We start from the raw sequence: 227,690 nt of genomic DNA, 5'->3' as shown, positions 1-227,690 counted from the left end.
GCATCCAAAGAACCGTAATGCGCTGATTGTGTGTGACCTGCATTATGATCCTCAGCCATTACTGGATATGGATGCGCAGTCTTTGCGCCAACTGCTCTATACCCGTCGAGAAGATTTGTCTGAAGGACAATTACCTGTTCCCCTCAAGCTCATACACATTAATCGCTGCCCTGTGGTCGCGCCTTTGAATGTATTGCGTGCACAGGATCAACAGCGTTTGCAATTGGACATTGGCCAATACCAGGAACGTGTGCACAAGCTGATCCAAGCGCAGGAAGTTTGGCAGGACACATTAGCGACTGTTTATGCCAGTGAAGACTTTGTGCCCAGTGAGGACCCAGAGCAACAGTTGTATGACGGTTTTCTGGGTGATCGCGATCGGCGTTTGTGCGAGCAAGTCAGGCTGAGTGACCCAGAACAATTGGCCAGTGAAACATGGCCGTTTGATGATGAACGCTTGCCCGAATTGTTATTCCGTTATCGGGCTCGAAACTTTCCTCATACCTTGAGTGCTGCCGAGCAGGAGCGCTGGCATATGTTTTGTCAGCAGCGTTTATCTAACCCGGCACTGGGTGCGCCGATCACGTACGAGCAATTCACCCAGGCGGCACAGGAGCTGTCGCGCAGCGCTACACCGGCCCAGTTGAAGCTGCTCAATGATTGGCAGCGCTATGCCAATGCCTTAAGGCAGCGTTTGAGTGTGAGTGCTGAGTAAAAGAGCGTGTCGTAAACGCCGGGCAATAAAAAACGCCAGCAAGCTGGCGTTTTTTATTAGCGTCGCATTAAAACTGCGCGCGGAGTGTTACTTAGTCGAGCAAAGTTGCCCAGCCTTCAACCACGTCGCCGCCCCACTTGGCTTTCCACTCTTTCAGAGTTTTGTGGTTGCCACCTTTGGTTTCAATCACTTCGCCGTTGTGCGGGTTCTTGTATTGTTTAACCTTGCGAGCGCGTTTGGTGCCGGTAGTTTTCACAGCGCCACGTGGAGCTTTGTTAACTTTGGATTCTGGATCCAGCAGCGCGATAATATCGCGCAGCGATTTTTGATATTCGCCCATCAGCGTACGCAGTTTGCCTTCAAATTCCAGCTCGGTTTGAAGTTTGTCGTCTTCCGACAGGTTCTTCAGGCGAGCTTGCAGTTCTTTGATGGCTTCTTCTGTAGCGCGATATTCGTTGATCAAGGACATGAGGATAACCTTATGCAGAAAAGGGTTAACAGGGATTCAGTGGCGCAATAATAGTCAGACAGTTACAGCAAGTAAACACGTGATGGCAGAATAATTTAAATTTTTACTCACTAACTTTGCGCTTTTCAATATGGCCGCAATTAAATAGACGCTTGGCTATGGACGTAATAGAAGTGATTAATAAATGTTGTCAATTGATCGATAAATACCCTGTAAGCCACGGCGCTCCCAGCGTTTGGTCAGGGGCTGCGCGACGCAGTGGCGCAGCCAATAAGGTGCAACGACTGCTGTAGTTTTGCTGCGCACTCGCTAGAATGGCGGCCTTAGTAAAGTTTTGGAGTTTCCCCTACATGCGCACTTTTCGGTTGGTGATTGCGTGCCCCGACGGCGTCGGCATTGTTGCCAAGGTCAGTAATTTTTTGGCCTCCCACAATGGCTGGATCACTGAAGCGAGCCACCACTCGGATGATCAAAGCGGTTGGTTCTTTATGCGTCACGAAATTCGTGCCGACTCTCTGCCATTTGGGCTGGATGCTTTTCGCGAAGCATTTGCTCCAATAGCCGAAGAGTTCTCGATGGTTTGGCGTATTACCGACACAGCGCAAAAAAAGAAGGTTGTCTTGATGGCCAGCCGCGAGTCTCACTGCCTGGCTGACTTGCTGCACCGCTGGCACAGTGATGAACTCGATTGCGAGATTTCATGTGTGATTTCCAACCACAACGACTTGCGCAGCATGGTCGAGTGGCACGGCATTCCTTATTACCATGTGCCGGTTGACCCGCAGAACAAAGAGCCTGCATTTGCCGAGGTTTCGCGTCTGGTCAAGCACCATGAGGCCGAAGTGGTTGTGCTGGCGCGCTACATGCAAATCTTGCCGCCAAACTTGTGCCAAGAGTATGCGCATCAAGTGATCAACATTCACCACAGCTTTTTGCCGTCTTTTGTGGGCGCCAAGCCTTATCACCAAGCCTCCATGCGCGGCGTGAAGCTGATCGGCGCTACGTGCCACTACGTTACCGAAGAGCTGGACGCAGGTCCGATCATCGAGCAAGACGTGGTGCGCGTGAGTCACAGCGACAGCATTGAGGACATGGTGCGTTTCGGCCGTGATGTCGAGAAGATGGTGTTGGCCCGTGGCCTGCGTTATCACCTGGAAGATCGCGTATTGGTCCACGGCAACAAAACTGTCGTGTTCTGATCTGCTGGCGCAGGTTGCAATCAAGGTTGGCTAATGACGTGTTGAGGGTTGACCATGACCGATCCGCTCGACAAGGCTGTGTCTCACGGGCCGCCAACATTGGGAGAGGGGTGCTTGAGTCGTTATGACCCGGACGCGCTTGGCCCCGAGGATGGGACTGATTTTCCTGATGCTGCTCGGCTGTGGGATGAGTTACAACACGAGACGCCAGCTAAACCTTGTGCTCAATCTGATTAAGCTGTGAAGCGCCCGAGATCGCTCGCGATCCCGGGCGCAACAGGTTAGATGCGGAAACTACCCACCAAGTGCTTCAGGCGAGCGGCTTGTTGCTCAAGATCAGAGCAGGCGCGCAAGGTAGATTGCAGGTTCTCGACACCTTCCTGGTTTAGGGTGTTGATCTCCGTAATATCCACGTTGATCGATTCAACCACAGAGGTTTGCTCTTCTGTTGCGGTTGCCACCGACTGATTCATCCCGTCAATTTCACCAATGCGCTCTGTGACGCTAACCAGGCGTTCGCCTGCGCGATTGGCAATTTCTACGCTGTTTTGGCTGTGGCGCTGGCTTTCTTCCATCGTGCTCACAGACTCGCGGGCGCTGATTTGCAGCTCCTCAATCATGGTTTGCACTTGCTGTGCTGATTCTTGAGTACGGTGCGCCAGGTTGCGCACTTCGTCAGCGACCACGGCAAAACCTCGTCCGGCTTCGCCCGCGCGCGCAGCCTCAATGGCAGCGTTAAGCGCCAGCAGGTTGGTTTGTTGGGAGATGCTGGTGATGACTTCTAGAATCTGACCAATGTTCACCGTTTTGTCGTTCAGCGACTCAATGTGACCGCTGGAGGTGCTGAGCATCTGCGACAGTTGTTGCATCGAGTTAATGCTGCGCTCAACCACTTGCTGGCCTTCCTCGGCCAAGCCGCGAGCGTCACTGGCTTGATGCGAGGCTTGGGCGGCATTACGGGCGATTTCATGGGCTGCTGCGCCCAGTTCATTAATGGCTGCCGCGACGCTGTTGGTTCGATTGGCCTGTTCATCAGAGTTGACCATCGAGGAGTTAGAGGCGCTGACAACGCGCAGTGCTACCTCGTTAACGTGCTCCGTCGCAGAAGCCACTTCGCTGATTGAAGTATGAATTCGCTGAACAAAGTGGTTGAAAGCGGTGCCCAGGGTGCCGAATTCATCCTGGGATTCAACATTCAAGCGGCGCGTCAGGTCACCTTCACCCTCGGCGATGTTTTGCATGGCGCGGGTCATGACGTGCAACGGCTGCATCAGCAGACGGATCAACAGGCCGAGCAGCGCAATGATCGAAACCACAGCAATCAGCGTGGCAATGATCGCAGTGGTGCGGAAATCACTCAGTGCGCTGAAGGCTTTTTCTTTATCGATCGACAGGCCGACATACCAATTGGTGTTGCCCAGCCCTTTGACGGGAGCAAAGGTCACAATTCGGGTTTTTCCATCGAATTTGACTTCGCTGATGTTCGTGCTGATCGCAGGAGTTGCTTGGCCGTAAATGTCTTTAAGGTTTTTGGTGGCCAGCTCTTTGTTTGGGTGTACCAGGATCTTGCCGTCAGAGTTGACGAGAAAGGCATAGCCCATGCCGTTGAAATTCAATGAATTGATGTTGTCGGTAATGGTTTCTAGCGTCAGGTCCGCGCCCACTACGCCAAGGATCTGCCCGGCTTTTTTAACCGCTGTACCAATCGTAATCACCATTTGGCCCGTGGCGGCATCGATATAGGGTTCAGTGAGGCTTGTGCTTGTGCTGTTGATCGCGTCCTTATACCAAGGGCGGGTGCGTGGGTCGTAGCCATCTGGCATCTTGCTGTCAGGTCGAATGGTGAAGCTGCCTTGGCTGTCGCCAAAGTAAACCAACATAAACGTGCTGCTCAGGGCTTTTTGTTCCAGCAGGCTGGCCACGTTGGACGGCTCTGAATTAATGGTGATCGATTGAGCCAGGTTCTCAGCCAGCAAAACGCGGCCGCCCAGCCACGTTTGGATATTGTTGGCGGTGACGCTACCCATTTCATGCAGGTAGTTTTCCAGGTTGTCGCGAATGGCATTGCGCTGTAAATAGTCGTTGTACAGCGTAAAAAGGGAGAAGGCGGCGATCACGATCAGGGACGCGGCAAGCAGGATTTTATGACTGAAACGCAGGTTTTTGTTCATGGCTTGAAGGGTCCGCTAAGGTCTAAAAGTTTGAGGCCTACAATCAAAAAAGACGCGTCACTTAGAGGTCGCCCGCAGGAGCTGAGCGATTCCTATATTTTTGGCGTTTTTTCTGACATCTATGTCGGAAGTTTCTGGTCTAGCATTAACGCTATATCGACGCCGTCACGCGAAAGATTAATTAAAGGTGGGAAAATGCCTGACTCTTCTGCTCTTGTTCTCGGTGCCGACCTTACGGGCAACGCCATCACCCAATCATTACGCTTGGCCAATCGCCACGGTTTGATTGCGGGCGCCACGGGGACAGGCAAAACCGTCACCCTTCAGCGATTGGCTGAGCAGTTCAGCGATGCCGGTGTTGCTGTATTTGCTGCGGACATAAAAGGTGATTTGTGTGGGCTGGGCGCTGCCGGTAATCCTCAGGGCAAAATTGCCGAACGTATTGGCGGCATGCCGTGGCTGAACTATCAGCCCAAGGCGTATCCGGTCACGCTGTGGGATATCCAGGGCAAGTCCGGCCACCCCTTGCGCACAACGTTGAGCGAGATGGGGCCTTTATTGCTTGGCAGTTTGCTGGAGCTGACAGACAGCCAGCAATCCGCGTTATATGCGGCTTTTAAAGTCGCAGATCGTGAAGGCTTGCTGCTGCTGGATCTCAAGGATCTGAAAGCCCTGCTTAATCACCTGCGTGATAACCCTCAAGTATTAGGGGATGACGCCGCGTTAATGACGACAGGCTCCAGTCAGGCATTACTGCGTCGTTTGGCAACTTTGGAGCAGCAGGGCGCCGAAGCGTTATTTGGTGAGCCTGCGCTGCAGTTGGAAGACATCTTGCAACCTGCCAGCGATGGCCGAGGGCGCATTCACTTGCTTGATGCTAGCCGTCTGGTGCATGAGGCGCCCAAGGTGTACGCGACCTTTTTGTTGTGGTTGCTGGCTGAGCTTTTTGAGCAACTACCTGAACGCGGAGATGCCGACAAACCGCTGTTGGCGCTGTTTTTCGATGAAGCGCATTTGCTCTTTGCGGGCACACCCAAGGCCTTGCAAGATCGCTTGGAGCAAGTGGTTCGCCTGATTCGCTCTAAAGGTGTGGGGGTCTATTTCGTCACTCAGTCCCCGGCAGACTTGCCGGACACGGTGCTGGCTCAACTGGGGCTGCGTGTTCAGCATGGCCTGCGGGCGTTCACCGCTAAAGAGCAAAAATCCCTCAGAGCTGTGGCAGAGGGTTTTCGACCCAACCCGGCGTTCGATGCCTTGGCGGTGCTCACCGAGCTGGGTACGGGCGAGGCGCTGGTTGGCATGCTGGAAGAGAAGGGCACGCCAGCGATGGTTCAGCGCGTGCTTATCGCCCCGCCGCAATCACGGATTGGGCCGCTTACCGACGTTGAGCGTGCGGCATTGATTGCCAGCTCGCCGTTGCAAGGGCGTTATGAAAAGCCTATTGATCGCGAGTCTGCTTATGAAGTGCTGCTGGCGCGCAAGGGTGTGGCCCCAGAAGCGCAGGGGCAGGTAGCACCTGAAAAAAGTGCGCCCCAAGAACCTGGGTTTCTTGATCAGGCGGGGGATTTTTTGGGCACCACAGCGGGAAAGGCGTTGCAATCTATGGCGCGTCAGGCCGCAAGCCAAATGGGGCGTCAGTTAGTTCGCGGATTGCTGGGCTCACTGTTGGGTGGCAGCAAGCGTAAATAGCCAGCGGCGCGGCTACACAGTGTCAGTCAGGCTTGGGTTTGGCGTGACTGGCCAGGCGCTCCAACGCGGCCCTGAGTGCAGGGTCGCTGATGCCGTCAGCTGTCGCTTGAATAGTTTGGGCGGCATCAACAGACAGGTCGAGCGTATGTCCGGCCACTTTTGCCAGCACTGTTGGTGGTTGCACCTTGAATAAAATGCGGGTCAGGCTGGCGAACTCGTCAAATGCCTGTAATTGGCGCAGCAAGCGTTTTTGCTGGTAACGCAAGCGAGTGGCCCAATGGCCGTCAGTCACAATCAATAACAAACTGCCCTCGCGCCATGACGCTACGTGGCAATGCTCGCGTGCGGCTGGCTGGAGTTGGCTTTCGAGCAGGCGTTGCAGGTGCGCAAGGCGCTTGGCATGACCAAAAATGGCTTTTAGGGGCTTGGCCTCGCGGAGCAGGACGGAGGGTGCCCGTGCTGGATGTGGGCGAAATGCCATGTTCAAACACCTGTGAAAACAGAGGCGCAATCTTAACAGAAACCGCTGGTTTGGCCCGAGATGATCCTGCTGGCAGGCCCATTCCCTGCAAAATCAATGAGTAACTAATGCATGTAATGGGTTGAAGTTCAGAAAAAAGGCCTTATTTTAAGGGGGCCCCGTCACAACGCAGTACCAGTATCGTGGAATAACGCCACTTTCCTCACCGCCGTTTCCGGGTAGAATGCTCGCTCGCATGCGGCCATCAGGGCTGCTCGGGCGACTCTCGGGGCCGCCCTCCATCCCTATGTGTGGAAGATCCTGCCGATATGTTTGCGCCTTTGTTAAAGAAACTTTTTGGAAGCAAGAACGAGCGCGAAGTTAAACGCATGCTCAAGACGGTACAGGTCGTCAATTCCCTCGAAGAGCAAATGGTTGCTCTGACCGATGAGCAATTGCGTGCCAAGACCGAAGAGTTCAAGGCCCGCATAGCCAAAGGTGAGACCCTCGATCAATTGCTGCCAGAAGCCTTCGCGGTCTGCCGTGAAGCCGGTAAGCGCGTCATGGGCATGCGCCACTTTGATGTGCAGTTGATCGGTGGCATGACCTTGCACGAAGGCATGATCGCAGAAATGCGTACCGGTGAAGGTAAGACCTTGGTAGCAACGCTTGGGGTATACCTCAACGCGCTGTCTGGCAAGGGTGTGCACGTGGTTACCGTGAACGACTACCTGGCTCGCCGAGATGCCAACTGGATGCGTCCGCTTTATGAGTTCCTGGGTCTGTCGGTCGGTGTTGTTACCCCGTTCCAGCCACCTCAAGAAAAACGTGAAGCCTATGCTGCCGACATCACTTACGGCACCAACAACGAGTTCGGTTTTGACTACCTGCGCGACAACATGGCTTTCAGCATGGAAGAGAAATTCCAGCGCGAGCTTAATTTCGCAGTCATCGACGAAGTCGACTCGATCCTGATCGACGAAGCGCGTACACCGCTGATCATCTCGGGTCAGGCCGAAGACAGCTCCAAGCTGTACACCGAAATCAACAAGCTGATTCCGCGGCTGGAACAGCACATCGAAGAAGTTGAAGGCGAAGTCACCAAGGCTGGCCACTTCACTATCGATGAGAAGTCCCGCCAGGTTGAGCTGAACGAAGCCGGTCACCAGTTTGTTGAAGAAATGCTGACCCAAATCGGTTTGCTGGCAGAAGGCGAAAGCCTGTACTCGGCGCACAATTTGGGCCTGCTGACCCACGTTTACGCTGCACTGCGCGCTCACAAGCTGTTCCATCGCAACGTTGAATACATCGTTGAAGACGGTCAGGTGTTGCTGGTTGACGAACACACCGGCCGTACCATGCCGGGTCGCCGCCTGTCCGAAGGCCTGCATCAGGCCATCGAAGCGAAGGAAGGCCTGAACATTCAGGCCGAGAGCCAAACACTGGCCTCCACCACCTTCCAGAACTACTTCCGTCTGTACAACAAGCTGTCCGGCATGACCGGTACGGCTGACACCGAAGCGTTCGAGTTTCACCAGATCTACGGCCTGTCGGTCATGGTCATTCCGCCGAACAAGCCTTTGGCGCGTAAAGACTACAACGACCTGGTGTTCCTGACTGCTGATGAAAAGTACGCGGCAATTGTGGCTGACATCAAAGATTGCATGGCCAAAGGCCGTCCAGTGTTGGTGGGTACGGCAACTATCGAAACCTCTGAGCACATGTCCAACCTGCTGAAAAAGGAAGGTATTGAGCACAAGGTTCTGAACGCCAAGTTCCACGAAAAAGAAGCTGAAATCATTGCTCAGGCTGGTCGTCCGGGTGCACTCACCATCGCCACCAACATGGCCGGTCGTGGTACAGACATCCTGTTGGGCGGTAACTGGGAAGTAGAAGTCGCTTCTCTTGAAAACCCGACGCCAGAGCAAATTGCTCAAATCAAAGCTGATTGGCAGAAACGTCACCAGCAAGTGCTTGAGTCGGGCGGTCTGCACGTAATCGCTTCTGAGCGTCACGAATCACGCCGTATCGACAACCAGCTGCGTGGTCGTGCTGGCCGTCAGGGTGATGCGGGTTCCAGCCGTTTCTATCTGTCGCTTGAAGACAGCCTGATGCGCATCTTTGCCTCTGATCGGGTGAAGAACTTCATGAAAGCTTTGGGCATGCAGTCGGGCGAAGCGATCGAGCACCGCATGGTGACCAACGCGATCGAAAAAGCGCAGCGCAAGGTTGAAGGTCGTAACTTCGACATTCGTAAGCAACTGCTGGAGTTCGATGACGTTAACAACGAGCAGCGTAAAGTGATTTATCACATGCGTAACACGTTGTTGGCAGCCGATAACATTGGCGAAACCATTGCCGACTTCCGCAAGGACGTGCTGGACAGCACTATCAGCGCTCATATTCCGCCGCAATCGTTGCCGGAACAGTGGGACGTCAAAGGTCTGGAGTCTGCGATTGAAAGCAGCTTTGGTGTGAAACTTCCGATCCAGCAATGGTTGGATGAAGACGATCACCTGTACGAAGAAACCCTGCGTGACAAGTTGCTCAACGAACTGATCGCGGCTTACAACGAAAAAGAAGAGCAGGCCGGTGCTGAAGCGCTGCGCACGTTCGAGAAGCAAATTGTGCTTCGCGTACTGGACGACTTGTGGAAAGACCACCTGTCCACCATGGACCACCTGCGCCACGGTATTCACTTGCGCGGTTATGCGCAAAAGAACCCGAAGCAGGAGTACAAGCGCGAGTCGTTCAATCTTTTCTCCGAGCTGCTTGATTCAATCAAGCGTGACTCGATCCGCGTGCTATCGCATGTTCAGGTTCGTCGCGAAGACCCAGTCGAAGAAGAAGCGCGTCTGCGTCAAGAAGCTGAAGAGCTGGCTCAACGCATGCAGTTCCAGCATGCCGAAGCGCCAAGCCTTGACCAGCCGGATGCCTTGGCCGAGGTGCTTGAAGGTGCCGATGTGGCGGACGTGACCACTGTGACCGAGCCTGCTCGTAATGAGCAGAAACTGGGTCGCAATGAGCTGTGCTACTGCGGCTCGGGCAAAAAATTCAAGCACTGTCACGGTCAAATTAACTAATAGCCCGTTTCAATTGCTGAAACACCTACGCCGCGACCGGCTTTAGCCGTCGCGGCGTTTTACCATTGAATTCCCGTCCTTTCGCGGCGGTGCACAGATCTTATTGAGGAGCGCGTGATGGCTGTTGGTCTTGGTCCTTTGCCTACTTTGCACCCGGTTGCTGGTTTTGAGTTGGGTATTGCTTCTGCCGGTATCAAGCGTGCGGGACGCAAAGATGTGGTAGTGATGCGCTGCGCTGAAGGCTCTAGCGTGGCGGGTGTGTTTACCCTGAATGCCTTTTGCGCCGCTCCTGTGATTTTGGCCAAGCAGCGCGTTAAAGGCTCCGTGCGGTATTTGCTAACCAACACGGGTAATGCCAACGCCGGTACTGGCGAGCCGGGTCTGGCGGCGGCGACGCGTACATGCGCCAAGCTAGCCGAGTTAACAGGGGTGGATGCCAGCGCCGTGCTGCCGTACTCCACAGGCGTGATTGGCGAGCCATTGCCGGTAGAGAAAATCGAAGGCGCACTTCAGGCGGCCTTGGATGATTTGTCCGAGAACAACTGGGCAGAGGCCGCGACCGGCATCATGACCACTGACACGTTGCCAAAAGGTGCCAGCCGTCAGTTCGTACATGACGGCGTGACCATTACCGTGACGGGCATCAGCAAAGGTGCAGGCATGATTCGCCCTAACATGGCCACCATGCTGGGTTACATCGCCACAGACGCTAAGGTCTCACGTGACGTGCTGCAAAATCTGTTGCTCGATGGTGCCAACAAGTCGTTCAACCGCATCACCATTGACGGCGACACCTCGACCAACGACTGCTGCATGCTGATCGCTACCGGCAAAGCCAACTTACCTCAAGTCACTGAAGCCAGCGGCCCGCTGTTTGCCGCGCTGAAGCAGGCTGTGCTTGAAGTGTGCATGGAGGTGGCTCAGGCCATCGTGCGTGACGGTGAAGGGGCGACCAAGTTTGTGACCGTTGAAGTCAACGGTGGCGCTAATCACCAAGAGTGTCTGGACGTAGGCTATACCGTCGCTCACTCGCCGCTGATCAAAACCGCGCTTTTTGCCTCTGATCCTAACTGGGGTCGCATTCTGGCTGCTGTAGGGCGTGCCGGTGTGCCGGATCTAGACGTCAGCAAGATCGATGTGTTCTTGGGTGAAGTGTGTATTGCCAGTGGTGGTGCACGCGCCGTGACTTACACCGAAGAGCAGGGCTCCGCGGTGATGGCCCGTGAGGAAATCACGATTCGTATCGAGCTGGGCCGGGGTGAGTGCGGCGAAACCATCTGGACCACCGACTTGTCTCACGAATACGTCAAAATCAACGCCGAGTACCGTACTTGATGCGCAGCTAGGCCGCCGAGTGCAACAGCGAATTTGAGCGTATTAAGCCTGGCAACAGGCCTGACTGGAGGAAGTACAAGGGTGAAACGAGTTCATGTGGCTGCGGCCGTTATTCGAGGCGCAGATGGCAAAATTCTGATTGCCCGTCGTGCGGACACTCAGCATCAAGGCGGGCTCTGGGAGTTTCCGGGTGGCAAGGTTGAAGCGGGTGAATCAGTTCAAGCTGCATTGGGGCGTGAGCTGCAAGAAGAGCTGGGTATTGTGGTTAAAGCAGCTCGGCCTTTGATCAAGGTTCAACATGACTATCCTGACAAGCAAGTGCTGCTGGATGTTTGGGAGGTTTCATCTTTCACGGGTGAGCCTCACGGGGCGGAAGGCCAGCCATTGGCTTGGGTTACCCCGCGTGATTTGGCGGAGTATGAGTTTCCGGCGGCGAATGAGCCGATTGTAGCGGCGGCTCGCTTGCCTGATCAGTATTTGATTACTCCGGATGGGCTGGAAACACCGGTGCTTTTACGGGGCATGCAGAAGGCAATTGCGGGAGGGATCAAACTGGTTCAACTTCGTGCGCCTAACGGTTACGACCCTAAATACCGAGATTTAGCGGTAGATGCGACGGGGTTGTGTGCCGGTAAAGCGCAACTGATGCTCAAGGGGCCGCTGGAGTGGTTGGGTGACTTCCCGTCTGCGGGTTGGCATTTGACGGCCAAGCAACTGCAAAAACTGGCGGCCAATGGTCGGCCTTTTCCAAAGGCGCGTTGGTTGGCGGCTTCTTGCCACAATGCGCAAGAGTTGGCGCTGGCCGAGCAGATGGGCGTGGATTTTGTCACCCTGTCGCCCGTGTTGCCCACCCAAACGCACCCTGATGCGCAACCATTGGGTTGGGAGCAGGCGCAGCAGTTGATTGCAGGTTTCACCAAACCGGTGTTTTTGCTCGGCGGGCTGGGGCCAGATGATCGTCAGCAAGCGTGGGAGATTGGCGCGCAGGGTGTTGCGGGTATTCGGGCGTTTTGGCCGCAGGATTGATGAGTATCAAGCGCCTGTAGCCGTTGCCACCGGGCGTAGCCTGGTGCAACGGCTACGCGGTTGTATGTACCTTTTAAGCTTCAGGCTTTGCGGCAGCCTGCCACAAAATCTCATCAATACCCTGGCGCTTGGCAATCAGGCGAGCGGCCACAAACAGCAAGTCTGACAGTCGATTGATATACGCCAACCCTACACCCGCCAAGGGCTCTAGCGCATTGAGTTGCTGGCAGCGGCGTTCGGCGCTGCGGGCAAGGCTGCGGCAAACATGCGCTTGAGCAATCAAGGTCGAGCCGCCGGGCAAAATAAAGTTCTCCAGCGGACCTAACTCTTCGTTCCAGCGATCAATTGCGGTTTCAAGTTGCTCTACTTGTGCGTTGTCGAGTGCTTGATACACCGGCATTGCCAGCTCGCCACCCAGATCAAACAATCGATGCTGACAAGGCTTGAGCACTTCAATCAGTTCGTTAAGGCCGGGGCATTGGCTGCTGTGTTCGGTCAAGCCGGCTAGCAGCAGGCCTACTTGGCTGTTAAGCGCGTCGACCTCGCCAATGGCCTCAATTCGTGGGTGATCCTTGGGTACGCGCCGGCCATCGCCCAGGCCTGTCTGGCCTTTGTCACCGGTGCGGGTGTAAATCTTTGATAAGCGAAAACCCATGGTTACAGCTCCACCGTGGTTGTTTCGTGGGAAGGAATCAAATGGCCCGTCAGGGGCAGGCGCAAGGTAAAGCAGGTGCCTTGGCCTAATGCGGATTGCACTTCCATTTGCCCCTTATGGTTATTGGTGATGATGAAGTAAGACACCGACAGCCCAAGGCCTGTGCCTTGACCGACCTCTTTGGTGGTGAAAAAAGGCTCGAAAATCCGCTTGCGTACGTGCTCTGGCATCCCTATGCCGTTGTCCTCAACCTGAATTTCAGCCCAGGGCGGATTGAGCTTGGTGCGCAGCACAATGCGCCCCGGCTCGCTGTTTTCGTCCCGCAGGTGAATGGCTTGGGCGGCGTTTTTCAGCAGGTTTAACAACACCTGTTCAAGCTCATTGGGAATGCAGGGCACCGGGCCAAGCTGGGGATCAAATTGGCGAACAATGGCATGGCCTTTGAAATCAAACCCAATGGCCAAATCAAAATCGTTGCTGGCAATGTCGACGGCCTGATCTATGAGTGCAGACAAGTCGCACGCGCTCATTTGCCGATTGCTGCGCCGGCTAAAACTGAGCATGTGAGTCACGATTTTGGCTGCCCGCGCGCCTGCTTGTTGGATGCCGTCCAGTAATTGCGGGATTTCACGCGCTTGAAGGTATTGGTTTACGGAGTCTAAATCGATACCTGATTGTTCGGCTTGTTCGAGGTTTTTTGGTAGTTCAGTCGACAATCGACGGCGAATGTTCTGCACGTTATGCAGGATGGCGCCTAAAGGGTTGTTTATTTCATGCGCCATGCCAGCCGCCAGCCCGCCCACGGAGAGCATTTTCTCTGATTGCACCATCATGTCTTCCATTGACAGGCGCTGAGTAATGTCGTCGATTCGTATCACTACGCCACGCCCGCCACTGCCCGTAAGCGGATAGAACGTCAGTGCGTAATGGTGCGGCTCTTCGTCATGCACCCACGTGACCCGATCAATTTTCGCGACCTGATGATGGGTAATGGTGTCTTTGAGCTGAGGCACAAAGGGTTTGAGTGGGGCAAATGCAAGATCAATCGGCTGATTGAGGGCGTCGTCCAGGCGTGTCCCTGAAAGAATACTGGCCTCTTGATTCCATTGCGTGACATAGAGTTGCTCGTCCAGCGCAATCAGAGCCGAAGGCATGGAGTCGATGATGCTGTTGAGGTAGTTCTGAAACCCTGTCAGTTTTTTCTCAATTTTGCCGCGAACTTGAACTTCCAGCTCTAGCTTGCGATTGGTGTGGCGGGTTTCTTCAGCAAGTGAATGGGCTTGCGCATAAGCGCTTTGGGATTCATCTCGGGCGCGCTTGAGTTCTTGATCGCGCACTTCAATGCGCGACAGCATGGTATTGAAGGCCTCTGCCAAGCTGCCGATTTCGTCATGGTTGCCTGGAGCTGCGCGCAGCGCGTAGTTCTCTTCGCGCGTGACTTGGCGTGACAGCTCTTCCAGCTGGCGAATGGGTTGTGTAATCAGCCGTTTAATTTGTCGAGCCACCACAAACCAAAGTAAAGCGCTGAACATCAAAATTCCCAGGCTGGCGGTGAATGTGCCGGTATAAAACGCCATAGGCAGTTCACTGCTGGCCACCAGTAACAGATGGCCGGGAGGTTGGTTGCCGTTGGATAACGGCGTGACGTGATTGCTTCGCAGCTCCGTCAGTTGCCAGGCCTCGATTTGTCGAAAGTGCTGGGGCAGGGGGAGCTTTTCGCCACGTTGTAGCTGTGCAATCAAGTTGCCAGTGCTGTCATAAATTGCCGCCGCCCTAAGCGGGGCGTAGCTGCCCATTTCTTTGAGTAGAGCCTTGGCGCTTTGTGGGGAGTCCAGTGCCTTCACGATGAGGTCGGGGTTGGATGCCAGGCGGCTAAGAGTCTGTAAGGCTTGTGGTGCAGTGCTTTCGTGGGAAATCCAGTAAGCCACACTGATAAACGTTAGATTGGCCACCAGCAAGACGGTAGCCAGCAGAGCGAGGAGGGCGGCCAGCAACTTCTGGCCCACCGGCAGGTTTTCAAGGCGCTGGCGCAAGGACATGAGTGGCCGCATCTGGCAGGAACAATGGCGCAGGGTAGCGCGGGCTTTAGTCGCAGGGCAATCGGCGTTGCAGCAAGTGAGCCGTCAATCGTTGGTGCAATGCTTGCAGATTTGGCACCGCGAGCTGTCGGCTTAGTGCGGCTTGGCAGGCATAACCCGACAAATAGCTGATTTCAGTTCGTCGCGCTTGAGCGACGTCTTGGTGCATGGAGGAGTAGTTGTTGGCTGTGGCGGCGATAACCCGATGTACCTCGCTCGCCAAATCCACTGCGCCAGCAGGCTGGTTGCAACAAGTGAGTAGTGTTGTCAGTTCCATGCACAAGAGGTCTACTTCATCGGCGTGTGCCTGCAAGCCACCGTTGCGGCAGTTGTGCAAAACGGTCAGAGGGTTGATAGCGCAGTTCAGCGCCAGTTTTCGCCATAAACGGCCGACAATTTCAGTGCTCCATTCGTGGGCGATGCCGCTGCGTTCAAGTTCTTGAAGCCATGTTGGCGGTTCACCCTGATGCGGGTCGCCTAGCCACGTGTGGCCGTGACCAGCAAAGACCACGCGCCAGTCACCCTCGCGAAAGGCCCCTTCGGTGCTGGAGGCGAATATACAACGAGCATGAGGGACAAGGGCGGCGACGGCTTGCTGACTGCCCAGCCCGTTCTGGAGCAGTATCAGTTCGGCGTTTGGGCTTAGCCGTGATGCTATTTGAGCGACTGCACTTTGAGCATCATAGGCTTTGCACGCCACCAGCAAACGCTGGATGGGCTCATTGCTTTGGGGCAGTTCAGCGCTGATCGCCCATTGCTGTGAGTGTTCGCCTTCGACCAGTGTCAGGCCTTGCGCAGCTTGATAGGCTTCTAAACGTGCTTGATTACGCATGATCAGCTTTACTGGAAACCCAGCGCGTGTCAGTCGCGTGGCCCACAGTGTGCCAAGGCTTCCGGCGCCTAAAATGTGCCAAGGCGTGGAGCTTGAGGCTTGGGGCGCAGAGGTTTGAGGCAAAGCCGAGTGTGGCATGTGTGCTCGCAAGTGATTGACGTTGAAGAACCGCTATAATGGCCGCGCATTTTAACTGTCAAGTCAGGCGCGCTCCATCAGTGTTGAGTGCGCCTTCTATATTTTGGAGAAAATTACATGCCGTCGTTCGACGTGGTATCCGAACTGGACAAGCACGAAGTCACCAACGCCGTCGAAAATGCGGTCAAGGAGCTGGATCGTCGCTATGACCTTAAGGGCAAGGGCTCTTTTGAGTTCAAAGAGAAAGATCTGACGGTGAATTTGACTGCTGAAGCTGACTTCCAGCTTGAGGCGATGATCGAAATCCTCAAGCTGGCACTGGTTAAGCGCAAAATCGACGTGCAATGCCTTGAGGTCAAAGATGCTTATGCTTCTGGCAAGTTGATGAAGCAAGAGGCCGTTATGAAAGAAGGCATTGATAAAGAGATGGCGAAGAAAATCGTTGCTCACGTCAAGGACGCCAAGCTTAAGGTTCAGGCTGCCATTCAAGGCGAGCAGGTGCGTATCACTGGCAAGAAGCGTGATGACCTGCAAGAGGCGATCGCTGCCTTGCGTGCTAAAGAATTCGGTATGCCATTGCAATTCAATAACTTCCGCGACTGATCATTGGCCATAGGGGAACCTATGGCGATCATCGACGTCCGAGCTTCCCGGGCACTGCAAAAACGGTTGAGCGGCTTGGCCAGTTCAATCGTTTTGCTGCACAAAAGACGTCACCGGGTATCGGTACAAGGAGAGATAAATGGATTTGAATGCAGAAGTTGATCACTTGATTCAAGCCTCGCAGGCTTGGGTTCCGATGATCATGGAGTACGGTAGCCGTGTGCTGCTGGCTCTGATTACGCTGGCCGTTGGCTGGTGGTTGATCAACCGTTTGACTGACAAGCTGGGCAAGCTGCTGGCGTTGAGAAAGGCTGATTTGGCGCTGCAAGGCTTTATCAGCAGCTTGGTCAATATCATTCTCAAAGTGCTGCTCATTGTCAGCGTCGCCTCAATGATTGGCATTCAGACCACCTCGTTTGTGGCTGCTATCGGTGCTGCGGGTTTGGCTATTGGTCTGGCTTTACAAGGCAGCCTGGCGAACTTTGCCGGTGGGGTGCTGATTCTGCTGTTTCGTCCCTTCAAAATCGGTGACTGGATTGAAGCGCAGGGCGTGAGCGGTACAGTGGACAGCATTCAGATTTTCCATACCGTATTGCGTACCGGAGACAACAAAACGGTCATTGTGCCTAACGGTAATCTGTCCAACGGCATCATCACGAACTACAACCGTCAGCCAACGCGCAAGGTTGTGTTCGATGTTGGGGTGGACTATGACGCTGACTTGCAGAAGGTTCGTGAGGTGCTGCTGGCATTGGCCGATGATCCTCGCGTGCTGAAAGAGCCTGCGCCAGTGGTTGTGGTAACGGCCTTGGGTGACAGCGCTATCACAGTGTCACTGCGAGTTTGGGTCAATACACCCGATTATTGGGATGTGCTGTTCATGTTCAACGAACACTCACGTGATCGTTTGAAGGCGACTGGCATTGATATTCCTTTTCCTCAGCGCGTGATTCGCGTGGTTCAGGAAGCGGTAGCGCAATAAAGCGCGATTCATTATTGCGAGCGATACACCATTAAAGGGGCTTGTGCCCCTTTAATGGTTTTTGTAATCCGTACATCTTAAGTTTGTTTTTAAGACCTGCTTCATGGGTTGCAGATGAGAATTAATTTTATTTAGATTGATAGATCGCTAAGTCTTTTGATTAGTTAGCTTGCTATATAAGTAGCAGTATTAAATCGAGCCAATAAAAAACCACGCCTGTGAAGTCAGGCGTGGTTTTCAAAGAACATAATCGTTGTAGCGGATGCTCTAACGCACCAATTACAAGATGTTCAGTGGGTACTCAATAATGACGCGAACGTCGTTGGTGTCGCTACCGTAATTACTGGCGCGATAAATCGCGCTACGCAGGCGGAAGGACAGGTCTTTGGCCGGGCCTTCTTGCATCACGTATTTGCTTTCAAAGTCGAACTCGTGCTCTTTGCCTTCGCTGTCGCCGGCAGAGATGTTGTCGCCTTTGATGTAGCGGGCCATGAAGCTCAGGCCAGGCACGCCATAGCCAGCCATGTTCAGGTCGTAGCGACCCTGCCATGAACGCTCGTCTTTGCCGTTGAAGTCGGAGTACTGCACGGAGTTGGCGAGGAAAATAGAACCGCCGCCATCTACGCCGTAGTAGTAACCGCTGTCACCGGTAGAGCGCTGGTGAGCGAGGGTGAACTTGTGAGAGCCGATGCTATAGGCCGCTGCCAAGCTCCAGATTTTGTTGTCAACGTTGCCGACTAGTTCCTTGCCTTGGCTGGAAGTCCGGTAGCCGTTGAAGTCGAAGTTCAGGGCTTGGGACTCTGCGATTGGCAGGGTGTAGTTCAGGTTGGCGTACTGCTTCTTGAAGTAGTCATCAACATCCGAAGCTGCCACGCCGCCCACGAGGTTGTCGGTGAATTGATACGTTGCGCCAACGATGTTTGCAGCGGTCAGGCCGGGTTGCTTGACGCCATCATCATCACGACCATTGATGCTGTCGCGACCCATGCCAGTTTGCGAGCTCAGTGCAGTGAAGCGGCCGGCATTCAGCTCCAGACCTTCGATTTCCTTGCTGGAGATCAACGTACCAGTAGCCACTTCAGGCAGCAGGCGGCTGTCATCGGTGGAGAAAACCGGGCTGGCAACGAACTGGTTGCCGTACTTCAGAACGGTGTCAGAAATACGGAACTTAACAGCACCGCCTAATTTCGACTGAGTGTCTTCCGGGGAGCCGTTACCGCGAGATGCGAACAGACCGTTGCCCTGACGACCAGCGCCGCCGTCCAGGCGTACAGTGCCCATGGCGAAAGCATCAACGCCCACGCCTACGGTGCCTTGAGTGAAGCCAGACTCGTAGTTGAGCAGTTCGCTCAGGCCCCAGTCTTCACGGTAGCCACTTTTATAAGGGGCGCCGCCTACGACAGGACCGTTCTTGCTGATGTTGCCTGCGCCATTACGGTAGTCACGGTTCATGTACAGCATGCGGGTTTTGGAAGTCAGTGTGCTGTCTTCAATGAAACCTTTAGCGTCGTCCTGAGACGAAGCCATTGCGAACTGCGTAGTGCCGGCTGAAACAGCCAGGGCGATCATGCTCCACTTCATCACGCGCATCGTGATTTGCTCCTTTGGTTTTAGGAAGAGTACTGCCGCTCCCACCTGAATTTATTATCTGGGGCGGCTCTTTCTTTTTGTGTCGGCGCAAACTTATATCACGCTGACCATGTTGGCGATACTTGCTCTGATAAGCTTTCAGCTTCTTTACAGCCATGTCGCAAAACGCATGTTTCATGTCGCTGGCACGTAGTTTTATTGGCATGTTGGCTATGTTTCTAGCGCTTTTTTAAAGTGCTGAACGCATGGCTAAATAGAGCCTGCCTACGCTTAAAGGCTCAAAATTCCTACGATCCAGCTATTGTTATTTATCGTTTTGCTTTTGCGTTCTGGCAAAAGCGTTGCCAACTGTTCGAGTGAATATGCAACAAGCATGCACAAACCGGTGTGTGTGTTGAAAAATATGTCGCAGAGCCTATTTTGGTTTCGTCAGGCCTGATGGCGCGAGGGTAAGGCGATGGTCGGGCGGTCCTTGACTCATTGATTTTTGTGCTTATTAAACTTATGTGTGTGCATAAGGGGTCAAAAACGTTACCGGTTAACACCTGCTTGGGTAGGTGGTGACGCTTGAGTGCACTAAAAGCACTCTTGCTGTGCTGTTTTGGTGCGCAAGTGTTTGTCAGCTGTTGTTTTCGCGAACGGGCAGCCATCTGATGAGGGGATGCAGGTGCTGGCGTGATGTGAGGCGTAATCAAGGGTATCCTGCATGCCATGTCACATGGCGGTTGGTGCGCGTCATCAATCGCTGGGTGGGCTGTAAATTACTCGGCTAGCAGGAGAGCATTCAGTGTTCGTTTTGGATTCACGCCTTCAACAGGATACTTGGCTGGTAGGGGAGTTCCCCTTGTGCAGCCTGTTGCTGTCCAACGACTCAAATTACCCTTGGTTTATTTTGGTCCCGCGTCGCGAGGGTATAAGCGAATTGTTTCAGTTGGATGACCTCGATCAGCAGCAGATGTGGCGCGAGACCACGGCCTTGGCGCAAACGCTGAAAGAGGGGTTCAAGGCGGACAAAATGAATGTGGCGACCTTGGGCAATGTGGTCAGTCAATTGCACATGCACGTTATTGTTCGCTATGAGACAGATGCTGCTTGGCCGGGGCCTGTCTGGGGCAAGCATCCGGCAAAGCCGTATAGGCAAGATGAAGTCAATGTTGTTCGCAGCAAGCTCAAAACAGTGCTGGGTAACGATTTCACGTTGGCGGAGGGTTAAAGCATGACACTTGAATCGCGTGTGATGGATCTGGAAAGCCGTTTGGCATTTCAAGATGACACCATTCAGGCACTGAATGATGTCTTGGTGATGCAGCAGAAAGTGGTTGATCGCTTGCAGATGCAAATGGCTGCTTTGCTTAAGCGTCAGGAGGAAATGGTGGGGCAGTTTGAGTCGTTCGAAGAAGACGCGCCGCCACCTCATTACTAAGCTCTTTTGATGGGCAATAAAAACCGCGACCCCCAGCCTGGCGGGTCGCGGTTTTTTTTAAGCTGAAATCAGCGGCGTGGTAACGCTGCGATTACGTCTTCAGCTTGCAAGCCCTTGTCGCGATTCATGACCGAAAACTCAACACGCTGCCCCTCTACGAGTACGCGATGACCTTCGCCGCGAATGGCGCGAAAGTGCACGAAGATATCGTCGCCGGAGTCGCGGGAAATAAAGCCGAACCCCTTGGAGGTGTTAAACCACTTCACGGTACCCGTGTCGCGGTTGGTCATGTCGTAATTTTGCGATGTGGAAGGTGCAGATGACTTGTAAAAGCTCACCGCCAAGTGGAGGCCCACAGCAATCACGGCCGGGATCAAGCTGAGCAGGACAGCAGGCTGATCGCCTATCGGTAACAGCAGGCCAAACAGGGTGAGTGTTTGCAGGACAACAGACAGCACCAGCAGCGCGCTGACAAGATTTTGCAGTTGGTGACGCGGACCTTTGTTCCAGAATGGAATGACTGGAGCCAGCGTCAGGTTGAGCAGGCCAAGAAATGCCAGGTAAAGAGCGTCGGCGTGTTGTAGGTAAGGTACGGCTTCAGGTTGCAGGCTGGGAATAAAGGACAACAGCAAAGCTGCTGCGCCCGTTAGCAGGTGGACGATTTTTAACATTTCAATGAGCTCACATTAAGATAGATCGCAGGAAGAGCTGGTTACGCACGGTTCGCTTCTGAAAAAAAGAGGAGGCGCTGGACACGTACGATGAGCAGCCTATGCGCCGGCACCATCGGTTTGGTGAAGGCGACACGCCGCCTATTTAACAGCAAAGCTCGAGCCTTCTCAAATTAAGCGTAATGAAAGGGCTTTTTTACGTTTTTCCTTGGCTGGGGGCGGTTTTGCACGCGTGGGGGTAAAACCTTGTTCTAGACAGTTATAAGTTATGTTTGACTGCGGGTAGGTCGGTAGGCGGTTTTTGTGAAATAAGCTGATTTAGGGGGTAGAAGATCGCTTGATATTTTAAGTTTAAAATTAGCAAAATTTTAAATAACGCTTTTATATAGGTATTAAATGTTGAGTGGATTGCTGGTGGTTTGTTATGGGTGTGGTCCTAAGTTAGTTTGGTAGTGGTTGCGTTAGGAAGGTTGTGCGGGACGTGGTTTTTTGAGTTTTGTAGCTTCATTCGGTCGGTGTTGCTTGAGCGAAAGGTCTTTCTTTAGCGCAGAATTTTTAAGCGGAATTTTTTGTCACAAGTTGACCTGGTCGTTTTCAACTCGGTCGGAGGTGTGATGTATCAATAGAGGGGGTAAGTATATTGGCTATTCTGGGTAGTGGTGCGAAGCTGTGAGTTGATCAGCAAAGGCTCTGTTCTGCAGGTCATGTAGGTGAGGTTGCACTCGGGGCGTTAGTTTTCATGTGTTGTGGCGGGAGACCTCCTACATGTTTGAGGGGATGATCCGCTGGATATGAATGTTTACATAATGTTTTATGGGGGTGTGTCTTTTAATAAAGATTAAATAACTTATAAAGAGCTGCAATGGAGTGCTTTAAATATGGGGCGAATAACTAGGGTGGATGAGTCGAGTATCAGGTTGTTGCATAAGACGCGAATTGATCCAGTGCTTTTGGAATTTGGAATGGCGTTGGCTCAACCCCTGTCACGTTCAGTGCGGCTTAATGGCTTTGCGACGTGCTTGCGGTTGGAAGAAGTCTATTGGGATGTATTGTCAGATATAGCAGTTCTTAACGATTGTTCGATAAATGCACTGCTGTCTTATGTTGATAGAGAAGTTCATTTGCGTCATGGGGGGGTAAAAAATTTCAGTGGGTTGATTCGGGTGGTCTGCGTGATGCATCTATTGAACACCTCCCGCGATGCTCGCAGGGCTGCGCCAGAAACAGTCCGCTTTGGCTGAGGTGGTTGCGTGGCCAGGGCTATGTGCAGCGGCTTGTATTCTTTCGATATTTATGGTGCCTTTGGGCTCGTGCGGCTGCAAAGGCTCGATTTACCAGATATAATCTCGCGCTTTGCTGCGCGGCCCTCTTCAAGGGTTGCCGCTAACGGATTGCCGAGACACGCCCATGCCCATGTACGATTATCAATGTGCTTCCTGTGGTCATCAGTTGGAAGCCATTCAAAAGATCAGTGACTCACCGCTGGTTGATTGTCCTGCCTGTCAGGCGCCTGAGCTGAAGAAAATGCTGTCTATGCCGGGCTTCCGCCTTAGCGGTACGGGCTGGTACGAAACAGATTTCAAGACTGGCTCGAAAAAGAACTTGGCAGGCGGCGACAAGTCCGACTGAGGTTGAGCCAAAGCAGGCAGGATATGAGCGGGCTCTTGCAATGTTGACCAGCACCGAAGGTGCGCAAGGCCTCCACCGAATTTCGAATTACGAGAAGTGAAACCATTACCATGATGCGCAGCCATTATTGCGGCCAATTGAACGAGACCCTGGACGGCCAGGAAATCACTCTATGCGGCTGGGTACACCGTCGTCGAGACCATGGCGGGGTTATCTTCCTTGATATCCGTGACCGTGAAGGTCTGGCTCAAGTTGTATTCGATCCCGATCGTGCAGAAACCTTTGCGGCGGCTGACCGTGTACGCAGTGAGTACGTTGTCAAAGTGACCGGTAAAGTGCGCCTGCGCCCGGCCGGTGCTGGCAATGCCAACATGGCTTCGGGTGCAATCGAAGTGCTGGGTTATGAGCTGGAAGTACTGAACGAAGCCGAAACGCCGCCGTTCCCGCTCAACGAATACTCTGATGTCGGCGAAGAAACGCGCCTGCGTTATCGCTTCATTGACCTGCGTCGCCCAGAGATGGCCGAGAAGCTGCGTCTGCGTTCGCGCATGACCACCAGCATTCGCCGCTTCCTGGACGAGAATGGTTTCCTGGACGTTGAAACACCGATCCTTACACGTGCGACACCAGAAGGTGCGCGTGACTATCTGGTGCCAAGCCGTACCCATGCAGGCAGCTTCTTTGCCTTGCCGCAATCGCCTCAGTTGTTCAAACAACTGTTAATGGTTGCCGGTTTTGACCGTTACTACCAAATTGCCAAGTGCTTCCGTGACGAAGACCTGCGTGCCGACCGTCAGCCTGAGTTTACTCAGATCGACATCGAGACCAGCTTCCTCAATGAAGCTGACATCATGGGTTTGACCGAAAACATGATCCGCAACCTGTTCAAGGAAGTGCTGGGTGTTGAGTTCGGTGAATTCCCCCACATGACCTTTGAAGAGGCCATGCGTCGTTATGGCTCTGACAAGCCAGACCTGCGTAACCCGCTGGAACTGGTTGATGTGGCTGACCAGCTTAAAGATGTGGATTTCAAGGTGTTCAGCGGCCCGGCCAATGACCCTAAATGCCGCATCGCCGCGCTGCGCGTTCCGGGCGCCGGTAGCATGCCGCGCAAGCAGATCGACGATTACACCAAGTTCGTCAGTATCTACGGCGCCAAAGGCTTGGCCTACATTAAGGTCAATGAGCGCGCTAAAGGTGTTGAAGGTCTGCAGTCGCCGATCGTCAAAAACATCCCTGAGGCTAACCTTAATGTCATTCTTGATCGCGTAGGCGCGGTTGATGGTGACATCGTGTTCTTCGGCGCAGACAAGGCCAAGATCGTTAGCGAAGCCTTGGGCGCACTGCGGATCAAGGTGGGTAACGACCTTAACCTGCTGACCTGCGAGTGGGCGCCGATGTGGGTTGTTGACTTCCCGATGTTCGAAGAGAACGAAGACGGTAGCTTCAGCGCATTGCACCACCCGTTCACAGCACCAAAATGCTCGCCAGAAGAGTTGGAAGCTAACCCGGCAACAGCTCTGTCCCGCGCTTATGACATGGTGCTCAACGGCACTGAGTTGGGCGGCGGTTCGATCCGTATCCATCGTAAAGAAATGCAGCAAGCGGTCTTCCGTCTGTTGGGTATTAGTGAAGCAGAGCAGGAAGAGAAATTCGGCTTCCTGTTGGACGCTTTGAAGTACGGTGCTCCGCCGCACGGTGGTTTGGCGTTTGGCCTGGACCGTCTGGTGATGTTGATGACAGGCGCTCAGTCGATTCGCGAAGTGATTGCCTTCCCGAAAACCCAGAGCGCTGCGTGTGTAATGACCCAGGCGCCTGGTCTGGTCGATGCCAAGGCATTGCGCGAGTTGCATATTCGCTTGCGCGAACAGCCTAAGGCAGAGTAAGCCTGACCTTCAAAGGCGCATCTTCGGATGCGCCTTTGTCATTGAGGTGAGCATTTTTACTGCTTGCCTTGACTGTGGGTCAGGGCAAGCACAGTTTTATAAAAGGATTCGGAGTGCGTTATGGCAGGTCATTCTAAGTGGGCGAACATCAAGCACCGCAAAGAGCGTCAGGATGCCAAAAAGGGCAAAATCTTCACCAAGTGGATTCGTGAACTGACGGTCGCTGCTCGTCAGGGTGGTGCAGATCCTACGTCTAACCCACGTTTGCGTTTGGCGCTGGACAAGGCCCTTGGCGCCAATATGAGCCGCGACATCATTGATCGTGCGGTTGCTCGCGGCGCTGGCGCCGCAGATACCGACGATATGGTCGAGCTGAGCTACGAAGGCTATGGCCCGGGTGGCGTGGCGGTGATGGTTGAGTGTATGACCGATAACCGTAATCGCACCGCCGCAGCGGTACGTCATGCGTTCAGCAAGTGTGGTGGCAACCTTGGCACTGATGGCTCCGTGGCCTATCTGTTTGAGCGCAAAGGGCAGATTTCCTATGCTGCGGGTGTTGATGAAGACGCCTTGATGGAAGCTGCAATGGAGGCTGATGCTGACGATGTGGTTACCAATGAAGATGGCTCCATCGATGTGTTCACCTCTTTTTCCAGTTTTTATGCGGTTCGTAATGCACTGGAAGCTGCTGGGTTCAAGCCAGCAGACGCCGAAATTGTGATGTTGCCCACGACCAGTGCCGAGCTGGATCTGGAGGGCGCAGAGAAGGTGCTCAAGCTGATCGACATGCTTGAAGATCTGGATGACGTGCAAAACGTGTATTCCAACGCTGAAATCCCTGATGCGGTGCTGGAACAACTCGCCTGAGATCCTGCTGTAATTTTTGAGGCCGGAGGTGCAACGTTGTGATGATCACGACGCTGTGCACCTCCGGCTTCTGCCTTTAAGCTGTCCGGGTATGTGCCGGTGGGCGTCACTTTATAAGCTGCGGGCGTTATGACACTTATTTTAGGTATTGACCCAGGCTCACGAATCACAGGCTATGGCGTAGTGCAAGATACTGGTCGGGGCTGTGTTTACGTTGCTTCGGGGTGTATTCGTACAGGTAGCGGCGAATTGCACGAGCGTTTGCAGATCGTGTATCGCGGCGTGCGAGAGGTTATTCAAACCTACGGGCCTGTCACGATGGGCATCGAAAAGGTCTTTATGGCGCGCAATGCCGACTCGGCCTTAAAGCTGGGGCAGGCGCGAGGTGCTGCGATTGTGGCGGGTGCAGAAGAAAGCCTTGAAATTGCCGAATATTCTGCAACTCAGGTCAAGCAAGCCGTCGCAGGCACTGGGGGCGCTAACAAAGAGCAAGTGATGATGATGGTCATGCACCTGCTCAAGCTGACCAGCAAGCCGCAAATCGATGCCTCGGATGCGCTGGCTATTGCCTTGTGTCATGCCCACACTCGATCAAGCCTCTTGCCGCATGGTTTGGGCGCGGCACGCAGTCGCGGCGGACGCTTGCGGCTCTGATGCAATTTTTTAACACAATTAAACTTGCTGGCTGTGCCGCATCTGCAATGATGCGGCGCTGTCGTTCTACTTGTCAGCCATTGATCTGGCCAGAGAAAGGATCTGAAACGTGATTGGACGCTTGCGCGGCACTCTGGCTGAAAAACAGCCGCCGCACCTGATTCTTGATGTGAACGGCTTGGGTTATGAGCTGGAAGTGCCCATGACTACGCTCTATCGACTGCCTTCACTGGGCGAGCCGTTGACCCTTCATACGCATCTGGTGGTTCGCGAAGACGCCCAGTTGCTCTATGGTTTCATTGGTAAGCGAGAGCGTGACTTCTTTCGGGAGCTGATTCGCCTCAATGGTGTAGGCCCCAAGTTGGCACTGGCGCTGATGTCCAGCCTCGAAGTCGATGAGTTGGTGCGTTGCGTGCAAGCTCAAGACACGTCAGCGCTGACCAAGGTGCCGGGGGTTGGCAAGAAGACTGCCGAACGCCTGTTGGTTGAGTTGAAGGATCGTTTCAAGGCATGGGAGCAAGTGCCGAGCATGTTTGCATTGGTGCCTAATCAGCCCGATGCGCCGGTTCAGGTTGCCAGTGCTGAAAGTGATGCTGTTAGTGCCTTGATTTCTCTGGGTTACAAACCCCAAGAGGCGAGCAAGGCTGTTTCGGCGATCAAGGATAAAACGTTGAGCAGTGAAGATATGATTCGTCGTGCGCTTAAGGGAATGATTTAAGTGATTGAAGCTGATCGTTTGATAACCGCTTCAAGTGGGCGAGATCGAGAAGAAGTTCAGGATCGCGCCATCCGGCCTTTGAATCTGGCTGATTATATTGGCCAGCCAGCCGTGCGTGAGCAAATGGAGCTATTCATTCAAGCGGCTCGCGGGCGCTCGGAATCACTGGATCACACTTTGATTTTTGGCCCGCCTGGCTTGGGTAAAACCACGCTAGCCAACATCATTGCCCAGGAAATGGGCGTGTCTATCAAAAGCACTTCGGGCCCTGTTTTAGAGCGGCCGGGTGATTTGGCTGCTTTACTGACTAACCTTGAACCGCACGATGTGCTGTTTATTGATGAGATTCATCGGTTGTCACCCATTGTTGAGGAAGTGCTGTACCCGGCAATGGAAGACTTTCAGCTCGACATCATGATCGGTGAGGGGCCAGCGGCGCGTTCAATCAAGCTCGACTTGCCACCGTTTACCTTGGTAGGGGCGACGACGCGCGCCGGCATGCTGACTAACCCTTTGCGTGACCGCTTCGGGATTGTTCAGCGTCTGGAGTTTTACAGCACAGATGACTTGGCGACGATTGTCAGTCGCTCGGCCGGTATTTTTGGCTTGCCACTTGATCCTGAGGGGGCTTACGAAATTGCTCGCAGGGCTCGGGGTACGCCGCGAATTGCTAATCGACTACTGCGTCGTGTTCGAGACTTCGCACAAGTGCGGGCTCAAGGCCATATCACCAAGTCGGTGGCTGATTTAGCGTTGAACCTGCTGGATGTCGATGAGCATGGTTTTGATCATCAGGATCGACGCCTGCTGCTGACTATGATCGAGAAGTTTGACGGTGGGCCGGTAGGTGTCGATAGCCTTGCTGCGGCCATCAGCGAAGAGCGTCATACGATTGAAGATGTGCTTGAACCCTACCTGATTCAGCAGGGTTACATCATGCGTACGCCGCGAGGTCGTGTGGTCACGCGCCATGCGTACTTGCACTTTGGCTTGAATATTCCTTCGCGCTTGGGTGATATGCCTGCGGTAGACGAATTTTTGAATGCGGTGGACGATTAATTAAGCCATTCACAGTCGATTTTTTTAGGCTTTTTGGTGTCACAAGGGCTGGCGTTGAAAAACTTGGGTCTTAAAGTCTAAGAAGCGTAAAAAACAGTGGTCTGGCGGATTGGCAACCTGAGGAGTAAGCACTAGAGTATGCGCGCGCAAAACAGGCTTGAGCCGTTCGCACATCGCTGTCGCGTTTATTACGAGGACACCGATGCGGGTGGCGTCGTGTATTACGTAAATTATCTTAAATTTATGGAGCGGGCTCGAACCGAAAGGCTGCGGGAACTGGGCTTTGCCCAATCCGAGCTGGTGGGTGAGAACCTGTTATTTGTCGTGCATTCCAGCGAGGCGCGTTACCACGCACCGGCGCGACTGGACGACGAACTGCTGGTAAGCGCTGAAGTTATTGAACTCAACCGCGCCAGCTTGCGTTTTAAGCAGCAGGTTTGGCGGGCAACAGATGAAACGCTGCTCTGTGAAGGGCAGTTTTTGGTGGCCTGTGTGCGCGCTGATAGTTTTAAACCCCGGGCCATTCCCCAAGCTTTACGTGCGGCCTTTGCCGACGTAAGCGGCGCGGGTAAACATTTAGAGCAGGAGATAAAGCGTGGAAGCTAACGTCGTCGACCATTCCTCCATGTGGAGCTTGGTCAGCAATGCCAGCATTGTTGTGCAGTTGGTAATGTTGATCCTGCTGGCCGCATCGGTTACCTCGTGGGTCATGATTTTTCAGCGCAGCACTATGCTGCGCGCTGGTCGACGTGCCCTAGAAAGCTTTGAAGAGCGTTTCTGGTCAGGTATCGACTTGTCAAAGTTGTATCGTCAGGCGGGCAGTAATCCTGATCCAGACTCCGGCGTAGAACAAATTTTCCGTGCGGGCTTCAAAGAGTTTTCGCGTTTGCGTCAGCAGCCGGGTGTTGACCCGGAAGCTGTGATGGAAGGTGTTGCTCGTGCGATGCGTGTCGCCATTTCTCGCGAAGAAGAAAAGCTTGAGCAGAGCTTGCCGTTTCTGGCGACAGTGGGCTCTGTGAGCCCGTATATCGGGCTGTTCGGTACGGTATGGGGGATCATGAACTCCTTCCGTGGTTTGGCGACGGCTCAGCAAGCCACATTGGCAACCGTAGCGCCTGGTATTGCTGAAGCGTTGATTGCCACGGCGATCGGTTTGTTCGCTGCAATTCCAGCGGTTATCGCTTACAACCGTTTTGCTGCACGTGGCGAAACACTGGTCAGCCGCTACTACACCTTCGCCGACGAGTTCCAGGCGATCCTGCACCGTAAAGTGCACACCAGCGAAGAATAAGCAGGTAATTTCCAATGGCTTTAATCGCTCGAGCTCGCAAAAAGCGCAAGCCGGTTGCCGAGATGAACGTAGTGCCTTACATCGACGTGATGTTGGTACTGCTGGTCATCTTCATGGTGACCGCGCCGATGCTCAATCAGGGTGTGAAGGTTGATTTGCCCAAGGTCTCCAGCGAGGCGTTGCCGCAAGACAACAACACTCAGGTTCTGACTATTTCGATCAAAGCTGACAAGACCTACTTTTGGAATCTTGGCAGCGAAGTCGACACTGAAAAACAGATGGACAAGGCCATGACCTTGCCTCAAATGACTGATGCCGTGACTAAAATCATTCGCGCTGGCAATGAAGGCGGCAAGCATACTCAGGTCTTTATTCGTGGCGACAAGACGGTGGACTATGGTGCTGTCATGGGTGCTATGGGCGGCCTGCAAAAAGCCGGGGTCGGTAACGTTGGCTTGATTACCGAGGCTCCCTGATGCGCGAACAGCGGGAGCCGTCCGCCTCTGAAAATTATTTTTGGCCTACAGTTTGGGCGGTAGGGCTGCACGTGCTTATTTTTGGCATGCTGTTCGCCAGCTTTGCCATGACGCCTGAACTGCCGCCATCCAAGCCCATTGTTCAGGCTACTTTGTATCAGCTGAAGTCAAAAAGTCAGGCGACTACCCAGACCAATCAGAAGATTGCAGGTGAGGCAAAAAAATCTGCTGCACGCCAGACCGAAGTCGAACAGATGGAACAAAAGAAGGTTGAGCAGGAAGCTGTAAAAGCTGCAGAACAAAAGAAAGAAGAGGCTGCTGAAAAAGCAGCTGAGGCCAAGAAGGCCGACGAAGCCAAAGCGAGCGAAGCCAAAAAAGCAGATGAGGCGAAGAAGGCTGATGAAGCCAAGAAAGCCGACGATGCCAAAAAGGCCACAGAAGCTAAAAAAGCCGAAGAGAAAAAACTGGCTGATATAGCCAAGAAAAAATCTGAGGAAGAGGCTAAAAAAGCGGCTGAAGAAGAGGCCAAGAAAAAGGCCGCGGAAGAAGCCAAGAAAAAGATTGTCGAAGATGCGAAAAAGAAAGCAGCTGAAGACGCCAAGAAAAAGGCCGTAGCAGACGAGGCGAAAAAGAAAACAGCCGAGGATGCCAAGAAAAAAGCGGCTGCAGATGCTGCCAAAAAGAAGGCAGTAGAAGCAGCGCGTAAGTCGACCGAAGATAAAAAGGCTCAAGCCTTGGCGGATTTGCTTTCGGACACGCCGCAACGTCAGCAAGCTTTGGCGGATGAGCAGGGTGATGAGGTTGCCGGCAGTTTTGATGACCTGATTCGCGCCAGGGCAGCAGAAGGGTGGGCTCGTCCTCCTTCAGCACGCAAGAATATGACAGTGGTGTTGCAAATCGGCATGTTGCCGGATGGCACGGTAACGTCTGTGACGGTTGCCAAGTCCAGCGGTGATGGGCCTTTTGACAGCTCAGCTGTGGCTGCGGTCAAGAACATTGGCCGTTTAACGGAGATGCAGGGTTTGAAGCCCAGCGACTTTAATCCTTATCGATCATTCAAGATGACATTCACACCTGAGGATCTAGCCTTGTGATTAACTTTTTTCGAGGACTGCTAGTCGTCGTCTGCTGCTTGGCAGGGATGGCGGTAGCAGAAGAAAAGAACATTCTGGTCACCAGTGGTAGCGACCGGGCGACACCTATTGCTGTTGTGCCATTCGGCTGGCAGGGCGGTAATGTCTTGCCTGACGACATGGCGGAAATTATTGGTAACGACCTGCGCAACTCAGGCTATTACGCGCCAATTCCAAAGCAAAACATGATCAGCTTGCCGGCTCAGGCCAGCGAAGTCATTTTCCGTGACTGGAAAGCTTTGGGCGCGCAATACGTGATGGTGGGCAATATTGTTCCGGCTGGCGGTCGTTTACAGGTGCAATATGCCCTGTTCAACGTTGCCACTGAGCAGCCGGTGTTGACCGGCAGCGTGTCGGGTACAGCTGAACAGCTGCGTGACATGGCCCACTACATCTCTGACCAGTCGTTTGAAAAACTGACCGGTATTAAAGGTGCGTTTTCTACCCGTCTGCTTTATGTGACGGCAGAACGAGCGAGTGCGACTAATACCCGTTATACCTTGCAGCGTTCGGATTACGATGGCGCTCGTGCCGTCACTCTGTTGCAATCGCGTGAGCCGATCCTGTCGCCTCGCTTTGCTCCAGATGGCAAGCGCATTGCTTATGTGTCATTCGAGCAGAAACGCCCGCGTATCTTTATGCAGAACATTGATACCGGCCGCCGTGAGCAAATCACCAACTTTGAAGGCCTGAACGGTGCACCAGCCTGGTCGCCTGATGGTTCGAAGCTGGCGTTTGTTTTGTCTAAAGATGGCAATGCTGAAATCTACGTGATGGATCTGGCTTCGCGTCAGTTGACTCGCGTGACCAATAGCCCTGCCATTGATACCGAACCGTTCTGGGGTAAAGATGGTTCTACCATCTACTTCACCTCCGATCGTGGCGGTAAGCCGCAAATTTACAAAACCACAGTCGGCAGCGGTAACGCCGAACGCGTGACATTTATCGGGAACTACAACGCCAGTCCGAAGCTTTCGGCTGACGAAAAGACCCTGGTAATGATTCATCGTCAGGATGGTTTCACTAATTTCCGGGTTGCAGCGCAAGATTTGCAGCGCGGAAGCGTGAAAATCCTCACAGATACCAACCTTGATGAGTCAGCTACTGTTGCGCCCAACGGCACCATGGTAATCTACGCCACCCGCCAGCAGGGCCGGGGAGTCTTGATGCTCGTGTCCATCAATGGACGCGTAAGGCTCCCTCTTCCTACCGCTCAAGGCGAAGTCAGAGAACCTTCCTGGTCCCCTTACCTGAACTGACGTGGTGATGTACGTTTCACTTAACACTTGGGGTTCATTAGGAGTTTTACGATGGAAATGCTGAAGTTTGGTAAATTCGCTGCGCTGGCACTGGCCATGGCTGTAGCTGTAGGTTGCTCGTCTAAAGGCGGCGACAATGCCGGTGAAGGCGCTGCTGTTGATCCAAACGCTGGTTACGGCGCAAACACTGGCGCTGTTGATGGTTCCCTGAGCGAAGAAGCTGCTCTGCGTGCTATCACTGTTTTCTACTTCGAATATGACTCTTCGGACCTGAAACCAGAAGCAATGCGCGCTCTGGACGTTCACGCAAAAGACCTGAAAGCTAACGGCGCTCGCGTTGTTCTGGAAGGTAACACTGACGCCCGTGGTACTCGTGAGTACAACATGGCACTGGGCGAGCGTCGTGCGAAAGCCGTTCAACGCTACCTGGTACTGCAAGGTGTTTCTCCAGCACAGCTGGAGCTGGTGTCCTACGGTAAAGAGCGTCCAATCGCTACTGGCAACGACGAACAGTCGTGGGCTCAAAACCGTCGCGTCGAACTGCGTAAGTAATTCGTCATGCGAACGTGCCGCCGCGCTGTAACTATTCTGACTCTCAGCCTCATGCCGCTAGCGGTATGGGCTGCGGTTCCTGTGGTCGATGACAACTCTGGCTATAACAATAGCGGGGGGAGTTATCCGTCAACGGGTTACGGTGCGAGCGGCGCCTATGCCGGGGGAGGGGTTTCGGCCCCTGTCTCGGCACAGGGCGAGCTGTTCAACCAGTTGCAACAAATGCAGGAACAGATCGCGCGCCAGCAGGGCGTGATTGAAGTTCTGCAAAACGATATTTCACGCATGAAGCAAGAAAGCCTGGAGCGATACCAGGAACTTGATCGGCGTATTGGTGCTGGCATTGCTCCTGCTGCCGCTCCAGATAATTCCAATGCGGGTGGCGTTAGTGCCGCCGGTAATACAACAGCGCCTGCAACTCAGGCTGCTGTCAGTTCGGAGCCTGCTGATCCGGCGAAAGAGAAGCTCTATTACGATGCTGCTTTCGATCTGATTAAAGCTAAGGACTTCGACAAGGCGAGTCAGGCGTTTACTGCCTTTCTGCGCAAATACCCAAACAGCCAGTATGCGGGTAATGCCCAGTATTGGTTGGGTGAGGTGAATCTGGCCAAAGGCGATTTGCAAGCTGCGGGTCAAGCGTTTGCCAAAGTTAGCCAGCTGTATCCAAAGCACGCTAAGGTCCCTGACTCTCTTTACAAATTGGCAGATGTTGAGCGCCGCCTTGGTCATACAGACAAGGTCAAAGGCATACTGCAGCAAGTGGTCGCGCAGTACCCGGGTACTTCGGCTGCACAACTGGCTCAGCGCGATCTTCAGCGCATGTAAGCCATTACACGTTTTCATCGAGAAACCCGCGCTAGTCGCGGGTTTTTTCGTTAGAATTCACGCCCTTTTATGAAATACGCTCTTCTGAGTCCTGCGCACGCAGATTCTTTGGAGTGCCTGACGGAGGCGGACAGCCTGTTTAGCTGTTACGCCCGTGGCGGATATGCAAGACACATTGAGAATTACCGAAGTTTTTTACTCTTTGCAGGGTGAAACGCGAACGGCTGGGCTGCCCACCGTTTTTGTACGCCTTACAGGCTGCCCATTGCGCTGCCAATATTGCGACAGTGCTTACGCCTTTAGTGGCGGCACCGTGCGCTCCCTCGATAGCATTCTTGAGCAAGTAGCTGGCTTTCGTCCGCGTTACGTCTGTGTAACGGGGGGCGAGCCGCTGGCGCAACCTAATGCAATCCCTCTGCTCAAGCAACTTTGTGATGCGGGCTACGAGGTTTCGATCGAAACCAGCGGCGCGTTGGATATTTCAGCGGTCGACCCGCGCGTCAGTCGTGTTCTCGACCTTAAGACCCCTGACTCCAAAGAGTCCCACCGCAACTTGTACGAAAATATTGCCTTGTTGACGCCCAATGATCAGGTCAAATTTGTGATCTGTTCGCGGGATGACTACGACTGGGCTGTATCCAAGTTGATTGAATATGGGCTAGAGCGGCGGGCTGGCGAAGTGCTGTTTTCGCCGAGTCACCATGACTTGCCGGCTCGCGATTTGGCTGACTGGATCGTGGCGGACAACCTGCCAGTGCGTTTGCAGATGCAATTGCATAAATATCTATGGAATGACGAGCCGGGGCGCTGAAATGACTGACCAATCTGTTGCGACTGAAAAAAGAGCCGTAATTCTGTTGTCTGGTGGCCTTGACTCGGCCACGGTTGTAGCAATGGCGCGTGCTGAGGGCTACAACTGCTACACCATGAGCTTTGACTACGGTCAGCGTCATCGCGCTGAGCTTGACGCCGCTGCGCGCGTTGCGCGTGACCTGGGTGCAATTGAGCACAAGGTAATCGGGTTGAACTTGGATGGGATAGGTGGCTCGGCATTGACCGACAGCTCCATTGATGTGCCAGAGGCACCAAGTGAAGGGATCCCGGTCACTTACGTGCCTGCGCGTAATACGGTCTTCCTGTCCCTTGCGTTGGGTTGGGCCGAGGTGCTGCAAGCACGTGATATTTTCATTGGTGTCAATGCGGTGGATTATTCGGGTTACCCGGATTGCCGTCCTGAGTTTGTTGAGGCTTTTGAAGTCATGGCCAATCTGGCGACCAAGGCCGGGGTAGAGGGGCAGGGCTTTCGAATCAAGGCGCCACTGCAAAACCTGAGCAAGGCTCAAATTGTGCAAGCAGGCATAAAGCTGGGCGTGGACTACTCACTGACAGTCTCCTGCTACCAGGCTGACGATCAGGGCCGTGCATGTGGCAAGTGCGACAGCTGTCGTTTACGTGCTGAAGGCTTTGCAGCCGCCGGAATTACTGACCCAACCCGTTATTTTTGAATTATTTAGCATTTATTTTTAATCGGGTGTTGAATTCTCGTTAAAAATCAGTATTATACGTCCCACAACGAAGCGGGTCGTTAGCTCAGTTGGTAGAGCAGTTGGCTTTTAACCAATTGGTCGTAGGTTCGAATCCCACACGACCCACCATACGCCACACCAAAACAGCCGGTTATTCCTCAGGATGACCGGCTTTTTTGTGCCTGTCAGTTGGCGAGGTCTGAACTCTATTAAGTAGTTTGAGCTTTCATCAACGTACTGACATGCAGCCGTCTGAATCGAACTAGTAGGGCCGAATTTTGGTGATGTCAATATGCAGCGGCCGAAATTTCTAGCGCTTTTAGCAATTTGAGCCGCATCTGACAGGTTCTGGTTTTATCGACGTAGGATTTTTTCAAACCTAGTCGTTATTTTCTATTTGGTTGGTTTTCAGGTTGTCCCTCATCTTATGGTCACTTTCTCCAGGTGGCGCATCCTCCCCGGTTTCATGACTGAACTGCTCATTTACCCCAGCGATGGACTTGAACACCCATTTGCATTCGGCTTGACCAGTCATTTGCACGGGATGTGACCAGCTAACTGGGTGGCGATGACTGGTTGAATCCACAGCCGATGGCTGAAAGTCGTCACTGGCAGCGGTCGGCCGATAGTGTTGAAAAAGTCGGCCATAATTTCCACGACAAAAAAGTACGCGCTTGAGATTGAAATCTTTACTTTGATCAGTGGAATCCCAAGGTCAGATTTCGCGTAGCCGCGCGCAAAAAAAGCGTTTTCAGCGGTCAGAGTGCGGGCCGTCCGGAAGAACCGACTTTTTCAACACTATCGGCCAGAAGCAGCCGGTCTGCACTGACGCGCGACCAATGCTCGCTTCATGCCCCAACGCGGCGACTAGCCAACTGGTGGTGCTGAACAGGTTGTGCCGAAGGACTGGTTGTCAGCCGTCTCCATGGCTAACAAAGGCCGTTTACTTACCTCAGATGCATCGGAGCGCATCAACAATCAATGCAAATGCGGGCAACGCTTGCCGCCTGCTGGGGTAGTACAAGTGATAGCCCGGCACTACCGGATACCAGTCCTCCAAAACTTTTATCAGCCTGCCGCTTTCCACATACTCCTGCACCACATCTTCAGGCGCGTAGGCAAGCCCGTACCCTTCCAGCGCTGCGTTGAGCATCTGTGTTGAAGTGTTAAAAATCATCTGCCCCGGGACTTGCACATGCAGAGCCTTTCCGGCCTGTTCAAATTCCCACGCATACAGACCGCCATGGGTAGGAAGGCGTAGGTTAGCGCAGTTGTGAGACGTCAAGTCTTGAGGGATGACAGGAGCATTCTTATGGAGGAAGTAGGTTGGTGAACCCACAACAGCCATTCTGAAGTCAGGTGAAATACGGACAGCGATCATGTCTTTAGCTACCTGATCGCCGAGACGAACCCCGGCGTCAAATCGCTCCGCAACAATGTCAATCAACCCGTAGCCCACGTTGATTTCAAGCGTGAGATCGGGATAGTCCGGCAATAGCTTTGAAAGCTTAGGCCAAAGGATCGTATTAGCAGCGTGGTCATGCGAAGTGATGCGGATGGTCCCGGCGGGCTTTTCCCGCAAAGCGCCAATCGCCGCGATCTCTGCTTCGATCCCTTCGTAGTAAGGAGTGAGATTCCTCAGCAATTTTTCTCCGGCCTCCGTTGGTGATGCACCCCGCGTGGTACGCGTTAGCAGGCGGACACCCAGTTTCTCCTCGAGGCCACGAATGCTATGGCTTACCGCTGACTGCGACACTCCGAAAAATGCAGCCGCGCGGGTAAAGCTTCTTTCGCGGGCAACGGCGATGAAAACCGCCAACCCGTTGAAATCTTGCATTGCCATGAATATTCCTCATGTCGGTAATTTCAGTATGACACTTCCTGCATGACCTCGTAATTTCTAAAGTGGCTGCATCCCAATCCTAGGAGGAGATCAACCATGCAACATCGCAAAATTGGCAGCAGCGGTCTTGAAGTCTCGGCCATCGGCTTGGGCTGCATGGGCCTGACCTTCGGCTACGGTCCGGCTACCGACAAAGCAGACGCTATCAAACTTATCCGTGCGGCTTACGAAAAAGGGGTCACCCTCTTCGATACCGCGGAGGCTTACGGCCAGGTCAACGAGGAAATGGTCGGGGAAGCGGTCGAGCCGTTCCGTGAAAAAATTATCATTGCCACTAAATTTGGCTTCAAAGATGGTAACGCTACAGCGGGTCTCGACAGCAGACCTGAGCGCATTCGCCTGGTAGCCGAGCAGTCACTCAAGCGTTTACGCACCGACTGTATCGACCTGTTTTATCAACACCGCGTCGACCCTAATGTGCCGCTGGAAGACGTAGCGGGAGCGGTTGCCGACCTAATCAAGGAAGGCAAGGTCAAGTATTTCGGTATGTCCGAAGCCGGTGCTGACGCGATTCGACGGGCCCACGCGGTACAGCCAGTCTCGGCGCTTCAGAGCGAGTACTCGATGTTCACTCGTGATCCAGAGGCGAATATCTTGCCGTTGCTGGAAGAACTCGGCATTGGTCTCATCCCCTTTAGCCCTTTGGGCAAGGGTTTTCTGACCGGAAAAATCGACGCCGCGACTACCTTCGGTGAAGGTGACGTTCGTAGCAAGTTGCCGCGCTTCGCAGATGGCGCCCGAGAAGCCAACCACAATCTGGTCAAGCTGATCGGCGAGATCGCCCAACGCAAAGACGCAACGCCAGCTCAGATTGCACTTGCGTGGTTGCTTGCCCAGAAGCCTTGGATCGCCCCAATTCCCGGTACCACCAAGCTCCACCGCCTAGAGGAAAACATTGGTGGCGCGTTTGTCGAACTGACCGCAGCGGACTTAGGCGAACTCAACGAGGTGTTGGCAACAGTGCCGGTGCAAGGTGAGCGCTACAACGCCGAGATGATGAAAACGGTCAACCGCTAAGCACTCAACGAGGCAGGGTAAAGATTTGCGTTATTGCCCTGCCGCGGTTGAATCCAGAGGAATTACTGATGACCCAACGGACACTCGAAGGACGTATTGCACTCGTCACAGGCGGAACGACAGGCCTCGGTTTTGGCGCGGCAAAGCGGCTGCTCGAACATGGCGCTGTCGTTTATATCACGGGCCGTCGCCAGGGCGTGCTTGACGAAGCGGTCGCAAAACTTGGGGAAAACGCTTTCGGCATCCAAGCCGACGCCGCAAACAAATCGGACATGCAGCGCGTTGCCAGCACTATCCAGGAAGCGCACGAGCACTTGAATATTGTGTTCGCCAACGCGGGCGGCGGTCATGCCACGCCACTGGAGGACCTGACCGAAGATCAGATCGACAGCGAACTTAGCATCAACATCAAGGGCGTGGTTCTGACCATTCAGAGCATGCTGCCGATACTCAAGGAGGGCGCCTCGGTGGTACTGAACGCGTCGATCACGGCCGACATGGGACTGCCAGGTTTCGCCGTCTATGCCGCGACCAAAGCTGCCGTTCGTTCTCTGGCAAGAAGCTGGACCACGGACCTCAAAGCACGAAATATTCGCGTCAATACCATCAGCCCCGGTGTGGTCCCTACTGAGGGTTACAGCAATGAACAGCAGATGAGTACCGACGCCATCAACGCCTACGTGGAGAAAGTCTCAACGGGAATTCCAGCTGGCCGCGTTGGAACGGCCGAAGACATCGCCAACGCCCTCATCTACCTGGTCTCCGATAGCAGCAGCTATGTGCGGGGTATCGATCTTGTCGTCGATGGCGGAATGACCCGCGTCTACGCCGGTAATGCCTGACCTGACCAACAGGAGCAGCAAGGCTTGCCTGCACACCAAGCCTGGAGAAAAACCATGCAAAGCACCAAAGCAGAGGAGCGGCACATCGTCTGTGAACTGCGCTGTGAGAGCGGTGACCGTGAAAAGGTGAAGGCTCTCATACTGCAATTTGTAGAACCCGCCAAGGCCGAGCCTGGATGCTTGTACTACGACCTTCATCAAAACGCAGCGCACCCTAATATCTTTTACATCCTGGACGGTTGGGCAAACCAGCAAGCGGTTGACGAACATGCGGGGAATGAACATGTTGCAAGCGTGATGAAAGAACTTGCTCCGCTGCTCACCTTTGGTCCCTCCATTACCTTGAGTACACGGGTGAGCGACTAAGATCCACTCGAACAGGGTCAAAAACCCGAGTTTGTGTGAGGTACATGTCGATAGCTATTACGCGCAGGGGACGATCCTTCATGGCGAAACTGAGGTTTTTACGATCGATTTTCCCCTCGATCTCGACAATAGTTTGCCAAGCTTTGGGGGCTTGTTCCGTGAAGTAACTCTTAGCGTACTCTTCGAACAATACATCGATGTTGATCACATGCTTGAGAATCTGCTCGTAGTCAGGCCGCCGTCCAAGAGCGACTAACGCTCGGGCGATAATGTTCACGAAGCGCCACGCGAACTCGTGGAAGGCTGCGAAGTTGCCTTCGCCTGACAGTTGACCAGCAATTCTCGTGGCTACTTGCGAGATACGGCCGAAGCGGCTCACGGCGTTGTAGCGTGCCGAGTGATCCGGCCAGCTCAGAACTATATGAGGTATATGGGGTAAGAGAGTGTGATATGGATGTCTATTATCGGCCAGTTAACTGAAGCTTTTACGACCGGTAACTATCGGCCGATTGTGTTGAAAAAGTCGAATTGTCCAAACTTCTCGGATGTTGATGCGTGTGAAAACGTTTTTGTATTCCGTCGTGTGAAATCTTACTTCGCAAGCCTCTGCTGAAAACAAGGCCTTCGTCTGTGCAACTGCAATCTAGCGCTCTGAGTACTTCTGCAACTTGGGCTCAAGCATGAGTAACTTTGATACTGGCCGTTGATTCCGTGCTTTCTAAACCGCTCAGGCCTCGCTAATTTTATTCACGCTGGTGATGTGTTCGTTCCAGATCATCTCGTAATGAGCTGATTGAGTGATTGACGAGATCGGTTTTGGGGTCATGAGCGCCCAACAGTAGCTGCCTTGCAAGCGCACAGAGTTGTAGCGGAGCCCTGTGCATCCAGCTTTTTTTACGGCTTTGCCCAGAGAGTGAGAGTGCGTGTAATCGTCGGGGGCGTAGATTGAATCGCTCATGGAAATTGAAGTTGCATCCTTCATCGTTCCATCAAAGAAAGAGCAGGACAGCCCGCGGAAAACAAAGCGCTCGTAGTTGAGCCCATGGATTTTTGACCAATACTTATCTTGGTGATGATGTACCTGCGCCAGTGCCGCCTCCATTGTGGCGGCTAGGTATAACACGCCGAAACTGCCATCACTGAAACGCGAGCCTTCAGGGTTGACATGAGTGAACGGGGCGGTGGCATAGGAACAGCCAGGGATACCAAACGGAATCTCTGTTCGCGGTATCAACTCAAGACGACCGACTTCATTTTGCAGTCTGGGATTGGTCAACGCCTGAATCTGATAAAGAGCTTCAAATTCTTCTGCATCGGCAACATCATCAAACAGAGCAATTGGCGGAAATTTTGAGTTAACCAATCGATAGGCTTGTAACTGCTCGCCGGGCAGATCGGCTAACTGACTCAAGATCACCATTGAGCGCCACGTAACACATCAATCCGGCGAAAGGTTTCGTACAGAGAAATCATGTCTCCCTGCGACATGACTTCCAGTGGAGTGCGTCCATTGAAGAAATCGTTGTCGTTCGCCATGGTCGGGAATCCGTAGACGTTCTGAGGGTTATCGAAAATAAGGCGAAGTGCTGCGTGGATGTTCAGTACAAAACTGATCCGTTGCATCTGATCCGAGTCCAGCCCCACAGACCAATCAGTGTCACGCTGCTTGGCTCGGCTATAGGTGCTGCGAGAGATACGCAGAATGCGGCAGGCCTGTTCGCTCGACGCATGCCATTTTTCGAGGATGCCCACAGCCACTCGAAGACCGGCCACGCACTGATCTTTGGTGAAGGTTTGTGCCTGTAGAGCCAATGTCATCATCCTCGCCTTATATTTAGTCTGTAGATTCAAATATAGGTAAAGTGGCTCTGCGGATCAATTTGGGTTCGGGAATAATCATCCCCGTCCTACAACCCATACGTTATAAGCCCCTTGGCTTTGCGAAGTTAGGCTTGCCATTCAAGGTGGGATAAGCGCCATACATAGCTGTTTGTTAGCGCATTCACAGTCTTGTCCGCGAAGGCTTTGCGCAAGCAAATGGGATGAGTTGAGGGGTAGCAGATGACGAGTCACGAGCCCCTCTGGCTGCTACGTTTCAGCCGATAATCCCCCATTCTCCTTAATCGTCAGGGGATTTGATCATATCCAGCCTAATGGGTAATGACTCTCGACCTTGCCAATCAGGCATGCGTTTTAGGTGTATACAATAATGGTTTGTTTTGGTTACATTGCCCCGAGCCTACAACGCCGGTAATCGCCGATGAGTATTGCTACGGTCACACGCCATGCAACATCTACAACTGTTCGACCCCATCGTGCGTCGCCTACGAATGGCGTTCAACGTTCGATTCGATGTTTGTCTGAGCTCTCGCATGAAGGCCGCATCGGTCTTCATTGCGTTCGCTTCAACACCACCTGAAACATCCTCGAACCCTTTGATGAGGCTGGATTGGCTGAGCCGGCTATCAACAAATTTCATTCACGCAGTGCTGAGTTGTAAAGGCTTCATTCAAGCCGAAAACCGGTACCCGTAACCGAATTAAGTTGAACCCGGACGCCAGCGTCCACATGGAAGAGGAATACCTATGCCCACTACTTTGCTGGTCAAAAACGCCGAGCTTTTGGTGACAATGGATGGGGAGCGGCGGGAAATCAGGCGCGGCGGCCTGTACATCGAGGACAACCTGATCAAACAGGTCGGCCCTACCGAAACGCTGCCCCAGCACGCTGATGTAATTTTGGACATGACTGGGAAAGTGGTCATCCCAGGTCTGGTCAACACCCATCACCACATGTACCAGAGCCTCACTCGCGTAGTGCCGGCGGCTCAGGATGGTGAGTTGTTCAATTGGTTGACCAATTTGTATCCAATTTGGTCGCGGCTGACGCCCGAAATGATCTCGGTATCGACTCAAACGGCCATGGCGGAGTTGATACTTTCTGGCTGCACAACCTCCAGCGACCACCTCTACATTTACCCCAACGGCTGCAAGCTTGATGACAGCATCCATGCCGCTGAAGAAATTGGTATGCGCTTTCATGCCGCGCGCGGAAGCATGAGCGTAGGTCGTAGCCAGGGAGGTCTTCCGCCCGACTCAGTGGTCGAGAAAGAGAGCTACATCCTCAAAGAGTCCCAGCGCTTGATCGAGGACCACCATGACGCGGGCCACGGCTCAATGCTGCGCATGGTCGTGGCGCCATGCTCACCGTTTTCGGTCAGCCGCGACCTCATGCGTGATGCCGCCGCGCTTGCGCGCCAATACGGCGTGTCGTTGCACACGCATCTTGCGGAGAACATCAACGACATCGCCTATAGCCGCGACGTATTCGGCATGACGCCCGCCGAATACGTCGAAGACTTGGGCTGGGTCGGACCTGATGTGTGGCATGCCCATTGTGTGCAACTTGATCAATACGGCATTGAGCTGTTCGCGCGTACCGGCACCGGAGTATCCCACTGCCCGTGCTCAAACATGCGCTTGGGTTCAGGGATTGCGCCGATCCGCACGATGCGTGACCGCGGTGTTCCGGTGGGTCTGGGTGTCGACGGTTCTGCCTCCAACGATGGTGCCAGCATGATCGGGGAAGTACGGCAGGCGCTGCTGTTACAGCGTGTCGGTTTTGGCCCCGACGCGATGTCCGCTCGCGAGGCGCTGGAAATTGCAACGCTAGGCGGAGCCAAGGTGCTCAACCGTACGGATATTGGTGCTCTGGCCCCCGGCATGGTTGCGGACTTCGTGGCGTTCGATCTAGGCCATGTGACCTATGCCGGTGCCCATCACGATCCGCTGGCAGCGCTTGTGTTTTGCACGCCCACCCACGTCCACACCAGCGTGATCAACGGCCGTGTAGTGGTCAAAGATGGCCACCTCACTACCGTAGATTTGCCCCGAGTGCTGGAACGCCACAACCAGTTGGCCCGCCAATTGGTCAGCGGCGAGTGATCTGTTCAGGTTGTTGAACTCACCATCGAGTGCAACGACTGAACCGTAACTGCGCCCAAAAAACTCATCCAATGCGACTGAGAACGTGCTGTTAGACGCATCTAAAATAACAAAAGCGAGCTACTCACCATGACTTCTTCCGCTTCAACTCGTCCAGAGGACGAAAACCTCGGTATTGGCGCCAACTTGGCCTACGGCCTTCAACATGTTCTGACAATGTATGGCGGTATAGTGGCCGTCCCCTTAATCATTGGTCAGGCCGCTGGCCTTTCTTCTGCCGAGGTTGGGCTGTTGATCGCCGCATCGCTGTTCGCTGGCGGTTTGGCCACTTTGTTACAGACATTGGGCATTCCTTTCTTTGGCTGTCGCCTCCCTTTGGTTCAGGGGGTGTCCTTCGCGGGGGTGGCCACTATGGTTGCTATCATTGGCAGTGATGGCACTGGTGGGTTGTCCGTTGTATTTGGGGCGGTGATCGTGTCGTCGTTGATCGGATTGCTGATCACGCCGCTGTTTTCACGCATTATCAAGTTCTTTCCGCCGCTGGTGACGGGCGTCGTGATAACGACCATCGGGCTAACCCTGATGCCTGTCACGGCCCGTTGGGCGATGGGCGGCAACAGTCAGGCAGCTGACTTTGGCAGCACAGCCAATATAGGTCTGGCGGCATTAACCTTGGTTACCGTGTTGCTACTCAGCAAGCTGGGGAGCGCCAGCATCTCTCGCCTGTCGATTCTCTTGGCGATTGTGATCGGCACGCTGGCCGCGGTGGGCTTTGGCATGGCCGACTTCTCCAAAACACTAGAGGGGCCGTTGGTCGCACTGCCCGCGATTCTGCACTTCGGCGTTCCTCAGTTTCAGCTCGCCGCCATCTTGTCGATGCTGATCGTGATTATCGTCACCATGGTTGAGACCTCCGCAGACATTCTTGCCGTCGGAGAGATCATCGACACCAAAGTCGACTCAAAACGCCTTGGTAATGGCTTGCGTGCAGACATGATTTCCAGCGCTCTAGCGCCACTGTTTGGCTCCTTCACTCAGAGTGCCTTTGCGCAGAACGTTGGCCTGGTGGCTGTGACCGGAGTGAAGAGCCGCTATGTAGTGGCCACTGGCGGCCTGATTCTGGTAACTCTAGGGCTGCTGCCAGTGATGGGGCGACTGGTGGCGGCGGTACCGACTCCCGTTCTCGGCGGCGCAGGACTGGTGCTGTTCGGCACCGTCGCGGCCAGTGGCATCCGCACTCTGGCTCAAGTGGACTACCGAAACAATATGAACCTGATCATCGTGGCCACATCGATCGGTTTCGGCATGATCCCCATTGCGGCGCCCAGCTTCTACCAATACTTCCCGAGCTGGTTTGAGACTATTTTCCACTCCGGCATCAGTTCGTCGGCGATCATGGCCATATTGCTCAACCTGCTGTTCAACCATCTGCGTACCGGCAACTCTGACCAACAGTCAGTATTCGTTGCGGCCACCGAGCGCACCTTGCGCTACCAGGATATCTCTGGGCTCCACGACGGTGATTTTTTCCGCGATGGCAAATTGTTCGACTGCGCTGGCAACGAAGTGCCCGTAGTGGATGTTGAGGCGAGCCATGAGCATGACTCGACACCTCGTAAAAAACGGCTTGAGCAGGAGAGCTGACCTTTTATGAGTTAAACAAAGCGGCGCGTAAGCGCCGCTTTTTTATTTGTACGCGAATTAGCCTTTACTGAGGCCCGACAATGCTTGTTTCGACTTGATCAGCGAATTCATCGAATCGTTCCAATGACACTTTCAGCTCACGGCCAGCCAATTGCACTGGGTTCGGCACTCCACTCGAGTATTTGAAGCTCAATTTCCTTATCGGGTGGCGTTTGGAACCCTTGATCTATGCTCAGGTTCCGATAAGTGACTGGCCTTTTGGGCTTGAGCACGCACTCGATACGTTCCGCTTTGTACTGACTGGAGGTTAACGATGAGCAAGAAGGTTTTGGTGGTGCTGACCAGCGTCGAAAAATACCCGGATTTGCCGCGCGCAACGGGCTTGTGGTTAGGCGAGGCAGTGCATTTTGTACACAAAGTTGAAGCTGCTGGTTTTGCGGTCGATTACGTTAGCCCGCAAGGGGGTTACACCCCCCATTGACCCACACAGCCTTGCCGCAGACATGGCGGCAGATATTGACTGGGAGTGGTATCACAATAAAGCGTTTATGAATCGCCTTGGCGCCACGCTTAAGCCCACTCAAATCAAGCCTCAGGAGTATGTCGCCATTTACTACGCAGGTGGTCATGGGGTGATTTGGGACTTTGCGGACAACATCGAGTTACAGACCATCAGCCGCCAGATCTACGAAGCGGGAGGGTTCGTGTCTTCGGTGTGTCATGGCGCCGTAGGGCTGTTGAACATCGTACTGTCGGATGGCGAGTTATTGATCAAAGGTAAAAAGGTCACGGGCTTTTCCAATGAAGAGGAGCAGTTGGCCGGTTTGTCTGAATGCGTGCCTTATCTGACTGAAACTGAACTCGTGAAACGCGGCGCTCGTTATGAGAAAGCCCAAGAACCGTGGGCGGCGTATGCGATTGCGGATGGGCGTTTGATCACTGGGCAAAATCCTGCATCAGGCGGGCCAGTGGCGGATCTGTTGTTGAAAGCCATTCAATAAGTGATCGCAAACATAGGCCGGTGACATTCACCGGCTTTTTTTTTATTGTCTCGTATATAGCCGGTTCGACCTTGTTTTTGTGTTCATGAAGTCCGTTGCAGCAGGTAAGTGGCTCTCGTTATTAATCGGGAGGGTTCTTGGTGTTTGAAAAGAAATAGCCTGGTTTCGGGGAGTGGTTATGTGGGTATGCTTAAAGGCTAAGTCCAATATTCATTAGGTTGTTTAGGGCCGTAGTATAAAAAGCTGCCTATTTATTAAAAGGAAGTTTTAGCAGTGAGTTGCAGTGCTCTTAAACCACTTTTTGGCACTTGCGAACAAGAAAATTCTTGGAACTGAACAAGAAGGAGCTAATGGTTTGGCGAGGCTTTATTACCTAACCTTGAACTTCGCCATCTATGGCAAAACGCGTAGTCCCAAGAACACCTTTGAGCAAGGAAATAGTCGTGTCGATGAAAATGATTCGGGGCCTGCTGGCTTCCTCTGTAATGTTTGCATGTTCCACTCCTTTGCTGGCGGCTGACGGCACCATCAGCTTCAGCGGCGCAATTACTGCTGCTTCTTGCAAAATCACTGCGGGTGCGGGTACTTCCGTTAGCGGCGAAGCGGGTAAGCAAATTATCAACGTTGATCTGGGCATCGTCAGTATGAGTTCGTTGGGTGACGGCTCTGTTGGCTCCGGCATTGCGGCGGGCACTGCGATTAACTTGAACTTGGATTGCGGCGAAACTGCAGCGGGCCTGAATACGGTCAGCGTCGTCTTTGACCCAATGTCCGGTTCGGGTGTCGACTCCTTCAACAACAAACTGTTGAAAACCGTGGGTGGTGCAAGAGGTGTGGGCATCGGTATCTATAACGCAGATGCCAACAACACACTGATCAACCTGTCGGGTAACGAAAAGTTTGAAGGCGACTTGATTGGAACGGGTGAAGACGGCTCAAAAACCTATACGGCTAACCTGAACCTGCGTGCGGCCTACGTGACTAACGGCGAGACGCCGCTGGTGGCCGGTGAGGCAAACGGTACCTTGCCGTTTACTCTTTCGTACAAGTAAGCGTCCATCCAGTGGGGGCGCAATGCCCCCGCGACCATCGAGCGGCCTATGAAACCCTTTATTGTCCTGCGCTACGGCCTGGCTGTGGCGTTATGTGTATTTTCTAGCACCAGCTACGCGGGCATCCAGTTGGGTGGTACGCGCATTGTTTACCCGGCGTCCGACCGGGAGGCCTCGATACTGGTGAAAAACCAAGGTTCTGATGACGTCATGATCCAGTCCTGGATCGAGCCCAATAGCCAGGGCACTGACGTGGATGTGCCCTTTGCTATTACCCCTGCACTGGCACGGATGGGGGGCAACAAGCAACAGATGTTGCGTATTTTCTACCACGGTCGGGGTTTGGCCGATGACCGGGAATCGGTGTATTGGCTGAACGTGCAAGAGATCCCTCAACAGGCAGAAGGTCAAAACACTTTGCAAGTTGCTGTACGCCAGCGAATCAAGGTGTTCTATCGCCCTGCGGGTATTACTGGCACGCTGGAAGAAGCGGCAAAGCAATTGCAGTGGCGTTTGGTCAGCCGTGCGGGTGTGAGTCAATTGGAAGTCAATAACCCTTCGGCTTTTTATATATCCATCGGCAGTATGAAATTAAAGAACGTGTTGCAAGAGTATGACGTTGAAGACCAAATGCTGGCCCCAAAAAGCACCAGTTATTTAACCGTTAAAAAGCTAGGGGCACTGCCGCAACACGCGGTTCAACTTCATTGGGAAGCCATTAATGACTATGGCGGTTTGGTGAAACATGAGTTGCCGGTGGGTAATTAGTAAACCTCGCTCGGCGTTATAACGTTTTTCTTCAGGTTAGTCCGCTATTGAATAAAGTGCCGTCCTTTTTGGAGGGTTCACTGCTGGATGAACTCATGTCGAATGCAAGGAAAGACGGGGGCTTTAAATTACGTCCCGGTACAGGTTTTTATTGGTTGGCAGCAATGGGTTTGTTTAGTTCACCCACTGTTCTGGCAGCGCAGTTCAACCCGTTATTTCTCAAGGACAAAGGTGGGGCCGTAGACCTGCGTTATTTTGAGCAGAGCAACGGCTTGGTGCCTGGCGTCTATAGCATTGATCTGTACTTGAACCAGACCCTTAATCGACGAGAAGAAGTTGTTTTTCGGGCCGATGAAGACACCGGCGTGGTTAATCCCATGCTGACGATTGGTCTGTTGCGCGAGATGGGGGTTGATGTCGAGCGTCTGGAGAAAGAAGGCCTGATTGCGCCCGCCGAGGAAGACGATGCGTTACTGGATATCAGTGGCATTGACGGCGTCTCAGTGGACCTGGAAGTCGCGAACCTGGCGTTATTTCTGAGCATCCCCAACATCTACATTCAGCGCCAATCGCGTGGCTACGTTGACCCGTCTTTATGGGACGAGGGCATCACTGCTGCTTTTAGCGATTATCAGGCCAACTTCAGTCGCAACAGCGGCAATGGTTTTCAAAGCGACTATGCCTATTTGGGCTTACGTAACGGTTTCAACATTGGTCCGTGGCGTCTGCGCAACGAGTCGTCGCTGACTCAGGGCACCGACATGGCTCGTGAATTTTCCAGTAATCGCAGCTATATAGAGCGAGACGTATCAAGCCTAAAAAGTCGATTTGCCGCCGGTGAGTTGTATACCAACGGTGAGATTTTCGACAGCGTTCGAATCCTCGGCGCAACGCTGGCCTCCGACATGGGCATGTCGCCAGACAACGAAATCGGCTATGCGCCCGTGGTGCGTGGGATCGCCGAAACCAACGCCACAGTGGAAGTTAGCCAGAACGGCAACGTGATCTATTCCACGTCGGTGTCGCCGGGCGCTTTTGAAATTAACGATATTTACCCCGGCGGCTCAAACGGTGATCTTGAGGTCAAGATTATCGAGGCCGATGGCCGCGAACGAGTCTACTCGCAGGCTTATTCGTATCTGCCCGTCATGACCCGGCGCGGCAACCTGCAATACAGCTTGGCTGCTGGTAAATACGACAGTTATGACAGTGCATCTCCCAAGCTGATTCAGGCCACTGGGGTTTATGGCGCCACCAACAACCTCACCACTTATGGCGGTGTGCTGCACTCTGACGGGTATGAGGCGGTTAACGTGGGGCTGGGTCTTAATACGCCGATAGGCGGCATGTCGATGGATGTGACCAACAGCCGGTCACGTCCTAAGCAAGGAGTGAAGGCTCAAGGTCAAAGTCTACGGTTTTTGTATTCCAAAACCCTGAACCACACCGATACCACCTTCACTATGGTCGGTTATCGCTACTCCACAGAGGGTTATCGCACCCTCAGCCAGCACGTGGATGAACAAAAATACGCCACCGGTAACGCTGAAGGCTACAGCTTCGGTCGGCAGAAGAGCCGTATCGATCTGAACGTCAGTCAGTCTTTTCGCCAACAAGGCTCGTTGTTTGTCAGTGCGGGCGAAACCACCTACTGGAACCGTGCGGGCAGCACTCGACGCCTGCAAATGGGGTACAGCGGTAACGTCAAGCGTGTCAGTTACAACGTGTCGGTGTCGCGTACACAAAACTCCGGCAGTACGCAGGGTTCTGACAATCAGATCTCGCTGGCCTTCAGCATGCCTTTTGGTAGCCCCACGCGCTCCCATCGGCTTTATAGCGATGTGACGTCCTCGGGCAATGGTCAACGCAGCTTGCAGTCAGGGGTAAGCGGTTATGTCAACGATGCTGGCACCTTGTCTTATTCGGCGCAGGTGGGTACCACCCAAAGCGACAACTCAGCGGGTGTCGGACTGGGCTGGGATGCGCCGACCGCCAGAGTCGCGGGCAACTTCTCGCGCACGGGTGACCGCCGCCACATCGACCTCACCGCCTCGGGCTCGGTGGTAGCCCACTCAGGTGGCATTACTTTCGGCCAGCCGGTAGGCGAAACTTTCGCCCTGATCGAAGTGCCGGGGGTCAAGGATGCTGGCTTGCAGGGCTCAACCGCTCGCACCAACAGTGCGGGTTACATCATCAGCAGTTACGTGCAGCCTTATCGTTACAACTGGGTGAACCTGGATACCCAAACCTTGGGCAGTGGCGTGGAATTGACAGAAAGCTCGAAAATGTTGGTGCCGCGACGCGGGGCTATTGTCAAGGCGCGCTTTGATGCTGAGTCTGGGCGGCGTGTGCAATTTGAGCTGAGCCATGCCGCAGGCCTCAAGATTCCTTTTGGAGCCCGGATGCTGGATGAACAGAACAAGCTGTTGGCGGTAATTGATAACTTGTCTCGCGGCTTGGTGTTCGGGATCAAAGATGAAGGGCAGTTACAAGTCATCTGGGGTGATGGTACTTGCACTGTGAAGTACCGTCTGCCAGAAGCGGATAAGTCTGCTGTTTATGACCGAGTGCCTGTGGTGTGTGTTGAATCGCCAGTGGGTAGGGTGAGTCAGTAAAAATCATGAGTGTATTACTGCTGACGGTTGTTATTGTTTTTGGTTTTTGCACGCTGATGGGGTAGTTACTCATGCAAATAGGTGGATTGATGCAAGTCCTGATTATAGTGGTCGTGGTTTTATTAGAAGGTTTTTATATGGGTAACGTTCAGGCAGCTAGTCCCGATCAATGTTACTGGGTACACACTGGGAATAATGACCATCAGACAACGATTGTAAGAACGCCAGCAACGATAAAGTTAAGAATGGTTGAAGTGGGTCGTAGCATGGGCGTATATAAAAATAATATGGTGGAAATAGCTTGGCAACCTTTACTTTCTGGTGTTGCGTGCCCATACCCCGGCGTTGCGCAGATGAACATAAGTTATGCAGTAATGCCAAGTAGCGTGATGAAGCCGGATCCGGGTTACAGAGATGTTTACAAAACGGGTGTCCAAGGTATCGGAGTCAGAATCAGTAATTCGTCGATGAGCGGGATTGAGCGCGTTATGCCTCTTACGCATACCTATCAAAATAGGAGTTCATTCTTTCTTCCAGTCATCTCTCCTTTTGATTATGAGTTTATAAGGACTGACACGGTCGTTGGCACTGGCCGGATGACGCTGAACTACCAAGTTGCATTTAAAGTGAATGAGTGGCATGCGCTAACAATCAGCTCACAGGTGAGCCCTATCAATGTTGTGCTTCAGAGTTTTTTCACAGGCTGCACCGGGATACAAAAAGAAATCAAAGTGCCCATGGGGGATGTTCGAGCGGGGCAGGTAATGTTAGGCAATACGCGTGCTGAGGCCTTCGATATGGACGTGCGATGTGTGGGTTTACCGGCTGGGAGCAAGTTACCGGTCAAGGCGTACTTTGAAGGCGATTCCCCCGGCACCGGGCGCTTAAACCTGCTTAAAGGTGGCGCCAAAGGTGTGGAAATTTCACTCCTTGGTGGCTCTGGCACAGGCACGGCACTGCCTTTTTCCAAAGCCCAGGCCATCAACATGACGTGGCTCAAAACCGACCCCGAAGGTGAGGTGTACACCCTGCCGATCAAGGCCCGTTTTGTGCAAAAGCCCAACACCAGTGTGGTACCGGGCAAGGCCGATGCAGTGCTCAATTACATCCTTGAGTACGACTAGAAGAGCGCTGGGGCAATGCTGTTCACGTAAGCAATAAAACTACTGCAGGAGGCGTGTCAGGGTGTTGGTGGGTTTCAATGGTGCAGTGGCATTAAGGCGGGGGTTTTGATCCAGCGTCGCAGTGCTTCAACTGGCATGGGGCGAGCGCACAAATACCCTTGGCCCTGACGGGCACCACGCTGCGCCAGCCACTGGCGTTGCTCCGGGGTTTCAATGCCTTCTACCACCAGGCTCAGCCCTAATTGCGTGGTCAAACCAAGGGTGCTTTCGACGATGGCTTGGTGTTGCGGGTTCAAACTGAGGTTGCGAACGAACTCGCCCGCCAGTTTGATTTCGTTAAAAGGCAGTTGGCATAGGCGCAGTAGGGACGAGTGGCCAGTACCAAAATCATCCATCGACAGGCGCAGCCCCAGCCCTTTCAAGTACAAGAGCTGTGTACAAACGCTGTCCGGCGGTTGTGCCAAAGCGCCTTCGGTGATTTCCAGAGTCAGGGTCGAAGCTGGTAACGGATGCTGATGCAAGCGTTGTTGCAGGCGCTCCACCCAATGGTCATTGAGCAGTTGGGTGGGGCTCACGTTAAACGAAAACCCCAGCCCAACATTCAACTGATGCAATTGCCACTGACAACGCAGGCCCTGCTCCAGCAGTTGAAAGAACAGGGTATCGAGCCATTGGTGTTTTTCTAGCATGGGTATAAATAAGTCTGGGGCCAGCACACCGCGTAATGGATGATGCCAGCGGGCCAAGGCTTCTACTGCGAATACAGCGCCGCTGACCACATCAAACTTGGGTTGCAGGTACAGCCGGAACTCCTGTCGCAAGAGCCCGCGTGCGACCTCTTCTGCACTCGGGTAGGGGAGAAGCATGGCCGAAGCCTCGTGTGTGGGAAGGCTCAAATTTTAAGGGTGACGGCCTGTAAACCACGAAAGATGCGGCTGGACATGGATGTGGAAACGTCTGAATGGAGCCCAAGAATCTTCTTGTTGTCTGTGTCGCAATTTCACCCGCTCGGTGCTTGTGTCGTATCAGTGAGTTTGCAGGGATGTGCTGAGGGTCATCAGTGCTTGCTCCAGTTGGGTGGCCGCCTCGTTGAGCACAGAAGCAGGGGCATTCTGAGCAACCAACTCTTCGATGTGCTGGCACAGTTCCAGCAAACCCTGAGCATTGAGCAGGTAAGCCGTGCCTTTGAGTTTGTGGGCAATAGCGTTCAGGGCAGGGCGGTCGTCGTGTTCCAGAGCGGCGCGCAGAGCCAGTTGCTCGTGTTGGTTGCTGATCACGACCCGAGCGGCCAGCGCGGCCTTGATGGTGGTATTCAATGAAGGGGGCGTGGCCCCTGGCGAGCTACCTGCGCCGTGGCGTTTAGGGATGAGCCGATTCAAGTGCGCCAGGCCGACAGGCTTGACCAGCGCATGATCCATGCCCGAGCGCAGGCAGCGCTCCAACTCTTGTGGCTGGGCGCTGGCAGTCAGGCCAATGAGGGTGCAGGGGCGCAAGCCTAACTGAGCCTCCAGACGCCGAATAGCCTGAGCCATTTCGTGGCCGCCCATCTCCGGCATATTGCAGTCGGTGAGGATGATATCGACCTCGTGGGCTTGCCACTGGGCCAGCCCTTCAACCCCGTTACTGGCCGTTATCGTTTGGTGACCCAGGTAACGAATCTGCTGACTCAGCAGGTACTGGCTGGGCAGATGATCTTCGACAATCAGCACAGTCAGCGGCCGCTCTATAGTGGTAGTCACTGTGGGCTGCGGGGCCTGTGGGAGGTTGAGTTTTTCACTTACACGCTCGAAACGCCCGCTGAACAACAAGCACGTGCCCACGCCCACTTCGCTCTCAAGGCTCAGTGTGGCGTTCATCAGATGGCTCAACGATTGGCTGATGGACAACCCCAATCCGGCCCCGGCATTGGGGGTGTTAACTGCACTGTCGAGTTCGAAAAAGGGGGTGAACACCTGCTGGATCTGCGAGGCGGGAATGCCGGAGCCTGTGTCGGTCACGCTGACCCTGACATTGATAGAGTTATCGCCCACGGCTTGCGCCTGACACTGAATGACCACGCTACCTTGCTCAGTGAACTTGATGGCATTGCTGACCAGATTGGACAAAACCTGTTTGAACTTCAGGCCGTCTATCCACACAGGTTGGCGCGCTAATGTATCCAGCTCCAGTTGCAGATCAAGGTTTTTTTGGCGTGCCAGCCCCATGAATACGTTACGCACCGATTCGATCAATTCATGCAGGTTGGCAGGCTCGGGGTGCAACGTTTGCTTGCCGGACTCAATGCGTGAGATGTCGAGAATGTCGCCGATTAATGCCAGCAGGCTGTGGGCCGAGTCGTACGCGATGTGAACCGACTGGGTGTTGAGTTCGCTGTCGTCCTTGCGCGTCAGCACCAACTCCAGCATGCCGATGATGGCGTTGAGCGGGGTTCTGATTTCATGGCTCATGGTGGCTAAAAACACGCTTTTACTGCGGCTTGCGGTTTCGGCGGCTTCTTTGGCCACCTGCAATTGGTCTAGCAACAGTTGCCGTTGTAAAAGATCTTGTTGCTTGCGCAGGATCCGCTGGCGCTGGGTGTAAATCCAATAACCGGCAACCGTCAACAGCAGGCAGAGAATGCCCAGCGACTTCCAGATAAACGAGGTCACGCCTTCCCAATACTTGTCGTCGGTGGCGGAGTTGGCCCGCCAGCGTCCGATGATTTGTAAGTATTCCTGAGGCGAAATTTCAGAGAGCGCCTTGTCCATGATTGAAATCAGTAGGGGATGATCCTTGGAGGCAACAAAGGCGACACGGGCATCCGCAATGGCGAGCATGCCGCTGATTTTGAGCAGGTTTTCGTATTTGTAGGCCAAGTAATAGCGCGCCATGTTGGCTGGTGCTACGGCGTAATCCACTTTGCCATCGCGGGTGCGGTTCAGGGCGTCTGCCATTGTTCGGGTTTCTTCCAGGCGCAGGCGCGGGTAACGCTTGGCCAAATCTTCACGTGCGAGCTGTCCGCTGGCGAAGGCCAGGGTACCTGTGAAGTCAGCGTTTACCTCAGGCGCCGGCGCGGCGTCTTTTTTTTGCAACAACACATAAGGGGTGGTGATAAAAGGGCGGGTAAACAAGTAGCTCGACTCGCCGTGGTTAACTTCAGTCATTACGCTGAGGTCGGCCTGACGCTTGCGCAGTTGGGTCTGGACGTCGCTCAGGGACGTGACCCGGATGATCTCAAAGCGCAAGCCTGTCTTGCGGCGCACGATGTCCAGCAAGTCGGAGGCAATCCCATTGAGCCGCCCTCGGCCATTAAAGAACACATAGGGAGCCAGGTCTTCACTGATCACCAGGCGCAATGGATCCGACTGGTTTATCCAGCTTCGTTCGGCGCTGTCCAGGCGATCCAAAAAACTACTGAGGTCGCACGTTTGGGTGCTGCTCCATTCAGCCAGCGCGCGGATGATCTGGCAGCGCTTAAGGCTGCCCAATGTGCGCTCAAGAATGCCTTGCAGCATCAGGTTGTCGGGGGCAACCGCGAAGCCCACTTGAATCTCTGGCAATCGGGCGCTGTGGTTTACCACCAGTTGATTGCTGAACAGCTGATTTGACACATAGTGAGTGGCCAGCGTGTCGCCCAGATACACTTGCGACTCGCCGCTCAGTAAAGAGGCCATAGCAGCCAAAGGCGTGGAGTAACGCTTGATCAGGCCTTTGCCGCCCGTGCGTTGGTATAACTCAAGGGCCATGCCGTCGGTGGCGGCCACCCGAACGTTGGTCATGTCGCGGCTGTAATCGTGCAGATCGCCGCTCTCGGCAAACAGCGCCAACTCGGTAAAGGCATAAGGCGGGCTGAGTGCAACCTTGAAATCTTCGGCTTCAATTTGAGTGGAGCTGTCCACCATATCCACCTCGCCCGCTTTCAGTGCCTCAAAGGCAGCGGCTGCGCTGGGGTAGGTTTTAAGGCGTATGGGAATGGCCAGATCACGCTGCAAGGCGCTCAGGTTATCTGCGCCAATGCCTTCGAGTTCATTGCGTTCGTTGATCAGCCGATAAGGCGGCGCTTTGCTGTCGAGGATGCCCACGATGAGGGTGTTTTTGTGTCGCAACCACGCCTGTTCATCGACGCTTAGGCGCACATTCAGATCGTTCAGGTTTTGGCGGGCATGGATCTGAATATCGGGGCTGTTCGCTGCACTGCTCAGGCTGAGCAGTGCGAGTAACAGGCATGCACAGTTAAACAGAGACTTCACGGTAAGCATGCTCAGAGAAGGTTGTTCTGTCTGGCGATGTTGGCCAGATCCACCACCGACAACACGCCTAGCTTGCTCTGGAGGTTGATTTTGTGTCCGCTGACGGTTTTGTTACTCAGGTGCAAGCGGTGGGCAATGTCCAGATTCGTCAGTCCTTCGGCCAGTAATTTAAGGATTTGCAGCTCTCGATTAGTCAGCTCGCTGAGCACCCCGTTGGGGTTATCACGGCGCTCGCTGTCATGAAGCGGGATCGAGCGCTTGGGGAAAAACACATAACCTTCTGCGACCGTTTCTACGGCTTTGAGCAGGCGGGTAATGGGCTCGCTTTTGCTCACAAACCCACTGGCGCCGGCTTGAAAGCAACGCATGGCGTAGGTGTCCAGAGACTGGGATGTGAACACTAAAACCCGAACATCCAGTTTTTCGCGTGCAATGCGGGTGAGTACCGACATCCCGTCGAGTTTTTCCAGCGTGAGATCAAGGATCACGATGTCGGGTGTGAGTGACTCCATCATCGCCAGTGCGTTGAGGCCGTCGCTGGCTTCACCCACCACGATGTAGCCGTGGGGCTCCAGGGTGTTGCGGATGGCTTGGCAGACCACGGGGTGATCATCGACGATCAGTATTTTCATGCTCATGGGGCTGCCCAAAGTTGGGGTGCGGATGTAAATGCACCGAATGCGCAGGCGCAGCTCGGTTGGCATCAGCTCGCAGCAAGTGGACTGTGGTTCAGACTTTAGCTTGTTGCGAGACCGTTGATTGGTTTGTGTGTTGCAAGTCGGGAAATGATGCGGGATTAGTGTTTGGCGGTCACCAGAATTGTGCTTGAAGCGAATCGAGAGTCAGCTTGTATGCTGGCAAGATAATTCTTGGTTGCGGGCAGCCTCGGAGCGCTCGGACTTCATTAGCGCCAGATGGAGTGCGTGCGACTGATCGAACTGGCATGGCAGTTGGGGTGTTCAATATGATTTTCGATGGCGGGGCAGGTGGTCTATGGGGCGAGAGCGGTCGTCAGTCCAACATTAAACTTTTGAATCCCAAGCATATTCTGTAGCCTTAGCGCGCTTCAGTGCTTGTCCGTGCCTGATAACACACATTCTCCCAGCGGGATCGAACGGTCCAGAGCTGGTGGTACACTCGACTTTCGCGCACTAGCGCTTGCAGGTCTTGCGAACATGACGCAAATTTCTGAACGACTTCTGGTTCAAGCTCATCTCGATGCCAAGCAACCTAAACCGTTGACTGAGGCCCAAGAGACCACGTTGCGTGCAGCCATTGCTGCTGAACTCAAGGCGCGTGACGCCGTGTTGGTGGCGCACTTTTATTGCGATCCGGTGATTCAGGCTTTGGCCGAAGAAACCGGCGGCTGTGTATCGGACTCCCTTGAGATGGCCCGCTTTGGCGCAGCCCATCCGGCCAAGACCATTCTGGTGGCGGGCGTGCGGTTTATGGGCGAAACGGCCAAAATCCTGACTCCCGAAAAACGCGTGTTAATGCCGACGCTAGAGGCCACCTGTTCGCTGGATCTGGGTTGCCCCGTTGAAGAATTCTCCGCCTTTTGTGACAAGCACCCTGAGCGCACGGTGGTGGTGTATGCCAACACCTCGGCAGCGGTCAAAGCCCGGGCTGACTGGGTGGTGACTTCAAGCTGTGCGTTAGAAATCGTCGAAAGCCTGATGGATAACGGCGAAAAGATCATTTGGGGGCCGGACAAGCATTTGGGGCGGTACATTCAGCGCCAAACCGGGGCTGACATGCTGCTGTGGGACGGTGCCTGCATCGTTCACGAAGAGTTCAAGTCCAAGCAGCTCGAAGACATGAAAGCCTTGTACCCGGACGCAGCCATTCTGGTTCACCCGGAATCTCCGGAGTCGGTCATCGACTTGGCCGACGCCGTGGGGTCAACCAGTCAGTTGATTGCAGCGGCGCAAAACCTGCCGAACAAAACGTTTATCGTGGCCACCGATCGCGGCATTTTTTACAAAATGCAGCAGTTGTGCCCGGATAAAGTGTTCATCGAAGCGCCCACGGCGGGTAACGGTGCGGCCTGCCGCAGTTGCGCGCATTGCCCGTGGATGGCCATGAACACCCTTGAGCGTACGCTGGCGTGCCTGCAAACGGGCAGCAACGAGATCTTTGTAGATCCCGCGCTGATCCCCAATGCCATACGCCCGCTCAAACGCATGCTGGACTTCACCCAGGCGGCACGTTTGAAACTGTCCGGCAACGCCTGACCTACTGTGGAACTGCCGCAGGCTGTGATCTTCAAAGTCAAAAGATCGCAGCCTGCGGCAGCTCCAACGCGGGACAATTCGGCGGGCACTGGTGGGTAGGGTTTGATCATTGCGGTAGGAACTGCCGAAGGCTGCGATCTTCTAGATCAAAAGATCGCAGCGGGCGGCAGCTCCAACGCGGGACAATTCGGCGTGTACTGGCCGGTAGGGTTCGATCGTTGCAGTAGGAGCTGCCGAAGGCTGCGATCTTCTAGATCGAAAGTTCGCAGCGGGCGGCAGTTCAAGCCGGGGGGTTAATTCATCATGTCTTTGACGGCGCGCTCTTGGTCCATCAGCTCCCGTTGACGGGCGTCGAGGCGCGATGAGAGCTGGAAGTTGTTGGTGAGTTTTTTGGCAAACGCCAGATGTTGCAGGGCTTGTCGGTAGTCACCCACCAATGCGAAGTACTCAGCCCGGGCTTGGTGCAGGCCAATAATGTTGCCCGATAGCCCTCGCGTTTCGGCCACGAGATACCAAACGTCCGGGTCTTCGGGGCGGCTTTTAAGCAGGCCATCCAGTGCTTTTTCGGCGTCTGCTGGGCGGTTTTGCTTGAGCAGAAGATCAACTCGCGCCTGATTGAGCGGGTAATTACCTGGATACAGCGTGAGCATTTTATTGATCCGCTGCTCAGCTTCGGCTAATTGGTTGCTGTCGGTGTCCAGTTCAATTTGCGCCAGGTTGTAAGTGATGTCATTGGGCGCTTTGTCCAGCAGTACCTTGAGGTTGGCGCGTGCGTCATTGAATTGACTGCCTTTGATTTGTGCGATGGCCAAGCCATAACGCGCCACGTTGTTTTTAGGGTTTTCGTCCAACTGAACACGAAAGCGCTTGGCTGCCAGCCCCGGGGTTTCTTCGTAATTGAGTTGCACGCGGGCGCGAATCAATTGATAGCGCAGGCTGTCTTCTGTGCCACCAATTTTGGCTTGCTCGGCACGGTTACGGGTGTCGGCAATACGCGACTCGGTCACGGGGTGAGTCAATAAGAACTCGGGTGGTCGTGCGTCAAAGCGGTATTGGCGCATTAAGCGTTCAAACATGGTCGGCATTGAGCGTGGGTCGTAGCCGGCTTTTTCCAGATTGAGAATGCCAATGCGGTCGGCTTCTTGTTCATTCTGGCGCGAGAAGCGTCGTTGCTCCTGAAAGGCAGCGGCCTGTGTGCTGGCAATCGCGGCAATACCGGCATCACCGGCACCCGAGGCGGCCAGAACAACCCCGGCCAGCAGAGCGGCCATCATCGGCAGCTGCATGCGTTGTTGGGCTTCTACACCGCGAGCGAAATGGCGCTGTGACAAGTGAGCCAATTCGTGGGCCAGAACGGAGGCGTACTCACCTTCAGTTTGTGCGTTGAGAAACAGCCCGCCGTTGACGCCGATGATGCCGCCGGGCGCGGCAAAGGCGTTAAGTTGTGGGCTATCAATCAGAATGAACTCAAGGCGACGGTCTTGTACCTGACTGGTTTCCACCAGTTTGTAGACACTGGTCTCGACGTAATCTTTGAGCTGTGGGTCGTTAAGCTGTGATACCTGGCCGCGTAGCATACTCAGCCATGCGCGGCCCAATTGGTACTCTTGTTGAGGCGAAACAATCGACGAGCTGGCGTCGCCCAGCGACGGCAAGTCGTCCGCAAAACCCGGCGTGGCGAGTAGGCAAGCGAGCGTCAACAGGGTCGGGCGCAGAAAAGTCATGCACAAAGCTCTAGTCGGTAAAGCGCTTACTGTAGCTGGACACTTGGCTGGCGACCAGTGGCGGTCTGCTTGGGGTATTCTAGCGAGCTAAAAAATGCCAACGATGGCATGCCTGAGGACATAACAAATGACTGATGCTTTGGCGCATGATGCGCTGTTGGATGCCACTGGCTTGAACTGCCCGCTGCCCTTGCTTAAAGCCAAGATGGAACTCAATCGTCTGGCCAGTGGTGACGTGCTCAAAGTCATCGCCACCGACGCAGGCTCTCAACGAGATTTTCGTACCTTCGCACGTTTGGCAGGGCATGAACTGCTGCGAGAAGAAGACGACTCTGGCACCTATCGCTACTGGTTGCGCAAGGCATAAAGCCCTTGCGGGCTTACCTTCTAAGGAATTTTGATGTTTAAAGTGTTGCGCGATTGGGTTCAGCGTTACTTCTCTGATGAAGAGGCGGTGGTGCTGGCAGTGTTGCTGGTGTTGGCATTTACCGCCGTGCTGACGTTGGGCGGCATGCTGGCCCCTGTGCTGGCCGGTATGGTGCTGGCGTATTTGATGCAAGGGTTGGTGGTGGCGCTTGAACGGCTTCGCGTTCCGGCCGCAGCGGCGGTGGGTTTGGTGTTTGCACTGTTTATGGGGTTGCTGCTGGTGTTTGTGGTAGTGCTCGTGCCGTTGCTGTGGCATCAGTTGATTACGCTGTTTAACGAGCTGCCGGGCATGCTTGCCAAGTGGCAATCGTTGTTGCTGCTGTTGCCTGAGCGCTATCCGCATCTGGTGTCAGATGAGCAGGTGCTGCAAGCCATTGAGGTGGCGCGGGGTGAAATCGGTAAATTCGGGCAACTGGCACTGACGTTCTCACTGTCCAGCTTGCCGTTGCTGGTCAACATCATGATCTATCTGGTGCTGGTGCCGATTCTGGTGTTTTTCTTCCTTAAAGACCGGGCCATGATTGGTCGCTGGGTGCGCGGTTATCTGCCACGCGAGCGAGCACTGATCACGCGTGTTGCTGAGGACATGAATCGCCAGATCGCCAATTACATACGCGGCAAGGTTATCGAGATTTTTATTTGTGGTGGCGTCACCTATATCGCATTTGTCGCGATGGGCCTTAATTACGCAGCATTGCTGGCGCTATTGGTCGGGGTGTCGGTGGTGGTGCCTTATGTTGGCGCTGTGGTGGTGACGGTTCCGGTGCTGTTGATTGCGTTGTTTCAGTGGGGTTGGAGTGATCAGTTCATCTACCTGATGGCGGTCTACGGAGTTATTCAGACCCTGGATGGCAACGTGCTGGTGCCTTTGCTGTTTTCCGAGGCCGTGAGTTTGCACCCGGTCGCAATCATTTGTGCGGTGCTGTTATTTGGCGGGCTGTGGGGTTTTTGGGGGGTATTCTTTGCCATCCCGTTGGCAACGCTATTCAAGGCCGTGCTCGATGCTTGGCCGCGCAAGCAGCAGGTGGTAGCGCCGTTGCTTTAAACACTTATATCCACGCATGAAAAAGCCCCGATAAATCGGGGCTTTTTCGTTACTGCATCAGCTTACGCTTGAATAACCGGGATGTTGGCATTTGCAGCCGCTTCACGGAATTCGGCGATCTGATCAAAGCTCAGGTAGCGGTAAACGTCCGCTGCCATGGTGTTGATCTCGGCCGCGTAGACCATGTATTCCTCTACCGAAGGCAGGCGACCCAGGATCGAGGCAACCGACGCCAACTCAGCCGAAGCCAGGTAAACGTTAGCGCCGTCACCCAGACGGTTCGGGAAGTTACGGGTCGAAGTCGATACCACGGTGGAGTTCGGCTCAACGCGTGCCTGGTTACCCATGCACAGCGAGCAGCCTGGCATTTCCATGCGTGCGCCAGCTTTGCCGAAGATACCGTAGTAGCCTTCTTCGGTCAGTTGGTGAGCGTCCATTTTGGTCGGCGGCGACAGCCACAGACGGGTTGGCAACTGACCTTTGACCTTGTCCAGCAACTTGCCCGCAGCGCGGAAGTGGCCGATGTTGGTCATGCACGAACCGATGAACACTTCGTCGATTTTCTCGCCAGCAACGCTGGACAGCAGACGGGCGTCATCCGGGTCGTTTGGAGCGCAGAGCACTGGCTCGTTGATGTCAGCCAGGTCGATTTCGATGATGTGCGCGTATTCGGCGTCAGCATCGGCTTCCATCAGTTCAGGGTTGGCAATCCAGGCTTCCATCGCTTGAGCACGACGCTCAAGGGTGCGAGCGTCGCCGTAACCTTCACCGATCATCCAGCGCAGCAGGGTGATGTTGGAGTTCAGGTATTCAGTGATGGACTCTTTGGACAGCTTGATGGTGCAGCCAGCAGCCGAACGTTCTGCCGAGGCGTCGGACAGTTCGAACGCTTGCTCGATGCTCAGGTTGTCCAGACCTTCGATTTCCAGAATGCGACCGGAGAATTCGTTGATCTTGCCCTTCTTCTCAACAGTCAGCAGACCCTTCTGGATTGCGACATAAGGAATGGCATGAACCAGGTCACGCAGGGTAATGCCAGGCTGCATTTGGCCTTTGAAACGAACCAGAACCGATTCCGGCATGTCCAGTGGCATAACGCCAGTGGCTGCGGCGAAGGCTACCAAGCCAGAACCGGCCGGGAAGGAGATGCCCATTGGGAAGCGGGTGTGGGAGTCACCACCGGTGCCGACGGTATCCGGCAGCAGCATGCGGTTCAGCCAGCTATGGATGATGCCGTCGCCCGGACGCAGGGAAACGCCGCCGCGGGTCATGATGAAGTCAGGCAGGGTGTGGTGGGTCGTTACGTCGATCGGCTTTGGATAGGCCGCGGTGTGGCAGAACGACTGCATTACCAGATCTGCCGAGAAGCCCAAGCACGCCAAGTCTTTCAGTTCGTCACGGGTCATTGGCCCGGTGGTGTCCTGAGAGCCTACGGTGGTCATCTTAGGTTCGCAGTAAGTGCCTGGGCGAACGCCAGTCACGCCGCATGCCTTGCCGACCATTTTTTGCGCCAAGGTGAAACCCTTGGTGCTTTCAACAGGTGCTTCTGGCTTTTTGAACAGGTCGGATGGACCCAGACCCAGTTCGGCACGAGCTTTTTCAGTCAGACCGCGACCAATGATCAACGGAATACGGCCGCCAGCGCGAACTTCGTCCAACAGCACCGGGGTCTTCATTTCGAAGGTGGTGATGACCTCGTCAGTACCGTGCTTGCAGACTTTGCCTGCGTGCGGGTACAGGTCGATCACGTCGCCCATGTTGATGTTGCTGACGTCGAACTCGATTGGCAGTGCGCCAGCATCTTCCATTGTGTTGTAGAAGATAGGTGCAATTTTGCTGCCGAAGCAGAAGCCACCGGCACGCTTGTTCGGTACGTAAGGAACGTCGTCGCCGAAGAACCACAGTACGGAGTTAGTGGCCGATTTACGCGAGGAACCTGTACCGACTACGTCACCGACGTAAGCGATCGGGAAGCCGTCGTTGCGCATCTGCTCGATTTGTTTCATCGGGCCGATGGAGCCTTGTACGTCCGGCACGATGCCGTCGCGAGCCATTTTCAGCATGGCCAGGGCGTGCAACGGGATGTCAGGACGCGACCAGGCGTCAGGTGCAGGCGACAGGTCGTCGGTGTTGGTTTCGCCGGTGACCTTGAACACGCGCAGGCTGATTTTGTCAGCCAGAACAGGGCGGTTCTTGAACCACTCGCCGTCAGCCCAGGACTGCACCACTGCTTTAGCGTGGACATTGCCGTTTTTGGCTTTTTCAGCGACATCGTGGAACGCGTCGAACATCAGCAGGGTGTGCTTGAGTTGCTCGGCGGCAACCGGAGCCAGCTCTGCGTCGTCCAGCATTTCAACCAGCGTCACGATGTTGTAGCCGCCTTGCATGGTGCCAAGCAGTTCTACAGCGCGCTTTTTGCTGATCAGAGGGGAGGTCGCTTCACCTTTGGCGATGGCGGACAGAAAGCCTGCTTTTACGTAAGCAGCTTCGTCAACACCCGGCGGAATGCGGTTGGTGATCAGGTCAACGAGGAATTCTTCTTCGCCGGCTGGCGGGTTTTTCAGCAGCTCGATCAGGCCTGCAGTTTGTTCGGCGTTAAGCGGCTGGGGAACGATACCCAGTGCTGCGCGCTCTTCGATATGTTTGCGGTAGGCTTCAAGCACAGTTATTACCCTCATCATTGGTCCCAAATGGGTGTCCGGGACGCTCATCCAGGAATGCAAGGCACTCATGCGCTGCGGGGCTTCTTGAGCCGTTTAGCCAGAGTTGCAGAGATTCCCAACAGAAGCTGTTTTCAAAGTTTTACGCCTGCTGAACGGAGGGGTGAAGCATGTTGGTGCGAGCATTTGCAGTGCAAAGGCCCATCACCAACACCGTTCTTTAGGATCAACTGTGCTCGTGACGCTTTGAAAACAGCTTCTAACGGACATTGGCGCCTTAAAAGGCAGGCCGATTCTACGGGAAAAACTTGGTAAAGGTAAGTTAGCCCCTGAAGGTTGAGGGGTGATCTGCGTTAGACAAAGGGCTAACATGGGCGCTTGTTTCGCTCTGCAGTGCTCTATTTCGCCATGCCCAATCAAACCATCAAGACGCCTTGTATCGGTCTTTGCTCAACTGTTTATGGCGACCTCGTGTGCCGCGGTTGCAAGCGCTTTCATCACGAAGTCATCAACTGGAACGGTTACGACGAGCAAGCTAAACGCGCTGTCTGGCTGCGTTTGGAGCAGCTTTTGGTGCAGGTGATGGCGGGCAAGGTTGAGGTGTTTGATGTCGAAAAACTGCGCCACCAGTTGCTGGCGCGCAAAATTCGTTTTGTGCCTAATCAGTCTGAATATTGCTGGGCTTACCAGTTGATTGCCCGCGGAGCGCGGGTTATCAATCAACTGGAAGCGTATGGCATGGTGCTACTGCCTGAGTTTCGCGACTGGAGTTTGCCCGAACTGCGCGATGCCATTGATCGGGAATTCTTCCTGCTGTCCGAAGCGCACTATCAGCGGTATATCGCACCGAGTTTTCTTAAGGATGCTCTAGGTAACTAGTGTTTCTATCCGTTTTTGGTCGCCAGCTCTTCAAGGTGCTTAACCATGTCTTGGGGCTTGAGCACCAAAATGTCACTTTCAAGCTTGTCGATCACCACTTCTGCGGTGTTGCCGATCAGCGCGCCTGAAAAGCCAGTGCGCGCTACGGTGCCCATCACCGTGACTACGGCCTTCAGTTTTTTGGCAATGCGCGGGATGATCACATCGGCCGGGCCTTCTTCTACATGCAGGCGACTGTCCCCAATATCAAACTTTTGCTGAAAGACTTTGCAGGCGGCGCGGTAAGTCGCCTCGTATTGGGTGTCGATCGGATAGGCCGCATCCACGGCAGCGAGCATGGGAGCAGGGTGGGCGCTGACCACGTGAAGTTGAGCATGTGCCAAGCTTGCGACGCGAAAGCCGTGTTTGACAATGCTTGAATGTAGCTCCATGTGCTCAGGGTCTGAATTACCTACGTCCACGGCAGCCAGTACCACGCCTTTTTCCCAAGGCTGGGAGGTTTTTGTCAGCAGTACAGGGCACGGGCAGTAGCGCAGCAGCTTCCAGTCTTCAGGGGTTAGCAACAGCTTTTTTAGCGGGTTGTCGGGAATGTGCTGCTTGATGACCAGTCCACAGTTTGCGGCCTGCTGCTCCTTGATGATGGTGGTGTGTAGATTCTCGTGCCAATCCTGCTTGGTTGTCACGCTGTGTGCTTCTGCTTTAAGGCTGCTTTCCAGCACGCTGAGTAAAGCTGAATGATCGTGCTCTTTATCGCAAATCAACAAATGCAAATGCGCTTTGGTGATGCTTGCAATTTGCTTGGCCCGTTTGAGCGCCAGGCTTTCCATCAGTGCGGGCTCGATAACGACTAACAGTTTGCGGATGTCTTGCATGGCCGAGTGCTCCAGAAGGGGTAAGGGCGATATGACTTCACTATAGTTGTTCGTCAGTTGCACCCGTGTTGACACATATCAAGCTGCGCGGTTGGTGCTGGGCAATGGCGTCCGTATAATCAGCGGCTTTTGCCCCGCCTAAATCCAGTCTTAGTGAGCCTCATGTCAGCGATCCTTCAAAACACCGTCAGTCTGTTGTGCAACCCTCAATGGTCTGGAGCGTGCGCGTGAACCTTCCTGAAATTCATGAGTTTCTTGGCTGTCGCACGCCCGATGGCTGGATTAGCGCCGCGCTGGCCGATCAGGAAACCCTGCTGATCGATCACAAAAACTGTGAATTCAAGGCGGCCAGCACCGCACTGAGCTTGATCGCCAAATATCACTCCCATGTTGATCTGATCAATATGATGTCGCGCCTTGCGCGTGAAGAGTTGGTGCATCACGAGCAAGTCATGCGCTTGATGAAAAAACGCAAAATCGAATTGCGTCAGCTGTCAGCCGGGCGTTATGCCTCGGGTTTGCGCAAAGTGGTGCGTAGCCACGAACCTGTAAAACTCGTGGACACACTGGTGGTGGGCGCTTTTATCGAAGCGCGCAGTTGTGAGCGTTTCGAAGCACTTGTGCCACATTTGGACGAAGAACTCGGCAAGTTCTATTTTGGTTTGCTCAAAAGCGAGGCTCGGCATTTTCAGGGTTATCTGAAGCTGGCCTATCAATACGGTGACGCTAAAGACATTGCTCAGGTAATCGAGCGGGTGAGGGCGGCTGAGCAGGAGTTGATTGAGTCGCCAGATGTTGAGTTTCGCTTTCACAGCGGCGTGCCTACAGCCGCTTGAAATGACCAAATTCCCCGTAGGAGCTGCCGCAGGCTGCGATCTTTAAACATCAAATGATCTCAGCCTGCGGCAGCTCCTTGGGGCATTCCTACAGGCTAATAGATAGCTACCTAATAATCGCCTTGACATTAGCTGCCTAGACAGTAATATTTTGAAACATTACTGCTTAGGCAGCTTTTGGGTGCTCAGATGAAACATTTCCATCCAGATACTTTCCAGAGTTGCACCTTAGGGTTGCTGCTGGGGCGCACTGCCCTGCTCAAAGACCGGATTATTGACAGCCACATGGAGCCTTACGGCATCACGGCTGCGCAATTTAAGGTGCTGATCATCATGGCGCAGTTCGACGTCGACACCCCGGCTGAACTCTGTCGGCATCTGTCGCTGGACAGTGGCTCGATGACTCGCATGCTCGATCGTCTGGAGCAAAAAAATCTGTTGATGCGTCAGCGTTCCGAGGCAGACAGGCGCCAAGTGCGGCTGGTGCTCACCGATGAAGGGCAGGGCTTGGCTGACCTGCTTCCAACAATTGGTGCTGATGCCATGAATCAACTGGCGGGAGCCATTACCCCGCAAGAGTTGCAGAGCCTGGAACACATTCTCAAAAAAATACTGCTGGCGGCGGGTGATCCGATCACCGTCATGCGCTTAGGTGAAAAATGAGCAACAACGTGCTGCGCGCCGGTTTGAGTCTGGTGTTTGTTTCGACGGCCTTGGCGGGCTGTGCCAACTACCACGGCTTGAATACCGAAGGGGTGAGCCTTGAGGCCAACAGCCTGAAGGCCGGGCAATCGCTGGGCGCCATCAATGTGACGCCAGCCACCTGGCCAGAGAAAGATTGGTGGAAGCACTTGGGTGACGCACAGCTCAATGGTTTGATCGAAGAAGCTTTGCGCGACAGCCCTGACATGCAGATCGCCAGCGCGCGGGCGCATCAGGCGGTTGCTGCGGCCAGCGCAGCCAACGCGGATCGCATGCCTACGCTCAATGCAGAGGCCGATGTCACGCGCTCGCGCTTGTCACGCTCCCAAGACCCAAGCGGCCAGGGCGGGCGTTACGACACAGTGCGCGACCTTAATCTGACCTTCAGTTACACCTTCGATTTGTGGGGCGGTCAGCGTGATGCCTGGGAGGCCGCGCTGGGTGAGGCTCGAGCTGCACAAGTTGACAGCCGGGCGGCGAGCCTGACGCTCGCCGCCGATGTGGCGCGCGCTTACAGCGATCTGGGGCACGCTTACAGTGTTCGTGATTTGTCGAGCGATGACCTAAAGCGTACTCGGCAGATGCTTGAATTGAGCCATCGACGCCTGCAAGCAGGTATCGACAGCCACTATCAATATCAGCAAACCGAAAGCCTTGAGGCCAGCTCACAAGAGCACTTGCTCGGTGCCGAAAAACAGCTGAAAAGCGCGCAAATTGCTTTGGCTGTGTTGCTGGGCAAGGGGCCGGATCGCAGCATCGATATAACAAGGCCCACTGTGCTGTCGCCAAGTGCTGTGGCATTGCCGAGCACCTTGCCAGCCGAGCTACTGGGGCGTCGCCCGGATCTAGTTGCTGCCCGTTGGCGGGTTGAGGCGGCAGGTAAGCATATTGCTGCGGCTAAAACGCGTTTTTATCCCAACCTCAATTTAACCGTCGCGGCTGGCACTCAATCGTTGCTGGGCGATGCTTTGTTGGGTTCGGCCAGCCGTTTTTTCAACATCGCCCCAGCGATTTCGTTACCAATTTTTGATGGCGGGCGCCTGCGCGCCGGCCTTGATGCCGAAGATGCCAATTACGACTTGGCTGTCGCGCAGTACAACAAAATATTGGTCAATGCGCTGGGGGAAGTCAGTGACACCCTTGAGCAGTTAAGCGCCTCAGGCCAGCAAATCAAGGCACAGCAACGTGCAACCGACATCGCGCAAGACTCATACAACACTGTGTTGCAGCGTTATGGCTCCGGCGTCGGTAACTATCTGGATGTGCTCAGCATTGAACAGCAACTGCTTCAGGCCCAGCGCCAGTTGGCAGACTTGAATGCTGGGCAGATCGACCTTTCGATTCAATTGATGCAAGCCCTGGGCGGCGGCTTTGAGCCCGGCAATACGGCTGTGGCCGTTCCCACTCAAGCCTCGCTGGCAGAATAATTTTAGGTACTCGTCATGGCCACTGTGCAAACACCGGATCAAGCGCAACACACTCAGGATGCTGGCAATCAGCGTAAACGCAAACTATGGCTCGGCGGGTTGGCACTGTTAGTCCTTTTGGTCGTGGTAGGGGTTTGGGCCTGGCAAGAGCTGTATGGACGCTGGAATGAAAGCACCGACGACGCCTATGTAAACGGCAATGTGGTTGAAATCACGCCCTTGGTGACAGGTACGGTAGTGAGTATCGGCGCCGATGATGGCGATCTGGTTCAAGAAGGTCAGGTGCTGCTTAATTTTGACCCGAGCGACTCGCTGGTGGGGCTACAAAGTGCCGAGGCCAATCTGGCACGCACGGTGCGTCAGGTTAGGGGGTTGTTCAGCAATGTGAACGGGATGAAGGCGCAGGTTGCCGCGCAGAAGGCTGAGGTGCAGAAAGCTCAGGATAACTATAGCCGTCGTAAAACGCTGGCAGCCGGAGGGGCGATTTCACAGGAAGAGTTGTCCCATGCACGGGATGATCTGGCTTCTGCACAAAGTGCGTTGCGCAATGCCGAGCAGCAGCTCAATACCACCACTGCGCTGGTCGATAATACGGCCATTGCCAGTCATCCAGACGTTATGGCCGCTGCTGCGCAACTGCGCCAGGCGTATCTAGCCCATGCACGTACCACCTTGATTGCACCCGTTACCGGATACGTGGCCAAACGCACCGTTCAGTTAGGGCAGCGTGTTCAGCCGGGCACTGCGTTGATGGCGGTCATCCCGCTTAATCAGTTGTGGATCGACGCCAACTTCAAGGAAACCCAGTTGCATAAAATGCGCATCGGCCAGCCAGTGGATATAGAAGCCGATATTTATGGCAGCAGCGTCAAGTACAGCGGTTCCATCGACAGCATTGGTGCCGGCACCGGCAGTGCATTTGCCCTGTTACCCGCACAAAACGCTACCGGTAACTGGATCAAGATCGTGCAGCGTGTGCCTGTGCGCATTCATATCAACGCCGACGAGCTGGCCAAGCACCCATTAAGGGTGGGTTTGTCGACGACCGTTGATGTGAACTTGCATGACCAAAGCGGCCCCGTGCTGGCGCAACAGTCACCCCAAAAGGCGAGCTTCACCACCAATGTTTATGAGCAGCAATTGGCTGATGCCGAGGCTCTGATCACGCGTTTGATTGACAGCAACAGCGCTGCGCGCTGATTCGCCGATCCATAAGCCTCGCTGCCTGGCGGGGCTGACCCCAATGTTTTAAAGGATTTGCGATGAGTGCAAACGCGTCTTTTACCCCGCCTAGCTTGTTGATGGCCACTATCGGCTTGTCACTGGCCACCTTTATGCAAGTGCTCGACACCACCATTGCCAACGTGGCTTTGCCCACGATTTCGGGCAACTTGGGCGTGAGTTCGGAGCAGGGCACGTGGGTTATTACCTCTTTTGCCGTCAGCAACGCGATTGCTCTACCGCTGACCGGTTGGTTGAGTCGGCGTTTTGGTGAGGTGAAGCTGTTTTTATGGGCCACGGTGTTGTTCGTGCTGGCTTCGTTTTTATGTGGCATCTCGACTTCCATGCCTGAATTGGTCGGTTTTCGCGTGTTGCAAGGCTTGGTTGCCGGGCCGCTGTATCCGATGACTCAAACGCTGTTGATTGCGGTGTATCCGCCCGCTAAACGGGGGATGGCACTGGCATTGCTAGCGATGGTTACGGTGGTCGCACCCATTGCCGGGCCCATCTTGGGCGGTTGGATTACGGACAGTTACAGTTGGCCATGGATCTTCTTTATTAACATCCCGATTGGCGCTTTTGCGGTCATGGTCGTGCGTCAGCAGCTCAAGGCCCGTCCCGTGGTGATAAGCCGACAGCCAATGGACTATGTGGGACTAATTACCCTGATTATCGGGGTGGGTGCGCTACAGATCGTGCTCGATAAAGGTAATGATCTGGACTGGTTTGAGTCCAATTTCATCCTGCTGGGCACCGCATTGTCCGTGGTGGCGCTGGCGGCATTCATCATTTGGGAGATGACTGACAAGCACCCAATCGTCAATTTGCGTCTGTTTTCCCACCGCAATTTCCGAATCGGCACCATCGTGCTGGTGCTGGGTTATGCCGGATTCTTCGGTATTAACCTGATCTTGCCGCAGTGGTTGCAAACGCAAATGGGCTATACCGCTACATGGGCGGGGTTGGCAGTCGCGCCGATTGGCATTTTGCCGGTATTGATTTCGCCATTTGTGGGCAAGTACGCCCATAAATTCGATTTGCGCTTATTGGCAGGGTTGGCCTTTTTGGCGATTGGCTTGAGCTGCTTTATGCGTGCTGACTTCACCAATGAGGTCGACTTTCAGCACATTGCGCTGGTGCAGCTGTTTATGGGGATTGGCGTAGCGCTGTTCTTTATGCCGACCTTGAGCATATTGATGTCGGACTTGCCGCCGCATCAGATTGCCGATGGTGCGGGGTTGGCGACGTTCTTGCGTACGTTGGGCGGGAGTTTTGCGGCATCGCTGACCACTTGGATCTGGATTCGTCGTGCAGATCAGCATCATGCCTACATGAGCGAAAGCATGAGTACCTATGACCCGATTACCCGGCATTCGCTCGAAAGTTTGGGGGGCGCGAGTCATCAGGCCTATGCTCAGCTGGATCGGGTGCTGACCAGTCAGGCGTACATGTTTTCGACCGTCGACTACTTCACGATGATGGGCTGGCTGTTTATGGGGTTGATCTTGCTGGTGTGGCTGGCTAAGCCGCCATTCGCGGCTAAAGCAGGGCCGGCGGCGAGCGGGCATTAATGTTGATTAAGTGGGGGAGCTGCCGAGAAACGAAGGCTGCGATCTTTTAAGAGGGTGCACGCAAAAAATCGCAACCTGCGGGGCTATTCGAGGGCAGGAGTTGGTAGCTTCAGCGCAAAATCAAACGGCGCCAATTGCATGCCTTGCTCGTCCACTTGCAGCGCCCAGCCTTGGCGGTCCCAGTCGCCCAGCACAATGCGCTTGGCGGCGTGTTCGCCAATTTGTAGCTTGTGGATGGCTGGGCGATGGGTGTGACCATGAATCAGGGTGTGAACACCAAAGTGCGCCATGATTCGTGGGATTTCTTCCGGGGTCACATCAACAATGTCGTTGGCTTTCATGCGGGTCTGTGCGCGGCTTTCACTGCGTAGCTTGCGTGCCAGTTTATGGCGCGTGCTTAGCGGTAAGTGGCGTAAAACCCACAAAGTCATAGGGTTGCGCAAGTAGCGGCGTAAACGCATATAGGCTTGGTCGCGGGTACACAGACTGTCGCCGTGCATCAGCAACACGGGTTCGCCGTAAAAATCTACAACGCTCGGATCTTTGAGTAGGGTGCAGCCAGCTGCCTTGCAAAAGGCCTGGCCAAGTAGAAAGTCGCGGTTGCCGTGCATCAAAAAGACCTGTGTGCCGCTATCGCTTAGCGCACGCAGTGCTTCACAGATAGAGCGCTGATAGGGCGTCATGGCGTCATCGCCAATCCAGGCTTCAAAGAAGTCGCCCAGAATGTACAGCGCTTGGGCGGAGCGCGCACGCCCCGTCAGAAAATCCAGAAACGCCCGGGTTATGTCCGGGCGCTCCTCTTCCAGATGCAAATCTGAAATCAGCAGTATCACTCAATGATCTCGGCTTTCTCGATGATCACGTCTTCTGCTGGAACGTCTTGATGACCGGCTTTGGAAGTGGTCGAAACGCCTTTGATTTTGTCGACTACGTCCTGACCTTCAGTCACTTTGCCAAATACGGCGTAGCCCCAGCCTTGAACGTTTTTGCCGCTGTGGTTCAGGAAGCTGTTGTCAGCCACGTTGATAAAGAACTGTGCCGATGCCGAATGCGGCTCCATGGTGCGCGCCATTGCAACGGTGTACTTGTCGTTTGACAGGCCGTTGTCAGCCTCATTCTGGATGCTTGGGCGTTTGTCTTTCTTTTCTTTCATGCCAGGTTCGAAGCCGCCGCCCTGAACCATGAAGTTGCCGATCACACGGTGGAAAATAGTGTTTTCGTAGTGGCCAGCTTTTACGTATTCGATGAAGTTAGCGACAGTCAGTGGCGCTTTTTCAGCGTTCAGCTCGATCACGATGTCGCCGTGGTTGGTGGTCAGTTTTACTTGGGTCATGGTGGGTATCGCTCTATCAGGGAATTCGTTGGGCTTTTAGGCTCGGCCAAGTGGCCGCAGAACAAAAGCTGGCTGGGTAGACACAGCCGTGGGGCGGAGTTTAGCGTGCCCGCACGGCATTTCGATGCTGTTTTTGCGATATGGGGATTAAAAGCCCGTATTTCAAATGCTTTGATTGAGCGCCTGCTCTGTCATGGACTTGACAGCATCGGCTATGATAGGCGCTTTGATTTAGTCGGCCGACCCAGGCCGCGCACCTGTTACGTTCAAGGATCCTATGAGCAAGCCCACTGTCGACCCTACTTTGAATCCAAAGGCTGGCCCTGCTGTACCGGCCAATTTTCTGCGTCCTATCGTGCAGGCGGACCTTGACTCGGGTAAATGCAAACAGATCGTGACCCGTTTTCCGCCTGAGCCCAATGGCTACCTGCACATTGGTCATGCAAAATCCATTTGCGTGAACTTTGGGTTGGCTCAAGAATTTGGCGGCGTGACGCATTTGCGTTTTGACGACACCAACCCGGCCAAAGAAGATCAGGAATACATCGACGCGATCGAAAGCGACGTGAAATGGTTGGGCTTCGAATGGTCCGGTGAAGTGCGCTATGCCTCGCAATACTTCGACCAATTGCATGACTGGGCGGTTTACCTGATTAAAGAAGGTAAGGCCTACGTCTGTGACCTGACACCAGAGCAAGCCAAGGAATACCGTGGCAGCCTGACCGAACCGGGCAAAAACAGCCCGTTCCGTGAGCGCAGCGTTGAAGAAAACCTGGATTTGTTTGCTCGCATGAAGGCAGGCGAGTTCGAAGACGGCAAGCGCGTATTGCGTGCCAAAATCGACATGTCGTCGCCGAATATGAATCTGCGCGACCCTATCCTTTATCGCATTCGTCATGCGCATCACCACCAGACTGGTGACAAGTGGTGCATCTATCCTAACTATGACTTCACTCATGGTCAGTCGGATGCGATTGAAGGTATTACCCATTCGATCTGCACCCTTGAGTTCGAAGGCCATCGCCCGCTGTATGAATGGTTTCTCGACAACCTGCCAGTGCCGAGTAAGCCGCGTCAGTACGAGTTCTCGCGTCTGAACCTGAACTACACCATCACCAGCAAGCGCAAGCTCAAGCAGTTGGTCGATGAAAAGCACGTGCATGGCTGGGATGACCCGCGCATGTCGACGCTGTCGGGTTTCCGTCGTCGTGGTTACACGCCTAAATCGATCCGTAATTTCTGTGACATGGTTGGCACCAACCGCTCTGACGGCGTAGTTGATTTCGGCATGCTGGAATTCAGCATCCGTGATGATCTTGACCACAGTGCCCCGCGCGCCATGTGCGTATTGCGTCCGCTGAAAGTCATCATCACGAACTACCCTGAAGACAAGGTTGAAAACCTTGAGCTGCCTTGCCACCCGAAAGAAGACATGGGTGTACGGGTTTTGCCATTTGCGCGTGAGATTTACATTGACCGTGACGACTTCATGGAAGAGCCGCCAAAAGGCTATAAGCGCCTTGAGCCTGCGGGCGAAGTGCGTCTGCGTGGCAGCTATGTGATTCGGGCTGATGAAGCCATTAAAGATGCTGATGGCAACATTGTTGAGCTGCGCTGTTCGTACGACCCGCAAACGCTGGGTAAAAATCCGGAAGGCCGTAAGGTCAAAGGCGTTGTGCACTGGGTGCCAGCGGCCGCTAGCGTCGAATGCGAAGTGCGTTTGTACGATCGTCTGTTCCGCTCGCCAAACCCTGAAAAGGCTGAGGACGGCGCGGGCTTCCTGGAAAACATCAACCCTGATTCGCTGCAGGTGCTGACTGGTTGTCGAGCTGAGCCGTCGTTGGGCAATGCACAGCCGGAAGACCGCTTTCAGTTCGAGCGCGAAGGTTACTTCTGCGCAGACATCAAGGACTCGAAGCCCGGTCGCCCGGTATTTAACCGTACCGTGACTCTGCGTGACTCTTGGGGTCAGTGATTCAGTTTTAAGGAAGTCGTCGTGCTAACGATCTATAACACGCTTACTAAAAGCAAAGAGGTGTTCAAGCCTCTGGATGGCAACAAGGTGCGGATGTACGTGTGCGGAATGACCGTGTACGACTATTGCCACCTGGGCCACGGCCGCAGCATGGTGGCTTTTGACTTGGTGACTCGCTGGTTGCGTTTCAGTGGTTACGATTTGACCTATGTGCGCAACATCACAGACATCGACGATAAAATCATCAATCGCGCTCGTGAAAACGGTGAAACCTTTGAGGCGCTGACTGAGCGCATGATTGGTGCAATGCACGAAGATGAAGCGCGTCTTAATATTCGCAAGCCGGACATGGAGCCGCGTGCTACTGATCACATTGCCGGTATGCACGCGATGATCCAAGCCTTGATCGACAAAGGCTATGCCTATGCGCCGGGCAATGGTGACGTGTACTACCGCGTTGCCAAGTTCATGGGCTACGGCAAGTTGTCGCGCAAAAAAATTGAAGATCTGCGCATTGGTGCGCGCATTGAAGTCGATGAAGCCAAAGATGATCCGCTGGACTTCGTGTTGTGGAAGGGCGTCAAGCCTGGCGAGCCGAGCTGGGAATCGCCGTGGGGAGCAGGTCGTCCGGGCTGGCACATTGAGTGCTCAGTTATGTCGACGTGCTGCCTCGGTGAGACGTTCGATATTCATGGTGGTGGCAGTGATCTTGAATTTCCACACCATGAAAACGAAATCGCACAAAGCGAAGCCGCAACCGGTAAAACCTACGCCAATGCCTGGATGCACTGCGGGATGATTCGCATCAATGGCGAGAAGATGTCCAAATCTTTGAACAACTTCTTCACCATTCGCGACGTTCTGGAGAAATATCATCCGGAAGTGGTGCGTTACCTGTTGGTGTCCAGTCATTACCGGAGTTCGATCAACTACTCCGAAGATAACCTCAAGGATGCAAAAGCAGCTCTTGAGCGTTTTTATCATGCGCTTAAGGGCTTGCCAAAAGCCGAGCCGGCCGGTGGCGAAGCGTTTGTTGAGCGCTTTACGCAAGTGATGAATGACGACTTCGGTACACCAGAAGCTTGTGCGGTGTTGTTTGAGATGGTTCGCGAGGTCAATCGACTGCGTGATACTGATCTGCAAGCTGCTGCTGGTTTGGCCGCACGCCTCAAAGAGCTGGCTGATGTGCTGGGTGTGTTGCAGCTTGAAGCCGATGATTTCTTGCAGGCCGGTGCTGAAGGCAAGGTGGATGCTGCGCAAGTTGATGCGTTGATTGCTGCTCGTTTGGCTGCACGTGCGGGTAAGGACTGGGCAGAGTCGGACCGTATCCGCGATCAGCTCACCGCGATGGGCGTTGTGCTGGAAGATGGCAAGGGCGGTACAACCTGGCGCTTAGCTGACTAGATGATGTGTTGTTTGAGCAGAAGCCCGCCTTGTGCGGGTTTTTGTTTGTGTGGGATTTATTGCCGCCAATAAAAACGGCGCCCGAGGGCGCCGTCTGTGTGCGGGCCGTTAACACTCAGTCGTGCAGTGTTTCAGCCGCGTAAAGGGTGTTTTCTAGCAAGCAGGCACGAGTCATCGGGCCAACACCACCTGGGACTGGCGTGATCCAGCCAGCGCGGGGCAGGGCGGTCTCGTAAACCACGTCGCCAACCAGCTTGCCATCTGCCTGACGGTTGATACCAACGTCGATCACGATAGCGCCTTCTTTGATCCACTCGCCTTTTACTAGCCCGGGTTTGCCAGCGGCTACAACCACAAGGTCGGCGCGGCCAACGTGGCCGGCCAGATCTTTGGTGAAGCGGTGGGTCACTGTGACGGTGCAGCCGGCCAGCAGCAGTTCCATTGCCATGGGGCGGCCCACGATGTTGGATGCCCCGACAATCACGGCGTCCATCCCGTACAGATCCTGTCCGGTGCTTTCCAGCAGGGTCATGATGCCTTTAGGGGTGCATGGGCGCAGTAACGGGATGCGCTGTGCCAGACGGCCGACGTTGTAAGGATGGAAGCCATCTACGTCTTTATCCGGGCGAATACGCTCCAAGAGCTTAGAAGCATCTAGATGCTCGGGTAGCGGCAGTTGCAGCAAGATACCGTCGATGTTGGCGTCTTCATTAAGGCGGTCAATCAGATCGGTCAGTGCTTGTTGGGTGGTGTCGCAGGGCAAGTCATAGGCTTGTGAAAGAAAGCCTACCTCTTCGCAGTCTTTACGCTTATGCGAAACATAAACTTGGGAGGCAGGATCGCTGCCGACCAGAATCACTGCCAGACCAGGAGTGCGCAGGCCTTGCTCGTGCCGCTCAGCGACACGTTTGGCAATCTGCTGGCGCAGGCTGGCGGCGATCGCTTTGCCGTCGATTAGTTGTGCAGTCATTACGCGTGATTAACCATCGAAAAGGGTGGAAAAAGGACGTGCATTCTCGCATGCCGTGGCGTAAGGGCAAAGGCGCTTGGTCTGCTTATTCCCCTAACCCCTTTATATTTCTAAACTTTTTTGAAAAAAGAGTTGACGACTTTCCAACTCACCTATAACATTCGTCGCACTTGTCGGGCACAGCCTAGCACTGGTTAAGAAGGTAGAGCGAAGTTGATGTCCAGCTTGGTGATACTGAAAGCACTTAGTTTGTAGTCGTCACAGAGTACAGATTAATAAGGCGCCCGTAGCTCAGCTGGATAGAGCATCCGCCTTCTAAGCGGATGGTCGCAGGTTCGAGTCCTGCCGGGTGCGCCATTAGGCAGCTTTGGCACAAGTAAGGCAACAAAGGCAATATGGTGGGCGTAGCTCAGTTGGTAGAGCACGGGATTGTGACTCCCGTTGTCGAGGGTTCGATCCCCTTCGTCCACCCCATATTTAGAAAGGCGCCAGATTAATCATCTGGCGTCTTTGCTTCAAAAGTTTGAAATGCGGATGTGGTGGAATTGGTAGACACACTGGATTTAGGTTCCAGCGCCGAAAGGTGTGAGAGTTCGAGTCTCTCCGTCCGCACCAAATATGGTTTCGCACTGCCTCATAGGCTTTCGTGAAACCCTTGAATTAACCCGCCTTGAGCGGGTTTTTTCTTTTGTGGCGTTTCGCTTTCTTTCGCCACCTTCCCAACATTTTTAGTACATTAGCCAGTCCATCGGTAATTCGAGCACTATGGTGATGTACTAATGCCTCTTACTGACACCGCTGTCAGGCAAGCCAAACCCCGTGACAAAGACTTTACGCTGAGCGATCTCGACGGCCTTTCGCTGTTCGTGGCTGCCAACGGCAAGAAGTCCTGGCACTTCCGCTTTAGCTGGCACGGCAAGCAGCCGCGCATATCCCTTGGAACCTATCCTGAAATAACTCTGCGCGAAGCCCGCGAACTGCGTGACCAAGCCCGTGCGCTGGTAGCCAAGGGCATTGATCCCCGTATTGATCGTAAGCAGGCCAAGCACGCCGCTGGTGCCGAGGTGGAAAACACCTTCGAGGTGGTAGCCAACAAGTGGTACGACTTCAAGTCCCCGCGCTTGGTTGCTGCTGTTAAGGGCGGTGCCGCTCAGTCGCGCCGGTACTTGGACAAAGACTTGATTCCGATGTTGGGCAAAATCCCCATCAGTCAGATCAAACGCGCCGATGTACTAGCGGCAGTACATCGCGTTGAGAAGCGTGGTGCATTGAACGTAGCCGAGAAGTGTCGCACCTGGCTAAACCAGATCTTCCGCTACGCAATGGCTCAAGGCTTGATTGAAACCAACCCAGCCGCTGACATTGATATTGTTGCCGCCGTGCAGCCGCCCGCCAAACACAACCCATTCCTGAAACGCTCAGAGCTAAAGCCGTTCCTGCTGGATCTGCGTAACTTCAAGGGCTCGGTATTCACCATGCACGCCATTCGGTTATTGCTGCTGACCGGCGTTCGCACAGGGGAACTGAGAGCCGCAACACCAGACCAGTTTGATCTGGATGCTGCGCTGTGGACGATACCGGCTGACAACGTAAAGCAGTTGCGCAGCCGGGTGAGAACAGAGGGAGATGTGATACCGCCGTATCTGGTGCCGCTGTCGCGGCAGGCGGTAGAGGTGGTGCGTGCATTGAAAGGCATGACCGGCGATCACTGTCGGCTTTTGTTGCCAGGGCGAAACCACCCCAACACGCCGATGAGCGAGAACACGGTAAACAGCGCAATCAAAAAAATGGGATATGAAGGCCGACTAACCGGGCACGGGATACGCGCCACGCTTTCGACGGCCTTAAATGAGATGGGATATAAAGAGGATTGGATTGAGGCTCAGCTGTCCCACGCGGGAGATAACAAGGTGCGCAAAACGTACAACCATGCGGAGTACGTGGAACAGCGGCGAGTGATGATGCAAGAGTGGGCGGACTTTCTCGACACGACCGAAGCGGCCGATTAGGCACGGTGCTCACGTGCCGCCATCAGATCGTTAGTCCACTGCAACACCTCGGCTTTAACCCAGCGCACAGAGCGCGTGCCGAGGTGAACCTTTTTCGGGAAAACGCCCTTGTTCACCATATCGTAAATCTTGGTGGTCTTGAATCCGGTGATCTTGATCACCTCGGGCAGCGCGATCAGTTCGGTTGGTTGCGCTGCGATGTTAGGGGTGTTCTGCATTGGAGCGTGCATAGAGATACCTCGCCCACCGATCACCGGCAGGTTGATTGAGTTGTAAGGTTTGGGTTTAGGCTTGGCGCTTGAAGTCAGTGCAGCGCACGATGACTGTGCTTGTGTCGTGCTGGATCGGTGGCATGTACTTGAAGGGAAGGGCGCTGCAATCGCGGCGAGCGTGCTGGCAAACGCAGCACATGCCGCCTTTGGGTTGGTGGGTCATAGCGCTGCCTCCAGACTCATGGCATCAGTTGGGTGCAATAGCCGCACTTGAAAAGGATCTCTTTGCACTTGTCGGCCGCTTCCGGTCCTTGGTCTGCGGCTACACCCTCAAGCCATTCCTCTACCGCTGGGTTGTGTAGCTCGGTGAGCGGGTTATCAAGTGCCACTCTGCGCGCCCACCAGCAGACAGGGCCGTCTTCGGTATCGTGTATCGCCAGGCAGAACCAATCCTCTCCTTTGGGGCGGTCGGGCTCCCAGTAGCTATAGTCTGGGTCGCCGGATTCGAAGTAGCGATTGGCAACGCCCTCATCGGCGTACTCAAGGCTCACCATTGCCACGGCCAGGCCTTGCTCGGCGATCCAAGTTTTGCACTTGTCACCGTCACCGTCACCTTCGTCGAAGTCGGGCATATCTGGATGCTGAAACGAACCCATGTCATCACGCACGACTGGGGCTGGCTGGATCAATTTGATTTCTTCAGGCATGACTTCGTCCTTGCCGCAATTGCGGCGGGTTTTGAAATGGGGGAGGGGTTACTGCGGGGTGTTTAGGCGGGTAGCCTCCAAAGCATCTTCGCCTTGTTGTGTCATTTCCCAATGTGCCGGACTGCGCTGCACGCGATTCAGAAGCCCGAGCTGGGTCAGTACATCAAACCAATGGCGCCCAATATCAACGTCCTGGTTGTCGCTGGCACACTCATCGAACCGGCGTAGTTTACTGATTATCTTTTCGACGAAAGGCAGCACTACTGATATCGGTGCGTGTTGTTCGGCGTAAAGTGGGGTTTCTACCTTGCAACAAATTTCAAAGCTGTTGCCGCATTCTGCTTTGGTAAGAGCTTCCCCGTCGGCATACAGCACCGCAACCGGCTCGCTCTTGAGCAGGGTGTATGGCTTATCAAATGCTCCCGATTGCATCAGCTCCAGCAAGCGGTCAGCGCCAATTTCATCGGTGTCACCCCAGCAATGATCATCGCCAACTGGCTGAAGGCATTGAGCGTCGTCTTCTGTTAGCTCGCCAGAACTGCCAATCCAGCCGCATTTGATGCACTCGGAAACGTAGTACAGGCCCACAAGCGGCTCAGTGCCCAGTTTTCTGTGCTTGATTTGATTGCTCATACCTTCTCCCGTGCGCGCCGCTCAACCGCTTCGGCTTGGCGCAACTTGCTGCATTTAGTGTGGTTGCCGTGGGCGCGTGACTTGTTGCATTGGTCGCACATGACGTTCAAGTCCAGCGGCCGCATTGCGCCGCTGTTGATCCTGACTGTTCGGCGTATGACGGTCATAAGTGATCCTTTATCGGTTCATGCCCGGCAGGCAGTTAGCGTTTTAGGTAAGTTTTGGTCAGCTTGCCGTTGACTGCATGACCGCGCTTTAGCACGACACGCCCCAGTGCGGCGCGGTCTTTTTCGCTATGGCTGGCTTGGATCAACAGGCCGAAGTAACTGTTGGCGGTTTCGCGCAGATCCTCGGCGGGCGCTGCGGCTGTTCGCTTGAGTGCCTGAGCCACTGCTCGCTTGCGAGTGGTTCGTCGCCACGGCTTGATCACATGACCGACAAAGTCAACGCCGCGATCAACCGGCTGCAGGATGGTTTTCGTGGGATTGAGTCGCGCCCCCAGCGTCTGCAGGAATATCTCGACCTCTGCGTGCCAAGCGTTGAGCTGCTGCGGTGATTCGTGCAGAAACACAAAGTCGTCGACGTAGCGGATGTAATGCTTTGCCTGTAACCGGTGCTTGGCGAACTGGTCAAGGGCATCCAAGTAAACGTTGGCGAAGAACTGTGAGGACAAATTGCCAATGGGAAGCCCGAGATGCGCAGGCTGCGCGGTCAGGCGCTTGTGTTGCGGCACCCTGCCAAACAGGTGGCGTGGACTTCTTGTTTCAAAGTTCTCTCGCGGGTCGTGCATCAGGATCTGTTCCGCAAGTGCAAGCCACCAAGGCTCAGTGATCTTTTCGGCCAGTTGTCGGCGCAGCACCTGCTTGTCGATGGCGACAAAGAAGTTGGCCAAGTCGCACTTGAGGTAGAAAACCGGTTTTGACCAGTTCTCACTGGCGCTTCTGATCTTTGATTCCAGACGCTTTGCAGCGTAGAGCGTCCCGCGCCCCGGAATGCACGCGCAACTGTCAGCGATGAAGCTGGCATAGAAGCGGGGAGCAACATGGTTGTACAACAGGTGATGTACGACTCGATCCCGAAAGGCTGCTGCCCACACTTCGCGGGCTTTTGGGCGAGTGACCACAAAACATATTGAACGGCCTGGCTGGTAAGTGCCTGCAATCAGGTCGTCGTGTAACTGGATCAGGTTCTGTTCTAGATTCATTTCGAATGCCAGAGCACTGTCGCTGTTGCGTTTGGAGCGCCGACAGTCGTAATAAGCCTGCACCAAATCCTGAAACTGATAGGGGCCAAAAGTCGAATCTGCGGACGGGGCGGACACGGAGCTCGTTGTTCTTGTCGTTGTTGTTCTGATTGCCATCATCGAAGTTCATGTTGAATGCGTTGTTGGCGGAGCGCTGCGACCTATCGTGCTATCTACGTCGCCAAGCCGAAGGCAATGCCGATCAGCAAGGAAACTGCGCGAGACCTACGCGGACGCTTTAGACCGGCGGTATCTCTGATGCGCATGGCGGTGACCCGAAGATCAGCGGCACGACCAGATTCAAAATCGCACAGACCTGAAAGCCGTAACTCTCAGATGGCGGGCGCGGTTGGGGTGAAGCGTTTCCAGGCATTTGCCTGTTTGCCAATTGAGGTGGTCACCTCGATGGCCTTGGCGTGCTGCGCAATGCTGATGAAGCGGTTTTCTTTAAACAGCCTCATCAGGAATTCGATTACCTGGACTTTCTCGACCAGCAAGGAAAGGTGAGGGTGCTTGTTCCTTGTCGAGTTGGCGCGGGCAATCAACATCAGCACGTCGATACACTCGTCGATCACGCGCTTGCTGAGCGTCAGCTTTAAATCGCGTGGAATGTTGCGAGTCAGGCTTGTTGCGAGACTGAGTAGATCCATCGACACTTTGTAGATCTGCAAGTCCGTGTGCATTGCCATGAGCAGGGATTCCTAACAGCAGCCGGCCGCAAGCGGCCGGATTAAATAAGCGAATTAGTCAATCAGCAACTCTCTGCGGACGGGGCGGACACGGAGCTCGAGGCTCTTGCCGCCGTTGTTCTGATTGCCATCATCGAAGTCCATGAAGAACGCGCTGCCGGCGGAGCGCTGCGAGCTTGACCAGTACCAAGAGTCTTGGAAGGCTTCGCTACCACCACTGCGGAATTCAGGGATAGTTGTCTGCGCTGGTGACTCTGCGGTGTACAGCAGCCCAATCGGTAAGCTGTTGGCGTTGTCGCCATCCCGGTTCCAGCTGTAGTTTTCTTCATCGGTTGGTTTGAGGTGGCGGTATTGCAGCTCCTGCACGTCGCGGGCTGGAATGGCCCAGTCGGAGTAGCCGCCAACCTCAAGCGCCAAAACCTTTTGAGCCAGTTCGCTACCGCCCGCCGCCATTGACTCGGTGTTACTGCGGCTATCGGTGAAGCTCCCTGCGCCTTCGACGATCACGCCACGAGCACCCCAAGAACCTTTAAGTTCGTGAGCCGCACCGGCGGTGATGTTCAAATAGCGCTGACCGTTCTCAACGGTTACACCTGAGAAGAAGCCACCGCCGAAGGCTTGGCCGATGGCAGGGAGAGCAATTACAGGCAGTGCTTGAGCTGTTGCTGACATGGTGTTTCCTCTTTTTTCGGGCAACAAAAAAGGCGCTTATGCGCCCGGTAGCCGGTCAAGAACGAATGATCAAAGGATTAAATAAACAATCTGCGGACGGGGCGGACACGGAGCTCGTTGCCCTTGGCGTGGTAGTACTGAAAGCCAACATCGAAGTGCATGATGAATGCGTGGTGGGCGGAGCGCTGCGAGCTTGACCAGTACCAAGTGTCTTTGACGAACAGCTCAGGCACATTCAGCCAGCAGTGGTACAGCTCAGCAGCAGCAGGCAAATAGAAGTTGTCGTGCCCATCAGCACTGTAGGCTGTAGCTGCTTTGGCGGCCGGGTGGTCGCCCTCCATAAGGGTCACGGTATTGGCAAAACCATCCCATTTGCTTGCTGCCTGCGACTCACGACCCCGGCCACCCCATTCGTGCGAGCCTGCGTCTTGGGCGGCGATGATCAGGTAGTGCGCGGGTACTTCGCCGCGCGCTGCAACCAGTCCGCCGTTTAGGCCACCTTGGCCGGGCCAGACAGCCCCAAGCTCCGGGATTGGATGAAGGGTTGCAGGCTGCACATTGGCGGCTGGAGGCAGCACTTGGGCGAACACGCTGGCTACTGCCAGTTTTGCCAGTGATGAAGCTGGCATCTTGATCGTGGTGTCGCCGTGCTTGAGCGTGATCATTTCGGGTTTCATGGGATACCTCATTGCTTAAGGTGGGTTGGATTTAAGAGCGGCTTAGGCGGTAACGCGCTCGCCAATCACCGTGGTCGTGAAACTCGGCTCGTATTCGATTTGCAGTCCAAATAAACCGCCGCAGGTGACGCACTCCATGTTCTGATTGCGACAGTCTTCGGCCTCGATATGAATGACCGTCGCGCAGTGCGGGCACTTGCATTCGCTCAGCCCGCAAAAGTCGTGTTCGTCGTATTCGCTCTCGGCGAACTTGGCGAGCGCTTCCGTCTTTGCGGTTGCATCTTCGGAGCTTTTGCATGGTGCGCAGGTGAATCCGTCTGGGTGACCCCACGGAGTTTTCGTAAGCTTTGATCGGTGAGTGCCGCATAGCCTGCAAACGTTGTGCTTATCGCAAACTGAGTAACTCCAGCGCTCTCCACTTTCGTTGCACTTAGCGCAGCCGGACACCCAGTACCAGGCGCCATCAATGAGTTCTGCGTAAAGTCCAATTTCTGGCGGGTCAAGGCGGACTTCTGGTAGGCCGTTACGATGCGGCCGACCGTGCAATGCGTGATTCCAGATATTGGTGCTGCCGGAGCGCAGGCGTTCTGTCCAGTCGCCGGATATTTCCGGGATCAGGATTTTAGTGTTTTTGTCCACGGTGAATCTCCAGTCCGGCGCTGACCTCCGTAGCTGGATGCGCAGCGCGATTATTTGTTGTTTGTGACGCTCGGGCGTGACAGTTACTGCAAGCGGATAAGTTCGGCCAACTGAGTGTCAGTCATGCGATCCGCGCCACGGATGAAGCGCGATATCAAATCCTGTTCTTCATCAATCCCGGTGCGCGTCATGGTTCGTTTCAGCGCAGCGTCATCGTTGTGATAAAGGGCTGTGACAATCTTTCGTGACAGCAAAAGTGCTTCTTTTTCCTGCGCACTCAACTTGTCCCGAGTGCGCTGGTCGCGTTTCCGCTCGGCTGGAGATTTGGCCATTACCTGTCTCTTTGATTCCGCTAGGCGGCAGGTGGTGTTGGGTTTGGCGAAGGCGTTGGTGTGCGCGGGAGTTGACGCGCTTCACACATGGCTGCCGAAGAAGGCGAACAGGAACAGGATCGCGCTGATGCGTAGCGCCCAGTCCCGCAGGTGTCGCCCGAATTGCTTGACGTTGAACCGCTTGATATCAGCTTCCAGTTCGCGAGCATGGCTAGTGGCGTTGTTGTGGCCGGTGCGCTCGGCCATGACCTCGCCGGTAGTCCGATTGATGAGCGAGAAGGTGTTGTTGCCACTTGGGCGAACAATGATCAGCGGCGCCAATGGTGGCGGCATTACGCCGGGCTTTTGGTAAAACTCGGCAGTAGCTTGGCGTGTACGTGCGCGCAACCCTTCGAGGGCAGTGACGCGCTGGGCGAAAGATGGGTGCATGGTCGATCCTCGACTTAGGTTGCGGGTATTTGTGAGCACTCTGTCCGGTGGACGAGTAGGGTGCTGACGAATAACCGCAGGCATTAAAAAGCCCAGTCGAAACTGGGCTGTGTTGCGCTCTCAGCAACGCCTCCGTATGTGAGAGCAAGGCCGGGGCGCGCAGAGTCGGCGGGCCCTGGTAAGTTAAATGTGCATGGCTGCAAATCCTCCGTGTTGTATTGGGTGGTAGTGAGTGCAGGGGGCCGCTAAGCGGTGTGTGCTCGTCCGCATCCCAAAGCCCACTCAGTGAATGGGCAGAGGTGATGCTGTTCGTATTTGTTAGCCGATCAGGTCGACTGGCTCTGCGCGTCGTATCAAGCGCAGTTCGGCAAAGCGGCGCTCTGTGGGGCGACGGTCGCGGCGAGCCATCTCTCCATCAGTGGCGGTGTGCATGGCGATCAGTCCGGCAAGCAGCAGGCAGAGCGGGGTGATGATCTGACGGCGCATCGCTTCGGCGATCATCGCGCCCTGACGGTGAACGCCAAGCTTGAACATGGCATTACTCAACCGCTTGACCACTGTTCCCGGTGCAATGCCGAACGCTTTGGCGATTTCCTTGGCGGTCATCCCCTGCGCAACTGAAAGCAGAAATTGAAGTTCCCGCGGCGCAAGGCCACGGCCGAGATGGCCTTTCCATGCACCATTTACGATTGTCGATTCCATGATGTTTTCTCGGTTGTTTTCCCGATGCACCCGGTTGTCCAGGTGCAGCAGTGAAAGTGTCCGTGTAGCGCCCAAGCCCGCTACTGGCGACGGCTTGGGGTTTCTGCATCAAGTTGACCTGGTGCGCTGGGGTAGGCCTACCTTTCGGTTGATGCGCGGTCACATCGTCGGCCTGACTTTCCGCTGCCTGTAAGGGTGTTGGGCGCAGCCTTCAGGCTTGCCACGCCACGCAGGTGAAGCGCTTATGTGTACATGGCTGCAAATCCTCCTTTCGTTCGAGGTGGGTTGTTGCACGCCGACTTACCGAGGTCGATACGGCAACACTCAGGGAGGCTCCAGCCTTTGAGTGCGCTAACGACCTTTCCCGTCCGGCGCTGTGTAGCTGTTCGTTGTTAAAGAGCGTTCGGGTTGCCCCTGGCATCTCTGCCGTGTTGCCGGTATGTACCGGCGATGAGCGAACTATACGAATCCTCATAATGCCAGTCAATACGCTTTCGCATAATTATTTCCAAACGCATAGAAAAGCCCGCGCAATGGCGGGCTAGAGTGATTTCAAAATGGCTAGTTCAGATGGGATGCGTCTATCTGAATATTGATTTTGGCATTTTCCCGTCAACGACTGTTCCCACCACAGCCCAAGTGTCGTCCATAGCGATTGTTGGGAACGAGGGGTTGAGCGGCTTGAGGTAGTAAGTGCCTGAGTCCCGTATGAATTGCTTGAAGGTGGCTTCGTTAGAATCTATTAATTTGGCAACCACGAATTGACCAGATCGTGGCTCAAACTCAGGCGCGACAAGTATTAAAAAGCCTTCGGGGAAAGACGGCCCTACAGGGCTAGTCATTGACGGCCCCATAACTTTTAGCCAGAACCCGTGCTCACCAGCCCATACGTCTGACGTGTGTTTTGCACACGCGGAAACATTACACAATTCCATTGCTTCAGACGCAGTCCCGGCTTGTACCCAGCTAATTTCCGGGTAACTAAATGATCTTGAAGGCTGTAAAGCCATTTCTATGTTGGCATCGAAGCTTTTGGATTCATCTGCTCCGCCGAACATCAGCCAGTTCGGCGAAACCTTCAGAACTCGGGCTATTTTCTCGATGGTAGGCCGCCTTGGGCTCGCACTCTCGCCTGAAAGAATTCGGTTGATCGTAGGCTGAGGGACGTCAGCGCGGCGCCCCAGCTCACTCTCATTCAGTCCCAGCTCAAGCATCTTGGAGCGAAGGCGTTCAGCAATATTCATAAATCACCATACGTTCACGCATTAGTTGAATTGTATTGCGTGGAGCTATCCGTTTTCGTATGATTTCTTATGAAAATAATCATAGAGATAGCGCTGTGACCGTTAAATCAATGCTTGCAAGCCTGTTTCAGCTTGGTCTGTCGCAGGCAGAGATCGCCGAAATTTGTGATTCAACTCAGCCAACTATCAGCCGTGCGGCTAATGGAGCAATGGTTCGTTACGAGTTAGGAAAAGCGATCGAAGAAATCTACCTGAAAGAAACCAAGGCACGAGAAGCCAAGCAGGGATAGGTCATTCGCTGTTGAGTTGATTATCTATCCATTAATGACAGTTCAGTAGCGCCTCGGATTAGCTGTTAATCCATCCAGCAAGGGAGTTACGTAATGCTTACAGATGCTTTGATTCTTGCCAGCTGTTCATTTGGCTCCGCTGGGTTCGGTCTCGTAATGGGGCTTGTGGCGGCTGGCTCGACCCGGCGCGGAGTCGCAACTTTCCCTCCTACCCATGTCAGCTTTGAGCCGTTCATGAGTGATGAAGATCGCTTGCGATTTCTTGAAGAGGCTCGGCAAGCGATCCTGACGGGAAGGCTGCGCTCCTCGACTCTCAAGTCAGATAAAGAAAGCCGTGAAGCCTACTACCAGCAAAGCCTTAAGACTGATTTGGCTCCAGGCGAATCGCATTCCACATCGTCACGTAATTCTCGAGGCCGGAAATGACCTCTTCCGGAACAGGCGAGTACGCCAAGGTGGATCGCGCTACATCCAGCTCTGCATCGAACTCTTCCAGTAGCACCTGCAACTGTGTCTGTGGGAGCGATCGAGCGATGGCCGACAGCATGGCATGCACTCCGAGCAGTTCACCTTTCTGGGCATTTATGGTCGCAATGATTTTATTAGTTACATCAGTCATGTCCGGCCTCCGAGGCCTTTTCGTGTGGAAACAAAAAGCTACCACGGTTGCGCCGGACACCCATAACGCCTGAATTTCAGGCAAAAAAAAGCCGCCGTAGACGGGCGGGCTTTTTCATAGCTTTACAACTTACGGAAGTCATTATGAGCATCATTGAGTCATCAGGCAATACCACCCACTTGATGCCACGCACGGCATCAGTACCACGCGTTATTACATCGACCACCGCACAGGAGGCCTTGTAATGGCCCGCGCACGAAATATCAAACCTGCACTGTTCAAAAATGAAGTCCTTGGCGTAGCTGACCCAATGCTGACCCTGTTATTTGAAGGCTTGTGGCTTTTGGCTGACCGGGAAGGACGCCTTGAAGATCGTCCACTTCGCATCAAGGGGGAGTTGTTCCCTTATCGCGATTCCTTGGATATGGATGGCATGCTCGACTGGTTAGCTGAATATGGATTCATCGCTCGCTACACCGCGCTGGGCAAGCGCTACATAGAAATCGATAACTTCGTCAAACATCAGAACCCGCACCGCAACGAACCCGAGTCAGTTATCCCTTCTGTATCAGAAGGTTGTACCACTTCGGATTTTGGCAGAAGCACTCCCGAGAAAAATGGTAGCGCTCCGGCTGATTCCCTCTCTCTTGATTCCGGATTCCTGATTCCTGATCCCCTTATGTCTCCGACGCCCCCGGCATCGGCGGCCGAGGATTTGTTCCCGAAGTTCTGGAAGCTTTACCCGAACAAGAAGGGCAGAGCGAACGCGGAGAAGGTGTGGAGGAAACTCAAGGTCACTGACGAGCTGTTCGACTTGATCGCTAGCGGTCTTGCCAAGCAAGTGGCTTGTGCTGACTGGATCAAGGAAGGCGGCAAATTCATTCCGCATCCAACGACCTGGCTGAATGGCAACCGATGGGAGGACGAGGTAAGCCCTGCCAGCAATGTTCACCAGTTCCCGCAATCACGTCACGGCGGCTTTGCTGAGCGCGACTACACCGCTGGCCTGACTCAGCGGGAGGATGGCACCTATGCGATCTGAAAATGTTATCGCCATGCCTAAGGCTTCTTCTGGTCCGCAAAAAGCCACTGGTGTTTGCGAAGATCACGGCCAGTTCGCTCAGACAGTCAACGTGATTTTCGGCAAGATTTTTAAGACCGGGTGCCCTGAATGCACGCGTATTGCCAAGGAAGATGAGGCCGCGCTCATATTGGATAAAGAGCGTTACGAGCTATCCCGAAAGCTTGGGGCTGCACTGATTCCGAAACGGTTTGTCGGCAAAACCCTCAAGAGCTACATCGTAGTTTCACCCGAGCAGAAAGAGGCTTTGCGCATCTGTAGCAAGTATGCCGCTAGGTTTTCAGAGATTGCCGAATCTGGCCGGTGCTTGCTGCTGCTGGGTAAACCGGGCACCGGCAAGACGCACCTGGGCGCAGCCATTGCCAATGAAGTTATGCGTCAAACATCAGCAACTGCCGTTTACCGAACAATCGGCACGATCCTGCATGACATTAGATCGACATACGGCACTGGTGGGGATCGCACGGAGAGCACGATTCTTACCAGCTTGATCAGCCCGTCGCTTCTGGTCCTTGATGAAATTGGAGTAAGTAAGGAAGTCCCTAGCGACTTCGAGTTGACCACTTTGTTTTCGATTATCAATGGCCGTTACGAGCAGATGCGACCCACCGTGATTATTTCGAACCTTGATGGTAAGTCTCTGACTGGGGCCATGGGGGAGCGGTGCGTTGATCGTCTGCGCGAGGGGGGCGTAATTGTTGTGCCTTTCGAATGGGAGTCGCAGCGCGGCAAGGAGGGTTTTTGATGAGCGCACTGGAGAAGCAGGTATCTGGCGACCACTACAAGTCACTGAAAATTCAGCCTATTGAGTTCATTCACGCCAATGGCATTCCTTTCGCCGAGGGCAGCGTAATTAAGTATGTGACGCGGTGGCGTGACAAGGGTGGTTTAGCTGATTTGGAGAAAGCGAAACACTTTCTGGAAATCCTGATTGAGCTTGAGCGCAGGAGCGAAATTAAGCTGGCTGATGTACCGCCGCCAAGGGAAGCTGAACGATGAGCGCGCTGATCAAAACCCTGACGGTGAAGCTGTCTGATGCCGAGATTGGGCGCAAGGCCAAGCTTGAGCATGTGCGTGACTTGCGGGACGCTGGTCATCCAGCGTTGCATTTTCGGTTTGCCAAGAACAGGTCGCGTGGCTCCTGGTACTTGCTGAACAAGCGCCAATGGCATCGCATCGGTGCTTTCCCGGACTTGAGCACCAAGCAGGTGATTGCTGAGCTTCCTGCTGTTCGCTTGCGTGTGTCGGCGGATGCGGGGGCAAGTATTTCTCAATGGGTCACCACGGGTGAGCTGCTGACCTGGTACGCCGCGCGCATGGCCCTCGACCGAAACTTGTCTAGCAAGCGCAAGAATACCGCCGCTTCGGCGATGAAGTGTCACCTGATCCCGCGCCTGGGTGACCTGCCGCTGGTTGAAGTCAACAAGGCTACGCTCGACACCTTGCTGATGTGGCCGCTGCAAGAGACACATTCAATCGATTACGTGCGGCTGGTGTTTCAGTTGCTGGCTTTGGCGTTCAGGCAGTCGTTAAAGCTGGATCGGATAGCGTCCAACCCGATGGCGGGTATCAAGTTCAGCGACTTCTCTAAGGCCAAGGTACGGATTAAGCCATCACGCCTGCGCAGTGTGCAGTTGCAGGATCTGTTAAGTGAGCTTAGCCAGGCGCTTCATGGCAATCCATCTGACGCCATGCTGGCCCTGATGATGCTGTGCCACGGCACGCGTATCGGTGAGACCCGTCAAGCACGCTGGTCGCATGTCAGTCTGGCCGAGGGCGAATGGTTTATTCCGGCTGAGCACACTAAGACAGGGGTTGAGCATCGCCTGCCGCTGACGGATCAGGTGCGTACTTTGTTGATTCAGTACCGCGAAACCCAGACCGCACGCGGCTATGACGGCCAGTACCTGTTCCCAGCACGCAATGGTAAGTCGTTGAGCGAAGGCCAGTCCTTTGCTGTGTTTACCCGGCTTGGCAAGGGCGAGTGGACCAGTCATGACCTGCGTAAGGTGGCACGCACAGAGTGGGCCGACCTTGGCATCGACCACTTGATTGGTGAGCTGCTGATCAACCACGCGATGGGGCACAACGTCATGGTTTATATCCAGTCGGACATGATGAGTCGCAAGCGTGACGCGCTGGAGAAGTGGCATGCGCATCTAGACCAGAAGGGTTTTAACCTGATCCACGGGCAGACAGGCGTTAGATATGAAGAATCTGCTAATGCGCTGGAGGCCGCTAACGGCGTGGCGTGCAGTGCTATTCAGAAATCAACCATAGGCGAGGATTAAAAATGGTCACCGCAGCTGCTGAGTTGACTGATCAAGAAGCCAAGGTTGCTCAGATGCTGGGTGATGCTTGGAATGAATACCTGAAGTTGCCCATTGAACATCCGATGGGACAGAACGAGTTTTGCAGCGCTATCCATGCCTGCCAGAACATGGTGTTAGCCAGATGTGGTGTGCGGGCTTTTAAGTCCACCCAGTCAGCAGCGTTGGAGGTTAAGTGATGGGTATTTACAAAGACGTGATGGGCACTCTGGTGCGCGTGCTTGCAGCAGACAACATCGACAACTCAACCAAGCAGAGCTGGCAGAAACTGATTGATGCCGAACTGCGCTCTGGCGGGCAGGGCGCTGGTATCTCGGTGCGTGACAAATTCGACTATGACTGCTGCCTGTATGCCTTATTGCACCGTGAACTGGTCCCGGCGCATTGGGATGTTCTGGTGGCGAAGTACTCGACGCACAAGGCCAACAAGGTCGGGGCAATAGGGCGGTTAATCAGCCGGATTGCCTCACCAGCACCGCAGCTGTTTATCTACAAAGCCGTGACTGCCTGGGCCATTCCGAAGCTTAAGGGCGTTCAGTCTGGTAAGCGTTCCACTGACATGATCGTGCTGCCTGCCGAGTTCTATGACATGAACACTTGGGATCTTGAGGCTTCACCTGAGCGCACTCGACGAGACTGGAGGGCTGGCATTGGTAAACGCTTGGAAGCTCTTGAAGAAGGGGCTGTGATCCATGCCACTGAGATATTCGACGTGGAAGAAATCTTTATTGATGCCGCTTGACTGACTCGCCGACTCGCCGTAAATTAACCCCATCATGTCGATTTTGCGCGTTATGAGGATCGACCAGCTAAAGCCCTGCCATTGAGCGGGGCTTTTTGCTTTCTACAGTTCATCGAGCCCTGGCATTTGCCGGGGCTTTTTCGTTTTCGGCCCCGCCACACCCGTAGCTCCAAGCCGGGAGTGCAGTCGGGGCTGAACTTCTTTCACTCCCCGCAAGGGAGGACACCGGATGCCTCATATGCCTGATAAGCCAGACACCTGGGTGATCGCGCTCGCGTGGCTGAGTCAGCACTCGCCGACGATCTACGCGGCGTTAGCATCAGCCGCGATGGCAGTGGCCCGCATCATCTACGGTGGTGGTACACGGCGACAGGCGTTGTTCGAAGCAACCATCTGCATGCTGCTAACCACCAGCCTGATCGCAGTGCTGGAGTACTTCGGCTTGCCGTCCAGCCTCGCAACACCAGCAGGTATCTGGATTGGTTTCTTGGGTGTGAAGAAGATCGCCGAGATGGTTGACCGCTTCGCTGACTTCAAGCTGCCACGGCGATCTGACTGATGGCCTGTAACGGATGCGCCGCCCGGCGCGAACGACTCAACAAGTGGAAGGCGATCGCATATGAGCGAGCAGCAGAACTCCTTGGCTGGCCTGCTAAGCCAGGTGCTGGCCGAACAGATCAGGCAAACAGCGATCCTCGAACGGATAGCGACTCAACAAACCCACTTGATCACAGCGTTGGCAGATGACGGTGATGGTGACGAGTCAGACGCTATCGCCCAAACCTACTTGAGCGGCGCACCTGTCCGTCATTGGCCTTGAGCCGCTTAAGGACGCTGGGCACGCGGCTTCAACCGCAGGCTAATCGTCTTGCCACAGCAGTGCCAGGGTCTTGGCGTACAGGCAAGACCACATCAAGTCAGCGCGGCTACAACTACGAATGGCAGAAAGCACGACTGGTTCACCTCAATGACAACCCGCTCTGTGTGTACTGCCAGCGTGAGGGAAGGGTGGCAGCAGCTAACACAGTCGACCATGTCGTGGCTCACCGAGGTGATATGACGATCTTCTGGGATCGCGACAACTGGATGAGCTTGTGTGCCCCCTGCCACTCATCGAAGAAGCAGCGCGAAGAGGCTCAAGGGTTCTGAGTTGGCTTGCGGCACGCCAACTCCCCTTGAATTAAGGGGGGGGTGGTCAAAATATGGGAAGCGCCATTGCTCTAGACCACCCCCCCTCTCACGCGCAGATTATTTCCCCTTTTTGAAAAAGGAATTCAGCAAATGGCAGGCGTTAAAGGCAAGAGTGGAGGCGCTCGCCCCAACTCTGGCGGCGCTCGGCCGGGCGCTGGGCGCAAAAAGAAGGTCCCAGCAGAATCAGCAAATTGCACAGCGGTAACTGTAGAGATGGAAGCGCAGCCGCACGGCGGGGCGTTGAAGCGCGAAAGGGCGGTCCCGGTTGAGGCTCCGGAGATGGATATGCTGTCGTTGCTGACACGAATTGCCCTAGGGCAGTTGGACGCAAGTCCGATACAAGTCCGAGCGGCCATCGCCGCAGTTCAATACACCCACGTCAAAAAAGCAGATGGCGGCAAGAAGGATGAGAAACAAAAAGCCGCCGAGCAGGCTGCTGGAAAATTCTCCCGACAAGCACCTCCCAAATTAGTCGCAACGAACGGTAAGCAGGTTTAAATATGGAGTGGTCAACAGCATGCCCCGACTGGGAGCGGCGGTTGATCGCCCGCGAATCAATTATCCCGCCACCGATATTTGTTGAAGAAGCTGAGCGCGCCCTTGCTATTTTCAAGGAGCTTCGAGTTCCCGATCTCCCAGGCAAGCCTCGAATGGCTGACTGTTGTGATGAATGGGTGTTTGACTTTGTACGCTGCATTTTTGGTGCTTATGACGCGGAGATTGGCAAGCAACTGATTCGTGAGTTTGGGTTGCTAATCAGCAAGAAGAACACGAAGAGCACCATTGCCGCAGGAATCATGCTGACGGCATTGATCTTGTGTTGGCGTGAGGAAGAAGAACATTTGATTCTGGCGCCAACCCGTGAGGTTGCCGACAACGCATTCAAGCCCGCCGCTGCAATGGTTCGCGCTGATGAAGAGTTGTCAGCGATGTTCCATATTCAGGACCACATCAGAACCATTACAGATCGCACGACCCGAAATTCGTTGAAGGTTGTCGCGGCTGATACGGATACCGTCTCTGGCAAAAAGTCCGGCAAGGTCCTGGTAGATGAGCTTTGGGTTTTCGGTAAGCGCGCCAGTGCCGAGTCCATGTTTATGGAAGCTCTCGGCGGGCAAATTTCCCGCGAAGAAGGCTGGGTCATCTTCCTGACAACCCAGAGTGATGAACCTCCTGCGGGTGTGTTTAAGGAGCGACTGAGCTATTGGCGCAAAGTCCGAGACGGCGAGATTCTTGATAAAAAGACGCTGGGCGTTCTGTATGAATTTCCCCTGCAAATGATTGAGGATAAGGCCTACCTCAGGTCTGAAAATTTCTACATCACCAACCCCAACATAGGCCGCTCGGTGAGCGCCGAGTGGTTGGGGGACGAGCTCAAGAAAAAGCAAGGCGCCTCAGACGGTACGCTCCAGCAGTTTCTGGCTAAGCACCTCAATATCGAGATAGGCCTTAACCTGCGTTCTGACCGTTGGGCCGGTGCGGAATTCTGGGAGGTACAGGCTGCGCCAGAAGGGTTGACCTTCGAACAGCTGATCGACCGATCCGAGGTTGTTGATGTCGGTATCGATGGCGGCGGGCTGGACGATCTTCTCGGCTTTGCAGCGGCAGGCCGCGACAAGCTGACCCGTCAATGGGTGCTCTGGACACATGCCTGGGCTCACCCGTCAGTACTTGAGCGGCGAAAAAGCGAAGCTCCGCGCTTCAAGGACTTCGCCGCCAACGGCGACTTGACCCTGGTGGAAAACATCGGTGAGGACGTGCAAGAGGTTGCCGAGTTGGTGGCCAGAGTCGAGGCGGCGGGCTTGCTCGACAAGGTCGGGCTCGACCCTTCGGGCATTGGCGCCATTCTTGACGCGCTCGCAGAGGCCGGGATTCCCGAAGACAAAATCATCGGTATCAGCCAAGGCTGGAAACTCAACGGCGCGATAAAAACGACCGAGCGAAAACTGGCCGAGGGCGGCTTGATTCATGGCGGGCAACCCATGATGGCCTGGTGCTGTGGCAACGCGCGTGTGGTACCGGCCGGAAACGCCATTCTCATCACCAAGCAAGCTTCAGGCTTGGCGAAGATCGACCCATTAATGGCGGCCTTCAACGCCATCTCGCTGCTGTCGCTCAATCCCCAAGCCCAAAGTGGGCTCGACAATTATCTGGCTGATGGGTTCTTCGGACTCGTTGGCTCGAACTCATAGGCTGAATATGGCATCTCGTTGGTACAACCCGCTGTCATGGCGCATGTTCGGCTACACCGATCCAGTCACGGGTGAGCACGTCGAAGTAGACCTTGAAGTCGGCGGTAGAAAAACCAAGGCCGGTGTCCGGGTAACGACCAAGACCGCACTGTCCATCAGTATGGTTTGGTCGTGTGTAAAGATCCTTTCTGAGTCTCTTAGTGGTCTGCCCTTAAAGCTGTATCAGGACACGGACAAGGGGCGCGAGTTAGTGCCTCGTAATGATCGGGCCTTGAAGCTGCTGCGAAAGCCAAACCCGTACATGACCATGTTGAACTTCCTCAAGTTCGTTGTGGTGAACATGGCAATTCGAGGTAATGCGTTCGCACTTATCGAGCGCAATACTCATGGCGATCCTATCGGTTTCGTGCCACTGGATGGCAGGACAGTAACCATCGATACCGATGACGACTTGCTCTATTGGGTAACGCCCAGCAAAGGGGATCAATACCCCGTCTCGCCTGAAAACATGCTCCATTTTAAGCTTTTCAGCATGGATGGCATTGTCGGCTTATCCCCGCTTGAACATCAGGCCGAAACCATGGGACTTGCCTCGGCTGGCCAGCAATGGTCAGCGCGATTCATGCGCAAGGGCGGCTTCACAGGTGGCTATGTCATCTACAAACAGTTCCTGACCAAGGCCCAGCAGACCCAAGTCATGGAAAAGTTTCCCGATGTGCGCAAGGCGGACGCCGACGACATCGGGAAAATGGCCATTCTTCAGGGTGATCCCACCATTGTTCCGGCCGGGATCACACAGAAAGACGCCCAGTTCATTGAGTCTCAGCAATTTCAAGAAGAAGCACTTGCTGGCATCTACGGCGTGCCGCTGTGGCTGGCAAACCGGGCAGGCAAGACTTCGATCATGGGGTCAAACCTGGAGCAGCAGCTAACCGGATTTATCACCTTCGGCCTCAAGCCTTTCATTGACGTTGTGGAAGACGAGTTTAACGACAAGGTCTATCGACTCTCATCCCGCTTTGCTGAGTTCGCAGTTGAAGGCTTACTTCGCGCGGACAGTGCTGGGCGTGCGGCCTACTACAAAGCTGCTCTGGGCGGCTCGGGTGGCTCGGGTTGGATGTTCATCAACGAAGTGCGCACAAAAGAAAACCTGCCTCCCCTTGAAGGCGACGAATACAACCGAGTCACCCGATGGGAGATGGATAAAAATGGCGAATCTTGAGGTTCCCTTTGAACTCAAATCAGTGGATGACGCTGGCAACTTCGAAGGTTATGCAGCGGTTTTCAACAACGTCGACTTAGGCGATGACGTGATCCTGCCCGGCGCTTTCACTCGCGTGAAAACCACCCGCAGCGGGAAGCTGAAACTGGCGCTGTACCACGACCTAACGCGGCTGGTTGGGCTTGCCGACTACACCCAAGACGATCACGGCCTTCTCGTAAAGGGCAAGATCAACTTGGCTGTGAGCTATGCGCGCGATGCCTACGAGCTTATGAAAGCCGAGGTACTCGACAGCATGTCTATTGGGTTTAACACCATCAAAGCGGATTTTGAAGACCGAGCCGGTCGGCGTGTTCGCATCATCAAGGAGGCTGAACTGTGGGAAGCCTCCTTTGTACCGTTCGGCATGAACCCTGAGGCACACGTCCTCAGCGTCAAGTCAGATATCAGGCTTTTCGAGAACGCCCTGCGCGAACGTATGGGCTTGTCTCAGAAAGAGGCGGCTACGGTCGCTTCGCTCGGCTACCCCGCGCTGCGCCGTGATGGCGGCAGTGAGGCCACGGTGATCGTGGAAGAGCTGAAACAACTATCCACGCTATTCACCCACCATTTCGGAGTGTCGCAATGAGCGAAGTAAAAGAACTGAAAGAATCCCTTGAGCTGCAACTGAAAACTGGCTTCACCGGTTTGCAGTCCAAGTATGACGCTGCCATTGCTGAGGTCGAAAAGGGCAACAAAGTCACTACTGACCTAAAGACCCAGATCGATAATCAAAAGGGCGAGTTGCAGCGTGTAATTGACCAGGTGCAAGACCTGGAGCAGAAGGGCGTCAAACTGCGCGGCCAGCCGGGCGAGGCCAAATCCTTTATTGATCTGGTAGGCACCCACGATACTTACAAAGGCCTGCAACAGAAAAGCGTCAGCCTGGCCGAAATCGAAGTGACCAAGTCCGACTTGGCTAGCATGAAAGAAATGAAGGTGGGCAGCGCCGGGCTTGTTGCGCCGACTTACGATCCAGTGATCCAGCCCGGTATTCGCCAAGAGCTGCGAATCCGCGACCTGCTCACCACCATCCCCGTGACGGGCCAGAACTACACCTACTTTCGCGAGAACGTGCATACGCGTGGTGCCGCACCGGTTGCCGAGGGAGGCCTGAAGCCAACCAGTAATGTCACCTTCACCACCGAAACGGATCGGGTCAAAAAAATCGCGGTCTGGATGCCCGCTACAGACGAGGTGCTCTCTGACGTACCTCAGATGTTCGCTTACTTGCAGCAACTGCTGCGCTACGACCTCAAGCTTGAAGAAGAGGGGCAGATCCTCAAAGGTGACGGTACCGGCGAAAACCTCAACGGCTTGATGACTCAGGCGACCAGCTACAACGCGGCGTTGAGCAAGGCCGGTGACACCGCCATTGATCTGGTGCGTCGCGCTATCTACCAGGTGCGCAAGCAGTCGCAAATGTCAGCCGACGGCGTGGTCATGACCGAACTCGACTGGATGAACATCGAGTTGCAGAAAGATGGCGAGAACCGCTACCTGTTCGCCAACCTGCAAGGTTTGGTCACCCCAATCCTGTGGGGGCGTCCGGTCATTACTTCGGACAGCATGGATGAAGGCGAAGCGGATGTTGGCGGCGAGTTCCTCGTGGCCAACTTCGCACGCTCGACCACGCTATTCGACCGCATGTCGTTCCAGTTCAAAATGGGCTTGATCAACGATCAGTTCATCCGTAACGAAATCGCCCTGCTGGTGGAAGAGCGTCTTGGTCTCGGCGTGCGCCGCAAAGAAGCTCTGGTCAAAGGTAAGTTCCCAACCGCTGCATAAGCCCAAACAACTGATGAATGGCCGGTCTCTCGCCGGCCTTTTTCGTTTCAGGAGAAATCATGAAAATTAAAGCGATTTGGGGTTTTGTCGGTAACGGAGCGCTTCTTGGGCATAACTCGAACAAGGTGAAAGCCGGTACTGTTTTTGAAAACGCTGATGACGAGTACGGCCATACCCTGATCGGCAAAAGCTTGGCTGTCGAACTTGATGGCAGCGGTAAACCTCGCTTTTTCAAACCCAAAGAAAGCAAGCCGGTTGCACCGCGAGAGGACAAGGCCGCCGAAAAAGAAGCCGCAGAAAAAGTAGCGGCCGAAAAGGTATTGGCTGACAAGGCTGCCGCGAAAGAGGCCAAGTAAATGATTGAGCTGGCCCGCATAAAACTGCATTTGCGGCTGGAGGGTGACGAAGACGATTCACTTGTATTGGGCTATGTCGACGCAGCTAAAGCTCATGTGACCATGCACTGTGACAGAGAACTGGTTGATGGCGCACCAGTTGAGCCCGATCAAATGGGGCTTACGCCGGATGTAGAGCAGGCCATTTTGCTGCTCGTCGGCCACTGGTACGCCAATCGTGAGGCGGTAGTTACAGGCGTCTCGTCCTCAACGGTGCCGCTGGCTGTAGAGCGGTTACTCATGTACAGGAAGCGATATTAATGAGAGCTGGCCCCTTACGACACCGTTGCACGCTTCTCAGCTATGCCGAAATAAAAGATGAGTTGGGTCAGCCTTCTAAAGAATGGATCGACCTCGGTAAGCTTTGGGCAGAAATCAATATTCCTTCGGGCCGGATGTACATGGCTGCTTCGCAAATGCAGGCTCAGGTCAGTGCTGAAATCAATATTCGGTACCGAAAAGATGTGAGGGCAGGGCAGCGCTTGAGACACCACACAACGCTTTACGAAATCATCGCGCCGCTGCCCACCAATCAGCGGGACATGCTCAAGCTTATGTGCAAAACGGTGACCCTCAATGAGTAATGGCTCAGTTAATATCCTTGGCTTAGGCGAGTTGCAAGCCGACTTTGAACGCTTATCCCGAGCGACGGGCAACAAAGTTGTGCGTGATGCAGTTATGGCCGGTGCGCGCATCGCTCGTGATAAGGCCAGAGCAGCGGCACCGGTACGCACCGGTAAGCTTAAGAAAAACATTACCGTCACCCGACTAAAGCAAGCTGATACCCCTGGAGGTGCAACAGCTGGCTTGCGCGTGAAGCGCCCGGCCGGGAAAACAGTACGCGCCATCAAAGGTCGAGGAAAAAAGAAGCGCACCCGTAAAACGGATTACCAATCCCCTTACTACTGGCGCTTCATTGAGTTTGGCACTTCAAAAATGCCCGCCGCTCCTTTCATGCGTCCCGCTTGGGACAACAGCCTGCCGCAGATCGAAAAAGCCGTCACCGACAAGCTGGCCCAAGGCATCGACAACGCCATCACCGGGTAACCCCATGATCGAAACATCACTGATCGACAGGCTCTCGCCGCTGGTCGAGGGGCGCGTGTACTTCGGCGTTGCCCCCGAGGGCGCCGCGCTGCCGCGTTTAATCCTGCAAACCGTCAGCGAAGGCACGGGTTTCACCCTGACCGGCTGGGACGGCTCCAGCGATGTCAGCATTCAGGTGGACGCGTGGGGTGCCAGTCATTTGAAAGCCCTGACCCTTGCGCGACAGGCCTTTAGCGCGATGACCACGGATGGCGAAGACTTCACCACCGGCAGTGCAGATCGGCTGCCGGACGCCTTCGAAAGCGACACCAAACTCTACAGCGTGAGCTGGGAATACACCCTGCAACCTTAAACAGGAGGCCGTATGGCCGCTCAAACCCCAACCAAAGCAAAGTTTGTTAAAACGCAGGGCACGAAGCTTAAAGTTTCGAAGCTCACCACTCTCAATCCGAAAGACCCTGACCTGGAGTGGGCAGACCTTTCCGTCACCATCAAACAGCCGCAGTTCCAGGGTGGCCAGTCGGACGAGATTGAAACCACCACCTTGGCCAGCGAAGCCAAAGAATTCACCACCGGCTTGGCCGATAACGGCACATTCAGCATGGCCGGCAACTGGAAGGCTGACGACGAGGCGCAAACCGTACTGCGTACCGCTCGTGACGATGGCGAGCCCCGAGCGTTTCAAACGGTGTTCAAAGATGGCACAGCCTCGGACTTCTTGGGCCTGGTCACCCAGTTCACGTGGGACGCTGCACCCAACGGCACCGTAAACGGCACGTTTAACGTGCGAATCACCGGCTCCGTATCTTTTGACATGCCGGTGGTGCCGTAATGGCCCGCGTTAAAGCCGCAGCAGGCGGCCTTCGCGCATTTGCGCTCGATCCACTGCGCAACTTCAAGCACGAAACCATTGCCGTGGCCGAGTGGGGCGGCGCCGAGGTAACCATCCGTGCCCTCAGCGCGGGTGATTGGGTTGAATACCGCCGTCGTGCGGCTGAGCTGGTGTCTGCTGCCCGTGTTGATGCAGGGCTGAGCGCTCGCGCCGTCGAAGTTACCGAAGGCGAAGACGCCTCACCAGAGCCTCAGGTAGAGATCAACCCCAACGAGCTGTATGCCTTTGTGTTGGTCCGCACCTTGTTCGACGAGGCCCAGCAACGCGTGTTCACTGACGATGACATTGATGAGGTGGTCGAGGCGTTTAGCCCAGTGCATGACCGCCTTTCAGCCAAGGCTTTCGAGCTGAGTGGGGTTGGCGTGACGGCGGATGATCCCGACCCGGTGGACGCAGCGGGAAACGACTAACGGAGGAACCAGCGCTGGCTTTCATGCTTGCGCTGGCCCTCCGACTGGGCATGACCTTGCACGATCTGCGCGAACAGATGAGCGCCGAAGAACTCATGTTGTGGATGGCTTACGACAGGGTGTCGCCGATTGCTGACATTCGTGGGGATATTCAGGCATCTATCGTTGCCGCATCGACGCTACAGGCTCAAGGCGCGAAAGTGACCGCCTCGGACATGATGCCGAAATGGGCACCTGAAAAAGTGCTGCCGGTGGATGAAGAGCAGGAAGCAGCAGAAGGGGAGGCCTCATTTATCGCCTACCTGAAAGGTATGAGCGCTGGTTGAAAACCCTTAGGGTTCGAGGTTGTCCGCTCGCGGTGGTAAAGTTGGGTTTTTGCATCTGGACGAACGGACTCATGAGATTTATTAACAAAACATTATTATGTGTAGTCTTGATTGGTTTTTTTCCCAGAGTGTTTGCCTCTACACCTGAGAAAATAGTCCAATGCGATGGTTATACAGTGGTTAAAAATGGAGATGTAGCTGGTGATCAGGTTAATTTTTCTGGTGTTTTTAATATTGGCCAAGAAGCTGTATTAATGGTGCAGGGAGATACGCTGAGGTTTGCGAAATCTTATAAGATTGATCCCGAGTTGACGCTGCCAGAAAGAACTGGATATGGATCGAATAAGGGTAACTTGTTTCTGCATTTGAATACCGGAAAGCTTGAGATATTTAATAGCCGATTCGAAGAGTATCCAGTGGGTACTGTTATTGAACATACAATAGCCACATGCAAGCCATATATTGTAAATAACGTATTCAAGTGATTGTATTACTGATTGATTTTAAACCCGCTACGGCGGGTTTTTTAATTCCCGGAGAAAAGCATGGCAGGCCAAACCCTTCGCAAGCTGATTGTGAGCGTCTCTGCGGAAACCGGCGCGTATCAGCGTGAAATGGCCCGTGCAGGGCGTATGGGTCAAAGCTATTTTCGGACAATCACCAGTGGAAACCGTCAAGCTGCTGATGGGTGGCGCTCACAACAAGCCGCGATTAATGCACAAAACTCTGCTGTTTCATCTCTAACTCAATCGGTAAGCGGATATGCAACTGTAATGGTGGGGGCGCTTGCAGTTGGCAACCTTATTCGTCAAGCAGATGCGTGGAACTCTATCAATGCACGCTTGAAGCTGGCAACGTCGAGCACAGCCGAGTTCAAAGAAACACAACAAGCCCTGTTTGATATTAGTCAGCGGACCACCACGTCTTTTGCGGATAACGCTAACCTTTACACTCGTTCTTCTCGCTCATTGAAGGAGTATGGGTTTTCCACGCAAGAATCCATAAAATTTACAGAAGCTTTGGCTACCAGCTTTCAGCTTTCTGGCTCAAGTGCTGAAGAAGTCACTTCTGTAACTACACAGCTCAGTCAGGCACTGGCTAAAGGCGTTTTACGCGGACAAGACTTTAACAGTGTGAGTCAGAGTGGTGGTCGGGCGATGATGGCCCTTGCTGATGGTTTGGGTGTCACCACCGGCGCACTTAAAGATATGGCCGATAAAGGCCTTTTAACGACTGACAAGCTTGTTCCAGCTATCGTAGGGCAACTTGCTAAACTCCGCGAGGAGTACAGCAAAATGCCGCCTACTATAAGCGGTTCGATGCAAGTTATGGATAATGCTTTTCAGGCATGGGTGGGTGGTGCAGACGGTGCGACAGGGAGCACAGTGCTGTTTTCAAAAGCCATCGTGTTTATGGCTGACAATATTGGGTTGTTGGCTTTAACGGGGGCAGCCGCCGCGATTGGCGCGCTTGCAGGCAAATCATTGTTAGCTGCGCGTGCTGCGCTGGCTCATGCGGCATCACTGATAAAAGTCAGGTCTGAATCCATCGGAGTTGCCCGCGCCACCTTCGTTGTTGCGGACTCACAGGTAATCTATGCAAAAGCTCAGCTAGCAGCAGCCCAAGCCACTGTAGCTGCCGCTACGGGCATGAAGCGCTTGAGCCTTGTGCAGACCGAGTTAGTTCCCAAGCAAATAGCGGCGACCGCTGCAATTAATGCTCAAACAATTGCTCAGAGCAACCTCAATAAAGCGATGGCACTCACTTCTGGTGGTGCATTGCTGGGTGTATTGGGAGGTCCGGCAGGGCTGGCAATAACTGCTGCGACAATCGCGGCCAGTTTTTTGCTCTTTAGCGACAGTGCCGACAAAGCGGGCGATGCCGCTGTTGATCTGAAGCGTCCGATTGAAGAGCTGCGCAAGGAGTGGGAAGCCCTTGGCAACGCGCAGCGCCGTCCGATTCTAGACAAACTGATCCAGGAGCAGGCCGAAGCAAAGACGCGCGCTGCGGATATTCTCAGGGACATGCAGGCCATCGCCGAACAAAGAACAGGTCACGGCCCGCAAAGATTTCAGGCCGGTCAGTTTCAGCGAACTGCCGCATCCGTGAATTTTCGGCGCGGGATACAGGGCGGGGTCGATATCGATTCGGCCACACAGAATCTCGTCCAGAACATTAAGCCCACCGCCGACCTGACCAGCCAGCTACAGGATCTGGCGAGTAAGTATCAAACTAACATCGACAAGGTTTACATCTTCGGCACACAGATTTCATCGATGACCTCGGTCATGAACAGCGCCCAAGGTGCTGCCGAAGCGCTTGGTACTGGGTTGAATGCCATCAAGCCGCCCGATGCTGCCACCACTGATGCATGGATGAAGCGCATCGATGCGCTCAAGGAAAAAACCGAAAAGCTGAAAGACCCCACCGAGCTGGGCGAAATCAACCGTTTGGGCGCCAAACAAGGGCTGGCACAAACCCCGGAAGGGTTGGCGTTACTGTCTCAGGCTCAAGCGGCAGCGAAAGCAGCAGATGCCAGCGAGCTGGCCAAAAAGTCCCAAGAGGATGCTGCTCGCAAGGCAAAACAAGCGGCAGATGATTCGGCGCGCCAAGCCAAGCAACTGGAAGACAACTACAGCCGAACCCTGCGAACGCTCAACGAACAGGCCGATGTTCATGCCACCAAAACCGAGCTGGCCAAGATCGAGTTTGAGACCACCAAAGGCACGCTGAGCAAGCTGGATGCAGCAAAAAAAGTTGATTTGCAGCGTGCTGCAATTGCTGTCGACAACCTCAACACTCAGAAGTCTTACAAAGACCTGATGAGTGACGTGCAGCGTCAGGAAGACAGCTTGCTCGCCACTACGCGCAAGCGTTTTGCCGAGTTGGCCAAGCTGAACGCGCAGGGCGGATTGACCTCGGATCAGTACCGCGCAGGTGCCGATGCAATCTCAAAGGCCTCTGTGGGTAAGAACACTTCGCCTACGTTCACTGGCTTGGATTCGTCTATCGGCGGGCCGGGCGGCGAACTGATCAAGGTGGCTGAGGCTGACAAGGAGTTGGCCAAGTGGCACGAGAAGGAGTTGCAGCGGCAAAAAGACCTGCATGACCAGAAGTTGATTAGCGAACAGCAGTATCTGGATCGCAAGGTCGAGATTAACGCGGAAAACAACAAGAAGCTGGAGTCGATTCAGGACGCCTACAAACTTGGCTCCATTGCCGTTTTTGCCGATCTGACCAGCAACGCTGCGGACATGATGAAGCAGATGGCTGGTGAAGGCTCAACAGCCTACAAGGTGCTGTTTCTGGCCAGTAAGGCGGCGGCAATTGCTCAGGCGATGGTCAGCACTGAGGTGGCAGCGGCCAAAGCTTTGGAGCTTGGGCCAATTATGGGCATTCCAGCTGCCGGGCTGATTCGCGGCTTGGGCTACGCGTCGGTAGGCATGATTGCCGCTACGGCAATTGCAGGTTTCTCTGACGGTGGCTACACCGGCGCAGGCGGTAAGTACGAGCCTAAAGGCGTAGTCCACGGCGGCGAGGTAGTGATTCGCAAAGAGGTTGTCGATCAGCCCGGCATGAAGGATTACCTGATCGGGCTGAACAAAAGTGGCAAGCCTGGCTATTCCAGTGGTGGCTTTGTCGGAAACTCAAGCTTGTCCTCAAGCCTCAGCTCAGCGCCTGCCGCAGCCAGCGATCTACAGATGCAGCCGAAGATCAGCATCACCATAAATGCCGATGGCACGGCGAGTACTGAGGCTTCGCCAGGCTATGAAGAACGCGCAATGATCATTGCAAGGGCAGTCCTTGCGGCGGATGGGCCGAACATGGTCCGTAGCGGGATCATGCGCGAGAAAGGCCAAAACGGCCTGCTCGATCCAAATAACCGGAGAAACGGCTAATGGCAGAGGTATTCACCTGGTCGCCACGGGTTGGCTCGTCTGGTGATTCACAGCCCGACATTCTCCAATCGAAGTTTGGCAACGGCTACAGCCAGCGCCTTTCGGTTGGGATCAACAACATCGCCGGTTCTTATGCGGTGTCGTTCACGGGCAACGAAGCCTACATCCGGGCCATCAAGGCGTTCTTCATCAAGCACAAAGGGGCGAATCACTTCCTGTGGACGCCACCACTTGAGGCGCGGGGCGCGTTTATCACCACTGGAGGCTGGCAAGTTCAAACCTTGGGCAATAAAAAATACACCCTTAGCACCACCTTTCAGCAGGTATTCAACCCATGATCACCTTGGACAACCAGAAGCTGGAGCCCGGCGCGCTGATCCAGCTAATCGAACTGGATGGCGAAGCGCGGGGCATGGGCATTTTGCGGTTTCATGCGCATCAGCAGTCGACACCGATTATCTGGAAGGGCGAGCGCTACCTGCCCAGACCTTACGAGACGGGCGGCTTTGGGCGCAGCGTGGAAGGCAACTCGTCAACGCCGATACTGAAAATCAGCAACATCGACGGCACGATCACCGCGCTATGCCGCCAGTTTCAGGGCATGAGTGGGGTCAAGCTTACGGTTCGTCAGACCTATGCCAAGTACCTCGATGCCGCAAACTTCTCCGAGGGCAACCCCACGGCCAGCAGCATGGAAAAGCTGGATATCTCGTACATCAATCAGGTCACCAGCCTGGGCCGGGAAGAGGTGCTGTTCTCACTGGCACCCCCCACCGCGGTGAAAGGGCAGAAGCTCCCCGGCGGCCTGATCATGAACCGCTGCGAGTGGTGCCTGTGGGGCGAGTATCGCGGGCCGGACTGCAATTACACCGGCATCAAGATGTTCGACCTCGACGGCAACCCGGTGGATGACCCTGCGCTTGATCGTTGCAGTGGTCTGCCGAGTGCGTGTGAGCTGCGCCACGGACGCGGCAATCCGCTGCCATTTGGCGGGGTGCCAGGCGCTTCGCTTATTGGATAGGTAATTCATGAACAAAACTATGCTCAAACAGATTCAGGCCCACGCGGCAGCTGAATTTCCCAAAGAAAGCTGCGGGGTGGTGATTCGCGAGGCGGGCCGCTTGAAGTACGTGCCATGCCGCAACGATGCCAAAACCCCCAGCGAGCACTTCATCATCAACCCCGGCGACAAATGCGATGCCGAGGACCGGGGCGAGGTGACGATGATCATTCACAGCCACCCGGACGTGCCGCCCATCCCGAGCATGACTGACCGGGTCAGCTGTGAGCTGCACGAAAAACCGTGGGGCATTATCAGTTGGCCCTCTGGCGAGTACTTCGAGTTCAAGCCTTGCGGCTATCAGGCGCCGCTGATTGGCCGTGAGTTCGGCCACGGTCTGCTCGACTGCTACGCCCTGTGCCGGGACTACTACGAGCGCGAACACGGCATTGAGCTGCCGAACTACCCGCGCCGGGATGGCTGGTGGAATGATGGCGAAAGCCTGTACGAGAAATACTACGAGGACGCCGGGTTCTACCCCGTGTCCGTGCCGCGCAAGGGCGACATGTTGGTGATGCAGATCAACGCTGACGCCCCGAACCATGCGGGCATCTACCTCGATGACGGCCTGTTGGCCAGTGACCCGGAGTTGCACCCCGCGCCGGGCACATTCCTGCACCACCGCTACAACAAGAAATCCACCCGCGATGTGTACGGCGGCATGTGGGCCGACTACACCGTGCTGATTCTTCGCCACCAGCGCATGCCGGAGGTTGACTGATGGCCATGAAAACCATGATCCGCCCGCAACCTTTGGTGGTGCTGGTGATGCTTTACGGCGTGCTGGGTGCCCGGTTCGGGCGCGTGCATCACTTGGCCGTTGCCTCAAGCGCCGAAGCGATCCATGCCCTGTGCGTGAAAATCCCCGGCTTCAAACGGTTCTTGCGGTTTTCCGAAGAGCGCGGCCTGAGTTACGCCATTTTTCGCGGCAAGAAAAACCTCAGCGAAAGCGAAATGGACATGCGCCAGGACACCGCCGAGCCCATCCGCATTGCGCCGATTGTGATTGGCAGTAAGGGCGGCGGCTTGTTCGCCACCATTGCAGGCCTGGCACTGGTGGTTATTGGCGCAGTCACCCAGCAGTACTACCTGGCGGCTGCGGGTGTCGGCCTGATGATTGGCGGTATCGCCATGAGCATGTCGCCATCGCCAGTGGGGATGCTGGACAAGGAGGGCGACGGCAACAAACCGTCCTACGCCTTTGGTGGGGCAGTGACCACGATGGCTCAGGGCCGCTGCAAGCCTTTGCTTTATGGCGAACGTGACATTGGCGGCGCCCTCATCTCAGCCGGTGTCTTCTCGGAAGATCAGCAGTAAGGAAAACGCATGTCCAAGACCGTAACAGCGCCCGCTGCAAAGCGCCGGCGCCGGCCTTCTGCTGCCCGCGTTTCAGGTGCCAAGGGCGGCGAAGCAAAGCCCTATACCCCGTACAAAGCGCCTGATACCGCGCTGTCGGTTGCTACCGTCAAACTGCTCTACGCCCTGAGCGAAGGTCCAATTGTTGGGCCAGTAAACGGCAATAAGTCAGTGAAGCTCAACGGCACACCTTTGCTCTCGCCAGATGGCAGCGAAAACTTTCCGGGCACGATTTGGGACTTTCGCGCTGGCACTGTCGATCAGGATCACATCGCAGGCTTTCCGGCCATTGAGAACGAGGCCTCTCAAGGCCTGCCCATTGAACTGAAATCCGACAACGCCTGGACGCGTGCGATCACCGACCAGCAACTGTCGGCCTTTCGTATCCGCCTGTCATGGCCACAGATTTGGCAGGTCAAAACCAACGGTGACCAAGTCGGCTACCGCATCGACTACGCGATTGACCTGTCCGTCGACGGTGGCAGCTATCAGACCGTGCTGTCGGCCACGCTCAATGACAAGGGCACCACCGAGTACGAACGAACGCACCGGATCGACCTGCCGGAAGGCTTCACCAGTGCGCTGGTGCGCGTGCGCAGGCTTACCCCCAACCGCAATGACAATAACTATGCAGACCTGATGCGGATCAAGGGGCTGACCGAGGTCATCGACAAAAAGCTGCGCTACCCGAATCTGGCTATTGGTGGTCTCCAGTTCGACGCCAAACAGTTTCAGGACACGCCGAAGTTCAGCGCCCTGATGCGTGGCCGGATTATTCAGGTGCCCACCAACTACGATCCGCCAACCCGCACCTACACCGGGGACTGGAATGGCACCTTTAAACTGGCCTACACCAACAACCCGGTCTGGATCTGGCGCGACCTGCTGTTGCACCGCCGTTATGGGCTGGGGCGGCGCATCACTGCCGACATGGTCGACCACTGGACGCTCTACGAGATTGGCCGCTACTGCGACGTGATGGTGTCTGATGGCAAAGGAGGTCTACAGCCGCGCATGACCACCAACGTCTACATCCAAGACTCCATCGAGGGCTATGCGCTGCTGTCTGACTTGGCAAGCGTGTTCCGGGGCAGCAGTTGCTGGAACGGCTCGCAGGTCACGATGGTGGCCGATATTCCCGGCAACGAAGACGGCTACGTGTTCACTCGCTCCAACATCATCGGCGAATTTGAATACGTCGCCGCCGCGCTGCCTGACCGCCACACACGGGCCAAAGTGGCATGGGACAACCCTGAAAACGAATTCAAGACCCAGCCCGCGCCCGTGACCAATGACAATCTCATCGGCGCGCTTGGCCACCGGATGCTCGACATCTCCCGGTTCGGCTGCACCGTCGAAGGCGAAGCCATTCGCCACGGCATTTGGGCGCTGAAATCCGAAGAATATGAAGAGTGGTCGGTCAGCTTCACCACCGGCATGGAAGGGCGAAACGTCGAGCCGGGGCAAATTATCTGCGTGGCCGATGAGCTGTTTTCTGGCCGCCCGAACGGTGGACGCATCAGCGCTGCCACCAAGCGCGTGATCACCCTGGACATTGATGCCGAAGTGCATCAGGAAGATCGGCTGATCCTCAACTTGCCCAGCGGCAAGTCCGAAGGGCGCATTGTTAAATCAGTCTCTGGCCGCTTGGTCACCGTGATGGCGGACTATTCCGAGCAGCCCGAGCCTGAGTGCAGCTGGTCTGTAGAAAGCGCTGATCTGGCGGTTATGCGCTTTCGGGTGCAGACCATCGAGCCTCAAGGCCTGCACCAGTTCAAAATCGCCGCCACCCAGCATGAGCCGCTGAAATACACGGCCATCGACACCGGGGCTCGCATCGATCCGCAGCCCACCAGCATTATCCCGCCCGGCGTCATGACGCCACCCAAAGGCATCACCCTGGAAGCGCGCAGCGTGGTCTCGCAAGGGATCGCGGTCACCAGCATGCGCATCACCTGGGAGTCGGTGCCGGGTGCCGTCGCCTACAACGTCGAGTGGCGCAAAGACAGCGGCAACTGGATACGCCTGCCGCGTACCGGCAGCCTTGGCGCAGAAGTCGAAGGGATTTACAGCGGGCGATACCTTGCCCGGGTGAGTTCAGTCAACGCGATGGATGTGGCTTCTATCTGGGGCAACAGCGCGGAAGTCGTGCTCAACGGCAAGGTAGGCTTGCCACCGGCAGTCACCCACCTGACCACCGAAAGCCTGGTCTACGGCATCCGCTTTAACTGGGGTTTTCCACCGGGTGCAGAGGACACGCAGCGCACCGAGATTTGGCAGGGCACCGCCAACAGTTTGGAGGCAGCAACCAAACTGGGCGATTACGCCTACCCGCAGGCGCGGCACGAGATGCAAAACATCGTGCCCGGTACCAGTCTGTTTTTCTGGGCGCGGCTGGTGGATCGCTCGGGCAATATCGGGCCGTTCTTCCCGGAGAAATTCGGGATCAATGGTCAGCCGAGCTCGAAGGAAACCGAGTATGAACAGTACTTTTTGGGAAAGATTCAGGAGTCCGCCTTCGGTCAGGCGTTGCTCGATAAGATCGAGAAAATTGAGCTCATCGACGGTGATGGTCCGGGTTCAGTCAACGAACGGTTGGAGGCTGCGAAGCAGGAGCTGGCAGAGCTGATCAAGGACGTCACCGATGCGCTTGAGTACGACAACACCAAGGCCTACGCCTCGGGCGACGTGGTGCGGCTGGGCAACCGTTTGTTCCAGGCCATTGTGGCAACCAAGGGCCATCCGCCACCTGATGCGACCTATTGGATGGACATGGGCACGCTGGCCCAAACCACTAACGCACTGGTACTCCAAGTTCAGAAAAACTCGGCCAGCATCATCGAGCAGGACGGCAAGATCACCGCGCAGGGCAAGCAGATCAGCGCGATCAACGCCAAAATCACAGACCCGAAGACGGGGCTTGAAGCCACGGCCAGCGGGCTTGGCTCGTTGACCAGCACCGTCGAAACCCTCGACGGCAAGGTCAAGGCCACGGCAGAAAAGGTTGATGGGGTTTACGCCTTCGTCGACTCCGGCTCTGCGGGTGATGAAAGCGGTAGCGCTGGGGACAGCAGAACCTCGGCCGGTGCTGAGTCGCTTATGTCGGTGATTGCTGAGCGGGACTTTGCGCAGTCGCTTCGCACCGACATTGTTCAGGCTCAGGTGGGTGAAAACGCAGCCACCATCCTAGATGTGTCCAAGGCTGCCGCCGATGCGAACTCAGCCACGGCGTCAAAGGTCAGCCAGTTGGACGCCAAGGTCGAGAGCAATGCCGCCACCTTCAAATCCGAGACCACGGCGTTGGCCAATGCTGACAAAGCATTGACTCAGAAAATTGACACCGTTCAAGCAGCGTCTGGCGAAAACTCAGCCGCAGTACAGCAGGTCAGCAAAGCGGTGGCGGATGTAGATGGCCGGGTGTCTGCGCAAACCACGATCAAGGCTGAAACCATTGCGGGCGGGCGCAAGGTCATGGCAGGGCTGTCGATTGCGGCGGGTGACACCTCCGAGATTCTGGCCTTCGCCCAGCGCTTTGCCATCATCGACGAGGTCACCGGCCAGCTTCGCGCGCCCTTTATCGTGCAAGGCGGTCAGGTGTTCATCAACTACGCGATGATCGATACGGCGTTTATCCAGAATCTGGTGCTGGGCATGACGCTGCGCTCCAGTGCGGTGAACTCTAAAGGGCTGCCGCTGCTGGAAATCAATATCCCCAAAGGGATGCTGACCCTGCGCAGTGCCGGGGCAGGCGGTTCTACGACACTTAATAACGACGGGCTGCTAGTGCAGGATGAGGCTGACACGGTTCGCCTACGGGCCGGGAAACTAATGCTATGAAATATGGACTAGAAGTGCTCGATGCAAAGGGTGTGCAGACGCTGGGGATGGAGGATTTCACGCTTCAGAAACTGGCTCAGATGACACTCCCCAGCAGCTACGCTAGGGGCGACGGGGTCAGGACGGACTACATTCTGATAGATGTTCCGGGTTATGACTCCGCCACCTGCTTTGTGACCATCACCCCAAAGCTATATTCGCCCAACGCTCAAGGCGCTGGAGCCCCACGCTGGGGATTTGTACCCACTTATAAGAACTTGGGAGGCACGCGCATTGGCATCTACACCTATGCCAACTACAACTCGCTTATTGGGGATGGCGACAAGCGCGTAAATCTGTGGGTGTCACGCGTTGTGGAGTGCGTGGTTGAAGTCGTGAGGGTCGCCTAATGGATTATGGCCTCTCCGTTACAAACGACTATGGCTCTGTGATTATCAGCAGCTCTTATAAAGTGCTGGTGTTTTCAGAACGCGGGCTCTTTCAGATCACGTCCAAGTATTCCGATGGGGAGGGGAGCGGTGAGGTTACGTTTGCCAAGCCTGTGCTCACTCAAGAGCCACCACAGGTTTTTGTTCGCTACATCAACGGTAGGCATGGCGCATTAGCGCTGTACACCACGCTGAGGGGCAAGGCTGGAAACTGGACAGGCTTCAAAGTTACATCTGCTGTTGCTGGGGGATCTGCGCAGCAGAACTACTCAATGGAACACGTTATTTGTAAGTACTCAGACAAGCCCAGCACCGATGTGTACGGACTTGAGGTGTACGACGAACAAGGAAAGATAGCGTTCACCTCCAGCGATAGAATCGTTAAATATAACAAGTTCACCAGAAACTGGAGATGGCAACAGTTTGGTGTCCGCAATCCGCTCCAAGTGTTTCATAGCGATCTTGCCATTGATGCTGACGACTTTATAAGTATCTCCAGCATTGACCGAGGCGTGTCCTGGTATATGGACGGGGTCGATTATGCTGGGCTGAGATTGCTTGATGGAGGAAACCGAGTTCTGGCAATGACAATTAATGCCGTCACAGATGATTACTACGGTGGCTACTGGTATCAAGGAACAAATGGAACAAGCTTTGCCATCCCTGTATGTAAATTCCCAATCGAAAAATATTACAACTGAGCCAAGTCAGGTCACAGCTAAACAATAAGGTATCTCCCACATGGCACGGCAAGAAATCAATTTGGGCACTCCCCCGACAGGCTTGGGTGGCGATCCACCGCGCACGGCCAGTCAGAAAATCAACTTCATGACCAAGGAGCTTTACGACCGTACCGAAGGCATGGGCACAGCGGCTAAACGGGATGTACAAACTTCAAACGTAGACGCAACCGCAGGCCTGCTAATGCCTGTAGGAGCGTTTGGCCTAGGCCTCACAACAACGCCAAGACTACCTGCCGATAATGCCAACGCCTTCTTGGCTTCGGGAAAGTATTTCACTCCGGCTACTTGGACGGGCTCGGTGTTTCCAGCAACACAGAGCAACAACCAAGGGTATTTGGAGGTTCATCCGTGGTCGGCAAGTAACTACGTTAGGCAGCAATGGACTTCTATTGGTGCCGCTGCTGGATTACGCGGTACATTTGAGCGTTTCTGCATTTTTGGTAATTGGGGTAACTGGAGTCGGATATACACAGAAGATACCGTTGCTGGCACCATAGCACTTGGCGGTATAATTGAAAGTGGCTCAACAGTAAATGGTGAGTTCACCAAATTAATAGACGGTACATTGATATGCCGGCTGCCAATAAAGCAAACAGCATATGTGACGGTTAACGTCCTTCGTTATCCGTGGTCGTTTCCTTCCCTTTTTTTGGCGGGGACTGTCCCGAACATATCAATTACAATCCACGGTATCATTGGGATAAATAGGCAAATCTCAGGCGCTGTGCCTATTGGGCCGAGTAACACAGGGATAACACTTGATATTTACTCCAAGGCTCAGTTCGTCGCAGGTGACGAGGTGAATGCGCAGGTAAGCGCCATTGCAATGGGTAGGTGGAAAGCATGAATATTTTATTATCCCCAGTTCGAATGGATGTAGATGTATTCGAGGTAATAAAGAAAGGTGCCTCTCTGTCGGTAAACGGTGAGGTGTACGAATTCTCTCAAATGAGCGATGGCGATACGCTGCCGCGAGAAGCTATTGCTGGCGACCACTTTCCCGGCGATGTAAACATGGATAACGGGGTCATTACACTAACATTGCGCCTACCGCTTCCGTGGAATTACAGCCAAGCGCAAGCATTCCCCGAGCCTCTGTTTAATGTTCCTGACGGCCCAGTCAAACTTCCAGACCCGCTGCCACCCGAGCCTGAGGCGAAAGACCCTGTCATTGAGCAGAAGGAAGCAGTAAATGAGTAACATCGACTGGTCACAACTCATCACCAAGAAGATGAAAGATGGCGAACTGGCCGAGCATGCAAACAGCCTGCATGTAAATGCCGAGCTGCAATGGCAGACCTCTGAAATGGCAGTGATTGCGGATCAGCTTCTCGCAGTAGAAGACGGTGACCCAGCGGCATTGCCCGGCACTGAGCGCGAATGGCGCGACTACCGCATCCAGGTGCGCGCATGGAAGGAAGGGGCCGAAGGCTATCCCGATTCAGAGCACCGGCCAGCACGGCCAAGCTGACAAACACAGCAATACCGAACCCCGCCGAGTGCGGGTATTTTTTTGCCCGGAGAAAGCCATGCCCATCACCGCGCAGCAACTGCTGCAAATCCTCCCGAACGCCGGCCCATCAGCCGGCGTTTTTGTTCCTGCTCTAAACACCGCCATGAACCACTACCAGATCATTGGCACAAAGCGCATCGCAGCCTTCATTGCTCAGATCGGTCATGAGTCCGGCCAGCTCAAATACGTGAAAGAGATTTGGGGGCCCACCAAGGCACAAGCCCGTTACGAGGGCCGCGCTGACTTGGGCAACACGCAACCGGGTGACGGCTCCAAGTACCGTGGTCGTGGATTTATCCAGATCACAGGTCGCGCGAACCACAAGGCTTGTGGCGAAGCGCTGGGCCTTGATCTGATCAACCATCCTGAGCTGCTGGAAAAACCACAGTACGCGTGCATGTCAGCGGCGTGGTATTGGGCGACGAGGGGGCTGAACACTCTGGCGGATGCTGGAAAGTTCGACACGATCACCACGCGTATCAACGGTGGCCAGAACGGCGCGGCGGATCGCCAGATGCTGTACGCCCGAGCGCTTAAGGTGTTGGCGTGATCCCGTGGCGCTGGGTTGGCCTTGCTGTGTTGGTGGGGTGTTCCGTTTTTGCCACATGGAAAGTGGGCTCATGGCGCTACGGCAAGCAACTGGCCAATCTGAGCGCATCACATCAAGCTGACATGACTGCCATTGCCAACGCTGCAACCGCTCAGGTGCGTCAAGCGCTGGAGAAGCAGCAGGCCACCCAAAAGGCCTTGGCCGAACTCGATACCAAAGCGACCACGGAGAAAGCAGATGCTCTCGCTGAAAATGAAAAGCTGCGGGCTGATGTTGCTGCTGGTGATCGCCGGCTGCGCATCGCCGGGCGTTGTAGTGCCGGTAGCAGCAATCTGCCCGATACCACCAGCACCGCCCGCGTGGATGATGGTGGAACCGTCGAACTCACTGGAGCTGCTGGACGAACTGTTTTCGATATCAGGGTCGGGATCATCAAAGACCGGGCAGCCTTGAAGGGGTTGCAGGAGTATGTGCGGGAGGCGTGTCAGTAGCCGCTCGGCTCAAAAAGAATAATTTGCAGTCAAAAATCCGCTTTAAGAATAATGTCGGTTCCGCGCCTACATTGACGGTCGGAAAAATTAGCATGCCTTCTTTGGTGCGCCCGAGAAGCAGGCCTTGAAGCGAATCCCGTTATGGCGGATTCAGGCTCACGACAAGAACGGAGCAGAATATTCCGAAAATTATTTCGGGTGACGCTGGTGGGTTGGGGGTGTGTTCGTTCGGCAGGACGCCGATGACTGGGTGGTGCAAACAGATCCCGTCGAGTTCTTTCAAATTCTTCTATATATAGGGCGCCTTTTTGGGCGGGCCGCCCTTCAGGATCGAACGGCTTCTGTCGACGCAAATTTGCAGCGCGCAAGCAGTTTTATGTAACAATACCAGCAGGTTAGGGCGGCCCTGCAGGACGTCCAGCAAATGCTTTTTAGTACAGCTATTAGTACATTAGGTTTGTTTTCTTTTTTGCGAGTCGCATTCGGCAAGGGTTTCAGGCTTTAATTTGATTCCCTCCGTCCGCACCAAATATAGTGACCTGTTCACTCGCGAAAAAGGCGCAGTACCTGAAAAGGGCTGCGCCTTTTCTCGTTCTGGCGGTTTTGTTTTGATTGCCGATAAATTTAACTCTGTGCTTGAGTGGGGGTTGGCATTATGTTGCTGGATAATGCAGCGCTCTTTGCGCTCAAATCTTCGCAGAGGAGTATTCAGGTCGCTGCTTGATGTTTGCTTCTATATATAGAAGGCGTTGAGCGGGCGTCTGGGTGTGAAGGTTTGTGTTTTGCAGTGATCGAGCTGATGACTGCTTGAGCTTAATAATGTGTCTGCTGTTTCTTTGCACGATTGCAGTAGGGTGACTTCTTGAGTTTGACCCACTAGAATGCATGCCCTTGATTATGGGGTCGGAAACGGCCGGCTAACGTCTGTGCAACGAGGAATATCCATGCAAGTTTCTGTTGAAAATACTTCCGCTCTTGAGCGTCGCATGACCATTGGCGTGCCAGCTGAGCGTATTGAGGCTGAAGTCAACAAGCGTCTGCAACAGACTGCCCAAAAGGCCAAGATCCCGGGCTTCCGTCCAGGCAAGGTGCCAATGAGCGTGATCCGTCAGCGTTATGAAGCTGATGCGCGTCAAGAAGCGCTGGGTAATGTGATCCAGGCTTCTTTCTATGAGGCAGTGGTTGAGCAAAAACTGAACCCGGCTGGCCAGCCTTCGGTAGAGCCTAAAGTCTTCGAAAAAGGCAAGGATCTGGAATACATCGCTACTTTCGAAGTGTTCCCTGAATTCGAAGTAACGGGTCTGGATACCATCGCTGTTGAGCGCCTGAGCGCTGAAGTGGCTGATGCTGACCTGGACAAAATGCTGGACGTGCTGCGCAAGCAGAACACCCGCTTTGAGGTGACTGAGCGTGCAGCTCAGAACGAAGATCAACTGAACATTGATTTCGTTGGTAAGGTTGATGGCGAAGTATTCGCTGGCGGTTCTGCCAAAGGTACTCAGTTGGTTCTGGGCTCGGGCCGCATGATCCCTGGCTTCGAAGAAGGTCTGGTTGGTGCTAAAGCAGGCGAAGAGCGCGTTCTGAACCTGACTTTCCCGGCTGACTACCAGAACTTGGACCTGGCAGGCAAAGCCGCTGAGTTCACCGTTACTGTTAACACTGTCTCTGAGCCAAAACTGCCAGAACTGAACGAAGAGTTCTTCGCTCAATTCGGCATCAAGGAAACAGGTCTGGAAGGTTTCCGCGCCGAAGTTCGCAAGAACATGGAGCGTGAGCTGCGTCAGGCAATTAAGTCCAAGGTTAAAAATCAGGTAATGGACGGCCTTCTGGCTGCTAACCCGATTGAAGTGCCAAAAGCGTTGCTGTCCAACGAGGTTGATCGTCTGCGCGTTCAGGCTGTTCAACAGTTCGGCGGTAACATCAAGCCTGACCAACTGCCAGCTGAGCTGTTCGAGGAACAAGCCAAGCGTCGCGTTGTGCTGGGTCTGGTTGTGGCTGAAGTGGTCAAGCAGTTCGACCTCAAGCCTGATGAAGATCGCGTTCGCGAAATGATCCAGGAAATGGCCTCTGCCTACCAGGAGCCAGAGCAGGTTGTAGCTTGGTACTACAAAAATGACCAGCAGTTGAACGAAGTTCGTTCGGTTGTGCTGGAAGAACAAGTTGTGGATACTGTTCTGCAGAAGGCGAAGGTGACCGATAAAGCGGTCTCTTACGAAGAAGCTGTCAAGCCGGTGGAAGCTCCACAAGCCGACTGATTTCTGACTCGTTAGAAAACACTACCATAAGCCAGCCTAGCGCTGGCTTATGCGTATTCAAGACAGAACTATTTGGGAGTGACTGCAGGACATGTCCCGCAATTCTTATATTCAGCAGAACTCTGACATCCATGCCGCTGGCGGCTTGGTCCCGATGGTTGTTGAGCAGTCGGCCCGTGGCGAGCGCGCCTATGACATCTATTCGCGCCTTCTCAAGGAGCGAATCATCTTCCTGGTAGGCCCGGTAGAAGACTACATGGCCAACTTGGTTGCGGCGCAACTGCTCTTCCTTGAAGCCGAAAACCCGGACAAGGACATCCATCTTTACATCAACTCACCTGGCGGCTCGGTGACGGCGGGTATGTCGATTTACGACACCATGCAGTTCATCAAGCCAGACGTATCGACCATCTGCATCGGTCAGGCCTGCAGCATGGGCGCTTTCCTGTTGGCTGGTGGTGCTCCGGGCAAGCGTCACTGCTTGCCTAACTCGCGCATGATGATTCACCAGCCATTGGGTGGTTTCCAGGGGCAGGCGTCGGATATCGACATTCATGCCAAGGAAATCCTCAACATTCGTCATCGCTTGAACTCGTTGCTGGCTCACCACACGGGCCAGACTCTCGAAACCATCGAGCGTGACACTGAGCGTGACAACTTCATGAGCGCTGAGCGTGCAGCCGAATACGGTCTGATCGACTCTGTGTTCAGCAAGCGTCAAATGCCCGCTTAAGCAGCTCAAATGTTGGTGGTTGGGTTAACCGACCACTTGCGGGCTTGAAAAAGCCCGCAGTTGCCTTCATCTTGTGTTGCAAGCCTATCGGATTTGGATCGATCGAATGACTGACACCCGCAACGGCGAGGACAACGGCAAATTGCTCTATTGCTCCTTCTGTGGCAAAAGCCAGCATGAAGTGCGCAAATTGATTGCCGGCCCCTCGGTCTTTATCTGCGACGAATGCGTCGACCTGTGCAATGACATCATCCGCGAGGAGGTGCAGGAAGCCCAGGCCGAGAGCAGTGCGCATAAATTACCATCGCCAAAAGAAATCAGCGGCATCCTTGATCAATACGTGATTGGTCAGGAACGTGCCAAAAAGGTTTTGGCTGTAGCGGTGTATAACCACTACAAACGCCTCAACCAGCGTGACAAAAAAAATGACGACATTGAGCTGGGCAAGAGCAATATCCTGCTGATCGGACCTACTGGCTCGGGTAAAACCCTGCTGGCCGAAACCTTGGCTCGCTTGCTGAATGTCCCTTTCACTATTGCTGATGCAACCACGCTGACTGAAGCGGGTTACGTAGGCGAAGATGTGGAAAACATCATTCAAAAACTGCTTCAGAAATGCGACTACGACGTAGAAAAGGCCCAAATGGGTATTGTCTACATCGACGAAATCGACAAGATTTCGCGCAAATCTGACAACCCTTCGATTACCCGTGATGTTTCCGGTGAAGGTGTGCAGCAAGCATTGCTGAAGTTGATTGAAGGCACAGTTGCTTCTGTACCGCCTCAAGGGGGTCGTAAGCACCCTCAGCAAGAATTCTTGCAGGTTGATACCCGCAACATTCTGTTTATCTGTGGTGGTGCGTTCTCCGGTCTGGAGAAGGTTGTGCAAGCGCGTTCTACTCGCGGTGGCATCGGCTTTAGTGCTGAAGTGCGCAGCAAGGAAGAGGGCAAGAAGGTTGGCGAATCCCTGCGTGAAGTCGAGCCTGACGATTTGGTCAAGTTCGGTCTGATCCCTGAGTTCGTAGGTCGCTTGCCTGTTCTTGCAACCCTGGATGAGCTGGACGAGGCTGCATTGATGCAGATCCTCACCGAGCCAAAGAACGCGCTGACCAAGCAGTACGGCAAGCTGTTCGAGATGGAAGGTGTTGATCTTGAGTTCCGCACTGATGCCCTGAAAGCAGTCGCCAAGCGTGCACTTGAGCGCAAAACTGGCGCTCGTGGTCTGCGCTCTATTCTTGAAGGTGTTCTGCTCGATACGATGTACGAAATTCCCTCGCAGTCTGAGGTGAGTAAAGTCGTCATTGATGAAAGCGTTATAGAAGGCAAGTCCAAACCGTTGTTGATCTACGAAAACAACGAAGCGACTGCCAAGGTAGCACCCGACGCTTAAGTGTATTGCTGCATATTGCACAGCATGCGTTAACCAAGGGGCCTTCGGGCCCCTTTGTTTTTCATGTTGCTCAACGCTTGTTTTTTTTCGAGACAGCCCCCATCTTGGCTTCAAGCTTACTTCCATCTGATTACGGCCTTATGGCCGCCGTAGAGGCGAAATCATGAAGACAACCATCGAATTGCCTCTCCTGCCATTGCGCGATGTCGTTGTTTATCCGCACATGGTGATCCCACTGTTCGTGGGACGCGAGAAATCGATCGAGGCCCTCGAGGCTGCGATGACGGGCGACAAGCAAATTTTGCTGTTGGCTCAAAAAAATCCTGCTGACGATGATCCGAGCGAAGAGGCTCTCTATCGTGTAGGTACTATTGCTACAGTTTTGCAGCTGTTGAAACTCCCTGATGGCACGGTCAAGGTGTTGGTCGAGGGTGAGCAACGCGGTGCTGTTGATCGCTTTACTCAAGCTGACGGCTATCTGAGCGCCGAAGTCTCTCTGATTGACGAAGTAGCCGCTCCAGAGCGCGAGTCTGAAGTTTTTGTACGCAGCCTGCTCTCCCAGTTTGAGCAGTATGTGCAGTTGGGCAAAAAAGTCCCGGCTGAGGTTTTGTCATCGCTCAATAGCATTGATGAGCCAAGCCGTCTGGTCGATACAATGGCTGCCCACATGGCGCTAAAGATCGAGCAGAAGCAAGAAATCCTCGAAATCATCGATTTGCAGATTCGTGTCGAGCACGTTCTGGCATTGCTGGACGCTGAAATTGACTTGCTGCAAGTTGAGAAGCGTATTCGGGGTCGTGTTAAAAAGCAGATGGAGCGCAGCCAGCGTGAGTACTACCTGAATGAGCAGATGAAGGCCATTCAGAAAGAGCTGGGCGATGGTGACGAAGGTCACAACGAAATCGAGGAGCTCAAAAAGCGCATCGATGCTGCTGGCTTGCCTAAAGATGCGATGACCAAAGCTCAGGCCGAGCTCAACAAGCTTAAGCAAATGTCGCCTATGTCAGCAGAAGCCACGGTTGTGCGCTCCTACATCGACTGGCTGGTTCAGGTGCCTTGGAAGGCCCAGAGTAAAGTGCGACTGGACCTCAAGCGCGCTGAAGATATTCTGGATGCCGATCACTACGGCCTGGAAGAAGTTAAAGAGCGGATTCTCGAATACCTCGCAGTGCAAAAGCGCGTGAAGAAAATTCGCGGGCCTGTTTTGTGTTTGGTTGGGCCGCCTGGTGTAGGTAAAACCTCGCTGGCTGAGTCCATTGCTCACGCAACAAACCGTAAATTCGTACGCATGGCTTTGGGCGGCGTGCGTGATGAAGCGGAAATTCGAGGTCATCGCCGTACTTACATCGGCTCTATGCCTGGCAGGTTGATTCAAAAAATGACCAAGGTAGGGGTGCGCAACCCACTGTTCTTGCTCGATGAAATCGACAAGATGGGCAGCGACATGCGCGGTGATCCTGCTTCGGCGTTGCTTGAAGTGCTTGATCCCGAGCAAAACCATAATTTCAACGACCATTACCTTGAGGTCGATTACGACCTGTCTGACGTAATGTTCCTTTGCACCTCCAACTCCATGAACATCCCACCAGCGTTGCTGGATCGGATGGAGGTGATTCGTCTGCCGGGTTACACCGAAGATGAAAAAATCAACATCGCTGTCAAATACCTCGCCCCGAAGCAAATTGAGGCGAACGGGTTGAAGAAGGGCGAGCTGTCGTTCGACAACGAAGCTATCCGCGACATCATCCGTTATTACACCCGTGAAGCTGGTGTGCGTGGTCTTGAGCGTCAAATCGCTAAGATCTGCCGTAAGGCAGTCAAAGAACATGCGATGGAAAAACGCTTTTCGGTCACGGTGACTTCGGAGCTTTTGGAGCACTTCCTGGGTGTAAGAAAATTCAGCTATGGCTTGGCAGAGCAGCAAGACCAAATTGGTCAAGTGACGGGCCTTGCCTGGACTCAAGTTGGCGGTGAATTGCTGACGATTGAGGCGGCGGTTGTGCCAGGTAAGGGCCAGTTGATCAAGACGGGTTCTTTGGGTGACGTGATGGTTGAGTCGATTACTGCTGCGTTGACAGTGGTTCGCAGTCGCGCCAAAAGTTTGGGTATCCCATTGGATTTCCACGAAAAACGTGACATTCATATCCACATGCCCGAAGGTGCCACGCCTAAGGATGGCCCTAGTGCCGGTGTTGGTATGTGTACGGCATTGGTGTCTGCATTGACGTTGATTCCAGTGCGTGCAGATGTTGCTATGACCGGTGAAATCACCTTGCGTGGTCAGGTATTGGCCATTGGTGGTCTCAAAGAAAAGTTACTCGCCGCTCACCGCGGTGGAATCAAAACCGTAATTATTCCAGAAGAGAATGTTCGGGATCTGAAGGAAATTCCTGACAACATCAAACAGGATCTTCAGATTAAACCGGTTAAATGGATTGACGAGGTCCTGCAAATTGCGCTGCAATACGCGCCGGAGCCCTTGCCGGATGTGGCTCCCGAGATTGTTGCCAAGGACGACAAGAGAGAGTCTGACTCTAAGGAAAGAATTAGCACGCATTAATATGGATTCGCCTGATGGGCTTTCTTGACGCTTTTTAGAGCCCTTGTTATAAAGCGGCTCTATTAGGTGTTCGAAGTACTCAGGCAGTCGTGTAGCTTTTACCAAAAAACTTTAGAAACATACTCAGATAGATATAAGGGGACTTAGAGTGAACAAGTCGGAACTGATTGATGCTATCGCTGCATCTGCTGATATCCCGAAAGCTGCCGCTGGCCGTGCGCTGGACGCAGTAATCGAATCCGTCACTGGCGCTCTTAAGGCCGGCGACTCTGTGGTACTGGTTGGTTTTGGTACTTTCTCTGTGACCGATCGTCCTGCTCGCACGGGTCGCAACCCACAGACTGGTAAAACGCTGGAAATTCCTGCTGCTAAAAAGCCTGGTTTCAAAGCCGGTAAAGCACTGAAAGAAGCGGTTAACTAAGTTTCTGTAACACTTTTTACCCAACCGGGTCAGGCGCACGCCAGGCTTGGCAGCGGAGCGGTTGTACAGTCGATGGTTACATCGGCGTGTTACGCCGGGGGTCGCGGGTTCGAGCCCGGTCCGCTCCGCCAGTTACGAGAAGGCGCATCCTCGGATGCGCCTTTCTTCTATCCGGACTCTACCCACGCTCCACGGTTGCTCATTGTGTAAGACCGTTTCTGGGGGAAGCATGCTGCAAAATATCAGGGACAATTCACAAGGCTGGATTGCCAAGACCATCATCGGTGTCATCGTCGCGCTAATGGCGTTGACAGGTTTCGATGCAATTTTTCAAGCCACCTCTACTAGCCAGGATGCGGCCAAGGTTAACGGTGAAGAAATCACCCAAACCGAGCTGAGCCAAGCAGTCGACATGCAGCGCCGTCAACTGATGCAACAGCTGGGCAAGGATTTCGACGCCTCGTTGCTGGATGAAAAAATGCTACGTGAGGCCGCCCTCAAAGGGCTGATCGATCGTAAGCTGTTGCTGCAAGGCGCTAATCAGGCGAAGTTCTCTTTCTCTGAAGCCGCCTTGGATCAAGTAATTCTGCTAACACCTGAATTTCAGGAAAACGGCCAATTTAGCCCTGAACGTTTTGATCAGGTCATTCGCCAACTGGGTTACGGTCGCCTGCAATTTCGCGACATGCTGGCTCAGGAGATGTTGATTGGTCAGTTGCGTGCCGGTTTGGCGGGCAGCGGTTTTGTGACCGATGAACAGGTTAACGCTTTTGCCCGTCTTGAAAAGCAAACGCGTGATTTCTCCTCGCTGAACATCAAAGCTGATCCTGCTGCGGTGAAAGTTAGCGAAGACGAGGTCAAGGCTTACTATGACGAGCACGCCAAAGAGTTCATGACCCCTGATCAGGTTGTGATTGATTACATCGAATTGAAGAAGTCTGCTTTCTTTGATCAGGTGGCCGTCAAAGATGAAGAGCTGCAAGCGCTGTATCAAAAAGAAATCGCCAATCTGGCTGAGCAACGCCGCGCTGCGCACATCCTGATCGAAGTTAATGACAAGGTTAACGACGCGCAAGCCAAAGCCAAGGTTGAAGAAATTCAGCAGCGTTTGGCCAAGGGCGAAAGCTTCGAAGCACTGGCTAAAGAGTTCTCTCAGGACCCGGGTTCGGCCAGTAATGGCGGTGACTTAGGCTTCGCAGGTCCAGGTGTTTATGACCCTGTCTTTGAACAAGCGGTATATGCCTTGAACAAAGACCAGGTTTCAGAGCCGGTTCGCACCAGCTTTGGCTATCACCTTATTAAGCTGCTGGGCGTTGAAGCACCCGAAGTCCCAAGCTTTGCCAGCCTGAAAGACAAGCTGACGCGTGATTTGAAAACTCAACAGGTTGAGCGTCGCTTTGTTGATGCAACCAAGCAGCTTGAAGACTCTTCTTTTGAAGCGTCCGATCTGGCTCAACCAGCACAAGAGTTGAATCTGACCGTTCATACTTCTGCGCCATTTGGCCGTGAAGGTGGCGACGGTGTTGCCGCTAACCGTGCCGTTGTTCAAGCCGCATTCAGCACTGAAGTGATGGATGAGGGCGCAAACAGCACCGCCATTGAGCTCGATCCTGAGACCGTCGTTGTGTTGCGCGTCAAGGAGCACCGCAAGCCTGAGCAGTTGCCTCTGGAAGTGGTAGCGCCGAGCATTCGTGCGCAACTGGTCAAAGAGCACGCCAGTGCAGCGGCCAAAACCAAGGCTGAAGAAATCATCACAGGTTTGCGCGATGGCAAGTTGCCGTTGAACCAGCCAATTGATGGTCAGTCCTGGAAGGTTCAGCAAGCGGTTACTCGCGGGCAAGAAGGTGTTGATCCTGCTGTGCTGCAAGCCGTGTTCCGCATGGCCAAGCCTGCGTCCAAGGACAAGCCGACGTTTGGCAGCGTGACCTTGGCGGATGGCACTGTGGTTGTGCTGCGACTTAATGGCGTCAATGATGCTGCCAAGCCGACGGAAGAAGAAATGGCGAATTATCGTCGTGTTCTGGCTTCGCGCGTAGGTCAGCAAGATTTTGCCGCTTATCGCAAGCAGTTGGAAAACGAGGCGAAGGTGGAGCGCTACTAAGCGTCAGCCTACGCGCGTTGTTTCAATAAAAATGGCTGCTCTTTGAGCGGCCATTTTTTATGGGCGCACAAAGGTCAAAGATTGCAGTCTTCAGCACCGCCCAGACAGTGCCTTAACTAGCAGTCGCTGCTCCTTGCTGATATGAGCGACCCAGCGCAGTGGTGTATCAGAAGCAGGCGTCTCTCAGGCGTCTCTCAGGCTTTGCGATCGCTGCGCTGGCTGCAAACTGACTTCCCGCCTTAAACGCAAAACGCCCAGTGCACTGAATGCACCGGGCGTTTTGAGTGAGCGGCTCGTTTGCAAGAGCCGCTCAGTGGTAGCAACGAAGCGCTTACTCTTCGAGGCTGCCCATAGCGGTGGTGTTGAAGCCGCCGTCTACGTACATGATTTCGCCGCTGATGCCCGATGCCAGATCCGAGCACAAGAATGCGCCTGCGTTGCCGACTTCGTCGATGGTGACGTTACGACGCAGTGGTGTTTGCGCTTCGTTGGCTGCAAGCATTTTGCGGAAGTTTTTGATACCCGATGCCGCCAGAGTGCGGATTGGACCAGCCGACACGCAGTTAACGCGAGTCCCTTCTGGGCCAAGGCTGCCAGCCAAGTAACGTACGCCCGCTTCCAGGCTGGCTTTGGCCATGCCCATCACGTTGTAGTTAGGCATGGTGCGCTCTGCGCCCAGGTACGACAGGGTCAGCAGGCTGCCATTGCGGCCCTTCATCATTGGGCGGCCAGCTTTGGCCAGCGCCACGAAGCTGTAAGCGCTGATGTCGTGAGCGATGCGGAAGCCTTCACGGGTGGTCGCGTCTGTAAAGTCGCCGTCCAGTTGGTCGCCCGGAGCAAAACCAACGGAGTGAACGATGCAGTCCAGGCCGTCCCACTTCTTGCTCAGGTCTTCAAAAACCTTGGCAATTTCTTCATCGCTGGCAACGTCGCAAGGGAAGCACAGTTCTGGGCCCGAACCCCAGCCAGCTGCGAACTCTTCAACGCGGCCTTTAAGCTTTTCGTTCTGATAAGTGAAGGCAAGTTCAGCGCCTTCACGGTGCATGGCGGCAGCAATGCCAGAAGCGATGGACAATTTGCTAGCGACACCGACGATCAGGACGCGCTTACCGGCGAGAAAACCCATGTGTTGTTCCTCTATCAGGTTAATCGACAGCCACTGGTGCCAAAAAGGCGGCTTCCAGCAGCTGTTGTGTATATGGATGTTGCGGCGAGGCAAAGAGACTTTGCGCATCACCCTGTTCGACCACTTGGCCATGCTTGACCACCATCAGTTGGTGGCTCAGCGCTTTGACTACCGCCAGATCATGGCTGATAAACAAATATGTCAGGTTGTACTTGGTTTGCAGCGAGCGTAACAACTCGACTACCTGGCGTTGTACGGTTCGGTCGAGCGCCGAAGTGGGCTCGTCCAGCAGTATCAATGCCGGTTTTAAAACTAATGCTCGAGCAATAGCAATTCGCTGCCGTTGCCCACCAGAAAACTCGTGAGGGTAGCGGTGCCGGGTTTCCGGATCCAGACCTACTTCTCGCAAAGCCTCAATAATGGCTTCTTCTTGCTCTTGGGCGGTGCCCATGCGGTGGATGCGTAAACCTTCGCCGACAATCTCACTGACGCTCATGCGCGGGCTGAGGCTGCCAAACGGGTCTTGAAACACCACCTGCATCTGTCGTCGCAGCGGTCTGACTTCTTGCTGCGACAAACAGTTTAGTTGCTTGCCTTCAAAACGGATCAAACCTTTGCTAGCAATCAGGCGCAAAATCGCCAGTCCCAACGTTGATTTACCTGACCCGCTTTCTCCCACAATGCCCAAGGTCTGCCCCCGTGGCAGGCTGAAGTTAATACCGTCGACCGCTTTCACGTAATCGACTGTTTTACGCAACAGGCCTTTTTTAATCGGGAACCAGACTTTCAGGTCCTCGACTTCCAGCAACGGCGCCCCTGCAATCGTGTTGGCCGGGCCTCCGCTGGGTTCCGCACTGAGCAGTTCCCGAGTGTACGGATGCTGTGGCGAGCGGAACAACTGCTCGCACGATGCTTGTTCGACGATGCAACCGCGCTGCATGACACATACTCTGTGAGCAATTCGTCGAACAAGGTTCAAATCGTGACTGATCAGTAACAGAGACATCCCCAGACGGGCCTGTAATTCCTTCAATAAATCGAGAATTTTCAGTTGGACGGTGACGTCCAGCGCCGTAGTAGGTTCGTCAGCAATCAGCAGCTCAGGTTCGTTAGCCAATGCCATCGCGATCATGACGCGTTGGCGCTGGCCGCCTGACAGTTCATGCGGCAGTGCTTTAAGTCGTTTGTGCGGCTCGGGTATGCCTACCAGCTCCAAAAGCTCCAGGGTGCGCCGTGTGGCGTCCTTGCCGGTCAATCCCTTGTGAATACCCAGCACTTCATTAATTTGTTTTTCAATGCAGTGCAGAGGATTGAGCGAGGTCATGGGCTCTTGAAAGATCATGGCAATGCGATTGCCACGAATATGCCGGAGTTTTTTTTCATCCAGATGCAACAAGTCTTGACCTGCGTATTGGATGTGGCCGCTCGGATGGCGCGCCAGAGGGTAGGGCAGCAGCCGCAGGATTGAATGTGCGGTCACTGATTTTCCCGAGCCGCTTTCGCCTACCAAAGCCAGAGTCTCGCCGCGCTTAATATCGAAATTGACGTTGTGAACTACACGCTGTGATTGCTCGCCACTTACAAACTCGACGGAAAGATCGCGCACTTCGATCAGATTATCCTGCGTCATCTTATTTCCTCGGGTCGAACGCATCGCGAGCAGACTCGCCGATAAACACCAGCAAGCTGAGCATGATGGCCAGCACGGCAAAGGCACTCATTCCCAGCCAGGGCGCCTGCAGATTGGATTTGCCTTGCGCCACCAGTTCGCCTAGCGATGGTGCGCCGGGCGGCAGGCCAAACCCTAAAAAGTCCAGTGCCGTGAGGGTGCCAATGGCGCCGGTCAAAATGAACGGCATAAACGTCATGGTCGAAACCATCGCGTTAGGCAGAATGTGGCGATACATGATCGCCATGTTCTGCATGCCGAGCGCACGTGCAGCCCGTACATATTCCAGATTTCGGCCACGCAAAAATTCGGCGCGTACTACATCGACCAGGCTCATCCATGAAAACAGCAGCATGATCCCTAGCAGCCACCAAAAATTGGGCTGTACGAAGCTGGCGAGGATGATTAGCAGGTAAAGCACGGGCAAGCCTGACCAGACTTCCAGAAAACGCTGACCTGCCAAGTCTACCCAGCCGCCGTAGAAACCTTGGAGCGCGCCTGCAATGACGCCAATGATTGAGCTCAAAATAGTCAGCGTCAGGGCAAACAACACTGAAATTCGAAAGCCGTAGATCACGCGCGCCAGCACATCGCGCCCCTGATCGTCCGTACCCAGCCAGTTTTCAGCCGAAGGCGGCGCTGGTGCAGGGACTTTCAAGTTGTAGTTAATGCTCTGATAGCTGTAAGGAATTGGCGGCCACAGCACCCAGGCATCTTTCTTGGCCAGCAGTTCGCGGATATACGGGCTTTTGTAGTTGGCTTCGAGTGGGAACTCGCCGCCAAAGTCAGTTTCCGGGTAGCGCTTAAGTGCCGGGAAATACCATTCGCCGTCGTAATTAATCGCCAGCGGCTTATCGTTGGCAATCAGTTCAGCGCCAAGGCTCAGGCCGAACAGCACTAAAAAAATCCATAACGACCACCAGCCGCGCTTGTTGGCCTTGAAGCGTTCAAAGCGTCGTCGGTTGAGAGGGGATAGCTTCATCTCAATGCTCCCTGCTTTCAAAGTCGATGCGTGGATCAACCAGGGTGTATGAGAGATCACCGATCAGTTTCACCACCAGCCCAACCAGCGTAAAGATAAACAGGGTGCCAAATACCACTGGATAGTCGCGATTAATGGCGGCCTCAAAACTCATCAACCCCAGCCCATCCAGCGAGAAAATCACTTCAACCAACAATGAGCCGGTAAAGAAAATCCCGATAAAGGCTGAGGGGAAACCAGCGATGACTAGCAGCATCGCATTGCGAAACACGTGACCGTACAGAACGCGGTGGTTAGTCAGCCCTTTGGCTTTGGCCGTGACCACATACTGTTTGTTGATCTCATCCAAAAAACTGTTTTTGGTCAGCAAGGTCATGGTTGCGAAGTTGCCGATGACCAGCGCTGTGACGGGTAACGCTAAATGCCAAAAGTAATCGAGGATTTTGCCGCCCCAGCTCAGCTCATCAAAATTATTAGAGGTCAGGCCGCGCAGTGGAAACCAGTCCAGGTAACTGCCTCCGGCAAACACCACGATCAGTAAAATGGCAAATAGAAATGCGGGTATTGCATAGCCGATGATGATGGCTGAGCTGGTCCAAACGTCGAAATGACTGCCGTGTCGTGTGGCCTTGGCGATCCCCAGCGGGATCGACACCAGGTACATAATCAGCGTGCTCCAAAGCCCCAGCGAAATTGAAACGGGCATCTTCTCCTTGATCAGATCAATTACTTTGGCATCGCGGAAAAAGCTCTCGCCAAAATCCAGTTGGGCGTAGTTCTTGATCATGATCCACAACCGTTCGGGTGCTGACTTGTCAAAGCCGTACATCTTTTCGATTTCTTTGATCAGCGCTGGGTCGAGGCCCTGTGCGCCACGGTAGTTGGAACCCGCCACCGACACTTCCGAGCCGCCGCCCGCAATGCGGCTGGTCGCGCCGTCGAAGCCTTCGAGCTTGGCAATCATCTGTTCAACGGGGCCACCGGGTGCGGCTTGAATGATGATGAAGTTAATCAGCAGGATCCCAAGCAGCGTGGGAATAATCAGCACCAATCGCCTGAATATATATGCCAGCATTTAAGGCTCCAGGCTTTCGCTTGTGGGGTTAATGGACGCATCTTGTTGGGTGCCAGGTTTCATCCACCAGGTGTTCAGACCAATGTCATACAGCGGAGTCACTTTGGGGTGGGCGATATGATTCGAGTACGCCACACGCCACGTTTTGATGTGCCAGTTAGGGATGACATAAAAGCCCCATTGCAGGACGCGATCCAGGGCGCGCGCATAATTGATCAGGCTTTGCCGGGACTCTGCGTTGATCAGGCCTTCTGTCAGTTGGTCGATAGCTGGGTCTTTGAGGCCCATAAAATTGCGGCTTCCGGGTTTGTCGGCATTTTGCGATTCCCAATACTCGCGTTGTTCGCTGCCCGGTGAGTTGGACTGTGGGAAGCTGCCGACAATCATGTCGAAGTCTCGTGAGCGCAGGCGGTTGAGGTATTGCGATACGTCAACGCGGCGAATCTGCAAGTCGATGCCCAGCTCGCTCAGGTTGCGCTTGAAGGGCAGCAGAATACGCTCGAACTCAGTTTGTGCCAGCAAGAACTCAATGGTGACAGGCTTGCCCTGTGCGTCGACCATCTTATCGTCGACGACATGCCAACCTGCTTCTTGCAGGAGTTTGTAAGCGCGGCGTTGTTGCTCGCGAATCATGCCGCTGCCATCAGTGGTGCTGGGCTTGAAGATGTCGGTGAACACCTGATCAGGAATCTGCCCGCGCAACGGCTCAAGAATTGCCAGTTCTTCTTCGGTGGGTGGCGCTTTGGCGGCCATTTCCGAGTTGTCGAAGTAACTGCTCGTGCGGTTGTAGGCGCCGTTGAACAGTTGTTTGTTGGTCCACTCAAAGTCGAACAGCAGGCTCAGCGCTTCACGCACGCGAACATCCTGAAACATGGGCCTGCGCAGGTTGAACACAAAGCCTTGCATGCCCGTGGGGTTGGCATTGCGGATCTCTTCTTTCTTGAGTCGACCTTCATTTACCGCAGGAATGTTATAGGCGCCGGCCCAGTTTTTGGCGCTGATCTCAAACCAGTAATCAAACTGCCCAGCCTTGAGCGCTTCAAATGCCACGCTGTTGTCGCGAAAGTAGTCGACGGTGATGGCATCAAAGTTATACAGGCCCTTGTTGATGGGTAGATCCTTGCCCCAGTAGTTCTTGTTGCGCTCGTAACGAATTGAGCGCCCCGGTTTGATTTCTGTGATGGTGTAAGGCCCGCTGCCTACGGGTATTTCGAGATTGCCTTTGCCGAAGTCACGGGTTTGCCACCAATGCTTGGGCAGCACAGGCAGTTGCCCGAGAATCAGTGGTAGCTCGCGGTTTTTGTTGTGCTTGAAGGTGAACTTCACTTGCAACGGGTTTTCGGCGATTGCGCTGTCCACGTCGCTGTAGTAGCCCTTAAACAATGGCGAGCCATGTTTCATCAAGGTGTCAAAGGTAAACACCACATCTTCGGCGCGAATAGGGTGGCCATCGTTGAATTTGGCTTCAGGGCGCAAGTAAAAGCGTACCCAGCTGTTGTCGGGTGCCTTTTCGATTTTTTCCGCGATCACACCATAGGCGGTAAAAGGCTCGTCGAGTGTTTGTCGGGCCAGGGTGTCGTAGGTCAACTCGATGTCTTCGACTGCCACCCCTTTGTTGATAAATGGGTTGAGGCTGTCAAAGCTGCCGAACGTGGCCTTGCGGAAAGTACCGCCTTTAGGGGCGTCTGGGTTGGCGTACTCGACATGCTTGAAATTGGCCGGGTATTTCGGGGGCTCATCGTAGAGTGTCAGAGCATGTTGCGGGGCGGCCAGCGCGGCGCAGGTCAAGCTGGCAAGCAGCAGGCCTGCCAGAGGTTTTAGCAACGTACGCAAGGGCATCATTGGATATTCTCCGTAGGCTTTAGCCACCACGCGCTTAGGCCCAGGGTGTAGGGCGGCGTAGTCACAAAGGCGAACCGATTACGGTACGCCAGGCGGTGATAATTCAGATACCAGTTAGGAATGCTGTAGTGCTGCCACAGCAGAACACGGTCCAGTGCCCGGCCAGCCGCTAACTGCTCGTCGCGGGTTTGAGCGGCGAGCAGGCGTTCAAGTAGATGATCAACCACCGGATTCGCAACCCCGGCGTAATTTTTACTGCCCTTTATATTGGCTTGGCTGGAGTGGAAGTACTGCCATTGCTCAAGCCCGGGGCTGAGGGTTTGGTCAAGGGTCATCAGAATCATGTCGAAGTCGAACTGATCGAGCCGTTGTTTGTATTGAGCACGATCAACCGTGCGTAAACGTGCGTCGATCCCGATGCTGGCCAGGTTTTCTACATAGGGCTGCAGAATGCGCTCAAGGTTGGGGTTTACCAGCAATATTTCAAAACGCAGTGGCTTTGCTTCGCTATTAAGCAAACGCTGCCCGGAAAGCTTCCAGCCTGCCTCACCTAGTAATCCAAGGGCTTTGCGCAGGGTTTCGCGGGGGATGCCGCGGCCGTCGGTTTGCGGCAAGTTAAAGGCCTGACTGAACAGCTCAGGGGGCAACTGACTGCGCCAGGGTGACAGCATCAACCATTCGTGACCCTGTGCGATGCCCTTGGCGGAGAACTCACTGTTGGGGTAATAACTCATGGCGCGCTGGTAAGCGCCATTGAACAGGGTGCGATTGGTCCACTCAAAATCGAACATCAAGCCCAGCGCCTCACGAACGCGGGTTTGTGCGAAGTTTGCTCGGCGGCTGTTCATGAACAGGCCTTGGGTTTGAGTCGGGATCTGGTGGGTGATTTCGGCTTTGATGACATCTCCCCGTCGCACCGCCGGGAAGTTATAACCATTGGCCCAGTTTTTGGCCTGATGCTCGATATAGATGTCGAATTCACCCGCCTTGAAGGCTTCAAAGGCCACATCGCTGTCGCGGTAAAACTCTACTTCGACACGGTCGAAATTGTACTTGCCGCGATTCACCGGCAGGTTCGTTCCCCACCAGTCTTTCACGTGCTCAAACACGAGCTGCCGCCCGGGCGTGACCTTGGTGATGCGATAAGGCCCACTGCCTAAAGGAGGGTCGAACGTCGTGGCTTTGAAGTCACGCTTTTCCCAGTAGTGCTTTGGCAGAACGGGGAGTTCGCCCAAGCGCAAAATCAACAAGGGGTTACCCGCTCGCTTGAATACAAAACGAATGCGCTTGGGGCCAAGAATGTCTACACGCTGAACTTCTTGTAGGTTGGTTCGATATTGCGGGTGGCCTTCTTTGAGCAATAGGGCGTAAGAGAAGGCAACGTCGTAGGCGGTGATTGGCTTGCCATCGTGAAAGCGCGCTTCAGGACGAAGGTTGAAAACCACCCAGCTGCGGTCTTCGTTGTATTCCACCGATTGTGCAATCAAGCCATAGCTGGCAGTAGGCTCGTCACCCGAAGGCGCGTATTGCCCTGTGCCCGCCATCAGGGTTTCGTTGAGCTCGTTGACCCCATATTGCAGAAAATTGGGGGTCGACACCGGGCTGGTGCCTTTGAAGGTATAAGGGTTCAGCGTGTCAAAGGTGCCAAATGCCATCACTCGCAGCGTCCCGCCTTTGGGCGCTTGCGGGTTGACCCAATCGAAATGGGTAAAGGTGGCTGGGTATTTGAGTGTGCCGAACTGGGCATATCCATGGCTTTCGCTCAGGGTTGCGCACGCGGGGAAGCTCAAAGCCAGGCTGATTAAAAGCAGGAGCAGGGGACGCATCAAGTCAGAGATCCGATCCGGGCGTTGGGCTTAAGGTTTCCGTACAGTAACAGCTTGTATCTGTAGGAAAAAGGCCACTCCAGAAAGCACTGCGGGCAAGTAGCCTCCTGCAATCTTGTAGGAGTCTGCTTGCCCGCATTGACGTGTGCTTTGTGCTTAGTGCGGTTTGTACACAGTCAGGATTTGCCCCGGTTTCAAGGCTTTGGCGCTGTTTGGGTTCCAGCGCTTGAGATGCTGCATTTCAACGTTGAAGCGCTTGGCCACGATGTACAGCGAATCGCCTTTTTTGACCTTGTAGGTCGTGGCTTTTTTGGCGGCGGGCTTGCGGGTGTCTTGCATAACCAGCATTTGACCAGCCTTGAGGTTTTTGCCGCTCAGCTTGTTCCAGCGCTGCAGGTCTTTGACATTGACCTTGTTAGCCTTGGCAATCAGGGTCAGGTTGTCACCGCTTTTGACCCGATACTTGCGGTTGAGCCGGACGGTGTCTGTGCTGGCCAAGTTTTCAAACACGGCCTTTTTGGGGCGCAGACTTACTAACTCTTCAGGTTTGAGGTTGGACAGGCTGGTGGTCAGCAACTGTGCCTTGGACGTTGGCACCAGCAAATGCTGTGGGCCGTCCATTGTCGCGCGCTGCTTGTAGGCCGGGTTCAGTTGGAACATTTCGTCTTCGTCGATCTCAGCCAGGGCTGCCACGCGGGACAGGTCCATAGACTGTTTGATTTCGACCATTTCGAAATAGGGTTCGTTGGCAATCGGGTTCAGGTTGATCCCGTAGGCCTCTGGTGCCATGACCACTTGGGACAGGGCCAATAATTTAGGAACGTAGTCTTTGGTTTCCTGCGGCAGTGGCAGGTTCCAGTAGTCAGTGGGCAGCCCGAGTTTCTCATTGCGTTCGATGGCGCGGCTCACGGTGCCTTCCCCGGCGTTGTAGGCAGCCAATGCCAGCAACCAGTCACCGTTGAACATGTCATGCAAGCGCGTCAGGTAGTTCATCGCCGCCAAGGTTGAGGCGGTGATGTCTTTGCGGCCGTCATAGGCGCGGGTTTGGCGCAGGTTAAAGTAGCGGCCGGTCGAGGGAATGAACTGCCAGAGGCCTACTGCATTTGCGTGGGAATAGGCCATTGGGTTGTAGGCACTTTCGATAACCGGCAGTAAGGCCAGCTCCAGCGGCATGTTGCGCTCTTCGAGGCGCTCAACGATGTAATGGATATAAAGGCTGCCGCGCTCACCCGCGTTTTCGAGAAAAGAAGGGTTGCTGGCAAACCACAATCGCTGTTGCTCGATACGTGGGTTCACGTCCACGCTGTCCTGCAACTTAAACCCTTGGCGCATCCGTTCCCATACATCTTGCGGGGCGACGGGGCTGGGTTTGTTGCTGAGCCAGATCGGTTCTTGAGGAATGCGTTTAGTTACTTTCAGGCTAGGTCTTTCGGCGGTTTGTGCCGAATGATCAATGCTTTGGCAACCCGCGAGCACAGCGGACACGGCCAGCGCGATGACTTGCGCCAGGCGCGTCAATGCGTCTGATTTGATGGAGTTACGTATAAATGACGACATTGGCTGGAAGATAGTTCCGGGCAAAAATGTCGGGGGATTCTAGAAAGCAGGGGGGGCGCGGTCAACTGTTCAGATTTTTTGTGCCAACCGCGACTCTGATTAGAAGGTGTCTTTCCAACTGCGCAAGCTGGCAAAGACGGCGCTGGGCGAGTCATTGTGACGCTTGCTCCACTCATCAGCTTTTTCTTTAACGGATGTTTCATTGACCCGTAAAAAGGGGTTAGTGCGTCGCTCAAGGGCCAAATTGGACGGCAAACTGATGCGGCCTTCAGCGCGCCACTGGGTGACTTGCTCAATTCGTGCGGCGATGTCCGGGTTGCAAGGCTCCACGGCTTGGGCAAAGCGCAAATTGCTGAGCGTGTACTCGTGGGTGCAATAAACGAGGGTTTGCTCAGGTAAAACCGCCAGTCGGCTCAATGAGCGGTGCATTTGTTCGGGTGTACCCTCAAACAAGCGGCCACATCCGGCAGCGAACAGCGTGTCGCCACTAAAGACCAGAGGGTTTGATGACGTGCTGTGAACGTAAGCAATGTGACCCAAGGTGTGACCCGGAACAAGGAACACGTCGAACTCCAGCCCCAGTACAGTAATGCGATCGTTGTCGTTGAGCGCCACTTGCCGCGCCGGGATGTTTTCCAAAGCAGGCCCCCACACTTTGGCGTCCGTAGCTTTGAACAACTGTTCTACACCGCCCACATGATCGAAGTGATGGTGGGTGATCAGGATGTCACTCAGCACCCAATCGGGGTGTTGAGCCAGCCAGGTCTGAACGGGGGCGGCATCGCCCGGATCGACCACGGCGCAGCGCTTGTTGGTTGTGTCTTGTAACAACCAAATGTAGTTGTCGCTGAAGGCGGGCAGGGCATCGATCTGTAGCATGGTGCAATTCCCAAGTGCGAGACAAAGGCGCATCTTAGGGCTTGTGAAAGTAGATGGCGAGTTGGAGGAGCAATGACCGATAAAGCATTGGCTCAGGCGGATCCTGAGTGGTTGGCGCTGATCAGTTCGGCCCGCGAATGGTTGTCGAGCCCGCTGGGGCAACTGCTGCTTGACGATGAGCAGCGCGTACTTGAAGACGAGTTGGGCAGGTTTTTCGGTGGCTATCTGGTGCATTACGGCCCGGGTGCGGACACTCCGCCAAGCGCCCCGCAAGTGCAACGCAATGTGCGTTTAGGGGCGCCTCTGCCGGGGGTTGAGATCTTTTGTGACGAGCAGGCTTGGCCTTTATGTGAGCATGCTGCCGATGTGGTGGTGTTGCAGCATGGGCTGGATTTTTGCCTGTCCCCTCATGGTTTGTTGCGTGAAGCCGCCAGCAGCGTGCGCCCCGGGGGCCATTTGCTGATTGTGGGTATAAACCCGTGGAGCCCGTGGGGCATGCGGCATTTTTTTGCCAAGGATGCCCTTAAGAGTGCGCGCTGTATTTCGCCGTCGCGGGTCGCCGACTGGCTGAATCTACTGGGCTTTGCGCTGGAGAAACGCCGCTTCGGGTGCTATCGTCCGCCGCTTGCTTCTAAGGCATGGCAACGCCGTTTATCTGGCTGGGAGCACAAGGCGGGAAGCTGGCAATTGGCCGGTGGCGGCTTCTATATATTGGTCGCGCGCAAAATGGTGGTGGGCTTGCGGCCCGTCAACCAGATCCGCCGCGAGCCTATGGGCAAGCTTATTCCCCTGCCGATGGCCAAGGTTAATCGGCGTCACTCTGAGCCTTGATTGTCTTTTAATAGCAGGTTGGTGTTATCCGGCCTCAGGTGCTGTCGATCCATGATTGGCAGGCCGATGCACTACTTTCTGGATAGGTTGTAATGAGCGATAGCGTTGAAATGTTCACTGATGGTGCCTGCAAGGGCAACCCCGGCCCCGGTGGTTGGGGAGCCTTGCTGGTTTGCCAGGGTGTTGAAAAGGAGCTGTGGGGCGGTGAGCCCAACACGACCAACAATCGCATGGAGCTGATGGCCGCCATTCGTGGCCTTGAAGAGCTCAAGCGCCCTTGCGAAGTGCTGTTGGTGACAGATTCACAGTACGTGATGAAAGGCATCACCGAGTGGATGGTCAACTGGAAAAAGCGCGGCTGGAAAACCGCCGCCAAAGAGCCCGTCAAAAACGCCGACCTGTGGAAACTGCTCGATGAGCAGGTCAATCGTCATACCGTGAAGTGGCAATGGGTACGTGGGCACATTGGCCATTACGGCAACGAGCGGGCTGACCAGTTGGCCAACCGCGGGGTCGATGAAATGCGAGGAATCAAGCATGCGTAGTGTGGTGCTCGATACTGAAACCACGGGTATGCCGGTCACCGATGGCCACCGTGTGATCGAGATTGGTTGCGTCGAGTTGATGGGCCGTCGTCTGACCGGGCGGCATTTTCATGTCTATTTGCAGCCCGATCGCGAAAGTGACGAGGGCGCCATTGGCGTCCACGGCATCACCAACGAATTTTTGGTGGGTAAACCGCGCTTTGCTGAAGTGGCTGATGAGTTTTTCGACTTCATCAAAGGCGCGCAGCTGATCATTCATAACGCTGCGTTCGACATCGGCTTCTTGAACAACGAATTTGCCCTGATTGGGCAGATGGATCGAGCTGATCTTACGCAGCACTGCACCATCCTCGACACCCTGATGATGGCGCGGGCGCGTCACCCTGGCCAACGCAACAGCCTCGATGCCTTGTGCAAACGCTATGGCGTTGACAACTCAGGTCGTGAGTTGCACGGCGCGTTGCTCGACTCCGAGATTCTGGCCGACGTTTACCTGACCATGACCGGCGGGCAAACCAGCCTGTCGCTGGCGGGTAACGCCTCTGACGGTAATGGTTCGGGTGAAGGTTCGGGCAATCAGGCGACTGAAATCCGCCGATTGGCGAGCGACCGCCAGCCGGGTCGGATTATTCGAGCTAGCGAACAAGACTTGGCTGAGCACGCCCAGCGTCTTGAGGCCATCGCCAAATCGGCAGGCGGCCCGGCGTTATGGACCCAGTTACTTGAAGCCAAAGGCCAGACCCTGCAATAACGAAGGGTCAGAGGCTTGATTGCGTGAGTGGGTTCTGCGCGTCAGGGATAAGGATTTTCGCACCATGTACTTAGTCATGAACCCCACCGACCCACACGTTTCGGTACGTTTGGCTGATGAAGGTTTTGCTCCCTATGTATGGGGTAATGACTTCAGCTTTGAAGTTCGGGCATATGCCTGTGCTGATCCGTATAAAAAGGTCGAGCAGTGGCCGTTGGAGCAGATCGCGCCATATCGCAAATGTTATGGCATTGATCCGGACGAATTTGCTGCTTATCGAGGTGCACACGACAGTGCGGTGTTCATGGCGTATCTGGACAACCAGCCAGTGGGTCACGTTGTGGTGAGTACCAACTGGAACGGTTTTGCCCATGTCGACGAGCTGGCAGTAGCTGCCTGCGCACGCCGTCACGGCGTGGCCAAGTCGTTACTGGAGGTGGTGAAGTTCTGGAGCCACAAAAAAAACCTCCCGGGGATCATGCTTGAAACCCAAAACAACAACATTGGCGCGTGTCGCTTATATGAGCGTTGTGGCTATCAAGTGGGCGGGGTTGACCATCTGCGTTATCGCGGCATTGATCCGCAAACCCGTGAAGTGGCGATTTTTTGGTATTTGCTGTTTAAAGAGCCAGCTTGAACAACTGCGCCTAAAGCGTCACCAGCCCCTGATCACTCAACAAACTTTCGGCCTTTTGGCCCACGATATCGAGCAGTGACTTAAGTGCTGCGCTGGGCTCTGAACCAGCGCGGGTCAGCGCAAACAGTGTCACCGGGATTGCGGGTGATACCGGGCACACATCAAGCCCGCTGGCTTTGGCGCCGACAGCGGTAAACGGGTCAACCAATGCCAGCCCTTCGCCTGCTTCGACCATGTTGCGCATCATCTGATAGCTCTGAACCTGAATCTGCACCACGGGCGCGGGCCGCAGATTGTAGAGCTTGTTATCGAGCACGCGGCTCAGCGGGTCAGGATGTTGCAAAGCGATCATCGCTTGGCCTGCTAAATCTTGAAGTGCTATGTACTTTTGCTTGGGCGATAACCAGCCGTGGGGCGCGAGCAGTTGCACTTTGCCTTGCGCCAGCGCCACACATTCGATACCTGACAGCTGTGGGGCATGCAAACTCAAGCCGACATCGCATTCGGCCAGCAACAAGCGGCGCACAATTTCAGCACAGGGCTGGCTGCTTAAAGTAATGGGCGTATCGGGAAACCGGCGCTTGAGGCTCGCAATGCTGTAGGGCATCAGGGGTTGAGCCAATGTGTCGCTACAGACCACGCGCAAGACGGGTTCATGATGCTGACGCAAACTGTCAGCCAGGCGACGCAGGGGTTCAAGTTGCAGATGCAACTCGTCGATAAGAGGTTGAAGCAGCAGTGTTTCGCGAGTGGCCTGCAGCCGCCCGCGAACGCTGGCAAACAGCATAAAACCGAGCTGCTGCTCAGCTTCCTGCAATGTTGCGCTCAGTGTTGCCACGGGCATATGCAGCAACTCGGCGGCGTGGCCGAGGTTGCCGGTTTGCACAATGGCCTGAATCGCTTCGATGTGGCGTAAACGCATGCGTGAAGTCCATGTTCAGCGGGCGAGGCCTGACGTTAAGAAGCCTGACCCTCGCCCATCCTTTGACTTGCGCGATATGCCGTAAAAAGCAGGTAATGCTTAGACAGCGGGTGCAGGATCACGAATCAGAATGACTTCTGACTGAACCAGTTGGAACTGCTCATCATCAATTTTTTTAACGCGATCGCCAATGGCCAGCTTGTAGGTTGCAGCGCCTGCTACTTCTGAATCTTGAAACTCATGCACGGAATAGACACGGCCTTCCGCATCCCTTGCATGAAATTGACCAACGAGAACTGCCGCCATTTGTAGAGAACCTCTGGAGATAAACACCCAATTTTCGGTTCTGTAGACCGTTGTTCAGTAGGGGAAGTTTAGCAATGTGGAAAAAATAGTCCGGCTACTTTACAGGCTTGGCGGCCGTTAAGGTGAACCGGGGTGCAAGAAACGAGTCCGATCATCTATAACTAGGGGCTGTATGAAATATTTTCGAGCGAAGGTTAGGCAAGGCGAAACCAGGCGAGGAAGCGGAGTTTACGTGTTGTAAATGAGCTTTTTTAACCTGTTTTCAACGGTGTATAACCAAGCGCAGAGACATTTTGTACAGAGTCTAGTCTTCCTACAGCCAAAGTCTCGGGGTTCATTATGAGTAAGGTTTACAACGTTGCAGTACTGGTCGGCAGTCTGAGAAAGGACTCTCTTAACCGAAAGGTAGCCCATGCCTTGGCGCAACTGGCCCCAGACACTCTAAAGCTGAAAATCGTCGAAATCGGTGAGTTGGCGCTTTATAACGAAGACATCGACATCACTCCGCCACCGGTGTCTTACAACACCTTCCGTGATCAGGTTCGCTCGGCGGATGCAGTGCTGTTTGTAACGCCTGAATACAACCGCTCTGTGCCAGGCGCACTGAAAAACGCGATTGATGTGGGTTCCCGTCCTTACGGGCAAAGCGTTTTTAGTGGCAAGCCAGGGGCTGTGATCAGTGTGTCGCCGGGCGCAATCGGCGGCTTTGGCGCGAACCACCACTTACGTCAGTCGTTGGTGTTTTTGAATGTGCCGTGCATGCAGCAGCCAGAAGCCTATTTAGGGGGCGCAGGCGACGCGTTCGATGCATCAGGCCAGCTGTCAGACAAAACGCGACCTTTTTTGCAAAAATTTATTGATGAGTTTGCCCAGTGGGTGGCGAAAGTTAAGAGCGAGTAATGATATAAATAAAGTAACTCTTTGAAACACCGCATAGTGCGGTGTTTTTTTTTTGCTTTAGTTTTGCGCGGGGGGTGTATGAGGTATTTGGAAGGTTAATAATTTCTCGTTACTTATTTTTATACGTTAAGCGTGCATTGCTCTCGAATTCATATAGTGTTGTTTATCAATGACGTTTATTTGAAAAATGGATGTGGGGTTTATGGAAGATACGCGCGGTATATCAGGTGTTGTAGGCGTCGATGTAAAAGAAAGTGATCCCATTGCCGAGTTGAAAGAGTTGTTCATTGAAAAAAAACTCAGATGCGAAGAGTTCGAGAAGGGCAGTGCCCTGTCAGACGTCCAGTATTCCTGCGTTTGAATGGTGTAGCTCATGGGCGTTTTGAAGTGTCTAAAAACATCCCTGTTGAGTTTAAAGTGGGGCTTTTTTCAGAGCCTAAAACCTACCCTGCTTGGGTACGATACTCGTGTGATATTCCAGATGGAGTGCCTGAGAGGGGAGAGACTGTTGGCGTTAAAGAATTAAAGCTGTCGCGGCTATGGCTGATTATCCGGGGCCTTCGGCAAGCTAACGTCGTGCTTGGCCGTTGCTCCGCATGGTCTGAATAGCCGTAAGTTCCAGCTCGGAAACCATCCTCAAAAACTTGCACCCTTGATCCAGCAGCAGCTTTCACGCTGATGCTAAGGGCGCGCCCCTGTATCATTAATAGAATATTGAAGGTATTGCATGGACACGCAACATGTTTTCACGTTGACAGACGCCGAAAGGATTCGCTTGGGTAAAGCCTTGAGTGACATTGCCTATGACCCCCACGGAAGCCTGCGATACATTACTGACCTGCGGATCATGGCGTTGTCGATCATGCCGCGCCGTCTGATTGATGTACTGGCCGAGCAGCGGGCATCAATCACTCCGCGTCCCTATCTGGTATTCAAGAACCTGCCCACGGATGAGCAAGTGTTCAATACCCCTGATCCTCAGATATTCTCGCCCGGTTCGAAAAGTCACTGTATTAGTGAAAACCTGATCATGACCTTTGCTTCGCTGCTCGGAGAGCCATATTCAATCGAATTTGAAGGCTCCGACATCGTGAACAACCTTATTCCGACCAAAACCGCCAAACTTGAATACACGGGCTTGGGATCTGAGGTCGAACTGGATTTTCATATCGAGAATGCCGCACTACGGTTCATGGAAGATTTCAACTTCTCGCCTTTGGGCTTGTTGCTGACCGGCGTACGTCATGACCCGGAGGGCCCCTTGACCCGGCTTGCCGATGCGCGTGCAGCGCTCAAGCGTCTTTCACCCGAGGATGTTGAAAGCCTGCGTTCCCCGGCGTTCCGAATCAAGGTGCCTTACCGTTGGCGTCGAGGGGATATTCAGCAAACTGAGCCGACAGCGCTGGTACGCGGTCATGTGGAGCTTCCTGAGGTCAGTGCAGTGTTTTACCCAGACATGGTGGAGCCACTGACGACCGCTGCGGCAGCGGCTATGAACAACTTCTATGCGGCGATCAAGGAGGTGTCTTTCGGTGTGGACATCTCGCCAGGCACGCTATTCTACATAGACAATCGCTTCACCTTGCATTCGCGTGACAAGTTCAGCGGCTCTTTCGACGAGGCCGGAAACCCCATGCGCTGGGTACAACGCGTGTTCATTTCTCCCAACTTGTGGAACCATCGAAATTTAACGCAAGTGAAGTCGCGTGTTTTTCAGCCTGCGGATGCTGAAGTATGCTGAATACATTCTTGTCAATTCTGCCGATCTTTCTGTTGATCGTGTCCGGCTATTTGGCCAAACATTATTTTCTGAAGGACGATGGGTTCTGGAAAACTGCGGACAAAGCGGTCTATTACCTGTTCTTCCCGTCGCTGCTGGTACTGGAAATCAGCCGCGCCGATTTTGATAGCGGCGCGACGACTCATGCTCTCGCCGCGACGGTGGGTGGGACGTTGATAGTGGCGGTTGTCATCCTCATCGGGCAGCGCATCGTCAATGTAAAGAACGATCTGTTCACGTCTATCTTTCAGGGCGGGGTACGCTACAACTCGTATGTGTTCATCGCGCTGTCGCAATCGTTGTTCGGCGCTGAAGGTGTTGCACTCTCGGGGGTGTTCATTGCATACATGATCGTGCTGACCAATGTCATGAGTGTGCTATTGATGAACCACTACGGCACCGGTGGCAAGAAATCGGTAGCAGGTAGCGTACTCGCGCTGGTGAAGAATCCGTTGATCATCGCCGCCGTGCTGGGTGTAGTGCTTAACCTCATTGGTGTCAATATTAGCGGCGCGATCAGACAGTTTCTCGCGTATCTCGGCAATGCCGCAACGCCATTGAGCCTCATGTCGGTGGGCGGCGGGCTGGTGCTGGGTATGCACGCCAGCCGAACGATAGCAACTGCCTACGCCACTACATTGAAACTGCTTCTTTTGCCCATCTGTACCTTCGCGCTTTTGAAGGCCCTGGGTGTGTCCGGTGTGTCAGCCAATATCGCCTTGTTGTATTCGGCCGTTCCATGTGCAGGTAACGCTTATATCCTGGCGCGACAAATGGGCGGCGACGCTGAAGCGATGGCATCGATCATCACCTGGACAACATTGTTCTCGGTGGTAACGGTGACCGTGATCCTTGGGACTTTCCTACTTTGATGGGCAGCAGCCAGTGCCTGTTCATTCCAGTCCTGTTGAAATGGCGAGTTGATGATGAATGTATTGATACCTGACGATTATCAAGGTGCAGCGGCAGCAATGCCGTGTTTGCAGATGATGGCAGACCACAAGGTCACGAGCTTGGGCGACCTCACGCGGGAGAAGCATCCCGATGCGGTTCTGGCTCAGACCGAGTGCCTAGTCCTCATCAGGGAGCGCACTCCAGTGGATAAGGCGCTGCTCGGAAAAATGCCGAACCTGCGAATTATTAGCCAGACCGGTCCGGCAGGTTCCCATATCGATATGGAGGCCTGCACGGATGCAGGCGTGGTGGTCATGGAAGGGATCGGCTCACCTCATGCGCCAGCCGAGCTTGCTTGGTTGCTGATCATGAGCGGCTTTCGGCGTCTTCATGAAGCGGTAACTGCGTTTCAGGACGGCCAATGGCAAGTCAATAGCGGTCAGGAGTTACACGGCAGAACGTTGGGTATTCTCGGTTTCGGCAAGCTAGGTAAGCGGGTTGCCGGTTTTGCGCAGGCCTTCGGGATGCAAGTGCAGGTCTGGGGCAGCGAGCGAGGGCAGAGGCGATCAAGGCCGGTTATACGGCCTGCGAGACACGCGACGCGCTCTTCGCCAGCAGCGATGTAATCACCCTGCACCTGCGACTGGCGGACCAGACACGCGGCGCTATCTCGTTCGAGGATCTGTCGCGGATGAAGCCCGAGTCGATGCTGGTCAATACCAGCCGCGCCGAGCTGATCGCGCCCGGCGCCTTAGAGCGGGCGCTGAGCCTCGGTAGGCCCGGTTATGCCGCCGTCGATGTGTACGAGTCGGAGCCCGTCTACCACCGGCAGCACCCGTTGATGCAGTTGCCTAACGTGTTGTGTACCCCGCATCTAGGGTATGTCGCCGAACAGAGCTACGACACGTACCTGCGCAGTGCCTTCGGAAACATACTGCGGTTCTTGGCGGGCGACCACAGCATGGTGCTCAACCCTAACGCCCTTCATAAGCCTGGATGATGGTGCAGCGTTTGGGCATACCATGGACCTGGGCAGTGGCTTGAGCAAGTTGGCACTGGTTGAAACCGTATCAGCTTTTTTCCCTTCGTCCGGTGTAACCGGGCTCTATGATCTGCACTTAAGAGCAGTTGTAAGTCAGGCCTTGGGTTGCTCCAAATCGGACCCAGAAAAAAAGCCCGCTTTTAGCGGGTTTTTTGCATTGTATTACCAAGCACCTTGGCTCGCTAAGTGATGGGCAATGCTGTCTAAGATCACGAGGCTTTCATCGGCTGCGACAGTTTTAATTATTTCGCGACAGTTTTAATTCTCTAAAACCACTGTCGGGCTGGGTATAAAGCTTTTTGGCGTAGAAGGCCATAAATGCCTTGAGCCGGACTCATTGGCACCCACCGTAGACTTTCTGCTTCAAAATCACCCGGTTTTTTTTGTGAATGACGCCCAAGATATGGCGTTGGCCTTCAGGGACTTCACGGCATGGATTGAGGCCCATGAGGACACTGCGGCGATATTGGACGCCATGAGAAAGGACGTGAAGAGCGTTCTGGACAGTGAGCTGTGGAGCGTTATCCCTTTTAGGTTCGGGTCTCAAATGCACTGCAAATATAAAATTGAGCCCGAAGTTGTTTCGATGGGACCTGACCCTGATTACGACAAGCCAGGCTATCTAAAGGCTGATCTGCATGAGCGTCTTATGAACTCAGAAGTGCGCCTGCGCTTTATGGTGCAACTCCAAAAAGACGAAGCCGCAATGCCACTGGATAAAGCCACGTTCCTGTGGGATGAGGCCTTATCCAAGCCTGTTCATGTCGCAACACTTATATTGCCGGTGCAAGATATCGATTCGCGCAACCAATCTACTTATGGCGAGACACTTGCGTTTAACCCGTGGCGCACATTAAAAGAGCATGAACCTGTCGGCAGTCTGGTGGATGCACGAAAAATTGTTTATCAGGCTTCTGCAGATGTTCGTCGTAATTACAATGCTCAAGTGCTGGGTGAGCCTCAGGTTGAGCGGCCCGCAAAACTGGAATCTTAAATCTTAGGTGCGGGCTGTTGGACTATAAGTAATGTGCGCGTTACCGAGCCAATAGTGTTTTTAGCGCGTTGCCCTCAATTCAGTGATGATCCTTTTTCGTATTTGGCAAGTTTGCATTCACACAGGGATGTATCCGCATGCAAAAAAATAAGCTGACACAGCAGCAATTACAGACAATTGTTCGCGCCTCTATTCATCCTGGCATCGGTATCGCTCGATTAGGCAACAGCCGCGATGACTACTTTATTGGCCCCGAAACAATAGAAACTCAAGTCGTGAATGCTGGCAGCAGACGAGATGCCAAAGGTGCGATGAAGCAGCCAAGCTGCGCGTTTTCGTATCTATGGTTATAACCACGAAGGTGAGTTGGTTGGGGAGCTAACACTGGATGCTGCGCAAATTGAGTGGAAAGCACATTTGGCTAATCGCAAGGCCCAGTGGTACGAATTTGAGAAGGCGCTGGACATAGAAGATGCCGCCCAAACAAAAAATCGCTTACGCAATACAGATGTCGTGGGGCGTGACCGTGAAGCCTTGGCGATTGATGCAGGCCCGAGAAGCATTTCAGGCAGAGCCATCAGTGGTCGTGCTCATGAATTTGCGGGGGGCAGTTTTCAAAAGACACCTGTGTCGTTAGGTGAGTTACGTACTGACGAAGAGGGGCGGTTATTGGTTTTGGGTGGCTTTGGTCATTCGGGCTCCCCCGCAGGGCTGCCCATTTATGACCCTAAAGTGACTAACCATTTTGCTAACGCCGCTGGCTGGTTTGACGACACTTCTGATGGCCCCGTGTCGGCAGTCGTTAAAGTTTGTGGGGTTGAGATACCGGTGGAGTCAGCTTGGGTGGTAGTGGCTCAGCCCGATTTTTCACCCAATACCGTGGGGTGGCGAACACTGTACGACTTGCTGACCGACACCTATCAACAGTGTGGCTGGTTGCCTACACCATCCAAGGTGTCTTTTACCCGCGACGTTCTACCGATTCTTCAGCGTCTGAGTGGTTTGCAATGGGTCAACAAAGGGTTTGCAACGCTTTTTGGACACGGCGCACCTTTTGACTTTAATAACCCGCTTTTGCTGGCCAAATTATCCCGTGCGGATGAAGCTTTTAGCCATCTGCGTAAACATGTGTTTCAGGCGTTTCGTGCGGCTGACAACGATATCCATGAGCCCAGTACCTGGCCTTGGTTGTATGGAGATACTTTTGGCGGTGATGAAGACCGTGCGCAGGATCATCTGTCCCCATCGGTTTATCGCAGTCAATTGTTGATGCAGTGGGTTAAAGGCGAGTTCGACGCTGACTGGAACCCCGAGCATAAACCTCGACCTACTTTGGAAGACGTTCCTCTGGCCGAACAGCCGGCCATGTTAGACCAAGCCGCTTTACATTTTTGTTTGGCCGATGCCTTTCATCCCGGTATTGAGCTCAGTTGGCCAATGCGCCATGCCTCACTCTATAGCGCTCCATTTCGTATCAAAGCCATGCCCGATGATGAACCCTTGCCAGATTACGGGCCTGTTCTGGATCAAGCCAAGGCTTTGGCCGTTGGCGGTCCTTTGAATGCTCAACCGCCAGGCGGGCTTAGTCGTTGGATGGCATTGCCCTGGCAAGTTGATGCAGTGGGTTGTCGCTCAGGTTATGACTCGGATTACGACCCTTACTTGCCTACTTTCTGGCCCGCCCGTGTACCTGATCAGGTATTGAGTGAGGCGAACTATCAAACATCGACTGATATGACGCTGCCCTTGGAGCAACGGGTATCTGCGTTCAATCAGCGGGATTACTGGGGGCGACATTTACGGGGCAGTTTTGTCGAACAAGCTTTGGCGCTGGTGAACGATTTGGGGCGTGTTGGCGTGATTGAAGCTCGGCCTGGCATCGAAAATGACCCTTATCTGCCTGCTGTCATGTTGGTCGAATCGCTTTCGGGTCAGCAGAAAACCGCCGTCGCGGTAAAGATGCAAGAGAAGGGCTTGGAGAATGGTCACACCAAACCCGTGTCAGGTTTAGAGCTCGCGGGCTGGGAGAGCAAAGAGCAATATGACGAATTTCGTCGGATAGTCAGACGTGAAGACGTTTGACGTAGCCATCATCGGGGCGGGCCCGGCCGGAGCTGTTGCGGCTAGGCATTTGGCGCAGTCGGGCCATGAGGTGTTACTGATTGATGACGCACCTCACACCCTCAAAATAGGTGAAAGTCTTCCGGGCTCGGCGTATCCGCTGCTCTGTGAGTTGGGGCTATTGCCTTGGCTGCAAGCAAGTGAGCCGATGCCATGTTTGGGCAATATCGTCGCTTGGGGGGAAGCGCCTGTGTATTACCGCGATTTTATGCGCGAGCCGCACGGTGCGGGTTGGCACCTTGACCGCCAGTCGTTTGATGCGTTGTTGCGTAAGGCAGCCTGTGAGGCGGGGGTTATTTGGTTCAAGCAACGGCTGCAGCAGGTTAAGCGAATGGGCAGCCATTGGTGGCTGGCCTTGAGCGATGAGAGCGTTTGTGCGCGATGGCTGATTGATGCCAGTGGCCGCCGCTCCATTCTGGCCCGGCGCTTGGGCGTTAGGCGTGAGCGTGATCAACCCTTGATTGCGCTTTATGCCAGATCTCATAGCACTGGCGTTGATCAGCGTACCTGTATTGAAGCCGTAGCCAATGGATGGTGGTATAGCGCGCCGTTACCTCATCAGCAGCGAATCGCCGCGTTGCATGTCACACCGGCGCAAGCGCAAAAGGTGCTCAAAGATACAAGTGGTTGGTTTTCGCAGTTGGATCAAACGCATCACATCCAAGCGCACAGCTGTGCCACCCAGTGGGCCCAGCCTCAAGCGTGCGAGGCGAGCGGCAGTTATTTGCAGCACTTTGCGGGTGAGCAATGGTTGGCGGTGGGGGATGCGGCGCTGGCGTATGACCCTTTATCGTCGCAAGGCATTTTCAATGCGCTTTACACTGCAATGCGTGGCGCACAAGCGGTACAGGCGGCTTTTGCGGGCAAGCGTGATGCTATTGAGCAATACACGGGCAAGCTGTTAAGTGTCAGGCAGGCTTATGTACGTAATCTTGATTTTTACTACCGCAATGAGCGGCGTTGGGCTGATCAAGAGTTTTGGCGGGCTCGCCAGCAATGAACGCTACACTGCTGACGACTCCGCAGCCTATGCCCGTAGTCGTCAGCAGTGGTTGTTTAGGCGCTTTGCGGCATTTCACCTTTGGCCAGGCGCTGGTTGATGTCGGCAATCACATCCGGCAGATCGCTGATGGTGTCGATCATGTAGTGCGGGCGCGAACCTTCAAACAGCGCATGGATACGTTTGCGCTCGGTCTCCAGCGTTGCAGCGTCCAGCGCGCGGTATTGCTCGTAAGTCAGGCCCAGTGCGTTGCCAGAACACACCAGCGCCACAGTCCACATGCCTGCGCGGCGTCCTTCCAGAATGCCAGGCACTGTGTCATCAATCTTCACGCAAGCCCCTACGTCATCAATGCCCAGTGCGATGACGTTGGCCAATGCTTGAGCAGGCCAAGGGCGGCCGTTTGGCACCTCGTCTGTTGCGACAACGTGATCGGCAACGTAGCCATTGGTGGCAGCCAGCTCGACCACTTTGGCCATCACTTGCGCCGGGTAGCCTGAGCACGAGCCGATTTTGATGCCTTGTTCGCGCAGCTTGGCGATGGTGTCCAGTGCGCCGGGAATCAGGGCCGAATGTTCGGCGATTTTCTCGATTTGTAGCGGCATAAAGCGTTGGTAAATCGCGGTCACGTCATCGTCGGTCGGTGCCCGACCAAAGACTTTCTTGTAGCGCTCGGTGATTTGCGGCTGATCACACAGGGTGCGGATGTGATCCCACTTGCCCATGCCCATTGGGCCGCGGGCTTCTTCGATAGAGACTTGCACGTCAAATTCGCCAAATGCTTCTACAAAAATCTGAGTGGGGGCGAACGAGCCGAAATCGACCACGGTGCCAGCCCAATCGAGAATGGCTGCCTGAAGTTTGTTTGGATTGGTGTAGTTCATGTCAGTTAATCCTGTGAGAGCGGGCTGTGCCGCACAAAAATTAGGAGCGATGTTCGTCTCAGTTAGCGTATTGATCGTCAGATCTCCAGCACTTCCATCTCGCGCAACACTTCAGCGACCGCGTTCACAGCGGCCTGCATGTCGGCTTGATTGACATGGCCGATGCAGCCCACGCGAAAGGTTTCGACTTGGGTCAACTTGCCCGGGTACAGGATGAAACCCTTGGCTTTAACGCGCTCGTAGAATTCTTTGAACTGGTAGCGCGGGTCTTTTGGGGCGTGGAAGGTGACGATGATCGGTGCTTGAATCGCTTCTGGCAGAAAGCTGCGGATGCCCAATTTGGCCATCCCATCGAGCAGCGTCTGACAGTTGTTGGCATAACGCTGGTGACGAGCCGGCAAGCCGCCTTCTTCGTTGTATTGCAATAGCGCTTCATGCAAGGCAGCCACCACGTGGGTGGGCGGGGTAAAGCGCCATTGCCCGGTTTTGGCCATGTAGGTCTGTTGGTCTTGCAAGTCCATTGCCAGCGAGTGCGAGTTACCTGCAGCGTTGGCCAGTGAGTCTTTGCGGGCGAACACAAACCCCATCCCCGGCACGCCTTCCAGGCACTTGCCGGACGCGGCAATCAGCGCGTCGAAGGGGACTTTTTGTGCGTCAACCGGCAAGGCGCCAAAAGAACTCATGGCGTCGATGATCAGACGCTTGCCGTGTTTGGCAATGACAGCAGCAATTTCGGACAGCGGATTCAGAATCCCGGTGCTGGTTTCGCAGTGAATTAAGGCCACATGGGTGATGCTTGGGTCAGCGCTCAGCAAGCCATCCACATCGGCGGCAGTGGTGGGTTCGTCTTCGGCTGTTTCGAAGGTGCTGAAGCGGCGACCTAACACCTCGCAAATTTTTGCCAGACGCTTACCGTATGCACCGTTGATCAAAACCAGCACTTTGCCATCGCGGGGTACGAGGGTGCCAATGGCGGCTTCGACGGCGAATGTGCCGCTGCCTTGCAACGGCACGCAGTGGTGGCTGTCACCGCCATTGATGATTGCCAGCAGTTGTTCGCACAGGCTGGCGGTCAGTTGATTGAAGCTGTCATCCCACGAACCCCAATCGACCATCATGGCCTGGCGAGTACGCGCCGAGGTGGTCAGTGGGCCAGGGGTCAGCAGGATCGGCGCGGCAGTACTCATTCTGGTTTCCTCACAAGCTTTGGGATGGCTACTGGATACAGGGCATAAGTTGCAGTTTGAGTTAGTATCAATCAAATTGTTTGTTGTTATGCCAGCCATCAGTGAGGCTTATAGTTATGAATTTGTTCCAACTGCGAGCCTTTGATGCTGTGGCGCGTGAAGGCAGTTTCACCCGTGCTGCGGCACGTTTGTTTATCAGTCAGCCTGCCGTCACCGGGCATATCAAAGCCCTCGAAGATCATTACCAAATCACGTTGCTGCGACGTACTGCACGGCGTGTTGAACTGACAGAGGAAGGCACAAAACTGGCGGCCATCACCCGTGCCATGTTCGGTTTAGTGGATGAAGCCCAAGTGATGCTGGAGGCAAATCGTCAGTTGCTGACGGGGCGCCTTGAGGTGGCAGCGGACGGCCCGCACATGGTGATGCCGATGTTGGCGAGCCTTCGCGCACGGTATCCGGGGATTACCGTCAATTTGCGTTTGGGCAATGCGCAAGAAACCTTGGCGGCGCTGCTTTCAGAACACGCCGATGTGGCGGTGCTGACTGAAGTTGAGGCACGTAAAGGGCTGACTTTGCGTGCGCTCAATGAATCTCGAATTTGCGCGCTGGTGCCGGCCAATCATCCGTGGCTGGCGCTGGTAAACGGCATTGATATCGCCCAAATGGACCAAGTGATTATGGTGTTGCGCGAGCCATCGTCGATCACTCGCCGCACCTTTGATCAAGCCTGTGATCAAGCTGGCGTTGCCCCACGAGTGTTGCTGGAACTCGACAGCCGTGAGGCCGTGACGGAAGCGGTTGCAGCCCAGTTGGGGATTGGCATTGTGTCGTCAGTTGAGGTCAGTCACGACCCGAGGGTGCGCGCGGTGCCGATCAATGGCGCAGGCCTGATCAACCGCCACATGCTTGGCTGCATGGAGCGGCGTGCCGAGTTGCGGCTGATTAAGGCGTTTATGGAGCTGGCGCCTTGATTTAGGGCATGCAGACAGGGAGGTGCTGACGACGTACGAGGCTGCGATTAGGCGCATCCCGAACGTCAGTGCCAGAGATTGGTGCGTTCATAAACTTTCGCGCACGATGTCCAAAAAGGTCGCGACCACCCGTCGAGACCGCTGCTCCTGCAAACACACCAGGGTTTCAGTCAGGCGCCTTGTGCAGTCGTTGATGGGCAGGGCGCATACCCGCGAGTCCGAACCAAACTCAGCGGCAGAAACCACGCCCACGCCAATGCCGGCGACCACGGCCTCGCGTGCGGCTTCACGGCCTTCAACCTCAATCGCGGCGCGGATACGCAAGCCGGCCTGATTCATTTCTTCTTCCAGTGTTTGTCGCGTGACCGAGCCGATTTCACGCAGCACCAAGGGGGTGTCATCCAGGTCGGCCAGGCAAATGGCGCTGCGACTGGCCCAAGGATGGGTGCGCGCCACGAAGGCCACCATCGGGTCACTGCGCAACGGCACGCTGAGCAAACGCTCATCACTGACGTCGCGACCCAACAGTGCCAAGTCAGCTTGGTAGTTGAACAAGCGCGCCAACGATTCGTCGGTATTGCCGGTTTCGATCTTCACGCTGATACCGGGGTAGCGCTCGCAGAACTTGGCGATTTGCGGTAACACGTGAACTGGCGCGTCCACAGCCAAAATCAAGCTGCCGGTTTGCAGTGCGCGCGAATCTTGCAGCAGTTCGTGGGCCTCGGCTTGTACCACAAACAGACGTTGAGTGATGCTGAGCAAGCGCTCGCCCAGGTCAGTCAAGCGCACCGAGCGTTTGTTGCGATGGAACAACAACACGCCGAAACGCTCTTCAAGTTTTCGCACCTGATCTGAAATGGCGGGCTGGCTCAAAAACAAACGCTCGGCGGCGCGGGTGAAGTTGCCGTGAACGGCAACTGCATGAAAGGCTTTTAACTGCGCGTGGGAAACCGACATCGGACAACCTCTCACAAGCTGAGCTTATTTGTGAAATACGATAAATCGATTTTACCTATTAGTCAGTAATTGCTTTGATCGACCTCAGCCCGGCGCTATGTCCTCGATAACGCCGGGCCTGGACTTGACCCTGTGCGACCTGAAATCCAATAAAAACGGGATCGTCGTGGCTGGTCTGATTGATGCCGCCCTTGTCTGAAGGGCGGTATTGAAGTGCTCACACAATAAAAAAACAGGCGTTCTTTTCTGATTCTGCCGGCACATATCACTCCTGAGGTCAGACCCAACATGAACAAGCACATTGGCACCATCAAGCGTTGGCGCGTGCAGATTTTTGCCATCACTTGGCTGGCCTACGCGGCCTTTTACTTCACCCGCAAAGCGTTTTCTGTGGCCAAACTGGGGATCGGTGAAGACCCCAGCTTCCATCTGGACAAGATGGCGATGGCTAACCTCGATGGGATCTACCTTGCAGCCTATGCCGTTGGGCAATTTACGTGGGGCATTCTGGCGGATCGCTTTGGCCCACGGGTTGTGGTGTTGGGCGGCCTGATCATTTCAGCGTTGGCAGCCTTGGTAATGGGCACTTATGCCACTTTGCCGATCTTTGCCACCTGCATGCTGATTCAAGGTTTGGCGCAATCTACAGGCTGGTCGGGGTTGTGCAAAAACATCGGCAGTTTCTTCCCCGCCGAGCAACGCGGTCGGGTGCTGGGGTTGTGGAGTTCGTGCTACGCCTTTGGCGGGCTGGTGGCCTCGCCGTTTGCCGGTTGGTGGGCGTATACGTTGATAGGCACTTGGCACGCAGCGTTTATTTCCAGTGCTGGCGTGGTGATGTTTGTCGCGGTGCTGTTTTTTATTTTTCAGCGCAACAAACCAGAAGATGTGGGTTTGCCCGCAGTTGAGCCAGAACCCGAAATGAGCCCAGAAGAGGCGGCTGCCGAAAAGCGCATCAGCGTGTGGGCGCCGCTGCACGAGGTCATGCGCAATCGCACGGTACTGACTTTGGGGTTGGCGTATTTCATGCTCAAGCCTGCGCGTTACGCGATTCTGCTGTGGGGGCCGGTGATCGTTTTTGAGCAAATGCCACAAGTGGGCAAGGTGGGTGCGGCGATTATTCCCACAGCTTTTGAGCTGGCCGGATTGCTGGGGCCGATCATGATTGGCATGGCTTCGGACAAGATTTTCGGAGCCCGCCGTATGCCTGCGTGCATTTTGAGCTTGTTGGCGCTGACTATTTCGCTGGCCTTCTTTATGGGCGCTTTGCATTCGGGCAGCGTGGCATTAGTGGTCGCACTCTTATTTGTGATGGGCCTGACCCTGTACGGGCCGGACTCGATGATCAGCGGCGCGGCAGCCATTGACTTTGGCACCGCCAAAGCTGGGGCCACAGCAGCAGGTTTCGTGAATGGCTGCGGGTCGATAGGGGCGATTTTGGGTGGGTTGTTACCAGGGTATTTCGACACGGTGACAGTTTTTATCGTGTTTGCCGGGTGTGCGCTGTTTTCAGCGCTGGTGCTGATCCCGCACTGGAACAGCCGTCCTGCCGGGCTCAAACCTTCTTGCCCGTTTGTGCCCAATCACCCGTTGCTGATCAAACCTTTGCGTACCTGAGTGGGAGAACAATCCATGCGACCTTTTTGGCTGGAGCAGGCGCTGGCACTAGAAGACGGCGAGCCCTGTGAAGCGTTGAGCGGTGATATCCGGGCACACGTTTGCATCGTGGGAGGTGGTTACACCGGGTTATGGACGGCCATCATGCTTAAGGAGCAAAACCCTGAGCTGGATGTGGTGCTGATCGAGGCAGACATTTGCGGGGCCGGTGCCAGCGGGCGTAACGGCGGATGCGCGTTGTCATGGTCGGCCAAGTACTTCACCCTCGAACGTTTGTTTGGTGTGGAGGAGGCGGTGCGGCTGGTTAAAGCGTCGGAACAGAGCATTTATGCGATTGGGGCGTTCTGTGAAAAATACGCGGTGGATGCGGACTATCGACTTGATGGCACCTTGTACACCGCGACCAATCAGGCGCAGGTCGGTTCGACCGATGGCGTGATCGCAGCGCTGGCGCGTCAGTCAATTAACTCATTTTGCAAGTTGCCGGTGGAGCAGGTGCAGCGTCGGGCGGGTTCGACTCAACACGTCGAGGGCTGGTTTTCTCCAGCGGCAGCCAGTGTTCAGCCGGGCAAGTTAGTGCGGGGCTTGCGCCGCGTGGCGCTGCAACTGGGGGTTCGCATTCACGAAAATACACCCATGATTGGCCTTGAAGAAGGCGCGCCCGCGTTGATCAAAACTCCCATCGGCAGCATTCGCGCTGAGCGTGTGGTGTTGGCGATGAATGCCTGGATGGCTCGGGCGTTTGCGCAGTTCGAGCGTAGCGTGGCGATTGTTTCCAGCGACATGCTGATCACCGAACCGCGCCCGGACTTGCTGCAAGAGATTGGCTTGACCAGCGGCGTGACCGTGCTGGACTCGCGCATTTTTGTGCACTACTACCACAACACCCCTGACGGGCGAATCATGCTTGGCAAGGGCGGTAATACCTTCGCGTTTGGCGGGCGGATGTTGCCGGTTTTTGATCAGCCGTCACCCTATGCCGGGGTGCTGCGCCAAAGCTTGGAACAGTTTTTCCCGGCATTTACAGGTGTTGGTGTGGAGGCCACGTGGAACGGGCCTTCGGATCGCTCGGTCACCGGCTTGCCGTTTTTTGGCCAGATGAGTGGTCATGGCAACGTGTTTTATGGCTTTGGTTACTCCGGCAGCGGGGTTGGGCCGTGTCACATGGGCGGGCAGATTTTGGCGTCGTTGGTGCAGGGCCACGCCAATGAGTGGACACGTTCGCCGCTGGTCAACGGGCCGCTGGGGTATTTTCCGCCTGAGCCCATTCGTTATTTGGGTTCGCTGATGGTGCGTAATGCCATTCGTCGCAAGGAGCGCGCCGAAGATCATGGTCGTAGACCCCGGCATTTGGACGTGCGTTTGGCCCGGTTTGCAGCCGCCGCAGGCAAGGCTGATAAGGGTTGAGCACGCAGCGATTGGATTTTTTGGTCGATTGAGGACTTGTGGCCGTATAAACTTGCGCCCATTCGACGGCCAATTAATGCCGCGACACACCCGATTGAGAGAGTGAGTAATGGGCGCACAGTGGAAGGTTAAACACAAAGCGGATGCCGCCAATAGCCGCGGCAAAATTTTTGGCAAGCTGGCCAAGGAGCTGACGGTCGCTGCTCGCAACGGCGCTGACCCGGACATGAATTCACATTTGCGTCTGGTATATGAACAGGCCAAAAAAGCGTCGATGCCCGCTGACACGATCAAGCGGGCGATCAACAAGGGTGCCGGTATTGGCACTGAAGCTGTGCAATATCACCGCGTCACCTACGAAGGTTTCGCTCCTCATCAGGTGCCGTTGATCATTGAGTGCCTGACAGACAACATCAACCGTACTGTGGCTGAAATCCGAGTGGCCTTCCGCAAGGGCCAGTTGGGTGCTTCGGGTTCGGTGGCGTGGGACTTCAACCATGTGGGCATGATCGAAGCCAAGCCCGACACCCCGGATGCCGACCCGGAAATGGCCGCCATTGAAGCCGGCGCTCAGGATTTTGAGGAAGGTGAAGAAGAAGGCACCACGCTGTTCATCACTGAAACGACTGACCTTGATGCCGTTCAAAAAGCGCTTCCGGAGCACGGTTTCACAGTGTTGTCAGCCAAGCTGGGCTATCAGCCGAAGAACCCGGTGAGCGGTTTGACCGACGAGCAAATGTCTGAAGTCCAAGAGTTTCTGGCCAAGCTTGAAGAGCAGGACGACGTGCAAGAAATGTTTGTCGCGCTGGCCTAAGCGGGGATCTTCACCTATCCCCGTAGTCGCTGCCGCAGGCTGCGAGTTTTTTGGTTTCGGTCAGGTTGTGAGCGCCCAAAAGCTTGCAGCCTTCGGCAACGACTACAGGGCTTTTATAATTGCTGCAAAATCAGGTCGCGCCAGCACCTCGGGTTGCACGCAGCGCTGCTGCAAGTCCTCCAGCGACGCCCGCTGTTGATCGCTCAACCCTGAGTCGATTCGCTCCAGTAACTCCCCCAGCAATATCCCGAATGCACGCACTTCGATGCGCTGCAGCGCACGACTGTGTGGGCTGTGGTCGGTGGCGTAAAAGCACGCTGCGCCAAAGTCGCCGAGCAGGCAGTCGCCTTGTGCGTTGAACAAAATATTGTGCCCGTATAAATCACCATGACAGATGCCGTGTGCATGCAGATGAGCTGCCGCCGAGGCGATCCCGCGAGCGATGCGCAAGGCGCTTTCAGCCGTGAAGCGGGTGCTGTCGGTGTACACGTCACGGCTGCAACTGTCGAAGCTGGGCAGGGCGGCGAGGTTGCTGAAAGACGGGGCGATCAGTTCCATGACCAGACCCGCTTGCTGGTTAGGGTGGTTCACGACACGGCCCAGCACATTGATCAAGTTTGGATGCTGGCCCGCGGCAATACAGGCGTTCATCTCATTGAGGGGCGAGCCGTCGCTGGTGATGCTGCCTTTGTACAGTTTGACTGCCACGCACTGAGCTCGCTGAGCAGGGGCATTCCATTGCGTTTGATAAATGATGCCCGAGGCGCCTTCACCCAGTGGTTGCTCAAGCGCAAGGTGCGACCAGTCGATGTTGGGCGTGTTATCGCTGCTACGTGGGGCGTTGGCGTTTTCACGCAGTGGGTTGCCGGCGTATGCCAGCCAACTCAAGCGGGGGAGCGCCAATAGCCAATCAGGCACTTCGCGCAGTTGGTTGGCCGCCAAGCGAATCAGCTCAAGCCGATGACAATTTGCCAGGCTGTGTGGCAACTGTTGCAGGCGATTACCGGCCAGCATCAGTTTTTGCAGCAGTGGCCGTTGGCCCAGTTCGTCAGGCAGATGACTGATGCGGTTATCGGTCAGGATCAACCAGCGAAGCAAGGGCGGCAGTGCCGTGCCGTGTACGTGTTCAATTTGGTTGGCTTTGAAGCCGATCATGCTCAACTGCGCACATTGCCCCAAGCAGGTGGGTAATTCTGTGAACTGATTATCTGAGCAAAAGAGGATGCGTAAACGGGTTAGACGATGCAGGTCGTTTGGCAGGCTGCTTAAGGCGTTACCACTCAGGTTGAGGATTTCAAGCGAGTCGGCCAGTTGAAAAATTTCTGGCGGGAACTCGGTCAGCCCGCAAGACAGGTCTAGGCGTTTGAGCCCCGTCAATTGACCAGCACGCAGTTTAGCGAGGGTATCCATAAGCAGGCTTGGCACTCATGCAAATCGTTGAAAAGTGCCGCGCATCATACCGATTAATTCCCATTGGCTGGCGTTAGGGTTTTACCGCCAGCCAATGGTGGGTTAGCGCAGTTTATGCACCATGCTGGACAAGGTGGTTAGCACGTCTTTACCTAATTGCATTGAGCGCTTGCCTGACCAGCCAGTGATCGCGTCCGGCGCATCGTTGTTGTCTTTGAACGGCATTTCAAGGGTCAATGACAGGCAGTCAAAACGCTGGCCGACACTGTTGCAGGCCAAGGTCATGTTGGCTTGGCCCGGCTCGTCGCGGGTGTAGCCATGCACGGTCTGGAAGTCGCGGGTCAAGTGGCTGAGGTGGCTGCGAAAACGCTCTTCGAGTGCCGCCAGGCGCTCGGTGTATCCCGGATTGCCTTCGCAGCCTGCCGTGAATACGTAGGGGATTTCCTCGTCGCCATGAATGTCCAAAAACAGGTCGACGCCGTAGGTGTTCATCTGTTCCAGAGCAAAAAATACTTCAGGGCTGACTTGTGGATCGGTGTTTTGCCACGCGCGGTTCAAGTCCTGCCCGTTGGCGTTGGTTCGTAGGTGGCCATGAAAGGCGCCGTCCGGGTTCATGTTCGCAATCAAGTACAGGTCGGCGTGGTCCAGTAACTTGCGCAGTTGCGGGTCGCTGCCTTGCTCAAGACGTTCGAGCACGCCTTGCATAAACCATTCGGCCATATGCTCGCCGGGGTGTTGCTGGGCAATCATCCATATCTTGCGTTTGTGGCGGGCACCCGTGCCTTTGCGCAGCAGCTGGATGTCGCGACCTTCAACACTTTTACCGGTTGTCAGCAGTTCGCAGCCTGACCATTGCAGGGCATTTTCGATCAGTTGGTTATGGCTTTCGCGGCTGTAAGGTTCGAAGTAGGCAAACCAAACCTGAGGGTGTTTGGCTTCAAGGCTGATAGTCAGCGCGGTGCCATCGAACTCTGTTGGCACACGGAACCAGTTTTTGTGATCGTAAGACGCCACGGCCTGATAGCCGTCCCACGCTTTGTTATAGGACGACTGGCTGGCGTTGCATAACTGAAAGTGGTGGGTTTGCCCAACGCTCAGGCCATCGACTTTAAAGTGGAACCACTGAAAATGCTGACTCTTGCTGTCCGGCGTGATTGCCAACCGCACGTGTAACGGGTTGCTGGCATCCAGCACCTGAATGTTACCGCTGTCAAAATCGCTGCTGATATGAAGTGCGGCGGGCGTCACAGTCATCGTCAAAATCCCTGAATCTGATAATTATGGGCGCTACTTTACAACGCAATTGTGAACAACCAATACGGAATTTTGGACGATAGAAGTAGGGAAAAGAGAAGGGGGGCGTCATCCTTGACGCTGCGCAAGTTTAGGGTTTTTGCGATTGATTCTCAAGTGCTAAATTGCCATTACGCCCATAGTCGTGGACTTCAGACTTCCGTTAGTCGATGTTCTTTTGCTATCATCGCCGGCATCGTAGCGGTCACCGAAAAAAACCGACCGCACACAAGACTTCATTAGCCTGAAGCACGCTGAGCCAGATAACTGGCCACAAAAAAAGACCCGGCCATAAGCCGGGTCAAATAACCGTGATTAGCCTGATGAGGAGATAATTCGAAAGACCGACCTAAGGTCCTTTGAGTTATCGGCTGATCTCGCGACCAGCTGCATGCAATAATAATCATTATCATTTGCAAGTCAAATGAATTCCTGTGATTTCTGGAAAATAATTCCTCATTTCCCTCCCGACCGCTCTAATGCGCTAGCTCAGCAACAGCTCTGTAGTGCGTTTGACTTCGCTCATGGCGATGTTTGAGTGGGCTTCCTGCACATGCGGCTTCTGTAGCAAGTGATCGCGCAAAAAGCGCTCGTAGCTGTCGATGTCGTGCGTGACCACTTTCAGTAAATAGTCCATATCGCCCGCCATCGTGTAGCACTCGATGACCTCGGGGTAGTCGGTAATGGCTTCCTCAAACTCCGCCAGATGCCGCCGCCCGTGGCCCGACAGGCGCACGTTGACGAACACCACGACGTTAAGGCCAAGTTTTTTTGGGTTGAGCAGGGCGACTTTACGTTCGATCAAGCCTTCTTCTTGCAGGCGATGGATGCGCCGCCAGCAAGGCGATTGTGATAACTCCACGCGTTCTGCCACTTCGGCAGCGGACAGATCTGCATTGTGTTGCAGCAGGCGAAGAATCTTGCGGTCGATGGCACTTAATTTGATCTGCATGAATTGATCTGATTTCTTATTGTTTTTGGAAAGTTCATGCAGGTTAGCAGAACAATTTCGGAATTTTAGAAAGAAAAATCCCGCATTAAACCTTCACTCTTTTGTTGTGGATGTTGCATTTACGCGCCGGGTCGCAAACTGACTTTTCGGTCTGGCTCACCCTCACAGGCTAAAAACAAGAGAGAAACGAAATGCCGATTTTTGCTCACCCTGAATTCGATCAGCATGAACAGGTCATGTTCTGTCACGACAAGCGCACCGGTCTGAAGGCCATTATTGCGGTGCACAACACGCGCCTTGGCCCAGCGTTGGGTGGTTGCCGGATGTGGCCTTATGCCGATGAGCAGCAAGCGTTGAACGACGTGCTGCGATTGTCTCGGGGCATGACGTACAAATCGGCATTGGCGGGGTTGCCATTAGGCGGCGGCAAGGCCGTGATCATCGCTGACCCGCGCAAAGACAAAACCGAGGCGTTGTTTCAGGCTATGGGTGGGTTTGTCGAGAGTTTGGGTGGGCGCTACATCACCGCTGCCGACTCAGGCACAGGTGTTGCTGAAATGGCGCTAATGGGCCAACGCACTCGCCATGTGGTCGGCGCGGGTGTACGTGAAGACATTGGCGGTGGCACGCGCAGTGGTGACCCATCACCTTCAACGGCTCTGGGTGTGTTTATGGGGTTGCGCGAGGCTGTTTTGCAGCGCTTGGGCAGCGCTGACCTCACGGGCTTGCGCGTGGCGATTCAGGGGTTGGGGCAAGTGGGTTTTAACCTTGCGCAGCAACTCAAGGCCGCAGGGGCCGAGTTGTGGGTACACGATATTCAAGAGGCTAATGTTCGACGCGCCGTTGAAGAACTGGGCGCACAGGCAGTCAGCGCTCAGGATATTTACGGGCTGGAAGTGGATGTGTTCTCGCCCTGTGCGATGGGCGCAATCATTAACGATGAAACTTTGCAGTTGCTGCGAGCGCCCGTCATTGCAGGGGCCGCGAACAATCAACTGGCCAGCGCCTCGCATGCAGACCAATTGTGGCGTCGTGGTTGCTTGCATGCGCCTGATTACGCGATTAATGCCGGGGGCATCATTGATGTGTCCTACGAATATAACGGCGGCACGCCCGAGCAGGTCCGCCATCACGTAGAAGGTATTGGTGACACCTTGCGTCAGATCTTTTTGCGCGCCAAGGCTGAGGATCGCAACACGACCGCGATTGCTGACAGTCTCGCTCAGGAACGTCTGAACGCTTGATCAACAGGCGTTGGTTCACTCTGCCAAGAGTTTGCCAACGCCTTTTTTGTATCAGTGCGCAGGTAACTTCTGGGTATCAATCGCCTTGTCTACCAGCAGCTTGGCCATTTCAATGATGTAGACCACGCTGAAGGCCAGGTCGCGATGAGCACCTTGCAAAGTAACAGCGGACTCATGAGCCGTAGCAATGGCGCAACGCAGTAAATCGGAGGCGTGTACGATGGCCTCTTCGTGGCTCAGCCCATTACGTGCTGCAAAGACTTTATCTTCAGGCGTATGCGAGGAAACAGCCGGTTTCAAATAATAGTCCAGTGCGCGCTGGGTAGCAGCGCTGTCCTTTAATGCCTCAAGCTCTGGATCGGATTCTGTAGGCAAAGGATTTTTGGGGATGGAAGTCATGATTTACCTGCGTCTCTGGGATTAATCGAATCAGCAAATCTAGGTTAGTACGTTTAGTATTTTTTGATAACTTATAAATAATACATTATGTGTATTGTTGCTCCAGATTCATTCCGTATTGTTCCGCAGATGGATAAATGGATCGCTTTAGTCAGAACCAAATTACGTGAGCTCAAGCTCACGCAAGAAAAGCTAGCCGAGCGCGTAGGGGCATCTCAGGGCGGTGTTGGCCATTGGCTAAATAAACGCCGTCAGCCAGACCTGCCGACGATGAACAAAGTGCTGGATGCCTTGGGGCTTGAGCATTTGGAAGTTGCACTGGTAATTCGTGAGCGTGGCGCTCTGGCAGATGCGCCAGACGTTGGTGAATGCAATTACGACATCACCTCAGCGTTTCGCTACCCGGTCAGTGACTGGGCGATGGTGTGCCAATTAAACGAGAATACGCAGGCGCGTTATGCGCCAGACACTGTGTTTGAGGTCAGTGATCATTACGCTAAAGGCACTGCGTTTTGGCTGCAGGTCACGGGGGACGCAATGACTGCCCCCGTGGGCGTCAGCATTGCGCATGGCATGATGATCCTGGTTGACCCGAGCATTGAACCTGAGCCCGGCAAGATGGTAATTGCGCACACGCCTGACTCTGAAGAAGCGACCTTTCGCCAGTTAATCGAAGAGAGTGGTCAGCGCTACCTCAAGCCGCTGAACCCGACTTACCCCAAAACGCTGTTTGATGAGCGTTGCCGGGTGATTGGCGTGGTGGTGCAGGCCACAACCAAGCTTTGAGCCAACCCTGAACAGGCGCATTGAAAAAGGCGGATACCGTTAAACGGTACCCGCCTTTTTTATTCCATTTCGATCAGCACAGTGCCTTCGCTGACCATCTCACCTTCTTCACAAAACAAGGCTTTTACAACGCCCGCATGGGGCGCGCGCAGGCTGTGCTCCATTTTCATGGCTTCGAGCACGACCAATTGAGCGCCAGCCTCGACCGTTTCACCCGGCGCCACCAAAACGCGCACGATGCTGCCATTCATCGGCGCGCTCAGCCCCCCTTGTTGCCCGTGAGCGGCGCCTACGGCCGCAATCGGGTCATAGAGGCTAACGGCGTGCAATTCGCCATCCCAGCGCACGTACAAGGTCTCAGCCCGCCGAACTGCCAGATGCTGTCGGCGAACCCCCGCATGCTCAATCACTAATTGATCGCCGCGCAAGGTCGCTGACGGCTCGCTGAGCTGGATGACCCGCTGCTCACCCTGACAGCTCAAGGCCAGTAAGGTTTGGGCGGGCAATGCGCTGCGAAAACCGGTGTTCGCCGACCAAGGTGAGTACGGGTCATCTTTGCGTGCCGCTGGCGTCTGACTTAGATGAAAGGCTTCGCCAGCGACCTCCCAAAAGGCTGTGGGTAATAGCTGCGGCGCAGGCAGAAGTTGATCTTGATAACGCGAGATGAATCCAGTGTCCAATTGGGCTGATGCAAAGGCCGGATGACTGATGATGCGCCGCAAAAAGCTCAAGTTGGTTTTGAGCCCGCCAATGGCGAATTCGTCGAGCATCGCTAGCAGGCGCAGGCGTGCCTGTTCACGGTCTTCGCCCCAGGCAATCAGCTTGCCAAGCATCGGGTCGTAAAAAGGCGAAACCTCATCCCCTTCACTCACGCCGCTGTCCACGCGTCGTCCCGGGCCAGCCGCCGATTCTCGGTACAGCTCAAGCCGACCGGTTTGCGGCAAAAAGTCATTGCTAGGGTCTTCAGCGTATAAGCGCACTTCAATCGCGTGACCGCGTAATGGCACTTCGGCTTGGCTGATGGGCAATGCTTCGCCACGCGCCACGCGAATTTGCCATGCCACCAGATCTAGCCCAGTGATGGCTTCCGTGACCGGGTGTTCCACTTGCAGGCGGGTGTTCATCTCCATAAAGAAGAACTCCCCCCGTGCATCAAGCAGGAACTCCACGGTGCCAGCCCCGACATAACCAATGGCTTGCGCGGCCCGTACGGCAGATTCGCCCATCGCTCGGCGTTGTTCTGCGCTCAGGCCGGGGGCAGGGGCCTCCTCGACGACTTTTTGGTGGCGCCGCTGGATCGAGCAGTCCCGCTCATTGAGGTACAGACAGTTACCGTGCTGATCAGCAAAAACCTGAATTTCGACATGCCGTGGTTTAAGCACATACTTTTCAACCAGCATCCGCGCATCCCCAAATGAGGACAGTGCTTCACGCTGAGCAGAGGCCAACGCGTCAGCCAGTTGGCTGACGTCCTCCACCACTTTCATGCCTTTGCCACCGCCGCCAGCGGTGGCTTTGAGCAGTACCGGATAACCGATGCGTTCAGCTGCGACCCGAAAGGTTTCAGCGTCTTGTGCTTCACCGTGATAACCCGGCACCAAAGGCACGCCAGCGACTTCCATCAGGGCTTTAGCGGCCGATTTACTGCCCATCGCATCAATCGCTGAAGCGGGCGGGCCGAGGAACACCAGCCCGGCTTCTTCGATGGCGCGGGCGAAGTTAGCGTTTTCAGACAAAAAACCGTAACCGGGATGAATCGCTTGTGCGCCGCTGGCTTTGGCGGCGGCGATAATTTTGTCGATTTTCAGGTAACTGTCAGCAGCCTTGCTGCCGCCAAGATCCACGCATAGATCGGCTTCGCGGCAATGCCTTGCATCACGGTCGGTGCTGCTGTGTACCGCCACGGTGTTGAGGCCCAGCGCTTTAGCTGTGCGCATCACGCGGCAGGCAATCTCGCCGCGGTTGGCTACCAAGATTGACGTGATAAGAGGGGCGCTCATTAACGCGGCTCCTGAGTCGATGTTGCTGTTTGCCAGCTCGGGCTGCGTTTTTGCAGAAAAGCCCGCAAGCCTTCCTGGCCTTCAGGGCTGACCCGAATCCGCGCAATAGCGTTTTCGCAGTATCGGCGAATGGCCGGAGTCGGGGCGCCGTGGCTGACTTCGCGCAGCAAGTCTTTGCAAGCGCGCATGGCCTGCGGGCTGTTGAGCAACAGGTTGTCGATCCAATGAGCGATGTGTTGTTCAAGTGCGGCGCCAGGGTAACTTTCTGACAGCAAACCCAGTTCGCGCGCACGCTCGCCGTTGAAACGTTCGGCGGTCAGGGCGTAGCGCCGTGCAGCCCGTTCGCCAATGGCTTGCACCACAAACGGGCTGATAACAGCAGGCGCCAGGCCGATGCGCACTTCGGATAAACAGAACTGTGCGTCATCTGCGCCGATGGCCATATCGCAGGCGCTGATCAAGCCCAGTGCGCCGCCATAGGCTGCGCCTTGAACCACGGCCAGCGTCGGGATTTTCAATTTGGCCAGGTTGTACATCAACTCGGCCAAGTGCCGAGCGTCATCTAGGTTGGTGTGATAGTCCAGCTCGGCGGATTGCTGCATCCATTCAAGGTCTGCCCCGGCGCTGAAATGCTTGCCGCGCCCGCGCACGACCAAAAAGCGCAGGCTGGTGTCACTTTGTACGGCGTCGAGAGCGAGGATCAACTCACGAATCATCTCGGCGTTAAAGGCGTTGTTTTTTTGCTCGCGACTCAACCACAGGGTGGCAAAACCCCGGGGGTCGGTGTGCAATTGCACGGTGTTGAAATCGATCATGTTCGTCAGTCCTTAATGGCTGTACGTGTAGGCGCGAGCCTGCATGCGATAGGGGCAACGCGCTCCTACAAAAAAATTGGGTGGCGTTACATCCTGAACACACCAAAGCGCGTCGGCTCAATGGGCGCGTTCAACGCCGCTGACAAGCCCAGCGCCAAGACGTCGCGGGTTTGCGCCGGGTCAATCACGCCGTCATCCCACAAGCGTGCGCTGGAGTAGTAGGGGTGGCCCTGATGTTCATACTGGTCAAGGATCGGCTGCTTGATTTCGTGCTCTTCCTGACTGGAAAACGCCACACCATTGCGCTCGGCCTGTTCACGTTTAACCTGCACCAGCACACCGGCGGCCTGTTCTGCGCCCATCACGCCAATGCGCGCGTTTGGCCACATCCACAAAAAACGCGGGTCGTAAGCACGCCCACACATGCCGTAGTTACCTGCGCCGAAACTGCCGCCAATAATGACCGTAAATTTCGGGACTTTGGCGCAGGCCACGGCAGTCACCAATTTGGCCCCGTGCTTGGCAATACCGCCTGCTTCGTACTTTTGCCCAACCATAAAGCCGGTGATGTTTTGTAAAAACACCAAGGGAATGCCGCGCTGGCACGCCAGCTCAATAAAGTGCGCGCCTTTTTGCGCCGCTTCGGCAAACAGGATGCCGTTGTTAGCCAAAATCGCGATCGGATAGCCATGCAGGTGCGCAAAACCACACACCAACGTGGTACCGAACAAGGCTTTGAACTCATCAAACACCGAGCCATCCACCAACCGCGCAATCACTTCGCGCACATCGAATGGATGCTTGGCATCGGCGGGCACCACGCCATACAACTCTTCGCTGCTGTACAGCGGTGCCTGCGGGGTGCGTTGCTGCACGCGGCCTAATTTGTGCCAGTTGAGATTGGCCACACTGCGCCGGGCCAACGCCAGTGCGTGTTCGTCACTGTCGGCGTAATGGTCGGCCACGCCAGAAACCTTGCAGTGAACATCGGCGCCGCCCAAGTCTTCGGCACTGACCACTTCGCCCGTGGCGGCTTTAACCAGCGGCGGCCCGGCGAGGAAGATCGTTGCTTGCTGACGAACCATGATTGCTTCGTCGGCCATTGCAGGCACGTAGGCTCCTCCGGCGGTGCAAGACCCCATCACCACCGCGATTTGCGGGATGCCCTGTGCGCTCATGTTGGCTTGGTTGAAGAAGATCCGTCCAAAGTGTTCGCGGTCCGGGAACACTTCATCCTGGCGCGGTAAGTTGGCGCCCCCGGAGTCCACCAAATAGATACACGGCAAGCGGTTTTGCTCGGCAATGGTTTGTGCCCGCAGGTGCTTTTTTACGGTCAGCGGGTAGTACGAACCGCCTTTGACTGTGGCGTCGTTGGCCACAATCATGCACTCCACGCCTTCAACCCGGCCAATGCCTGCGATTATTCCTGCCGCTGGAACGTCTTCGCCGTACACGCCGTGGGCGGCCAACTGGCTGAGCTCAAGAAAGGGCGAGCCGCTGTCGAGCAGGCGATCAATGCGCTCGCGAGGCAGCAACTTGCCACGCGAGGTGTGGCGCTCCTGGGCTTTGGTGCCGCCGCCTTGTTGTACGTGGGCCAGCAGCGTTTTAAGGGCTTGAACTTGATGCAGCATGGCCTCGCGGTTGGCGGCGAATTCTGCTGAACGCGGGTTAATGGTCGTGGGCAAGATGGACATGCGCGCGCTCCTTAGCGAGTTTCGTTAAACAGTTCGCGACCAATCAACATGCGGCGGATCTCACTGGTGCCCGCGCCAATTTCATACAGCTTGGCGTCACGCAGCAGGCGGCCCGCCGGGAATTCATTGATGTACCCGTTGCCGCCCAAAATCTGGATCGCGTCGAGAGCCATTTGTGTGGCGCGTTCGGCGCTGTACAAAATCACCCCTGCGGCGTCCTTGCGCGTGGTTTCGCCGCGTTCGCAGGCAGCAGCCACGGCGTACAGGTAAGCGCGGCTGGCATTGAGCTGGGTGTACATGTCTGCGACCTTGCCCTGAATCAGCTGAAATTCGCCGATGCTTTGGCCAAATTGCTTACGGTCATGGATGTAAGGCACCACGATGTCCATGCACGCTTGCATGATTCCGGTAGGCCCGCCCGAGAGCACCACGCGCTCGTAATCAAGGCCGCTCATCAGCACTTTGACCCCCGCATTCAGGGTACCTAGCAGGTTTTCTTCAGGCACTTCAACGTCATCGAAGAACAGCTCACTGGTGTTGGAGCCGCGCATGCCGAGCTTGTCGAAATGCTTACTGCGGCTGAAGCCTTTCCAGTCACGCTCGACGATAAATGCGCTGATGCCATGTGCGTTTTTTTCAATGTCAGTTTTGGCGTAGATCACGTAAGTGTTGGCATCCGGGCCGTTGGTGATCCAGGTTTTACTGCCATTGAGCACGAAGTGGTCGCCACGTTTGTCGGCGCGCAGCTTCATTGACACCACGTCAGACCCGGCATTGGGCTCGCTCATGGCCAAGGCGCCGATGTGCTCGCCGCTAATTAGTTTGGGTAGGTATTTGAGTTTTTGCGCGTGGGTGCCATTGCGATTGATCTGGTTGACGCACAAGTTGGAGTGCGCGCCGTAGGAAAGGGCGACTGAAGCTGAGCCGCGACTGATCTCTTCCATCGCCACCACGTGGGCCAAGTAGCTCAAGCCTGTGCCGCCGTACTCTTCTGAAACCGTAATCCCCAACAGGCCCATGTCGCCGAATTTACGCCACATGTCGGCCGGGAACAGATTGTCTTTGTCGATTTGCGCGGCCCGTGGGGCCAGCTCTGCGGCGACGAAGGCTTGTACCTGCTCGCGCAGCATGTCGATGGTTTCGCCCAAGGCGAAGTTCAAAGTCGGGTAGCTCATGGGACACCTTGATCGTTGTTCTTATGGGGGGCGTTTATGGCATCGCCCTGGGCAAGCTTGACGTTAACGTAAACTTGGAGTGAAGGGCTGTCAACGACCTTTACGTTAACGTCAACTTAAGTCAGAGTGATTACGATTCTTCACTTGAGAGTGCGCTTGCGTGCGCTTAACTCATGCTCCGAAAACAATCACAAAAGGAGTTGTCATGAAGTCGCAATCACTTCCCAGTTACAGCCAAGGGGCGCAGGGTAAACCCCTATTGGCGATGACCATTGGGCAGGCATTTGATCAAACGGCGGCACGCTACCCAGAGGGTGAAGCGCTGGTGGTGCGCCATCAACAACGGCGCTTCACGTGGGGGCAATTGGCTCAGGCGGTAGACCTGTATGCCCGAGCGCTGCTGGCATTAGGGTTGCAAGCCGGTGATCGACTTGGGGTGTGGGCACCCAATTGCTCGGAGTGGTTTATTTGCCAGTTCGCCAGCGCCAAAATTGGCGTGATCCTGGTCAACATTAACCCGGCGTATCGGCTTTCAGAGTTGGAATACGTGCTCAAACAGTCGGGCTGTCAGTGGTTGGTCTGCGCGGCTCAGTTTAAAACCAGTGATTACCATTCCATGCTTGAGGAGCTGCTACCGGACATCGCCCAGTACCCAGTGGGGCATTTAACCCATGAGCGTTTTACCGAGTTGCGCGGGGTGATCAGCCTCAGCTCGCAACCTCCCGCAGGTTTTTTGCCGTGGTCACGGCTGGCAACGCTGGCCACTGGCGTCACGCTTGAGCAGTTTTACGCACGACAGGCCAGTGTGCAGGCCGATCAGCCGGTCAATATCCAATACACCTCTGGCACCACGGGTTTCCCCAAAGGGGCAACGCTCAGCCACCGCAACATTCTTAACAACGGTTACATGGTGGGCGACAGCCTTGGGTTGACGGTCAATGATCGGCTGGTTATTCCGGTGCCGCTGTACCACTGCTTCGGTATGGTGATGGGCAATTTGGGGTGTGTTGCCTACGGCACCACCATGATTTATCCCAGTGAAGCCTTCGACCCCGGTTTAACGTTGCAAGCCGTGGCTGAAGAACGGGCAACGGGGTTGTATGGCGTGCCGACCATGTTCATCGCCATGCTTGATCACCCGCAACGTGCGTCGTTTGATCTATCGAGTTTGCGCACCGGCATCATGGCTGGGGCCACGTGTCCGATTGAAGTGATGCGCCGTGTTATCAGTGAGATGCACATGAGTGAGGTGCAAATTGCGTATGGCATGACCGAAACCAGCCCGGTGTCGATGCAGACGGGGCCAGCGGACGATCTGGAATTGCGTGTCACCACTGTTGGCCGTACCCACCCGCTGCTTGAAAACAAGTTGATCGACGCTCAAGGCAATATCGTTGAGCGAGGCGAAGTCGGTGAGTTGTGTACGCGGGGCTACAGCGTGATGTTGGGCTACTGGAACAACCCGCAAGCCACAGCCGAAGCTATCGACAGCGAAGGCTGGATGCACACCGGCGATTTGGCCGTGATGAATGATCAGGGTTACGTGTGCATCGTGGGCCGTAACAAAGACATGATTATTCGAGGCGGCGAAAACATTTACCCGCGTGAGTTGGAGGAGTTCTTTTTTACCCATCCGGCGGTGGCTGACGTCCAGATCATTGGCATTCCCGACCAAAAGTACGGCGAAGAAATCGTCGCCTGGATCAAGTTCCACCCAGGCCACACTGCCAACGAGCTTGAATTGCAGACATGGTGCAAGTCGCGCATAGCGCACTTTAAAACACCGCGTCATTTCAAGTTTGTGGACGCATTTCCCATGACAGTCACGGGCAAAATCCAGAAATTTAAAATGCGTGAGGTCAGTATTCAGGAGCTGGCAAGCCAGGGGTTAAGTGACCCTGCCTAGGCTGCAAGCAAAACATTCTGTAGGAGCGAGCTGGCTCGCGAAGGACGTCAACGATAACGCGTGCCTGCTGGATGAGCGCGATGATCTTGAGCGCTTCGCGAGCCAGCTCGCTCCTGCTGTTGTTCTTAGCAGGGGCCAAAACGACAGAAAGCACAAAGGGGAGCCGAAGCTCCCCTTTAATGTGTCATTGCATGCTCTTTTTTTATTATTGAGGGGCGGTTTATTGTTGTTTTTGTCACCGTGACCCTTTACTTCGTTTTTTTGCGATCCCCATCCGGGATCAAGAGCAAACGTATTTTTTTGAGCGCTGATCCACTTTTATCACGGACTATTAACCCTGTGATCCAACCTGTGCGGGTGCTACCTGAAGGTAGTTTTATTATTCTCTGCCCGGTTGCGAGGTGGCTCTTAAGCTCCCCGGAAAAGTACACCTTCTCCAAAAAAATCTGTTAGCTGCGTCTCTGCCGTGTTGTTTTTGTTATGTCAGAGTCGTTTCGTATTGTTTTTATTATGTTGCTGCAGTTTTTATTCTTGTTATGCCATAGAGATAGCAGAACCCGTGCCAACTTTTAAAAATACTTATAAATCAATGAGTTGGATTTTTATCAATAAAAAACCGACCTGAGGCAAAGGTCGGTTTGTTTCCGTGTTACTCGTTTGGGTGACAGCTCGGTAACACAACGCCACACTTTTTAGCCCTGCCGGGCCTTGGCCACCCTAGAGCCGGTAACACGGCCCAATACGTGACAGATGTGTTGGCCTGCCAGTAACAATGCGTCCATATCGACCCCGGTTTGAATGCCCATGCCGTTGAGCATGTACAACACGTCTTCGGTGGCCACGTTACCGCTGGCACCTTTGGCATACGGGCAGCCGCCCAAGCCGGCAATCGAGCTGTCAAACACAGCGATGCCTTCTTGCAAGCTGGCGTAGATATTGACCAAGGCCTGGCCGTAGGTGTCATGAAAATGCCCGGCGAGCTTTTCCCGTGGGACATAAGCGGTTACCGCTTCAAACAGGGTACGTGTGGCGAGGGGAGTGCCGGTGCCGATAGTGTCGCCCAGCGATACCTCGTAACACCCCATGTCATACAACGCTTTGGCCACAACGGCGACCTGTTGCGGGTTGACGTGACCTTCATATGGGCAACCCAGCACGCACGACACATATCCGCGTACGCGGATGCCGTGTTGTTTGGCGGTCTCAATGATCGGTACAAACCGGGCCAGACTGTCACTGATGGAGCAATTGATATTGCGCTGAGAGAACGCCTCGGAAGCGGCGGCAAATACGGCGACTTCTTTCACGCCCGCAGCCACAGCATCTTCAAAGCCACGCAGGTTAGGTGCCAACGCGCCGTACACCACACCCGGTTTGCGCTTGATGCGGGCAAACACCTCGGCCGAACCGGCCATTTGTGGCACCCATTTGGGTGAAACGAAACTGCCCACTTCGATATAGCCCAGCCCGGCATAGGTCAAGGCATCCACTAATTGCACTTTGTCTTCAACGCTGATGGGCTGGGATTCGTTTTGCAAACCGTCGCGTGGGCCGACTTCAATCAAGCGCACGTGGGTAGGAAGGGTCATTGGCGGCACCTTGAGTGAGTGATAGGGCTCAGGCTGTCTGGCTTTTAATCGTTTGTTCCAGCGCCTGGGTGCAACGCTCTTCGGCGGTGTCCAGTTCGAGCTGCATTTGCTGGATGTCCAAAAGCTGTTGCTCAAGTTGCTGACGGCGCTCGGCGATTTTGGCCAGCATGCTGGTTAACTGTTTTTGGTTGCCGCTGCTGGGGTCGTAAAGTTCGATCAATTCGCGGCATTCGGCCAGTGAAAAACCAATGCGTTTGCCACGCAATATCAATTTCAAACTGACCTTGTCTCGCGCTGAATACACACGTTCCTGGCCGCGCCGCTCGGGGGCGAGCAGGCCTTGTTCTTCATAAAAACGAATGGCGCGGGTGGTGATGTCGAGCTCGCGGGCAAGGTCGGAAATGCTGTAAGTCTGGCTGCTCATGGGCGCGCTCTTGAGGAATCATGACCTTAAGCTAATGGCTGCTTGACGTTTACGTCAAGCAAGCGCGTGGCCTCAACTTTTTTCTCCTGCGCTAATTGCTGCTGGCACACCTCAATCAATTGCTCGCGCATCCAGCGATTGGCTGGGTCTTGTTCGGTGCTTTCATGCCAGTAGAGATGGGTTTCTACGTTGGGCAGTTCATGAATGGGCAGCGTCACAAAGTGCAGGTCGTGCCGGCGAGCAAAGCGCTCAGGCACGGTCATCACCATGTCGGTGTGTTGCAAAACGTTGGAGGCCATCAAGTAGTGCTGGGAGCGCAGAGTGATTTTGCGTTGCAAGCCGATTTTGCCTAGCGCCAAGTCCACTTGGCCCAGACCGTTACGTCGGGTTGAGATATGGATATGCGTCAGCGCCAAATAGTCATCAAGGCTGATACTGGCTTTGGTGGCTAAGGGGTGACCTTGACGCATGGCGCATACATATCGGTCTTCCATCAATTTGACGTGACGCACCTGTGCGTCGGTATTGAGCGGCGCATCGACGGCGAAATCCAGGCGTCCGGCTGCCAGATCGCTGGTGGTCTCACGCCTATGTGACAAAAAGCTTTCAACCACCACGGCCGGGGCCTGACGCCGTAAACGCTGAAACAATGGCGGCAAGATCACCGCTTCTGTCAGGTCAGTCATGCTGATGCGAAAGGTTTTGTTGGCCTGGAGTGGATTGAAGGTGCGGCTTTCTTGCACCGAAACACGCAGTAACGCCAAGGCGTTGCGCACGGGGCTGATGATGTTTTGCGCCATAGGCGTAGGCACCATGCCTTGGGCGGTGCGCACAAACAGCGGGTCGTTGAAGGTCTCGCGCAAGCGGGCCAGTGCGTTGGACACCGCCGGCTGGGTGATGCCGATGATTTGCCCGGCGCGGGTCAGGTTGGCCTCGGTGTAGATGGCGTCGAAGACGATAAACAAATTGAGATCGACTTTACTCAGGTTCATGGCGCGTAGCTCTTGTTGTTAGGGGTGTGGCTGTGGGCGAATCATATATTGCTTATGAATGGTAATACACGTCGTAAATAGACCGCGTAAATGAAGGTGCGCTGTTCTAGCATCACCCCTCACATCCCCGGCAAAAGGTAGCCCCAATGGATTTCGCATATTCCCCGAAAGTTCAGGCATTGCGTGAGCGTGTCACGGCGTTTATGGACGCCTATGTCTATCCCGCGGAGGCGATCTTTGATCAGCAAGTGGCGCATGAGGATCGCTGGCAGCCGACCGCAATCATGGAAACGTTGAAACTCAAGGCCAAGTCTGAGGGGCTGTGGAACCTGTTTTTGCCTGAGTCTGAGTGGGGAGCCGGGTTGACCAACCTTGAATACGCGCCATTAGCCGAGATCATGGGTCGCTCCATGCTGGGTTCGGAGCCCTTTAACTGTTCGGCACCTGACACGGGCAATATGGAAGTGCTGGTGCGTTACGCCAATGAGCAGCAAAAGCAGCAGTGGCTTGAGCCGTTGTTACGCGGTGATATTCGCTCGGCTTTCGCCATGACAGAGCCGGATGTGGCCTCGTCTGATGCCACCAACATGGCCGCCCGCGCTGTGCATGAGGGTGACGAGTGGGTGATCAATGGTCGCAAGTGGTGGACGTCGGGTGCGTGCGATCCACGCTGCAAAATCATGATTTTTATGGGCTTGAGTAACCCCGAGAACCCACGGCATCAACAGCACTCGATGATTTTGGTGCCTGTTGATACGCCGGGGGTGAAGATCGTCCGGCCTTTGCCGGTGTTCGGTTATGACGACGCGCCTCATGGTCACGCTGAAGTGCTGTTTGACAACGTACGCGTGCCCTACGAGAACGTCTTGCTGGGTGAGGGGCGCGGGTTTGAAATTGCCCAGGGCCGGCTTGGGCCGGGGCGTATTCACCACTGCATGCGCTCAATCGGCATGGCTGAGCGCGCGCTGGAACTGATGTGCAAACGCTCACTGGAACGCACGGCGTTCGGTAAACCCTTGGCGCGACTGGGGGGCAATATCGACAAAATTGCCGATTCGCGAATGGAGATCGACATGGCGCGTTTGTTGACCTTAAAAGCGGCCTACATGATGGACACGGTGGGCAATAAAGTGGCCAAAAGTGAAATCGCCCAGATCAAAGTCATCGCACCCAATGTGGCGTTGCGGGTGATTGATCGGGCGATTCAGTTGCATGGCGGGGCAGGGGTGTCGGGGGACTTCCCACTGGCCTATATGTACGCCATGCAACGTACTCTGCGCTTGGCTGATGGCCCGGATGAAGTGCATCGAGCAGCAGTGGGCAAGTTTGAACTGGATAAGTACGCCAAAACCGTAGGCTAAATTCCCGCTTTTCGTAGCAGGTTGGCTAATACACCCATACTTCAACCCGGCGATTTTTCAGGCGGCCTTCATCTTCCGTGTTGGTCGCCACGGGCATTTGGGCGCCGTAGCCGCGAATCTCACGCAGCACCACGCCGTTTTTCGCCAGCTCGCGCCGCACCGTCATGGCCCTTAGCTTTGACAACAGTTCAGCGCGCTCGGGGTTGTCCTTGGCATCGCCAAAACCCACCAGCGTTACCTGTTTGTTGAGTTTTTGGTGTGCCTTTAAATAGTCGACCACACGCAGCAAGTCTTGACGGGCCTTGTTGTCCAGCGAGGCGCTGCCTTCTTCGAAGCGAAAATTGACTGACAAACGTTGCGCCTGTTTCGTCAGTGCTTGGTATTGCTGAGGCATGTGTGCGCTGGCAACCACTGAGCTGGCCTGGATGCTCTGCGCAACAAAGCCATTTTGCGCAACGATGGCCTGGCCTTGGGGGCTTTGGGTGAAGTTGATCAGCGCTTTGGCCAATGGATTTTGGCTGCTAGGCGGCAGGTAAAAAAACAGTCGCCGGGACAACGGATAGTCCTCGCTGGCAATCAGGCTATTAAGGGGCAGCATTGGCTGCGAGGCGCCATCAATAATGGCCACGGCCTTGGCTTGGCGAATATAAGGCAGGCCAATAAAACCTATGGCCTGTGGGTCGTGGCTGACGGCATCAGACAATTGCTCGCTGGACTCAAAGCGTTGCGCGTTGGCGCTTAGCGGTTGCCCGTTGCGACTCAGTACCAGTTCTTTGAAGGTTTCCCAGGTGCCGGATTGGTCATCGCGGGCATATAAATGGATAGGCCCGCCGATGCCGCCGAGCATTTCCCAGGTATTGATTTGGCCACTGAACACTTTGGCCAGTTGCTCAGTATTGAGCTGATTCAACGGGTTGTTTGGGTGCAGGATGATTGCCAGCCCGTCGATAGCAATGACATGTTCGGCACTGGGGCTTTTCAGATCGCCCAAGGCTTCCAGCTCAACCAGCTCGCGATCTTTGATAGGGCGCGATGACGCCACCACATCGGCTTGCCCTGCTTTAAGTGCGCTGAAACCCGTGCCTGAACCGTGGGCCGCCACATCAATGCGAATGCGTTGACCTTGGGCGTTGGTGCCAATCAGCGTGTGTTCGTTGGGAGGCGTGGCCGGGACACTGTGAATGGTGTGCAAGCCTTGTTCTGCCATCATGGCGGCCACCAGCGCCGGGCCCAGATTGGCGCCGATGGTGTTTGAACCTTGAATGCGCAAATCGGCAACAGGCCCGGCGATGGCCAGACCTGTCAGTGCGCAGCAGATAATTAATGACATAAAACGCAACATTTACGGGCACCTTCCTGGGGCCATAGAAATGCCAGCAATTTAAGTCAGAAAGGTTTCAAACCAATGACACTGCTCGTGGGAGCTGGCGAGCCACGAAGGCTGCGATCTTTAGGGTTAACAGATCGCCAGCGCCCACAAAGAGACAGCAGAGTTAGCTCAGTTCCAGCCAGATTGGCGCATGGTCAGACGGTTTTTCCATTGCGCGCAGGTCGTAATCGACACCCGCGTCCTTGATTCGCGGCACCAAGCCTTGAGAGGTCATGATCACGTCGATGCGCAGGCCGCGTTTGGGCTCGTCTTCAAAGCCTCGGCTGCGGTAGTCGAACCAGCTGAAACGATCGGTGACGTCCGGGTTCAGGTAACGGAAGCTGTCGACCAGCCCCCAACCCTTGAGGCGCTCCATCCATTCACGCTCTTCAGGCAAGAAGCTGCATTTACCGGTACGCAGCCAGCGCTTGGCGTTGTCGGGGCCGATGCCGATGTCGCAGTCTTGCGGGGAGATGTTGATATCGCCCATCACCACCAGCGGCTGATCATTGCTGAACTGGCTTTCGAGCAACTGTTGCAGGTCGTTGTAAAAGCGCTGCTTGGCCGGGAACTTGGTGGGGTGGTCGCGGCTTTCACCCTGAGGGAAGTAACCATTCATGATGGTCACTGGCTGGCCGTTTTCGTCCGCGAAGGTGCCCCAGATAAACCGACGTTGCGCGTCTTCTTCATCGGTGGCGAAGCCCTTGTGGATGTGTAATGGCGCTTGGCGCGAGAGCAGGGCAACACCGTAATGGCCTTTTTGCCCGTGAAAATGCACGTGATAGCCCAGTGCTTCGATCTCAGCAAACGGGAACTGCTCATCGCTGACTTTGGTTTCTTGCAGACCGATGACGTCAGGCTGATGTTTTTCGATCAGCGCTGCCAGCTGATGGGGCCGAGCGCGAAGGCCATTGATGTTGAATGAAACGATTTTCATGGGCGGGCAGTCCTGAGCAAAACTGCGATGCTAGCGGACTGACGCCTCAGCGGCCAGCGTGCAGTCATGCAAATGCACTGCTAACGTAGGTTCACGAGCCATGATTGAACTGTTGGGGTATTCGGGGGTTCGTACTCACAAGAAGCGCTGCCATCCAAGCCGCGCCAAGGAGATTGATTGCTATGACGCAAACGTTGAACGCTGCAGGCCAGGTCCAATTGCTTGATGGTGGTTACTCGCGTGAGGCCCGTTCGTTGCTGTATCACGCTTATCGCCATGAGCCGACTTTTCGCTTCATGTTTGACGCCGACCGCAGTGGTTACGAGCAACGGGTGCGCGCCACCGTGCGTGAGCTGGTTAAGCAGCACTTTCGTCAGGATCGACCCGCGTTAGGGTTGCTGGTGAATGATCGATTGGTGGGCATTGCCCTGATCGCGCCCCCAGTGCGTCGGCTGGACATCACCGAAAGTTGGGCATGGCAGTTGCGCATGATATTGAGCACCGGTTTGCGTTGTACGCGGCGTTATTTGGACTACCACCAAGCAGTGCTGGCGTGTGTGCCGGGCGATGCCGTACACATGCTGCCGCTGTTGGGCATTCACCCAGAGTTTCAGGGCCAGCACTATGGCGAGCAACTGCTCGAAGCCGTGCATAACTGGTGCGCCGAAGATGTGAACTCCGAAGGCGTGGTACTCGACACCGGCAACCCCCGTTACTTGGAGTTCTACAAAAAACAGGGGTATGTCGAAATTGGCGAAGTGGCAGTGGGGCCGGTACGTGAGCACGTTTTCTTCCATGCCAACCCGCAGGTGTTACATACCGCAACGGCTTGAGGGCGAACTTCTGGCTGATGATGCGCTCTATGACCTCCCTTGCCCGTGATAGCATCCGCGCCTATGAAGTTTCCAGGAAGATTTACCAGTGGTGTGCTCTTGCTGCTCAGCAGTTTTGCCGCGGTTGCGCAAAGCGAGTTAGTGGTCAAGGTCAAGCCCGCGAATAACGCCCTCAAGGCCAATGTGGAAGGCTATATAGGCAGCCTCGGTGATCGTGACGAAGAAGCCTTGTTACGCTTCGAACGTGGCGCTCAAGAGCAAGCCTTGAAAGCCTCTCAGGCGCTGGGTTACTACCAACCGAAGATTGAAAGCGAAGTCAAACCCGGCGACCCGCCACGGTTGGTGTTGAGCATTGATCCCGGCGAGCCGGTGCGTCTGCGCAACGTGACGGTGCGGGTTGAAGGGCCGGCGGCTTCGCTCAAGATGTTTCAAATCCCCACCAGTGACGACCTCAAACCCGGCGCAGTGCTCAATCAAGGCAGCTACGAAGACGCCAAGCGTCTGATCCAGAACCGCGCCCTGCGCTATGGTTTTTTTAACGGCAAGTTCATCAAGCACCAATTATTGGTCGACCCCAAAGGCGGCTTTGCTGACATCAATCTGGTGTACGACAGCGGCCCGCGTTTTCAGTTAGGCGCAGTTAAATTCGCCGGGGATACCCCGTTCGATGAAACCTTGCTGCAACGCTTGGTGCCATTTACTCCCGGCACGCCCTATGACTCGGAGTTGGTGGCCGAACTCAACCAAAACCTGCAATCAAGCGGCTATTTTGAAACCGTGAGCGTGGATGCCGCGCCGAGCACTGCGGTAGGCCAGTTGATTCCAGTGGACGTTGATTTGCATACGCGTAAACCGCGCACCATGACGTTGGGTTTGGGCTATTCAACCGACACCGGCCCGCGTGGCAAGGCCAGTTGGATCCGTCATTGGGATAACCCGCGTGGCGACAGCTACGGTTTTGAGTCGGAAATCTCCCAACCCAAACAAAACGTCGGCGCTTGGTACGACATCCCGCTGGATCCGCCGCTGACGGACAAACTGCGTTTTGCGGCCGGTTATCAATATGAAGACATCGCCAATACCGACGCCTTGAGCAAATTGCTGACAATTGGCCCGGAATGGCACAGCAAACTGGATAACGGCTGGACGCGAGTCATCTCGCTCAGGTGGCAGCGTGAAGAGTACCGGCTGGGCGATGACTCAGGTCTGAGCACCTTGCTGATGCCCGGTATCAGCTACTCAGTGCTGCGCAGCGATAACCGCATTGACCCCTCCCACGGTTACAGCGTGGCGCTGGACGCTCAAGTGGCCAAAGAAGGGCTGATGTCAGACACCAACTTGTTGCACGGCAACGCACAATTTAAAGCCCTGACCACACTGTGGGAAAAACACCGTTTTCTGGGTCGCATTCAATTCGGCGGCAGTGCCACCAATGGCTATAAATCTGTTCCGCCGTCGTTGCGCTTTTTTGCGGGTGGCGACCAAAGCGTGCGCGGTTATGACTACCAGAGCCTGTCACCGAAAAATTCGGACGGTGACCGTATCGGCGGGCGCTACATGGTGGCAGGCAGCGTTGAGTATCAATATCAATTCGCTGAAAAGTGGCGCTGGGCAACCTTTGTCGATACAGGCAATGCGTTTAATACGCTGGACTTCCCGAGCCTGAAAACCGGGGTCGGCATGGGTATTCGCTGGATCTCACCCGTGGGGCCCATTCGCCTGGATCTGGCCCATGCGCTGGATGACGATGGCGGCATTCGTTTGCACTTTTCCATGGGGCCTGAGCTGTGATGCGTGGTGTGAAAATAGCGGGCTTGATGGTGTTGGCTCTGGTGTTGTTGGTGATTGTCAGTGTGGGTGTGATTCTCGGCACGCAAGCGGGTAGCCGTTGGGTGCTGGGCCACGTGCCAGGCTTGCAGATAGACAACTTTGCCGGCCGCCTGGGCGGGCAGTGGAGCGCCGATCATCTGCTGTGGGAGCAGGGCACCAGCCGCGTAGAAGTCTACAGGCCCATTTTTGCCTGGTCGCCGGGTTGCCTGATGCGCATGACCTTGTGCATCGACCAACTGCAAGCCGATCAACTCAGCTTGCAGTTCCCGCCCAGTGATGACAGCAGCAGCGGGCCCATCAGCCTGCCGGATCTCAAACTGCCGCTGGCGATTGAAGTCGGTGTGATCAAAGTGGGCAACGTAGCGTTCAACGGCATCGAGCAGCTCAAGGGCATGCAGATGGCGGCGCAATGGACAAACAAAGGTTTGCAAATCGACTCGGTGCATGTCGAGCGTGAAGACTTGAGCGTGGAGCTGTCTGGTTTATTGCAGCCCAATGGCAATTGGCCGCTGACCTTGCAAGGCACTATCAATTTGCCGGCGCCTGATAAAAAACCGTGGGCGCTGGCGCTCAAGGTTGAAGGCGACTTGCTTAAAACATTGAACCTCACGGCGCGCAGTAGCGGCTACCTCGAAGCCGATATCAAGGGCGCCCTTGAGCCGCTGGCAGAGAATCTGCCAGCTCACTTGAACATCACGTCACAGCAGTTCAAGGCCAGCCCCGATCTGCCCGATACTTTGCAGCTCAATCAAGTGGTGTTGAGCGCCAAAGGCGACTTGAAAGACGGCTATCAATTGAACGGCAACGCCAGTTTGCCGGCTGAAAAAGGCCCGGTGAGTTTATTGTTGCAAGGGCGTGTGGATGCCAATGGTGCGCAAATCTCAGCGCTAGACCTGACCTTCAGCCCCGAGCAGCGCTTGAAGCTGACAGGCAAGGTGGATTGGCGCACGGGTTTGACGGCTGAAGCCAAAATCGACTGGTTGCAATTCCCGTGGCACAACCTGTACCCGGTGATCGCCAAACCTGACGTTGACGTGCGCAGGTTCAAGGGCGAAGTCTCTTACACCGACGGCAATTATCTGGGTAACTTTAGCGCCGACCTTGATGGCCCGGCGGGCGCATTCAGCCTCAGCAGCCCGTTCAGTGGTGACTTGGGCAAGATATTTTTGCCTGAACTGGAGTTAGTTGCAGGGCAGGGCAAAGCCAAAGGCTACGCCAAGGTGCAGTTTGCCGAGGGTGTCGCTTGGGACACGGCGCTGGACTTGAGCGCGATCAACCCCGCGTATTGGGTGGCCGAACTGCCGGGCACCCTTGCTGGCCCATTGCGTAGCAAGGGCTCGTTCAAAAATGAGCGACTTGAGCTAGACGCCAACCTTGACCTTAAAGGCCGCTTGCGCGGCTTGCCCGCTCTGCTTCAAGCCAAGGCGGTGGGTGCAGGCGATGCCTGGACAGTCAGCGCGCTAGACATTCGCTTAGGCGACAACCGCATCAACGGCACGGGTAGCTTGCAGCAGCAACTCAAGGCGCAGCTCGATCTGAATTTGCCGCGGCTGGGCCAACTGTGGCCGCAACTGCGCGGTCAGCTCAAGGGCCGCGTCGACATGGCTGGCACGCTCAAGGCCCCACAAGGCAACGTGACGCTGCAAGGCCATCAACTGGCCTTCGCGGACAACCACCTGCAAACCCTCACGCTGGACGCCACGCTGGATAAAACCCAGCGCGGTCGTCTGGCGCTCAAAGGCAGCGGGATTCAAACCGGCGACACTCAGTTGGGCGTACTGACGGTCAACGGCAGTGGCGATATCAAACGTCAGCAACTGCAATTAGCCCTGCAAGGGCCGACCTTGCACCTGGGCTTGGCGCTGGAGGGTGGTCAGGATAAAGACAACTGGCGTGGGCGCCTGCTCAGTGGTGATGTTCAGGCCGGTGGACAAAATTGGACCCTGCAAACCCCGGCACGACTTGAGCGCCTTGCCGATGGCCGGGTAAACCTTGGCGCGCAATGCTGGGTATCGGGGCAGGCCAGCTTGTGCAGTGAAGATCAGCGTTTGGTGCCAGACCCCAAGCTGCGCTTTCACCTCAAGCAATTCCCTCTCGACAGTTTGGCGCAATGGTTCCCCAAAGACTTTCAATGGCAGGGCCTGCTCAATGCTGACCTGCTGCTGGATTTGCCTGCCAGCGGCCCTAAAGGCCAAGTGGTGGTTGACGCCAGCGGCGGCACTTTGCGTATCAAGGACAAAGGCCAATGGCTGGACTTCCCGTACCAGACATTCAAATTGACCAGCAACCTGACGCCCAGCCGAGTCGATACGCGGTTTGAGTTCGATGGGGGCAGGCTCGGTCAACTCATGCTGAACGCACGCATCAACCCTTTGCCGAAAAGCAAACCCGTCACGGGTGAGTTCCGTCTCTCGGGGCTAGACGTGTCGGTGATTCGTCCCTTTGTGCCGATGGTTGAGAAACTCACGGGCCAGCTCAATGGCTCTGGCTCGATTTCGGGAGGGTTATTGGCGCCTCGAATCAACGGTAATGTGGCGCTGTCCGGGGGGGAGATCTCTGGGCCGCAACTGCCGACCAGCTTCCAGAACTTGCAACTGAACGCCACGATTGTTGGCGAAACAGCTCAGCTCAATGGCGGCTGGACCAGTGGCAAGCAAGGTCAGGGCAGCATTAGCGGCAATCTGGCCTGGGGCCAGACGATGGCGGTGAATGTGGTGCTCAAGGGCAATCACCTGCCTGTTGTTGTCGAGCCTTACGCCAAACTGGATGTGGCGCCAAACCTGACAATTTCCCTTAAGCCGGACAACACCCTAATGATCGCCGGTACGGTCAATGTGCCCAAAGGCGAAATTACGGTTCGTGAGTTGCCGCCCTCTACGGTCAAGGTTTCGGATGACACGGTGATCGTTGGGCAAACAGTTGAGGCGGGTGACGCATCGCCGCCAATGGCGATTGACATGGACATTAACGTGGTCGTTGGGCAAGAGCTGCTGACGTTCTCGGGGTTTGGTCTGAATGCGGATTTGGCGGGGCAGGTTCATATTGGCAACAACATGGACACCCGTGGCGAGCTGCGGTTGAACAATGGCCGTTACCGCGCCTACGGCCAGCGGCTGACCATACGACGGGCGCGCTTATTGTTTGCCGGGCCGATTGACCAGCCGTATCTGGATATTGAAGCGGTGCGTCAGACCGACGACATCATCGCCGGTATTCGCCTGACCGGCAGCGCTGAACAGCCGACCACGCAAATCTTCTCGGAGCCGGGCATGAGCCAGGAGCAGGCGTTGTCTTACCTGATTTTGGGGCGCCCACTGAGCGGGACGGGCGACGATGACAACCTGCTGGCGCAGGCCGCATTGGGGCTGGGGTTAATGGGCAGTTCGGGCATCACGACCAGCTTGGCGAATCATTTGGGGCTCAAGAACTTTGAGCTGGACACCCAAGGCAGCGGCACCAGCACCGAAGTGGTCGCCAGCGGCCAGATCAATGAACGTTTGAGCGTACGCTACGGGGTCGGGGTGTTTGAACCGGCCAACACCATTGCGTTGCGTTACAAACTGAGCAAGCGGGTGTATGTCGAAGTGGCCAGTGGGTTTGCCAGTTCGTTGGATGTTTTCTACAAACGGGACTTTTAAGGGGCTGGATCGCGCCAACGCCGCATGGGCCGACGTTGGCGCACATCATGGCGTCAGCGGCGGTGATTGCCGTGGCCATTGTCGAACGAGCGATGATCATTGTGCCCGCCACGATCACTTCTCCCTCTATCGCCGTGGTCCGGGTGCAAAATGCATCCGCTCATGGCCAAGGTGAGCAACAGGGGTACTAGCAGGGTGATTCTACGAAACATGTGTCAGTCCTTGTGGTTAGAACCGATGCCAGCTTAAAAGCTGGCCCGGCTGTAAGATGAGACCTCGTTTGTTTCAATTCATCTCCACAAGCCGCACATATTTGTTAAATTTCAGGCTTTCGTTTTTAGCCTTAATTCAGGAACCGGTAATGACCTCTTCGCAGCGCTTGAAATACTCGATTTTGATCTCACTGGTAGTGCTTGGGATCATGTTTGGTCTTTCGTACATGCAAAACGCCGGCATGATCAGCGAAAAAATGTTCCAGTACATCGCCATCGGCGTTGCCGTGATTGTGGTCGTGATCAATGGCGTTATGCGCCGCAAGACCAAAATTTAAGCGTCGATTTTGCCGATCAGTACCGCTTCAGCCTGTGGATGCAGGCTGTAGCTTTTATCGCTGTTGAGTATCACCACGCCCTCGCTGCACAAGCGCTTGAGCACCTCGCGCACACTCAAAAACGACAAGGGAATATCCAGCGCCTGCAAGTGGCTGTGCATGCCGCGCACCCCGAGTCGACGATTGTTGCCTGCCGCTGTTAACAGCGCGTCGATGACCTTAAGTCGCACCAGACTGGTGCGCAGCCCAAAACACTTGAGCAAGTGACGAATGCGTTCATTACCTTGTAATTGCACGTGTGCCCCCAGTAGCCCCACATCGGGCTGAAAAACCTGATCGCACTGCTGATGGCTACCGTCCGCTGGTATTTGCTGGTTGTGCATGCAAAAAACTCCTTTTCAGAGCCTGATCAGATAAAGAAAAAAGTGCTCTTAGTTAACTAGACGAATGAGCGAGCAAAATCATGAACATTTGAATGTAGAAATTTTGTCGTGATGGCACCGAAATTATGTGCCGGCCCCGAGGGTACTGGGCTTAGAGCCCCGATTAAATTTTTTTCACCGGCTTCGTCTTTAGTGCAGGCATTGGCCGGGCGGTGGGTTTTAACTGATTGCGCTGTCGGGCTTTTCGAATTGATAAAGCAGGAGTCCGCGTGATTATTTCCAGGCCATTAAGCAAAGCAGGGGTGGTTGGGTTGTGTTTGGGCCTCAGTGTGTCGGCCTTGGCCCAAGCGCCTGCTCATCAGGCAACGGCAGACATTCGTCGCACCACGTTTGGCGTCCCGCACATTCTTGCTGAAGACGAACGCGGTCTGGGTTACGGCATCGGCTATGCCTATGCGCAAGACAACCTGTGCCTGTTGGCCAATGAAGTGCTGACAGTCAATGGCGATCGCTCGCAGCATTTTGGTGCTCAGGCGCTGACGCTTGAGCAACGGGACAACCTGTCCAGTGATCTGTTTTTCAAGTGGCTCAACACACCACAAGCCGTACTCGGCTTTTGGCAGGCGCAAACCCCCGAAGTACAACAACTGATCGAAGGCTATGTGGCGGGTTTTAACCGTCAACTGAGCGAGCGCACCGCGCTGCCAGCGCAATGCAATGACTCGTGGGTTCGACCGATAACGGCTCTGGATCTGGTCAAACTGACTCGTCGGCTGCTGGTCGAAGGCGGCGTGGGCCAATTTGCCGAAGCGCTCGTGGCAGCGACCCCACCGCAAGCCTCGGCTCAGCTCCAGTCAGGTACTACCAGCTTTCAAATGGCCGCCGAGCGCATGCAGCGTTTTGCCCTGGATCGAGGCAGTAACGCAGTGGCGATTGGCAGCGAGCATTCACAAACGGGGCAGGCCATGTTGCTTGCCAATCCGCATTTTCCGTGGGTGGGCGGCATGCGTTTCTATGAGATGCAGTTGACCATTCCCGGCAAGCTCAATGTGATGGGCGCAGCGTTGCCGGGTTTGCCGATGATCAACATCGGTTTCAATCAGCACATGGCCTGGACCCACACGGTCGATACGTCCAAGCACTTCACCTTGTACCGGCTTGAACTGGACCCAAAGGACGCCACGCGTTACTTGCTCGATGGTCAGTCGCGGCCCCTGGAGCAACAGCAGGTTACCGTCAACGTGAAGCAGGCCGATGGCCGTATTGAGCCCGTTTCCAGGGTGATCTACAGCTCGGTGTTCGGCCCGATTGTGCAATGGCCGGGCAAGCTGGACTGGAATGATCATGTGGCGTTCAGCCTGCGTGATGCCAATCTGGGTAACGATCGTGTGCTACGCCAGTGGTACGCGATGAATCAGGCCAGCAGCCTTGATGCGTTGCAATCAACAGTCAGCACTATTCAGGGCATCCCGTGGGTCAACACGCTGGCCGTGGATGACAAAGGGCAGGCGCTGTACATGAACGTGTCGGTGGTGCCCTATGTGGATGCGGCCAAACTGGCGGCCTGCAGCGACCCGCGTGCCGGGCTTGAGATGGTTCTGCTCGATGGCAGTCGCAGCGCCTGTGGTTGGACCGAAGACCCACGTGCTGCGCAAAAAGGTATTTACCCGGCGAGCAAACTGCCGCAACTGCGTCGCAACGATTATGTGCAGCACTCCAATGACTCCGCCTGGATGGCCAACCCGAACGCGCCATTGACGGGCTATTCGCCGGTGATCAGCCAGCAAGGGCAGCCTTTGGGGCCGCGCGCGCGTTTTTCCCTGCAACGCCTGAGTCAACCGGGCAAAATCAGCGTGTCTGATTTGCAAGGCATGGTGATGGACAATCGGGTGTTTTTGGCAGGGCAAGTCATGCCAGATTTGCTAACCCTGTGTGCGGGTGAGCAAGATGCAGCGCTCACGTCAGTCTGTGCCAGTCTCAGTGCGTGGGACCAGCATGCCAATCTGGAGAGCGGCATTGGGCTGGTGCATTTCCAACACATCATGGAGCACCTGCTTGAGGTGGCCGATGAGTGGCGTGTGCCCTTTAATCCGGCAGACCCGCAACACACGCCGAGGGGGCTGAATCTGGATCAGCCCGCCGTTGTACAAGCAGTGCGCCAAGCGATGCTGGCTTCGGCAACTCGTGTGGCACAGGCCGGATTGAGCCCGAACGCGACGTGGGGGCAGATTCAGGTCGCCAGCAGCGGTGATCAACAAACACCCATTCACGGTGGGCCAGCCACACTTGGGGTGTACAACGCGATGCAGAGCGTACCGGGCGAAGGCGGCAAGCACGAAGTGGTGAGTGGCACCAGCTACCTGCAAACCGTGACTTTTGGTGAGGATGGTCCGCAGGCGCAAGGCTTGCTGGCGTTTTCGATCTCCAGTGACCCGGCTTCGGCGCACTCGCGGGATCAGACCCTAGCCTTCTCAAACAAACAGTGGCAAACACTGCCGTTCACGGAGGCGCAGATCAAGGCAGATCCGGCCTATCAGTCAGTGCAGATACGAGAGCGCTTGAAGTAAAAACAGCCTGATATAGAGGCCCAGCTCGCGATTCAAGCACCTCGGCATGTCAGGCATGCCGAGGTGGGGCTAGCACGGCGGGTTTAACTGCGGGGCAAGGAATTGATGACCGGTTTACCCTGTTGATTCACATTGAAATACACCGGCAGAACCTTGGGCAGGGACGCTACTAATTTGTTTATTTCTGTGGTGTTGAACACGCCACCAATGCGCAACTTGCCCGTTGCGTTGTCGGCCAGCGACAGCGGGGTACTCAGGTAACGGTTGATCAAGGGCAGGGCATCGGTCAGCGACAAATCATCCAAAATCAACTTGCCATTACGCCAGGCCAAATCAGGCGCATTAGCGTAAGTCTGGCTGATTTGCGGGGCGTAATCGCCTGCTCTGTAACGCGCTTGCATGCCCGGCTCCAGGCGCAGGCCGTCTGAGCTCAGCGCCTTGTTGCTGGTGACCAGCACGGAGCCTTCAAGCAGGGTGACGCGTACCTGATCTTCGTACATCCACACGTTGAACTGCGTGCCTGTTACGCGAATGCGCCCATCAGCGGCCTGAACAACAAAGGGATGGGTGGCATCGTGGCTCACCTTGAAAAACGCTTCGCCCTTGTTCAGGGTGATGCGCCGCTGGTCTTTGTAGTTGCTGAACGTCAGTGCGGTGCCCAGATTAAGCTCAACCTGAGTGCCATCGGGCAGCGTCACATTCTTGGTGTGAGTGCTGGCTTCAAGGCGTTCATAGGCGTTAGGCACCCATCCCAACTGCCAGCCGCTATAAGCCGCTGCGGGAAGTGCAAGAAAGGTGATAGCAGCGGCCATGCCAAAACGCTGCCAGCGATTGCGGCGTGCCACTTGAGGCAGCTTAATCACTTGCGCACTTTGTGGCGCGGGGGGTGGCAGGTGCTCGGAGACGTCCCATATGTCCTGCATCGCTTCATATTCAAATGCGTGCAGTGGGTCGGCGTTTAGCCACACAGCGAAGGCTTCACGCTCCCGGTCAGTGCAATCGGGTTCGTGCAAACGCATGCACCACTGAGCGGCTGCTTCAGTAATGGCATCGTATTGGGCTTCAGTGAGGCGTGTTTCGCTCATTTGCTCTCCTTGGTGTTGCGCATTCTAACCCCGTGTTGGCGCTAACGAGAACATGAGCTATGTCAAAAGCATGTCATTTCCACATCATGGCTGTTTTTTTATCTGCTACGGTTACTGCGGCAAGCAAGTCCCCGACGCAACATCAATTAATGGAGTTATGACAATGTTGAAGAAAACCTTTGCTGCTGCAATGACTGCTGCTGTTTTGTTGAGCTCCGGCGCTGCGATGGCCCAGCCTGTTGATCCGAACTGGGCGTTCTCCAAAGAGGCTGTTGAAGTCCTTAAGACTAAAAATGGTTACATCACGATTAAGAAACTTGAGCTGGAAAACCCGGCTACTGGCATCTGGAAAGCCGAAGGTGTGAAAAAGATTGATGGTGTCGAAGTCGAAGTCGAAACGACACTGGATTCAACCGGCAAGGTGATTTCTGAGAAGAAAGACTGATTCTAGACACCTGCTGCTCACAAAAAAGCCTCCGTTAAGGAGGCTTTTTTTGTGCAAATTGTTCGGGTGTTAACCGTTGGAACAACCATTACCCATCACGCGGTACTCAAGGATATGACGCTGACCTTGATGGTCTTCATAAATCATTTGCGCTGGCACAACTTCGCATACATCGGCAGAGGGCGTAACACTAATAACATTGGCAATGTCCAGGTCAGTGGCATAAGTGTACTGTTCTACAGCAGGTTGTTGTGCAACTTGAAGTTCGTCAGCCGCGGCCAGTGTCGAAAAACCAATCAATGCTAAAGCGATCAAACGTTTCATTATTCAGACCTTAAAACAATCACGAATCACTGACTTCAATTGCCGAGTGGGCGGGAGAAGTTGTTACGCGGGTGAGTCAGGTGGCGTAACACGAAGTACCGTGCCCTGTTTCAATGTTGCGTCGAGGGATGAACATAGAATACGCGTTTGGAACAGTGATTAAAGTCAAAAGAAAGACAATAAGTGTTGTCAAATTGGTAATAATGCGCCGCTTTTTTAAAGCCATAAAAAACCCCCTCAAACGAGGGGGTTTGGGGTCGCATCCGTGCGTGCAACCATTGTGATTAGTGCGTGCTGCAGCCGTCGCCCATTACTTGGTACTCAACGGTGTGACGCTGACCTTGATGGTCTTCGTAGGTCATTTGCGCGGGCACTACTTTACAGACCTTGGGGATGTTAGACATGCTAATCACTTTGGCAATGTCCAAGGTTGACCCGTACGTGTAGTTTTCAACGGTGGGCGTCTGTGATGTTGATGTTTCGTTGGCCAGTGCAACAGTTGCAAAGCCGGCAAGAAATAACGCAATTAAGTTTTTCATGGTGTGGCCTTTAAAGTAATCAAGAGTTAAAACTGACTGACTTCATTTGCCGATGGGCGGGAAGAAGTTACGGCGCCCTTGAATACATAATGGGGCCGTGCGAAGTACCGCGTTGTGACAATTAACCTTTAAGACATGGTGCTAAGTTTACGCCGATTATTAAAAGTAAAAAGCCCTAATGGCAAAATGCTCTATTACTGGATGGGTAACAATGTGGTGATGACTGAGGGGATTTCAAGTGCCGAAAACCGCTGCCTTGCTGGCATACTGGCGCCACCGATTCAGGAGCCCGTTATCCCAATGAATGCCCCAACCCCTCTAAGCGCCTACCAGCAGGCGATCGAGCAGCAAGGTTTTGTCCATGACCCGGCGCAATGGCGGGCAATTCAGGCGTTGCAACGTTGCCACGAGGCGTTGCATAACGGTACTCAATCGGTCGACGGCGTCTATTTATGGGGCCCTGTGGGGCGTGGCAAAACCTGGCTGATGGATCAGTTTTACCAAAACGTAAGGGTGCCAGCCCGGCGTCAGCATTTTCATCACTTCATGCAGTGGGTACATCAACGCCTGTTTCAACTGATCGGCACGCCAGATCCGCTGAAGGCCCTGGCTCAGGGTTTGGCCAAAGAAGTGCGAGTGCTGTGCTTCGATGAGTTGTTCGTCAATGACATTGGTGACGCAATTATTCTGGGGCGTTTGTTTGAAGTGATGTTCGAGGAAGGCGTGGTGTTGGTCTGCACTTCCAACCAGCCGCCGGAGCAACTCTATGGCCACGGATTTAACCGCGACCGTTTTGCCCCGGCAATCACCGCCATTCTCAAACACATGGACATCGTGTCAGTAAACGGCGTCGAGGATCATCGCTTGCACCCCGGCATTGCGCATCAGCGTTACTGGGTGACGCAGGAGGGTCAGCCCGGTGTGATGGGGCACATATTCACGCAGCTCACGCAAGACCAGCAGGTGTCTGACAACCCGGTCAGCCTTGGGCATCGAGGGCTGAATGTGATTCAGGCCAGTGAGGCCGTGCTTTGGTGCAACTTCCACGAACTGTGCGAACAGCCATTGGCCGCCACCGAGTTTATGGAGCTATGTGATCGCTTTAAGGTGATTTTGTTGAGTGATGTGCCTTGCCTGAGTGCCGAGCAACGTGAAGGCAAAATTGCCCGCGGCACTGAAGACGGCGCTGTCAAGGTTGAGGCGGGGGATCGTGAATTGCCGCAGCTGTCCAAATACGACGACAGCGTGCGGCGTTTTATTGCGTTAATCGACGAATGTTACGACCGCAAAGTCCCTGTGTGTGTCGAAGCCCAGGTGCCGATGGATCAGCTCTACACGCAAGGGTATTTAGAATTTGCCTTTCGCCGCACCCTGAGCCGTTTGCAAGAAATGCAGTTGCAACGTTTCGGGCTCCATTAACGCTGCGGCCATGGCTCAGGCAGCTCTATCAATCCCACTCAGGCGCCACACTCTGGGGGTTGGTCAGGCGATGGCCGCGATCTAAAACGGCAATTTGCGCCATGTCTTCATCGGTCAGCTTGAGTGCGCAGGCCTTGAGGTTGCTCTCAAGGTTGGCGCGCCGGGTTGACGACGGAATCACCGAATAACCCAACTGCATTGCCCACGCCAGCGTGACTTGTGCGGCGGTCGCGTTATGCCGTGCGGCGATGGCGTTGATCACCGGATCCTTCAGCACTTCGCCGTAGGCCAGTGTCATGTATGACGTAATATGGATGCCTTGGCTGTGTGCGAACTCCACCACTTTACGGTTCTGCAAGTACGGGTGAAGTTCGATCTGGTTTGTGGCGATGTTCTCAGCGCCTACAGCCGCAATGGCTTGTTTCATCAGCTCAATGGTGAAGTTGGAGACGCCAATGTGCTTGGTCAGGCCATGCTGCTTGGCCTCCAGCAACGCGTGCATAAACTCGGCGACGGGCACTTCGTTGTTGGGCGATGGCCAGTGAATCAGCGTCAAGTCCAAGTGGTCGGTGCGCAGCTTTTTCAGGCTGTCTTTGAGGCTTGGGATCAATGCGTCTTTGGCGAAGTGGCTGACCCAAATCTTGCTGGTAATAAACAGCTCATCGCGGGCCACACCACTGTCGGCAATGGCTTGACCAACATCGGCTTCATTCTCGTAAATTTGCGCGGTATCGACCGCACGATAGCCCAGAGCCAGAGCGTTTTTGACTGAATCAATAACAACTTGGCCCTTGAGGCGAAATGTACCGAGGCCAAATGCAGGGACTGTCATGGATAACTCCTTTGAGGGCGTAAGAATGAGGCTGAGTATCTACGCCTTGCCCGATGGGAAAAACCGCCATCCAAGCAAAGCAGTCTTGACTCCAGATCATGAATCACTGATCCCGTAGCGCAGGCAGAGTTCCTGGGCTGAATGAGTGCGCAGTGGGCTAAATTTCGTCGTTGAACAAACGTTCTAGCTTGGATAACGCCTGCATTCAGGCTGGGACAGGTAGGGCAATGACGATTTCTCGACGATGGTTTATCGCCGGTTTGGCAATCACTGGCGCAGCGGCGCCAGCGGCATATTTTGGGCATCGTGAATTGACACGGGTCGATGAGCCGGTCACGCCCGGCGAGGCCACAGTCGATCTGGCTGACACGGCGGGGCAACAGTTGGCCAATCAACTGCGCGGGCTGTGGACTATTCGTTTCGGTGGAGCTGATGCGGGGCTTGAGGGCTTGCCTGCCGATGATCTGGAGCTGTGGCTGGATGTTGCGCCGCGAGGCCGTGGTGTGCGCGGCTACCTCGACACGGCGCAGGCACTGCACGGGTCGCAGACTCCGCGTTATCGGATTTTGGGCGATCTGGTTGCGCCAGATCCCAAGCGAATGCACTGGCGTTTGACGCGGGCAGATTCGCTTAACGCTCTGCCCGACTATGAGTTCAGTTTTAGCCTCGATGAAGTCTGGGGCATGTACGGCAACGCGGGCAGCGGCACCTTGAGTGGGCGAGTGCAACGTCTGGATCGGGCCTTGTCGCTGCCCGAACAAGACAACCACTTTGTGGCGCTCAAGCGCACCTTCCCGGAGGCCCGCGAGCGTATAGGCCTCAACCCAACCTTGTTGGCGTGGCTGGTGTCGCCCGAACATCGCTTGTTTCACCAGCTTTGGCATGCCTCGCGTGATACGTGGCACGAGCTGTCCCAAGAAAAACGCAACGCCCTGCGAGGCATTGGCTGGCAGCCGGGGCAGCGCGACAAGGAGCGTGATGCTCGCGGCCCGCGCAAAGATCGTAACGGCTCGGGCGTGGATTTTTTCTTTATGCACCGGCACATGCTGCGCACTGCGCGTTCGATGCAGCACTTGCCTTCATGGCCTGCCTTCCCAATGCCCCAGCCCGAGCTTGAGCGCGACCGTGCGGGCTTTGCTCGCTACTTCGATAACCACGATGGCAGCGCTTTGCCACCCACTTGGTTGGCGGAAGGGGATGACTTTTACACTCAGTGGCTCAGTGATATCAAACAGCCTGAAACCTATCACAGCAATTTTGAGGTGTGGGAGTCGCGCTACCGCGACCCGCGTTATTTATCGACCCTGACGCTGGGCCAGTTCGGTTCCGAAGTTGAGTTGGGCTTGCACGACTGGCTGCACATGCGCTGGGCCTCAGTGCCGCGTGATCCCTCCAATGGCGCCCCGGTGCCTATGGCCCGTGATCCGGCAGATTTTGCTGCCCGTTGGTATGTGGCGCAAAACGACTTTTTGGGTGACCCGTTTTCATCCCACGTGAACCCGGTGTTCTGGAGCTTTCACGGCTGGATCGATGATCGTCTTGAAGATTGGTTTAAAGCCCACGAACGCTTCCACCCCGGTGAGCTTGCCCGGCAGGACGTCAATGGCGTGCCGTGGTTTGCGCCGGGGCGTTGGGTTGAAGTGGATGACCCTTGGTTGGGGCCGATCACTCACGGGTGCAGCACCACCCCGGGCTTGGCCGCTGGTAAAACGGTGGAGATGGACCCTGAGACCATGAAGCTGGCGTTGCGCATTACCTTTGGTGACGAAAAGAGTATTGCTAGCCTGTTTCGCCGCATACCGCGTCGCCCGTGGTATGCGCGGCACCTGTCGATCAAGCCTTAAACCGGTGTTCACCTCGTAGGCGCGAGCTTGCTCGCGCTCTTATAGGCGAGGTAGTTAGAGGGGTTGCCAACCCCCGCCCAGTGCTTTGTAGAGGGCGATACTGGCTTGTAAGCGCGCCAAGCGCAGTTGCACGTTTTGGTCTTGCGCTTGATACAGCGTGCGCTGGGTTTGCAATACCGTCAGCAGCACTTCAGCCCCAGCGGAGTAGCGGCTCTGGGCTATGTCGAATGCTTGCTGGGCTTGTTTGAGTTCTTCGTCTTGCCATTGGCGTTGTTGATCCAGCCCGCTGATGCTGTTTAGGGCTTTTTCAACGTCCGCAAACGCGCTGATGATGCTCGCACGATAGGTTTGCAGGAGTTCTTGCTGGCGGGCTGTGGCTTTGTCCCGCTCGGCGCTGAGGCGACCGTTGTTAAAGATGGGGGCGGCCAGCCCGGCTGTCAGGTTGTAAAACGGGCTGCGCAGTATATCGCCCAAACGGTCTGCCCCCGAGCCCAGGGTTGCACCTAACGTCAGGCTGGGCAGCATTGCTGCACGGGCCACGGTGATATCGGCTTGAGCGGCGGCTAGTTTGGCTTCAGCGCTGGCAATGTCTGGGCGACGGCTCAGCAGTTCGCTGGGCAGCCCACTGCCGATGCTGGGCCAATGCAGTTGGGCAAAAGACGTGCTTCCCAGCGCGAGGTGTTGCACCGGTTGGCCGAGCAGCACGGCGAGGGTGATGCGTGCCTCTTGCGCCTGTTGTGCCACCAACGGCAATTGCCGCTGCTGACCGGCAACCAGGCTTTTTTGCTGGGCCAGTTCGAGTGCTGTGGCAGAGCCTGCGTCATAGCGGGTTTGTACCACCTGCAATACACGTTGTGCGTTGGCCAGATTAAGCCGGGCAATACGCAGTTGCTCGTCGAAGGCCAGGGTTTGTACGTAACCAGCGGCGACGCCGCTGAGCAGGGTCAGCTCAACCGTTGCCTGGTCAAACTCGCTGGCTTTGAGTGCTTGTAGTGCGCTGTCACGGGCCGCGGCTTTGCCTCCCCAGAAGTCCACTTCGTAGCTGGCGGTCAGGTTGGTATCAAAGAAGTCCACCGCCTTGTTGTCGTCGCTGGCGTCCAACTGGCTGTAGCCTTTGCCGCGCAGCAGTTTTTCGCGATTGCCGCTGCCGCCAAACTTCACTTCGGGCAGTAAAGGTGCCCCGGCAATCACGGCGCTAGCCTGCGCTTGTTGCACGCGAGCCACCGCAGCGGCCAAGTCATAACTGCCAGCCCGGGCCTGAGCAATCAAACGATTGAGTTCGGGGCTGGCGAAGTGTGTCCACCATTGTGTGTTGCCCTGTTGTTTGGCCAATGAGTGAGGCGATTGCCAAGCAGAGGGTGGCACAACAGCTGAGTCAGGACGGGGTTGGGACTGACTGCACGCGCCCAGCAGCAGGCACGCCGTCAGCAAGCTCAAAGACGGCTTCATCAATAGATCATTCACTGGTAAGGGCCGTCACCGGGTCAAGCCGGGCAGCTTTGCGGGCCGGCATGAAGCCGAAAATAACGCCGGTCACCAGTGCGCAACCAAAGGCGCCGAGCACTGCGGCCATTGAAAACGCCACTGACACGTCACATAACAACAGCACGCCGCCGACCAAAAAGGCCAGTGCGATACCTGCTACGCCCCCGACCACAGACAGCATCAAGGCTTCGGTCAGAAACTGGCGCAAGATGTCGCGTTGACGAGCGCCGGTGGCCATGCGAATACCAATTTCACGGGTTCGCTCGCGTACGGTCATGAGCATGATGTTCATCACGCCGATTCCGCCCACCAACAAGGAAATAGCGGCAATTGAGCCCAGCATCAACGACAGGGTGTTTTGGGTTTTCGCTTCTGCCTGAATCATGGCGGCGTTGTTGGTGATTTCGAAATCACGGTTACCGTTGTGAAGTTTGAGCATCAGTTGTTCGATGGCTTTTTCAGTCTGCTGAACCTTGCGTGCATCCGCTGCGGCAATTACCACGTATTCCGGGTTATGAGAGCCAAACAGGCGCACGCTGGCGGCGGAGTAGGGCACAACGATGCGTGTGTCGCTGTCTGAATCGCCCGAGCTGGCGCCTTTTTCAGCCAGCACTCCGACCACGCGAAAGGGGACGTTTTCTAGCAGGATGTATTGGCCAATCGGGTCGGGAACATCCTTGAGCACTTTGTCACGGACCTTTTTGCCAATGACCGCCACCGCCGCAGCGGCGTCTTCGTCAGCTTGCGTGAAAAAGCTGCCTTGCACGACGGGCCAGTTGAAAATGGCCGAGAAGTCGATGCCATTCCCCCCGGTGTACATCGTGTGATCGACGTTGCCGTAGCGCACCCCGATCTCGGCGCCATTGATCGGCATGATCATTTTCACTTGGGGCAAGGTCGACAGCGCGGCCACGTCGTTAAGCGTGACCACGCCCAGCGGCGCGCGTGGGCGCGGTGAGCTGCCACTCAGGTAAATAATGTTCGAGCCAAATGCACCCATTTCGGCTATGACTCGTTGTTTGCTGCCTTCGCCAACGGCCAGCATCACCACCACAGACGCTACACCGATGACGATGCCAAGCAAGGTCAGGGCGGTGCGAAACCGGTTGATCCACATCACTCTCCATGCGGCGTGTACGGCATCCACCAGTTCGCCTTTCCAGGCGCCGCGAGCTTCGCTGCCTTCGTTCAGGCGTTGGCGCAGGTCGATAGCCTGCAAGGTTTTTGGGTTGTTGCAGGGACGTGCTGTAACGGCTTCATTGGCGCTGTCGCTGATGACTTCACCGTCGCGCACTTCAATGATGCGTTTGGCCCGTGCCGCCACTTCGCGGTCGTGGGTAATCAGGATCACAACATGGCCCTGACTGGCCAGTTCATCGAGCAGCGTCATGACCTCGGCGCCGCTGTGGCTGTCCAGTGCGCCGGTTGGTTCGTCGGCCAGAATGATGTGCCCGCCGTTCATCAAGGCCCGGGCAATCGACACGCGTTGTTGTTGACCTCCCGACAATTGGTGCGGGCGATTAGCCGTGCGTTCTGCCAAGCCCAATCGGTCAAGCAGGGCGCGGGCGCGGGCGTGGCGTTCGGCGGCGGGCATGCCGGCATAAATCGCGGGTATTTCGACGTTTTCCTGAGCCGAAGCCGAGGGGATCAAGTGATAACCCTGAAACACGAAACCAAAGGCTTCGCGCCGTAACCACGCAAGCTCGTCGGTATCAAACCCGGCGACGTCTTGGCCGGCAAACAGATAGCGGCCTGAGGTGGGGCGATCAAGGCAGCCGAGTATGTTCATCAGCGTCGATTTGCCTGAGCCTGAAGCACCGACGATCGCCACGAATTCCCCGGCATGAATCGACAGGCTAACGCCTTTGAGTACGTGTACTTCGGGCGTGTCGATGCCGCCGTAGACCTTGCGAATGTCTTGCAGGTCGATCAAGGGAGTGGGCATTTAGCCTCCGCTGCCGGTGGCCGGGCCGATCAGCAAATGATCCCCCTCGTTCAGGCCGTCGAGCACTTGTACCCGGAGTCGATCACTGATGCCGGTGCGGATATCTCGGGGCTCGACCTTGCCGTTTTTGGTGACCACGTGAGCGGTTTGGCGGTCACCGGCGGTGCTGCCTTGCAACGCCACAATGGGGGCCAGCAACACGTCATTGGCTTGGTTGGCGACGAAAAACACTTGAGTGGTCATTTCGGGCATCAAGGCTTGATCCGTGTTGTCGACGTCGAGCAATACGGTGTAAAGCACCACCCGTGCGCTGCCGCTTTTGCCGGAGCTGGCTGGGCTGCCGCCGCCTTGGCTGGCTTCATTGAGGGGTTTGGGCGGCACCGGCAAAATCTGGCGCACGGTGCTGTTCCAGCGCCTGTTACCACCACTTAAGGTCGTGAAATACGCCTGCATCCCGCGTTTGACGTAGCCGATGTCGGCTTCCGAGACCTCAGCCCAAACGGTCATGGGCGAAAGTTTGGCGATGCGCAAAATCAGTGGCGTTTGTTGTTGTGCGTTGAGGGTCTGGCCTTCGCGCGCATCCAGTGCCACCACAGTGCCTGCCATGGGCGCATAAATGCGGGTGTAACCCAGCTCGGCTTCGTCGCTGCGCAAGCTGGCCTGAGCTTGACGGATTTGGGCCTGGAACATGTGTGTACGCGCTTGGGTAGTGCGTACCTCTGCCAAGGCTATTTGTATGTCTTCTTCGCGTGTGGCGCCGCCTTTGGCAAGGTTTTGCTGGCGCAGGTATTTTTGCTTGGCCAAATCGTGCAGGGCCCGCTGCTCTTGCAGCTGGGCCTTGAGGTTTTCAATGGCGTAGCGGCTGGCGTCGAGCTTGGCGGTTTGTGTAGAAGGGTCGATTTCAACCAGCAGTTGGCCTTCTTTAACGCTATCGCCCGGCTGTACATGGATTTTATGAATTTGCCCCGAGGCTTGTGCGCCCACGTCGACATATTGGCGCGGCTGCAACGTGCCCAGGGCCGTGACACTGCTTTCTATGTCGCCACGGGTGACAAGTACGGTGTCATACGCTTCGCGGCCGGGCGTCAGAAACGGCCACGCCACAATTGCGGCGATGATCAGAAGACACAAGGTGATGAGTAACGCACGGCGGGTCTGTCGAGGGCGTTTCATGCAGGGTTCCGGCCAATAGGAGTCGGCCCGTCTTCGTACCGCCGGTCTGATGGACCCGATAGCGAACGCTGTCGACAAAGCAACAGACACGGGGAGCTGTTGAGTAAACGAAGGGTTTGGTCAGGAATTTAGGCGGTTGTTTGTTCATATGTTGCTGAGTATTTCAAGACTGTTTTAGCCTTGCCACTTTAAATCTATATGAGAATTACTATAAATTACGCGGGTAATAGTGCCATCATCATGCCGCTACTTAATCTGGCCTGTTTCAGCGCTCATGGAATGTTGCCGCCTTTATTGCGGTCAGGAGTCATGTTGGAAAACTACTATCGCGAGCTGGTGAGCTTTTTGAGCGCCAGATTGGGCAATGCCCAGGCTGCCGAAGATGTGGTGCATGACGCCTACGTTCGAGTGCTGGAGCGCTCCAGTGATGAGCCGATTGAACAGCCTCGGGCGTTTTTATATCGCACAGCCCTCAACCTGGTGATCGATGGTCATCGGCGCAATGCCTTGCGTCAGGTTGAACCTTTGGAAGTGCTCGACACCGAAGAGCGGTTTTTCAGCCCCTCGCCTCAAGTCTCGATGGACCACGGTCAACGGCTTGAAATGATCCAGCGCGCGCTGGCCGAATTGCCCGCCAACTGCCGCGAAAGTTTTTTGCTACGCAAGCTCGAAGGCTTGTCCCATGCTGAAATTGCCGAGCGCCTCGGGGTGTCGCGCAGCGTGGTGGAGAAGCACATTGTCAACGCCATGAAACATTGCCGAATTCGTATTCGGCAGTGGGACAACGCCTAAATTTTATTTCCGTGTTCTCGTTCCTACTCAACAGACGACTTGCTGATCGGCCACGACCAGTCAGGTTACGGGCTTTTTCTTCCCTCTGTTGAGGGCACACCCAGAGGACACTGGAAATGACACAGGCAATCGCTTCGGCCGTCGTTCATGATCTGATCGGCATCGGTTTCGGGCCTTCCAATCTGGCTCTGGCCATCGCCCTGGAAGAACGCGGGCAGGTTCAAGGGCCATTGGATGCGCTGTTTTTAGACAAGCAGTCAGACTACCGCTGGCACGGCAACACCCTGGTGACACAGAGTGAGTTACAGATTTCTTTCCTTAAGGATCTGGTCACGTTGCGTAACCCGACAAGCCCGTATTCTTTCGTCAATTACCTCAAAGCCCACGGCCGTTTGGTGGATTTCATCAACCTTGGAACCTTTTATCCTTGCCGCATGGAGTTCAATGACTACTTGCGCTGGGTTGCGTCGCACTTTGAAGCGCAAAGCCGATATGGCGAAGAGGTGCTGGCCATCGAGCCCGTGATGCACCAGCAGCAAGTGGAAGCGCTACGGGTCATCTCTCGTGATGCTCAAGGTCAGCAGTTGGTACGGACGGCCCGTTCAGTGGTGGTGAGCGCGGGCGGTACGCCGCGTATTCCGGCGGCTTTCAAGGCGCTCAAGGATGACAGCCGGGTATTCCACCATTCGCAGTATCTGGAGCGTATGGCCAAGCAGCCGTGTGTCAGCGGTCAGCCGATGCGCATTGCAATCATTGGCGGTGGGCAGAGCGCGGCGGAGGCGTTTATCGACTTGAACGACAGCTTCCCTTCGGCGCAAGTGGATTTGATTTTGCGTGGTTCGGCGCTTAAGCCCGCCGATGACAGCCCGTTCGTCAATGAGGTGTTCGCCCCGCAATTCACCGATTTAGTGTTTCAGCAGAACACGGCCGAGCGCGAGCGGCTGATTAACGAGTATCAGAGCACTAACTATTCGGTGGTAGATATTGACCTGATCGAGCGTATTTACGGGACTTTTTATCGTCAGAAAGTATCCGGCATTGCTCGTCACGCCTTTCGCAGCCTGACCCACATTGAGAGCGCTGAGCCAGATGAGCAGGGCATCAAGCTGGTGTTACGCAACACGGCCGATGGCCAGTTGAGCGAGCAGCACTACGATGCGGTGATTTTGGCCACCGGTTACGAGCGACAAATGCACCGCCACTTGCTGGCGCCTTTGGCTGAGTACTTGGGTGATTTTGAAGTGGGCCGCGATTACCGCATTGCCACAGACGCACGTTGTAAGGCCGGGATCTACATGCAGGGTTTCTGTCAGGCCAGTCATGGTTTGAGTGACACGCTGCTGTCGGTGCTGCCGATACGCGCTGAAGAAATTTCAGCGTCGCTGTATGCCCACGATAAAACTCGTAACCAACACGCCACTGCGGCTGAGCGTTTGCTCGCGACGGCCAGCTGACACCTCCTCATTTGCCCACGAATGTTGCTTTGAGTGACATTCGCGGGCTGAAACTGAACCCTTCCTGAAGATCCATTTGATTCACCCAGCGTAAGTCTTTCTACGGTTTACTCTCTAAAACGTCGGGCGTAAGCTGCCGGCGTTTTCATCAATAGCGGAGTCCCTCAGTGGGTACCAGTTTGAGCGACAGTAGTCGGCCGGTTCTGAACACCGGCACATTCTCGGCAAGCTAACGCGCAGTTTTCCCTGTCGTTTTCTTGCTGACCAGCGAGAAGCGGCGTCCCGATCAGGCCACCTTCGGTCTGAGCACTCAGCCCTCTCATCGACACTGATGCGTGTGTGATCCCGGCCATTTGCGTCGGATTGCAGCACGACGCATGCGTATGCCTTGCCTTTGTGGCCAATGGCTTGCGCTCGCCTGTACCAGCTACGGGCTCCGCTGACGTAGCACGTTAGGGGAATCACTATGGGCAACATTGTTATGCACATTCGTCGTCGCCAACATCGGCCAGCCTTGCCGGGCCGAGTGCGTTCACGTCATTGACGGCGGGCATCAGGCCCGCTCACGAGATAACACGCCATGAATGATTGTTCGAGACTAAGGCCGCCTGTGTAGCCCCTTTTACGGGGTGAGCGCAGGCGGCGCAGGAGTAGCACCATGAAACTCACCCTGAAAGAATTTTTTGCAGGCTTTGTGCGCACTCGCCACTTTGGCCGGCACTTCCGGCGCCTGGCTTTGCTGGACAGCCTGACTAACACCACGGTTAGTCGTGAGGTACCGCCTACGCTGGCACAAACTTTGGTGGTGGCCGCCAATACCGACAGCGCCGAACTGATCGATCACTTGGGTACTCACACCGATGGTCTGAGCGAGGCCGAAGCTCACGCACTGCGTCAGCAACACGGGCTTAACGAGGTTGAGCACGAGCAACCGCTTAGTCGCTGGGTGCATCTGTGGCACTGCTATAAAAACCCGTTCAACTTACTGCTGACCTTGCTTGCGGCGGTGTCACTGGCCACCGATGACGTTCAAGCTGCGGTGGTGATTGGCACCATGGTGGTGTTGTCGACGGTGCTGCGGTTTTGGCAAGAGGCCAAGTCCAACAAGGCTGCCGATGCGCTTAAGGCGATGGTCAGCAATACCGCGACTGTCATGCGTCGCGACTTTAGTGCTGATGCGGCGCCAGTTTTCGGCAAGTTCTATGGCGCTTCGTTGCAGATCAAAGGCGCTCAGCGCATCGAGTTGCCGATCAAGCAACTGGTGCCGGGGGATTTGATCGTGTTGTCGGCGGGGGACATGATCCCGGCTGATTGCCGGGTGCTCAGTGCGAAAGACTTGTTTGTCAGCCAAGCGGCGATGACGGGCGAGTCAATGCCCGTCGAGAAGTTTGCGCGTCAGTCTGACAGCCAGACCAGCAACCCGCTGGAGTTGGAGAACATCCTGTTTATGGGCACTAATGTGGTGTCTGGCGCTGCGTCTGCGGTGGTGTTGACCACAGGCAATAACACTTATTTCGGGGCGTTGGCACAACGTGTCGGGGCGACGGATCGTGGCCCAACCTCATTTCAAACCGGGGTTAATAAAGTCAGCTGGTTGTTGATTCGCTTCATGTTTGTGATGGCGCCGTTGGTGTTGTTCATCAACGGTTTTACCAAGGGCGACTGGACCGAAGCGTTGCTGTTTGCGCTGTCGGTGGCCGTGGGCTTGACCCCAGAAATGCTGCCGATGATTGTGACTTCGACCTTGGCCAAGGGCGCAGTGTTTTTATCGCGTAAAAAAGTCATCGTTAAGCGCTTGGACGCCATCCAAAACTTCGGTGCAATGGATGTGCTGTGCACGGATAAAACCGGCACTTTGACTCAGGACAAAATCTTTCTGGCCCGACATGTCGATGTGTGGGGGCAAGAGTCTGACGATGTGCTGGAAATGGCTTACCTCAACAGTTATTACCAGACCGGGTTGAAGAACCTGCTGGACGTGGCGGTGCTGGAGCATGTTGAAGTTCACCGCGAATTGAACGTGGGCACGGCCTTCAACAAGGTGGATGAAATACCGTTCGACTTTACTCGTCGGCGTATGTCGGTGGTGGTGGCAGAACAGGATCAGCCGCACCTGCTGATTTGCAAAGGCGCTGTCGAAGAAGTGTTGTCGGTCTGTAAGACCGTTCGTCACGGTGATTGCGACGAAGCATTGAATGATGAGTTGCTTGCGCGCATTCGTCAGGTAACGGCGGCGTTTAACGAAGAAGGCCTACGCGTTGTGGGGGTAGCGGCACGTTCTATGGCTGCGGGGCGCGACACATACAGCGTGGCTGATGAGCAGGCAATGACCCTGATTGGCTATGTGGCGTTTCTTGATCCGCCCAAAGAAAGCACTGCGCCCGCCCTCAAAGCGTTGGCGGAACATGGCGTGGCAGTCAAAGTGCTGACGGGCGACAACGAGTTGGTGACGGCCAAAATTTGCCGAGAAGTGGGCCTGGAGCAACAAGGCTTACTGATGGGCAATGACATCGAGCGTATGAGCGACGCGCAGCTGGCACTGGCAGTTGAAACCACCAATGTGTTTGCCAAGCTCACGCCGACCCACAAGGAACGTATCGTACGTTTGCTTAAGGCTAATGGCCATGTGGTGGGCTTTATGGGCGACGGGATCAACGACGCTCCCGCTCTGCGCACAGCTGATATCGGTATTTCGGTCGACAGCGCAGTGGACATTGCCAAAGAAGCCGCTGACATCATCCTGCTGGAAAAAAGCCTGATGGTGCTGGAGGAGGGGGTGCTGGAGGGGCGCAGAACCTTCGCCAACATGCTCAAGTACATCAAAATGACCGCCAGTTCCAACTTCGGAAATGTGTTTTCGGTGCTGGTGGCCAGTGCGTTTATCCCGTTTCTGCCCATGTTGCCGATGCACCTGCTGGTTCAGAACTTGCTGTACGACGTGTCTCAGATTGCCATTCCGTTTGATAACGTCGATGAAGAGCTGCTGAAAAAACCACAGCGCTGGCAGCCTGCGGACGTAGGACGCTTCATGCTGTTCTTTGGGCCAATCAGCTCAATCTTCGACATTCTGACGTTTTGCCTGATGTGGTACGTGTTTCAAGCCAACACGCCGGAAAACCAGACTCTGTTTCAGTCAGGCTGGTTCGTGGTCGGGCTGCTGACGCAAACCCTGATCGTGCACATGATCCGCACGCCAAAAATACCGTTCTTGCAGAGCCGCGCTGCCATGCCGCTGATGGTGATGACCGGAGTGATTATGGCGGTGGGTATTTTTCTACCGATGGGGCCGTTGGCCAGCTACTTTAAATTGCAGGCGCTACCGTCCATGTACTTTGTGTTCCTGCCGATGATTCTGTTGGCCTACATGGCGCTGACTCAGGCCGTGAAAGGGTTTTACATTCGTAAGTTCGGTTGGCAGTAAATCGGTAACGGCTTTATGCCAGCTTCTACGGGTGGCGACTATCAAGGAGTGATGTATGCAAGCAATCGACAACATCAACCTGGCTTCGCTGGTCGACACCCTGGTCAGCCTTGGCTCTGCATTTATCTTGGGTGGGCTGATTGGCTTTGAACGTCAATATCGCCAGCGCACCGCAGGTTTACGCACCAACGTATTGGTGGCGGTGGGCGCGGCAATTTTTGTCGATATGGCCAGTCGTTTGGGCGGATCGGAGGGTGCCGTGCGGGTGGTGGCGTATGTGGTGTCGGGCATTGGTTTTTTAGGCGCCGGGGTCATCATGCGCGAAGAGGGGAATGTTCGCGGGCTTAACACCGCGGCAACGTTGTGGGCTTCAGCCGCAGTGGGGGCGTGTGCCGGGGCCGATCTGATCCTTGAGGCGTTGCTCGGCACGTTGTTTGTGTTGGCGGCAAACACCCTGCTCAGGCCTATCGTTAATAACATCAATCGCCAGCCGTTGGATGTGATTTCAACGGAGGTGACGTACATGGTTTACGTTATTGCCCGTCGTCACCAGCAAAAGGCTGTACTGGCGCTGCTGGAAGCTGAACTGGAACGCAGTAACTACCCGGCAAGTGACTTGGATGTACATGCCTTTGGTCAGGATGAGGTCGAAATTGAGGGCACCTTGATGGCAACGTCAGTGGACGGCGATGAGCTGGACGCTCTGATTGCGCGCATCTCTACATCAACCTTGGTACTCCAGGCTTTTTGGAGTCCAAGCACCACCGAGTAAAGCGAGGAGAGCTAACCACTTGTCATGGTTGGGAAAAAACCTACAAGACAAGTGGGTGCCCCCCTTCATCCCTTGACCGAAAAATTGGTGATTATCTGCCGCTTGATTTTCTTCAGGTGTCGGTCTGTCGCACTCAAATTGTTTACTGCGTGAACATGAAAAAGATAAAAACCTTCCTATACTTTATTTATCACTCATACGCATAGCTATTTGGAATATTGCCAGCGAGATCTATTCACAAAAATATTTTTGGCGCGTTTAACGTGGCGACGCTATTGGCTAATAGTAGGTATGTAAATGTATAGAGTTTTGATTGTTGATGACCACTCACTTATTCGCTCAGCAATGGCGATGATGCTGAGTGGCCAAAGTTTCAAGGTGGTGGGAGAAGCCAAAGATGGTGTTGAAGCGGTTCAGATGGCGCGTGACTACGCTGCCGATCTGATTATTCTGGATATCAGCATGCCAGGGCTGGACGGGCTTGAAGTCATCAGCCGCATTAGAGGTTCGGGCGTGACCAGCCGTATTTTGATACTGACGTCGCTGCCCGCTCTGTTTTATTCGCAACGCTGCATGAAGGCCGGGGCCGATGGATTTGTCACCAAATCCCAAGACCTCAATGAGTTGCTCAGAGCAATCAAGGCCATCATGAGCGGCTATATGTTTTTTCCAAACCTTAAAATAAGCTCTGTGCGTAACAGCGACTCAACACTGTCTGAGGCCGAAATGATTCAACGCCTCTCCGACCGTGAGTTAACTATTTTGCAGCAACTTGCCCGAGGCCTGAGTAATAAACAAATCGCAGAAGACATGATGTTGAGCAGTAAGACAATCAGCACTTATAAGGCGCGGTTGATCGAAAAGCTAAATATGAAGTCTGTGGTCTATCTGGCCGATTTTGCCAAACGTAATCAGCTGATTTAAATGAAAAGCTTGTGGTGGTTAAGCCTTATCGCAGTGTTAGGGTTTGATCCGGTTCTGCACGCCTGGGCAGAGCCAAAAGTGCAGAACATGCGGCTATTGGGCCGATCGAATGTTGATGCGTACCAAGTGAAACTTGAGCAAGCGGATTGGCAGTGGCTCAAGCAAAAGGGCACGTTGAATCTCGGTATTTCTGCACCCGATTACCCCCCGTTTGATATGACGGCCAATGGGCAGGATTTCGAAGGATTGACTGCCGATTACGTGCAACTGTTATCACAGTTATTGCAGGTCAATATTTCGGTTAAACGCTATGCGTCCAGGCCTCTGGCACTGGAAGCACTTAAGCGTGGCGAGCTGGATGTGTTGAGCAGCGCCAACGGCTTTGAAGCTCAGGACCGCAAATTGGGATTGAGCCTCGCCTATGCCGATGACTCCCCCACACTCGTCACCCGCAGCAGCGACCCGCAAACTTTGCCGATGGATTTGGCAGGCAAGCGCTTGGCGATCCTCGATCATTATTTGCCGCCGGACAAAGTCGCAGCGTTTTACCCCAAGGCGATGGTGCAACTGTACCCCTCAACTCTGGCAGCGATAGGCGCAGTGGCATTCGGGCAGGCCGATGTTTACCTTGGGGACTTCATCAGCGCCAATTATCTGATCAACAAGAACTACCTCAATAATGTTCAATTGGGCGATTTTTCACGTATTGAGGCCAGCCCCTTTTCTTTTGCCCTCAAACGTGAAAACACTCGATTGCTGCGTCTGGTTAACGTGGCGTTGACCGCTATCCCGCCCAGCGATCGTATGACGATTGTGCGTCGCTGGAGTACGGAGGGGCCGCAGGTCAGTAGCCAATCACAGCTTGATCTGACGTCGAGTGAACAGCGATGGCTGGATGAACACCCGCGCTTGAAAGTGGCAATCAATGATCAGTATTTGCCGTTATCGTTTTTTGATGAGCAGGGTGTGTTTAAAGGAGTGAGTGCCGACGTGCTGTCGAAAATCAGTGCCCGTACCGGCATTGAGTTCGAAACCGTTAAAGGCCAGTCAGTTGAGAACTTGATACAACTGGTTAACTCCGGTGAGGCCGATCTGATAGGCGCCTTTACGCCCAGCAGCGATCGCGAAAGCCTCCTGCGCTTTACCCGACCGTATCTGACAACGCCTTTCGTGTTGATTACGCGCATTGGGGCCAAAAGCCCAAGCACCCTGGATGAAATGGCCTACCGGCGTTTGGTTCTGGTGAAGGGCAATGTGTTGCGTGAGTTTTTGTCGCATCACTATCCGCGTATTCAGTTGCTGGAGGTCGACAATGCTGCTGAGGCCATGAACATGGTTGCGCAGGGCAAGGCTGATGCGGCAATCAATGCGCTGATCAGTGCGCGTTATGTGATCTCGCGAAGGTTTAGTCAGCAGCTACACATCACCAGTACCGTCGGCACGCAGCCGGCTCAGATTGGTTTTGCCACTGCGCACGGGGCCTCTGAGTTGAATGCGATTCTGGATAAAGCACTGTTGAGCATTGCCCCAGAAGAAATGAGTGTGCTGACCAATCGCTGGCGTAGCGACACGTTGGAGGGCGAGAGTTATTGGTTACGCAATCGCGCAGCGATTATTCAGGGATTTTCGATTGCGGCGGCCCTTTTATTGGTGGCGTTGGGCTGGATTGCCTACTTGCGTCGCACGATAGCCCGACGCCAGCAGTTGATGGAGCAATTGCAAGTCGCCAAGCAGGATGCTGATGAGGCCAATCGGGCTAAGACCACCTTTTTGGCCACCATGAGCCATGAAATCCGCACGCCGATGAACGCGGTGATTGGCATGCTTGAGCTGGCGCTGAAAAAGGCGGATCAAGGCGTCATGGATCGCTTTGCCATCGAGGTGGCTTCCGGGGCAGCCCACGAATTGCTTGATTTGATTGGCGATATTTTGGACATCGCACGCATTGAGTCCGGGCATCTCTCGTTAAATCCTGTACGCGCTAATGTGCAGGCGCTGGTAGAGGCGGTAGTGAGAATGTTTGATGGGCTGGCACGCCAGAAACATCTGAGTCTGATGTGTGAACTGGCGCCGCAAGCTGCAGTCACAGATGTGCTGATTGACCCTTTGCGGTTTAAACAGATCGTTTCGAACCTGCTGAGTAACGCCATCAAGTTTACGGATGAAGGGCAGGTGCGGTTGATCTTGAACCTTATGCCTGGCCATGACCCACAGCATGTGTCGATCTGTTTGCGGGTTGAGGACACGGGGATCGGTATTTCTCAAGATGACCAACAGCGTTTGTTCAACCCTTTCGCCCAAGCCAGTAATAACGCTCAATCGGCCCGTAGCGGTTCAGGGCTTGGGTTGGTGATTAGCCGAACGCTGTGCGAAATGATGGGGGGCTCGTTGCAATTGAGCAGTGTTGCCGGGGTGGGTACGCAGGTTGAGATTTTGCTGGAGGTGCTGAGGCTTGAACAGCAGCAACCCACTGCTGTTGTGGCGCCTGAATTGATCGCTACGCGCTCGTTGAACATTTTGGTGGTGGATGATTACCCGGCTAATCGGATGTTGTTGTCTCAGCAGTTGAATTTTTTGGGGCATCGCGTGATTGATGCCGAAAACGGAGCGCTGGGTTTGGCTGAATGGTGCAATGCAGCTTTCGATGTGGTGATGACCGACTGCAACATGCCCGTGATGAATGGCTACGAGCTAACCCGTGCCATTCGTGCGCAAGAGCAGGCGTTGTTGCTTGAGCCTTGCTTGATTTTTGGCGTAACCGCCAATGCGCAACCTGAGGAAATTGAACGTTGTCACGAGGCGGGCATGGACGATTGTCTGTTCAAGCCCATCAGTCTTAAGGACTTGAGCGCTTGTTTGGCGAGTACTGCGCTGGAGGTGAATGCGCCGGTTTTGGCTAAAGGCGAAATTGATTTGAGTTACTTCAAACAGTTGAGCCAAGGCAATGACAGGTTGGTTGATGAGTTGTTGGTTACCTTGGCCCGCAGTAACCGTCAGGATCAGGCGCGTTTGGTTGAGATGTTCCTGAATAACGATCGAGCAGGATTGATGGCGCTGGCTCATGGCGTTAAAGGCGGGGCCAGACTGATCGGCGCGCAAGGGTTAGTCGTATGTTGCGAACAATTGGAGGCAGCTTGCCAATCGAATGAGGCGCAGTTGCTCATAGAACGCGTGGATGCCCTGCATCTGAGTATGGAAAACCTTGGCGCCTCACTGGAGCAATACGAACGCCCCCGTGAGTCGTTTTAACACCACAACCAAGGGGCTTGAAAACCTCTTGAAAATCCCTATTTGGTGCAGTGTTGTCGAGGTGTACTGCCTTGATGGTTAACGAAATACTGTTGATCAAGGTTTAACTCAAATGCCAACTAAATCATTACGAATACTCATTGCCGATACCGATGCTCATCGGGCGCTAAAAGTCGAAAGAGTGTTGAACGATTTTGGCTATTACCGCGTCGCGCCTTTGTATAGCCGCGAAGCGCTCGCTGGGTTGCGTGATGCTCAGGACCATGACTTTGACTTGCTGTTGATCAATCAGGACATGGCCGGCGGCGCGATTGTTGATGTGGCTGAATACCGCAAGGACAACCCGCAGTTCAAGCACGTCCTGATTTATGCCGATACCCACACGCTGGCCCTGCAAGTCGGCGAATTGATGCGGGCGATTGATCCGTCCTTGCACGCCGGTAGTTGAGGCTGTCATAAATAGCCACTCCTGATCAGCGTTGTTGAGGATTACGTGCAATGTCGGATGTTGTGGTGGTGCAAGCAGACTATACAAACCCGGTCCACGCTCAGGCCGTCAGAGACGTGTTGAATCACTACGCCAAAGACCCGATGGGCGGCGGCCAGGCGTTGTCAGAAGACGTGTTGGAGCGGTTGCCGGCTGAACTGGCAAAACGCGCTCACGCGTTCAGCGTGCTGGCTTTTGTGAAGGGCGAAGCGGCAGGACTGGTGAATTGTTTTGAAGGGTTCTCGACTTTTGCGGGCAAGCCTTTGGTCAATGTGCACGATGTGTCTGTCGTGGATACGTTTCGTGGTTTGGGGTTGAGCCAAAAGATGCTGCTTAAAGTGGAAGACATTGCCCGTGAGCGCGGTTGCTGCAAGATCACCCTTGAAGTGTTGGAGGGCAATGACGTGGCTCAAGGCTCATATCGCAAGTTCGGGTTCAGCGATGGGCAACTTGATCCGGCTTATGGCCGCATGTTGTTTTGGAATAAATACCTGTAAGTGCTGCCACAGGCTGCAAAGGGTGGGTAATCGCGTGCCCTTTGCAGCCTGTGGCAGCGGTGATCAATGACTCACCTCACAAGCCTACAACGTCCACTCCAGACCCAGACTGACGGTGCGCGGATCACCCCAGAAGACACCGTTATAAAAACCAACGTTTTCGTAGTACTTCTGATCCAGCACGTTCTTCACGTTCAAACTGGCCGAGATGTGTTTGTCGAACTCGTACCGTGCCATCAAATCAACCAAGGTGTAGGACTTCTGAGTGATGTCCTCGCGCAATGTAACGGGCTCACCGTTCGTGTCTTTCGCACCTGTCGGGCGGTAGGCTGCGCGGAAAATTTCGCTTTGCCAGTTAGCCGCAGCCCCTACTGTCATGGCGCTCCATTGTCCGGGCAGGCGGTAAGTGCTCGCAAGCTTGACCATGTTCAGCGGCGAGGTGGAGTTCATGCGCTTGCCTTCGCCGTCTCGTGAGTGGGTGTAGGTATAACCGGCCATCATGTTCCAGTCGTGCATGACTTCGCCGGCCAGTTCAATTTCAAACCCGTTGACCTTGTTGCCCTTGCCCGCAGACTTGTAAGCCTCTTCGCCATTTGGCCCGCGCGGGACGGAGTCATCCACCACAGGCACGTTGTCTTGTTTGCTCCAGAACACGGCACTTGACAGGTTCAAGCGCTCGTCCAGGAAACTGCCTTTGAAGCCTGCTTCGTAGTTACTACCCACCACGGGCTCAAGGTAAGAGCCTGAGGCATTCTTTTCTTCGGACGGATTGAAGATGTCGGTGTAACTCACATAAGCGGTGAAGTGTTCAGTAACGTCATACAAAAGCCCGGCGTAAGGGGTGAGCATGTCGTTGTGTTGCTGTGAGATTTTTTTGCGCTGGGTGAGTTGGTACGTTTTCTCATCGTACTCTTTGCGGCTGTTTGTACTTTCCCAACTGCCATAACGCGTACCCAGCACGGCGTGCCATGTGTCAGTGAGGTTAAAGCGAGTGGCAAGGTAGCCTGCTTTTTGTTGGATTATGTCGCGGCTGGCTTGCAGCCCGGTGTTGATGTCTTGGTATTTAGGAATGCCACTAAGATCATGCCAATTTGGGACGTTGGTGTAGCCAGCCGGATTGCGCTCAATTAGCCAAGGCGATGTGTTTTCGTTTTTGGCTTGGCCGTAGCCCACCATCAAGTCGTGCTCTTGGCCGAATAAGGGGTAGGTGCCTGAGACATTAATGTCGATGGCGCTCATGTTTTCATCGCCAGTGAAGTGCTTGCTATTAGCCTGCATGCCGGTGCCATCAGCATTCGGGAAGCCGCCACCGGCGTAATACACCTTGCCGTCAGCATCGCTGGTGCGATGGGTGTAGGCGGCTTTTAGGTGCCAGTCATTGAGCAATCGCTGGTCGAGGGTGGCGAACGCGGTGTTGTCTTTCATGGGCCATGAACTCCACGGCGTGGCCCAGTTGGTTGAGCGCCCAAGTTTGGCTTTATCACCTGTGCCGTTCCAGTAGGGCAGGGTGCCCCAAGAGGTGCCTTGTACTTGTTTGTCTTGATAGTCATACCCCACCGCTACAGTGGTGTCGTCGGTCAGATCGGCTTCGAGTATCCCGTAGGCCACTTCACGCTTGATGGCGTAGTTATCGAGAAACGATTTGCTGTCGCGGTAAGCCAGCACTGTTCGTCCGCGTAAACGGCCATCGAAGGCCAGTGGGCCGCCAACATCGACAAAGCTGTAATAGTCGTCGTAATTGCCGCCACGGGCCCCAACCTTGGCGGCCAGTTCATGGGTTGGACGTTTGCGGATCATGTTGATGGTGCCCGAAGGATCGCCCGCGCCGGTAGTCAAGCCGGTGGCGCCTCGTATCACTTCAATGCGGTCGTAAATAATGGTGTCGGCGTCAGACTTCATAAAACTGAAGGTGTTGAGCATCCCGTCAATCTGGAAGTTTCTGATGGTGTAACCGCGGGACGAATAACTCACTCGGTCCGAGTCGTTATGTTGCACGACGATGCCCGTGGTATGGCGCATGGCCTCGGTCAGGGTGTTGAGGTTGAAGTCATCGAGTTCTTGGCGGGTGACGACAGAAATCGACTGGGGGGTTTCGCGAAGGCTCAGGTTGAGTTTGGTGGCGGTACTGGTTGAGCCTGTGGTGTATGAACCGGTGTTTTCGGTAGTAGCACCGAGCCCTTGGGCAGTAACACGGGTGCTGCCCAGTTCCAGCGGGCGAATGTTTTTTTCGGCATCATCCTGTGCCTCAACGCTGGCCAGTAATGTTGGGCTGACGGCACTGCTTATCAGGCCCAGGGTTAGCGTCATGGTACGTGTCATTGGCACGAACATCGTTGCCTGCTCCTTGGTCGTTGTTATGAAGTGGGTTAGAACTTCAAACGAACGAAGGGGCAGGTAATTAGAGCCGGGCGAGGTGGGGTGTTGTTTCTTGGTATTTCAGGCAGGGCAAGATAACGGTGGGGCGCCAATGGCGCCCCCCGTGTTGCTATTGTTTGGCCACTTCACCCACAGCAGGGTGTTTAGGCTTGATCAGGCTGAAGTCAATCAAGGCTTTTTGTGGGCGTGAGTAGGGGTTGCCGATCAGTTGCGGGCGAGCCACAAATTGATTGCTGACCAAGCTCTTTTTGTCATCAAGCTCGCTGGCGCTTATGCCCGCCAGATCCGCCCATGTATGGATGAACTGTGAGCTGCTGTAAGGGCGGCTGAGGTCGCTGGTGAAATTCCAAGCATGGGTTTCACGCCATTTTGGAGACGCCCAGACCATAAACGGAATCGTGTACATCGGTGCTGTCGGCTTGGCTTCGTTACGGCCCAAGGTGTTATGCCCAGCGGAGTCGAACACGTCTTCGCCGTGGTCGGACAGGTACAGCAAGAAGCCATTGGGATCGGTCTTGGCGAAGTCCTTGATCAGGCTCGATACCACAAAATCGTTGTACAGCACGGCATTGTCATAGCTGTTGTAAGTCGGTACTTGGTCATCGCTCAGGCCCACCGGCGCACCCGTACGATCGGTGAACTTGTCGAAGGTCGGCGGGTAACGGTATTGGTAGCTCATGTGCGTACCAAGCAAGTGAACGACGATCAATTTGCGCGGGGCTTTGTCGGCCAGAATTTTCGAAAACGGCTCCAGTACGTCGCCGTCATATTGGCGGGCGTTCTGGTTGCGGTTGTTGTTGAGGTAAACCTGCTCGTCGGCCTGTTCGGAGAACGTGGTGAGCATGGTGTTTCGTTTGGTCATGGTCTGCTGGTTGGTCACCCAGAAGGTTTTGTAACCGGCTTGCTTCATGACGCTGACCAACGACGGCGTGCTGAGGTACAGGTCAGGGTTTTCTTCGTCCGCAAACGTCAGCACCTGTTGCAGGGCTTCGATGGTGTAAGGACGGGGGGTGACAACGTTGTCGAAAATTGCCAGTTGATCGCGCAGTTTGTCCAGATTGGGCGTGGTCTCGCGCGGGTAGCCATACAGGCTCATGCGCTGGCGGTTAGTCGACTCGCCGATGACCAGCACCAGCGTAGCGGGCTTGTCAGCTTCGTTGTCTTTAAGGTGGGTCAGAGGTGGAATTTTGCTGGCGCTGGCGAGCATGCCTTGCATGCTGTCCAGCTGTTGTAGATAGCGGCGATAAGCCACCACCATTTGCCACGGCACTGCGGGTTCAACCCGTGATTCGAAGCTTTCGAGCGCACCGGCAAAGGTGTCGTTTTTAAGGGTTTGCCGGATCAGCGGGTAGCCGACCACCGCCACCAGCAATGCCAGCGACACCGCCCAGGCTTGGGCTCGGGGCAGGTAGACGGGGCGCAGACGCGTCCAGAGGAACACCGCAAAGGCGGTATGGGCCAGGAACGCCAACACCATCCACCAGGCGAAGTATTGAGTCATGTACTCGCCCGCTTCAGAGATGTTCGATTCGAACATGATGAAGATGACGCTTTGCGAGAACTCTTGCTGGTAGATGAAGAAGTAACCGAGGCTGGCCATAGAGCACGCCCACAGCACGACGCCGATAACCGCCGCCATTACCCGAGTACGGGCCGGGAACATCAGCATTGGAGCAAGCCATACGGCACTCATCACAAAGGCTTGGCGGAAACCCGAAAACCCTGAGGTGCCTGTGAGCTGAATCAGCAGTTGGGTGATGCCCGAAAAGTACCAAAAGAACAGAAACAACCAACCAAGACCTGCCCAGTCGAAACCTTTCGCAGACGTACTACTGCGTTTAAACATCCCCATACAGCGCTCCAGCTGACTACATCTCGGATGGCTGACGGCCAAAAGCCGATCAGCATGTCAATGCCGCAATCAATTTGCGCGGCCATAATGCCGAGGATTATTACGAAACGGATGTGAAAACTTTGTCAGGCAAGACACGACGGCGAACGAGCATTCGCCGTGGGGGGCGGGTAGTGGGCGCGATGACTCAGCCTTTGAACGCAAGCACGTGCTGTTGGTGCTGTACCTGCAGTCGCAATTGTTCGACTTGTTGTAATAATTGTTCGCGTTCGTCTTTGAGTTGACGCAGTTCATCCCGGCGGATGGTGACATAGAGGGTTTGCGCAGGTCGTGCGGACAGTACTGTGGTCATGGTTCACCTCGCTTTGGCATCTTCAATCAAGTACCCGAACGGCCCATCAAGAGCCGTGGATCACTGTCGGTGTAGATTCTGATTTCTTTTGCTCGCGAAGTGAACTTTTAAATTTTTTGTGGTCTACGTGCCTTCGTCCGTCGTCTGAGCGTATTGAAACGGGAATCTGTGCTGCCGCATGTGCGAAACTATGCGCCATGCGCTGGGACTAACCCTGAGCGAGGCACTTTAAGCATCGCTGCACTAGAGTGTTGTAAACCTATTATTTTGTCGTTTGGAGCATCAACACATGCAGTTGGGAATTATTGGATTGGGCCGTATGGGCGGGAATATCGCGCGGCGTCTGATGCTCAATGGGCATACCACAGTGGTTTTTGACCGCAATACCGACTTCGTTAATGCGCTTGTACAAGAAGGCGCCAGCGGTGTTGCCGACTTGCCGGCACTGGTTGCAGGCCTGGCCAAGCCGCGTGCGGTGTGGGTGATGTTGCCGGCCGGTGCGCCAACAGAAGACACCATCGACACGTTGAGCGAGCTGCTTGATGCCGATGACATCATCATTGATGGCGGTAACACCTTCTATAAAGACGACATTCGCCGCGCCCAAGCGCTGGCAGAAAAAGGCATTCGTTACGTCGATGTGGGTACCTCAGGTGGTGTATGGGGGCTGGAGCGCGGCTACTGCATGATGATCGGTGGTGATACGGCGGTGGTTAAACACCTTGATCCGCTGTTCGCGACGCTGGCTCCTGGCATGGGTGACATTCCTCGAACTAAAGATCGCGTGTCTGAAGATGACCGTGCTGAGCGTGGTTACATCCATGCAGGCCCGCCGGGCTCAGGGCACTTTGTCAAAATGGTGCACAACGGCATTGAATACGGCTTGATGCAAGCGTATGCCGAAGGCTTCAACGTGATGAAGATGAAAGCATCCGAGAACCTGCCAGAAGATCAGCGCTTTGACCTGAACCTGGCTGATATCGCTGAGGTATGGCGTCGCGGTAGCGTGGTGTCTTCTTGGTTGCTGGACCTGACCGCCGACGCGCTGGCCACGGATGCACCGCTGGATGGTTATTCCGGTGCTGTGGCAGACAGTGGTGAAGGGCGTTGGACTATCGAAGCCGCGATGGAAGAGTCAGTACCTGTGCCAGTGTTGTCGAGCGCACTGTTTGCACGTTACAGCTCGCGTCAGCAAAGCTTGTATGGTGACAAACTGCTATCCGCCATGCGCTTTGGTTTTGGTGGCCACGTCGAGACGCCTAAAAAATGAAGAAACCATCCAGCAAAACCGACGTTAAATCTGCGCCACCTACCACGTTGTTTCTGTTTGGGGCCCACGGTGACTTGGTAAAACGCTTGCTAATGCCAGCGCTTTACAACTTGAGTCGCGACGGTTTGCTGGATGATGGCCTGCGCATTGTGGGCGTAGACCACAATGCGATCAGTGATGAAGGCTTTGCTAAAAAGCTGGAGGACTTCATTCGTAACGAAGCTGCCAGCAAAGTCGATCATCCTGATGGCCAAGGCTTGAATGCTGAGCTGTGGGCCAGGCTGGCGAAGAACATCAGTTATGTTCAGGGCGATTTTTTGGATGACAGTACCTACGCGGCACTGGAACAAAAAATCGTTGCCAGCAGTACGGGCAATGCAGTGTTTTACCTAGCCACTGCCCCACGCTTTTTTAGCGAAGTGGTGCAGCGGCTAGGCGCTGGCGGGTTGTTAAAAGAAACCCCGGAGGCCTTTCGCCGGGTAGTCATTGAAAAACCTTTTGGCTCTGACGTTGAGACGGCACAAGCGTTGAATGCTTGCCTGTTGAGCGTCATGAGCGAGAAGCAGATCTACCGAATTGATCACTATCTGGGCAAAGAAACCGTCCAGAACATTTTGGTCAGTCGTTTTTCCAACGGGCTTTTCGAGGCGTTCTGGAACAACCATTACATTGACCACGTGCAGATCACGGCGGCCGAAACCGTAGGGGTTGAGACGCGTGGTAGTTTTTACGAGCACACCGGGGCATTGCGCGACATGCTGCCCAATCATCTGTTCCAACTGCTGGCGATGGTGGCGATGGAACCACCCGCTGCGTTTGGCGCGGATGCAGTACGAGGGGAAAAGGCCAAGGTCATCGGCGCGATTCGCCCGTGGTCGCTGGAAGATGCGCGCAAGAACTCGGTGCGTGGGCAATACACCGAGGGCGAGGTGGGTGGCAAGCCAGTAGCCGGTTACCGTGAAGAGAACAATGTGGCGCCCGACAGCACCACTGAAACCTTTGTCGCACTCAAGGTGATGATCGATAACTGGCGCTGGGTGGGCGTGCCGTTTTACCTGCGTACGGGCAAACGCATGAGTGCGCGAGACACAGAAATCGCCATCTGCTTTAAGCCAGCCCCGTATGCGCAGTTTCGCGATACAGACGTCGAACGCTTGCAGCCCAACTACCTGCGGATTCAGATCCAGCCCAATGAGGGTATGTGGTTTGACTTGCAAGCCAAGCGCCCGGGGCCGGGTTTGAATATGGCCAATATTGAGTTGGGTTTTGCGTACAAGGATTTCTTTGAAATGCAGCCTTCAACGGGCTACGAAACTTTGATTTATGACTGCCTGACAGGCGATCAAACCTTGTTCCAGCGTGCTGACAATATTGAAAACGGCTGGCGCGGCGTTCAGCCCTTTCTCGATGCGTGGCGCGAACATTCAGACGTCCACTCCTACAAAGCCGGAGAAGATGGACCGGACGCGGCCAAAGAACTGTTAGCCCGTGATGGCCGCGTTTGGTTGAACATCGGATGAATAACGGCAAACAGAATCCCGTTCAATTGGTGCTGTGTGACATGGACGGCACCTTGCTGATGCCTGATCACAGTATTAGCCCGCGTACATTCGCGGCCGTTAAAGCATTGCAAGCGGCAGGTGTGTATTTCACTTTGGCCACTGGCCGGCCACCCAGAGCCATGCGTGAGCAGATCAAACAGTTAGGCATTGAGTTGCCGACTGCTGCTTTTAATGGCGGGGTGTTGGTGAACGCGGACGGCAGTTATTTGCAATCACACCCGGTGCCGTTTGAGGCGGTTCAGGCAACGCTCACTGTCTTGAGTAAGCACGATGTTGAAATCTGGGTGTTTGCCGATGATCAATGGTTGTTGCGTGATGTTAAGGGCCCGATGGTCGCTCAAGAGCAAAACGCTTTGGGTTATGCGCCACAGGTCGTCGACAGTTTTGAACCTTATTTACAGCGAGTAGACAAGATCGTGGCGGCCAGCCGGGATGCGCCATTGTTGGTTGAGCTTGAGCGCCAGTTGCAGAATGAGTTGGATGGCCGGGCGCTGGCCAGTCGCTCCCAGGCGTTTTACTTGGATATAACGGCGTTGAAAGCCAACAAGGGCGATGCCTTGATTACCTTGGCAGACCTTTTAGATGTGCCTTTGGAGCGCACGGCTGCCATTGGCGATGGCGGCAATGACCCTGCGATGTTCAAGTGCGCAGGGTTGTCCATAGCGATGGGGCAGGCAGAACCTCAGGTGCGCGAGCAGGCGATGCAGGTCACAGGCAGTAATCGTGAAGATGGTTTTGCACAGGCGGTTGAGCGTTTTATCCTCCCGGGCTGAAGGAAGTTTCTTAACGTCATTTTGTCCGAAGTTTGGCGTAATCACGGTCTGTTTGGCGCGGGTTCGGCTTGTTATAGTCCGCCGCTAATTGACGGCGACAGCGCCCAAAAAAGGATTCAGGTTATGTCCGAATATCAGGCTTTTCAGGTTGAGTTAAACGCGAATATTGCCCATGTAAAGATCAATCGACCTGAGAAGGTCAATGCAATGAATGCGGCGTTTTGGACTGAGATCGTTGATATTTTTCAGTGGATTGATGAAACCGATGCGGTACGTGCCGTAGTCCTCAGTGGTGCAGGTAAGCATTTTTCGGCAGGCATCGACTTGATGTTGCTGGCGTCCGTTGCCAACGAAATGGGTAAGGATGTAGGCCGTAATGCTCGCTTGCTGCGGCGTAAAATTCTGCAAATGCAGGCTTCTTTCAATGCAGTGGATCGTTGTCGCAAGCCCGTATTGGCTGCCATTCAGGGTTATTGCCTAGGGGGGGCGATTGACCTGATCGCAGCCTGTGATATGCGTTATGCCGCTGAGGATGCGCAGTTTGCGATCAAGGAAATTGACATGGGCATGGCTGCCGATGTTGGCACATTGCAGCGTTTGCCACGCATTATCGGTGACGGCATGCTGCGTGAGCTGGCTTATACCGGGCGCATGGTGGGTGCTGACGAAGCGCGCTCAATTGGGCTGGTCAACCGGGTTTACAGTGATCACGCCACTTTGCTGGAAGGTGTTATGGCGATAGCGCAAGACATTGCCAGCAAATCACCAATTGCTATTGGTGGCACCAAGCAGATGATCGGTTACATGCGCGATCACCGCGTTGACGATGGTCTTGAATACGTGGCGACCTGGAACGCAGCCATGCTGCAATCCAGTGACCTGCGCTTGGCAATGACAGCGCATATGACCAAACAAAAGCCTGAATTTCAGGATTGACACACCTGACGTGTCGCCCTTTAACCTGACCAAGGATCATGTAATGACTTCGCGTTGGACCACGGCAGTACTGGACACCGATTTTCCCGGCGGTTTGGCTGTGGCGCGTAGCCCAGATGGTTTTTTGGTCGCCAACAGTGGTCCGTTGTTTTCCCGTGAGTGGCTTAAGCGTCAGGGCCTGTCAGTGTTGGCAGAGCACGGCATTGGTCACTTTGATGGGGAGCCAGTGTATGTGCTGGAACTGGATCAAGGTAGAGAGGTTGAGGGCTGCCATTGGCAAGGGCTGCGAGCATTTATGCTGCAAGGCGATCACACGCTGTACAAAGTGCTCGGTTATGCGGCGCAAATTGGCACGTGGGCGCGTGAGCATCGCTTTTGTGGCAGTTGCGGGCGCGGGATGACTCAAGTGCCAAGAGAGCGAGCGATGCACTGTGCGGTCTGCGATTTGCGCAGTTATCCGCGTATTTCGCCCAGCATGATTGTGCTGATTACACGCGGTGATGAAGTCTTGCTGGCACGTTCGCCACGCTTTGTTGCGGGGGTTTACAGCACGCTGGCCGGTTTTGCTGAGCCTGGAGAGTCTGCCGAAGACTGCCTGATTCGTGAGGTGCGTGAAGAGGTGCAACTGGAGGTCAAAAATATTGAGTATGTGGGCAGCCAGTGCTGGCCATTCCCACACTCGATGATGTTGGGCTTTCATGCGCAATATGCAGGGGGCGATATCGTGCCCCAAGCCGATGAGATCGAAGATGCGCAGTGGTTCAATGTGCATCAATTGCCACCGTTGCCAGCGTCGCGCTCGATTGCGCGTTACCTCATCGATTTGTACGTAGCGCGGCGTTTAGGCCATGCCGAACCAGTGCTGCCAAGCTAGGCGCACGGTAAGGCCCAGCACCACAGTGATAAACACGGGGCGAATAAACTTGGCCCCGCCACTGATGGCGCTGCGGGCACCAAAAAATGCGCCAACCATCACCGCAAAGCCCATCGTCAGGCCAATGATCCAGTCCACGTGTCCGGAAAAAATAAACACGGACAGTGCCGCAATGTTGCTGACGAAATTCATGCTGCGCGCCACGCCGCTGGCTTTCACCAGATCGATGGGGTAGAGCAGCATGCTGCTGACGGTCCAGAATGCGCCTGTTCCGGGGCCTGCCACGCCGTCATAAAAGCCCAAGCTGAACCCTTGAGGTAACTGCCACTTCTTTTTGATAGGCGCATCGTTATCAATTGGGGTTTTGGGTGTGCCTCCAAACAGCAGGTAAAGGCCGCAGGCAAAGACGATCACCGGGAGCATTTTGTTTAGCCACTCGGCCGGCATGTAGTGGGCGACGATGGCGCCGATCAGTGCCCCGGCCAGTGTGCCGAAGATCGCCAGCTTCCACTCTCGGGGATGAAACAGCTTGCGCCGGTAAAAGGTGAGGCTGGCAGTTGCTGCGCCGAAGGTGGAGCTGAGTTTGTTGGTACCCAATACCAGATGCGGTGGCAAGCCTGCGGTGAGCAAGGCTGGGGTGGTGAGCAAACCTCCGCCACCGGCAATGGCGTCGATAAAACCGGCAACAAAGGCGACGGCGGCGAGAATGGCGAGGGTGGTCAAATCTACGCTGAGTTCAAAAGGCATGGGATCGACTTAATTCGGCGGGACGTACTGCGCTGACGCGCGGGAAGGGCGTCATCTTACCCATAACGGTGAGCAGCGGCGACAGACCTTTTGCGGGGCAAAAGTGTTGTCCAACCAACACTGGATCAACAAAAAAACCTGATACATGGCAGTTAACGGCTGCTTTTAGCCAGTAATGGCGCTGTTGGGCTTGCTGGCACAGATGCTGCTCTGTGGTTAGCACATGCCTAATATCGAGAACATTGCTATGAGCCAGCACGCCATCAAATTTGCCTACTGGGTACCTAATGTCAGTGGCGGCCTAGTCGTCAGCAAGCTTGAACAGCGCACCAGTTGGAGCATTGACTACAACCGCAAGCTCGCGCAGTTGGCCGAAGCGGCAGGCTTTGACTATGCGTTGACCCAGATCCGTTTTACCGCTGGCTATGGTGCTGAGTTTCAACACGAGTCTGTGGCGTTCAGCCACGCATTGCTGGCCGCGACCACGCGCTTGAAAGTAATTGCGGCCATCTTGCCCGGGCCTTGGAGGCCCGCGTTGGCTGCCAAGCAACTGGCGACGATTGATCAACTGACTGAAGGGCGGATTGCGGTCAATATCGTCAGCGGCTGGTTCCGGGGCGAGTTTAATGCCATCGGTGAGCACTGGTTGGAGCACGATGAGCGCTATCGCCGTTCCGAAGAGTTCATTCGGGTGCTCAAAGGCATTTGGACGCAAGATAACTTTACGTTCAAGGGCGATTTCTACCGGATTAATAACTACAACCTCAAGCCCAAGCCATTGGGTTTGCCGCACCCTGAGATTTTTCAGGGTGGTAGCTCACGTGCTGCGCGCGATATGGCGGCCCGCGTGTCGGACTGGTACTTCACGAATGGCAATACCCCGGAAGGAATCAAAGCCCAGATTGATGACATCCGCGCAAAGGCAGCGGCTAATCAGCACTCAGTAAAAATTGGGGTTAATGCTTTTGTTATCGCGCGTGACACTGAAGAGCAAGCACTGGCGGTGTTGCAGGACATCATCGATAACGCAGATGTAGATGCTGTGAACGCTTTTGGTGATGCCGCCAAGCAAGCGGGTAAATCGTCAATCGAGGGCGAGGGGAACTGGGCTAAATCAACCTTCGAGGACCTGGTGCAATACAACGATGGTTTCAAAACAAACTTGATTGGTACGCCGCAACAAATTGCCGAACGAATCGTGGCGCTTAAGGCATTGGGTGTGGATTTGGTGTTGGCGGGTTTTCTGCACTTTCAGGAAGAGGTTGAGTATTTCGGGCAGCGGGTTCTGCCTTTGGTTCGTGAGTTGGAAGCGCGCAAGCAGGTAGGGTTTGCCGCCGCTTGAGTCTGTGTTGAGCAGCAGCTTTCAAAGGCTGCTGCTGAGAGGATTACAGGGACTGGTGCAAGGAGGTAGGGCGAGTTTTTACAGACAAAGCCCCCAGTTTAATCAGCCGAGTGCGCGTGACATTACGGCTTAAGCCCAGCAATTTTGCGGTGTGCACTTGGTTGTGATGGCAGAACTCATAGGCAGCGCGTAGCAGAGTGTCCTCGACTGTTTCATGCAGAGCTCCCGGTTCTTGTTCAAACAGTGTTCGAAACGCGCTTTGCAGTAAGTCTTGAGCGGTCACTGAGGGTTGCGGGTGGCTTGCAAGTTCAAGGCGGCGGACGCTGCGTGAGGGGGGCAGGCGCAGGTCTTGAACCGTAAGGGTTTGATTGCGGCACAGCAGCAGGCTGTGATGCACGACGTTTTCCAGCTCGCGAATATTGCCTTGCCACGGGTGATGCCTGAGTGCTTCTTCGGCGCATTCGCTGAGTGCAGTGGGCCCGTGTTGCAGTCGTTGTCGGTACGTATGAAGGAAATGTCGGGCCAGCGGCAGAATGTCCCCCGGCCGCTCCCGTAAGGGGCGCAAAACCAGACTGACAACATTGAGCCGGTAGTAGAGGTCTTCCCGAAAGTGCCCGGCATCAATGGCCTGTTCAAGATTGACGTTGGTAGCGGCCAGCACTCGAACATTAATAGGGGTGCTTTTGCGCGAGCCCAGTCTTACGATTTCTTGCTCTTGCAGCACGCGCAACAGCTTCACCTGAATGGGCAGTGGCAAGTCGCCGATCTCATCCAAAAATAATGTGCCGCCGTTGGCCTCTTCAAACCATCCTGCTTTAGCGCTTAACGCACCGGTGAATGCGCCTTTCTCGTGGCCAAATAGTTCGGCTTCGACCAGAGATTCAGAAAACGCTCCGCAATTGACGGCCACAAATGGTTGGTGATGGCGGTGGCTGAGTTGGTGAACATGCCGAGCAACCAGTTCTTTACCGGTGCCCGTTTCACCCATGATCAACACGCTTGCGTTGCTGGGGGCTATTTGTTGCAGGTGCGCGAGCAAGGCTCTGGACACAGGGTCTTCAAACACTTGGGCCGTGGCCCTGATGGAGGTGGCGAGTGTTGGGGTAGCTGGTAATGTCAAAAGCTGCATCAACAGCTCCTTTTAACGTAGGAGGCTCTGCACACAAAGGAAAGCCGTAGAGTGCTTTATAAACGGGATTTAATATTCCGTAAAACAACCTAATTCCATATTTATATATCCTTATGGCATATCGGACTTGCGCGTAAGGCTCTTTTTGGCGCTTCATAGGGCTATGGTTTGTTGGTGGCTTGAGTCCGAGAGTGCTCCTGCGGTTTTTATTGCCTTTACCTTCTTAACCGCGTTTTTAATGGCCGCGTTAATGTGGCTTCACCTTCTGCGATCAAGCACTGCCTGGTTTCAGAATGCGCTCAATGGATTTGTACTATGAACAAGCGACCTCTTTATTTCGATTACGCCGCCACCACGCCTGTGGACGCTCGTGTTATTCAGGTGATGGTCGATTGTCTGGGCTTTGAAGGTAACTTCGGCAATCCGGCTTCGGGTTCTCATGTCTACGGCCAGCAAGCCAGATTGGCTGTGGAGCTGGCCCGTGGGCAGGTTGCGCAACTGATTAATGCAAAACCAGAACAGATTATCTGGACCTCGGGTGCTACTGAGTCCAATAACCTTGCGCTTAAAGGGGTTGCGCAAGCGTGCGGTCAGTCGCGTGGGCACATCATCACCAGCCAGATCGAGCACAAGGCGGTGTTGGACACTGCCCGTTTTTTAGAGCAGTCGGGTTTTGAAGTGACGTACCTGGCTCCTGATGCGCAAGGCCTTGTCAGCGCAGACCAAGTGAGCCGGGCGCTACGCGAAGACACGCTCTTGGTGTCGCTGATGTTGGTTAACAATGAGCTGGGGACGGTGAATGACATTTCCGGTATTGGCGAGCGAGTGCGCGAGCATGGGGCACTGTTTCATGTCGATGCCGCCCAAGGCGCAGGCAAGATTGCAATTGATGTGAGTGAATGGGCCGTCGATTTAATGTCGTTTTCGGGGCATAAAGTCTATGGTCCAAAAGGCATTGGGGCGCTTTATGTGGGCGCGCGAGCACATGATCGCTTGCAGACTCAGATACACGGCGGCGGGCATGAGTCTGGTTTGCGTTCAGGCACGCTGGCGACACATCAGATTGCCGGTATGGGCGCAGCCTTTGCATTGGCCAATGATTCATTCGATGAGGAGTTAAGGACGGTTTCGGGCCTGCGTCAGCGTTTGCTTGAGCAGTTGGCGGCAGTGCCGGGGCTGCAGTGTAATGGCAGCCTTAAACAACGCATTCCTCATACATTGAGCCTGACGTTCGGTGAGGGACACTTCAACAGCGCTGCCTTGGACGCTGTTTTGGCGTATTCGGCAACATCTGCTTGCAACTCAGCCAGTAAGGCGCCTTCCCATGTGCTGGTGGCGTTGGGGCATGATGCTCAAACAGCGAGCCGTACGATTCGGTTGAGTTTTGGGCGTTTTACGAGTGCGCAGGATGTTGATATCGCCGCACAAGCAATCAAGGACGCCTTATCTGTACCTGCGCCTTTCTGGGCAGTTGCTCAAGCCTGACAGCTAATCCATCATCGGCTTCGCATAACAATTATTAGTGGCTTACAGGAGGCACGATGAGCACTCAGTCGTTGAATCAGGAATCGGTTGTTCAGCGTTTAGCACGTACCCGCGAGTTGATGAGCCGTCACGGCATTCATGCCTTGTTGGTGCCCTCGGCCGATCCTCATCTTTCTGAGTACTTGCCGGCCTATTGGCAGGGCAGGCAATGGCTGTCCGGTTTTCACGGGTCTGTTGGCACATTGATTGTGACCCCAACCTTTGCCGGGGTGTGGGCAGACAGTCGTTATTGGGAGCAGGCAACTAAAGAGCTAAGCGGTAGCACGATTGAGCTGGTCAAATTAATGCCGGGCCAGTCAGGCCCGCTGGATTGGCTGGCTGAGCAGACACCTGAAGGTGCAACGGTTGCGGTTGATGGCGCGGTGCTGGCTCTGGCTTCTGCGCGAACACTGGAAACCAGACTTCAGGAGCGTGGCTGCGTTTTACGTACCGATATAGATGTGCTGAACGAGGTGTGGCAAGACCGTCCCGCGCTGCCAGTTCAACCTCTTTATGAGCATTTGCCACCTGAGGCAACGGTGAGTCGAATTGAAAAGTTGGCGCAACTCCGAGAAATCATTAAGCAGCGCAATGCCGATGCTCACTTTATTGCGACCCTTGATGACATTGCATGGTTGTTTAATCTCAGGGGCTCGGATGTGTCGTTTAATCCGGTGTTTGTGTCCTTTGCATTGATTTCCCCTACGCAGGCCAGTGTGTTTGTGGATTTGAACAAAGTCAGTGCAGCCCTGCGAGAAACGCTTGAGCGCGATGGGGTAGAGCTGCGTGACTACACCGAGATTGGAGCGGCACTGGCGGCATTGCCTGCCTCATCCCGTTTGCTGGTGGACCCTGCGCGTGTCACCTGTGGATTGCTTAATCATTTGCAGCCCAATGTGCAGCTGGTTGAAGGTGTGAATCCAACAACCTTCGCCAAGTCGCAAAAAAGTCTTGATGACGCCTTTCATATTCGTCAGGCCATGGAGCAAGACGGAGCAGCGCTTTGTGAGTTTTTCGCTTGGCTGGAAACCGCTCTGGGGCATGAGCGTGTGACTGAGTTGACGATTGATGAGCAATTGACTGGGGCGCGAGCGCGCAGACCGGGTTTTGTTTCGTTGAGCTTCAATACGATTGCGGCTTTCAACGCCAATGGTGCAATGCCTCACTATCACGCGACCGAGCAAGAGCACGCGGTAATCGAGGGTGATGGCTTGCTGCTGATCGATTCTGGCGGGCAGTACTTGGGCGGGACGACTGATATCACGCGCATGGTGCCGGTCGGGACGCCGAGTGTTGAGCAAAAGCGTGACTGCACCCGCGTGCTTAAAGGCGTGATCGCGTTGTCTCGTGCGCAGTTTCCGAGGGGGATTTTGTCACCCTTGCTGGACGCCATTGCGCGTGCGCCGATTTGGGCGGACAGCGTCGATTACGGGCATGGAACAGGTCATGGAGTTGGTTACTTTTTGAATGTGCATGAGGGGCCGCAAGTGATTGCTTATCAGGCTGCTCCTGCGCCACATACAGCTATGCAGTCAGGCATGATTACTTCGATCGAGCCTGGGACGTACCGGCCAGGTCGTTGGGGAGTGAGAATCGAGAATCTGGTATTGAATCGAGAGGCGGGGACTTCGGAGTTTGGGGCGTTTCTTAAGTTTGAAACGCTGACGTTGTGCCCTATCGACACTCGTTGCATTGAGCCATCAATGCTGTCTCGTGAGGAGCTGGAGTGGTTTGATGCGTATCACGCTGAAGTACGAGAGCGCTTGAGCCCATTGCTTGAAGGGCCTGCGCTTGAGTGGTTGCGAGTACGAACGACTGCATTAGCCAAGTAAGCATCGTTTTTGATGTCACGCAGGCGAACTGGTCGCTTGCGTGATTGAAGTCGAGCTGAGGGCTATTTGCAGATAACTATCATGCTGCGGCTGGTATAGCCGGCTGGGTTTAGCCCAAAAGGGTAATCGCCAGGTTCCTCCTCAGAGTCGCCTGATTTGGCAATCAGGCGGTAGCCTTTCTCGCCGCACGATTTCTCCGCTTCGGCGTAACACTTGTTCCACGATGAAGACAGTCCTGAGCAATTGATGTGCAAGCCTCTTTTTCCGTGCTTTACGGAAGTCTCAGAGGTTGCAGCGCAGCCGCTGACAGCGAGTACGGCTAAAGCTATCAAAAAACGTTTCATTCCTGTCCTTAAGCGTTTGCGTCGGATTTACGGGATGTAGATTTGGGTCTCTGTTTGCACGTGCGTCCCTGTGCTAGTTCTCGTCTTTAAGCTCCGTGACAGACTCTATCAGCGCATAAACATGGCCTAAATGAGAGTCAATTACCAGAGCGATAACCATTTTGTGACTAATCAGCTGCCATGACAGGTAGGGAGCGGCCGCGCATGGTCAGGGTTGCACCCACAGAGGCCATGATGATGCAGCTAATAGCCATCCATTGAGCAAAAGACAGCACTTCGTTCAGGAACAATAGGCCGGAGAGTGCGCCAAAGGCTGGCTCAATGCTCATCAGCGTGCCAAATGTTCGAGCCGGCATGCGCGTCAGAGCGATCATTTCCAGGGTGTAGGGGAGGGCGGTCGATAAGATAGCGACGCCGATGGCAATAGGAATCAAGCTTGGGGTCAATAAAGCTGTGCCTGCGTGGGCAACTCCGATGGGAGCGATAAACAGCGCAGCAATAATGACGCCCAAGGCAGCCGTCTGAACGCCATTGTCGGCTCCGGCTTTTTGTCCGAACAAAATATAGAGTGCCCAGCACACCCCAGCCCCTAGCGCATAAGATGCGCCAACCAGATCGATAGTGTGGGTGTTCTCGCCTGTTGGAATAAGTAGCAATAGGCCTGTGATGGCCAGCGCGATCCAGACAAAGTCGATGGCTCGACGTGAGGCGTAAATGGCGACTGCCAAAGGGCCGGTGAACTCAAGGGCTACGGCAATGCCTAGCGGAACGCTGCGCAGCGACATATAGAAGAGGAAGTTCATGCCGCCTAAGGCCATGCCGTACACGATCACGGTTTTTAGGGATTTGGCGTTTAGCTTTGCTCTCCAGGGGCGCAATATCAGCAGCATGATAATGCTGGCAAAGATCAAGCGTAGGGTGGTTGTCCCTTGGGCCCCGACAATGGGAAACATGCTTTTCGCCAACGATGCGCCTGATTGTATTGATGCCATGGCAATAAGCAGCAAGCCTACGGGCAATAGCGTTGAAGCGAGGCTGTGGGGGAGCTTGGTCATTACGTGATATGCCTTGGCGATAATAGATGTGTCGGGAGGTTCAGCATCATGCTTAAGTCATGAAGGATGTGCAATATAGTGCGCATGCTGTTGTTTCTATCTATATAGAGGCGCTGCACATAATAGTTTTAATTAACCCTTGACTCAAAATTCTAACGGCCTATAATTCGCCCCACTTCCGGCGCAGTCGAAACGGAAAACTCCTTGAGTATCAATGAGTTGTACGGTTTTCGGCAGTATCAGCTTCAGGTCATCGAAGCAGGAAATGAGGTGTTGACAGCAGCGTGTAACGCTGTAGAATTCGCCTCCCGCTAACGAGAGATCGAAAGCGCAAGTGGTTGAAGTTGTTAAAGATTTCCAAGCGAAACTTTGAAAGCTTCCAAAATAACCGCTTGACAGCAACAGAGGCTGCTGTAGAATGCGCGCCTCGGTTGAGCGAAAGCTTAACCAACCGCTCTTTAACAACTGAATCAAGCAATTCGTGTGGGTGCTTGTGGAGTCAGAC

Annotated in this window: 211 protein-coding genes, 4 tRNA genes and 5 pseudogenes (1 of these 220 running past the window's edge); 141 read left to right on the top strand and 79 right to left on the bottom strand. The window is 54.8% G+C overall.

Annotation, left to right across the window (positions count from 1 at the left end; translation table 11 throughout):
* Positions 1–715, top strand: the final stretch of a protein-coding gene (gene sbcB, locus ACZRJQ_RS12735) for an exodeoxyribonuclease I (RefSeq protein WP_463978697.1). It extends 722 nt beyond the left edge of the window; the window shows 715 of its 1,437 coding nt (coding positions 723–1,437); its start codon lies off the left edge, out of view; its stop codon occupies positions 713–715.
* A gap of 91 nt (positions 716–806) precedes the next feature.
* Here the strand turns inward: sbcB and mvaT are convergent, their stop codons facing one another.
* Positions 807–1,184, bottom strand: coding sequence for a histone-like nucleoid-structuring protein MvaT (gene mvaT / locus ACZRJQ_RS12730; RefSeq protein ID WP_463978696.1), 378 nt, complete (start codon positions 1,182–1,184; stop codon positions 807–809).
* 350 nt (positions 1,185–1,534) lie between these two features.
* Here mvaT and purU point away from each other — a divergent pair, with 350 nt between their 5' ends.
* The gene (purU, locus tag ACZRJQ_RS12725; RefSeq protein WP_463978695.1) at positions 1,535–2,383 is read left to right on the top strand and encodes a formyltetrahydrofolate deformylase; all 849 of its coding nucleotides are present in this window, start codon (positions 1,535–1,537) and stop codon (positions 2,381–2,383) included.
* Positions 2,384–2,437: 54 nt separating this feature from the next.
* Positions 2,438–2,620 carry a hypothetical protein gene (locus ACZRJQ_RS12720; protein WP_463978694.1) on the top strand — a complete coding sequence of 61 codons (183 nt, stop codon included), beginning with the start codon at positions 2,438–2,440 and terminating at the stop codon, positions 2,618–2,620.
* A 44-nt stretch (positions 2,621–2,664) separates the two neighbouring features.
* Here the strand turns inward: ACZRJQ_RS12720 and ACZRJQ_RS12715 are convergent, their stop codons facing one another.
* Both ACZRJQ_RS12715 and ACZRJQ_RS12710 read right to left on the bottom strand, forming a co-directional pair.
* Positions 2,665–3,429, bottom strand: a complete 765-nt coding sequence (locus ACZRJQ_RS12715; RefSeq protein ID WP_463978719.1) for a methyl-accepting chemotaxis protein — start codon at positions 3,427–3,429, stop codon at positions 2,665–2,667.
* A gap of 93 nt (positions 3,430–3,522) precedes the next feature.
* Positions 3,523–4,554 (bottom strand): annotated as a pseudogene (locus ACZRJQ_RS12710) (HAMP domain-containing protein); the annotation flags it as partial.
* Positions 4,555–4,749: 195 nt separating this feature from the next.
* Between ACZRJQ_RS12710 and ACZRJQ_RS12705 the strand changes: the two are divergent.
* Positions 4,750–6,243, top strand: a complete 1,494-nt coding sequence (locus tag ACZRJQ_RS12705) for a helicase HerA-like domain-containing protein (RefSeq protein ID WP_463978693.1) — start codon at positions 4,750–4,752, stop codon at positions 6,241–6,243.
* 22 nt (positions 6,244–6,265) lie between these two features.
* On the opposite strand, the gene ACZRJQ_RS12700 is transcribed toward ACZRJQ_RS12705, so the two are convergent.
* Positions 6,266–6,724, bottom strand: coding sequence for a DUF721 domain-containing protein (locus ACZRJQ_RS12700; protein ID WP_463978692.1), 459 nt, complete (start codon positions 6,722–6,724; stop codon positions 6,266–6,268).
* Between the two features lie 308 nt (positions 6,725–7,032).
* On the opposite strand from ACZRJQ_RS12700, the gene secA reads away from it, so the two are divergent.
* The 3 genes from secA to ACZRJQ_RS12685 all read left to right on the top strand — a co-directional run bounded on the left by secA (position 7,033) and on the right by ACZRJQ_RS12685 (position 12,147).
* Complete coding sequence (gene secA, locus ACZRJQ_RS12695; protein WP_463978691.1) at positions 7,033–9,786, top strand: preprotein translocase subunit SecA; 2,754 nt, start codon at positions 7,033–7,035, stop codon at positions 9,784–9,786.
* Positions 9,787–9,903: 117 nt separating this feature from the next.
* The gene (gene argJ, locus ACZRJQ_RS12690; protein WP_463978690.1) at positions 9,904–11,121 is read left to right on the top strand and encodes a bifunctional glutamate N-acetyltransferase/amino-acid acetyltransferase ArgJ; all 1,218 of its coding nucleotides are present in this window, start codon (positions 9,904–9,906) and stop codon (positions 11,119–11,121) included.
* A gap of 81 nt (positions 11,122–11,202) precedes the next feature.
* On the top strand, positions 11,203–12,147 hold the full coding sequence (locus tag ACZRJQ_RS12685; protein ID WP_463978689.1) for a Nudix family hydrolase: 945 nt from the start codon (positions 11,203–11,205) through the stop codon (positions 12,145–12,147).
* A 73-nt stretch (positions 12,148–12,220) separates the two neighbouring features.
* Here the strand turns inward: ACZRJQ_RS12685 and ACZRJQ_RS12680 are convergent, their stop codons facing one another.
* The 3 genes from ACZRJQ_RS12680 to ACZRJQ_RS12670 are packed head-to-tail and all read right to left on the bottom strand — an operon-like array spanning position 12,221 to position 15,850.
* Complete coding sequence (locus tag ACZRJQ_RS12680) at positions 12,221–12,802, bottom strand: cob(I)yrinic acid a,c-diamide adenosyltransferase (RefSeq protein ID WP_463978688.1); 582 nt, start codon at positions 12,800–12,802, stop codon at positions 12,221–12,223.
* A 2-nt stretch (positions 12,803–12,804) separates the two neighbouring features.
* Positions 12,805–14,841 (bottom strand): sensor histidine kinase, encoded by a 2,037-nt coding sequence (locus ACZRJQ_RS12675; protein ID WP_463978687.1) that lies wholly within the window; start codon positions 14,839–14,841, stop codon positions 12,805–12,807.
* A gap of 46 nt (positions 14,842–14,887) precedes the next feature.
* Positions 14,888–15,850, bottom strand: a complete 963-nt coding sequence (locus ACZRJQ_RS12670; protein WP_463978686.1) for a putative 2-dehydropantoate 2-reductase — start codon at positions 15,848–15,850, stop codon at positions 14,888–14,890.
* A gap of 117 nt (positions 15,851–15,967) precedes the next feature.
* Here ACZRJQ_RS12670 and ACZRJQ_RS12665 point away from each other — a divergent pair, with 117 nt between their 5' ends.
* Entirely contained in the window at positions 15,968–16,453 is a 486-nt protein-coding gene (locus tag ACZRJQ_RS12665; protein WP_463978685.1) for a YajQ family cyclic di-GMP-binding protein, read from the top strand.
* Between the two features lie 139 nt (positions 16,454–16,592).
* Complete coding sequence (locus tag ACZRJQ_RS12660; RefSeq protein ID WP_463978684.1) at positions 16,593–17,435, top strand: mechanosensitive ion channel family protein; 843 nt, start codon at positions 16,593–16,595, stop codon at positions 17,433–17,435.
* Between the two features lie 279 nt (positions 17,436–17,714).
* Here the strand turns inward: ACZRJQ_RS12660 and ACZRJQ_RS12655 are convergent, their stop codons facing one another.
* Entirely contained in the window at positions 17,715–19,025 is a 1,311-nt protein-coding gene (locus ACZRJQ_RS12655) for an OprD family porin (RefSeq protein WP_463978683.1), read from the bottom strand.
* Positions 19,026–19,812: 787 nt separating this feature from the next.
* Here ACZRJQ_RS12655 and ACZRJQ_RS12650 point away from each other — a divergent pair.
* Both ACZRJQ_RS12650 and ACZRJQ_RS12645 read left to right on the top strand, forming a co-directional pair.
* A complete protein-coding gene (locus ACZRJQ_RS12650; RefSeq protein WP_463978682.1) occupies positions 19,813–20,238 on the top strand; it encodes an HIT family protein in 426 nt (141 codons plus the stop codon).
* 3 nt (positions 20,239–20,241) lie between these two features.
* Entirely contained in the window at positions 20,242–20,448 is a 207-nt protein-coding gene (locus tag ACZRJQ_RS12645) for a SlyX family protein (RefSeq protein WP_463978681.1), read from the top strand.
* Between the two features lie 68 nt (positions 20,449–20,516).
* Here ACZRJQ_RS12645 and ACZRJQ_RS12640 read toward each other — a convergent pair whose 3' ends face one another.
* Positions 20,517–21,119, bottom strand: coding sequence for a cold-shock protein (locus tag ACZRJQ_RS12640; protein ID WP_463978680.1), 603 nt, complete (start codon positions 21,117–21,119; stop codon positions 20,517–20,519).
* 878 nt (positions 21,120–21,997) lie between these two features.
* Between ACZRJQ_RS12640 and ACZRJQ_RS12635 the strand changes: the two genes are divergently transcribed.
* The 17 genes from ACZRJQ_RS12635 to ACZRJQ_RS12555 all read left to right on the top strand — a co-directional run bounded on the left by ACZRJQ_RS12635 (position 21,998) and on the right by ACZRJQ_RS12555 (position 35,123).
* On the top strand, positions 21,998–22,360 hold the full coding sequence (locus ACZRJQ_RS12635; RefSeq protein ID WP_463978679.1) for a ribbon-helix-helix domain-containing protein: 363 nt from the start codon (positions 21,998–22,000) through the stop codon (positions 22,358–22,360).
* Positions 22,361–22,526: 166 nt separating this feature from the next.
* Entirely contained in the window at positions 22,527–22,748 is a 222-nt protein-coding gene (locus ACZRJQ_RS12630) for an FmdB family zinc ribbon protein (RefSeq protein WP_003441220.1), read from the top strand.
* Positions 22,749–22,858: 110 nt separating this feature from the next.
* Positions 22,859–24,634, top strand: coding sequence for an aspartate--tRNA ligase (aspS, locus tag ACZRJQ_RS12625; protein WP_463978678.1), 1,776 nt, complete (start codon positions 22,859–22,861; stop codon positions 24,632–24,634).
* A 120-nt stretch (positions 24,635–24,754) separates the two neighbouring features.
* On the top strand, positions 24,755–25,501 hold the full coding sequence (locus ACZRJQ_RS12620; protein WP_463978677.1) for a YebC/PmpR family DNA-binding transcriptional regulator: 747 nt from the start codon (positions 24,755–24,757) through the stop codon (positions 25,499–25,501).
* Positions 25,502–25,630: 129 nt separating this feature from the next.
* The gene (gene ruvC / locus ACZRJQ_RS12615; RefSeq protein ID WP_463978676.1) at positions 25,631–26,155 is read left to right on the top strand and encodes a crossover junction endodeoxyribonuclease RuvC; all 525 of its coding nucleotides are present in this window, start codon (positions 25,631–25,633) and stop codon (positions 26,153–26,155) included.
* Positions 26,156–26,264: 109 nt separating this feature from the next.
* The gene (ruvA, locus tag ACZRJQ_RS12610; RefSeq protein WP_463978675.1) at positions 26,265–26,873 is read left to right on the top strand and encodes a Holliday junction branch migration protein RuvA; all 609 of its coding nucleotides are present in this window, start codon (positions 26,265–26,267) and stop codon (positions 26,871–26,873) included.
* Positions 26,874–27,932: a Holliday junction branch migration DNA helicase RuvB gene (gene ruvB, locus ACZRJQ_RS12605; RefSeq protein WP_463978674.1), complete on the top strand. Its 1,059-nt coding sequence runs from the start codon at positions 26,874–26,876 to the stop codon at positions 27,930–27,932.
* A 138-nt stretch (positions 27,933–28,070) separates the two neighbouring features.
* Positions 28,071–28,538: a tol-pal system-associated acyl-CoA thioesterase gene (ybgC, locus tag ACZRJQ_RS12600; protein WP_463978673.1), complete on the top strand. Its 468-nt coding sequence runs from the start codon at positions 28,071–28,073 to the stop codon at positions 28,536–28,538.
* Entirely contained in the window at positions 28,528–29,223 is a 696-nt protein-coding gene (gene tolQ, locus ACZRJQ_RS12595) for a protein TolQ (RefSeq protein WP_463978672.1), read from the top strand. The genes ybgC and tolQ overlap by 11 nt, the downstream gene beginning before the upstream one ends.
* Positions 29,224–29,246: 23 nt before the next feature.
* Positions 29,247–29,699: a protein TolR gene (gene tolR / locus ACZRJQ_RS12590; RefSeq protein ID WP_162207799.1), complete on the top strand. Its 453-nt coding sequence runs from the start codon at positions 29,247–29,249 to the stop codon at positions 29,697–29,699.
* Positions 29,699–30,793: a cell envelope integrity protein TolA gene (gene tolA, locus ACZRJQ_RS12585; protein ID WP_463978671.1), complete on the top strand. Its 1,095-nt coding sequence runs from the start codon at positions 29,699–29,701 to the stop codon at positions 30,791–30,793. The genes tolR and tolA overlap by 1 nt, the downstream gene beginning before the upstream one ends.
* A 47-nt stretch (positions 30,794–30,840) precedes the next feature.
* Positions 30,841–32,091 carry a Tol-Pal system beta propeller repeat protein TolB gene (gene tolB, locus ACZRJQ_RS12580; protein WP_463978718.1) on the top strand — a complete coding sequence of 417 codons (1,251 nt, stop codon included), beginning with the start codon at positions 30,841–30,843 and terminating at the stop codon, positions 32,089–32,091.
* Positions 32,092–32,142: 51 nt separating this feature from the next.
* Positions 32,143–32,643, top strand: a complete 501-nt coding sequence (gene pal / locus ACZRJQ_RS12575; RefSeq protein ID WP_003441254.1) for a peptidoglycan-associated lipoprotein Pal — start codon at positions 32,143–32,145, stop codon at positions 32,641–32,643.
* A gap of 6 nt (positions 32,644–32,649) precedes the next feature.
* Complete coding sequence (gene ybgF / locus ACZRJQ_RS12570; protein ID WP_463978670.1) at positions 32,650–33,468, top strand: tol-pal system protein YbgF; 819 nt, start codon at positions 32,650–32,652, stop codon at positions 33,466–33,468.
* A 163-nt stretch (positions 33,469–33,631) separates the two neighbouring features.
* Complete coding sequence (gene queE / locus ACZRJQ_RS12565; protein ID WP_463978669.1) at positions 33,632–34,279, top strand: 7-carboxy-7-deazaguanine synthase QueE; 648 nt, start codon at positions 33,632–33,634, stop codon at positions 34,277–34,279.
* Between the two features lies 1 nt (position 34,280).
* Positions 34,281–34,973, top strand: a complete 693-nt coding sequence (queC, locus tag ACZRJQ_RS12560) for a 7-cyano-7-deazaguanine synthase QueC (protein WP_463978668.1) — start codon at positions 34,281–34,283, stop codon at positions 34,971–34,973.
* 74 nt (positions 34,974–35,047) lie between these two features.
* A tRNA-Lys gene (locus tag ACZRJQ_RS12555) sits at positions 35,048–35,123 on the top strand.
* An 823-nt stretch (positions 35,124–35,946) separates the two neighbouring features.
* Here ACZRJQ_RS12555 and ACZRJQ_RS12550 read toward each other — a convergent pair.
* Complete coding sequence (locus ACZRJQ_RS12550) at positions 35,947–36,837, bottom strand: LysR family transcriptional regulator (protein ID WP_463978667.1); 891 nt, start codon at positions 36,835–36,837, stop codon at positions 35,947–35,949.
* Between the two features lie 96 nt (positions 36,838–36,933).
* On the opposite strand from ACZRJQ_RS12550, the gene ACZRJQ_RS12545 reads away from it, so the two are divergent.
* The 3 genes from ACZRJQ_RS12545 (at position 36,934) to ACZRJQ_RS12535 (ending at position 39,122) form a co-directional block, all read left to right on the top strand.
* A complete protein-coding gene (locus ACZRJQ_RS12545; protein WP_463978666.1) occupies positions 36,934–37,914 on the top strand; it encodes an aldo/keto reductase in 981 nt (326 codons plus the stop codon).
* A gap of 68 nt (positions 37,915–37,982) precedes the next feature.
* Positions 37,983–38,756, top strand: a complete 774-nt coding sequence (locus tag ACZRJQ_RS12540) for an SDR family oxidoreductase (RefSeq protein ID WP_463978665.1) — start codon at positions 37,983–37,985, stop codon at positions 38,754–38,756.
* A 54-nt stretch (positions 38,757–38,810) separates the two neighbouring features.
* A complete protein-coding gene (locus ACZRJQ_RS12535; RefSeq protein WP_463978664.1) occupies positions 38,811–39,122 on the top strand; it encodes a putative quinol monooxygenase in 312 nt (103 codons plus the stop codon).
* Here ACZRJQ_RS12535 and ACZRJQ_RS12530 read toward each other — a convergent pair.
* The 3 genes and pseudogenes from ACZRJQ_RS12530 to ACZRJQ_RS12520 all read right to left on the bottom strand — a co-directional run.
* Positions 39,097–39,537: pseudogene (locus tag ACZRJQ_RS12530) on the bottom strand (type IV conjugative transfer system coupling protein TraD); the annotation flags it as partial. The gene ACZRJQ_RS12535 and the pseudogene ACZRJQ_RS12530 sit on opposite strands and share 26 nt — an antisense overlap.
* Positions 39,538–39,849: 312 nt before the next feature.
* Entirely contained in the window at positions 39,850–40,542 is a 693-nt protein-coding gene (locus ACZRJQ_RS12525; protein WP_463978663.1) for an RES family NAD+ phosphorylase, read from the bottom strand.
* Positions 40,536–40,940, bottom strand: coding sequence for an antitoxin Xre-like helix-turn-helix domain-containing protein (locus tag ACZRJQ_RS12520; protein WP_463978662.1), 405 nt, complete (start codon positions 40,938–40,940; stop codon positions 40,536–40,538). The genes ACZRJQ_RS12525 and ACZRJQ_RS12520 overlap by 7 nt, the downstream gene beginning before the upstream one ends.
* A 767-nt stretch (positions 40,941–41,707) precedes the next feature.
* Between ACZRJQ_RS12520 and ACZRJQ_RS12515 the strand changes: the two genes are divergently transcribed.
* The 7 genes and pseudogenes from ACZRJQ_RS12515 to ACZRJQ_RS12485 all read left to right on the top strand — a co-directional run bounded on the left by ACZRJQ_RS12515 (position 41,708) and on the right by ACZRJQ_RS12485 (position 51,270).
* Positions 41,708–43,066 carry an 8-oxoguanine deaminase gene (locus ACZRJQ_RS12515; protein ID WP_463978661.1) on the top strand — a complete coding sequence of 453 codons (1,359 nt, stop codon included), beginning with the start codon at positions 41,708–41,710 and terminating at the stop codon, positions 43,064–43,066.
* A 129-nt stretch (positions 43,067–43,195) separates the two neighbouring features.
* The gene (locus tag ACZRJQ_RS12510; RefSeq protein ID WP_463978660.1) at positions 43,196–44,710 is read left to right on the top strand and encodes a nucleobase:cation symporter-2 family protein; all 1,515 of its coding nucleotides are present in this window, start codon (positions 43,196–43,198) and stop codon (positions 44,708–44,710) included.
* 313 nt (positions 44,711–45,023) lie between these two features.
* A pseudogene (locus ACZRJQ_RS12505) lies at positions 45,024–45,711 on the top strand (type 1 glutamine amidotransferase domain-containing protein).
* A 449-nt stretch (positions 45,712–46,160) separates the two neighbouring features.
* Complete coding sequence (locus ACZRJQ_RS12500; RefSeq protein WP_463978717.1) at positions 46,161–46,763, top strand: fimbrial protein; 603 nt, start codon at positions 46,161–46,163, stop codon at positions 46,761–46,763.
* Between the two features lie 48 nt (positions 46,764–46,811).
* Positions 46,812–47,531, top strand: coding sequence for a fimbrial biogenesis chaperone (locus ACZRJQ_RS12495; protein WP_463978659.1), 720 nt, complete (start codon positions 46,812–46,814; stop codon positions 47,529–47,531).
* Between the two features lie 95 nt (positions 47,532–47,626).
* Positions 47,627–50,146: a fimbria/pilus outer membrane usher protein gene (locus ACZRJQ_RS12490; RefSeq protein ID WP_463978658.1), complete on the top strand. Its 2,520-nt coding sequence runs from the start codon at positions 47,627–47,629 to the stop codon at positions 50,144–50,146.
* 89 nt (positions 50,147–50,235) lie between these two features.
* Positions 50,236–51,270 carry a fimbrial protein gene (locus ACZRJQ_RS12485; protein WP_463978657.1) on the top strand — a complete coding sequence of 345 codons (1,035 nt, stop codon included), beginning with the start codon at positions 50,236–50,238 and terminating at the stop codon, positions 51,268–51,270.
* Between the two features lie 74 nt (positions 51,271–51,344).
* Here the strand turns inward: ACZRJQ_RS12485 and ACZRJQ_RS12480 are convergent, their stop codons facing one another.
* The 3 genes from ACZRJQ_RS12480 to ACZRJQ_RS12470 all read right to left on the bottom strand — a co-directional run bounded on the left by ACZRJQ_RS12480 (position 51,345) and on the right by ACZRJQ_RS12470 (position 56,137).
* Complete coding sequence (locus tag ACZRJQ_RS12480) at positions 51,345–52,136, bottom strand: EAL domain-containing protein (RefSeq protein ID WP_463978656.1); 792 nt, start codon at positions 52,134–52,136, stop codon at positions 51,345–51,347.
* Between the two features lie 159 nt (positions 52,137–52,295).
* Positions 52,296–55,508 (bottom strand): ATP-binding protein, encoded by a 3,213-nt coding sequence (locus tag ACZRJQ_RS12475; RefSeq protein WP_463978655.1) that lies wholly within the window; start codon positions 55,506–55,508, stop codon positions 52,296–52,298.
* Positions 55,509–55,510: 2 nt separating this feature from the next.
* A complete protein-coding gene (locus ACZRJQ_RS12470) occupies positions 55,511–56,137 on the bottom strand; it encodes a response regulator (RefSeq protein WP_463978654.1) in 627 nt (208 codons plus the stop codon).
* A 537-nt stretch (positions 56,138–56,674) separates the two neighbouring features.
* On the opposite strand from ACZRJQ_RS12470, the gene nadA reads away from it, so the two are divergent.
* A complete protein-coding gene (nadA, locus tag ACZRJQ_RS12465) occupies positions 56,675–57,733 on the top strand; it encodes a quinolinate synthase NadA (protein ID WP_463978653.1) in 1,059 nt (352 codons plus the stop codon).
* A 293-nt stretch (positions 57,734–58,026) separates the two neighbouring features.
* On the opposite strand, the gene ACZRJQ_RS12460 is transcribed toward nadA, so the two are convergent.
* A complete protein-coding gene (locus tag ACZRJQ_RS12460) occupies positions 58,027–59,457 on the bottom strand; it encodes a M48 family metalloprotease (protein ID WP_463978652.1) in 1,431 nt (476 codons plus the stop codon).
* A 127-nt stretch (positions 59,458–59,584) separates the two neighbouring features.
* Between ACZRJQ_RS12460 and ACZRJQ_RS12455 the strand changes: the two genes are divergently transcribed.
* Together ACZRJQ_RS12455 and ACZRJQ_RS12450 are read left to right on the top strand one after the other, a co-directional pair.
* A complete protein-coding gene (locus ACZRJQ_RS12455) occupies positions 59,585–59,824 on the top strand; it encodes a sulfurtransferase TusA family protein (RefSeq protein ID WP_463978651.1) in 240 nt (79 codons plus the stop codon).
* A gap of 33 nt (positions 59,825–59,857) precedes the next feature.
* Entirely contained in the window at positions 59,858–60,928 is a 1,071-nt protein-coding gene (locus ACZRJQ_RS12450; protein WP_463978650.1) for an AI-2E family transporter, read from the top strand.
* Positions 60,929–60,990: 62 nt separating this feature from the next.
* Here the strand turns inward: ACZRJQ_RS12450 and acnB are convergent, their stop codons facing one another.
* Positions 60,991–63,591, bottom strand: a complete 2,601-nt coding sequence (acnB, locus tag ACZRJQ_RS12445) for a bifunctional aconitate hydratase 2/2-methylisocitrate dehydratase (protein ID WP_463978716.1) — start codon at positions 63,589–63,591, stop codon at positions 60,991–60,993.
* A gap of 405 nt (positions 63,592–63,996) precedes the next feature.
* On the opposite strand from acnB, the gene ACZRJQ_RS12440 reads away from it, so the two are divergent.
* Positions 63,997–64,467 carry a DUF1289 domain-containing protein gene (locus tag ACZRJQ_RS12440; RefSeq protein ID WP_463978715.1) on the top strand — a complete coding sequence of 157 codons (471 nt, stop codon included), beginning with the start codon at positions 63,997–63,999 and terminating at the stop codon, positions 64,465–64,467.
* A 5-nt stretch (positions 64,468–64,472) separates the two neighbouring features.
* Here ACZRJQ_RS12440 and ACZRJQ_RS12435 read toward each other — a convergent pair whose 3' ends face one another.
* Complete coding sequence (locus tag ACZRJQ_RS12435) at positions 64,473–65,339, bottom strand: universal stress protein (protein WP_463978649.1); 867 nt, start codon at positions 65,337–65,339, stop codon at positions 64,473–64,475.
* A gap of 227 nt (positions 65,340–65,566) precedes the next feature.
* On the opposite strand from ACZRJQ_RS12435, the gene ACZRJQ_RS12430 reads away from it, so the two are divergent.
* The 5 genes from ACZRJQ_RS12430 (at position 65,567) to ACZRJQ_RS12410 (ending at position 71,096) form a co-directional block, all read left to right on the top strand.
* Complete coding sequence (locus tag ACZRJQ_RS12430; protein WP_463978648.1) at positions 65,567–66,175, top strand: MiaE family protein; 609 nt, start codon at positions 65,567–65,569, stop codon at positions 66,173–66,175.
* 189 nt (positions 66,176–66,364) lie between these two features.
* Positions 66,365–66,838 (top strand): MarR family winged helix-turn-helix transcriptional regulator, encoded by a 474-nt coding sequence (locus ACZRJQ_RS12425; protein WP_463978647.1) that lies wholly within the window; start codon positions 66,365–66,367, stop codon positions 66,836–66,838.
* On the top strand, positions 66,835–68,304 hold the full coding sequence (locus ACZRJQ_RS12420; RefSeq protein WP_463978646.1) for an efflux transporter outer membrane subunit: 1,470 nt from the start codon (positions 66,835–66,837) through the stop codon (positions 68,302–68,304). The genes ACZRJQ_RS12425 and ACZRJQ_RS12420 overlap by 4 nt, the downstream gene beginning before the upstream one ends.
* Positions 68,305–68,319: 15 nt before the next feature.
* Entirely contained in the window at positions 68,320–69,504 is a 1,185-nt protein-coding gene (locus tag ACZRJQ_RS12415; RefSeq protein WP_463978645.1) for an EmrA/EmrK family multidrug efflux transporter periplasmic adaptor subunit, read from the top strand.
* Positions 69,505–69,566: 62 nt separating this feature from the next.
* A complete protein-coding gene (locus ACZRJQ_RS12410; RefSeq protein WP_463978644.1) occupies positions 69,567–71,096 on the top strand; it encodes a DHA2 family efflux MFS transporter permease subunit in 1,530 nt (509 codons plus the stop codon).
* An 83-nt stretch (positions 71,097–71,179) separates the two neighbouring features.
* Here ACZRJQ_RS12410 and lpxH read toward each other — a convergent pair whose 3' ends face one another.
* Positions 71,180–71,929 (bottom strand): UDP-2,3-diacylglucosamine diphosphatase, encoded by a 750-nt coding sequence (gene lpxH / locus ACZRJQ_RS12405; protein WP_463978643.1) that lies wholly within the window; start codon positions 71,927–71,929, stop codon positions 71,180–71,182.
* Positions 71,926–72,429 (bottom strand): peptidylprolyl isomerase, encoded by a 504-nt coding sequence (locus ACZRJQ_RS12400; protein ID WP_463978642.1) that lies wholly within the window; start codon positions 72,427–72,429, stop codon positions 71,926–71,928. Before ACZRJQ_RS12400 ends, lpxH begins: the two co-directional genes overlap by 4 nt.
* Positions 72,430–72,706: 277 nt before the next feature.
* On the opposite strand from ACZRJQ_RS12400, the gene ACZRJQ_RS12395 reads away from it, so the two are divergent.
* Together ACZRJQ_RS12395 and cysS are read left to right on the top strand one after the other, a co-directional pair.
* Entirely contained in the window at positions 72,707–74,404 is a 1,698-nt protein-coding gene (locus tag ACZRJQ_RS12395) for a glutamine--tRNA ligase/YqeY domain fusion protein (protein ID WP_463978641.1), read from the top strand.
* Positions 74,405–74,425: 21 nt separating this feature from the next.
* Complete coding sequence (cysS, locus tag ACZRJQ_RS12390) at positions 74,426–75,808, top strand: cysteine--tRNA ligase (RefSeq protein WP_463978640.1); 1,383 nt, start codon at positions 74,426–74,428, stop codon at positions 75,806–75,808.
* Positions 75,809–75,923: 115 nt separating this feature from the next.
* Here the strand turns inward: cysS and folD are convergent, their stop codons facing one another.
* Positions 75,924–76,778, bottom strand: a complete 855-nt coding sequence (folD, locus tag ACZRJQ_RS12385; RefSeq protein ID WP_059763133.1) for a bifunctional methylenetetrahydrofolate dehydrogenase/methenyltetrahydrofolate cyclohydrolase FolD — start codon at positions 76,776–76,778, stop codon at positions 75,924–75,926.
* A 280-nt stretch (positions 76,779–77,058) separates the two neighbouring features.
* Here folD and ACZRJQ_RS12380 point away from each other — a divergent pair.
* From ACZRJQ_RS12380 to ACZRJQ_RS12365, 4 genes are all read left to right on the top strand, one after another.
* Positions 77,059–77,135, top strand: a tRNA-Arg gene (locus ACZRJQ_RS12380).
* 41 nt (positions 77,136–77,176) lie between these two features.
* Positions 77,177–77,252: transfer RNA gene (locus tag ACZRJQ_RS12375), tRNA-His, on the top strand.
* A gap of 56 nt (positions 77,253–77,308) precedes the next feature.
* A tRNA-Leu gene (locus ACZRJQ_RS12370) sits at positions 77,309–77,393 on the top strand.
* 164 nt (positions 77,394–77,557) lie between these two features.
* Entirely contained in the window at positions 77,558–78,787 is a 1,230-nt protein-coding gene (locus tag ACZRJQ_RS12365; RefSeq protein ID WP_463978639.1) for a tyrosine-type recombinase/integrase, read from the top strand.
* Here ACZRJQ_RS12365 and ACZRJQ_RS12360 read toward each other — a convergent pair.
* The 14 genes and pseudogenes from ACZRJQ_RS12360 to ACZRJQ_RS12295 form a co-directional block, all read right to left on the bottom strand.
* On the bottom strand, positions 78,784–79,017 hold the full coding sequence (locus tag ACZRJQ_RS12360; RefSeq protein WP_238938443.1) for a helix-turn-helix transcriptional regulator: 234 nt from the start codon (positions 79,015–79,017) through the stop codon (positions 78,784–78,786). The genes ACZRJQ_RS12365 and ACZRJQ_RS12360 overlap by 4 nt on opposite strands.
* 55 nt (positions 79,018–79,072) lie before the next feature.
* Positions 79,073–79,222 carry a hypothetical protein gene (locus ACZRJQ_RS12355; protein WP_463978638.1) on the bottom strand — a complete coding sequence of 50 codons (150 nt, stop codon included), beginning with the start codon at positions 79,220–79,222 and terminating at the stop codon, positions 79,073–79,075.
* Between the two features lie 163 nt (positions 79,223–79,385).
* Positions 79,386–79,706, bottom strand: a pseudogene (locus ACZRJQ_RS12350) (hypothetical protein); the annotation flags it as partial.
* Positions 79,707–79,754: 48 nt separating this feature from the next.
* Positions 79,755–80,339, bottom strand: coding sequence for a hypothetical protein (locus ACZRJQ_RS12345; protein WP_463978637.1), 585 nt, complete (start codon positions 80,337–80,339; stop codon positions 79,755–79,757).
* Positions 80,336–80,506 (bottom strand): hypothetical protein, encoded by a 171-nt coding sequence (locus ACZRJQ_RS12340; protein WP_463978636.1) that lies wholly within the window; start codon positions 80,504–80,506, stop codon positions 80,336–80,338. Before ACZRJQ_RS12340 ends, ACZRJQ_RS12345 begins: the two co-directional genes overlap by 4 nt.
* A gap of 35 nt (positions 80,507–80,541) precedes the next feature.
* Positions 80,542–81,702 (bottom strand): RNA-directed DNA polymerase, encoded by a 1,161-nt coding sequence (locus ACZRJQ_RS12335; RefSeq protein WP_463978635.1) that lies wholly within the window; start codon positions 81,700–81,702, stop codon positions 80,542–80,544.
* 212 nt (positions 81,703–81,914) lie between these two features.
* On the bottom strand, positions 81,915–82,271 hold the full coding sequence (locus tag ACZRJQ_RS12330; RefSeq protein ID WP_463978634.1) for a four helix bundle protein: 357 nt from the start codon (positions 82,269–82,271) through the stop codon (positions 81,915–81,917).
* Between the two features lie 54 nt (positions 82,272–82,325).
* Positions 82,326–82,943 carry an Lcl C-terminal domain-containing protein gene (locus tag ACZRJQ_RS12325; protein ID WP_463978633.1) on the bottom strand — a complete coding sequence of 206 codons (618 nt, stop codon included), beginning with the start codon at positions 82,941–82,943 and terminating at the stop codon, positions 82,326–82,328.
* Between the two features lie 77 nt (positions 82,944–83,020).
* The gene (locus ACZRJQ_RS12320; RefSeq protein WP_463978632.1) at positions 83,021–83,620 is read right to left on the bottom strand and encodes an Lcl C-terminal domain-containing protein; all 600 of its coding nucleotides are present in this window, start codon (positions 83,618–83,620) and stop codon (positions 83,021–83,023) included.
* 42 nt (positions 83,621–83,662) lie between these two features.
* Positions 83,663–84,259 (bottom strand): hypothetical protein, encoded by a 597-nt coding sequence (locus tag ACZRJQ_RS12315; protein ID WP_463978631.1) that lies wholly within the window; start codon positions 84,257–84,259, stop codon positions 83,663–83,665.
* 83 nt (positions 84,260–84,342) lie between these two features.
* Positions 84,343–84,591 (bottom strand): hypothetical protein, encoded by a 249-nt coding sequence (locus tag ACZRJQ_RS12310; RefSeq protein ID WP_169839267.1) that lies wholly within the window; start codon positions 84,589–84,591, stop codon positions 84,343–84,345.
* A gap of 81 nt (positions 84,592–84,672) precedes the next feature.
* Entirely contained in the window at positions 84,673–85,020 is a 348-nt protein-coding gene (locus tag ACZRJQ_RS12305) for a hypothetical protein (protein WP_463978630.1), read from the bottom strand.
* A 318-nt stretch (positions 85,021–85,338) separates the two neighbouring features.
* Positions 85,339–85,722, bottom strand: a complete 384-nt coding sequence (locus tag ACZRJQ_RS12300; RefSeq protein ID WP_463978629.1) for a LuxR C-terminal-related transcriptional regulator — start codon at positions 85,720–85,722, stop codon at positions 85,339–85,341.
* 581 nt (positions 85,723–86,303) lie between these two features.
* A complete protein-coding gene (locus ACZRJQ_RS12295; RefSeq protein ID WP_463978628.1) occupies positions 86,304–86,966 on the bottom strand; it encodes a LexA family protein in 663 nt (220 codons plus the stop codon).
* A gap of 59 nt (positions 86,967–87,025) precedes the next feature.
* On the opposite strand from ACZRJQ_RS12295, the gene ACZRJQ_RS12290 reads away from it, so the two are divergent.
* Complete coding sequence (locus ACZRJQ_RS12290) at positions 87,026–87,256, top strand: helix-turn-helix domain-containing protein (RefSeq protein WP_463978627.1); 231 nt, start codon at positions 87,026–87,028, stop codon at positions 87,254–87,256.
* Between the two features lie 358 nt (positions 87,257–87,614).
* On the opposite strand, the gene ACZRJQ_RS12285 is transcribed toward ACZRJQ_RS12290, so the two are convergent.
* The gene (locus ACZRJQ_RS12285) at positions 87,615–87,875 is read right to left on the bottom strand and encodes a hypothetical protein (RefSeq protein WP_463978626.1); all 261 of its coding nucleotides are present in this window, start codon (positions 87,873–87,875) and stop codon (positions 87,615–87,617) included.
* A gap of 244 nt (positions 87,876–88,119) precedes the next feature.
* Here ACZRJQ_RS12285 and ACZRJQ_RS12280 point away from each other — a divergent pair, with 244 nt between their 5' ends.
* The 42 genes from ACZRJQ_RS12280 to ACZRJQ_RS12075 all read left to right on the top strand — a co-directional run bounded on the left by ACZRJQ_RS12280 (position 88,120) and on the right by ACZRJQ_RS12075 (position 124,867).
* Entirely contained in the window at positions 88,120–88,917 is a 798-nt protein-coding gene (locus tag ACZRJQ_RS12280; RefSeq protein WP_463978625.1) for a phage replication protein, read from the top strand.
* Entirely contained in the window at positions 88,907–89,701 is a 795-nt protein-coding gene (locus ACZRJQ_RS12275; protein WP_463978624.1) for an ATP-binding protein, read from the top strand. Before ACZRJQ_RS12280 ends, ACZRJQ_RS12275 begins: the two co-directional genes overlap by 11 nt.
* Positions 89,701–89,955 (top strand): DUF3310 domain-containing protein, encoded by a 255-nt coding sequence (locus ACZRJQ_RS12270; RefSeq protein WP_463978623.1) that lies wholly within the window; start codon positions 89,701–89,703, stop codon positions 89,953–89,955. Before ACZRJQ_RS12275 ends, ACZRJQ_RS12270 begins: the two co-directional genes overlap by 1 nt.
* A complete protein-coding gene (locus ACZRJQ_RS12265; protein ID WP_463978622.1) occupies positions 89,952–91,247 on the top strand; it encodes a tyrosine-type recombinase/integrase in 1,296 nt (431 codons plus the stop codon). Before ACZRJQ_RS12270 ends, ACZRJQ_RS12265 begins: the two co-directional genes overlap by 4 nt.
* A 2-nt stretch (positions 91,248–91,249) precedes the next feature.
* Positions 91,250–91,465 carry a hypothetical protein gene (locus ACZRJQ_RS12260; RefSeq protein WP_169839254.1) on the top strand — a complete coding sequence of 72 codons (216 nt, stop codon included), beginning with the start codon at positions 91,250–91,252 and terminating at the stop codon, positions 91,463–91,465.
* Positions 91,465–92,028 (top strand): hypothetical protein, encoded by a 564-nt coding sequence (locus ACZRJQ_RS12255; RefSeq protein WP_463978621.1) that lies wholly within the window; start codon positions 91,465–91,467, stop codon positions 92,026–92,028. Before ACZRJQ_RS12260 ends, ACZRJQ_RS12255 begins: the two co-directional genes overlap by 1 nt.
* Positions 92,029–92,257: 229 nt before the next feature.
* A complete protein-coding gene (locus ACZRJQ_RS12250; protein WP_463978620.1) occupies positions 92,258–92,587 on the top strand; it encodes a phage holin, lambda family in 330 nt (109 codons plus the stop codon).
* Between the two features lie 60 nt (positions 92,588–92,647).
* Positions 92,648–92,848 (top strand): hypothetical protein, encoded by a 201-nt coding sequence (locus ACZRJQ_RS12245; protein WP_463978619.1) that lies wholly within the window; start codon positions 92,648–92,650, stop codon positions 92,846–92,848.
* A complete protein-coding gene (locus ACZRJQ_RS12240) occupies positions 92,845–93,177 on the top strand; it encodes an HNH endonuclease (RefSeq protein ID WP_463978618.1) in 333 nt (110 codons plus the stop codon). The genes ACZRJQ_RS12245 and ACZRJQ_RS12240 overlap by 4 nt, the downstream gene beginning before the upstream one ends.
* Positions 93,178–93,309: 132 nt before the next feature.
* Entirely contained in the window at positions 93,310–93,717 is a 408-nt protein-coding gene (locus ACZRJQ_RS12235) for a hypothetical protein (protein ID WP_169862949.1), read from the top strand.
* A 2-nt stretch (positions 93,718–93,719) separates the two neighbouring features.
* Positions 93,720–95,411 (top strand): terminase large subunit, encoded by a 1,692-nt coding sequence (locus ACZRJQ_RS12230; RefSeq protein WP_463978617.1) that lies wholly within the window; start codon positions 93,720–93,722, stop codon positions 95,409–95,411.
* 7 nt (positions 95,412–95,418) lie between these two features.
* Complete coding sequence (locus ACZRJQ_RS12225; RefSeq protein WP_463978616.1) at positions 95,419–96,633, top strand: phage portal protein; 1,215 nt, start codon at positions 95,419–95,421, stop codon at positions 96,631–96,633.
* Entirely contained in the window at positions 96,620–97,261 is a 642-nt protein-coding gene (locus tag ACZRJQ_RS12220; RefSeq protein WP_169862956.1) for an HK97 family phage prohead protease, read from the top strand. Before ACZRJQ_RS12225 ends, ACZRJQ_RS12220 begins: the two co-directional genes overlap by 14 nt.
* Positions 97,258–98,460 carry a phage major capsid protein gene (locus tag ACZRJQ_RS12215; RefSeq protein ID WP_463978615.1) on the top strand — a complete coding sequence of 401 codons (1,203 nt, stop codon included), beginning with the start codon at positions 97,258–97,260 and terminating at the stop codon, positions 98,458–98,460. The genes ACZRJQ_RS12220 and ACZRJQ_RS12215 overlap by 4 nt, the downstream gene beginning before the upstream one ends.
* A gap of 59 nt (positions 98,461–98,519) precedes the next feature.
* Positions 98,520–98,816, top strand: a complete 297-nt coding sequence (locus ACZRJQ_RS12210; protein WP_463978614.1) for a hypothetical protein — start codon at positions 98,520–98,522, stop codon at positions 98,814–98,816.
* Positions 98,817–99,116, top strand: coding sequence for a head-tail connector protein (locus tag ACZRJQ_RS12205; protein ID WP_463978613.1), 300 nt, complete (start codon positions 98,817–98,819; stop codon positions 99,114–99,116).
* Positions 99,116–99,439, top strand: coding sequence for a phage head closure protein (locus ACZRJQ_RS12200; protein WP_463978612.1), 324 nt, complete (start codon positions 99,116–99,118; stop codon positions 99,437–99,439). The genes ACZRJQ_RS12205 and ACZRJQ_RS12200 overlap by 1 nt, the downstream gene beginning before the upstream one ends.
* Positions 99,432–99,902, top strand: coding sequence for an HK97-gp10 family putative phage morphogenesis protein (locus ACZRJQ_RS12195; protein WP_463978611.1), 471 nt, complete (start codon positions 99,432–99,434; stop codon positions 99,900–99,902). Before ACZRJQ_RS12200 ends, ACZRJQ_RS12195 begins: the two co-directional genes overlap by 8 nt.
* 4 nt (positions 99,903–99,906) lie before the next feature.
* Positions 99,907–100,254 carry a tail completion protein gp17 gene (gene gp17, locus ACZRJQ_RS12190; RefSeq protein WP_463978610.1) on the top strand — a complete coding sequence of 116 codons (348 nt, stop codon included), beginning with the start codon at positions 99,907–99,909 and terminating at the stop codon, positions 100,252–100,254.
* A 12-nt stretch (positions 100,255–100,266) separates the two neighbouring features.
* Positions 100,267–100,734, top strand: coding sequence for a phage tail tube protein (locus ACZRJQ_RS12185; protein WP_169836305.1), 468 nt, complete (start codon positions 100,267–100,269; stop codon positions 100,732–100,734).
* Positions 100,734–101,204: a phage tail assembly chaperone gene (locus tag ACZRJQ_RS12180; RefSeq protein ID WP_463978609.1), complete on the top strand. Its 471-nt coding sequence runs from the start codon at positions 100,734–100,736 to the stop codon at positions 101,202–101,204. Before ACZRJQ_RS12185 ends, ACZRJQ_RS12180 begins: the two co-directional genes overlap by 1 nt.
* A 23-nt stretch (positions 101,205–101,227) precedes the next feature.
* Complete coding sequence (locus tag ACZRJQ_RS12175; RefSeq protein WP_463978608.1) at positions 101,228–101,530, top strand: phage tail assembly protein T; 303 nt, start codon at positions 101,228–101,230, stop codon at positions 101,528–101,530.
* A 71-nt stretch (positions 101,531–101,601) separates the two neighbouring features.
* Entirely contained in the window at positions 101,602–102,015 is a 414-nt protein-coding gene (locus ACZRJQ_RS12170; RefSeq protein WP_463978607.1) for a hypothetical protein, read from the top strand.
* 60 nt (positions 102,016–102,075) lie between these two features.
* On the top strand, positions 102,076–105,429 hold the full coding sequence (locus ACZRJQ_RS12165; RefSeq protein WP_463978606.1) for a tape measure protein: 3,354 nt from the start codon (positions 102,076–102,078) through the stop codon (positions 105,427–105,429).
* A complete protein-coding gene (locus tag ACZRJQ_RS12160) occupies positions 105,429–105,767 on the top strand; it encodes a phage tail protein (protein ID WP_463978605.1) in 339 nt (112 codons plus the stop codon). Before ACZRJQ_RS12165 ends, ACZRJQ_RS12160 begins: the two co-directional genes overlap by 1 nt.
* Complete coding sequence (locus ACZRJQ_RS12155) at positions 105,764–106,450, top strand: phage minor tail protein L (RefSeq protein WP_463978604.1); 687 nt, start codon at positions 105,764–105,766, stop codon at positions 106,448–106,450. Before ACZRJQ_RS12160 ends, ACZRJQ_RS12155 begins: the two co-directional genes overlap by 4 nt.
* 7 nt (positions 106,451–106,457) lie before the next feature.
* Entirely contained in the window at positions 106,458–107,210 is a 753-nt protein-coding gene (locus ACZRJQ_RS12150) for a C40 family peptidase (protein ID WP_463978603.1), read from the top strand.
* Positions 107,210–107,806, top strand: a complete 597-nt coding sequence (locus ACZRJQ_RS12145; RefSeq protein WP_463978602.1) for a tail assembly protein — start codon at positions 107,210–107,212, stop codon at positions 107,804–107,806. The genes ACZRJQ_RS12150 and ACZRJQ_RS12145 overlap by 1 nt, the downstream gene beginning before the upstream one ends.
* Before the next feature lie 9 nt (positions 107,807–107,815).
* Positions 107,816–111,682 carry a TipJ family phage tail tip protein gene (locus ACZRJQ_RS12140; RefSeq protein WP_463978601.1) on the top strand — a complete coding sequence of 1,289 codons (3,867 nt, stop codon included), beginning with the start codon at positions 107,816–107,818 and terminating at the stop codon, positions 111,680–111,682.
* Entirely contained in the window at positions 111,679–112,071 is a 393-nt protein-coding gene (locus ACZRJQ_RS12135; RefSeq protein WP_463978600.1) for a hypothetical protein, read from the top strand. Before ACZRJQ_RS12140 ends, ACZRJQ_RS12135 begins: the two co-directional genes overlap by 4 nt.
* The gene (locus ACZRJQ_RS12130) at positions 112,071–112,811 is read left to right on the top strand and encodes a hypothetical protein (RefSeq protein ID WP_463978599.1); all 741 of its coding nucleotides are present in this window, start codon (positions 112,071–112,073) and stop codon (positions 112,809–112,811) included. The genes ACZRJQ_RS12135 and ACZRJQ_RS12130 overlap by 1 nt, the downstream gene beginning before the upstream one ends.
* A gap of 40 nt (positions 112,812–112,851) precedes the next feature.
* Entirely contained in the window at positions 112,852–113,700 is an 849-nt protein-coding gene (locus tag ACZRJQ_RS12125; protein WP_463978598.1) for a pyocin knob domain-containing protein, read from the top strand.
* Entirely contained in the window at positions 113,697–114,053 is a 357-nt protein-coding gene (locus ACZRJQ_RS12120) for a hypothetical protein (protein WP_463978597.1), read from the top strand. Before ACZRJQ_RS12125 ends, ACZRJQ_RS12120 begins: the two co-directional genes overlap by 4 nt.
* Complete coding sequence (locus ACZRJQ_RS12115) at positions 114,046–114,324, top strand: hypothetical protein (RefSeq protein ID WP_463978596.1); 279 nt, start codon at positions 114,046–114,048, stop codon at positions 114,322–114,324. Before ACZRJQ_RS12120 ends, ACZRJQ_RS12115 begins: the two co-directional genes overlap by 8 nt.
* A gap of 58 nt (positions 114,325–114,382) precedes the next feature.
* Positions 114,383–114,916, top strand: a complete 534-nt coding sequence (locus tag ACZRJQ_RS12110) for a glycoside hydrolase family 19 protein (RefSeq protein WP_463978595.1) — start codon at positions 114,383–114,385, stop codon at positions 114,914–114,916.
* A complete protein-coding gene (locus ACZRJQ_RS12105; protein WP_463978594.1) occupies positions 114,913–115,407 on the top strand; it encodes a lysis protein in 495 nt (164 codons plus the stop codon). The genes ACZRJQ_RS12110 and ACZRJQ_RS12105 overlap by 4 nt, the downstream gene beginning before the upstream one ends.
* A 944-nt stretch (positions 115,408–116,351) precedes the next feature.
* Entirely contained in the window at positions 116,352–117,662 is a 1,311-nt protein-coding gene (gene tig, locus ACZRJQ_RS12100; protein ID WP_463978593.1) for a trigger factor, read from the top strand.
* Positions 117,663–117,753: 91 nt separating this feature from the next.
* A complete protein-coding gene (gene clpP / locus ACZRJQ_RS12095) occupies positions 117,754–118,395 on the top strand; it encodes an ATP-dependent Clp endopeptidase proteolytic subunit ClpP (protein WP_095001709.1) in 642 nt (213 codons plus the stop codon).
* A 106-nt stretch (positions 118,396–118,501) separates the two neighbouring features.
* Positions 118,502–119,785 carry an ATP-dependent Clp protease ATP-binding subunit ClpX gene (clpX, locus tag ACZRJQ_RS12090; protein WP_463978592.1) on the top strand — a complete coding sequence of 428 codons (1,284 nt, stop codon included), beginning with the start codon at positions 118,502–118,504 and terminating at the stop codon, positions 119,783–119,785.
* A 163-nt stretch (positions 119,786–119,948) separates the two neighbouring features.
* Positions 119,949–122,345 (top strand): endopeptidase La, encoded by a 2,397-nt coding sequence (gene lon, locus ACZRJQ_RS12085; protein ID WP_463978591.1) that lies wholly within the window; start codon positions 119,949–119,951, stop codon positions 122,343–122,345.
* A 148-nt stretch (positions 122,346–122,493) separates the two neighbouring features.
* Positions 122,494–122,766: an HU family DNA-binding protein gene (locus ACZRJQ_RS12080; protein WP_003183171.1), complete on the top strand. Its 273-nt coding sequence runs from the start codon at positions 122,494–122,496 to the stop codon at positions 122,764–122,766.
* 229 nt (positions 122,767–122,995) lie between these two features.
* Entirely contained in the window at positions 122,996–124,867 is a 1,872-nt protein-coding gene (locus ACZRJQ_RS12075; RefSeq protein WP_463978590.1) for a SurA N-terminal domain-containing protein, read from the top strand.
* Positions 124,868–125,198: 331 nt separating this feature from the next.
* On the opposite strand, the gene fabI is transcribed toward ACZRJQ_RS12075, so the two are convergent.
* From fabI to gloB, 8 genes are all read right to left on the bottom strand, one after another.
* Positions 125,199–125,993, bottom strand: a complete 795-nt coding sequence (fabI, locus tag ACZRJQ_RS12070) for an enoyl-ACP reductase FabI (RefSeq protein ID WP_463978589.1) — start codon at positions 125,991–125,993, stop codon at positions 125,199–125,201.
* 19 nt (positions 125,994–126,012) lie between these two features.
* Positions 126,013–127,623, bottom strand: coding sequence for an ABC transporter ATP-binding protein (locus ACZRJQ_RS12065; protein ID WP_463978588.1), 1,611 nt, complete (start codon positions 127,621–127,623; stop codon positions 126,013–126,015).
* Between the two features lies 1 nt (position 127,624).
* A complete protein-coding gene (locus ACZRJQ_RS12060) occupies positions 127,625–128,644 on the bottom strand; it encodes an ABC transporter permease (RefSeq protein WP_463978587.1) in 1,020 nt (339 codons plus the stop codon).
* A gap of 1 nt (position 128,645) precedes the next feature.
* Positions 128,646–129,719 carry a microcin C ABC transporter permease YejB gene (locus ACZRJQ_RS12055; protein ID WP_463978586.1) on the bottom strand — a complete coding sequence of 358 codons (1,074 nt, stop codon included), beginning with the start codon at positions 129,717–129,719 and terminating at the stop codon, positions 128,646–128,648.
* A complete protein-coding gene (locus ACZRJQ_RS12050) occupies positions 129,720–131,561 on the bottom strand; it encodes an extracellular solute-binding protein (RefSeq protein ID WP_463978585.1) in 1,842 nt (613 codons plus the stop codon). It lies immediately after the preceding gene.
* Positions 131,558–133,387: an extracellular solute-binding protein gene (locus ACZRJQ_RS12045; RefSeq protein ID WP_463978584.1), complete on the bottom strand. Its 1,830-nt coding sequence runs from the start codon at positions 133,385–133,387 to the stop codon at positions 131,558–131,560. Before ACZRJQ_RS12045 ends, ACZRJQ_RS12050 begins: the two co-directional genes overlap by 4 nt.
* A gap of 156 nt (positions 133,388–133,543) precedes the next feature.
* Positions 133,544–134,944: a transglycosylase SLT domain-containing protein gene (locus ACZRJQ_RS12040; RefSeq protein ID WP_463978583.1), complete on the bottom strand. Its 1,401-nt coding sequence runs from the start codon at positions 134,942–134,944 to the stop codon at positions 133,544–133,546.
* A gap of 99 nt (positions 134,945–135,043) precedes the next feature.
* A complete protein-coding gene (gloB, locus tag ACZRJQ_RS12035) occupies positions 135,044–135,823 on the bottom strand; it encodes a hydroxyacylglutathione hydrolase (RefSeq protein WP_463978582.1) in 780 nt (259 codons plus the stop codon).
* A gap of 72 nt (positions 135,824–135,895) precedes the next feature.
* Here gloB and ACZRJQ_RS12030 point away from each other — a divergent pair, with 72 nt between their 5' ends.
* From ACZRJQ_RS12030 to ACZRJQ_RS12015, 4 genes are all read left to right on the top strand, one after another.
* The gene (locus ACZRJQ_RS12030) at positions 135,896–136,654 is read left to right on the top strand and encodes a class I SAM-dependent methyltransferase (RefSeq protein WP_463978581.1); all 759 of its coding nucleotides are present in this window, start codon (positions 135,896–135,898) and stop codon (positions 136,652–136,654) included.
* A 92-nt stretch (positions 136,655–136,746) separates the two neighbouring features.
* A complete protein-coding gene (rnhA, locus tag ACZRJQ_RS12025) occupies positions 136,747–137,199 on the top strand; it encodes a ribonuclease HI (protein WP_048363607.1) in 453 nt (150 codons plus the stop codon).
* Complete coding sequence (gene dnaQ, locus ACZRJQ_RS12020; protein ID WP_463978580.1) at positions 137,192–137,950, top strand: DNA polymerase III subunit epsilon; 759 nt, start codon at positions 137,192–137,194, stop codon at positions 137,948–137,950. Before rnhA ends, dnaQ begins: the two co-directional genes overlap by 8 nt.
* Before the next feature lie 64 nt (positions 137,951–138,014).
* Positions 138,015–138,587, top strand: coding sequence for a GNAT family N-acetyltransferase (locus ACZRJQ_RS12015; protein ID WP_463978579.1), 573 nt, complete (start codon positions 138,015–138,017; stop codon positions 138,585–138,587).
* Positions 138,588–138,597: 10 nt separating this feature from the next.
* On the opposite strand, the gene ACZRJQ_RS12010 is transcribed toward ACZRJQ_RS12015, so the two are convergent.
* Both ACZRJQ_RS12010 and ACZRJQ_RS12005 read right to left on the bottom strand, forming a co-directional pair.
* Positions 138,598–139,509: a LysR family transcriptional regulator gene (locus ACZRJQ_RS12010; protein WP_463978578.1), complete on the bottom strand. Its 912-nt coding sequence runs from the start codon at positions 139,507–139,509 to the stop codon at positions 138,598–138,600.
* A 99-nt stretch (positions 139,510–139,608) separates the two neighbouring features.
* Complete coding sequence (locus ACZRJQ_RS12005; RefSeq protein WP_463978577.1) at positions 139,609–139,815, bottom strand: hypothetical protein; 207 nt, start codon at positions 139,813–139,815, stop codon at positions 139,609–139,611.
* 339 nt (positions 139,816–140,154) lie between these two features.
* On the opposite strand from ACZRJQ_RS12005, the gene ACZRJQ_RS12000 reads away from it, so the two are divergent.
* From ACZRJQ_RS12000 to ACZRJQ_RS11960, 9 genes and pseudogenes are all read left to right on the top strand, one after another.
* The gene (locus ACZRJQ_RS12000; RefSeq protein WP_463978576.1) at positions 140,155–140,715 is read left to right on the top strand and encodes an NADPH-dependent FMN reductase; all 561 of its coding nucleotides are present in this window, start codon (positions 140,155–140,157) and stop codon (positions 140,713–140,715) included.
* A gap of 202 nt (positions 140,716–140,917) precedes the next feature.
* Positions 140,918–141,076 carry a hypothetical protein gene (locus ACZRJQ_RS11995; protein WP_463978575.1) on the top strand — a complete coding sequence of 53 codons (159 nt, stop codon included), beginning with the start codon at positions 140,918–140,920 and terminating at the stop codon, positions 141,074–141,076.
* 366 nt (positions 141,077–141,442) lie between these two features.
* On the top strand, positions 141,443–142,456 hold the full coding sequence (locus ACZRJQ_RS11990) for a TauD/TfdA family dioxygenase (RefSeq protein ID WP_463978574.1): 1,014 nt from the start codon (positions 141,443–141,445) through the stop codon (positions 142,454–142,456).
* The gene (locus ACZRJQ_RS11985; protein WP_463978573.1) at positions 142,450–143,367 is read left to right on the top strand and encodes an AEC family transporter; all 918 of its coding nucleotides are present in this window, start codon (positions 142,450–142,452) and stop codon (positions 143,365–143,367) included. The genes ACZRJQ_RS11990 and ACZRJQ_RS11985 overlap by 7 nt, the downstream gene beginning before the upstream one ends.
* Positions 143,368–143,421: 54 nt before the next feature.
* A pseudogene (locus ACZRJQ_RS11980) lies at positions 143,422–144,389 on the top strand (D-2-hydroxyacid dehydrogenase family protein).
* Positions 144,390–144,816: 427 nt separating this feature from the next.
* Positions 144,817–145,425, top strand: a complete 609-nt coding sequence (locus ACZRJQ_RS11975; RefSeq protein ID WP_463978572.1) for a catalase family protein — start codon at positions 144,817–144,819, stop codon at positions 145,423–145,425.
* Positions 145,426–145,562: 137 nt separating this feature from the next.
* Complete coding sequence (locus ACZRJQ_RS11970) at positions 145,563–145,778, top strand: LodA/GoxA family CTQ-dependent oxidase (protein WP_463978571.1); 216 nt, start codon at positions 145,563–145,565, stop codon at positions 145,776–145,778.
* Between the two features lie 13 nt (positions 145,779–145,791).
* Positions 145,792–147,507, top strand: a complete 1,716-nt coding sequence (locus ACZRJQ_RS11965) for a LodA/GoxA family CTQ-dependent oxidase (RefSeq protein WP_463978570.1) — start codon at positions 145,792–145,794, stop codon at positions 147,505–147,507.
* On the top strand, positions 147,494–148,546 hold the full coding sequence (locus ACZRJQ_RS11960; RefSeq protein ID WP_463978569.1) for an NAD(P)/FAD-dependent oxidoreductase: 1,053 nt from the start codon (positions 147,494–147,496) through the stop codon (positions 148,544–148,546). Before ACZRJQ_RS11965 ends, ACZRJQ_RS11960 begins: the two co-directional genes overlap by 14 nt.
* A gap of 56 nt (positions 148,547–148,602) precedes the next feature.
* On the opposite strand, the gene phnX is transcribed toward ACZRJQ_RS11960, so the two are convergent.
* Together phnX and ACZRJQ_RS11950 are read right to left on the bottom strand one after the other, a co-directional pair.
* Positions 148,603–149,430 carry a phosphonoacetaldehyde hydrolase gene (gene phnX / locus ACZRJQ_RS11955; RefSeq protein WP_463978568.1) on the bottom strand — a complete coding sequence of 276 codons (828 nt, stop codon included), beginning with the start codon at positions 149,428–149,430 and terminating at the stop codon, positions 148,603–148,605.
* 77 nt (positions 149,431–149,507) lie between these two features.
* Complete coding sequence (locus ACZRJQ_RS11950; protein ID WP_463978567.1) at positions 149,508–150,617, bottom strand: 2-aminoethylphosphonate--pyruvate transaminase; 1,110 nt, start codon at positions 150,615–150,617, stop codon at positions 149,508–149,510.
* Between the two features lie 116 nt (positions 150,618–150,733).
* Here ACZRJQ_RS11950 and ACZRJQ_RS11945 point away from each other — a divergent pair, with 116 nt between their 5' ends.
* Positions 150,734–151,591, top strand: coding sequence for a LysR substrate-binding domain-containing protein (locus ACZRJQ_RS11945; RefSeq protein WP_463978566.1), 858 nt, complete (start codon positions 150,734–150,736; stop codon positions 151,589–151,591).
* Positions 151,592–151,678: 87 nt separating this feature from the next.
* On the opposite strand, the gene ACZRJQ_RS11940 is transcribed toward ACZRJQ_RS11945, so the two are convergent.
* Positions 151,679–152,548 (bottom strand): LysR substrate-binding domain-containing protein, encoded by an 870-nt coding sequence (locus ACZRJQ_RS11940; protein ID WP_463978565.1) that lies wholly within the window; start codon positions 152,546–152,548, stop codon positions 151,679–151,681.
* A 288-nt stretch (positions 152,549–152,836) separates the two neighbouring features.
* On the opposite strand from ACZRJQ_RS11940, the gene ACZRJQ_RS11935 reads away from it, so the two are divergent.
* The 3 genes from ACZRJQ_RS11935 to ACZRJQ_RS11925 all read left to right on the top strand — a co-directional run bounded on the left by ACZRJQ_RS11935 (position 152,837) and on the right by ACZRJQ_RS11925 (position 156,383).
* Positions 152,837–154,162, top strand: coding sequence for an MFS transporter (locus ACZRJQ_RS11935; protein WP_463978564.1), 1,326 nt, complete (start codon positions 152,837–152,839; stop codon positions 154,160–154,162).
* Between the two features lie 15 nt (positions 154,163–154,177).
* Positions 154,178–155,569 carry an FAD-dependent oxidoreductase gene (locus ACZRJQ_RS11930; RefSeq protein WP_463978563.1) on the top strand — a complete coding sequence of 464 codons (1,392 nt, stop codon included), beginning with the start codon at positions 154,178–154,180 and terminating at the stop codon, positions 155,567–155,569.
* A gap of 109 nt (positions 155,570–155,678) precedes the next feature.
* Positions 155,679–156,383 carry a YebC/PmpR family DNA-binding transcriptional regulator gene (locus ACZRJQ_RS11925; protein ID WP_463978562.1) on the top strand — a complete coding sequence of 235 codons (705 nt, stop codon included), beginning with the start codon at positions 155,679–155,681 and terminating at the stop codon, positions 156,381–156,383.
* A gap of 102 nt (positions 156,384–156,485) precedes the next feature.
* Here ACZRJQ_RS11925 and ACZRJQ_RS11920 read toward each other — a convergent pair whose 3' ends face one another.
* From ACZRJQ_RS11920 to ACZRJQ_RS11910, 3 genes are all read right to left on the bottom strand, one after another.
* On the bottom strand, positions 156,486–157,793 hold the full coding sequence (locus ACZRJQ_RS11920; protein WP_463978561.1) for a leucine-rich repeat-containing protein kinase family protein: 1,308 nt from the start codon (positions 157,791–157,793) through the stop codon (positions 156,486–156,488).
* A 102-nt stretch (positions 157,794–157,895) separates the two neighbouring features.
* Positions 157,896–159,047: a M14 family metallopeptidase gene (locus ACZRJQ_RS11915; protein ID WP_463978560.1), complete on the bottom strand. Its 1,152-nt coding sequence runs from the start codon at positions 159,045–159,047 to the stop codon at positions 157,896–157,898.
* A 523-nt stretch (positions 159,048–159,570) separates the two neighbouring features.
* A complete protein-coding gene (locus ACZRJQ_RS11910; protein WP_463978559.1) occupies positions 159,571–160,038 on the bottom strand; it encodes an Lrp/AsnC family transcriptional regulator in 468 nt (155 codons plus the stop codon).
* 191 nt (positions 160,039–160,229) lie between these two features.
* Here ACZRJQ_RS11910 and ACZRJQ_RS11905 point away from each other — a divergent pair, with 191 nt between their 5' ends.
* Complete coding sequence (locus tag ACZRJQ_RS11905) at positions 160,230–161,282, top strand: Glu/Leu/Phe/Val dehydrogenase dimerization domain-containing protein (RefSeq protein WP_463978558.1); 1,053 nt, start codon at positions 160,230–160,232, stop codon at positions 161,280–161,282.
* A 51-nt stretch (positions 161,283–161,333) separates the two neighbouring features.
* Here the strand turns inward: ACZRJQ_RS11905 and ACZRJQ_RS11900 are convergent, their stop codons facing one another.
* Complete coding sequence (locus ACZRJQ_RS11900) at positions 161,334–161,681, bottom strand: DUF6124 family protein (protein WP_463978557.1); 348 nt, start codon at positions 161,679–161,681, stop codon at positions 161,334–161,336.
* 129 nt (positions 161,682–161,810) lie between these two features.
* Between ACZRJQ_RS11900 and ACZRJQ_RS11895 the strand changes: the two genes are divergently transcribed.
* Positions 161,811–162,467, top strand: coding sequence for a LexA family protein (locus ACZRJQ_RS11895; RefSeq protein ID WP_463978556.1), 657 nt, complete (start codon positions 161,811–161,813; stop codon positions 162,465–162,467).
* Between the two features lie 59 nt (positions 162,468–162,526).
* Here the strand turns inward: ACZRJQ_RS11895 and ACZRJQ_RS11890 are convergent, their stop codons facing one another.
* From ACZRJQ_RS11890 to ACZRJQ_RS11875, 4 genes are all read right to left on the bottom strand, one after another.
* On the bottom strand, positions 162,527–164,467 hold the full coding sequence (locus ACZRJQ_RS11890; RefSeq protein ID WP_463978555.1) for an acetyl/propionyl/methylcrotonyl-CoA carboxylase subunit alpha: 1,941 nt from the start codon (positions 164,465–164,467) through the stop codon (positions 162,527–162,529).
* Complete coding sequence (locus tag ACZRJQ_RS11885) at positions 164,467–165,282, bottom strand: gamma-carboxygeranoyl-CoA hydratase (RefSeq protein ID WP_463978554.1); 816 nt, start codon at positions 165,280–165,282, stop codon at positions 164,467–164,469. The genes ACZRJQ_RS11890 and ACZRJQ_RS11885 overlap by 1 nt, the downstream gene beginning before the upstream one ends.
* Positions 165,283–165,368: 86 nt before the next feature.
* Positions 165,369–166,976 (bottom strand): carboxyl transferase domain-containing protein, encoded by a 1,608-nt coding sequence (locus ACZRJQ_RS11880; protein WP_463978553.1) that lies wholly within the window; start codon positions 166,974–166,976, stop codon positions 165,369–165,371.
* A gap of 11 nt (positions 166,977–166,987) precedes the next feature.
* Complete coding sequence (locus ACZRJQ_RS11875; RefSeq protein ID WP_463978552.1) at positions 166,988–168,151, bottom strand: isovaleryl-CoA dehydrogenase; 1,164 nt, start codon at positions 168,149–168,151, stop codon at positions 166,988–166,990.
* 205 nt (positions 168,152–168,356) lie between these two features.
* On the opposite strand from ACZRJQ_RS11875, the gene ACZRJQ_RS11870 reads away from it, so the two are divergent.
* Positions 168,357–170,057 (top strand): AMP-binding protein, encoded by a 1,701-nt coding sequence (locus ACZRJQ_RS11870; protein ID WP_463978551.1) that lies wholly within the window; start codon positions 168,357–168,359, stop codon positions 170,055–170,057.
* Positions 170,058–170,749: 692 nt separating this feature from the next.
* Here the strand turns inward: ACZRJQ_RS11870 and ACZRJQ_RS11865 are convergent.
* The 3 genes from ACZRJQ_RS11865 to ACZRJQ_RS11855 are packed head-to-tail and all read right to left on the bottom strand — an operon-like array spanning position 170,750 to position 173,062.
* Positions 170,750–171,646, bottom strand: a complete 897-nt coding sequence (locus ACZRJQ_RS11865; RefSeq protein WP_463978550.1) for a hydroxymethylglutaryl-CoA lyase — start codon at positions 171,644–171,646, stop codon at positions 170,750–170,752.
* Between the two features lie 28 nt (positions 171,647–171,674).
* On the bottom strand, positions 171,675–172,070 hold the full coding sequence (locus tag ACZRJQ_RS11860) for a MerR family transcriptional regulator (RefSeq protein WP_463978549.1): 396 nt from the start codon (positions 172,068–172,070) through the stop codon (positions 171,675–171,677).
* Positions 172,071–172,096: 26 nt separating this feature from the next.
* Positions 172,097–173,062 carry a LysR family transcriptional regulator gene (locus tag ACZRJQ_RS11855; RefSeq protein WP_463978548.1) on the bottom strand — a complete coding sequence of 322 codons (966 nt, stop codon included), beginning with the start codon at positions 173,060–173,062 and terminating at the stop codon, positions 172,097–172,099.
* A gap of 146 nt (positions 173,063–173,208) precedes the next feature.
* Here ACZRJQ_RS11855 and ACZRJQ_RS11850 point away from each other — a divergent pair, with 146 nt between their 5' ends.
* Positions 173,209–174,423: an acyl-CoA dehydrogenase gene (locus ACZRJQ_RS11850; protein ID WP_463978547.1), complete on the top strand. Its 1,215-nt coding sequence runs from the start codon at positions 173,209–173,211 to the stop codon at positions 174,421–174,423.
* Positions 174,424–174,448: 25 nt separating this feature from the next.
* On the opposite strand, the gene ACZRJQ_RS11845 is transcribed toward ACZRJQ_RS11850, so the two are convergent.
* The gene (locus tag ACZRJQ_RS11845) at positions 174,449–175,765 is read right to left on the bottom strand and encodes a substrate-binding domain-containing protein (RefSeq protein ID WP_463978546.1); all 1,317 of its coding nucleotides are present in this window, start codon (positions 175,763–175,765) and stop codon (positions 174,449–174,451) included.
* A 151-nt stretch (positions 175,766–175,916) separates the two neighbouring features.
* The gene (xthA, locus tag ACZRJQ_RS11840; protein WP_463978545.1) at positions 175,917–176,729 is read right to left on the bottom strand and encodes an exodeoxyribonuclease III; all 813 of its coding nucleotides are present in this window, start codon (positions 176,727–176,729) and stop codon (positions 175,917–175,919) included.
* 182 nt (positions 176,730–176,911) lie between these two features.
* Between xthA and ACZRJQ_RS11835 the strand changes: the two genes are divergently transcribed.
* From ACZRJQ_RS11835 to ACZRJQ_RS11825, 3 genes are all read left to right on the top strand, one after another.
* The gene (locus tag ACZRJQ_RS11835) at positions 176,912–177,562 is read left to right on the top strand and encodes a GNAT family N-acetyltransferase (RefSeq protein ID WP_463978544.1); all 651 of its coding nucleotides are present in this window, start codon (positions 176,912–176,914) and stop codon (positions 177,560–177,562) included.
* Between the two features lie 63 nt (positions 177,563–177,625).
* Entirely contained in the window at positions 177,626–179,353 is a 1,728-nt protein-coding gene (locus ACZRJQ_RS11830) for an autotransporter assembly complex protein TamA (protein WP_463978543.1), read from the top strand.
* On the top strand, positions 179,350–183,030 hold the full coding sequence (locus ACZRJQ_RS11825; protein ID WP_463978542.1) for a translocation/assembly module TamB domain-containing protein: 3,681 nt from the start codon (positions 179,350–179,352) through the stop codon (positions 183,028–183,030). Before ACZRJQ_RS11830 ends, ACZRJQ_RS11825 begins: the two co-directional genes overlap by 4 nt.
* Before the next feature lie 53 nt (positions 183,031–183,083).
* On the opposite strand, the gene ACZRJQ_RS11820 is transcribed toward ACZRJQ_RS11825, so the two are convergent.
* The gene (locus ACZRJQ_RS11820) at positions 183,084–183,242 is read right to left on the bottom strand and encodes a hypothetical protein (protein ID WP_463978541.1); all 159 of its coding nucleotides are present in this window, start codon (positions 183,240–183,242) and stop codon (positions 183,084–183,086) included.
* Positions 183,243–183,391: 149 nt separating this feature from the next.
* On the opposite strand from ACZRJQ_RS11820, the gene ACZRJQ_RS11815 reads away from it, so the two are divergent.
* Complete coding sequence (locus ACZRJQ_RS11815) at positions 183,392–183,580, top strand: hypothetical protein (protein ID WP_463978540.1); 189 nt, start codon at positions 183,392–183,394, stop codon at positions 183,578–183,580.
* Here ACZRJQ_RS11815 and ACZRJQ_RS11810 read toward each other — a convergent pair.
* The gene (locus ACZRJQ_RS11810; protein ID WP_463978539.1) at positions 183,577–183,963 is read right to left on the bottom strand and encodes a fe2+ zn2+ uptake regulation protein; all 387 of its coding nucleotides are present in this window, start codon (positions 183,961–183,963) and stop codon (positions 183,577–183,579) included. The genes ACZRJQ_RS11815 and ACZRJQ_RS11810 overlap by 4 nt on opposite strands.
* A 269-nt stretch (positions 183,964–184,232) precedes the next feature.
* Between ACZRJQ_RS11810 and pvdQ the strand changes: the two genes are divergently transcribed.
* Entirely contained in the window at positions 184,233–186,530 is a 2,298-nt protein-coding gene (gene pvdQ, locus ACZRJQ_RS11805) for a bifunctional acylase PvdQ (RefSeq protein ID WP_463978538.1), read from the top strand.
* A gap of 83 nt (positions 186,531–186,613) precedes the next feature.
* Here the strand turns inward: pvdQ and ACZRJQ_RS11800 are convergent, their stop codons facing one another.
* A complete protein-coding gene (locus ACZRJQ_RS11800) occupies positions 186,614–187,615 on the bottom strand; it encodes a FecR family protein (RefSeq protein WP_463978537.1) in 1,002 nt (333 codons plus the stop codon).
* 163 nt (positions 187,616–187,778) lie between these two features.
* Between ACZRJQ_RS11800 and ACZRJQ_RS11795 the strand changes: the two genes are divergently transcribed.
* Positions 187,779–188,060, top strand: coding sequence for a PepSY domain-containing protein (locus ACZRJQ_RS11795; protein ID WP_463978536.1), 282 nt, complete (start codon positions 187,779–187,781; stop codon positions 188,058–188,060).
* Between the two features lie 69 nt (positions 188,061–188,129).
* On the opposite strand, the gene ACZRJQ_RS11790 is transcribed toward ACZRJQ_RS11795, so the two are convergent.
* Complete coding sequence (locus ACZRJQ_RS11790; protein WP_463978535.1) at positions 188,130–188,384, bottom strand: DUF2790 domain-containing protein; 255 nt, start codon at positions 188,382–188,384, stop codon at positions 188,130–188,132.
* Between the two features lie 284 nt (positions 188,385–188,668).
* Complete coding sequence (locus tag ACZRJQ_RS11785; protein WP_463978534.1) at positions 188,669–188,923, bottom strand: DUF2790 domain-containing protein; 255 nt, start codon at positions 188,921–188,923, stop codon at positions 188,669–188,671.
* Positions 188,924–189,223: 300 nt separating this feature from the next.
* Between ACZRJQ_RS11785 and zapE the strand changes: the two genes are divergently transcribed.
* Positions 189,224–190,342: a cell division protein ZapE gene (gene zapE / locus ACZRJQ_RS11780; RefSeq protein WP_463978533.1), complete on the top strand. Its 1,119-nt coding sequence runs from the start codon at positions 189,224–189,226 to the stop codon at positions 190,340–190,342.
* 28 nt (positions 190,343–190,370) lie between these two features.
* Here the strand turns inward: zapE and dkgB are convergent, their stop codons facing one another.
* Positions 190,371–191,174 carry a 2,5-didehydrogluconate reductase DkgB gene (gene dkgB / locus ACZRJQ_RS11775; protein ID WP_463978532.1) on the bottom strand — a complete coding sequence of 268 codons (804 nt, stop codon included), beginning with the start codon at positions 191,172–191,174 and terminating at the stop codon, positions 190,371–190,373.
* 227 nt (positions 191,175–191,401) lie between these two features.
* Between dkgB and pvdP the strand changes: the two genes are divergently transcribed.
* Positions 191,402–193,018 (top strand): pyoverdine maturation tyrosinase PvdP, encoded by a 1,617-nt coding sequence (pvdP, locus tag ACZRJQ_RS11770; protein ID WP_463978531.1) that lies wholly within the window; start codon positions 191,402–191,404, stop codon positions 193,016–193,018.
* A gap of 54 nt (positions 193,019–193,072) precedes the next feature.
* Here pvdP and ACZRJQ_RS11765 read toward each other — a convergent pair whose 3' ends face one another.
* Genes ACZRJQ_RS11765 through ACZRJQ_RS11755 form a run of 3 tightly spaced genes read right to left on the bottom strand, consistent with a single transcriptional unit; the run spans position 193,073 to position 197,621 of the window.
* Positions 193,073–194,467: an efflux transporter outer membrane subunit gene (locus ACZRJQ_RS11765; RefSeq protein WP_463978530.1), complete on the bottom strand. Its 1,395-nt coding sequence runs from the start codon at positions 194,465–194,467 to the stop codon at positions 193,073–193,075.
* 7 nt (positions 194,468–194,474) lie between these two features.
* Complete coding sequence (locus ACZRJQ_RS11760) at positions 194,475–196,448, bottom strand: MacB family efflux pump subunit (RefSeq protein WP_463978529.1); 1,974 nt, start codon at positions 196,446–196,448, stop codon at positions 194,475–194,477.
* Entirely contained in the window at positions 196,449–197,621 is a 1,173-nt protein-coding gene (locus tag ACZRJQ_RS11755) for an efflux RND transporter periplasmic adaptor subunit (RefSeq protein ID WP_463978528.1), read from the bottom strand.
* Positions 197,622–197,930: 309 nt separating this feature from the next.
* Between ACZRJQ_RS11755 and ACZRJQ_RS11750 the strand changes: the two genes are divergently transcribed.
* From ACZRJQ_RS11750 to ACZRJQ_RS11715, 8 genes are all read left to right on the top strand, one after another.
* Entirely contained in the window at positions 197,931–198,413 is a 483-nt protein-coding gene (locus ACZRJQ_RS11750) for a sigma-70 family RNA polymerase sigma factor (protein WP_463978527.1), read from the top strand.
* Between the two features lie 116 nt (positions 198,414–198,529).
* A complete protein-coding gene (locus ACZRJQ_RS11745) occupies positions 198,530–199,867 on the top strand; it encodes a lysine N(6)-hydroxylase/L-ornithine N(5)-oxygenase family protein (protein ID WP_463978526.1) in 1,338 nt (445 codons plus the stop codon).
* 658 nt (positions 199,868–200,525) lie between these two features.
* A complete protein-coding gene (gene mgtA, locus ACZRJQ_RS11740; protein WP_463978525.1) occupies positions 200,526–203,288 on the top strand; it encodes a magnesium-translocating P-type ATPase in 2,763 nt (920 codons plus the stop codon).
* Positions 203,289–203,343: 55 nt separating this feature from the next.
* Positions 203,344–204,060 carry an MgtC/SapB family protein gene (locus ACZRJQ_RS11735; RefSeq protein WP_463978524.1) on the top strand — a complete coding sequence of 239 codons (717 nt, stop codon included), beginning with the start codon at positions 203,344–203,346 and terminating at the stop codon, positions 204,058–204,060.
* Positions 204,061–204,357: 297 nt separating this feature from the next.
* Positions 204,358–204,984, top strand: coding sequence for a response regulator (locus ACZRJQ_RS11730; protein WP_463978523.1), 627 nt, complete (start codon positions 204,358–204,360; stop codon positions 204,982–204,984).
* Complete coding sequence (locus ACZRJQ_RS11725) at positions 204,985–208,233, top strand: transporter substrate-binding domain-containing protein (protein ID WP_463978522.1); 3,249 nt, start codon at positions 204,985–204,987, stop codon at positions 208,231–208,233.
* 112 nt (positions 208,234–208,345) lie between these two features.
* Positions 208,346–208,681, top strand: a complete 336-nt coding sequence (locus ACZRJQ_RS11720) for an ANTAR domain-containing protein (RefSeq protein ID WP_463978521.1) — start codon at positions 208,346–208,348, stop codon at positions 208,679–208,681.
* A 50-nt stretch (positions 208,682–208,731) separates the two neighbouring features.
* Entirely contained in the window at positions 208,732–209,217 is a 486-nt protein-coding gene (locus tag ACZRJQ_RS11715; protein ID WP_463978520.1) for an N-acetyltransferase family protein, read from the top strand.
* 84 nt (positions 209,218–209,301) lie between these two features.
* On the opposite strand, the gene ACZRJQ_RS11710 is transcribed toward ACZRJQ_RS11715, so the two are convergent.
* From ACZRJQ_RS11710 to ACZRJQ_RS11700, 3 genes are all read right to left on the bottom strand, one after another.
* The gene (locus ACZRJQ_RS11710) at positions 209,302–211,548 is read right to left on the bottom strand and encodes a TonB-dependent siderophore receptor (RefSeq protein ID WP_463978519.1); all 2,247 of its coding nucleotides are present in this window, start codon (positions 211,546–211,548) and stop codon (positions 209,302–209,304) included.
* Positions 211,549–211,702: 154 nt separating this feature from the next.
* A complete protein-coding gene (locus ACZRJQ_RS11705) occupies positions 211,703–213,445 on the bottom strand; it encodes a phosphoethanolamine transferase CptA (protein WP_463978518.1) in 1,743 nt (580 codons plus the stop codon).
* A 187-nt stretch (positions 213,446–213,632) separates the two neighbouring features.
* Positions 213,633–213,797 carry a DUF6026 family protein gene (locus ACZRJQ_RS11700; protein WP_463978517.1) on the bottom strand — a complete coding sequence of 55 codons (165 nt, stop codon included), beginning with the start codon at positions 213,795–213,797 and terminating at the stop codon, positions 213,633–213,635.
* A gap of 289 nt (positions 213,798–214,086) precedes the next feature.
* On the opposite strand from ACZRJQ_RS11700, the gene gnd reads away from it, so the two are divergent.
* The 5 genes from gnd (at position 214,087) to nudC (ending at position 219,212) form a co-directional block, all read left to right on the top strand.
* Entirely contained in the window at positions 214,087–215,067 is a 981-nt protein-coding gene (gene gnd / locus ACZRJQ_RS11695; protein WP_463978516.1) for a phosphogluconate dehydrogenase (NAD(+)-dependent, decarboxylating), read from the top strand.
* Positions 215,064–216,587 carry a glucose-6-phosphate dehydrogenase gene (gene zwf / locus ACZRJQ_RS11690; RefSeq protein ID WP_463978515.1) on the top strand — a complete coding sequence of 508 codons (1,524 nt, stop codon included), beginning with the start codon at positions 215,064–215,066 and terminating at the stop codon, positions 216,585–216,587. Before gnd ends, zwf begins: the two co-directional genes overlap by 4 nt.
* Entirely contained in the window at positions 216,584–217,402 is an 819-nt protein-coding gene (locus ACZRJQ_RS11685) for a Cof-type HAD-IIB family hydrolase (RefSeq protein WP_463978514.1), read from the top strand. Before zwf ends, ACZRJQ_RS11685 begins: the two co-directional genes overlap by 4 nt.
* Before the next feature lie 123 nt (positions 217,403–217,525).
* A complete protein-coding gene (locus tag ACZRJQ_RS11680) occupies positions 217,526–218,338 on the top strand; it encodes a crotonase/enoyl-CoA hydratase family protein (protein ID WP_463978513.1) in 813 nt (270 codons plus the stop codon).
* 43 nt (positions 218,339–218,381) lie between these two features.
* The gene (gene nudC, locus ACZRJQ_RS11675; protein ID WP_463978512.1) at positions 218,382–219,212 is read left to right on the top strand and encodes an NAD(+) diphosphatase; all 831 of its coding nucleotides are present in this window, start codon (positions 218,382–218,384) and stop codon (positions 219,210–219,212) included.
* Here the strand turns inward: nudC and ACZRJQ_RS11670 are convergent.
* Complete coding sequence (locus tag ACZRJQ_RS11670; RefSeq protein WP_463978511.1) at positions 219,180–219,959, bottom strand: TSUP family transporter; 780 nt, start codon at positions 219,957–219,959, stop codon at positions 219,180–219,182. The two genes, nudC and ACZRJQ_RS11670, sit on opposite strands and share 33 nt — an antisense overlap.
* 247 nt (positions 219,960–220,206) lie before the next feature.
* On the opposite strand from ACZRJQ_RS11670, the gene sfnG reads away from it, so the two are divergent.
* A complete protein-coding gene (sfnG, locus tag ACZRJQ_RS11665; RefSeq protein ID WP_463978714.1) occupies positions 220,207–221,301 on the top strand; it encodes a dimethylsulfone monooxygenase SfnG in 1,095 nt (364 codons plus the stop codon).
* Positions 221,302–221,344: 43 nt separating this feature from the next.
* Here sfnG and ACZRJQ_RS11660 read toward each other — a convergent pair whose 3' ends face one another.
* Entirely contained in the window at positions 221,345–222,430 is a 1,086-nt protein-coding gene (locus ACZRJQ_RS11660) for a sigma-54 interaction domain-containing protein (protein WP_463978510.1), read from the bottom strand.
* 315 nt (positions 222,431–222,745) lie between these two features.
* Between ACZRJQ_RS11660 and ACZRJQ_RS11655 the strand changes: the two genes are divergently transcribed.
* Together ACZRJQ_RS11655 and ACZRJQ_RS11650 are read left to right on the top strand one after the other, a co-directional pair.
* Positions 222,746–223,915, top strand: coding sequence for a cysteine desulfurase family protein (locus ACZRJQ_RS11655; RefSeq protein ID WP_463978509.1), 1,170 nt, complete (start codon positions 222,746–222,748; stop codon positions 223,913–223,915).
* Between the two features lie 56 nt (positions 223,916–223,971).
* Positions 223,972–225,786: an aminopeptidase P family protein gene (locus tag ACZRJQ_RS11650; protein ID WP_463978508.1), complete on the top strand. Its 1,815-nt coding sequence runs from the start codon at positions 223,972–223,974 to the stop codon at positions 225,784–225,786.
* Between the two features lie 62 nt (positions 225,787–225,848).
* On the opposite strand, the gene ACZRJQ_RS11645 is transcribed toward ACZRJQ_RS11650, so the two are convergent.
* Both ACZRJQ_RS11645 and rhtA read right to left on the bottom strand, forming a co-directional pair.
* Positions 225,849–226,130 (bottom strand): hypothetical protein, encoded by a 282-nt coding sequence (locus tag ACZRJQ_RS11645; protein WP_463978507.1) that lies wholly within the window; start codon positions 226,128–226,130, stop codon positions 225,849–225,851.
* 167 nt (positions 226,131–226,297) lie between these two features.
* Positions 226,298–227,185: a threonine/homoserine exporter RhtA gene (gene rhtA / locus ACZRJQ_RS11640; RefSeq protein WP_463978506.1), complete on the bottom strand. Its 888-nt coding sequence runs from the start codon at positions 227,183–227,185 to the stop codon at positions 226,298–226,300.
* Positions 227,186–227,690 lie beyond the last annotated feature (505 nt).

The organism is Pseudomonas sp. E315 (genome assembly GCF_055406205.1).
The sequence above is the reverse complement of the archived record's forward strand: the minus strand, read 5'-3'. Positions and strand labels throughout refer to the sequence as shown.

Bases quoted from the DNA above. Each gene is read 5' to 3' on its own strand.
- ACZRJQ_RS11915 (WP_463978560.1), bottom strand. From the start codon at position 159,047: ATGACTGTGACGCCCGCCGCACTTCATATCAGCAGCGATTTTGACAGC.
- ACZRJQ_RS12185 (WP_169836305.1), top strand. From the start codon at position 100,267: ATGGCCGCTCAAACCCCAACCAAAGCAAAGTTTGTTAAAACGCAGGGC.
- ACZRJQ_RS11765 (WP_463978530.1), bottom strand. From the start codon at position 194,467: ATGAAGCCGTCTTTGAGCTTGCTGACGGCGTGCCTGCTGCTGGGCGCG.
- ACZRJQ_RS12200 (WP_463978612.1), top strand. From the start codon at position 99,116: ATGAGAGCTGGCCCCTTACGACACCGTTGCACGCTTCTCAGCTATGCC.
- ACZRJQ_RS12635 (WP_463978679.1), top strand. From the start codon at position 21,998: ATGGGGCGAATAACTAGGGTGGATGAGTCGAGTATCAGGTTGTTGCAT.
- phnX (WP_463978568.1), bottom strand. From the start codon at position 149,430: ATGAACTACACCAATCCAAACAAACTTCAGGCAGCCATTCTCGATTGG.
- ACZRJQ_RS12320 (WP_463978632.1), bottom strand. From the start codon at position 83,620: ATGAAACCCGAAATGATCACGCTCAAGCACGGCGACACCACGATCAAG.
- ACZRJQ_RS12460 (WP_463978652.1), bottom strand. From the start codon at position 59,457: ATGACTTTTCTGCGCCCGACCCTGTTGACGCTCGCTTGCCTACTCGCC.
- ACZRJQ_RS12330 (WP_463978634.1), bottom strand. From the start codon at position 82,271: ATGGCAATGCACACGGACTTGCAGATCTACAAAGTGTCGATGGATCTA.
- ACZRJQ_RS12355 (WP_463978638.1), bottom strand. From the start codon at position 79,222: ATGACCCACCAACCCAAAGGCGGCATGTGCTGCGTTTGCCAGCACGCT.
- zapE (WP_463978533.1), top strand. From the start codon at position 189,224: ATGAATGCCCCAACCCCTCTAAGCGCCTACCAGCAGGCGATCGAGCAG.
- queE (WP_463978669.1), top strand. From the start codon at position 33,632: ATGCAAGACACATTGAGAATTACCGAAGTTTTTTACTCTTTGCAGGGT.
- ACZRJQ_RS11820 (WP_463978541.1), bottom strand. From the start codon at position 183,242: ATGTTTCGTAGAATCACCCTGCTAGTACCCCTGTTGCTCACCTTGGCC.
- ACZRJQ_RS11910 (WP_463978559.1), bottom strand. From the start codon at position 160,038: ATGCAGATCAAATTAAGTGCCATCGACCGCAAGATTCTTCGCCTGCTG.
- rhtA (WP_463978506.1), bottom strand. From the start codon at position 227,185: ATGACCAAGCTCCCCCACAGCCTCGCTTCAACGCTATTGCCCGTAGGC.
- ACZRJQ_RS12050 (WP_463978585.1), bottom strand. From the start codon at position 131,561: ATGATGCCCTTGCGTACGTTGCTAAAACCTCTGGCAGGCCTGCTGCTT.
- ybgF (WP_463978670.1), top strand. From the start codon at position 32,650: ATGCGAACGTGCCGCCGCGCTGTAACTATTCTGACTCTCAGCCTCATG.
- ACZRJQ_RS12365 (WP_463978639.1), top strand. From the start codon at position 77,558: ATGCCTCTTACTGACACCGCTGTCAGGCAAGCCAAACCCCGTGACAAA.
- ACZRJQ_RS11875 (WP_463978552.1), bottom strand. From the start codon at position 168,151: ATGAGCTACCCGACTTTGAACTTCGCCTTGGGCGAAACCATCGACATG.
- mgtA (WP_463978525.1), top strand. From the start codon at position 200,526: ATGAAACTCACCCTGAAAGAATTTTTTGCAGGCTTTGTGCGCACTCGC.
- ACZRJQ_RS12490 (WP_463978658.1), top strand. From the start codon at position 47,627: ATGTCGAATGCAAGGAAAGACGGGGGCTTTAAATTACGTCCCGGTACA.
- ACZRJQ_RS11830 (WP_463978543.1), top strand. From the start codon at position 177,626: ATGAAGTTTCCAGGAAGATTTACCAGTGGTGTGCTCTTGCTGCTCAGC.
- ACZRJQ_RS12340 (WP_463978636.1), bottom strand. From the start codon at position 80,506: ATGACCGTCATACGCCGAACAGTCAGGATCAACAGCGGCGCAATGCGG.
- ACZRJQ_RS12400 (WP_463978642.1), bottom strand. From the start codon at position 72,429: ATGACCCAAGTAAAACTGACCACCAACCACGGCGACATCGTGATCGAG.
- ACZRJQ_RS12220 (WP_169862956.1), top strand. From the start codon at position 96,620: ATGGCGAATCTTGAGGTTCCCTTTGAACTCAAATCAGTGGATGACGCT.
- secA (WP_463978691.1), top strand. From the start codon at position 7,033: ATGTTTGCGCCTTTGTTAAAGAAACTTTTTGGAAGCAAGAACGAGCGC.
- ACZRJQ_RS11755 (WP_463978528.1), bottom strand. From the start codon at position 197,621: ATGAAACGCCCTCGACAGACCCGCCGTGCGTTACTCATCACCTTGTGT.
- ACZRJQ_RS12135 (WP_463978600.1), top strand. From the start codon at position 111,679: ATGAAATATGGACTAGAAGTGCTCGATGCAAAGGGTGTGCAGACGCTG.
- ACZRJQ_RS11660 (WP_463978510.1), bottom strand. From the start codon at position 222,430: ATGCAGCTTTTGACATTACCAGCTACCCCAACACTCGCCACCTCCATC.
- ACZRJQ_RS11900 (WP_463978557.1), bottom strand. From the start codon at position 161,681: ATGACTTCCATCCCCAAAAATCCTTTGCCTACAGAATCCGATCCAGAG.
- ACZRJQ_RS11795 (WP_463978536.1), top strand. From the start codon at position 187,779: ATGTTGAAGAAAACCTTTGCTGCTGCAATGACTGCTGCTGTTTTGTTG.
- ACZRJQ_RS12280 (WP_463978625.1), top strand. From the start codon at position 88,120: ATGGCCCGCGCACGAAATATCAAACCTGCACTGTTCAAAAATGAAGTC.
- ACZRJQ_RS11920 (WP_463978561.1), bottom strand. From the start codon at position 157,793: ATGGATACCCTCGCTAAACTGCGTGCTGGTCAATTGACGGGGCTCAAA.
- ACZRJQ_RS12000 (WP_463978576.1), top strand. From the start codon at position 140,155: ATGAGTAAGGTTTACAACGTTGCAGTACTGGTCGGCAGTCTGAGAAAG.
- sfnG (WP_463978714.1), top strand. From the start codon at position 220,207: ATGAGCCAGCACGCCATCAAATTTGCCTACTGGGTACCTAATGTCAGT.
- ACZRJQ_RS12265 (WP_463978622.1), top strand. From the start codon at position 89,952: ATGAGCGCGCTGATCAAAACCCTGACGGTGAAGCTGTCTGATGCCGAG.
- ACZRJQ_RS12660 (WP_463978684.1), top strand. From the start codon at position 16,593: ATGGATTTGAATGCAGAAGTTGATCACTTGATTCAAGCCTCGCAGGCT.
- ACZRJQ_RS12005 (WP_463978577.1), bottom strand. From the start codon at position 139,815: ATGGCGGCAGTTCTCGTTGGTCAATTTCATGCAAGGGATGCGGAAGGC.
- ACZRJQ_RS12150 (WP_463978603.1), top strand. From the start codon at position 106,458: ATGAACAAAACTATGCTCAAACAGATTCAGGCCCACGCGGCAGCTGAA.
- ACZRJQ_RS11745 (WP_463978526.1), top strand. From the start codon at position 198,530: ATGACACAGGCAATCGCTTCGGCCGTCGTTCATGATCTGATCGGCATC.
- ACZRJQ_RS12700 (WP_463978692.1), bottom strand. From the start codon at position 6,724: ATGGCATTTCGCCCACATCCAGCACGGGCACCCTCCGTCCTGCTCCGC.
- ACZRJQ_RS12040 (WP_463978583.1), bottom strand. From the start codon at position 134,944: ATGTCGTCATTTATACGTAACTCCATCAAATCAGACGCATTGACGCGC.
- ACZRJQ_RS12045 (WP_463978584.1), bottom strand. From the start codon at position 133,387: ATGCGTCCCCTGCTCCTGCTTTTAATCAGCCTGGCTTTGAGCTTCCCC.
- zwf (WP_463978515.1), top strand. From the start codon at position 215,064: ATGAAGAAACCATCCAGCAAAACCGACGTTAAATCTGCGCCACCTACC.
- ACZRJQ_RS12410 (WP_463978644.1), top strand. From the start codon at position 69,567: ATGAGTGCAAACGCGTCTTTTACCCCGCCTAGCTTGTTGATGGCCACT.
- ACZRJQ_RS11710 (WP_463978519.1), bottom strand. From the start codon at position 211,548: ATGTTCGTGCCAATGACACGTACCATGACGCTAACCCTGGGCCTGATA.
- ACZRJQ_RS11970 (WP_463978571.1), top strand. From the start codon at position 145,563: ATGCAAAAAAATAAGCTGACACAGCAGCAATTACAGACAATTGTTCGC.
- ACZRJQ_RS11930 (WP_463978563.1), top strand. From the start codon at position 154,178: ATGCGACCTTTTTGGCTGGAGCAGGCGCTGGCACTAGAAGACGGCGAG.
- ACZRJQ_RS12130 (WP_463978599.1), top strand. From the start codon at position 112,071: ATGGATTATGGCCTCTCCGTTACAAACGACTATGGCTCTGTGATTATC.
- ACZRJQ_RS12640 (WP_463978680.1), bottom strand. From the start codon at position 21,119: ATGTTAAAAATCGTCCACCTGCTAACGGGCGCAGCAGCTTTGCTGTTG.
- ACZRJQ_RS12205 (WP_463978613.1), top strand. From the start codon at position 98,817: ATGATTGAGCTGGCCCGCATAAAACTGCATTTGCGGCTGGAGGGTGAC.
- ACZRJQ_RS12245 (WP_463978619.1), top strand. From the start codon at position 92,648: ATGAGCGAGCAGCAGAACTCCTTGGCTGGCCTGCTAAGCCAGGTGCTG.
- ACZRJQ_RS12030 (WP_463978581.1), top strand. From the start codon at position 135,896: ATGACCGATAAAGCATTGGCTCAGGCGGATCCTGAGTGGTTGGCGCTG.
- ACZRJQ_RS12075 (WP_463978590.1), top strand. From the start codon at position 122,996: ATGCTGCAAAATATCAGGGACAATTCACAAGGCTGGATTGCCAAGACC.
- ACZRJQ_RS12335 (WP_463978635.1), bottom strand. From the start codon at position 81,702: ATGATGGCAATCAGAACAACAACGACAAGAACAACGAGCTCCGTGTCC.
- ACZRJQ_RS12160 (WP_463978605.1), top strand. From the start codon at position 105,429: ATGGCAGAGGTATTCACCTGGTCGCCACGGGTTGGCTCGTCTGGTGAT.
- ACZRJQ_RS12165 (WP_463978606.1), top strand. From the start codon at position 102,076: ATGGCAGGCCAAACCCTTCGCAAGCTGATTGTGAGCGTCTCTGCGGAA.
- ACZRJQ_RS12300 (WP_463978629.1), bottom strand. From the start codon at position 85,722: ATGGAATCGACAATCGTAAATGGTGCATGGAAAGGCCATCTCGGCCGT.
- ACZRJQ_RS11645 (WP_463978507.1), bottom strand. From the start codon at position 226,130: ATGAAACGTTTTTTGATAGCTTTAGCCGTACTCGCTGTCAGCGGCTGC.
- ACZRJQ_RS12495 (WP_463978659.1), top strand. From the start codon at position 46,812: ATGAAACCCTTTATTGTCCTGCGCTACGGCCTGGCTGTGGCGTTATGT.
- rnhA (WP_048363607.1), top strand. From the start codon at position 136,747: ATGAGCGATAGCGTTGAAATGTTCACTGATGGTGCCTGCAAGGGCAAC.
- ACZRJQ_RS11880 (WP_463978553.1), bottom strand. From the start codon at position 166,976: ATGTCCATCTTGCCCACGACCATTAACCCGCGTTCAGCAGAATTCGCC.
- queC (WP_463978668.1), top strand. From the start codon at position 34,281: ATGACTGACCAATCTGTTGCGACTGAAAAAAGAGCCGTAATTCTGTTG.
- ACZRJQ_RS12175 (WP_463978608.1), top strand. From the start codon at position 101,228: ATGCTTGCGCTGGCCCTCCGACTGGGCATGACCTTGCACGATCTGCGC.
- ACZRJQ_RS12170 (WP_463978607.1), top strand. From the start codon at position 101,602: ATGAGATTTATTAACAAAACATTATTATGTGTAGTCTTGATTGGTTTT.
- clpX (WP_463978592.1), top strand. From the start codon at position 118,502: ATGACTGACACCCGCAACGGCGAGGACAACGGCAAATTGCTCTATTGC.
- ACZRJQ_RS12475 (WP_463978655.1), bottom strand. From the start codon at position 55,508: ATGCTTACCGTGAAGTCTCTGTTTAACTGTGCATGCCTGTTACTCGCA.
- ACZRJQ_RS11835 (WP_463978544.1), top strand. From the start codon at position 176,912: ATGACGCAAACGTTGAACGCTGCAGGCCAGGTCCAATTGCTTGATGGT.
- ACZRJQ_RS11785 (WP_463978534.1), bottom strand. From the start codon at position 188,923: ATGAAAAACTTAATTGCGTTATTTCTTGCCGGCTTTGCAACTGTTGCA.
- ACZRJQ_RS12680 (WP_463978688.1), bottom strand. From the start codon at position 12,802: ATGGGTTTTCGCTTATCAAAGATTTACACCCGCACCGGTGACAAAGGC.
- ACZRJQ_RS12720 (WP_463978694.1), top strand. From the start codon at position 2,438: ATGACCGATCCGCTCGACAAGGCTGTGTCTCACGGGCCGCCAACATTG.
- dkgB (WP_463978532.1), bottom strand. From the start codon at position 191,174: ATGACAGTCCCTGCATTTGGCCTCGGTACATTTCGCCTCAAGGGCCAA.
- ACZRJQ_RS12060 (WP_463978587.1), bottom strand. From the start codon at position 128,644: ATGAAGCTATCCCCTCTCAACCGACGACGCTTTGAACGCTTCAAGGCC.
- ACZRJQ_RS12010 (WP_463978578.1), bottom strand. From the start codon at position 139,509: ATGCGTTTACGCCACATCGAAGCGATTCAGGCCATTGTGCAAACCGGC.
- ACZRJQ_RS12125 (WP_463978598.1), top strand. From the start codon at position 112,852: ATGGCACGGCAAGAAATCAATTTGGGCACTCCCCCGACAGGCTTGGGT.
- purU (WP_463978695.1), top strand. From the start codon at position 1,535: ATGCGCACTTTTCGGTTGGTGATTGCGTGCCCCGACGGCGTCGGCATT.
- folD (WP_059763133.1), bottom strand. From the start codon at position 76,778: ATGACTGCACAACTAATCGACGGCAAAGCGATCGCCGCCAGCCTGCGC.
- ACZRJQ_RS12395 (WP_463978641.1), top strand. From the start codon at position 72,707: ATGAGCAAGCCCACTGTCGACCCTACTTTGAATCCAAAGGCTGGCCCT.
- ACZRJQ_RS12235 (WP_169862949.1), top strand. From the start codon at position 93,310: ATGGCAGGCGTTAAAGGCAAGAGTGGAGGCGCTCGCCCCAACTCTGGC.
- ACZRJQ_RS11950 (WP_463978567.1), bottom strand. From the start codon at position 150,617: ATGAGTACTGCCGCGCCGATCCTGCTGACCCCTGGCCCACTGACCACC.
- pal (WP_003441254.1), top strand. From the start codon at position 32,143: ATGGAAATGCTGAAGTTTGGTAAATTCGCTGCGCTGGCACTGGCCATG.
- ACZRJQ_RS12360 (WP_238938443.1), bottom strand. From the start codon at position 79,017: ATGCACGCTCCAATGCAGAACACCCCTAACATCGCAGCGCAACCAACC.
- ACZRJQ_RS11685 (WP_463978514.1), top strand. From the start codon at position 216,584: ATGAATAACGGCAAACAGAATCCCGTTCAATTGGTGCTGTGTGACATG.
- ACZRJQ_RS11885 (WP_463978554.1), bottom strand. From the start codon at position 165,282: ATGATCGATTTCAACACCGTGCAATTGCACACCGACCCCCGGGGTTTT.
- ACZRJQ_RS11985 (WP_463978573.1), top strand. From the start codon at position 142,450: ATGCTGAATACATTCTTGTCAATTCTGCCGATCTTTCTGTTGATCGTG.
- ACZRJQ_RS11680 (WP_463978513.1), top strand. From the start codon at position 217,526: ATGTCCGAATATCAGGCTTTTCAGGTTGAGTTAAACGCGAATATTGCC.
- ACZRJQ_RS12520 (WP_463978662.1), bottom strand. From the start codon at position 40,940: ATGACATTGGCTCTACAGGCACAAACCTTCACCAAAGATCAGTGCGTG.
- ACZRJQ_RS11870 (WP_463978551.1), top strand. From the start codon at position 168,357: ATGAAGTCGCAATCACTTCCCAGTTACAGCCAAGGGGCGCAGGGTAAA.
- ACZRJQ_RS12420 (WP_463978646.1), top strand. From the start codon at position 66,835: ATGAGCAACAACGTGCTGCGCGCCGGTTTGAGTCTGGTGTTTGTTTCG.
- nadA (WP_463978653.1), top strand. From the start codon at position 56,675: ATGACGCAAATTTCTGAACGACTTCTGGTTCAAGCTCATCTCGATGCC.
- ACZRJQ_RS12230 (WP_463978617.1), top strand. From the start codon at position 93,720: ATGGAGTGGTCAACAGCATGCCCCGACTGGGAGCGGCGGTTGATCGCC.
- ACZRJQ_RS11845 (WP_463978546.1), bottom strand. From the start codon at position 175,765: ATGTTGCGTTTTATGTCATTAATTATCTGCTGCGCACTGACAGGTCTG.
- ACZRJQ_RS12480 (WP_463978656.1), bottom strand. From the start codon at position 52,136: ATGCTTCTCCCCTACCCGAGTGCAGAAGAGGTCGCACGCGGGCTCTTG.
- ACZRJQ_RS11715 (WP_463978520.1), top strand. From the start codon at position 208,732: ATGTCGGATGTTGTGGTGGTGCAAGCAGACTATACAAACCCGGTCCAC.
- ACZRJQ_RS12255 (WP_463978621.1), top strand. From the start codon at position 91,465: ATGGGTATTTACAAAGACGTGATGGGCACTCTGGTGCGCGTGCTTGCA.
- ACZRJQ_RS11935 (WP_463978564.1), top strand. From the start codon at position 152,837: ATGAACAAGCACATTGGCACCATCAAGCGTTGGCGCGTGCAGATTTTT.
- ACZRJQ_RS12620 (WP_463978677.1), top strand. From the start codon at position 24,755: ATGGCAGGTCATTCTAAGTGGGCGAACATCAAGCACCGCAAAGAGCGT.
- ACZRJQ_RS12155 (WP_463978604.1), top strand. From the start codon at position 105,764: ATGATCACCTTGGACAACCAGAAGCTGGAGCCCGGCGCGCTGATCCAG.
- ACZRJQ_RS12145 (WP_463978602.1), top strand. From the start codon at position 107,210: ATGGCCATGAAAACCATGATCCGCCCGCAACCTTTGGTGGTGCTGGTG.
- ACZRJQ_RS11990 (WP_463978574.1), top strand. From the start codon at position 141,443: ATGGACACGCAACATGTTTTCACGTTGACAGACGCCGAAAGGATTCGC.
- ACZRJQ_RS11750 (WP_463978527.1), top strand. From the start codon at position 197,931: ATGTTGGAAAACTACTATCGCGAGCTGGTGAGCTTTTTGAGCGCCAGA.
- ACZRJQ_RS12705 (WP_463978693.1), top strand. From the start codon at position 4,750: ATGCCTGACTCTTCTGCTCTTGTTCTCGGTGCCGACCTTACGGGCAAC.
- ACZRJQ_RS12630 (WP_003441220.1), top strand. From the start codon at position 22,527: ATGCCCATGTACGATTATCAATGTGCTTCCTGTGGTCATCAGTTGGAA.
- ACZRJQ_RS12515 (WP_463978661.1), top strand. From the start codon at position 41,708: ATGCCCACTACTTTGCTGGTCAAAAACGCCGAGCTTTTGGTGACAATG.
- ACZRJQ_RS12065 (WP_463978588.1), bottom strand. From the start codon at position 127,623: ATGACGCAGGATAATCTGATCGAAGTGCGCGATCTTTCCGTCGAGTTT.
- gp17 (WP_463978610.1), top strand. From the start codon at position 99,907: ATGATCGAAACATCACTGATCGACAGGCTCTCGCCGCTGGTCGAGGGG.
- ACZRJQ_RS11815 (WP_463978540.1), top strand. From the start codon at position 183,392: ATGACCTCTTCGCAGCGCTTGAAATACTCGATTTTGATCTCACTGGTA.
- ACZRJQ_RS11670 (WP_463978511.1), bottom strand. From the start codon at position 219,959: ATGCCTTTTGAACTCAGCGTAGATTTGACCACCCTCGCCATTCTCGCC.
- ACZRJQ_RS12645 (WP_463978681.1), top strand. From the start codon at position 20,242: ATGACACTTGAATCGCGTGTGATGGATCTGGAAAGCCGTTTGGCATTT.
- ACZRJQ_RS12455 (WP_463978651.1), top strand. From the start codon at position 59,585: ATGACTGATGCTTTGGCGCATGATGCGCTGTTGGATGCCACTGGCTTG.
- clpP (WP_095001709.1), top strand. From the start codon at position 117,754: ATGTCCCGCAATTCTTATATTCAGCAGAACTCTGACATCCATGCCGCT.
- ACZRJQ_RS12055 (WP_463978586.1), bottom strand. From the start codon at position 129,719: ATGCTGGCATATATATTCAGGCGATTGGTGCTGATTATTCCCACGCTG.
- ACZRJQ_RS12015 (WP_463978579.1), top strand. From the start codon at position 138,015: ATGTACTTAGTCATGAACCCCACCGACCCACACGTTTCGGTACGTTTG.
- ACZRJQ_RS11720 (WP_463978521.1), top strand. From the start codon at position 208,346: ATGCCAACTAAATCATTACGAATACTCATTGCCGATACCGATGCTCAT.
- ACZRJQ_RS12285 (WP_463978626.1), bottom strand. From the start codon at position 87,875: ATGACTGATGTAACTAATAAAATCATTGCGACCATAAATGCCCAGAAA.
- ACZRJQ_RS12665 (WP_463978685.1), top strand. From the start codon at position 15,968: ATGCCGTCGTTCGACGTGGTATCCGAACTGGACAAGCACGAAGTCACC.
- ACZRJQ_RS12435 (WP_463978649.1), bottom strand. From the start codon at position 65,339: ATGCAAGACATCCGCAAACTGTTAGTCGTTATCGAGCCCGCACTGATG.
- ACZRJQ_RS12425 (WP_463978647.1), top strand. From the start codon at position 66,365: ATGAAACATTTCCATCCAGATACTTTCCAGAGTTGCACCTTAGGGTTG.
- ACZRJQ_RS12325 (WP_463978633.1), bottom strand. From the start codon at position 82,943: ATGTCAGCAACAGCTCAAGCACTGCCTGTAATTGCTCTCCCTGCCATC.
- ACZRJQ_RS11655 (WP_463978509.1), top strand. From the start codon at position 222,746: ATGAACAAGCGACCTCTTTATTTCGATTACGCCGCCACCACGCCTGTG.
- tolB (WP_463978718.1), top strand. From the start codon at position 30,841: ATGGCGGTAGCAGAAGAAAAGAACATTCTGGTCACCAGTGGTAGCGAC.
- aspS (WP_463978678.1), top strand. From the start codon at position 22,859: ATGATGCGCAGCCATTATTGCGGCCAATTGAACGAGACCCTGGACGGC.
- ACZRJQ_RS11940 (WP_463978565.1), bottom strand. From the start codon at position 152,548: ATGTCGGTTTCCCACGCGCAGTTAAAAGCCTTTCATGCAGTTGCCGTT.
- ACZRJQ_RS12415 (WP_463978645.1), top strand. From the start codon at position 68,320: ATGGCCACTGTGCAAACACCGGATCAAGCGCAACACACTCAGGATGCT.
- ACZRJQ_RS11725 (WP_463978522.1), top strand. From the start codon at position 204,985: ATGAAAAGCTTGTGGTGGTTAAGCCTTATCGCAGTGTTAGGGTTTGAT.
- ybgC (WP_463978673.1), top strand. From the start codon at position 28,071: ATGCGCGCGCAAAACAGGCTTGAGCCGTTCGCACATCGCTGTCGCGTT.
- tolA (WP_463978671.1), top strand. From the start codon at position 29,699: ATGCGCGAACAGCGGGAGCCGTCCGCCTCTGAAAATTATTTTTGGCCT.
- ACZRJQ_RS11735 (WP_463978524.1), top strand. From the start codon at position 203,344: ATGCAAGCAATCGACAACATCAACCTGGCTTCGCTGGTCGACACCCTG.
- xthA (WP_463978545.1), bottom strand. From the start codon at position 176,729: ATGAAAATCGTTTCATTCAACATCAATGGCCTTCGCGCTCGGCCCCAT.
- ACZRJQ_RS12140 (WP_463978601.1), top strand. From the start codon at position 107,816: ATGTCCAAGACCGTAACAGCGCCCGCTGCAAAGCGCCGGCGCCGGCCT.
- ACZRJQ_RS12500 (WP_463978717.1), top strand. From the start codon at position 46,161: ATGAAAATGATTCGGGGCCTGCTGGCTTCCTCTGTAATGTTTGCATGT.
- ACZRJQ_RS11730 (WP_463978523.1), top strand. From the start codon at position 204,358: ATGTATAGAGTTTTGATTGTTGATGACCACTCACTTATTCGCTCAGCA.
- ACZRJQ_RS12195 (WP_463978611.1), top strand. From the start codon at position 99,432: ATGAGTAATGGCTCAGTTAATATCCTTGGCTTAGGCGAGTTGCAAGCC.
- ACZRJQ_RS12535 (WP_463978664.1), top strand. From the start codon at position 38,811: ATGCAAAGCACCAAAGCAGAGGAGCGGCACATCGTCTGTGAACTGCGC.
- ACZRJQ_RS11925 (WP_463978562.1), top strand. From the start codon at position 155,679: ATGGGCGCACAGTGGAAGGTTAAACACAAAGCGGATGCCGCCAATAGC.
- ACZRJQ_RS12250 (WP_463978620.1), top strand. From the start codon at position 92,258: ATGCCTCATATGCCTGATAAGCCAGACACCTGGGTGATCGCGCTCGCG.
- ACZRJQ_RS11860 (WP_463978549.1), bottom strand. From the start codon at position 172,070: ATGAGCAGCCAGACTTACAGCATTTCCGACCTTGCCCGCGAGCTCGAC.
- ACZRJQ_RS11865 (WP_463978550.1), bottom strand. From the start codon at position 171,646: ATGACCCTTCCTACCCACGTGCGCTTGATTGAAGTCGGCCCACGCGAC.
- ACZRJQ_RS11760 (WP_463978529.1), bottom strand. From the start codon at position 196,448: ATGCCCACTCCCTTGATCGACCTGCAAGACATTCGCAAGGTCTACGGC.
- ACZRJQ_RS12290 (WP_463978627.1), top strand. From the start codon at position 87,026: ATGATTTCTTATGAAAATAATCATAGAGATAGCGCTGTGACCGTTAAA.
- fabI (WP_463978589.1), bottom strand. From the start codon at position 125,993: ATGGGTTTTCTCGCCGGTAAGCGCGTCCTGATCGTCGGTGTCGCTAGC.
- ACZRJQ_RS12540 (WP_463978665.1), top strand. From the start codon at position 37,983: ATGACCCAACGGACACTCGAAGGACGTATTGCACTCGTCACAGGCGGA.
- ACZRJQ_RS11790 (WP_463978535.1), bottom strand. From the start codon at position 188,384: ATGAAACGTTTGATCGCTTTAGCATTGATTGGTTTTTCGACACTGGCC.
- ACZRJQ_RS12180 (WP_463978609.1), top strand. From the start codon at position 100,734: ATGGCCCGCGTTAAAGCCGCAGCAGGCGGCCTTCGCGCATTTGCGCTC.
- ACZRJQ_RS11890 (WP_463978555.1), bottom strand. From the start codon at position 164,467: ATGAGCGCCCCTCTTATCACGTCAATCTTGGTAGCCAACCGCGGCGAG.
- ACZRJQ_RS12450 (WP_463978650.1), top strand. From the start codon at position 59,858: ATGTTTAAAGTGTTGCGCGATTGGGTTCAGCGTTACTTCTCTGATGAA.
- ACZRJQ_RS11800 (WP_463978537.1), bottom strand. From the start codon at position 187,615: ATGAGCGAAACACGCCTCACTGAAGCCCAATACGATGCCATTACTGAA.
- ACZRJQ_RS11855 (WP_463978548.1), bottom strand. From the start codon at position 173,062: ATGAACCTGAGTAAAGTCGATCTCAATTTGTTTATCGTCTTCGACGCC.
- ACZRJQ_RS12510 (WP_463978660.1), top strand. From the start codon at position 43,196: ATGACTTCTTCCGCTTCAACTCGTCCAGAGGACGAAAACCTCGGTATT.
- ACZRJQ_RS12440 (WP_463978715.1), top strand. From the start codon at position 63,997: ATGCCCAATCAAACCATCAAGACGCCTTGTATCGGTCTTTGCTCAACT.
- nudC (WP_463978512.1), top strand. From the start codon at position 218,382: ATGACTTCGCGTTGGACCACGGCAGTACTGGACACCGATTTTCCCGGC.
- ACZRJQ_RS11945 (WP_463978566.1), top strand. From the start codon at position 150,734: ATGAATTTGTTCCAACTGCGAGCCTTTGATGCTGTGGCGCGTGAAGGC.
- ACZRJQ_RS11650 (WP_463978508.1), top strand. From the start codon at position 223,972: ATGAGCACTCAGTCGTTGAATCAGGAATCGGTTGTTCAGCGTTTAGCA.
- ACZRJQ_RS12670 (WP_463978686.1), bottom strand. From the start codon at position 15,850: ATGCCACACTCGGCTTTGCCTCAAACCTCTGCGCCCCAAGCCTCAAGC.
- dnaQ (WP_463978580.1), top strand. From the start codon at position 137,192: ATGCGTAGTGTGGTGCTCGATACTGAAACCACGGGTATGCCGGTCACC.
- tig (WP_463978593.1), top strand. From the start codon at position 116,352: ATGCAAGTTTCTGTTGAAAATACTTCCGCTCTTGAGCGTCGCATGACC.
- pvdP (WP_463978531.1), top strand. From the start codon at position 191,402: ATGACGATTTCTCGACGATGGTTTATCGCCGGTTTGGCAATCACTGGC.
- ACZRJQ_RS12525 (WP_463978663.1), bottom strand. From the start codon at position 40,542: ATGGTGATCTTGAGTCAGTTAGCCGATCTGCCCGGCGAGCAGTTACAA.
- gnd (WP_463978516.1), top strand. From the start codon at position 214,087: ATGCAGTTGGGAATTATTGGATTGGGCCGTATGGGCGGGAATATCGCG.
- ACZRJQ_RS12120 (WP_463978597.1), top strand. From the start codon at position 113,697: ATGAATATTTTATTATCCCCAGTTCGAATGGATGTAGATGTATTCGAG.
- ACZRJQ_RS12115 (WP_463978596.1), top strand. From the start codon at position 114,046: ATGAGTAACATCGACTGGTCACAACTCATCACCAAGAAGATGAAAGAT.
- mvaT (WP_463978696.1), bottom strand. From the start codon at position 1,184: ATGTCCTTGATCAACGAATATCGCGCTACAGAAGAAGCCATCAAAGAA.
- ACZRJQ_RS11705 (WP_463978518.1), bottom strand. From the start codon at position 213,445: ATGGGGATGTTTAAACGCAGTAGTACGTCTGCGAAAGGTTTCGACTGG.
- ACZRJQ_RS12270 (WP_463978623.1), top strand. From the start codon at position 89,701: ATGAGCGCACTGGAGAAGCAGGTATCTGGCGACCACTACAAGTCACTG.
- ACZRJQ_RS12110 (WP_463978595.1), top strand. From the start codon at position 114,383: ATGCCCATCACCGCGCAGCAACTGCTGCAAATCCTCCCGAACGCCGGC.
- ACZRJQ_RS11905 (WP_463978558.1), top strand. From the start codon at position 160,230: ATGCCGATTTTTGCTCACCCTGAATTCGATCAGCATGAACAGGTCATG.
- ACZRJQ_RS12550 (WP_463978667.1), bottom strand. From the start codon at position 36,837: ATGGCAATGCAAGATTTCAACGGGTTGGCGGTTTTCATCGCCGTTGCC.
- ACZRJQ_RS12675 (WP_463978687.1), bottom strand. From the start codon at position 14,841: ATGTCCTTGCGCCAGCGCCTTGAAAACCTGCCGGTGGGCCAGAAGTTG.
- ACZRJQ_RS12260 (WP_169839254.1), top strand. From the start codon at position 91,250: ATGGTCACCGCAGCTGCTGAGTTGACTGATCAAGAAGCCAAGGTTGCT.
- gloB (WP_463978582.1), bottom strand. From the start codon at position 135,823: ATGCTACAGATCGATGCCCTGCCCGCCTTCAGCGACAACTACATTTGG.
- ACZRJQ_RS12275 (WP_463978624.1), top strand. From the start codon at position 88,907: ATGCGATCTGAAAATGTTATCGCCATGCCTAAGGCTTCTTCTGGTCCG.
- ACZRJQ_RS11700 (WP_463978517.1), bottom strand. From the start codon at position 213,797: ATGACCACAGTACTGTCCGCACGACCTGCGCAAACCCTCTATGTCACC.
- lon (WP_463978591.1), top strand. From the start codon at position 119,949: ATGAAGACAACCATCGAATTGCCTCTCCTGCCATTGCGCGATGTCGTT.
- ACZRJQ_RS12225 (WP_463978616.1), top strand. From the start codon at position 95,419: ATGGCATCTCGTTGGTACAACCCGCTGTCATGGCGCATGTTCGGCTAC.
- ACZRJQ_RS12345 (WP_463978637.1), bottom strand. From the start codon at position 80,339: ATGAGCAATCAAATCAAGCACAGAAAACTGGGCACTGAGCCGCTTGTG.
- ACZRJQ_RS12715 (WP_463978719.1), bottom strand. From the start codon at position 3,429: ATGGTCAACTCTGATGAACAGGCCAATCGAACCAACAGCGTCGCGGCA.
- ACZRJQ_RS11850 (WP_463978547.1), top strand. From the start codon at position 173,209: ATGGATTTCGCATATTCCCCGAAAGTTCAGGCATTGCGTGAGCGTGTC.
- ACZRJQ_RS11995 (WP_463978575.1), top strand. From the start codon at position 140,918: ATGGAAGATACGCGCGGTATATCAGGTGTTGTAGGCGTCGATGTAAAA.
- ruvC (WP_463978676.1), top strand. From the start codon at position 25,631: ATGACACTTATTTTAGGTATTGACCCAGGCTCACGAATCACAGGCTAT.
- ACZRJQ_RS12470 (WP_463978654.1), bottom strand. From the start codon at position 56,137: ATGAGCATGAAAATACTGATCGTCGATGATCACCCCGTGGTCTGCCAA.
- ACZRJQ_RS12215 (WP_463978615.1), top strand. From the start codon at position 97,258: ATGAGCGAAGTAAAAGAACTGAAAGAATCCCTTGAGCTGCAACTGAAA.
- ACZRJQ_RS12295 (WP_463978628.1), bottom strand. From the start codon at position 86,966: ATGAATATTGCTGAACGCCTTCGCTCCAAGATGCTTGAGCTGGGACTG.
- ACZRJQ_RS12310 (WP_169839267.1), bottom strand. From the start codon at position 84,591: ATGGCCAAATCTCCAGCCGAGCGGAAACGCGACCAGCGCACTCGGGAC.
- ACZRJQ_RS12545 (WP_463978666.1), top strand. From the start codon at position 36,934: ATGCAACATCGCAAAATTGGCAGCAGCGGTCTTGAAGTCTCGGCCATC.
- ACZRJQ_RS12305 (WP_463978630.1), bottom strand. From the start codon at position 85,020: ATGCACCCATCTTTCGCCCAGCGCGTCACTGCCCTCGAAGGGTTGCGC.
- ACZRJQ_RS12485 (WP_463978657.1), top strand. From the start codon at position 50,236: ATGCAAGTCCTGATTATAGTGGTCGTGGTTTTATTAGAAGGTTTTTAT.
- ACZRJQ_RS11810 (WP_463978539.1), bottom strand. From the start codon at position 183,963: ATGCACAACCAGCAAATACCAGCGGACGGTAGCCATCAGCAGTGCGAT.
- ACZRJQ_RS12210 (WP_463978614.1), top strand. From the start codon at position 98,520: ATGAAAATTAAAGCGATTTGGGGTTTTGTCGGTAACGGAGCGCTTCTT.
- ACZRJQ_RS12655 (WP_463978683.1), bottom strand. From the start codon at position 19,025: ATGCGCGTGATGAAGTGGAGCATGATCGCCCTGGCTGTTTCAGCCGGC.
- ACZRJQ_RS11895 (WP_463978556.1), top strand. From the start codon at position 161,811: ATGGATAAATGGATCGCTTTAGTCAGAACCAAATTACGTGAGCTCAAG.
- argJ (WP_463978690.1), top strand. From the start codon at position 9,904: ATGGCTGTTGGTCTTGGTCCTTTGCCTACTTTGCACCCGGTTGCTGGT.